Origin of the sequence: Propionispora sp. 2/2-37, from assembly GCF_001298735.1 — a bacterium.
GTDB lineage: Bacteria > Bacillota > Negativicutes > Propionisporales > Propionisporaceae > Propionispora.
The window spans coordinates 1-230,686 of record NZ_CYSP01000001.1 but is presented as its reverse complement, the minus strand read 5'-3'; the positions used below and the strand labels follow the sequence as shown (position 1 = coordinate 230,686).

The following is a 230,686-nucleotide window of genomic DNA, read 5'->3' as shown; positions in this document are numbered from 1 at the left end:
CGTGCTCTCCCGTCATCCAATCCAAAACGAAGCCGAAGAACTTTCTCTTCACGCGGTGTCAGAGTCTCTAAAACTTCCTCCAGTTGCTCTTTCAACAACATAAAGGAAGCAGCTTCCGCCGGAGCCGGTGCGTCCTGATCTTCAATAAAATCACCTAAATGGGAATCTTCCTCTTCGCCTATAGGAGTTTCCAGCGATACCGGTTCCTGGGCAATTTTCATAATCTCCCGCACACGGTCGACACTGATTTCCATTTCACGGGCAATTTCTTCCGGTAGCGGCTCACGCCCAAGTTCCTGCAATAACTGTCGTGATACCCGGATAAGTTTATTGATCGTTTCTACCATATGCACTGGAATACGGATGGTACGGGCCTGATCAGCGATTGCCCTGGTTATGGCCTGGCGAATCCACCACGTCGCATAGGTACTAAATTTATAGCCTTTATTATAGTCAAATTTTTCGACCGCCTTGATCAAGCCAAGGTTCCCCTCCTGAATGAGATCCAGAAACAGCATGCCACGCCCCACATAACGTTTAGCAATACTAACTACTAATCGCAGATTTGCTTCCGCTAGACGGCGCTTGGCCTCTTCATCTCCCTGTTCCATCCGTTGGGCCAGTCTAATTTCTTCATCAGCATTTAAAAGGGGCACCCGGCCAATTTCCTTAAGGTACATTCGAACAGGATCATCTATGCTGATCCCCTCAGGGATGGTTAAATCGATATCCACCTCTTCCGGAGTCACTTCTTCCATCTCTGAAATATCCGGCTCATCCAATCCTTCTACATCCGGGATTTCATCTACAATCTCTATTCCCTTACTAGAAAAAACCTCATACATATCATCAATTTCATCGGGAGATAAATCATCACCTTGGAGAGTGTCCATTATCTCAGCATAAGTCAGCATACCACCGCGTTGTTTTCCCTTATGCAATAACTCATTGACATGCTCATTTGGTACAACACTCTTTTTCTCCGTCATCTTGCTCCCCCCCTCCGTTGGCAATCCAATTTAGCTGCAAAACTACAGTACCTAGCCGCACTAGGACTGATGTAATTTACTAATTTCATCATTTATTCGCTGGCTTTCCGCTAATTCCTGCAGAAAACTACTATCCCCCATACGCTGTAATTCATCAGCACGCAACCGATGTTGTTCATATAAATCTTTCAAACTGGTCAAACGTATAGTTTTTAAGCAATCGTCAACCATTTGCGCTACATTATTTAAGTCAATATCCATCAGCATAATATGGGAAAGTTCATTATCAGCTTCTGCTCCCAACGCCTCCAGAAAATTAACATCCGCAATATTTTTCTCCATATTATACGCATTAAATATAAGTTTCATTATTTTTTTTCTTAGCTCATCCCGAACATCTTCTAATCGTAACTGTACTTGGACATATGGGATAATCGACCTATCCTCGCACATGAACCGGATAAGATTTTTTTCCGCTTGAGCCAATGCAGTAATATGATTGTCCCGCAGGTGAATTGCAGTAATATCCTTTCCCATTTTTACAATTTTATCCTTTTTGTTAAAAATTAAAAATTTACGCAATTCGCTGCGAACCGAAGCTTCATCGATAGAAAGAGAATCTGCTATTTGCGTAATATAACCATTAATTTCAACTTCATTATCCAAGGCTGCTAATATGGGAATCATTTTATTTACCACCGCAACTTTTCCTTCTAAAGTGGAAAAATCCGTTGCCCGGAGTGCTGTCTGCAAGTGATAATCAACAACCGAAAGACTGTTGGTAATTAACAGTTTAAAGGCATCAGCTCCATGCTTTTTTATATACTCGTCAGGATCTTTTCCATCTGGTATATCTACAATCTTAATAGTTACACCCTGCCTGCGAGCAATTTCCAACGCTCTCGCTGTAGCTTTCTGACCGGCACCATCACTATCATAGGCAAATACAATCTCGCGAGCAGACCGCAGAGCCTTCGCCTGCTCCAACGTAAAGGCGGTTCCTAAGGAAGCTACTGTATTTTGTATGCCCGCCGCGTGCGCAGTAATGGCATCCAGATACCCCTCCACAACTACAGCCTGTCCTGTTGCTTTAATATATTTTTCTGCTATGTTCAATCCAAATAGAATATGGCGTTTATTAAAAATGGGTGTTTCTGGAGAATTCAAGTATTTGGGATGGCTTTCGTCAATTACCCGTCCGCCAAAACCAACGACCCGCCCACGTAAATCACAAATCGGAAACATGATCCGGTTACGAAAACGATCGTACATACTCCCACCCGCATTTTTGGCAACCGCAAGACCTGACTTAATCATTATGTCTGCACTAATATCTCGTTTTGTCAACGCACTGACCAATCTGTCCCAGGACGGAGGAGCAAATCCCAATTTAAACAACGCTATTGATTCATCACTAATACCGCGACGAGTAAGATATTCGCGTGCTGTATGAGCCAAATTGGTTTTCGTAAGACAAGAATAAAAAAAAGCACTGGCCAATTCATGCGCATGGAATAATCTGTCCTGTTCCCGTTCGAGATATCTTTCCTGTTCTGTTTTCTCTCTTTCCGGCAGAGGGATATTGAGTTTACCTGCTAATAATTTTACAGCATCGGAAAATCCGATATTTTCAATTTTCATTAAAAAACTGAAAATATTCCCCCCTGTCTGACAGCCAAAGCAATAAAAGAATCCCTTTTCAGGAGCCACAGAAAATGATGGAGTTTTTTCATTATGGAAAGGACAACATCCCCAAAAATTTTTCCCCTTTTTATGCAAAGAAACATAACCGGAAATAATACTTACAATATCACTTTCTGAACGCAACCTTTCAACAAATTCTCCATATTCCCTATCCTTCATGCCAATCAATTCACCTTTTATGCCACTTTCTGCAACTGCAATTAATGATTATAATATCTTTGCATAAGTATATATATAAGAATATTTTTTATCCATAAAAGAACACCTTAAATATACATATCAAGATGATTATAACCACTGGATTTATAAATTCGCGATTTTATCAAATTTTCCTGCTTACGATTTGGATTACTGAATCACTTATAGACACAATTAGAGGTTATTCTACAAATTTTGTAATAGTCCTGCTGCTTTGTAAACTTCCGCAATCAAGATATTATGTTTTTTATATTATTCAATACATATCATAAATATCCTCTAAAAGCAATAAAGTATTCCAGAAAAACAAGGGCACCATCTGGTACCCTTAAAAAAATTTTTTGGTATATATTTTCCATTTTGCCGGTATAAATAACTTTTCAAACAATTCAATTGCATAGACATCCGTCAAGCCGGCAATATAATCCACAATTGTTGTCTCCAAGCCCCAAATTTCCTTTCTTTCTATATACTCTGCAGGAAGTTTATCAGAATTTAAAACAAAGTAATCATATAATTTCTGTATTACATAACAGGCTTTTTCCCTGTCCGGCGCCAATTCCTTAGAATGATAAATTTTTGCAAACATAAAATCACGGAACTCCTCCATAGCGTTCTCCACTTGGACAGACATACAAATAATTCCTCGATCAAAAGAGCATTCTATTATATCTGATACCATGACTGTAATCATTTCCGATGGTTTTGTCCCTAATACTAAGGCTACATTACCTGGCAGGTCGCTACTTTTCAGCATTCCTGCGCGAATGCTGTCGTCATAATCATGGCATAAATAAGCAATACGGTCACCTCTGCGAACCACATTGCCCTCCAGAGTGGCAGGGAAATGTGCTCCGGTATGATTTAAAATTCCATCTTTCACTGCTTCTGTTAAATTCAATCCTTTTCCGTTTTTTTCCAAATGTTCCACAACCCGCAAGCTTTGCACGTTATGCCGGTATTCACCAATAATTTTTTGCAGTGCATATTCTCCGGCGTGGCCAAACGGAGTATGTCCCACGTCATGCCCTAGGGCAATGGCTTCCGTTAAATCTTCGTTAAGCATCAATCCCCGTGCAATAGTGCGGGAAATTTGAGAGACTTCCAGACTGTGTGTCATTCTCATACGGTAATGATCGCCAGGAGAAAAATAGACTTGCGTTTTATGCTTTAAACGACGAAAAGCCTTGCTATGAATAATCCGATCCCGGTCGCGCTGAAATTCCGTCCGAAAAGGACAGGGTTCTTCATATATTTTTCTACTGGCCAGTTTGCTTTTGCTGGCATACGGCGACAAAAAAGCCGATTCTTGATCTTCAATACGTTCACGCACCTTCATATACAATCCCCCTGTATAAATTTAATATATCATATCATAAAGACATGCTCCAGACAAAGGAGTAAAATTCAATTCCCTCTCAGGAAGAACTTCTGCTATAATAGTAAATGAAAGGCGGGGTATTTTATGAGAAAAAAAATCGTATTTAGTTTCCTGCTGCTGACTTTGCTGTTAAGCGGCACGGTTTTTGCCGCTATGCCCACCATACGGGCTGATAAGCAATATTTTGACATTTCTACCGGACTGCAAGTACTTAACGGTAATGTGTACATCGAACATAAAAATCGTACGGTTACGGCAGGCGAGGCAAGAACCAATTATAGGGAGGTTTGGGCATCCGGTGGAGTCACTTTTACTCAGAATGATATTTATTGCACCGGCAGCACGGTATATGTTTCCTTCCCGAATAACACAGCACAAATTGAAGGCGGTATAAGTTTTTCCCGTTCAGGACTTGCCATCACTGCCGATCAGGTAGAGTTTAACTGGAAAAGTAAAATAGCCGTATTCAGTGGCAATGTACAAGTCAGCCAAAACGGTAACAATTGGTCGGCCACAACAGCGCAATACAATGTGGAAACAAACAGTTTTTTATAAAAACGGTTTTTAGTATTGTTTCCGGCATAAACAATGAAAAACCTGTACAGTGATGTACAGGTTTTTCATTGCTTTTATGCAATAATTTTACTGAAATCGGCTGTTTTTGCCGTAAGATCAGCAATTACTTTTAACAGTGCCAGTCGGTTATTACGTACGGCAGGATCTTCCACCATAACCATGACTTCACTGAAAAAAGCGTCAATCGAATCCGCTAAATCGGCCATTACTGTGATAGCACCTGCATATTGCTTGCTTTTTAGCAGTTTCTCAATTTTTTCCCGGGATTGACCATAAACTTCAAATAGCTTGTATTCTGCCAGGGCAGCCAATAGTTCAGGATTAACCACAATTGTATTGACCTTATTATTTTTTGTTAAATTAGCAATTCTCGTAAAAGCCAGTGCCGCTTTCCGGATGGCATCACCAAGACTTTCGTCAGCCAGGGCTTTTGCTCTTAGCCAAGTGTCATACATATCATCTGTTCCGGCAGCCATTACCGCATCAATAACATCGTAGCGGATACCGGCTTCTGTCAATATATTTTTTATACGCAGGCGGAAAAAATCCTGAATATCGGCAGAAAGTTGCTTACGTTGTTTTTCCTCTGAAATATGCAATAAATCCATGCTTAATTCAACCAACTGCTGCAGGGAGACACTGTAGTTTGCCTGGATTACTATATACGCAATCCCTAACGCCTGGCGCCTTAATGCGTAAGGATCCTGCGATCCGGAAGGAATCAAGCCGCGACTAAAAGTAGCCACAATATTATCCAGTTTATCAGAAATACTAATAATTCTGCCGGCATCGCTTGGCGGCAGCTCATCTCCCGAAAATCTCGGCAGATAATGTTCAAAAATGGCAGCGGCAACGCAGGGGTCCTCTCCGTTTATCAATGCGTATTCACGTCCCATTACCCCTTGAAGCTCAGTAAATTCATAAACCATCCCGGTTACTAAGTCCGCCTTAGACAAATAGGCACTGCGATCAATGATTCTACGTATTTCACCGGTTAACTGAAGTTTTTCCGCCAAACCGGACGATAAAGCCTGTATGCGCAGTGTTTTATCATAGAGAGTGCCCAATCCTTCCTGAAATACAATAGTTTTTAGTTTTTCAACACGATTTTCTAAAGTAATCTTTTGATCTTCTTCAAAGAAAAACTTGGCATCATCCAATCTGGCCCGCAACACTCTTTCGTTACCGTGCTGCACCACCTTGATATGATCGGAATTACCGTTACGGACAGTAATAAACACCGGCAGTAATCTTTTGTCTTTGGAGAGGACCGGGAAATAACGTTGATGTTCACGCATAGGAGTAATGATAGCTTCTGCGGGCAAAGTCAGATATTTTTCATCGAAATTGCCACAAAGTGCCGTTGGAAATTCAACTAAAAACACAACTTCCTCAAGGAGTTCTCCATCTATCTCCGCTACGCCTCCGTGGCTTATAGCCAACTGCTCAACCTGGTGCAGGATAACCGCACGTCTCTCTTTGGGGTCAACCATCACATAGTTTTTCGCCAATTTCTCAAAATAATCGTCAACAGATCCTATCGTAAGAGCTCCCTTGCTTAAAAAACGGTGCCCGTATGTCACATTACCGCTGCTGACTTCCGCTATGCTTAACGGAATAATCTCCGTGCCATAGAGCGCTACCAGCCAGCGTATCGGCCGGACAAAACGAATATCAAGGTCTCCCCAGCGCATATTTTTAGGAAAATTAAGGCTGTGAATTATATTCAGCAATATCTCCGGCAGCAGTTCCTGAACCGGACGGCCGCTTTCATTGATTGCCGCATAAACATAACCGTCCTTCACTACTAGTTCGGTCACGTCAACTCCTTGCCCACGCGCAAATCCCTGGGCTGCCTTGGTTGGCGCACCGTTGCTGTCAAAAGCAATTTTTACAGAAGGACCTTTGTTCTCACTGAATTTATCTTCCTGTTGCTCGGACAGGCCGCGAATAACAAGCACCATTCTACGGGGGGTTCCTATCGCCTGTACCTGTTTATAAGTAATACGCAAAAGCGCAAGTTTTTCTTGGGAAAGCTTTTCCAATTGAAACAATATATCAGGCATAAACCGTGCCGGGATTTCTTCAGTACCAATTTCCAATAATAGATCTCTGGACATCATTGTTTCCTCTCCTTCAAAAGCGGATATCCGAGTTTTTCTCGTTGCTCCACATAAGTTTGTGCACATAAACGGGCCATAGTACGCACCCGGCCAATAAAAGCGGTACGTTCACTCACACTGATTGCCCCACGTGCATCCAATAAATTAAAGGAATGAGAACACTTTAAGACATAATCGTATGCCGGAAGAACATAACCAAGTTCCAGTACCCGTAAAGCTTCTTTTTCATATAAATCAAACAAATGAAATAAGAGTTTTGTATCGGCAATCTCAAAATTGTAATAAGAATGCTCTACCTCATTACGGTGAAATACATCGCCATAGGTAATCCCTTTAATCCATTCAATATCAAACACGTTTTCCTTGCCTTGAATATACATGGCTAAACGCTCTAAACCATAAGTAATTTCTACCGACACCGGCTTAACATCAATGCTGCCAACCTGCTGAAAGTAAGTAAATTGGGTAATTTCCATACCATCCAGCCAGACTTCCCAGCCCAATCCCCATGCACCAAGCGTGGGCGATTCCCAATTATCTTCAACAAAGCGAATGTCATGCTGGTCCGGATCAATGCCTAAACGGGCCAGGCTGGATAAATATAAATCTTGAATATTTGCCGGTGACGGTTTCATAATTACCTGATACTGGTGATGCTGGAACAACCGGTTCGGATTATCTCCATAACGCCCGTCAGTAGGACGCCGTGACGGTTCCACATAAGCGACGTTCCAAGGTTCCGGTCCCAAAGCCCGCAGAAAAGTAGCCGGGTTCATAGTACCAGCCCCTTTTTCCACATCATAGGGTTGTTGCAAAATACATTTTTGTTCTGCCCAAAAATTTTGCAGAGTTAAAATAATCTCTTGAAATGTCATTTTTCTCCCCCTAAAAATTTTAAAAATAAAACCTCTCGTCTCCAGTAACATAAAGTTACCAGGGACGAGAAGTTTTTATCCCGCGGTTCCACCCTGCTTGGCAAATGCCCACTTTCAGTTAACTATTGCAGAATTTACTTTACTATGTCACACATAGATTTCCATCCGCAGCTCAGAAACGCCTTCACCCGATTACCGGGCTTCCACTCTCCCCGGTTCGCTGTAGCCAGGCTACTACTCTTCTTCATTGCCATATATTAATATACAATATAGCAAATATGCTAATCCCTGTCAATTATAAAAACAAAGCTTACATTTTCTGTCTTACATTTAATCAGACTTGTTTTCCCCGTTACGGATAACTTCAATAGTGCATCTTTTAAACACAGCTACCAAAACGCCCAATGCTGCCAGTTGAGGTAAAAAAACAGCCCCCAGTGCCCCTAGACCGACAGGAATATCGACTAATACTTTATTTTCATGTTTTACACGGATGCTATTTACATTTCCCTCATGAATTAATTCTTTTACCTTGTCAATGACTTCTGTCGAGCGCAGGGAGAACTCTTCCGTCCATGTATTCTTTTGCTGCTTTTCCAACGCAATCAATGCTTCCAGAACATCACCACGACTGCTAACTAAAGCCTCTTTGGCCTGGGAGTAGGATGCACCTGTTCTTTCACGCAATATATCAATTTTTTCCAGAGTTATTTCTTCCATAAACGTACCTCCGGTTTTGGTATTTTTTTATTATGCTCAAAACAGAAAAACTTATGCTCTCCAGTTCAAGTTTATGATCCAATTTGTTTAATAAAAGCCAAGGACTTAAGCGGTTTGTCTAAACAATAAAGTAAATACTGAATCAAAATGGCTTCTGTTTGCAGTAGGCTGGCTCCGCTGACGGAAAATTTACCAGGACATTTTAAATTAAGATGTACCAGAGCGTCAATTAGAACAGCCGTATCTTGGCTAATGGGCAGTGTCAATGTATCGGTTGTATCGTTTTTTTTACAAAAAGAACATAACACGCCACCGGCATGTACATCAAAAAAAACCGGGAAGTGAAGATCATTGCCGCATTCTACACATACCCTGTACTCCGGAAGATATCCGGAAATTGCCAGTACCTGCCATGCTGCCGCCAGCGCTACCAATCTGGGATTACGTTCGGCAATCAAGGTAAAGGCATCGACAAGTAATTCGAATATGCGTGGTTCCCCCTGCCGTTCCGGGCTTAATTCAACCACGATTTCAGCAAGAAAAGAACTATATGCCATATAAAAAAGATTCTCACGAACACGTCTAAAACTATTTTTCATCTCGCATTGTTTTATCGTGTCGAGGGCTTTACCGGATTCCAGTGATAAATCCAGTTGAGAAAAAAGCTGTATACTTCCCGCCAATCGATTGCTGGGACGCCTGGCTCCGTAAGCAACGGCACTGAGTTTTCCATATTCTTTTGAAAACAAAGTTACCATCCTGTCAGCCTCACGCCAGTCGCGTACTGCCAACAAGATGGCTTCGGTCTGATATACCATAAAAAATTCAAACAACCTCTGCTGCGTTATTTAGTGAATTTCCGGGAAGCTGATTACACTCCATACAGGAACGATAGAGCAGATACGCTCCGATATGCCGGTACTCAGAAAAATTTTCCACATAACGTCTCGTAACAACAATTACTATCATCCTTTCGTACAGACTAATTATCATTTTTGTTCATCGAATTCCATCCTGTTAATAATTCAGCTTTTACCCTTACTATGCGAAATCCGTTAACTTTTAATACTTCAAATTGATATTCATCAATCCGCGCTTGATCGCCAATTTCAGGACGCCGCCCCAAAAGACCGAATATATATCCGCCAAGCGTATCTTCCTCATGTTCTCCTAATTGAATATGTAATATGTCCGCCACATCGTCCAACAGAACCCGGCCGTCAAATTCATAGGCACCATCGGCCAGACGCTGAATTTCCCCTTCTACTACTTCGTCATGCTCATCTTGAATATCACCGACAATTTCTTCAATAATATCTTCCAGGGCCACCAAACCGGCCGTCCCTCCATACTCATCAGCCACTACCGCCAAATGAATGCGTTTGCGCTTCATGACCTGCAAAAGTTTGGCGACAGACATACCTTCCGGCACAACAAGAATTTCCCGCATAATTGTCTTTAAATCCTTATTAGCCGAATTACGCAAATCAAAATCCATCAGGTCTCTTAAATGCACCATGCCAATGACATGATCCTTGTCCTCAACACATAAAGGATAACGGGTGTGATTGGTCTCGCGGACAATCCGGATATTCTCCTCATAGGAATCATCCATAAACAGACAAATCATATCCTGCCGCGGCACCATAATTTCCCGTGCCAGCCGGTCAGCAAAATCAAATACGTTGTCAATTAACTCACTTTCCATCTGGTCTAAGACTCCACCGCGCTGGCTGGCACTGACGATCATACGCAGTTCTTCTTCTGAATGAGTTAGTTCGGTTTCATTGACCGGTTTAATCTGCATAGCAGCTAAAATCACCCGGGCGGCTTGTTGAAACAGCCAAATAACCGGATAGGTAATTTTATGAAAAACAAATAGTGCTCTTACGGACGTTAAAGCCATCCCTTCCGCTTTTTGTATGGCTAACGTTTTTGGAACCAGTTCTCCCAATACAATATGGAGAAAGGTAATAGAAAAAAAACCGATTAATACGCTAAGCAGGGATGACACCCATATAAGGTTTTCCGGTAAATTTTGATTTAAGGAGGATTTCAAGAGCGAAGCCACTGCGGGCTCCCCTAGCCATCCCAGAGCCAACGAGGATAAGGTAGTCCCCAACTGAGTGGCTCCCAAATACGTGTCGAAAGCAGACATTACTTTTAAAGCTAGTCTGGCCCGGTTATTTCCCTGCTGAGCCAATTCTTCCAAACGCGTTTTCTTTACTCTGAACAGAGAAAACTCAGCTACAACAAAAAAACCATTTAACAAGACTAATACTACCGCAAATAGCAATTTTACTATACTATATAAAGGCGAATCGATAGCGCATCCACTCCCTATTTATGTGCATCATTAGCCGTAGGCATAATCATGCCTGCAGTAAATAGATACTGTAGCGTGCTTTCATTCGTTACATCTAACATTATAATATCTTTCTTCGGTACCAGAATGTTAAATCCGTTTGTCAGATTGAAACTCATTGGTATATATACACAAACATGCTCATCCTCTAATACGTTTTTCAAAGGATCAGAAATTTCCGACATAACAAACCCCAGTGCCTTCGCATCCTGATGTGGATACGGAACCAGCACCGCTTGCTTAAATAATTGTTGCGACTCAAACACTGCTGTCGATAATTGTTTAATACTGGTATAAATAAATTTAATGATTGGGATAGATTCAAGCAGCCGCTCTCCCCATTCAAGAGCACGTTTGAGTGCCCAGTAGGAAGATAACCAGCCGGTCAGAATAATCAGCAGTAATACGGCTATGATTCCTACCCCCGGAAAATGAACAGGCAAGTAAACTCCCAACATTTCTTCGGTAATCGAAAAAATTTGTATAATAACAAATGCCGTAATCGCAATAGGAACAATAACGATTAACCCATTAACAAAATACTTCGATAATCTGTTCATAAAATACCCCTCTTACAAATGATACCATTTATCGCATCTGCGGTCAATAAAGAGAATGACTGCCAAGTCTAGCAGTCAAAAATAGTCATAGCCATCTGTTATTCGTAGCCAAAAGAACGCAATGTATTATCCCTGTTACGCCAGTCTTTTTTTACTTTGACCCATAAATCTAAAAAGCTTTTCGAGCCCAGTAAATTTTCGATATCTTTCCGTGCCAAGTAACCAATTTCCTTTAATAATTTCCCCCCTGAACCAATCACGATTCCCTTTTGCGACTCCCGCTCAACATAAATTACAGCCCGGATATATAAATTATCATTATCTCTGGCAGTAATTTCTTCAATGTCGACAGCTATAGCATGCGGAATTTCTTCCCTGGTCAGGTGCAGTATTTTTTCACGGATTAACTCCGCAATCACCATTCTTTCCGGCTGATCAGTCAACATATCTTCCGGATAATACTGAGGGCCGGGAGCCAGATAACTTTTTACCTCGGTTATTAAATCGGCAAGATTGGTACTATGTAAAGCCGAAATGGGCACAACAGCAGCAAAATTAAACTTATCCACATATTGCGTGATAACCGGCAAAATCTCTGCCGGCGGCATTTGATCAATTTTGTTAATTGCCAGTATTACCGGTGTTTTCACTGTTTTTAAGCGCTCTAATATGTATTGATCGCCTGCACCTAAGTCTGATGCTGCATCAATGACAAAAATAATCACATCCACTTCATGCAACGTATTTTCCGCTGTTTGCACCATATACTCGCCCAGCTTATGTTTAGGTTTATGAATACCGGGGGTATCAATAAACAGTATCTGGGCATCCGGCAAAGTTAAAACACATAATATCTTATTACGTGTAGTTTGCGGTTTATCCGACATAATGGCTACCTTTTGCCCAATGAGACTATTCAGCAAAGTGGACTTACCGACATTAGGCCTCCCGACAATGGCTACAAATCCTGATTTATATTCTTCTCCTGCAACAGGGATACTATCATTCACTATGAAGCTCCTCTCCCAACAACATACTTGGATTAAATGAATATGGCAGCAATTCAGTTACCGATACAATTTTCCGCTGGCCTGCTGTACTGGCCATGACAATCTTTTCGATACCAAATTCCGCCATCAGTTGACGGCAGGCACCACAGGGTGCCACCGGCTGAGCTGTATCGGCGACCACTGCCATCCATCTCAAATTTTTCTCACCGGATGATACCGCTTTAACAATGGCCGTCCGTTCCGCACAGGTACACAAGCTGTATGATGCATTTTCTATATTACAGCCTGAATATAGTTTTCCCTTTCCAGTTACTACAGCTGCTCCAACTTTAAACTTTGAGTAAGGGGCATAAGCATTTTCCCTTGCTTGGACAGCTTCGGCAATCAATTTATCAGCCGTATCTTGATCCATGTTATCACCTTCAACTAAAACTTTTCCACAAACAGAATATAACCAACTATAAGTGAAACCAATGCCATAAACAGGACAGCTCCGGCAGCAATATCTTTAGCTTGTTTTGCCAAAGGGTGGTACTCGGGTGAGATTAAATCCACCATAACTTCAATAGCGGTGTTTACCATTTCGCTAACGATAACCCCGGCAATGGTGAGAATAAGCAGCAGCCATTCCTGTTTTGACAGTTGCACATACCAGGCAAGCAAGCAGGACAAAAAAGCAAACAGAAAATGAATTTTTAGATTCCGCTCCCGTTGCAGACAGGACATCACTCCCTTCCCTGCCTGTGCAAGCGAAGCAAGCAAGGACTGTCTTTTCATAAGTAATTGGTATCACGAACCAGGTGTAACGCCTTAAGTACCTCTTCCTCTGCAGCACGCATATCTTGACGGTCTGCTTCTTGTTCGTGATCATACCCCAGCAAATGTAGCATACCATGCACCGTTAAGTAAGCCAACTCCCGTTCCACACTATGGCCAAATTCTTCTGCCTGCCGGATAGTGGCATCCAAAGAAATAATAATATCACCAAGCAATTCTTCTTCAGGTCCATCAATAATATCCGGCTCTTCCCCTTCCGCTAGAGCAAACGAAAGCACATCGGTTGAGCAGTCCCTGCCGCGATATTCCCTGTTCAAAGAGTGGATATATTCATCATCGACCAAAACCACACTTACTTCCGTCTGTGGTTGTATTTTGTGCAGTTCGGCTGTTTTTTCCAATACCATTCTGACAATTTTCTCCATTTGCAAGGTCACTGTCGTTTTTTTCTGCAAATTGCTTATTGTTATTTCCATTTTTTGCTTTCCTCTTCTCTATTTCTTTTACATTATCCGGGTATTCAATTCTGGTGTGAAACATGCTGGACAATACCCGGATAAAAATATCTCCGATCCTGCTTAAATCTTTTAAGGTGAGATTGCAATCGTCCAACTGACCATCATGCAATCGCTCACGGATTATTTTTCTTACCATTGCCTCAATGCGGTTGGAGTTTGGTTTTCCGATAGACCGGACAGCGGCTTCGCAGGCATCAGCCAGCATAATAATAGCAGCCTCCTTCGTTTGCGGACAGGGACCTTCATAACGGAAATCTGCCTCGATAATACATTCACCATGTTCATTTTCCGCAGCACGGTGATAAAAATAGGAAACTAACGTTGTTCCATGATGTTGTTGCACAATATCAATAATAATCTGGGGTATTTTATATTCTCTGCATAAATCGATTCCATCTTTTATGTGCGAAGTAACAACGAGTGTACTTAACGAAGGAGCAATTTTTTCATGCGGGTTGTCATTTGCAGCCTGATTTTCAACAAAAAAGTATGGCCGTTTAATCTTCCCAATGTCATGATAATAAGCACCAACCCTCACAATAACCGGATCGACACCAATACTGCCTGCGGCCGTCTCCGCTAGGTTTCCCACCAAGACACTATGATGGTACGTACCAGGCGCGTCTAACAAAAGTCTTTGTAACAAAGGGTGATTGGGTTTTGCCAAATCAAGCAGTTTTATCGTAGTAGTAATATTAAAGCTATGTTCCAGATAGGGCAATAGACCTATGGTAATAACGGCAGAAAGGACCCCTCCTAAAACCCCCATCACCCCCTGTAGTAAAACCTGAATAACGTCGATTTGCTGCATAAATCCGGTTGCAATAATAACCAGGAAATTAACTAAAGCAATCCATATGCCTGTTTGCGTTAAACTATAGCCAGGTGTCATTTTTGAGACACTGTACACTCCTACCATACTGCCAATTAAAGCTACGGATACTGCCTGTAAATCATGATCAACAATTACACTAAACAGTATGGTGGAAGTAATACCGACTAACAAACCGGTCCGGGAATCAATTAAAATGGAAGCTAGCAAGGCTCCCACAGCGATCGGTGCCACAAAATCCGAATAATAATGGGCGGCCCTGCCTAATAGAATAGCTAATAAAATGATAAGTCCTATTAAGCTTAACTGTAAATCACTGTTGTATACTTTATACGAAAATTTATACAGATATCCTAAAACCAAAAGCATTACCAACAGGACAAATATACTTAAACCCAATATTTTGATTTCTCCTGTCTGCCCCCTATATAATCCAAGTTCTTCCATGGCGTCAATTTGATCTGTTGTTATTACATCACCACTCCTAACCAGAATCTGTCCCTTCTTAATAGTCTCTCTGACCGGTTCAATACTGGCTAATGCGGCTTGTTTTCGTTTATCAGTTTCCCGGACATTTAATATAAAATTCGGTTTGAGCAGTTGCTGCGCAATACCGGCCACAACAGATTCCTGATTTTTTCCAAGCCCCAGTTCTTCTGTTTCAATAACAATATGCTTACGAGCCAAGTCAATATCATCATCCCGCATTCCATGCTGGAAATATTTCTGCAACAAATGCTTAGTTTGTTCCTGGGCACTCGTAAGTTCGGCTTCATTAAGCTGAATTATACCGGCTAAAACCGTATTTGGCAAATTAATCGGCAATTGCTGCATTAATTTATTTATTCTTTCTTCCCTGGAAAGCAATACCGGATCGGTTATTACCGAACGGGCAATGGAAAATATCGCCGCTACACTTTCTTCGGCATCAGCCATGGCGGAACTATCTAAATCATACACATTAGCAATGCTGTTTAATACTTCTTCTTCCAATTTTTTAGTTTTAACAGCATCTACATAAGAGACAGTCCGCGGGGCGACAACATCCCGGTCACTGACTTGTCCGACTTGAAACGATACTTTATCGGAAACAAAATCTGTCGAAAGAAGAATAATAAATACGAAAAAAAATGCCAAACCGTATACAATCCGGCGAAGGATCGGTTTCGCATAAATACTGGCAGGTTGGAGAAAAAAATTACGCAGTTTATTATGGTTAAGCGATAACATATATCTCACTCCAATATCAGGATATTCCCTCTCCCTTTTCGTACTTGTCATAAGCCCTAATGATTCTGTTCACAATTTCGTGCCGCACGACATCTTGTTCATGAAAAGTTATGATCTGTATTCCCTCTACATTTTTTAGAATGGTTTGCGCCTGTTTTAACCCGGAAACACTGTTATAAGGCAGATCAATCTGGGTAATATCACCGGTTATCACCATCTTAGAACCAAACCCCATACGGGTGAGAAACATCTTCATCTGTTGTGGTGTCGTGTTTTGCGCTTCATCAAGAATAATAAAAGAATCGTGTAGTGTGCGTCCTCGCATATAAGCCAGCGGAGCGACTTCAATAATATTCTTCGACATATACTTTTGAAAAGTGTCGTTCCCCAATATGTCCTGTAGCGCATCATACAGCGGTCTTAAATACGGATCCACCTTATCCTGCAAGTCTCCGGGCAAAAAACCCAGTTTTTCTCCGGCTTCAATGGCTGGCCTGGTTAGGATGATTCGTTCTACTTCTTTGTTTTTTAAGGAAAACACTGCCATAGCAACTGCAAGATAAGTTTTCCCGGTTCCGGCAGGTCCTATTCCAAAAGTAATGTGATTATGGCGCATGGCTTCGACATAGAACTGCTGTCCCCGCGTCTTGGGGCGTACCTGCCTACCCCGTGAAGTAACTGCAATGACTTCACCAAACATTTTATGCAAAAAATCAGCTTGTTCTTCCTTTATCATTTGAATGCTATATTTTACGTCCTGTAAAGTAATATTGTTTCCCAAACGGTAAAGGTAGATGAGTTCTTCAAATAATTTTGCAATCATTACCACTTCACCGGCAGAACCATTGATAACCACTTCGCCGCCTCTTGCTGTTATACGTCCGGAAAAATTTTCAATAATTACACGTAAATGTTCATCATGGCGTCCTAATACAGCCGTAGCTTCTGAAATATCCTTAAAGCTAAACCGGTTTTCCGTATTATCCGTACCTTGTTCACGTATTTGCTGCAAAAAGAATTTCCTCCTCAATAGCTGGAAATATTTACGCTTTGACCGATATCCTCAATTGTTTCTATACTCACTTTTACCCGGACAACTCCTGGGTCCATCGTATTAATTACCGTAACCTCACGGGTTAACACCTGTGCCCCTTCCGGCATTGAAGCCTGCAGCACTGATAAAGCTTTGTTTTTCGCCCTGTCACAAGCTTCTTCATAGCTAAATTCTTTATACAAATCGTTTAATTCATAAAAGATACTTATAGTAGATTCGACAAGTAAATCCCTATTCCTCCAGCCAGGTAGCTTTTTCTGAATAGTCTCTTCTTCGAAAATAGGATATTGGTCAGGATGAGCTTTTTTTAAAATAAACTGGTTTGTTCCGATTTTTACCTTAACTTCCATATCCCGCCGCCCCGTTCTGGAATAACTATGTTCCGACATTTCCGATTCCCCATAGCTTTCATACCATACCCGGCTCTTCACAATCCCCTTGGCTCTTGTTAATTCTGCAGGCTTTACATTTTCCGTCCGGACAGCATTTCCATCTCCTTCCGGTAAAAGTGGAATAACCCCCCGAATTAACACCTCTCCTCTTTTTACAGTATCCCCCTTCTTTACGTTAGGTTGTCCGTTTAGTACAATAATTTCCGTTATGATTCCGTCTTTTTGTGCTACAATATCCGCCGGATGTTTATCTTCTGCTTGCGGAATGGTTTTTTCCACCACCTCAATGACCGCTCTTGTTCCGGTAAAATGAATTCCTACCCAGGCAAGCTGTGGAATTTGTAATATCAACTCCTTTTCAATCTGCGCTAAATCGGCTTTTTCTTTACGCAATCCCACCTTCAGTCCATTTTTACCCGATATTTGCATGACTGTTTCCGGCGTTATGGATTTAGTACCCGTTACCTCAACAATCCAGATATAAGAAGACAGGATATTAAGCAATATAAAAAAAAGCAAAACACCGACTACAATCATTTTGCGTTGTCTAATTTTTTTTAGAATAAAGGGGAAACCGCCATAGTCGATTACTTTTATCGTGTTACGGCTTTTTCGTACTAAAGTTCTAATACGGAAAAAATCTTTTAACCGCAAGTGAGCATATAAGGAGCGTTCTTCACTTTTTATCCCCCATAAAAATATCCCTTCGGCCGTACATAAATTAATAAATCGCTCCGGCATCGGGCCACTAATGCGGATTACAACATGACCATTTATATAGTTCAGCACATTAAGTGTCATAACGTATGGCCTCCACAATACCTTCAATGAATATCTGCTCCATTTGCAAATTTCCTAACACCAAATTACTGCCGGTTACGATTAATTCACCCTGATTGAGTTTTATACGTACAACTAGGGGGGTATACTCAATAATTCCCCGATGATTTTCAATTAACAATTGTTTATTTCCCAACATGGTTATCCGGGGTAAATCCATAACAATATCTTGAGGTATTTCCAGCAATCCGGCCAGTTTCTGTAAATGTCCCTTTTTGCCATTTGCCATACTTATCCCCCCATATAAAAATGTATGCATTCATTCAGAAATTCATTCAGGATAAGGTATCACCGGCAAATTTTCGTCATGACACAACAAAAAAGTATAGAACCGTGTTCTATACCTTTTTGTAGATACACATTATATTTGTATCGCTCCTGCTAAACTGATACCTGGATCGAATTTTTGAATAAAATTTTCAAATTTATGAATTTTTACCGGAGCGGCAAATCTCATATAATTTGTTGCCAAAATCATTTCACCGCAATCCAGATTTTTGATTTCATTACGTTGCTGTAAAATATCTTTCCGGCACATAGTTTCCAATTTGCTGCGGTCTGCTTTGGATGCCAACCCCAAAATAAACAAGGTATTAAGCTGGGACAATACCTTATCAGCCAATAATCTTGGTTGCTGGTCAATAACACACATTCCCAAATTAAACTTCCGGGCCTCACTTACCAGACGGGCAAACACATTATTACTGGCGACTTCTTTTTTTCCCAGAAAACGATGTGCTTCTTCAAGTATAATCATAATCGGTTTAGTTCCATCTTTGCCTTGTTCCGTCTTGCGCGAATAATATTGAAGAAGTTTTTTCGAAAGCAACGTCGAAAGCGCCTGTTCACCAACGGGTGAAATATTTTTTAGTTCGATTAATACAACATTTCCTTTTTCTAATTCTGCTAAAATTTGCTGCAAAATCACAGACTGCTGATCATCAATGTTTAATTCTTTTTCGATATTCCAACAAACACTTTTAATTTTATTAACGGTACGGGAATTGAATTTTTGCCCTGTACTTCCCGCTAATTCTTCCACTAAATCTGTTGTATCATATTCCAGAACATATTTCATCCAGTTTTCCTGCCAAATGGTCTGCATTTTATATAAAGCATCGAATTGGGCTTCTGTAAAACTGCCACAGGCTAAAATGTCTTCCGGTTCAATTTCGGCATAATTAATTTTTAGTTTCGTTACATATTCATTTTCCGGATTCGTATTATAAACAAAAAGACGTTCCTTAACCTGTGGGTGCATGGATAAAGCCTGGTAATATTCATTATGAACATCAAAAATTAACAGGCCGTAATTATTATTATGGATGGCCGAACTAGCTAGTACTTTTACTAAATTACTTTTCCCCGATCCTGTGGTGCCAAATATGCCAATATGCTCAGGAATAGCTTTGGTACCATAAATTCCGACAGGTAAATTCAAAACATTACGACCGGTTTTTAATAAGCCAATTTCCAAATCTCCCTTTAGTTCATCTAACAAGGCACTGTCATTATTACTTAGGGAATGAATTTCGCAAAAAAAGTTCGGACAGGTTTTCGGATTTAATAATTGTCCTGTAGAATCGATATAACACAACTGTTCCGCCATGGCAATTTTCACGGTATGATTACCACCCAGATAAAAATCCAAATCTTCCTGATTTTCTACCTGACCGTTTTCATCCAATTTACTCATTAAATAACCTACTCCATTTAATCCCGACCAGCGTGATTTCACTTTAAAATCATAAACCCGGATATAAAATCGCTCATTATGTTGACCTTCAACAACTAAAATATCACCAAAATCCACCTCTTGATTAGGGGCGACGACAAACTCTACATAAGTACCCTTGGCATAGGTAAGTCTTCCCTTATATTCTGTCATGTACTTGCCTCCTTTCTCTGTTTTTATAAGATTCATAATACTATTGTGCATATAAAAACAAAAAAAATAACAGGTGTAATTTTCCCTGTTATTTTTAATAATTACCTCTTTTTATACATAATAGGACGGTATGCACGTGGCTTCTGTAATATTTCCGAATAAATCATGGCATTGACCAAAATAGGATAAGCCAGCTTTTCGGTTTGTACCACGGGGAGACTTTCTGTTTTCTTCATATCAGACATTAATATAGACTGTTCCTTTATTTTCGGAGCAACCACCCAATTCTTAATTAATTCATCCTTTATTATCGGCTCTTCGGCTGTTTTTTCCGGTTTAGTGTCCGGTTGCGGCTCCGGTTCCGGTATGTCCGGGTACTTGTATTCAGTAGGCCGTTTACGTCGGAAAAGTTCCGGAAGGACATACAACGCTATGGTAAAAACAATCAGTAAGAGAATATCCATAATTATTCTCCCTTGTTTTTATCCGGTTGTCCAGCTACTTGCAACGGTTCAACTTTTCCAATCGTTTCCCGCATCTGAGTATCGGCAATGACGTTATTCATATTATAATAATCCATCACTCCCATACGCCCTTCTTTTAAAGCCAACGCCAAAGCATGAGGTACTTCTGCCTGTGCTTCTATAACTTTTGCCTGCATTTCCTGGGTAAAAGCCTTCATTTCCTGTTCCTGGGCAACTGCCATAGCCCTTCGTTCTTCCGCCTTGGCTTGTGCAATACGTTTTTCCGCTTCAGCCTGATCTGTCATAAGTTCTGCGCCGATATTGCGTCCAACATCAACATCGGCAATATCAATAGACAATATTTCAAAAGCTGTGCCGGCATCCAGCCCTTTTGACAATACGGTTCTTGATATGTGGTCGGGATTCTCCAAAACATCTTTATGATCAGCGGATGAACCAACCGTGGTAACAATCCCTTCACCAACCCTGGCTATAATGGTAGCTTCACCGGCCCCCCCAACCAACCGATCAATATTGGCCCGAACGGTTACACGTGCTTTAACTTTTAATTCAATACCGTTTTTAGCCACGGCAGAAACGATGGGTGTTTCAATTACTTTAGGATTAACACTCATTTGCACAGCTTCCAGCACATCACGGCCCGCCAGATCAATGGCAGCTGATCTTTCAAAAGGCAGGGGAATCTGAGCCCGATGTGCAGCAACCAGCGCATCAATAACCTTATCAACATCGCCTCCGGCTAAGTAGTGTGCTTCCAATTGGTTCACATTTACATCCAAACCGGCCTTGTTTGCTTTAATCAACGGCAAAACAATCTGAGCCGGTGGCACACGACGCAACCGCATGCCAATCAAGGTGAAAATCCCGACGTGAACACCGGCCGCCATGGCCGATATCCACAAACCAAGGGGAACAAAATGTAAAAACACACCAATCCCGATAACAATCAGCATCAGGAAAAACAAAGGTCCTATTAATGACAGCATTCTATCCTCTCCTTTTTTAATCGGCAATCGGACGAACAACCACACGGTTGCTGTCAGTACCCGTTACCTTGACTTTAACACCCTCATCCACAAAAACCCCTTCTGAGATGACATCAACCCAAACCCCCTCAATTTCAACAACTCCCGCCGGACGAAGTTTTGTTACCGTTATACCGATTTTTCCCTGATAAATAGTATAATCCGGCCCGCTGACAAACCCTTCCTGACTTGTCTCCGTTTCCTTAAGCATCAACTTTTTCCATAAGGAACTGGTAGACAGCTGCTTGGCCAAGAAGAAAAATAATACTAAGGCAGTTGCTAAACTAAAGAGAATCGCCTGAACAGCCTGCGTATCGGCACCTAAAGCTAAAAACAGGCTGGCAAAAATACAAGAAACACCGGCCGCAGCCAGTATCCCCGTCCCTAAAAAGAATAGTTCTCCTGTTATTAGTATTACACCGACAAGAAAAATCATGATTTCCAGCCAGCTTGCCAGACCCAGCAGCCACTGTCCGGTAAAAAACAAAAGAGCTGCCAAAATTGCAATGATCCCGGCAATACCGGTTCCGGCTGTCTTCAATTCAATTAAAATTGCTAAAAACAATATTGTAAGCAATAATGCGCGGCCAGCAGACGACCCTAGCCAACCTGCTAAATTATCTTTCCAATTTAGATTATATTCGATTACATCGCTATTTTCCAAACCATAATGCGCTAATACGGCTCCGCGTTCAGAAGCAATTACATCTGCATAACCAAGCTGCACGGCCTGATAATCGGCCAGAGAGAGAATTTGCCCCGCTTCAGTATATCCGGGAATTCCGGTCGTCTTATCTACCATAGCTTCGGCTATCCGGGGATTACGTCCATTTTTTTTAGCTGTGGCTGCAAATTCAGCCTTTAATGCGGAAATATTTTTTTCTGTGGCTGGGATTGGTTCGGCAGCACCAATACTTCCTCCTTCGGCCATAACGATATTTTGGTGGGCAAGAGTGACTAGCGCCCCCGCAGACCAGGCCCGGTTTTTAACATAGCCAATGGTTTTAGTATGTATGGCTGCCTCGACAATCATGTCCCTCAGCTTGACCGCTGAGTCAACCAATCCACCGAATGTATCAATTTCAAGAATCACGGCGTCTACCTGCTTATCCCTTGTTTCAGACAATGCACGATTCAAAAGTGCTACTTGTGCCTCATTGATTTCGCCTTTTATAGAAATAACCAATACAGCAGGTCTTTCCTGGGCTGAACATACCGACTGACTGAAAATAAATACCGCACACAGTATAACTGCAGCTATAACCGTACGCATGATCCTGCTCCTATCTTCAACTGCTTTTCTTATTAGTGCCGGATAACATTAAAATCCGGCACTATAATGTACCGGATTCTGTTTTACTGATTAAGTAACTCTTTTACTATAGAATTAATCAACTTACCATTTGCACGCCCCTTAACCTTGGGCATGAGATTAGACATTACTTTTCCCATATCCTTCGGACTAGTAGCATTTGTTTGAGCAATAGCTTCAGTCACTAATGCACGAACTTCATTCTCATCTAGCTGTTGAGGAAGATATTGCATCAGAACGTCAATTTCTTTTTCCAGGTTATCTACCAAATCCGGCCGATTTCCCCTTTGGAACTCTTCCATTGCATCACGACGCATCTTTACTTCTTTAGCTATAACATCCAGAACTTCACTATCGGAAAGTTCTTTTTTGTAATTAATCTCAACATTTTTTATATTGGCACGCACCATACGGATAACCGAAAGCTGAACCTTGCCTGCTTCCCGATCTTTCATGGCCTGCTTCATATCTTCTGCTAGTTTATCCTTAAGAGACATGTAAATACCCCCGAAACGTTACTTTATGCTTTAAATTTGCGTTTACGTGCCGCTTCGGACTTTTTCTTGCGCCTTACGCTAGGTTTTTCATAATGCTCACGTTTTCTAACTTCGGCAAGAGTTCCCGCCTTTTGACAAGTACGTTTGAATCTGCGGAGTGCACTATCAATTGTTTCATTTTTTCCTACTTTGACTTCTGACATCTGATCTCCCTCCCTCCACTTGACCATTACGGGGAAGTGTATTACGTCTATATACACCTAAACATTATACAATAAAATCATGTATACTGTCAATATTAACCTGGCGGCCAATTCATGGATCTTCCGCCAAGAATATGATAATGCAAATGATGCACCGTTTGACCGCCGTTTTTCTTGGTGTTGATAACCACACGGAATCCGTCATCAGTCAAACCTAGTTTAGCGGCAATCTTGGGAATTGCAGCGGAAAGCCGGGCCAATATCGCACTGTCTTGCGGCTTTACCGCCAGAAGGTGATCAATATGCATTTTAGGGATAAGCAAAACATGAACTGGCGCAGCCGGATTGATATCAGGAAAAGCAATAACCTGCTCATCTTCATAAATTGGCTCCACAGGTATTTGTTTTGTGGCTATCTTACAAAAAATACATTCGTTTTGCATACAGCACCTCCTCTCCAAGAACACCTATAGTTTTTGTATGTCTATATTCCTTTATTCTGTCTTTTTCTTTGATATCCTCCCACCTTAAAGAAAAGACCTGTAATTAATCAATAACGGTTCCCCACAGGCCGTCATTATATATGGCTTCGAAACGAACCTGGCATAACTTTCGAACGATCTCTCCGGAATTTTTTGTATATACCCGTATATAATTACCGGTTAATCCATCGACAACATCATTATGGACTTCTTCGAATAAAACCTGCATGTCCTTGCCGATAAATGACCGGATATATTCATTGCTTTTTTTATCTGCTACCTCACGCATTGTTTGCACACGGTTCTTTTTCACCTCGTCAGGGACTTGACCGGCATAATCTGCAGCCGTTGTTCCTTTTCGTCGAGAATAAGGGAAAATATGCATTTTAGCAAAATTCATCTTTTCAACAAAATGTAACGTTTCTTTAAACATGTCGTTGGTCTCACCGGGAAAGCCGACAATAATATCAGTCGAAACGGCAATATCCGGAACCGCAGTGCGGATATTGTTGATAAGCCTTTGGTACTCAGCCGTAGTATAATGTCTGTTCATCGCTCTAAGCACCGAATCGCTACCCGCTTGCAAGGGAAGATGTAAATGGCGGCAGAATTTTGGATTTTTTTTCATCAGATAGATTAATTCATCCTCCACCTCCAGTGATTCCAATGAGCCAAGGCGTAAACGATCCAGCCCTTCCAATTCCAGAACGGCTTTAACCGCAGCGGCTAAAGTGACATCGTGACTCGCGCTGTCCCTACCGTATGCTCCTAAATGAATTCCGGTCAGAACAATTTCCCTAAAGCCGGCATGAATAAGTTTTAACGCTTCCTGTCGAACACTTGACAAAGGCCGGGATTTAAGCGGACCGCGGGCATAGGGAATAATGCAATAAGTACAAAAATTAGTGCATCCGTCCTGAATCTTCAAAAAGGCACGCGTGCGAACCGGTAATCTCTCCAGAGGTATGTCTTCAAACACCGAAGGCTTCATTATATCACTGACAATATTGATTTTAGATTTGTTTCGCGCTGCTTCTTCAATCAGTTGAACAATACGTTGCCGTTCTCTGGTACCTATAATCACATCAACACCTTCAATGGCTTCCACTTCTTCAGGCGAAACCTGGGCATAACATCCTGTGACGGCAATAAGAGCCTCTGGATTGGTCTTTATTGCCTTGCGAATAAGCTGCCGCGATTTTTTTTCGCCCAAATGCGTAACCGAACAGGTATTAATGACATAAACATCAGCAAAATCCTGGAAATCAACAATCGTATAGTGTGCGGCCTGAAACAGGCCCTCCATAACTTCGGTTTCATATTGATTAACCTTACAACCCAAGGTTGTAAATGCAACATATGGCATGATCAGCCTCCTAAATTACCGCATTCATACATGACAATCGATACTGCCGCCAAAGATGCTGTTTCTGTTCGTAAAATTCGGGATCCCAATGTAACAATAGAAGCTTTTTTCTGCTGCCAGCCGGAAATTTCCTCTGGTGCAAAACCACCTTCCGGACCGACTATCAGTGTATAAGAAAGAACTTGCTGTGATAGCAGGACCTGTTTTAGGCCCTGTCCTTGTTCTCCCTCATACAGCACCAGTACTTCACTGCCTCCAGCGGTCTTTTTCATTATTTCAGACATATCCTGGATAGGTTCCACTGTCGGCACGCAGAAACGTCCGCATTGCTTGGACGCTTCAACGGCAATTTTTTGCCACCGAATGACTCGTTGCGCCTTTTTCTGGTCATCATAACGGACAACAACATGTTTAGAAATCATCGGAATAATCCTGTCTACGCCTAGTTCAACCGCTTTTTGCACAATATAATCCATTTTATCGCCTTTGGGCAGCCCCTGTACGAGACAAACTTTAATATCCGGCTCGCGGTCTTCTGCAAGCTGCTCTTTTAACTTCAGTGTAACCGAAGTAACGGTCACTTGTTGTATTTCAGCAATGCCCGCTTTCCCCTTGTAATCAACTACGATTATTTTATCTCCGGACTTCATCCGTAAAACGCGACAGATATGATCGACGTCGCTGCCTTCAATGACCATATTTGCCGCTAATGCGGCATTAAGAAAAAAGCGGCGCATATTAAACGCCTCTCTTTCGGATTACCATTGCCACCCATCCACCATTTTCAACGACTTTTTCAACAATAAAATTATGTGCCAACACCGCAGCCGTCACGTCAGAAACCCGCTCTCCAATAATTCCGCTTGCAATAAAGTAGCCATCATCCTTAAGCTTTCCCGGAATATCTTGTATTAAATGAATGATAATATCCGCAATAATATTCGCAACGATTACATCGGCCTGACCGGTTACCCCGGCCAGCAAATCACCTTGAACTACGTTGACAGTATCTTGAACATCATTAATTTTAATATTTTCAGCCGCAACACGCACCGCCACCTGATCCAAGTCTACGGACTGAACGCTGCCGGCACCAAGCTTAGCTGCTACTATAGAAAGAATACCGGAACCGGTGCCAACATCGAACACCACATCACCCGGTTTTACAATTTCCTCCAGACATTGTGCGCACATCATCGTGGTAAAATGTGTTCCTGTGCCAAAAGCCATCCCGGGATCCAGTTCAATAACAATATCATCAGGAACAGCCGTATACTCTTCCCAGGAAGGTTTTATAATAATTTTATCACTGATCCGGGTGGGATGAAAATATTCCTTCCAGGCAGATGCCCAATCTTCTTCCTGAACCTCCCGGCAGTGAATCGCTCCTTTACCTTTATCCAGATTATGTTTAATCAATTCATTGACTCGTGCTTCAAAGACAGACAGCTTTGCGTCCAGTTCTTCATCCATGGTCAGATATGCTTTTACCGTAACAGTTTCAATATCTGTCTCTTCCGGGATATCACAGTAGTCCCAGGCACCGCTCCGCCGATATACATTAATCAGTTCGGGATCCTCAATCACAACGCCGCTTGCTCCTAAATCATGGAAAATATTCGCTACGGCTTCAGTAGCCTCATGAGTAGTCTGGATGCTGATTTCAGCCCATTTCATATTACCGCCCCTTTTTTACCGGCACAAGCTATGATGCCGTTACTACGATAGGCCGCTTTACACCCCAAAAACATCTTTCACTTTTTTAAAAAAATTCTTTTGCTCGGGGTTAACATTTTCTCCATCCAGCTTGGCAAACTCTTGCAGTAAAGACCTCTGCCGCTCAGACAATTTTTGTGGAGTCAAAACCTTGACCCTGACATGCTGATCACCGCGTCCATTGCCTCGCAAATGAGGAATTCCCTTATCTTTTAAACGGAAAATAGTACCTGACTGTGTTCCTTCAGGAATACGCAATTTCACCTTACCGTCCAGCGTAGGTACATCAATTTCATCCCCCAGAGAGGCCTGGACAAAACTGATCGGTACCTCGCAGATTACCTCACTGCCCTCCCGGGAAAACAGTTTGTGCGATTTTACAAAAATATATACATATAAATCCCCAGGTGGGCCGCCGCGCGTTCCGGCTTCCCCCTCATGTGCCATACGTAAACGAGAACCATTGTCTACGCCGGCAGGAACTTTGATTTTAATTTTGCGTTTTGTGCGCACTTTTCCGCGCCCGTGACAATCCCGACAAGGATTTGGAACAATTTTCCCTTCACCATGGCAACGTTCACAAGTCTTCACATTGACCATTCGGCCAAAAGGCGTATTTTGCATGACCTGTACCTGTCCGGTACCTTTGCATTGCGGGCAGGTCTCGGGATGGGTTCCCGGAGCAGCCCCTGACCCTTTACAAGTCACACACTCTTCGGTACGCGGTATTTGAACTTCTTTCTCAATTCCAAAGGCCGCTTCCTCAAATGCAATTTCCAGATCATAACGTAAATCTGCTCCTTTTTCCGGCCCGGACTGTCGCCCGCCAAAACCGAACCCCGACTGGCCTCCAAAAAACATATCAAATATATCGGAAAATCCACCACTGGCGCCAAACCCAAAATCTCCACCAGGACCACCACCCCGGGCACCATCGAACGCAGCATGGCCAAATTGGTCATACTGCGCTCGGCGCTGGGGATCGGATAATACCTCATAAGCTTCATTTATTTCTTTAAATTTAATTTCCGCTTCCTTAGGATTATCACGATTGACGTCAGGATGGTACTTGCGGGCTAGTTTACGAAATGCTTTTTTTATTTCGTCTTCGGATGCTGATTTCGATACACCCAGCAATTCATAATAATCTTTTTTGCTCACTTTACACCATCCTACAGCTATTTATTTTATTTCTTGTCATCATCCATTACTTTATATTCAGCATCGACAATCTTTTCATCTCCGGACTTTGTCCCTTCACTGGGCCCAGACGCCGGTGCCCCCTGTTCCGGGCTGGCTTGGCTGTATACAGCTGAAGTTAATTCATATAAAGGCTTGGTGAGTTCTTCTGTATCTGCTTTTATTTTTTCAATATCACTGCCTTTAAGCGTTTCTTTCAACTTATCAGCCGCTGCTTTCACTTTATCAACTAATGTTTTATCGGCCTTGTCACCCATTTCCTTAACTGTCTTTTCCGCCTGATAGACCAACGAGTCAGCGTTATTGCGTACCTCTACTTCTTCTTTGCGTTTTTTATCTTCAGCGGCATGCGCTTCCGCTTCTTTTACCATACGTTCAATATCCTCTTTATCCATTCCGCCGGAAGAAGTGATGGTGATCTTTTGTTCTTTACCTGTGCCCATGTCCTTGGCCGATACATGCACAATACCATTGGCATCAATGTCAAAAGTAACTTCAATACGCGGTACGCCACGGGGAGCCGGCGGAATATCCGATAATTCGAATCTGCCAAGTGTTTTATTATAGCTGGCCATTTCCCGTTCGCCCTGCAAAACATGAATGTCTACAGAAGGCTGATTATCAGCCGCAGTGGAAAAAATCTGGCTTTTTTTGGTTGGAATGGTTGTATTACGTTCAATAATTTTGGTAAATACACCGCCAAGGGTTTCAATACCTAAAGACAGCGGTGTTACATCCAAAAGTAAAACATCTTTTACATCACCGACCAAAACACCTGCCTGAATGGCAGCACCGATGGCAACGCATTCATCCGGGTTGACACCGCGATGCGGTTCTGTACCCAAGAATTTTTTAATTGCTTCCTGTACGGCCGGGATACGGGTCGAACCACCAACCAAAATAACTTTATGAATATCTTTGGGCTGCAGTCCAGCGTCGGACATAGCTTGCCGGGTAGGTCCCATGGTAGCTTCCACCAAATCAGCGGTCAATTCCTCGAATTTGGCCCGGGTTAAACTGATATCCATATGTTTAGGACCACTTTGATCCGCAGTAATAAATGGCAGATTAATATTAGTCGTTAGCACACCGGACAATTCGATTTTTGCTTTTTCGGCGGCTTCACGCAACCGCTGTGCTGCCATACGGTCACTGGACAAATCAATACCCGTCTCTTTTTTAAATTCAGCGATCAGCCAGTTCATAATACGTTCGTCAAAATCATCGCCGCCTAATCGGTTATTGCCATTGGTTGCCTTAACTTCAAAAACGCCGTCACCCAATTCTAAAATAGAAACGTCGAAAGTACCTCCACCCAAGTCAAAAACTAGAATGGTATGATCTTCACCCTTGTCTAAACCATATGCCAGCGCAGCAGCTGTAGGCTCATTGATAATCCGCAGTACTTCCAATCCGGCAATAGTGCCCGCGTCTTTGGTAGCCTGCCGCTGACTATCGCTAAAATATGCAGGAACGGTAATTACCGCCTGCGATACCGTTTCTCCCAAATACGCTTCCGCATCTGCTTTCAGTTTTTGCAGCACCATGGCTGAAATCTCCTGGGGGCTGTATTCTTTTTCATCTATTTTTACTTTATATGTTGTTCCCATATGCCGTTTGATCGAACTGATAGTCCGGTCCGGATTAGAAACGGCCTGGCGTTTTGCCAACTGACCGACTAACCGTTCACCGGTCTTCGAAAAGCCCACAACGGATGGAGTAATTCTACTGCCTTCCGCATTGGCAATAACTACCGGCTCCCCGCCTTCCATTACTGCAACGACTGAGTTCGTTGTACCAAGGTCTATCCCAATAACTTTTCCCATAGTTAATTCCTCCTAAAAATTAATATCTATACAATTCTTACGAATTATTAACAACCTTAACCATACTTGGGCGGATAACCTTCCCGCGCACAATATAACCTTTCTGCAATTCTTCCAAGATCATTCCATCCAGTTGTTCAGCATCTTCAACACTCATGACAGCTTCATGATGCTGCGGATCAAACTGTTTACCCAGCGCTTCAATAGGAGTTAGGCCAATTTTTTCCATGACATCTGTGAACTGACGATGAATCATCTGAATCCCGGACAAAAATCCTGCGGCATCGTCTGTATTCGCATTCTGTAAGGCTCTCTCGAAATTATCCAGTACCGGTAGAATATCATAGACTATATTTTGAGCCATAATATTAGACAATTCTTCTTTTTCCTGGCGGGTACGCCTTTTAAAATTTTCGAAATCAGCCTGTAAACGCTTAAACCGTTCACTTTGCTCATTAAGCAATGCCTCTTTTTCACTAAGCTCTATTCTTAGTTTTTCCAGTTCGGAATTTTCCGGTAAATCTGCTGTCTCTTCATTCTGACTGGCTGTCTCTTCATTTACCTCTGTTTGCTCAGTGAATTTATTTTCCTCCTGATTTATTTTCTCCATAGTTTCTGCCACTTCATTCACCTCACCTAAATAGTTAAACTCCCGGCAGTGCAGCCGTTTTACAATCAGCAACAGCAGTACCGCCATCCGTTTCCTTCATTTTAATAATGGTATCAATTCGTAAAATAGCTGTTGCCACTTCTCCCGCAACCTTAATGGCATGAAGTTTTACCGGAACAGGATCAACCACTCCCAATGCCAGCATATCGGCAACCTTTCCGGTATCACAGTCAATTCCCAGCGATTCTTTTTGTCGGGTTTCCTGTGCGGTAATTACCTCTTCCACCTTTTCCAGCGGATTGTACCCCGCATTATCTACAATCTGCGATAAAGGCTGTTTCAGTGCATTCACTACACAATCCAGGCCATAAGCCGCCATACCCTTGGTACTGACGCGGGCTTGATCCACTAAACGGGCTACCGCAATCTCTATCGAGCCGCCACCAGCTACATAGCCTCCCCTGATTGCAGCCTGTACGCTGGAAGCAGCATCCCTGGCAATTCGCTCCCGTTCTCCCACCACTTCTTCGGTTGCTGCCCCAACCAGGATTGTCGCCATCGGCTTCCCCTTCCCGCCCAGCATACGCACCTGTTCCAGCTTTTTATCTTCATATACGGTTTCTGCATATCCTATGTATTTTTCAAGATCGTCTAAAGCCTTCTTTAAACCGGTCCGTTTAAGCATTCTTGCTCCGCTATGCTCAGCTACACGCCGCAGTTCCTTTGCAGCAACCCGCTGCACTACCATCACTCCGGCATCAGTCAGCAATTCTTCGGCATCGCTATGAACACCACGATCCACCAAAACAAATTGAATACCAAGAGCAATTATTTTACGAATATTTGCCTTAAACTCATCCTGCAGTTCCACATAACGCCTGAAACCAGTTTCGGTGCTCAAAGCCTCATCACTGATTCTCTCCGGTTCAAGTGCATCATCAATAATTAAAACTTTAACATCCGTAAGCTTTTTAGGCATTTCTTGATTCATTCGTTCTTTATTGATGACAACTCCCATAAAAACCTCATTATCAGCCCCTTCTTCCGCTGTAATGATCTCTGATAATTTAAAATGTGTATCCTGCAATTTTTCAAAGCCAATAAGCTGAGCAGCCCGTACTACAAGTTCCGCAATATCTTCATGTTCACGCCCGGCAATCATGGCGATTCGCTTTACTACGGGATCATCAACAGCAGTGATATTTCTACTATAACTGTGTATGGCCTGTATAGCTTGCCCAATTCCATAATTAATTCCTTCAATTACCCGGGCTACCGGAACTCCCCGCAATACCTGATTTAATCCCTCATCAACCAGCCGTCCGGCAAGCAGCGTCGCTGTCGTAGTTCCGTCTCCTACTTCTTCCTGCTGCGCCTTGGCAATATTAATCAACATTTTGGCAGCAGGATGATTTACATCCATTTTATCTAAAATAGTAACACCGTCATTGGTTATAATGACATTCCCTAGGCGGTCTACCAGCATTGTATCCAGACCTTTAGGCCCAATCGTTCTTTCAATAGCGGCCGTAACGGCTCGCACCGCATTCGTGTTGGTCGTCAATGCCGACAATCTTTCATCTATGTCCGCTCCACTTCCAGCCGGTTTTAAATTCATGCACATGTTCCCCCTATGTCCAAAACGGATTGCCCGCCATAGCAATTGAAACTTAGGCTTTATACTTAACCAGTATTTCACCCAGATGTTTGTGCATAAAATCAAGAATACTAATAATTTTACGATACTCCATCCTGGTCGGCCCCAAAACAGCAACAGTCCCAACAATCTGACCGTCTATCCGGTAGGTGGCCTGAACGACACTGCAATCCTGAATACCACTATATTTATTCTCTTGCCCGATAGTTATAATAACACCGTCTTCATCCTTCTTCTGCAGAATATCACAAAGCAGGCGCTCCTCTTCAAGCATAGTCAGCAAGCCCTGAATTTTATCGATATTGCGAAACTCAGGCTGTTTTAACATCTGGGTAGTGCCGCCTAAATATAGTTTTTCATTTTTTTCGACAAATAATGCCTTTTTGATATTAGCCAGAGCAGTTTCCAGTAAATCCGTTCCCGGTAAGATAGTCTGCTGTATTTCCTTTAAAACGGAAGTCTGTATCCTGTCAAAAGATAAGCCACCAAGACGGGCGTTAATACTGTCCGCTATTTTTTGCAAATCTTCAAATACAATACCGTCCGGTATATTCATGATTTTATTATCAACGAACCCGGTATCGGTCACAATAACCAAAATAACCCGATATTCATCAAGCGGTAAAAATTGAATATATTTAAAAATACATGGGGACAATTGCGGCGCCAATACCATGGAAATATTCCGGGTCATGCGTGAAATAATTTTGGCAGTCTCCTGGAATACTTCATCAATACGCTGCACCTTTGCCTGATACCAGTTATTGATTAAAGCAACTTCATGTTTAGATAAGCTTAACGGTTCCATCAAACAGTCCACATAAAACCGGTAGCCCTTGACAGAAGGTACACGACCGGAAGAAGTATGCGGCTGTTCAATATACCCCAGCAATTCAAGATCGGCCATTTCATTTCTAATAGTAGCAGGACTTACCCCCAAGTCATACTTACGCGCAATGGTTCTCGAACCAATCGGTTCAGCGGTGGAAATATAATCGTCAATTATCGCTTGCAGAATTTTGCGTTTGCGCTCATCTAACATGATTCCACCTCCTGTTGTTAGCACTCTACTTCATAGAGTGCTAATATCTATATAAAAAAATACCACTCCTTTAGCCAACTGTCAAGATGCTTAGATTATTTCCCCTCAATCCGGCAAAAAAGAGCTGAAAACCGTATTGCCATATTGCATCCCTAAAGAGGTAAGCCGTATCCCTGTTGCCGTTACCTCCAGAAGTTTTTTTTGGGAAAAGGTCTCAATTATCTCCTTATATTTTATAAAAAAATCCATATGAAAATAGTCATAAAAAGCTTGCCAGGCACAGCCTTCAGTTGTGCGCAAAGCTAAAAACATAAACTCCGCCATAGCTGTCTCTCTATCCAGTTTCTCGGCAAAGCCCACCGGCAAAACAGCATTCTGTCCCTGCAGAGCGTTAATATATTTTTTTATATCCGCCGTATTGGCCGTCCTGCGCCCGTCAAAAAAGGAATGAGCTGCCGCTCCCAGGCCTAAATACGGCTGATAATGCCAGTATTTTAAATTATGACAACATTTTGCATCCTGTACTGCATAATTGGAAATTTCATACCGTTGATAGCCTTGTTCAGGTAAAAAACGGGTCACAAATTCATACATGGCAGCTTCTTCTTCTTCACTGGGTAGTTGCAGTAAACCCTGTGATTCCAGCCTAGCAAAAGGTGTTGCTTCCTCAATTTGCAGACCGTAAACCGACATGTGCCGCACGCCAAGTTCGATGGCCTTCTGGATACTATCCATTATATCCGTGATGTGTTGAGCTGGCAAACCGTACATTAAATCAATATTGATGTTGCTGATACCTGCTTCCCTGGCGTTCATAATGGCTTCAACAGCTTCTGCTCCGGAATGAATCCTGCCGATTTGCCGCAAAATATCTCCGGAAAATGACTGTACACCAAAGCTAATTCGGTTAACTCCTGCTGCTTTTAAAACGGCCAGCTTTTCCCTATTTACCGTTCCGGGATTGGCTTCAATCGTTATTTCTGTTTGGTTAGTAAAGAGAAAATGTGCCTGCAGGCAACCGAGAATACTAGCTAACTGCCCGGCACTAAGCACAGTCGGCGTCCCCCCGCCGATAAACACGGTATCGAGAACCGCCTCCGGCATATTTTTTTGCCGTATCGCTATTTCCCTGCATAAGGCATTAACATAGTCGGCATAAACAGCTTCGGAAACAACAGAAGAAGGAAAATCACAATAAAAACATTTTTTCCGGCAAAATGGTATATGGATATATAACCCCAGGTTCATGATCTCTAATCCATTTTTAATATGGCCATAAAAGCTTCTTGCGGTATATCCACACTGCCAACTTGTTTCATGCGTTTTTTACCTTCTTTTTGCTTTTCCAAAAGTTTGCGTTTACGGGAAATATCACCGCCATAGCATTTGGCCAGCACGTCTTTACGCAAGGCACGTACCGTCTCTCTGGCAATCACCTTATTGCCGATCGCCGCCTGAATGGGGATCTCAAACATCTGTCGAGGAATAATTTCCTTAAGTTTTTCCGCCAATTGTCGGCCCCGGTATTGTGCCTTGTCGCGGTGAACAATATTGGACAAAGCATCTACCGGATCGCCGTTTAGAAGAATGTCCAATTTTACCAGTTGCGAAGTCTGATACCCAATTAGTTCATAGTCAAGGGAAGCATAGCCGCGCGTCGAGGATTTGAGACGGTCGAAATAATCATAGATAATTTCGCTGAGTGGTAAATGATAAGTCAGCATAACACGCGTCGGATCCAGATATTTCATATCCTTAAAATCGCCGCGTTTTTCCTGTGACAATTCCATGACCGCCCCTACATGATCTTTGGGTACAATCACGGTCGCTCTCACATAAGGTTCGTCTATATGGTCAATTTCCTGTGGTGTAGGCAGCCGTGAAGGATTATCAATGCTTACTACTTCTCCATCGGTTTTGGTTACCTTAAAAATAACACTGGGTGCCGTGGTAATCAGTGTTAGGTTATATTCCCGCTCCAGGCGTTCCTGAATAACGTCCATGTGCAAAAGACCCAGGAAACCACAGCGAAAACCAAATCCTAATGCAATTGATGTTTCGGGTTCAAACACCAGCGCAGCATCATTTAACTGCAGTTTTTCCAGTGCATCACGCAGGTTTTCATAATCAGCGCTGTCAACAGGGTACAATCCACAGTATACCATTGGATTAATTTTCCGGTAGCCAGGCAGCGGATGTCCAACCGGGCGGTCTGCACCGGTAATGGTATCTCCCACTCTGGCATCCTTAACATTTTTGATGCTGGCCGCCAGAAAGCCAACCTGACCGGCCTCTAAAATATCAACATTGGCAAGAAACGGCCGAAAGATGCCAACCTCCGTAACATCAAAAACCTTGTCGGTTGCCATCATTTTAATTTTCATTCCCGGAATAATTTTTCCACTGATGACACGGACATAGGCAATAACTCCTTTGTAGGGATCAAAATGGGAATCAAAAATCAAAGCGCTGAGGGGATCATCACTATTCCCCCTAGGAGCGGGAATCTTCTTTACAACGGCTTCCAAAACCTCTCCAATTCCAAGTCCGGTCTTCGCACTGACCAATACTGCTTCCGAAGCATCCAAGCCAATTACATCCTCAATTTCCTGCTTTACTTTTTCCGGATCCGCACTGGGCAAATCGATCTTATTAATCACCGGTACAATTTCCAAATCGTGTTCTAATGCCAGGTACACGTTGGCCAGGGTCTGCGCCTCTATTCCCTGTGCGGCATCTACCACCAGCAGAGCACCTTCACAAGCGGCAAGGCTACGAGATACCTCATAAGTAAAGTCTACATGCCCCGGGGTATCAATGAGATTCAGCATATATTTTTCGCCATTTTCAGCAATATATTCCAATCTGACTGCCTGTGCTTTAATGGTTATCCCCCGTTCGCGTTCCAGTTCCATCTGATCCAGAACCTGATCTTCCATTTCACGTGCGGACAAAGCGCCGGTATATTCTAAAAGCCGGTCAGCTAAGGTTGATTTGCCGTGATCTATATGTGCAATAATTGAAAAATTTCTGATGTTTTCTAGCTTCATGCAGGACTCTCCTCTGATGTAATACTTGTAAAATTATATCATCGCCTGCCTTGCTCCTGCAAGTATTACCTTTAGAGACGTGTCGTTAAAGCCGGTAAAAGGATTAGAATTTTTGCCGTAATTCCGCTAGATATCTCTCACAGGCTGTCTTGGCCTGTAATATTTCATCCGTACATTGTCTTGCAATTATGTTGAGTCCGGAGAATAGTGCCGTGGCATCCATAGAAACACATGTCGGCAGCGATATTCTGTCATGATATATACTGAGGACGATCTCTTTTTCACTATTACTGATTCCGGCAATCGGATACACCGATTGGATACTATATTGATTTCCCAAAAAATAGAGGAAATATTTTCCTGTCTCCTGACACTGGATGTTAAATGCCTGCACCGTACTTTGTTTTTGTGTAAGCCTGTTAAGCTGCATCTCCGCTATATTTACACCTAAAACTATGACAATGAATAAAGCGGCTAAACCTCGAAAAACAATTCTGGCTTCCGACCGATGCATGTGGTGCATACCGTCACCTCAATAGTAAAAAATTACTGCGTATTTCCCTGCTGCAATTTATTTTCCGCTATAATTTCGGCCAGTACATCGCCAAGCATTTCCATACTCCGTGTAGCCTCTTCCAGACTGTTTTCCTGACAGCCTACTTCTAGTAATAAAGCCCGGGGATGAAGATGCTGATTATAACGCCATTCCACCAGTTGAATTCCCCTGGATAATCCGGGATAATGCTGATTCAATTTTGAATCAATCAACTTGGCAAATGCATGATTTTCCTGCCAATGCGGCTGAACTAAATCCGGCTGCCCGGTAGCAACAATAATCATAATTTTTGCCGCTTCTTTTCCGTTAATGACAACTGTGGTATTTTCACGTTTTTGCGCATCTCGATGTATATCAAAAATCATTTGAATCGAAGGATTTTCTTCCAGCATTTTTTTTGCAGTTATTTCGGATGGTCCGTAAGCTTTCATAAAACTTGGATAATCATGAATGGTATTGCTTTGGATCGCCGTAATCTGATATTTTGCCATCTGTTGAACTAATGCCTGTCCCACACCCACAATATCACCAATCTGCCCGCCCGGTTTGTGTGCCACTCCTGAAGTAGGGATATAGGACTCTGCCGTATGAGTATGGTATATCCCGATTAAGGGTTTTCCGGTATCGGCAATTCCTGCCGTTTTCAAATTGGGTAAAATAGCGACCGGTTTCGAACTGACAGGAAGGTTTCCATTTTTTACACTGGCTAACACCGGTATTTCCGAGGTTATAAGCGACCGCATATCGCCTAGATCAATAGAAGTAAAGACTTGAAATAGGTTTATACCAAATTGCTCCATATCAAACCGAGGCAGCGGTCGTTTTTCGGCAACCGTTTGCAGACCGGGTACACCTGAAAATAAAAGTTCCTGCCAGGTAGGCAAAACCATTGATAATTCTTGTCCAGACAAGCGCACCTGCCCGGCAAGAGCCGGAACTGCTGCTTTTTCACTTAAAGCGGTTGAAATGACCGCCATGCTCATTAAAACTACAGTCAACCCAATAAGTAAATACTTGTTTTGTAATTTTGTAACTGAACGATGCCGCTGCCGTCTTGATAACATCATTTCCTCCTGCCGGCAACTTGGTCAGTTGCCTAAGCGTACCCGCATTATTTATGAAATGCTTTTGCACAATGTTTACTCCATACATCAGCCATTCATCTTCGTACGCAGCAAACTTTTTATGTACAATTTCAGCACGTCCTATATATATGCTTGTCAGGCACCCGCTTAGTACAAAACTTTCTAAATAGAGTTGAACTTTAATGTAAATAACGATGAATATTGGCATAGTCAATATTCGGATGCATCGCTTGATTTATTCCTCCTGCCACCACATCGGAAATATCATCAATAAGGCGGTCCACTTCTTTGGGTGTAACCATAAGATCACCGAGCGCCTGCGGAAGCACCTGCCGAACAATAGTATGACGCTCCTCTTCCGACAACCGTTCCATACTTTTAAGGTATCTGGCAAAAGCCGCATGTTCCTGCATGGCATTAATCGTATCCATTGCTATAGTAGCGGCATGAACAACTGTAGGTACACCAATGGCAATAACCGGAACCTGTAACGACTCCGGGGTCAAGCCAAAGCGTTTATTGCCCACTCCCGATCCCGGATGAATTCCCGTATTAGAAAGCTGGACAGTAGTAATCACCCTCTGGCTGGAAGCAGCAGCCAACGCATCAATAGCAATGACTGCGTCCGGCCTGATTTTTTGTACAATCCCATGAACAATTTCCGCAGTCTCCATGCCGGTTATTCCTAAAACACCAGGCGCAATTGCACAAACCGATCGTACACCGCCTTTCAGTTCTGGAGATAACAGTTCTTGTAAATGACGTGTAACTACAACTTTTTCCACCGCCTTCGGCCCAAGTGCGTCAGGAGTGATTTGCCAGTTACCCAAGCCTACCACTAAAACAGTGGCGTGTTGCGGCAAATTGAGTAAAACCGATAATTCCGTGGCTAAAAAATTCATTATTTTTTCTTGAAGCAATGTATTTTTATACCGCAGTCCTGGTGCTTCAATAGTAATATATTTTCCTCTTGCTTTGCCCATCAGCTCCGCCGCCTGCGCAGAGCTGACCGTTACACGCGTAATAACCGCCTCCTCCTGTTCTGCCGTTTCCACTAACAATCCCGGTATTTTCTCTTCCACACTCCGGTTTAGCATTTCCTGCGCTTCCAACGCCAAATCTGTACGTACGGAAATCGTCGTATTCATGTCCATCATGGTTGCCTCCCGCCAATTATTTATCCATAATCATAAATAGCTACCATTTTAATTTTTATCAGTATTATGGTCGGCAACCTATTTTCCTATACGATTTTTCTGAGGAGCTTGCGCTTAACCAGCAAACGAATAATTCTGTCTTGATTTTGCTCCTGATTCGTGCTACACTATTTTAGGTAAAATGGTCAAAGGAGGTGAAACACTTGCCAAATATTAAATCATCTGAACGTAGTGTTAAAACAGATGCCGAAAGACGCGCAAAAAATTTTGCTGTAAAATCAACTGTGAAAAGTGCTATCCGCAAAGTGGCTGAAGCTGTACATACCGGCAAAGCTGACGAAGCTAAAACTCTCCTGACCAAAGCCAGCAGCACGATTGATAAGGCGGTTGCCAAAGGCATTATTCATAAAAATGCTGCGGCCCGCAAGAAGTCCCGTTTAGCCCGTAAAGTTAACGCAGCAGCTGAATAGGTTAAAAACCCTATCCATCAAATGGACAGGGTTTTTTTATGTCTGTCGTTATCGGCACAATTCAATAATAATTTGCTCCAAAATGGTTCGATCAGTCCGGCCTGACTTGAAATCAATATCAGCCTGTGCCAGTGACAATAACGTCCGCTGAAGGTTGTTCACAGTGAACCGCTGGCTCTGTTTCATTTTTTTCTCTGCAATATACGGTGACAAGCCCAAGCTGCTTGCAATTCTTTGCACACTGTAGCCTTGAAAGATCATTTCTTTTATCTGCCATAATACACGTATTTCCCGGGCAAGAAGCCCAATTAACTTAATGGGGTGCTCGCCGGCTTCCAGCTGTTTGGTCATTAGCTCCAACGCTTTCGATACCTGCTTTTGCCCCACCGCTTCAGTCATGGCAAACACAGACAATTCCGGTATGGCTGCCAGAATACGTTCAAGATCCCGGAGGCTTATCGGTTTGTTATCTGTATAAAGAACAGTCTTTTCCAGTTCCGAATTCAAAAAGTCCAGTGATACCCTGCTCATGTTGCCTACCAGCATCAATAAATATTCGAGTGCATCAGAAGACATCCTAGCATTCATTTCCTTGAGCCTGCTCCGAATCCATGTGCCTATTCCTTTACTGTCCCATGGCTTAAAGGGGGTTGCTTCAAAAATCACACCATGTTTCTCAATAACTTTGTATAATTTACGGCGTTTATCAACTTTTTCCGGCGTCGTTAATATAAGACAAGCCGTTTCCGGCATATTACCGAATATCTTCAGTAAAGTCGCATCAGTTTGACCGGCGTCATGACCAGTATCTTTGTCCTGTCTTTGTGCTCTAAATAATAAGGTATTATGGATAACGACAATAATTTTCTCGCCAATAAACGGGACCGCTTCCACCAGGGTAACCAAATCCTGCGGTTTGGGATCGGTGTCCAGAATAATCAAATTGCTTTCCCGATCTTCAGGCTGCAATATCTGATTGATAATGGCATGTTCCAACTGACTGGTCAAGAAAGTTTCCTCGCCATATAGAAGATAAATAGAACTTATCTGACCGGCTGCTATGTTTTCTAATAATTGACTATGCTGCATTCTACCCCTCCAACTTTCTTGATGTTTACCTAATAAACGGATCTACTTGCAAATTTTGGCCATCAGTTATAAATCGCACGGCACCATGATAGTCGGTACGGTACACTTGTGCTCTAACAGCGGATAAACGTCGCAAAACCTCAGCATGCGGGTGCCCAAAACGGTTATAGTAGCCCACTGATATTACAGCATACCTTGGCAGCACCTGCTGCAAAAACTGACTGGTAGACGACGTTCTTGCTCCATGATGCCCTACCTTCAATACATCGCTTTTAATAGGTTGCCCCCTAGTAATGATAGCTGCTTCACCGTCAGCTTCCAAATCTCCGGTGATTAGAAAACTGTGCTTACCATAGTTAATGCGCAAAACGGTGGAAAATTCATTACTCTGCTTCGATTGTACATCATCAGGTGCATAAACAACAGAAATCGTTACTCCGTCTATATGAATGGACTGCCCAGGATAAGCCGGAATAATAGTCCCCCTATTTCTACTGCGAAAAACAGCCTTTACAGCCCCTGTATGTTCTTGCTCCCGTGAGATGACTATATTCCGTACCGGTATATGAGCCAGAATACCGGCTGCGCCTCCGGCATGATCCTGGTGTCCGTGTGTTAAAAACAGATAATCCAGCTGCAAAATACCATAATGTTTAAGATACGGCACCACAACCTGTTCACCGATATCATATTGGGAATTCCCGGCAATTCCTCCTGTATCAATCATAACTGCATAGCGGTGCGGTGTTGTCACTAGTGTCGCATCCCCCTGACCAACATCAATAAAATGAACTGTAACCGGCTCAGGATAATACCGGTATAAAATAATTGCCATAATACCAGCAGCCAGTCCTAGCATACAATGGCCAGTCCATTTTTGCCATACTTGTACCGGCGGCATACAAGGAAGATAACCGTATAACCATGCCAGTACAACATAATAAATTACTCCGACTATGACAGGTATAACAGGTAGATATACTGTAGCTAAAGGCAAGGCTGCAAAAAACGAGGTCAGCGGAACAATCAGCCCGATTAACAGACTGCAAATTACCATAATCAGCCCGGCTACCGCCGGGAAAATCGCGCTAAGCATCACACCGGCCAGTGCCAATACAACTAAGGCTTCAACCAAGGGTACAACAACAATATTAGCGGCAAACGAACTTAGTGAAAAAGTATTGAAATACCAAGCCAAAAAAGGTAATACTCCCAACTGAGCTGCCAAAGTAACAGCTATCCCCTGAGCTGCCCATGGCGGCAGAATTTTAAAAAAAGCGACAGTTTTATTATAAAAGTAAATTAAACCGGCAGTACACGCAAAAGATAATTGGAAGCTAATATCATAAAGGAGTTGTGGTTGATAGGCCAGCATAACAAGTGCAGCAAATGCCATGGCGGCAGCAGCGTCTTTCTCCCTGTTCCAACCGACCCCCGCCAGGGCAATCAACCCCATAAGTACAGAACGCATTACAGGCGGCGTAAAACCTGCGACAACAGCGTAAAACAAAATGCCCGAAAACGCTAACAGGAAAATACATGCATATTTAAGTCGCAAACGTTTTCCCAGCCACATCATAACTGCGGCAACCAAAGCAATATGAGTACCCGAGACCGATAGAATATGTATCAGCCCGGTTTTTGCAAAAGCGCCTATCACTTCTTTGTCTATTCCGGAGTAACCACCAAACAGCATTCCAGTCAGGACAGCAGCGTCACCGACGGGCATAACCCTTGCCATGTTGCCCTCGACCTGAGTGCGCCATTTATGAATCCATTCCTTCCATTGACCGGTGAATTCTAATGGTGAAGATTGAAACTGTATTGAGTTGAAATTCGTTAGCAAGCGCGCCGTAATCCCCTGTCGCTTGAGTGCCGCAACCGTATCAATGGCTCCGGGATTATTATACCCGTGCAGGGCAATCACGCGGCCGCGAATAACTACTTTATCCCCATAGGCTCCTAAGGGCTGATTTAGCCCTTGCCGCACTGTAGTCACCACTTTGCCGGTAACAGGCATCTTCCTGTTCAGGATGCCGGAAACCTCTTGACACTCCAGAATATATTTTACTTTTATATGATCTTCATCAACCTCCACGGCTTGCGGTATATCTGCTATTTTACCATAAAAAGTCAGGTCGTGGTCTACCAAAAGACTAATATCATTCGCTGCAATACGATCCGCGTGAATCAGCCGAATGGCACCGATAAAAAAGAAAACTAGAGCAAGCCAATAAACGCAACGCCGCTCTGAACGAAAACTGTATCCAATCGCCATCACAGTAAATATAAGTGTCAAAATATATAGTAGCTGCAGTGAACCACTATAATACCCGGCACTCCAAATACCGGAAACAAACGCTGCTGATAGAACAATCAATATCTGGCTCATAGGATTTTCATACCTATATGGTTATTTTATCAACTATACGATTGTACTTTGCTTCTCCAATGCCCGGAACTTTCTTTAAATCAGTAATATCTTGAAATGAACCAACCGTTTCGCGATATTCAATAATTCGTTCAGCCATAGCAGGTCCTATACCCGGCAATTTATCAAGTTCTTCCTTATCTGCTTGATTAATATTAATTCGGTCCGGCATGTCACTACCCTGACGCAGCTTTCCGTCCGGCGATGTACCGCTATTCTGCTGCAACACATGAATATGCATGCCATCTCGTATTTTTTCCGCCAAATTAATTTTTACTTGGTCGGCAGTAGGTGTCAAACCACCCGCTGCATTCACCGCATCTAAAACACGGCCACTGGCCGGCACCTCATAAACCCCCGGACAGGTTACAGCTCCGCTTACATAAATTACATATACAGATTCTTTTTGACTTTCCTGTGGTCGCCGCTCATCCTCTTTAGGGATCAACGGTTCTTCCTGTTCAATCGTAGTTTGCTCGGCAACTGCACTTTTCTGCCAAAAGCTATAAAAACTTGCAATTAAAATGATGGCGGCAACAGCTAAAATAATAATAATACGTTCTTTCTTTAGCATATAAGGTTACCTCCCATATTATATTTCAATTCTTTTGAATTTTCGTCAAATAATGTAAAAATCCTCCAAAAAAAAACCGCTCTATACATAGAACGGGGGTAAAAATACTATTTTACTACAATGTTGACCAGTTTTTGAGGAACACAGATAACCTTTACAATTTGTCGTCCGGCAACAAGGCTTTGCACTTTTTCTTGTTGCAGAGCTAAATCCTGCAACTCTTTCATATTAAGGCCGACAGGAATCACTATCTTCTCCCTGACCTTACCATTGATTTGTAAAACAATTTCCACTTCTTCCTGCTGTAAGGCCGCTTCATCAAAGGCAGGCCAGCTTTGCTTGTGAATGCTGCCGGCCTCGCTCCCCATCGTCTCATACCATAACTCTTCCGTAATATGAGGAGCGAACGGTGCCAATAGCCGCAGTAGTCCGGATACCAACTCTTTAGCTAATGCTGCGTTCATGGTAATGGATTGCTCTTTATAAGCGTACATGGCATTTACTAATTCCATAATAGAACTAATTGCCGTATTAAAATTAAACCGTTCACCGATATCGTCGGAGACCTTTTTGATTGTTAAGTGTAGCATACGTCTTAGCTGTTGCTCATCTTTACTAAGCTCTTCCACCTGGTTTGTTTCGTCCGTAATAAAAGCACTGTAATGCCGGACAATACGCCACAATCTGCCCAAAAAACGATACGAGCCTTCCACTCCCTGATCGCTCCATTCCAAATCACGTTCAGGCGGAGCCGCAAATAAAATAAACAGCCGGGCGGTATCGGCACCATACTTATTAATGATTTCTTCCGGTGAAACGATATTTCCCTTGGATTTTGACATTTTGGCCCCGTCTTTAATAACCATTCCCTGGGTCAGCAAATTTTTAAACGGCTCATTAAAATTAGTAATTCCGGCATCCTTAAGCACCTTAGTGAAAAAACGGGAATACAACAAATGCAAGATTGCGTGTTCAATACCGCCGATATACTGGTCAACCGGCATCCAGTAATTCACTTTGGATGGATCAAAAGGAGCCGCCGTATTACGTGGATCAGTATACCGCATATAGTACCAGGATGAACAAATAAAGGTATCCATTGTATCGGTTTCCCGTTTGGCGGCACCACCGCATTTCGGACATTTACAATTAACAAACTCTTCGATCGTAGCCAATGGCGAAACATTCCCGGTATCAAACCGCACGTTATCCGGTAACATAACCGGCAAGTCTTTCTCCGGTACAGGGACTATACCGCATTCCGGACAATAAATAATCGGAATCGGCGCCCCCCAATAACGCTGGCGGGATATCAGCCAATCGCGCAAACGATAGTTAATTCTTCTTTTTCCTACACCGTTTTGTTCCAACCAAACGGCAATTTCTTTCTTTCCTTGTTCATTCGTCAATCCTGAAAACTTTCCGGAGCCAACCATGACTCCAGGACCATCATAAGCCCCGGTCATTGTATCTAGGTTTAAAGTCTGGTCTGACGGCTGAATAACCAGCCGTTTTTCCAGATTATACTTAGTAGCAAACTGCCAATCACGCTCATCATGTGCCGGAACCCCCATAACTGCGCCAGTACCATATTCCACCAACACATAATTAGCAATCCAGACAGGAACTTTAACTCCGTTTAACGGATTAACTGCATAGCCACCGGTAAACATCCCTTCCTTCTCCAGTTCGTTCGAAGTACGGTTTACCTCACTGAGATTGCGGACCCGCTCAATAAAGGCACGGATCTCCAATTCATTTTTCCGCCCCTTGATCAACTTTTCCACCAAAGCATGTTCGGGAGCCAATACCAGGTAAGAAACACCGAAAACCGTATCCGGTCTAGTGGTATAAACGGCAATCTGCTCTTTAAATTCAGGAACGGAAAAATTAAATTCCACGCCTTCACTACGGCCAATCCAATTTTCCTGCATGGTTTTTACGCGTTCAGGCCAACCTTTAAGAGTTGTCAAGTCTTCCAGCAAGCGATCAGCATAATCGGTAATTTTCAAAAACCATTGTTCCAGTTCTTTTTTGACTACCACAGCATCGCAGCGCCAGCAATGTCCATCAATAACCTGTTCGTTTGCTAAAACGGTATTGCAATCATCACACCAATTCACCGTGGCTTTTTTCTTATAGGCCAGTCCCCGCTTATAGAACAGCAGAAACATCCATTCCGTCCATTTATAATATTCCGGATGACAGGTGGCTACTTCGCGGTTCCAGTCATACGAAAGCCCCAGTTCCTGCTGTTGCCGACGCATATTTTCAATATTTTTCCATGTCCACTGTGACGGTTGGACACCATGTTTGATAGCAGCGTTTTCGGCCGGCATGCCGAACGCATCCCATCCCATAGGATGAAGCACATTATAACCCTGCATTACTTTAAAGCGGGCAACTACATCACCAATGGAATAGTTACGTACATGGCCCATGTGCAAGTTTCCTGAAGGATACGGAAACATTTCCAAAACATAATACTCCGGCTTTTGACGGTTGATTTCCGTTTGGAACGCATCCGTTCTCTGCCACTTTTTTTGCCATTTAGCTTCAATATCAGCTGGAAGATATTTTTCGTTCATTAAGTAACCTCCCTATATACTCGCGTATTCTAAACCTCTGCATTTTTTATTATGAGTCAAGACTACCCGTAAAACGGGTGGTTTATTGTGGAGCGCAAAACACACGCGCTCCACTGGCTGAAGCCAATAATTAAAAACGTCCCTGGCTTTATAAAGCCAGGGACGAGCATTTCCCGCGATACCACCCTGTTTGACGACTACAGCGCCGTCCTCTCTGGATCATTAACGCTGATCACACGTCAGCCGCTACCTCTCGCGCCTGCCCCTCCGCAGCGAGTTCGGCTTCTTCCGGTTTGGCTCGCAACAACCGCCAACTCTCTGCACCATCCAGTGAGCCTACTACTCTGTTTCCTCGGATTATCAGATTATAGTATATAGTAACCGCCAGGAAAAGTCAACCTGGTAAATCACCTTATGTGGAAAATTTAATCCTTCCAGTATGGATTATAAGAGAATATCCATAATTAAAAGCATATCTAACCCGTTTTCTTCATAAGTTTTATCATGCAAACTTGGTAAAGGAGGCTTATCATGTATAAGCTAATTATCGGCAACGTAAGAATAACTGTTTATGACGATGCCATCACTCGCCAAGAAGCCGCTGTTACGGCTAAAGACGCAATTCATACGGCCGAAACACAAGGGAAGCAGCTAAGTCACATAGAACTACAGCTGGGACCGGACGGCATCGAAGTCAAAACCACAGAGAAAATCGGAAACAAAGCACTGCGTAAAACAGTCAAACACAGCATGTTGGATGGGATGCTGGCCGCTGTTAAAGAAAAGTTGTCCCCAACAACCGCTTTTTCCAATAAAGAATTGTGGATTGACGGGGATACCGGACAGGAATGGCGTGGTTCGGAAGTAGCGTCAACCCGCGATGAATTATTGGCAAAGTTCGAAGAATGGCTCAAGCAAATGTGAGAAAAAATCTTTACTGGCGGCGCTTAACACCGTTAAGATATATCCGAACTGCCTGCATCAGGTATGATTGATCCTGCACCTGCTCCTGCGGCCAAAACTCCATGGCCATCGGTTTGGCAATAAAATAAAAATTCAAAATACCTGCCAAGGACAAAACGGCATAGTTCGGATTAAGATCGGCACTGAAATATCCGCTGTTGACACCCTCTTCAAAGGTTTTATACAGAAAAGGATAGATCTGCCCAATATACCTTTTTACCACGGTGTCGAAACAGGCGGTAGGATTAGTTAATTCGCTGTGAAGAAAGCGAATAAGAAACGGACTGCTTTTATGAATGGCGTATACACTCTCCGTATAATATAAAATTACTTCCAATGGATTCATTTTGCGCAAGGAAGCATTCTCCAGCATACCGCTGATTGGACGAAACTGCTCGTCCAACACAGCGGCATATAGTCCCTCTTTGTTGCCGAAATGGTATGCAATTAACGCACTATTGACTTTAGCCGCTTCGGCAAGTTCTCTGATTGATACACCGGCAAAACCTTTGCGGGCAAATAAAGGTGTTGCCGACTGTATCATTTTTATACGGGTATCCTTTTCCATAATGATATCTCCTACTCCAGATCAGCTATTGTTTAATCACTTGATTAAATACTAGCATTTCTATTTTATTTTGTCTATCCCCTGCTCACCGTACTGTAAACCCTTCTTAGTTCAAGGCAATTAATTGCACATTCATGCCAAATAGCCTATAATAGAAACATATTGAATGGAGAGCGTCGAGGTGTGTGTAATCATGAGTAGCCAGAATGTCAAAACAGAAGTATTGAATCGCTTAAGGAATGTAAAAGGCCATGTTACCGGCATTGAGCGCATGGTGGAAGAAAACCAGCCGTGCAGCAGCGTGCTAATCCAACTTTCCGCCATCAGGGCTTCTATTGAAAAAATTGGTATGTATATTTTGGAAAATAACGCAGTAGAATGTTTATGCGATAAAAAACACCTCCCGGACGACAAACAAAAGATTGAGCAGATCGTGAAACAAATGTTAAGTTTTTTAAAATAAGGTAGGCAACACTCACGTGCTTGCCTACCTTATGTATTATAAAAGTTTTATAAACAAGGAAACTCCCCGCCGCATCCAGTCAAACTAATGTGGCTCCTGCCAGCTTTTGCAGCAAGGACCGCCAGTGGATAATAAACCTCTCCTAGTACTGCATTTCTTGGGGATACATAAAGGTAAAACAAAAAACGTAGGATAATATTTGTCCGGCACAGGGCGGCCATCCACTGAAAGTTCCCCGTCAATAAAGGGCGGTACTCTTTGTCCAATACCCTGTCGGGAATCCTCCATATCATAAAACCACCCTATTTTCCGGATTACCGACTATACTGATAAAAAAAACTCGCCCATACATGTATTATAAATACGCAAAGCAGAACTATACTCTGTCACTTCAAGGAGGTTTCCTATGCATCAATATTTATTTTTTATTGGAGATTTTCCCATTCGTGCCTATGGATTGGTACTTAGTCTGAGTATCATTTTGGCAACTTGTACAGCCTATTATTTTGCCAAACAGGACGGCCGCTGGCACCAGCATGTCCCTGACATAGGAATTTACTGCGGTATAGCCGGTATTATCGGTGCACGGTTGTGGGATGTATTTTTCTTTGACTGGGGTTACTATCAAAACCATCTGCTGGAAATCCCCTTTGTCTGGCAAGGTGGCATGGCAATCCAGGGTGGCGTTGTTTTTGGCGCTATAACAGGTTATATTTACACGAAACGGCATAACATCGATACTTGGGCCTTTGCCGATATCGTTGCCGCCCCGTCTCTTATCATTGGACAAGCGCTGGGCCGTGCCGCTAATTTGTTAAACGGCGACGCTTTTGGCCGTCCCACGGGCAGTAATTTCGGCATTCTGTACCCGGATACGACCCTGGCCCATCATGTCTATGGCAACCAGGCGTTGTGGCCCGCCGAAGTATGGGAGGGACAGTTAGATGTTGTCATCTTCGTTCTATTACTGCTCTTTCGCACAACCAATCATGCCAAGGGACAGACTTTCATCCTCTATGCCATTCTTTACTCTACGGCCCGTTTCTTCCTGGAATTCTTGCGCGGTGACTATACAACACTGCTGTGGGGCTTAAAGTCGGCACAGCTTACCAGTTTAGCAGTTATTTTGATCGGCACCGTTCTTTTTTGTTGGGTCGGTGCCAAGGGCGAACGCATTCACACCCCGCCTAAAGCCCCGCGCAAGCAGTAACAAATCCGAATATTCTTATTCTCGAAAGGGGTATCCATTTTCATTGCGGGTTACCCTTTTTCTTTGCCTTGTTCATCTTCTGGCGTATTGCCTGCAAGCGTTTTCCCAGCAGCGCTTCCTGCCCGTTATCGGTCGGTTCATAATAAACAGCATCGAAAATGTTATCCGGCAAATACTGCTGCCGGACAAAACTGTCCTCATAGTCATGGGGGTACTGGTAACCCTCACCATGGCCGAATTGCCGGGCCCCTTTATAGTGAGCGTCCCGTAAATGGAACGGTACCTGCCCGCAATCTTTCGTTTTTACGTCTCGTAAAGCCCGGTCAATTGCAACATAAGCGGCATTGCTTTTCGGGGCACAGGCGATATATATAACCGCCTGCGCCAGAGGAATACGAGCCTCCGGCATACCGACAAATTGGACAGACTGTGCCGCCGACATAGCCAGGTTAAGTGCCTGTGGATCGGCATTGCCCACATCCTCAGCAGCACAGATGACAAGCCGCCGGGCGATAAACTTAACATCCTCCCCTGCCGCCAGCAGCCTTGCCAGGTAATGCAAGGCTGCATCCGGATCCGATCCCCGCATACTTTTTATAAATGCCGAGATAACATCGTAATGCTGATCTCCGCTTTTATCATACAGCGGAGTTATTTCATCGCTGACAGAACGCACAAAATCAACGGTTAATTTTTTCCCCTCCTCGGCCTCCAGCATATCCACCGACTGTTCCAGGATATTTAAAGCGGTTCTGGCATCCCCGTTTGCCAGTATGGCAATCATTTCTAACGCCATATCATCGCCCTTGATCCCTTTTTGTCCCAGGCCGCGATTATTATTTTGCAGTGCCTGCTTAAGAATTCGGATCATATCCTGCTTGTCCAACGGTTGCAAACGTATTACCCGCATGCGGGACAATAAGGGGGAATTCACTTCAAAATACGGATTTTCTGTTGTTGCACCAATCAAAATAATTGTTCCATCTTCCACATAAGGCAGCAAAGCATCCTGCTGGCCCTTATGAAAACGATGAATTTCATCGATAAATAAAAGCGTTCGCTGCCGCTGCATTAGTAACCTTTCTTTAGCATCCTCAGTTACCCTCCGAATATCTGCAACACCTGCAGCGACAGCATTCAGCTGCTCGTAATGACACCCCGTTGTATTGGAAATGACCGTAGCCAATGTTGTTTTGCCCGTTCCCGGCGGTCCAAACAAAATTATGGACGGAATATGATCCGCCTCAATCATCCGCCGTAAAAATGTTCCTTTACCAAGAATCGTCTCTTGTCCGATAAACTCTTCCAGACTTTCCGGACGCATGCGTGCAGCCAGCGGCTGGCTGGCTTTTCTATCCTGTTCTAGCTCATAGGAAAATAAATCCATGATTTCACCTTTTTGCTTTATTGTATCATATGTCGCCCTTTGATGCGGCTATTTTATCTTCAAAGTTATCTTATAGCACTCTGCATTTATCAATATAAAAACCTAAGCATCTTTATTATAAAGAATGCTTAGGTCATTTAGAGAAGAACCTCCTCCCCACCATGCCGTACCATCACCGTTGTTTTGAACCTGCCCCAGCAGGTGGGTACCCTCCTGCTTACTTTATGTTTCCTTAAAAAAGGCCTACACGCCATAACCAGAGTCAGGCTCCCTTAATTAAGATGTTGGCTCAAAACATCGGCCCCCACGAACATAGCAGGGTTTTAGAAGAAATCTACAGTTTTATATTATCAAAAAATTTCATCAATTGCAAGTTTTCACGCATCGGATTCATGTTCCAATATTTTCTATTGTTTATGGACTGTTTTTTTCTGTACGATATCCGTTTTAATAGAAAGTTCTTTTAACTGGGCCGGAGCGACCTCAGACGGAGCCTGGCTCATAACGTCGGTAGCACTTTGTGTCTTCGGGAAGGCTATAACATCGCGAATAGAAGAACGTTTCGCCATGATCATAATCATTCTATCCAGTCCGAAAGCAATGCCACCGTGCGGAGGAGTCCCATACTCAAAGGCGTCCAGCATGTAGCCAAATTTATCCATAGCTTCTTCGGCGGAAAAACCGACTGTCTTGAATATTTTTTCCTGCAGATCACGATTATAAATTCGTATACTGCCACCGCCAATCTCGGTTCCGTTAAGAATCATGTCATAGGCTTTCGCTTTAACGCGGCCAGGATCACTGTTCAAATAGGCAATGTCCTCGTCGCGCGGTGACGTAAACATATGATGCATGGCTATCCAACGTTTCTCCTCTTCGTCATATTCAAACATTGGGAAATCCACAACCCATAAAAAGGAGAGTTTATTGGGATCGATCAAGTCCAGACGGCGGGCCATTTCCAACCGTAATTGACCCAAAGCTGCCGCAACAGTCGCCGGTTTGTCGGCAACCATTAACAATAGATCCCCCTCTTTAACCTCGGCAGCAGAAAAGATGTTGGCGATAATTTCCTCAGAAAAGAATTTAGTAATTGGCGATTTAATTCCCTCAGCCGTATTACAAATCCAGGCCAGTCCTTTAGCACCATAAGTCGCGACATAATCAACCAGACTATCCAGTTCGCGTCTGGCAATATTCGCATATCCCTTTACATTGATTGCCTTAACTTGGCCACCGTTGCGTAATACAGTCTCAAAAACTTTAAAATCCGACCCCCGGACCGCTTCCGAAATGTCAACCAGTTCCATACCAAAACGGATATCCGGCTTATCTGAACCATAACGATTCATAGCCTCTTCATAACTCAACCGCAAAAAAGGGGTTGGTATCTGAATATCCATAATTTCTTTAAACAATTGTGCAATCATATTTTCCATCATAACTAAAATTTCTTCACGGTCAATAAAAGACATCTCAATATCAAGCTGAGTAAATTCCGGCTGACGATCCGCTCTTAAGTCTTCATCGCGGAAACAGCGTGCGATCTGAAAATACCTCTCCATTCCGGCAACCATCAATATTTGTTTGAAGATCTGCGGAGATTGTGGCAAGGCAAAAAATTTTCCCGGATTGACTCTGCTTGGCACCAAATAATCACGGGCCCCTTCCGGTGTACTTTTAATCAGCATGGGTGTTTCGATTTCCAGAAAACCTTGCTTATCAAAAAAATCCCTCATTGCTTTCGTGACACGATGCCGCAAAATTAAATTGCGCTGCATCTCGGGGCGCCTTAAGTCCAGATAACGATACTTTAAACGAAGTAGTTCATCGACATCGATATTATCCTGGATATAGAAAGGAGGAGTTTTAGCCTGATTCAAAATACGCAATTCTTCACCATATACTTCCACTTCCCCCGTGGCCACATTCATATTCACGGTTTCTGCTGAGCGCAGTCCTACTCTGCCACGTATGCAGAGAACATATTCCGTACGTACGGTTTCCGCCTTTTTGAAAGCTTCCTGGTTTACATCCGGTGAAAACACAATTTGCACAATACCCGAACGATCTCTTAAATCAATAAATATTAAACCGCCGTGGTCGCGGCGACGCGCTACCCAGCCACATAAAACTACTTCTTCTCCATCCTGCTGTTTATGCAAGTCATTGCATGCATGTGTCCGTTTTAAACCTGCCATTGTATCCATTCTCTATTCCCCCGTCTCCATGTAAATCCTGTCAGCAACCTCATCAACAGCAATCAGCGTCTGCTCACCACTGGACATATTCTTGAGCATCACTTTGCCGGTGGCAGCCTCTGTCTCGCCAATAATCGCAACATACCGTGCAGGATATTTATTGGCATGCTTCATTTGGGCTTTTATGACCCGTCCCATATAATCCATGTCGGCTGTTAATTTTGCTTCACGCAGTTTACCCAATAATACAAAAGCCGGTATTTGCATCTCTGCGCCTATAGGCGCAATGAAAACATCAATACCGTCCTTTTTTTCCGGTAAAAGACGTTGTTTCTCTAATGCCAGCATCACTCGCTCCAGTCCGATGGCAAAACCGATACCCGGCGTTTCCTGTCCGCCGCATTCACTCACCAGGCCGTCGTAACGGCCGCCCCCACAAACCGCACTTTGTGCGCCAAGCGGAGCATACTGAATTTCAAATGCAGTTTTTGTATAGTAATCCAGTCCCCGGACTAGGCGCGGATTCAGGTTAAAATCAACTCCTGTGGCAGAAAGCAGCTCTTTAAGCTGTGAAAAATGCTCCCGGCATTCTTCACACAAACAATCGACCATTTGTGGGGCTCCCTCCGAATGCTTATTGCACCCTTCCTTTTTACAATCAAGAATCCGCATAGGATTTCGGTCGAATCTTGACTGGCAGTCCGAACACAAATGTGACAGTTTGTCCCGCAAAAACTCCTGCAGCTTGCTACGATACAGCGGCCGACAAACGGGACAGCCTACCGAGTTAATATAAAGCTGTAAGTCATCAAGCCCTAACGTCTTAAAGAAGTTCACTGCCAGCATAATAATTTCAGCATCAACAGCAGGACCTTGGGCCGTCAGTACCTCCACACCAAATTGATGAAATTGACGAAACCTGCCCGCCTGGGGACGATCATAACGGAACATCGGACCGATATAAAACAATTTTGTGGGCTGGGCTCCGGCATACAGCTTATTTTCCAGAAAAGATCTAACGACAGCTGCCGTATTCTCCGGTCGCAGCGTAATATTCCGTCCGCCGCGGTCTGTAAACGTATACATCTCCTTTTCCACAATATCTGTAGTTTCTCCGATCCCCCGTAAAAAAAGTTCGGTATGCTCAAAAATCGGAGTACGGATCTCCTGATAAGCAAACATACGGCATACATCGCGCGCCACGGTTTCAATATACTGCCAGTAAGCGCTGCTTTCCGGCAAGATATCCTTTGTACCGCGCGGCCCTGTTGTTAACATGTACTTGACTCCTCCTTATTATCCTCAAACAACCCTGCTATCAGTTTCTCTCTATCTATAAGATAGGTCGTGACATTTTCCATATAAGTGCGGATATCCTTGGGATTATGGCAACTGCACACCTGCCAGTTGGAAGGGTCAACCGCTTTGGTGGCAGCTGCCGAACCAATACCAATTACGGTTTGGCGTTCTTCCATCACCTGGATATTGTAGATACATTCCTTCCCGGGTATGGCATAACCCACATTCTCCAGATTACCCGACATATATTTTTGCCGATATAAATAGTAAGGCTTCATCGCCAGGTCGCTGACGTACCGCCGGGCAATTCGAAGCATATTTTCCGTCATCCGGGGATCAGGTAAAACTCCACGGCATTGATCAAGAGATGCTTTTAAGATCGATCCCCTTTTTATGGCCAGCGTATGTACCGTTATATTATCCGGTTGCAAGGAAGCAATGCTCCGCATCGTATTTTCCATGTCCCTTTCGTCTTCACCGGGCAAACCGGCAATAATATCCATATTAATGATAAACTGTTTTGCACGGCGCAATTCACGAAACATATCTATTATATCGTTTACTGTATGGTTTCGTCCAATGACTTTTAAAGTTTTTTCCCTCATACTTTGCGGATTAATGCTAACCCGGGTAACACCGAAGTCTTTCATAAGATGAATTTTGGCAAGATTCAGGCTGTCCGGGCGTCCTGCCTCTATAGTGTATTCCGGCGGCATCGTGCTGCACAAACTGTTTTGTATCATCGTTAACAATTGCAAAAATTCGTCATTGTAAAGACTAGTCGGCGTACCGCCGCCAACATAGATACTCTGTACCTTTAACTGGTATTTTTCAATAAGCTTGGCGGCAGCATCCATGTCTTTTTTTAAGGCTGCCAAAAACATTTGTACATATCCCCGGTCCGGAATTGTAAACCCCGGAAAAGAACAATACAAACAACGGGAAGGACAGAACGGTATCCCTATGTAAATGCAAATAGTCCGTTTACTCGTTGTCAACTTCGATAAGCTACGTTGCTGATTAACCACTTCCATCAACAGATGGGCTTTATCAGGTTCTATTGCGTAATCCTGCATTAAGCGCCGGACAATATTCTCAGGCACCATTCCTCTTTCCAGCATGCGATGTACTATTTTAGTCGGGCGCACACCGGATAAAATGCCCCAAGGCCCCGGCCATTTTCCGGTAATTCGCCGCATAAGGCTCAGTAGATTAATCCGAATCAGCCTTTTAGCCGCTTTTTCTGCTTTTTCATCCTGATATTCGGCCGTGTTTTCCTCTACCAACTGCTTATTACAAAAGTCTAACCAGGATACGGTTGTACTCACCCTGACAGCATCACCCTGAAAAATCACATTATTTTGGAGATGAAAAAAAACTCCCGGCAATCGTTCCAACTCTTTAGCATCAAACCGAAGCGGTTCAGGTTTATATTCTTCAACACCAAATAGAGACATAGTAGCCTTGATATCAGACATAAACTCATTCTGACCTGCAGCTACTACATAATACATTTTCACTTTTCCTGGCACTCCTGACAATAGCCATAAAACTTTAATTGATGATCGACTATTTTGAAATTACTTTTCCGGGCAACTGCGTTTTCCAGTGTTTCCAGCAAGTCATCTTCAAACTCCTTGACCTTGCCGCAAGCTAGGCATATTAAGTGGTGGTGGTGATGCCGAGTCGTACTGGCTTCGTTAATTTCATACCGGCTGCGCCCGTCGCCGAAATTCATCTTCTGCAAAACTCCCAGGTCACTTAACAATTCCAGTGTCCGGTATACCGTAGCCAAACCAATCTCCGATGATTGATTCCGCAGAATATTGTGAACATCCTCGGCACTCAAATGTTCGTCCTGATGATCCAAAAACGCCTGCAGTACGATCTGCCGTTGTGCTGTCAGCTTATACTGGCGTTCGCGAAACATCTCTTTTAAATGCGACATGGTAATTCCCATATTCTACTCACCTTTCCTTATCCCATAAGTGTTTAATAAGTACCCTTATCAGAGCAGCCGCTGGTACTGCCAGCATCATTCCTACAACGCCGAACAGCTTCCCGCCTATCAGAAAACTAATAATAATCATGACCGGGTGAATGGCTATCGAATGCCCCATAATTTTAGGAACTACAATATGATTTTCAAGCTGATGAATGACAATATAAAATAGGATTACCTTGACCGTTAATGCTGGTCCGGCGGTATAAGCCAACAAAACAGCCGGGATAGAGCCTACAATCGGTCCGATTATCGGAACGGTTTCCGTAAGCATAGCCAGCAGACCTAAAATCATAGGATAGTCAACACCCAAAATGTACATACCGGCAAATACCATGAGTCCAATTACAAAGCTAACCAAGATCTGTCCGCGAATATATTGGCTGATAACCTCGGACATTTCCTCCACAATCTCCTGGGCTTTCTGCTTGCTTTTATATGGCAATAAATGAAGAAACTCTTCTTTTAAACAACTTCCATCTTTAAGAAAATAGTATGTTAAAACCGGTACAACAACTAGTTCAATCACACCTGATGCAAAATTAAAAGCCGTATTTACCATCCGTTTAACTAAATCCAGGCTATAACTGGTTGCACCGCTAACCAATTGCTCAACGATAGTATGAATATTATCCGGTATGGCAATATTATAGGCATTTTTTTCAATTTCTAAAGTAATCCCTTTCAGTTTCGAAACCAACGCAGGCAAATCGGCCAAAAATTTGTAAAACTCCACAATAAAAGGTGCTAAGAGAAAGGCTAATACTCCATAAATAAACAAGGTTACACAAAAAAAGGAAAGTAGTACGGCAACTCCGCGCGGCAGATGTTTTTTAAACGGCCAAATGGGAACAGCTATAAAAAAATTCACTAATGGATTTAAAGCAAAAGCCAAAACCAGCGATAGAATAACCGGCAGATAAATAACCGTAACCTGGCTAAGCAAGTATAGAACAGCAATAATTACAACAATCCGCACCCAGTTTGCAGTGGTAATATTAATCATTGAGCTCCTCACTATCGGATGAATGGATTCATCTTGCGTTCCCAGCCAATGCTGGTTTCCGGGCCATGACCAGGCAGTACTTTATATTCATCCGGTAAAATCATTAATTTATCCTGAATGCTGTTAATTAATTGTTTGCCGGAACCTCCGGGAAGATCAGTACGTCCGACGGATTCAGCAAACAGCGTATCCCCACTGAAGATAACCGAATCTCCCTGTAAGCATATACCTCCGGGAGTATGCCCTGGCGTAAAAAGTACGGTAAGTGTACTTTTTCCTATTCTTATCGTATCTTTTTCCTGCAGCAGATGATCTGCCGGATCACTCGTCACATCATTTCCCATAAACGCAGAAAGATTAAGACGCGCGCTGGTCAGCATGGCAGCATCATTAGGATGAATATATATCGGAGCGCCTGTAGCCTTTTTTATCTTACTGTTTGCTCCAATGTGATCGGCATGTCCATGAGTATTAATAATAGCAGCAACTTCCAGATGCTTATCATTTATCACCTTGATGATCTCGGGAGCACTGCCGCCGGGATCGATAACCGCAGCCTGCATGGTGGCGTTACAATAAAAAATATAGCAGTTCGTCCCCAGCGGCCCAACCTCCATTCTGACGATTCCCATCTTTCCCCCTCCTAAAAATTCCGTTTGCTATCCAACAATACCGTCACAGGGCCATGATTGGATAAGCGTACGACCATGTCGCTTCGGAATTTACCGCTCGCCACCCGAATACCGGCCCGTGAACATTGTTCGATAAAAGAATCATATAGTATAGATGCCAACGCCGGCGGAGCAGCCCGGTCAAAACCCGGTCTGCGCCCTTTACGGCAATCTCCCAGCAAAGTAAACTGTGAGACCACCAGCAATTCACCCTTGATGTCTACTAATGATACATTCATTTTTCCCGTATCATCAGGAAAAATGCGCAAATTTACAATTTTTTCCGCCAAATACACTACATCCTGTGCGGTATCCGTTGTCTCAACCCCCAGTAAAACGGTCAGTCCCCTCTCGATACTGCCCACCAGTTGACTATCAACCCATACTTCCGCTGAATCGGTTAATTGAACTACAGCTCTCATGCGGTTCCCCCTATCGTAAGGGTTGCACGGTGTACGCTATATACATCCCGCAACCGGCGGATTTTCGTCATAATATGTTCCAAATGTGTCAAATTGCTGATATCCAGACTCAGCGTTATCGTTGCCGTTTTATTTTTTTGCGCCCGTGCATTAACCGAACTGACATTGGTTTTGCTCTCGGAAATAAGCATCAATATGTCGGAAAGCATACCGGCCCGATCAGCACAATGTACTTCAACAGGCACCCGGTAGACGCTGTCCGTATTAATATCCCAGCTTACCTCAATCATTCGTGCGTATTCATCCGGCTGCTTTAAAATATTAGTACAATCTGCCCGATGAATGGATACGCCCCTGCCGCGGGTAATATAGCCAATAATGGCATCTCCCGGGACGGGATTGCAGCAGCGGGCGAGCCGAACCATCAAACCGGCTTCCCCTTCCACTAAAATGCCATGGCTTGATTTACTTTTTGTGCTTTTGGGCTTAAGCTCCGACAGTAGCTTGGATACATCCGGCGGAGTCGCTTCCCGCTGCTCTTTCTTGTAAATCTCAATAAATTTTGCCATAACCGCATGGGCGGTGGCACCGCCATACCCCAGTGCCGCAAACAAATCATCAGCATTCCCTGAAATATTTAGTTTTCTGGTAATTTCATTAAGCCGGTCCCCTTTATTCAGTTCTTTCCAGTCATACCCCAATTTTTTACATTCTCTTTCAATCATTTCCCGGCCTTTTACAATGTTTTCTTCCCGTTTTTCTTTTTTAAACCATTGCCGTATCTTATTGCGGGTATCAGAAGAACCGACAATATTGAGCCAATCTCGGCTGGGGCCGCTTCCTTGCTTACTGGTAATAATTTCAACAATATCGCCATTGACCAGTTTGTACTCCAACGGAACAATTTTACCGTTTACACGGGCCCCCACACAGCGATGTCCCACATCTGTATGGATACGGTAAGCAAAATCAACCGGAACTGATCCTGCCGGCAAATCAATAACATCGCCTTTCGGAGTAAATACAAAAACTTCGTCAGCAAAAACATCCAGTTTTAATGTTTCCATGAATTCACGGGGATCGCGTAAATCCTGCTGCCATTCTAGCAGTTGACGAAGCCATGACAGCTTTTCATCAAAGTCCCTGCTTGCGCCTTTGTTTCCCTCCTTATACCGCCAATGCGCAGCTATACCGTACTCGGAGATCCGGTGCATTTCCTGAGTTCTGATTTGAATCTCCAGCGGCTGCCCTTCTGTGCCGATAACCGTGGTATGCAGTGATTGGTACATATTGGATTTGGGCATAGCAATGTAGTCTTTAAACCGCAAAGGCAATGGCTTCCATAGTGTATGCACCACACCTAACGCGCCATAGCAGTCTTTGACCGTATCCACAATAATACGGATTGCCGATAAGTCGTATATTTCACTTACGTCTTTATTGCCCTTCAACATTTTTTTGTAAATACTAAAAAAATGTTTTGGTCTTCCCTGGATATCAGCCTGTATATCTACCGAATGCAAGCGCTCCTGTAAAATTTCTATAGCTGAGCTGATCAGTAATTCCCGTTCTTTACGTTTTTGTTTTACCTTTTCGACCAACTCATAGTATTTATCCGGCTCTAAATAACGAAAAGCAAGATCCTCAAGCTCCCATTTAATATTCGACATCCCCAGGCGATGAGCCAGCGGAGCAAATATTTCCAAAGTTTCCTGGGCGACTTTACGCTGCTTTTCCTCCGGCATATATTTTAGTGTCCGCATATTATGCAACCGGTCAGCCAATTTTATCATAACCACACGGATATCCTTAGCCATGGCTAAAAACAGCTTGCGTAAATTCTCCAGTTGCTGTTCTTCTTTTGACTTATATTCAATACGGCTAAGCTTTGTGACTCCGTCAACCAGCATGGCAATTTCCTTACCAAACTGTTTTTCCAGCTCTTCTAAAGAAAAATCCGTATCTTCTACTACATCATGAAGAAGTGATGCGCTGATCGTAATCGCGTCAATCTGCAATTCCGCCAGTATTTTCGCAACTCCCAGGGGATGATGTATATATTCCTCTCCCGAGATACGCTTCTGTCCATTATGGGCATTATGCGCAATGCCATACGCCTTTTGCACAAGATGGACCGGTGCATCCGGCTGATAAGCCCGAATTTGTTCGATAACTTGTTCTATTGTTATATTTGTTTCTTTGGACATACGCATACCCCACTAAAACATGTCATTCACTGTACACGACGGATCTCATTCTAATACTGAACAAGAGAAACAATCTTATAACCTGGTAGGTTATTTCGTCCCTGCAAATAAGTCAGTTCTATCATAAACGCCAAGCCCTTGACTTTTCCTCCCAGCTTTTCTACCAAAGCAATAGTGGCTTGAGTCGTTCCTCCAGTAGCCAGCAAATCGTCAACAATAAGTACATTTTGTCCCGGAATAAGTGAATCCTTGTGGATCTCCAAAGAAGTCTGTCCATATTCCAAAGAATAGTGCTGCTGTATAGTTTCCGCCGGCAGTTTTCCCGGTTTTCTAACCGGCACAAAACCGGCTCCCAGGGCATAGGCTACCGGAGCACCGACAGCAAAGCCACGCGCTTCCGGACCAACCACGATATCAATCTGCTGATTCTTAAACGCCGCTGCTAAACTGTCAACAGCATTATGAAAAGAAGTCCCGTCTTTAAGCAAAGTAGTTATATCTTTAAAACGGATACCTTTTTCGGGAAAATCCAGGACAACTCTAATTTTTTCTTTAAAATCCATGTTTATACCCTCCCAGGACTTTAGTGGTTTAAACTGTAAAATAACCCGGTTTCAAAGTTGCCAATGCTAGAATGTTTCTCCGTTTGAAATACTTTGTCTGTCTGCCGAAAACTCATTAAGGCGTTTCATTCCCGCACGAAAGGTTTCCGACTGCTCAATATCCAATTTGTGCTCCGGTGGCTTAGCAAGAACAGCAAATTGCTGAAAACCCGCTTCTTTTAAGTGCAGCAGCTTCAATTCTGACAATATCTGCATTGCCGTATTAATCCCCTGTTCGTTTACGGTTACTTTATATTTCCTGCGGATGATATCAGCAATCTTTGCCTGGTCTATCAGGAGCTGCCTCTCCCTTCCCATAAGCTGCTTTAACACCAAGTATATATATCCGGTTACTGTTCTGTCCGGGATGGTTTCCCGCAATACACATAATGTTTCTATTATACCACGATTCCCCCCTAGTTTCACAGCTATCCGAATATCCAGTGCACGCAATTGTATTTTCCTGTGTCCATTCCACTCATTAATTTCCGGCGAAAAAACAATGTCCACCCTGTTGCCAGGTACAAAGCGTAAAGCCAAATCCCCCATTTGCCAGGCTATCACATCACCAAAAAACGCGCTCTCCCTCACCTGCATTTTCAGATGCTCACCCTTCTGCCCGACAGTACGAACATCCGCTACTTTCACATCCCGGCAGGCAAGCAACGGTACCGGATTGCCTGCTCCATAGGGAGCAAGGCACTTCAGTTCTTCCAGCAGTGCAAAATCGACTTCTTTTACAGTAGTCCAGGCATCAATAGCAAGTTCCTTTTGATAATCTTCCTCGCTTAATGCCTGCCTGGCAATATCATTCAGCCTTTGACGAAATTTTTCAATGTTGGAAGGATCAATACCAAAACCGGCCGCTTGGGCATGCCCACCAAAGTGTGTTAACAAATCCGAACATTTTTGCAGTGCCTGATACATGTCAAAGGCGGCAATGCTGCGACAGGAAGCTTTCCCTGTTCCGTTTTGAACACTGATCATTACCACAGGACAATAGTAGGTATCAACTAACCGCGAAGCTACAATGCCAATGACTCCCGGATGCCAATTACCAGACAAAACCAATACAGGATCCGAACAACTCTGCACAAACTTTTCGGCCTCTGCCAGAATATCTTTCTCTATGTTTTTCCTGCTTTGATTTTCATTTTCTAAAAAACCGGCAAGTTCTCGGGCACGTACTTCGTCTGTTGTAATCAGTAGCTCAACCGCAACATCCGCTCTGCCGACCCGTCCGGCGGCATTCAGTCTAGGTGCGACAATAAAGGCAATTTTATCAGAATCAATAGGTCCTACCGGAAGGCCGCATTCCTGCATTAACACCCTTAATCCTATATTGTTGCGGTCTACCAGAACATTCAACCCCTGCTTAACCAATACCCGATTTTCATTAAGCAACGGTACAATATCAGCAATCGTCCCCAACGCAACCAAATCCAGCCCATCCAGTTCTTTTTCATCGAAACATACATGCCTGCACAGCGCCTGGCAAAGCTTATAGGCCACCCCCACTCCCGCCAGGTTTTTATCCGGATAAGAACATCCGGGTTGTTTAGGATTAACGATCGCATAAGCAGCCGGTAATTTTTCCGGCGGTTGGTGATGATCAGTAATGATAACGTCTATTTTTTTATTAATATAGCCGACTTCCGTTTCCGCGCTGATCCCGCAATCAACCGTAATAATCAGGCCGGTGCCGTTTTCCTGTAAGTAATCCAGAGCGGCGCAGTTTAGGCCGTACCCTTCACTCAGTCGTTGTGGGATATAATATGCTACCCTTCCACCTAAACGCGATAAGAATTTATAAACCAGTGCACTGGCCGTAATACCGTCTACATCATAATCTCCAAAAATCGTTATTTTTTCTTGACGGCTAAGAGCCAGATGAATACGTTCAACAGCCCTGTCCATATCTTTTAATAAATAAGGATTATAGATTTCCTCCCCATATAAAAACCGCCTGACAGCTTCTTTATCGGTAAGCCCCCTGTTTATGAGAACCTGAGCCGTAACCGGACTGATCTTAAATTCGGCGCTCAACTCTTGCTGTAACTCCTCAGGTACCGTCGCCAAACGCCAGCGTTTACCTAACTTAGCCATGTTTCCTCCAAAGCTGAGATTAAGAATACCTACTATAAATACTTCGTGTTATATATTCTAGAATATTTTTCAATATTCCTCTAAAATTTGACAAAGAAAAAAGCTATCTGCCAGTAGCAGTAGCCATTTCAGGCATTGTTTCTTAAAATAAATATTTTATAGCAAGAATGATCATAAGCCCTCCGCATAAAAATCGCAGGAAGGCAACTAGCAATAGATTAACCCACACTTGAAAGTAGGTATCCAAGCGCGGCATAATTGTCTTGCCAATCATTGCTTGCCAGAAAAATGTTCCGGCGGCCATCCCGACAAGAGCATTACTTGCCACCAGAGCCGCTATATTTCCTACTATGGTATCTACAGCCAGTTTGAGTGGGCACCTTGAATTCAGCGATCCTCTGTATAGCCTGGTCCCAATTTCGACAATTACCACCAATCCAGCCATAAACCACATAAAAGCATCCGGAATAACCGGCTTATTCAGCAGAATATAGGCCCCCATAGCTGTAAAAATCAAAAGCGTCCCCGGAACCTGGGGTAATAAGGTGCATCCTAATCCAATCAGCATCCATAATATGATCAGTATTTCTAAAAGCAAACCGATACGTCCCTTTTATATACATTTCCGTTAGTTTTCTCTATTTATTCAGTAAATATGCGGTATATAAGATAAACACCACCATGCTCAAACCGGTAAAGCTTAATATTTGGATAATATAATTAAACTGTAGATAACTGCCTAAATACACGAGTAAACAGGCGAATACCAGCGAGGGCCAGAAAGGCCAGCCGCTCAAGGCACTGATTTGGCGTGCATTTACCATCATGGCCGGAGCCATTGTGTTCATAAATGTGCAAAATAAGGCAATATGAAACAAACATCCTATAGACTTCCCCCAATATATTCCGGGAATGTCGGCCAGAGCCAACGGTCCGGCAGTTCCTGCCGCTAAAACCAGTTGGGCTGCCGCCAGTGTAAAAAGCCCTTCAAATAGTTTGGCACCTGTTATCAAAAAAATCGTTTTATAGCCTTGTTTTGCCAAGCAGGCTGCGGCCTCTATTGTTAATATGGTGCGCATTCCGCCAATATTGTACCCCAGCAATGCGATGAGGATTGGCCAATTAATGTTAACCCAGGTAATACTACCTGTATTCAGGTTAAAATTAGTCGCTGCCATCATCAAACCAGTTATGGGAATCAATAGTAAGGCTATATAGTTCGAAACCTTCAATACTTCTTTACCATACCCTGCCGCCAGGAAAGAAAAAAGCAGCAAAGAAAGTGGTATGGCCAGGCTTTGCGGCACTAACAGTATCTTTTGAAACATCTGTCCTGCATAATAGCCTCCTGTTAAAGCACTAGCAGGCAAACAAACGGATAAAACCGTAACGGCTAATATTCTCTTTCCCCAGCACCCATACTTTATCTTCACAAGTGCTGACAGTTCTTGCTTACTTTGTATTCCAATCCAGGCGGCCACTCCGGCTAACCCGGCTCCAAGTATAATATATGCTAGAATAGTGGAAATAAAAGTATCATAGGACAGATAGACAGCCATATCGGGGATTACTGCTACGTTATCACCGGCAATATGGGCTACTGCCAGATAAAACGCGGGTAAAAATATCCACATCGTATTCACCTGCCTTTGCTGCTACTATGATATTAGTGCAACAGAAAGATGGTGAAAAATATTACAACTGGTAAATACAAGGAACGTCCGGTTTGTACCGGACGTTCCTTGTATTTACGCCTTCGCTTTTTTTGTCAGTCTCCGGCGTTCCGAAAATTCCCGCCAAGTCACCCATATCGGACTGGCATTAAAAATGGATGAATACACACCGCTTATAAAGCCGATAAGCAGCGCTAAAGAGAAGTTTTTGGTCGTTTCCCCGCCAAAGAAATACAAGGAGGCTGTCGCAAATAAGACTGTAAGAATAGTATACAGCGACCGGGTCATGGTTTGCCAGATACTGCGGTTGACCAACTCAGGTAAGCTTTCGTTTTTCCGGTGCATTTTCAAATTTTCCCGAATGCGGTCAAAAATAACCACGGTATCGGTAATGGAATAACCGACTATTGTCAGAAGCGCCGCAACAAAGGAAGAATCTATTTCCTTGTGCAGTAGAGAAAATAGTCCAAGAACGACCAGTACATCATGAAAAATAGCCAGAATCCCGGATATGGCAAACCGGTATTCAAAGCGGTATGTCATGTAAAGCACCATAAAAAAGGAAGCCAGGAGCACCGCTTTAATAGCCTGCAGGGTAAGCTCGGAGCCAACGACAGCCCCTACCCGTTCCACCCGCAAAAGCTCAAAATCGCCCAAATGGCTCTGCATATCGTTCATAACGGCACGTCGTTCATTGTCATCCAAAATGCGGGTCCGGATAAACACATTAGGCGAGGACTCCGCCCCTTCCATAGCTGCCAGCTGTATTGTACTGTTTTCCAGATGATAATCCTTCAGCGCCTCGCGCACTTCCACCACCGTAACCGGACGCGCAAATTGGAGATCCAGCAGGGTTCCCCCGGTAAAATCAATCCCTAAATTAAATCCGTTCAGAAACATAGAAATTAGTCCGGGGATAATAACAAGCGCAGAGAGTGCAAACCACCAGTAACGTCTTCCGATAATATCAAACTGTTTCATCCTCTTTCCTCCCTACGCCCCATATACTTTTCCATTTTTTATAATATTGGCATTTAAGATCATTTTAAGCAAAAACCGTGTTACCGTAATAGCCGTAAACATGCTTAAAATAATCCCCAGACCAAGTGTTACGGCAAATCCCTTTACAGGGCCGGTTCCCAAAAAGAACAATACCACGGCAGCCAGTAATGTATTGACATTCGAATCCACAATGCTGCTAAAAGCCCGGCTGAAACCGGCATCAACAGCCGCACGAAGCGTCTTACCCGAACGGTACTCTTCCTTAAAGCGTTCAAAGATCAAGACATTCGCATCCACAGCCATTCCGATTGATAAAATAATCCCGGCAATCCCCGGTAAAGTCAGGGTTGCATTGAGCATTTTCAGTCCAAAAAGCAGGAGCATCACATAAAGCACCAGACTTAAATTCGCTACCAATCCGGACAGGCGATAAAACAGCAACATAAATAATACGATAGCCGAAATTCCGATCGTGAAGGCTGTTACACTCTTTTCTTTAGAATCAATTCCCAGAGTAGGACCAACCGTTCTTGTCTCCATGACCTCGACTTTAACCGGCAAAGACCCCGAGCGCAATAGAATGGCCAACTGCTGAGCCTCCTCTATTGTTTTGCTACCGGTAATCTGTGCTTTGCCACCGGTAATCGGTTCCTGAACTACCGGACTGGTCAAGACTTGTTTATCCAATAGAATACTGATGGGTTTTCCGACATTTTTAGTAGTCAGATCGGCAAACTTTTTTGCCCCTTCATCTGAGAACTCCAGCGAGACCACGTTGCGGCCGGATTGTTCGATATTGGCCTGAGCATCTTTCAAATCCGTGCCGGTCATTACGGTAGCACCGGTTACATCCTGAAATTCCAGCAGTGCCGTTTTCCCAAGCATTTCAATAGCCTTATCCGGATCGTTAATACCGGGCAGTTCTACAATAATCCGGCGGTCCCCCTGCCGTTGAATAATAGGTTCTGTCAATCCTAATTCATTAACCCGGCGTTCAATAATTTTGACCACCCGCTCGACAGCATCATTATTCACCGCAGCCTCCGGCGTATCCACAGCCTCCAGCACCACATGCGTTCCGCCTTGCAAATCAAGCCCCTGCTTAATGGATGTAGCCAGAGGGGCCATATAAAACCCTGCAATAGCTAAAATTGCTAAAGCAGCAATTAAAAATTTAGCTAAATTCCCCAATCTCAATGATTTTTCCTCCAATTCTTTAGGATTCTCTATATTTCAAACAAATTTAATTATATTACAATTATAACCATGTCAACACAGCTATAACAATTGAATGCCATTGATAACCAAACGAAACTGACAATCCAGAAAATCAGCAGCACGCCGGCACATAATCATCCGTACCAGAAAAATTTCAAAATATTCCATAACCGGGCAAATTTGGGTATCAATACTCAATTGCAACGTAACAGTACGTAGCTCTTTATTCACGATCAGAGAGCTTTTTTCGGCCGCATAGTTTACGCGGTCATGAATTTCAAACTTGGCAAAATCGGTATTCGTTACCCGGCTTCGATAGACATCCGATTTATCTGCCAAAATCAGTGCCGCAGCAGTAGAGTTAACGGCATTTCCCCTTTCCTCTTCATGATTGCCGATAGCCGCAAGAACCATAGCAATCTCTTCCGGGGGCATCTGCAGTCTCGTCAAAATAGGATAGGCCATAGCAGCACCCATACCGCCATGATTATACCGGTTCACCATATTTCCGATATCATGCAGGTATCCGGAAATGGCAGCCAATTGGCACTCCCGCTCACTATAACCTAAATCAGCTAAAACCTGAGCAGCCCTCTCGGCCACAATATTGGCATGTCGCTGTCCATGCTCCGTAAATCCCAATTCCCCCAGATATTTTGTGCTACAATTCAGATAGACATTTACTTCATAATCGTTCCGCAAATCAGCTACTGTTATAACTGTCATTCTGTTTCCCCCTGATATAATCAATAACTGCCTGCGCCACTTCTTCTCTTGTCAGATCGTCTGTTTGAATAAATAAGTCAGCATGCTTTCGCGCATCGGAAAGTCTTTCACGCTGTACCAACAGGCGTTCTTCACCCCAGGGTACGTTTCTCCGGGTTCGTATTGTTGCCAATGTGGCGTCAAGCATTACTAGTATGTCAGGTTGTTTTTTCTTCCATAACTGTTTTATTTGAGAATGCTCTTGCGCGCAATTATTGGCATTGATTCCTAATTTATCCAAATTTGCGACCAGTGTTGTTTTTCCTGAGGCACAAACACCAACTACAACCACCCTCAATTCACACACCATCCTTTAGCAGGGGAAAGAAATGCCCATTCGACGAATTTTGTGTAAATTTTCACTGTCGGTTACTCCCATAACAACCACGGTCATATCATCGCCGGGACGATAATCATCCAGTTGCAACGCATATTCCAAAATGCTTTCTGCAATAAAGGTAGCATCTTCCGGTTGATTTTCTTGAATAATTTTTAAAAAATGGTCAAAATTCATGGACCGGCCGCGCTTTCGTCCCGCAGCCTGAATTCCATCGGAATAGGAGACAAATATCATCCCTGTTTCCAAAGGCATTTGATGCATTAAAGGTTTCATATGCTTATGGACACCAATAGAGTTTATTTCCTGCTCATAAACATCAATCCCGTAATCCAGCTTGACGATAACCGGGCAATTCGAATTACGGCTGAAAACAGCCGTATAGGTTTCCAAATCCACGCTCAATACCGTTAGTGTCGAGGAAACTTTGCCATTTTTCATCGTATATAAATAATCATGTACCGCACGGGCTACAGCACCGTCACGGGCACCTTCGGCGATAAGCGATGAAGCTTTGTGTACAACCATACTGCTCGTCAGCTTGGCTGCCCGGCCGCTCCCCTGGCCGTCTGCCAAAATGGCCGAAACTCCTCCGCGCGGCCGCTCTGTTACTTCAATGCTGTCCCCGCATTCACTCATGGCGTACTTATTCGCCTGCGCTATGCCTATTTTAACTTCCATCCCCATACATCACACCCATAAGGAAAGGCAACATGCCGCAAATGCTACATCTTGCCTTCACCACATTTTCTAATTTCCTTACTGCTAATAACATACTGAACCGCATAATCATGCTCATCGCAAGGAACCTTTGAAACCAGCTGGCATTGCAGTGCCACACCGGCCCAAACAGCATTCCTGGCCCGCCTTAGAAACCGGTCGTAATACCCTGCCCCCATCCCGCAGCGTCTCCCCGCAAAATCATACGCCACCCCGGGAACAATAATTAAATCAAGGGAATCAGGCGGTACAAGCATAGCCTCTTCTTTTTTAGGTTCTCTAATGCCAAGCCTTCCTGCTACAAGTTCATTCAGTCCGCTAATCCTGGCGGCCTCCATATCGCCATACCGTTCGCTCAAGTAAGGGATACAGACTATTTTCCCGCTACGCAAGGCATGCCATATCAGTTGTTCCATATCAACTTCATCCGGCATCGATACGAACAGCATAACCGTCCTTGCTGCCCGATAGTATGCCCAGGTGCAGATTTGACGTGTAATATGTTCACTTTCACAGGCTATAGCCGTTTTGGACAAAGCTCGTCTTAAAGCTAAAACTTCGGCACGCAGTCTTTTTTTTTCAATCGCAACTAAATCGTTCTTCACAGCAAGCACCCAATTATAATGCTTCATTCTTTTGTTCATTCTGGAATCCGTTTACCGCCGAACGCGCAATGGTAAGCTCTACCTTTTCCGCAGCTTTGATGACAACAATCTTATCCGTGATAGAGACTATTGTACCGTAAAGACCGCCGATTGTAACAATTCTATCTCCCTTTTTCAAGCTATCCAGCATCCGGTTGCGTTGTTGCTGGCGTTTTTTCTGTGGTCTGTATAAAAAGAAATAAAAAATCACAATCATTACGATTAATGGAGCATACTGCATTAATTCCTGAGATAATCCTGGCAAAAAAATCACCTCCTATAAATTACCTACCATATAACAAACAACAGGTTATATATATTCAACATAAATACAGCAAATCCTTCCATATTCCCGCCGCATTATCTTTGATAATGCGACCAAAAGGCGACACGAAACTCCAAAAAGCGGTCTTCAATAATAGCTTGACGCATGTCTTTCATGAAATGGATAAGAAAATATAGATTATGCGTGGTCGTTAATCTCAAGCCGAAAATCTCCTCAGTTTTTAAAAGATGACGGATGTAGGCACGGGAAAAGTTACGGCAGGCATAACAGCCACACTGCGAATCAATGGGACGGAAATCCCGCGCAAACTCAGCATTTTTTACAACCAACCGGCCCTGACTGGTCATAACCGTTCCGTTGCGGGCGACTCTTGTGGGAAATACACAATCAAACATATCAATGCCATGCAGCACTCCCTCGACCAGGCAGTCGGGAGTTCCCACTCCCATTAAATAACGGGGTTTCGTAATTGGCAGAAGAGGAACAGTGTGTTCAAGCATCTCGTACATCAATTCTTTCGGTTCACCCACGCTTAATCCGCCTATCGCATAACCGGGAAAATCCAGTTCCACCAAATCCCTGGCACTCATGGATCGTAAATCCTTAAACATTCCCCCCTGTACAATGCCAAATAACGCCTGCTTATCCCTTGCATGGACAGCCTTGCAACGCTCTGCCCAGCGGGTAGTCCTCTCAGTCGAAGCTTTTGCATAATCATGCTCTGCCGGATAGGGAACGCATTCGTCAAAGGCCATAATAATATCCGCCCCCAAAGACATTTGTACTTCTGTAGCCCTTTCGGGAGAAAGGAAGTGTTTAGAACCATCAAGGTGTGACCGGAAGGTCACGCCTTCTTCCGTTATCTTTCTCAGCGGTCCTAAACTAAAAACCTGAAAGCCGCCGCTGTCTGTTAAAATACCACCATCCCATTGCATAAACGCATGTAATCCGCCGGCTTCAGCCACCAGTTCATGTCCGGGGCGCAAATATAAATGATAGGTGTTGCTTAATATAATCCCCGCACCCATGGCTTTGAGTTCGTGTGGTGACATAGCTTTTACTGTTGCCTGTGTTCCAACGGGCATAAAAATCGGAGTGTCAAACGTCCCGTGTGGTGTGTGTAATCTGCCTGCCCTGGCACCTGTTTGAGAACATTGTTTTATTAGTTCGTATCTTACCGCCAATTAGATCCCTCATTCAAAATATTTTTTCTTATGTTTATAAAATTAACATGGCATCACCAAAACTGAAAAACCGGTATCGCTCAGACACGGCTGCGCGATAGGCTTTTAAAACGGCATCCTTGCCGGCAAAAGCACTGATTAGCATTAAAAGCGTCGACTTGGGGAGATGAAAATTGGTTATCATGGCATCGACCATTTTAAACCGATATCCCGGGTAGATGAATATATTGGTCCAACCGCTGCAGCTCGTTATCCGTCCATCCTCAGCGGCAGCAGTCTCCAGTGTTCGTACCGAGGTTGTTCCCACAGCAATTACCCTGCGGCCTGCTTGCTTGGCTTCACTGATCTGGCAGGCAGCCTGCTCAGATATATTGTAATATTCCCGGTGCATGCTATGCTCCGATATATCATGCACTTGTACAGGACGAAACGTTCCCAATCCAACGTGCAAAGTGACGAAAACAATCTGGACTCCCTTTAGTTTTATTTGTTCCAACAAAGAATGTGTAAAATGCAGTCCGGCAGTAGGCGCAGCCGCCGCCCCTCGTTTCCGGGCATACACAGTTTGATAACGCTCTTGATCAGAAAGTCTTTCTTTAATATATGGGGGTAAAGGCATCTCCCCCAGCCTGTCCAGAATTTCCTCAAAAATGCCCTGAAAAGAAAAACGAACAATGCGTCCTCCAAAATCAGTAGTCGAGAGTACCTCGCACTGTAATTCATCACTAAACACAACAACCGTTCCCGGTCGGACCTTTTTCCCCGGCTTCACCAGCACCTCCCATGTATTTCCAGTTAAACGGTTAAGTAAGAAAACCTCCACTTTTCCACCGGAACCAGCTTTTATTCCAAATAACCGGGCAGGAATGACTTTGGTATCGTTAAAAACCAGCAAATCTCCTGTTTGCAGAAATTCCGGTAAATCGTAAAAGTGTCTATGATTTATTTTTTGTCCGTTCCGTTCCAAAACCAACAATCTGGAAGCATCCCTCGGTTCGCAAGGATGCTGCGCAATCAGTTCTTCCGGTAGATCATAATCAAATTCATCTACTAACATAACTGCTTCTCCCTATACTAATATATCTTTTTAATTTCCACACCTTGAAAATAATGTTGCAAAATGGTTTTAAAGTAGGTGGTATTGTTCTGAGGAGCTTTTTCCGCCATAACTTTTGCTCCCCACTGCGACATACCAACACCATGCCCGGAGCCAAAGCCATTAATCACAATCACTTCGTTAGGACGGCCGCTTAAATGGTGAACATTACCCCTGTCCAGTAAAAAGCCCTTTTGTTTCGTAGGAGGTAAATTTATGGGTATTTCCTTAATCTCCCTGTCTCCTGCAGAATCGGTAATCCGCACCTCAATCTTCTTATCATTTGGCGTAATAATCTCAATATCAAAAAGAGTACTGCGCAACCCCAGAAGTGAACGGAATTGTATACCGGTCAAATTTGCACTTCCCCGGTCACCAATGAGCAAAATACTTTTCACCCTTCCCGAAATGCCTCGGTCGATCGAATTGGCAATCGGTGCCGCCGACAGCGGTGATAACTCCAACGCGGTCAATTTACCGATAGTATACCCTGCTCTTTGCAATACTCCCTGCAATTCATCGGCCGTTACCCTCTGCTCCCAGGAAAAGTTAGGGGTTCCCTGATCGAAATCAGGAACTGCACGTAGATAGGGATAAGCGGTTCCCCATACATTCTCACTATTTTCTGTATACCCACCCGCGCTGCTGTGAAAGTATCCGGATATAACCCGCCCCTTATAAACCAACACTTGACCGTATGTATCATCAACCGCTCGGTTACTTTTAATGTTTTCACTTTCCATCCCGCCATAAACCTGGCAGTCTGTTGTGGCACATACATCAAAACCTTCGCGACCATGTTTGTTTTTATTCGCTAACGCATAGGATCTGGCGGCTACAGCCTGGGCTTTTATTGCTTCCAACGGCCAGCCGGGAGAAATCTCTTTTGCTATAATACCATATAGATATTGCTCGACTGGTAAAGTATTCACCACCGTAAGTCCGTCTTTGCCCTGCGGCAAAAATACAGTAATAGTTCCACGATAATGGCGTTTATTTACCTCAATACCGGTTTTATAATTACCCGGTTGCAGACTAATGCTACGGCCTGTCACTGCTTTGGCGTTGATCAGTATCTTCCCCTTTGCCGAAACAGCCACTTTATCCTTTGCGGCAAACTTAGCCAGAACCTTTTTTGAATCTGTATCAACTATCAAAAAATCCGTATCTGCCGACAAGATAATACTGGATTGATTCGTCCATAAGCCCACCCGAATCATATCCCCCGGACCATTTTCTCCTCGCACATTAACCGCCGCCAGAACCACCGCCGGCAATTGCAGCAATGCAAAAGCCAAAACTGTCAGAATGATTTTGCGCATCAACAGGTATACCCCTTTCACCGCCGTAGAAATATATTGAGAATAACAGTAAGTATAATACTAAGAACCAGTGAAGTTACAACAGGGAAATGAAAGCTGAAGTTTTCTTCTTCAACGTGAATATCTCCCGGTAAACGACCTATGTTAAAAAATTTTCCGCCAAAATGAATAATAAGCCCCAAAATTACCAGAACGATGCCGATGTATATTATCGTTTTTCCCATAGACTCACCCGGCAGCATTACCGATTCACACTCCGTTTTTTCATATACCGTTCTTTTTCACTGAAAATACAGCCGCAGTACGGCTGCCGGTAAAGTTCCATATCTTTACTGATTTGTACCCCCTGCTGCCATCCGGGACGAAAATCATAATAACTAAACGAAATTCCCTCTTCCCTTGCTACCTTCACACACACATTTTTAATCTGGTCATGTTGTTGGTAGGGACTGACAAGAAGGGTGGTGGAAAAACAATCAAAACCATACTCTTTTGCATACTGCGCTGTCCTGCGCAAACGAAGCTCATAACACATGGAGCAACGTCCTTTCCCGGCAGTTAAGGCGTTGCTTAAAAATTCCTCCAGTGTATACCGATCATCCACAATCAGTTCTAAGGCGGACCGCCGTGCAAACTCCCGGGCAGTCTCCAAACGTTTTCGAAACTCCTTGTATGGATGAATATTAGGGTTGTAAAAAAAGCCCGTAACTTCTACGCTGTGTTCACGCAAATAAGTAAGCGGAAAAGCCGAGCATGGTCCACAGCAAATATGCAATAACAGGCGCATACTCATCCCCCTATAACAATTTAACCTGGTTTTCCTCACTGACAGCTATACCGAGATGCCGGTAAGCTGCCGCTGTGGCAACACGGCCACGGGGTGTCCGGTTAATAAACCCAACTTGCAATAAAAACGGCTCATACACATCTTCTATGGTAGTCGCCTCTTCGCTGATAGAAGCCGCCAGTGTCTCCAGACCCACAGGCCCGCCAGAAAATTTTTTGATAATAGCTTGTAAAAGCTCACGGTCAGTTTTATCCAGTCCGATTTTATCGACTTCTAACATCACTAGGGCTTTATCGGCAATTTCATCCGTAATTGTTCCCCTGCCAACAATTTGTGCATAATCCCTGACCCGTTTCAGTAACCGGTTAGCCACCCGCGGCGTCCCGCGCGAACGTTTGGCAATTTCCTCAGCTCCCCGGTCTTCGATATCAATATTCAATATTTGTGCCGCCCGTTTAACAATACAGATCAATTCTTCCGGATTATAATATTCCAGCCGGCAAATTACGCCAAAACGGTCTCTGAGCGGGGCCGCCAAAGCTCCGGCCCTGGTTGTGGCACCAATGAGAGTAAATGGTGCCAAATCTAACCGGATGGACCTGGCGCTGGGTCCCTTGCCAATGATAATATCAAGGGCGTAATCCTCCATCGCCGAATATAAAATTTCCTCGACGCTACGGGATAAACGGTGGATTTCGTCGATAAACAAAACGTCTTTTTCTCCCAAGTTGGTCAATAATGCCGCCAAATCACCAGGACGTTCTATAGCCGGACCAGATGTAATTCTGAAATTGACCCCTAGTTCATTGGCGATGATACTGGCCATAGTGGTTTTCCCCAATCCCGGCGGCCCATACAGCAGCACATGATCCAAAGCCTCCCGGCGTGTCAGTGCGGCCTGAATAAATATCGACAGGTTATTCTTGGCCTGATCCTGTCCGATATATTCCTGCAAGCGGCGCGGGCGCAAACTGTACTGCCAATTATCGGCATCCTGTTCGCCTCCGGCAATAATCCTTTCTTCCATACTATCCTACCTCCTGCTCATTTCTCTGAGCGTCAACCGTATCAATGCTTCAACAGTCTGTGTTGTAGAAGATAATTTTCTCAACACAGGCATAAATTCCGCTTGATTATAGCCCAGAGCCTGAAGAGCCTGCATAGACTGCTCCAATACACTATTTTCATTTTTCATTGCCGGACTTATCGTATTGTCTTCCCTATTATCCTGATCCATTTCTCTGCCAATTTTATCTTTTAGCTCCAGTATAATTCGCTCCGCCGTCTTTTTGCCAATACCGGGGAGCTTTGTTAAAACAGCCATGTTTTTGCTATAAACTGCTGAGCAAAAATCCTGCGGGGCAATGGCGGATAGAATGCCCATAGCGACCTTAGGCCCTATACCGCTTACCGAAGTCAAATGAATGAATAAATCGTACTCATCCTGCGCAAGAAAGCCATATAACAACAGTGCATCTTCCCGCACATGCAGATAAGTAAATAAAACCGTTTCCGCACCAACAGATAATTTTTGTCTCGTCGCAGCCGCAATAAAAATCCGGTAACCCACTCCCTGTACGTCCATTAAGCAATATTCCGGCAACAAATGTGAAATTGTCCCGCGCAAATAGCCGATCATAATTTGGTACCCCATGCTGTCAGATTTTGCCCGGACGAGTGTGTTGTACAAATGGCAATAGCCAGAGCATCCGCCACATCGTCCGGACTCGGCTTTTGCGGTAAACTTAACAGCCGCTGTGTCATATAAATAACTTGTTCCTTAGAAGCTTTTCCATAACCGACAACCGATTGTTTGACCTGCAAAGGAGTATATTCCGCTAAAGTTACATCATTTTGAGCAACCGCAAGCAAAATAACGCCACGCGCCTGTCCGACAGCCATAGCGGTCCGAACATTTTTGCTAAAAAACAGCTGCTCAACTCCAACTACTTCCGGCCGGTACTTTTTAATTAGTGTATCTATGCCTGCATGAACAACGGTTAACCGTCTGGCTGCATCCAATTTGGGACTTGTTTCAATCGCACCATAATCAATTGCTTTTAATGAACTGCCTTTAAGTTCTACTAAACCATAACCGCAAATTGCCGTTCCCGGATCAATCCCCAACGCTAGCATGTTATTAAATCCCCCTTACCATAGATTACTAACTTCTACAGGCAAACGGGCTATTCCTTTTTTAGAAATGACTATGTTTCTCCTCAAGTAAAAAAGAGGGTTTCCCCTCTTTATATTATTACTTATGCTAGCGAGACTGCAGACCTTCAATAGTACGCAATAATTCTTCTTTGGAGTGAACAACAACTCCCCGGCGTAACTCTTCCAAATCCTGTTCCATTAGATGATTGACCGGTATTTTTGTTACCTCCTTGGCAATAGCTTTAGGCCCGGGTTTTCCATAATAGACTGCCACATATCCGTCTTTAATACCGATGAACATATTATTGGCATGTTCACGGCAAAAGCTATCCACTTTTAATGTCATAGAAATTTCTGCAGTATCGAACTTATCAATAACCCAGCCGGGATATATCTTTTGTACTTCACTAAAATGCAACCCAACTAACGTATCCGGTACCTTAGTACTAAGAACTTCCTCTTCATTACATTTGGTGTATTGAATTTTTTGCAGCAGCATAGTCTCCGGTGTCACCTTTATTTTATCATCCCGTTTAGCCACTTCTGTCCCTTCCGGCAAATTATGCCTTTCGAAGTAATCCGAATAAGAATAAATAAAATAAGCAAAAATAGATGCTGCAAAGATTCCGCCGATCATGATCACTATTTTTTTATTTTTACTCAGTTTTAAAAATGACAACATTTTTCTACACTCCTTATATACCAACCTCGAGTGATGTTGCCATAATTATTCCCAAATTAGCACAAAAATATACTAAATCCGGTTTTTTACTAAAAAATAATAAGAAAACCCCGTAACAGTACGCTATCACGAGGTCACCTCAATTCAGGTTGCCAGTATGCCGGCCAATTCATATACGGAAAGATCAATATTATTTTTGTAATTGACAGCCTCAGCATAAGGTACAGTAACTAGTTTTCCCTGCTGAACAGCCACTAGGCGATTAACTTCTCCCTTGATAATGCTGTCAATTGCCGCCCCGCCCATGCGGCTGGCCATAATATTATCCTTAGCCAGAGGCATGCCTCCACGCTGAATATAACCCAGAACAGTTACATGAGGTTTAAAAGTGGTATTTTTATCAATTTCCTTGGCAATATCAAAACCATGTGCTACACCTTCCGCCAACATGATAATACTGTATAACTTACCACGACGGTAGGTATTTTGCAATCGCTCACAGATACCCTCTATATCCATCGGACGTTCCGGTAATAGGATAATTTCAGCACCGCAAGCCAACCCCGCCATTAATGCAATATGGCCGGCATGCCGACCCATGACTTCAACTATTGCTACCCGTTCATGCGAAGCCGTTGTGTCACGGATTTTATTCACTGCATCCAAAACGGTATTCAGTGCCGTATCAAAACCAATTGTATAATCAGTCCCTGACATATCGTTGTCGATGGTTGCCGGTATAACCATGGTTTTAATACCGGCTTCAGCCAGTTCCATAGCTCCTCGCATGGATCCGTCACCACCAATGACCACCAGCGAATCAATATCAAATCGTTTCAACTGGTTAATGGCTTCAATAAAACCTTCCGATGTTTTAAAGGACTCACTGCGGGCCGTTTTCAAAACTGTTCCGCCGTATTGAATAATACCTGAAACAGATTTGGCATTCATCGGCATGAATTTACCGTCAATTACACCGTCATATCCTCTTTCGACACCAATCATTTCAAATCCATGATACAGACCCTTACGTACTACTGCACGTATAGCCGCATTCATTCCGGGAGCGTCGCCCCCGCTTGATAATACTGCAATTCGCTGCGCCATCTTTCATCCTCCATCGCTAAATAATCTTGCATTGTACTTATTAAAGTTAAGTTGTTTTTACTAAATTCTCAGCCAAAGTCCTCTCCAGGAATACTTTAACCGCATTTTAAAACACAATATATGTAATTATTCGACTTTTTCCCACACTATCCTGCCGATTTTATTCTTTTATAAAAAAAATAAGAACAAAAGTAAAAGAGTCTGCAAAGCCCGCTACCAAACATCCTATTTCTTATTCGTACCCAACACCGTCTGGTCTCGTAATCATAGCAAGAACTTCGGCGGTATGTTCTTGTTTCACATTATTATTTATGAATACTTCACCAATTTCATGCAATAGGACCCAATTAATTTTACCGCTTACCGCTTTTTTATCGCGATTTAAAAACGGAAGTAAATCCGTAACTGTACACTCCGGTGCATATAACGGCAATGCAAAATTTTTAATCACGGTTTTTAACTCTTCCACCGTATGCTCCGAACATAGTCCCTGCTTCTGGCTCAGCAGTGCCGCACCATGCATTCCTATGGCAACTGCCTCACCATGACTGTACAACTGAAAAGAAGTATCTCCTTCTACAGCATGTGCAATCGTATGACCAAAATTTAATATCATCCGAAGCGCTGCTTCCCGTTCATCTTTTTCAACAATATCAGCCTTAATTTCACAAGAACGTTTAATAATCGTTTGCAGGCAGTCCATATCCTTATTTTTTATTTGCCGATGATGATCCCGTAAATAGCAAAATAACTCCCGATCCGCAATAACACCATACTTAATGACTTCCGCCAATCCGGAAGCCAGCTGACGGTCGGACAGGGAATGGAGAAAGGCAGTGTCAACAACCACTAAACGTGGCTGATAAAAAGCCCCAATTAGATTTTTGCCCAATTCGTGATTGACGGCTACCTTTCCCCCGACACTGGAATCCACTTGTGCCAATAAGGTGGTAGGAATTTGCACAAAAGGCACGCCACGCAAATAGGTCGAGGCAACAAAACCGCTCAGGTCTCCAACAACGCCGCCACCCAGAGCTACTATGGCCGATTTGCGTTCCATCCCCATCATAATCGCCTTACTGTATAGCTGCTCGGCAACGGTCAATGATTTGGTGCTTTCTCCCTGAGGCACCAAAAACAATTCCGGAGAGAATCCCTCTTCACGCAAAATGTCCAGTAAATGTTCACCGTATAAAGCACCGACTTGTTCATCCGATATCACCAGCACACTGCCGGATAACCCTAGCTGGCGCATCCTCCGCCCTGTTTGGGTAAGATTATTTTCTCCTATATGGATACTATAGCCCCAATCTCCTGCATTTACTTTAACTTCTGCCACGTAGATGCCCTCCCCTGCGTAAATATACAATGATTTCCTCCGTTACTTGTTGTGGTGATCTGACCGTTGTATCAATAATAAAATCAGCAGCATTTTTATAAAGAGCATCACGTGCCGCTAACAGTTGAATTACCTGCTGTTCACGTCTATCACAATTTAACAGCGGACGGTTACTCCGACGGCCGGTGCGTTCCAGAATTACCTCCACTGACGCAGTAAGAGTGATGACAAGGCCATTTATTTTTAAACAGTTCACATTCTCTTCGGCCAGTACGGCGCCACCACCTGTGGCAATAACTACATTAGTGTAGCGAGCTACTTTTGCAATCGTGTCTTTTTCCTTTTTTCGAAAATAAGCTTCACCATAAAGAGTAAACATATCCGGAATAGATATGCCATTATCGGTTTCAATTCTCTTATCCGTATCAATAAACGGACGTCCCAGCCGGCTGGCCAGAAGCCGGCCTGTACTGGTTTTTCCCGTCCCCATGAACCCAATCAATACAATATTTTTCATTTTATCCCCCGATAAACAACTACCTGCTAAGAAATAAATCAAACACTAAAACAACTTGCCAGCATAACCGCCGCTTCTTATTTTGCAGCAATACGTCTACGATATTGCTGCACCGCATCCGTAAGATCCACAATACTATCACGACTAAATTGTTCCAGCAATATTTGTGTCAGTCCAATGGCCATCATAGCTTCCCCCACTACTGCTGCTGCCGTAACGGCACAGACGTCACTGCGTTCCGTACTGGCTTTAACCGGCTGCTTGGAAACTATATCCACCGAAGCCAGCGGTTTCATAAGCGTAGGAATAGGTTTCATAACAGCACGGGCAATAACAGTCTCACCATTGCTCATGCCGCCCTCTATACCGCCAGCCCGGTTAGTCCGGCGATAATAGCCTCTTTGTTTGTCATAAAAGATTTCGTCATGAGCCTGACTGCCTGGCAAAGTGGCATAGGCAAATCCCGCGCCAAATTCTACGCCCTTAATCGCCGGAATAGACATCATTAAAGCCGCTAACCGTGTATCAAGACGCCGGTCCCACTGTACATGGCTCCCCAATCCGGGAAACACGTGTAAAGCCGCAACTTCAAAGATACCTCCTAGCGTATCTCCCTGTTGTTTGGCCTGTTGGATGGCTTCTTTCATTTTAACCTCCACCTCAGGATTGATACAGGACAGATCAGAATTATTCTTTTTTTCTTGAATGGTCCGATAATCAATAACTTCATTGATGGCAACTCCACCAATAGCAGTTACGTGAGAAACAATCTGTATGCCAATCTTCTCTAACAGTTGCTTGGCAACAGCGCCGACAGCCACTCGCGCAGCGGTCTCCCGGGCACTGGCACGCTCTAAAATATCCCGGATATCGTTGCGCTGATACTTTAACGTTCCCGTCAAATCAGCATGTCCTGGCCGTGCTTCAAGCACCTTCTCTCCTGCCGGTTCGCCAAAGGCAGCCATCTTTGTTCCCCAGTTTTCCCAGTCTTTATTTTTAATGGCTAATGTCACCGGGCTACCCAGGGTTTCGCCAAAGCGAATGCCAGACAACACCTCAGCCGTATCACGTTCAATCTTCATACGTCCACCACGGCCATAGCCCTGCTGCCGCCGTGCTAAATCCTGATTTACATATTCCAGATCGATTTTCAATCCTGCCGGAAGACCCTCAATAATGGCTGTCAGGCAAGGCCCATGTGACTCTCCTGCTGTAAAAAAACGCAAGTATACCCACTCCTGTAATAAATAATATTTTCCAACTTAATCTGGATTTTGAATGTCTTGTGTCTGCTTTTCTTCGGGTGCTGTTCCAAACATATAAAGTTCTATTAATAACTTAGTTTCCAATGTTTTTAAATCAGTGGACATGCTTCTTATGGCTATAAATCGCGGTAATTCTTCAAGCCGGGTTACAAATCCCAACACAGCTGCAGACGGACCGCGAATTATTATTTCTAACGGCATTTCGTAATATCCATTCCGGTTGACCATTGCCCCCGGCCTTACTCCTGTAATCTGAACGCCTGCGTTCCTGCCGGTCTGCTCTATCTGTTCCAGCAGTTTTCCCAGCCCCACATCATCCGGTAACAATGTATTGAGCCGTTCCATTTCCTGCTCCATCTCACCCAGATACTGTTTCATATTCGGATGGGAAAAAGCATATTCTTCCAGTGCTTTAATGTCTTGTTCCTTTTGTTCCAAGGTCCTCGACAGCTCTTTCATGAATTCTCGCTGTGGCCAAACTACCGTTATAAAGAATATTACCACAAAACAAGCCATAATGGCAGTTAATCCGGCAATCTTATTTTTATAATATTGTAAAATTACATGTTTTAGCAATTTTTTAACCATAGGATACTCCGTCAACTTCTGATCTGCATGCTAATTTCAAATCGGACAACAGGTACCGTTAAGCTGAAATCAAACTGCCCCACTGTCAAAACCGGATGTAAAAAGAACGGGTCTTGTTCCAACATGCTAAGTAGCTCCGCCAACTCAGCATGTTGTAGCGCGATGCCGTGAATCTTTATGACATTGTCATTTTTGTTGCCGTCCATCCCGATTTGAGTAAACCATACTTTCTGCGGTGTAATCTCAGTCAGGCGATCAATCAATGCATTCCAGGGTTTACGCTCGCGGGTAAGTGTCAGTAAAACAGCTTCCTTTTGCCTGATTGTACGGATCAGCTTATCCGCTTTTACCCGTTCCTTGGCCAACGGTCTAAATAATTCCTGTTGATTTTCAGCCGCCATAATATGATTTTTAAGATCCAAGATTACATATTCATAATAAGAGTAAGAAAGCAGACATACTGATAAAGAGACTACAATAATAGTTACGGAAATTTTTGCAAAGGATAAGCCTGACGGCCTCTTTTCCGGCGGCAATAGATTGACTCTAATCATTATCCAAACCTCGCAGTGCCAAGCCAAAGGCTACATTCATCCGGGGCCCCTGTCTTTGCAAAAAAACCTGATCATAGCTGGAATGCAAGCGAAAATGTTGCAATGAATTATGTATACTCACCGGCTTTCCTAACAGATCACTTATAAGAGTTGTAATATGGCTAATTCTTTCCGTACAACCGGTAAGATAAAAACGGTCAATCGTGACTTGCTGATTTTGAATTTGGTAATATTCCAAAGTTCGGTGTATTTCCTGGCAAAAATCTTGTACTGCATTAGCCAACGGCGTAGACATTGCTCCTATAACACCAGCAGCAGTCATAGGCAAATCCTGTTGTCGTGACACCCCGTTTACATTACTGTCATCATGCGAGAAAACTTCCTTAAATTTTTCAGCACCGACGGGAATTGTTCGCACAAAAACAGGCAAGGCGTTCTGGTAAAGAATGACTTGAGACCAAAAATCACAAATCTCTATAACCACTATATTATCTTCTCTCTCCAGGGTTCGTTTCATTGCCAGTGCTTCGAACTCTACTGCCACAACCCGCAGCCCGACTAATGTACAAATTTTTTCTATTGCCTCAATATTTTCCTTAAGGGATGCAACGATAAAAACTTTGGATTCTTCTTGCTGTTGCTCAGCATTTAATACAGCAAAATCATAAAAATAGGTTCCGGCTGCATAAGGAACATAATAATCAATTTCCCACTTAATAGCTTCCCGCAATTCGCGGTTACTCATATCGGGTAAAGAAATTTCCCGAAAAAACACACTCTTCCCACTCATTCCTACAGTAACATGCCGGCAGGATACTCCGGTAACTGCCAACAGGTTCCGAATACATACTGCCGTTTGCTCCATATCGACCAAATTGGTATTCTCAGCAGCCTTCAAATTGTCAAAAAGCGGCATAACACCCATCCGATTTAATATTATCGTGTTCTTATCTTTTAGTACTTCCACAACTTTCACTGAATCCGGTCCGATATCTAACCCAAGATGAAGGGCGTTTTTTCTTCCAAACAATGTTTTGACTATCCTTAACATAAATTTTTTTCGCCGTTTTGATGCAGAGGTACTTTCCCAACGATTTTAGCGGCGTTAGTAATGGCAATAACAATATCGGCTGTAAACTGCTGTTCCAACGACATTGTTTTGGTATAGGCTTCCCCCTGTCTCGTAACGATATAGCGTGGTGGTAAAAAATTCAAAGCAAGTGCTGCAATATCGGCACGACACTTGGCACAATGACAAATATGTTCCTGATTAGCAAGCACATCATCCAATCTTGAAAAAACCAAATCTTCCATGCAGTTTCTTACTTTCATAAGAACACCTCCTTTAATCACTCCATGCTGTAACCACAACTCTATAGTTATAATTAAGCTGACCGGAACCCGTCAGCGTATTCTCCGGTTTGTAGGCAGCACTATTTTCTCTCCTATCCTGCGGAACTTTTTCTCCAGAATTGTAAGCAAGTGTATAAGATGCACTGATTTGTCGGCTCGCCCTTCGTACCGTACCCGTCGACACAAGTTTTTGTGCCGATGTATTTACATATACCTTATAATGGCCTTCTCCCAAACTCCCCTTTCCGCCTGCCCACGAAGGATCTTTTGCCAGTCGACTGAGAGCCAGCTTAGCACCCGCTTCTGCCAGATACTGAGCCGCAATGCCGTCGGTATAATTCGCAGCAAGCAGCCATTCCGATATGCTGATTCTTAACATAGCACTGCCCAATCCCAGCAAAAGCATCAAAACGATCAGCACTACCGCCGCCACCATTCCCTTTTGACCTGGCATTTTTTCAAACATCACACGAAGAGATTGCCGGTTCATACACTCACCTTTATGACTGTACAAGATTTAAACACAGCACCGTCGTTCTTAGGTGCCCGACAACTTTTTTTGAATTCTTATCAAGGATATCAAATTCAATCGTTATTTCACGCGGCGACAAGGGATTTCGCGAAAATGATAAATTTGCCACCGTTTCCTCGGTTAACGGCTGGCTTGTCCCCGGCACACTACGATAAATCGTATTTTTGTTTTCCCCCTGGCTGTTGCCAAGAAGAAAAATGATCGACTTTTTCTTGGCCATTTCTCCGGTAGGATTATTGATGTCCGGAGCTTGAAAATTGGCAATTCCCGACTTGCTTCCATTTTCAACAGGTAAATAAACATAACTGGTGTAACGCATTTGACGGACCATATAGTCCATAGCAAAACGTGCGGCCTGTCGTGATTCCATCTGTCTCTTTTCCTGATAGGAAAGCTGAAAAAAGTGATTGACCATGGGAAGTACGGCGGCCATAAGCAACGCAGACAAAAACACGCTGAGCAAAACCTCAATTAACGATAATCCATTTTGGGGATTTCCACCAACTTCCATTCTACCACCTACAATTCTCTGGCTGGATAAGGCGATAAAATTCCGCCATATAAACAAAATGTCTGTAAAACCACTTTATGCTGACGCCCCTGTTCCTCCCACACTACATTAATCCGCAGTTCCCTCAGACCGTCATCCGGTGACGCTTCGAAACCACGCACCTCCCCGCTACGGATATAACGGATAGTTTCCCCCGGGTATACAATACTTTCCGCCATAATAGAATAAGGATAAGTATTTACACTCCCCCATTCGGCAACCGGCTTATTTTCCTCAATCGCTCTTTTTATATCTTCCATCTTCTCTTGTGCCAGATTTACCGCAATAGTCGAATGATATGCGGACTGATTTAAACGACTGGATTTTAAAACGGGAAACGAAATAACTAGCAAAGAAAAAAGAAGTAAAACAGCAATCAAAATATCCAGCAGCAAAAAACCACTTTGATTTCTGGAAGAAGTCATCGGCTTATTCTCCCCATATTAATCAGTTTTGTCACTAATACGTACCCGGCCAATGGCGCCTTCTACCAGCACGTATTTTAATTTTTTGGTTTTATTGCTGCGCAAGGTAATCGAATAACCGCTTTGCGGAGCACCACTGGCAGAAAATGCAACATAGCCGGGCGGCACCCTTAACTCAACTGAATTATCAAAACGAACAGATTTTACAGCAATTGTACTGCTTGTAATATAATACCCATAAGGAGAACCATTTCGAAAAAACATATGATAATATTTACCCGGTGGAGAGTTAACGGACAGTTGCTGCAAATAACGAATATCCGAAGCCAGCAGTCTAGCAGCATCTTCTAATTGCCTGTCCGCCACATGTTTAAATAAGTTGGGAATGGCTAAACCGGCTAAAACAGACAGAATCAGTAAAGTAATCAACACTTCCATAACGGTAAATCCTCGTTGCTCCTGCATATGTTCTCCCTCACCTTTAAAATAGGCTTGTATACCAATCCAAAATTTGGGATCCATACAGCATACTAATCCATGCACCTGCAGCCAAAAAAGGGGCAAACGGAATGCCGTCTTTCCTATTTTTCAACTTACATAGCAATAGTGCCGTTGCCATCATTCCACCCGAAACAAAAGCAAGAAACAGTGTTAACAGTATGGAGGGAAATCCCGACCATAAGCCTAGTACAACTGCCAATTTTACATCGCCGCCACCTATTCCGCCTTGACTAAAGACGCCAGTTAGAAAAAGTGCACCGCCACCGGCGCAAGCCCCTGCTAACCGGGAAGCCAGCTCCGGCACAGGCAGGAAAATCAGTCGCAGCAAGGCACACACTGCCAGCCAAATAAGGACTTTATCTAAAATGAGTTGGTAATCATAATCAATCCAGGCGATGATAATCAAAAAAGCTGTTAGGAGAAATGCGTCACATGCCAAAAGAGCAGAGTCTAATACATGAAAACTCCATACAAACAAACTACCGGTCATCAATTCAATCAGAAAATACCGCCCAGGGTAAGGCTGCTTACAATAACGGCATTTTCCTCTTAAGAAAAGATAACTTATTAGTGGAATCAAATCTGCCATTTTTAGTGTTGTTTTACAATTCGGGCAATAAGATGCCGGATGTACGATGGACTGCCGTAAGGGTAGGCGCTCAATACATACCGTAAGAAAACTGCCAACAATTACTCCCACTAAAAAAATAAAACTATGCTCCATATATCTGTTCTCTATTTACTTAAATCTTCGGCAGTTTTTCCATCAATCGTCGCCCGTCCGGAACTAATGGCGTATTCCTTGTCCTTAATTTCCGTATTCTTAATTTTGGTAAGTTTGCCCATTGCTGTTGGAGGCTCGGGAAACTTTCCCGATGCAAAATAATCTTTTAACACTCCGGGCTCAGTAATCGCAGCAGGTTCGACACCATTGGCAGCAGCATATTGTTGTATGGCACTGTCGATAGATTGTAAGTCCGCTAGCACCTTCCCTCCGTTAGCGATAGCAGTAGAGTCCACATATTTAGGAACAGCTATGGAAGCCATGACACCCAATATAGCTATGACGACCAGTAATTCAATTAAAGTAAAACCTTGCTGCTCTTTTATATGTTTTTTAATTACGGAAATCATTGATAAGCATCTCCCCCCACAATCTTTTCACATGCTTCCTATATTGGTCAAGGCATCCATCATAGGCAGTATAACGGTAAGCACGAGGCTACCTACCGTTACACCTAAAAAAATGATAACGAACGGCTCAATTAATTTGGCTAAACGTGTCACCATCTCATCCACTTCGTTCTCGTAATACTCAGCGATTTTTTCTAGTATTTGATCCAAATTCCCGCTTTCTTCACCTACAGTCATCATTTGAAGCATCATCGGTGTAGCCGCTTCCCAGTTAGCCAGCGTTTTCGTAAACCCTTTTCCTTCTCTTATACCGTTTTTCATTTTTAGTAAATCTTCCTCCAGCTGAAGATTACCCAGCACTTTTACAACTGCATCAACTGCCGTAAGTAAAGGAATTCCTCCCTGCTGCAGAATACTTAATGTTCGGCAAAAGCGTACAATAATGATTTTGCGTACAAGCCTGCCTGCTAACGGTAAATGAAAAATCAGATGATCCCGCCACCGGCGTATGCCTTGCTTTTGACTTCCCCATTTTGCCATATAGATCAAAAGAATCAATAAACAGGTCCAGAGCACCCCATACTGCTGAACCCCCCAGCTAACCCCAAGCAACACTTGTGTTGCAAAGGGTAAGGCAATATGTAAATCTTCAAGAATTAGAATAAACGCGGGAAGAACGTACATAAGAATGAAACCAATGACCAAAACAGCCGTTCCAAGAACGAAAGCAGGATATATCATGGCCGTTTTTATTCTTTCATTTAATTTATGCTCTTTCTCAAAATGAATTGCCAGTCTTTCGAGTATTTGAGTAAGAACGCCCGTTATTTCTCCTACTTCGATAAGATTTACCATAATATACGGAAACAGTTGCGGATAACTTTTTAAGGTCTCGGATAATGCGTCTCCCTCTCTAACCCGCTTATATATTGTCTGTAAAGCCTCTTTCAGGGCATCATTTACCGATTGTTGCATAAGGATTGCTAAACAGGAAAGGATCGGCACGCCGGCATTAAGCATAATGGCCAATTGCCGGCAAAATACAGCCAAGTCTTTACTTGCAAGACAACGACCATACAAGCGTTTTTTTATTTCGCCGATAATCGTTTTGTCCTCTTGTAAAAAAGTAATGAAACACCCCTGTCTGCGAATATGAGCTGCCGCAGCCGTTTGATCTTCCGCCAATATTCTGCCGGAAAGAAATTCTCCCGACCGATTACGTGCCCGATAAAAAAAACTTTTGGCCATCTTTTTGTCCCCCGTTTACTACGACAGTACCTGGAAAATTCAACTATTGGATACTCGGCTACGTAAATCCTGATAACTGATAATTCCCTGTAGATACAACTCTTGTAAGGCAGTATCCATGGACTGCATGCCCTCCTTCCTGCCAGTCTGCATAACGGAAAGAAGTTGATTGCTCTTTCCTTCCCGGATTAGATTGCGCACAGCCGGGGTTGCAACAAGAATTTCTAATGCCGCGACCCGCCCTAATTGATTGTGACGTGGAATCAATTGCTGGGAAATAATTCCCAGCAACGTAAAGGCTAGTTGTACACGAACCTGGTATTGCTGAGCCGGAGAAAATACATCAACAATCCGGTCAATGGTTTGGGGAGCATCCCCGGTATGAAGAGAAGCAAGTACCAAATGTCCGGTTTCTGCAGCAGTAACCGCCGTTTGAATAGTTTCCAGATCCCGCATCTCTCCAATTAAGATAACGTCCGGATCTTCCCGTAATACAGCCCGCAATGCCTGAGGAAAAGATTTACTATCTCCGGGGATGGCTCTTTGATGAACAATGCTTTTTTTATGCTGATGGACATACTCAATCGGATCTTCCAACGTTACAATATGACAGCACCGCTCAGAATTGATAAAATCAATCATCGCTGCTAGTGTGGTTGTTTTACCGCTACCGCTGGGTCCGGTTACCAGTATTAACCCCCGAAGGCTACGTGCCAGTGTCTTCAGGCTTTCGGGATAACCTAAATCATCAATTGTCCTAATCATCTCACTAATGACACGGACAGCAAGTGCCGGAAATCCGGAGTGATGAAAAATGGCTACCCGGAAACGGCCAACTCCCGCAAGCGCTAGGGAGAATTCCAAATCCCCCTCGACAGAAAGATACCGTCTCTGCTCCTCATTGGTAATTTGCTGTATTAAAAATATAATTTCTTCCCGGGAAAGAGCCGGTTGCTCTGCCCGTATTAAGGAACCATGAATCCGAAAAACCGGCGGCAAATCCATTGTGATATGGATATCGGAAGCACCGCGCCGGACTGCCTCCCTGAACAGGTTAACCATCTCTATAATCCTCTGTTTTATCATACATTGGCGTAGGCCACCCGCACGACTTCTGAAGCGGTAGTAAGTCCGTTTATTGCTTTGGCTATGCCATCTTCCTGCATGGTTATCATCCCTTCGGAAACAGCCACCGCTTTTATTTCATCCAACGACAAACGCTCACTTATATGCCTGCGCAGCTGCGGAGATAACAGCATAATTTCGTGAATAGCCATACGTCCCCAATAACCGGTGTTGCCGCACCGCGCACAGCCTGTCCCCTGTCGCAAGGAATGTGCTGCGGGAAACATTTCCCGTTCCGGAGAGTCAACTGCCGGAAAATAGGCCGTACTGCAAGCAGGGCAAACCAGTCTCACCAAACGTTGGGAAATGACCCCGATTACGGCAGCTGCCACCAGAAAAGGCTCGATTCCCATATCCACCAGCCGGGTTATTGCACTGGGAGCGTTGTTGGTATGTAATGAACTCAATACGAGTTGTCCTGTTAAAGCCGCCCGAACAGCCATATCGGCCGTTTCCCGGTCCCTGATTTCCCCTACCATTACAATATTGGGATCCTGACGCAAAATTGCGCGTAATCCGCTGGCAAAACTTAACCCGGCTTTATGATTAACCTGAACTTGATTAATTCCTTCCAGCCAATATTCGACCGGATCTTCTATCGTAATAATATTTTTTTCCGGCGTATACAGCTCTGCCAGTGTAGAATACAATGTTGTTGTCTTACCGGACCCGGTAGGTCCGGTAACAAGCAGCATACCATAAGCCTGAGAAAATAGCTTCCGGTATCTTAACAGATTGTCCGTAGAAAATCCTAATTTGTTAAGATCCAGTAAGATTTCTTTTTTATCCAATATCCTCATGACTACTTTTTCACCGAAAATAGTCGGTAACGTGGAAACACGAATATCTATCGTTCGCCCATTTTCTGTTATTTGAAAATGGCCATCCTGTGGAATACGCTTTTCCGCAATATCCATATTACTCATAATTTTTATACGAGACAGAATTACGGCATGAATATTTATTGGAAAGGATGAAATCTCCCGCAGCATGCCGTCAATCCGAAAACGTACACGGAGATACTTCTCTTGCGGTTCGATATGAATGTCGCTGGCTCTGTCCCGCACAGCTTGATGAAACAGATTATTTACAATGGTGATAACCGGAGCATCATCTGCCGCCTGCAGCGACATTTCCTGGTGACTTTTCTCAAACTGCAACCGGTCAACTGCCTTTTCGATCAAGTCACCAATACCGTAAACCCGGCTGATAGCCTGCATAATTTCTCTTTCTGTCGCAATTACAGGCACTACTTCATAACCGGATACCAGCCTCACATCATCAATAGCATAAAAATTTGTTGGGTCAGCCATGGCTAAGGTTACTGTCCGGTCTTTTTTATGTATGGGTATCACTTTGTACCGTTCCGCCATACTTCCGGGAATAAGAGCAGCCGCCTCAGAACTGATTAATACTGCATTAAAATCAACACGCCCAATCCCCAGCCGTTCTGTCAATATTTCAATCAATTCTTCTTCCGCTACATACTCAAGTTTTAACAGTATTTTCTCAATACTCTCTCCTGTTGATTGCTGAACACGCAACGCATGCTCCAACTGCCTTTGCGTTACCATTCCAGACTCAGCAAGCATTTTACCAATGCGGTTACCATCTTCCACCATGAGCATCACCTCAGAAGCGGTATGTATAATAAACTACCTGGCAAAGGATTCACGAAAAACCCGATACATAGTGTTTCGCGGCGCCTGACAACTTGTCCAAAGGGAAAAAGCCAAAGCTCCCTGTTCAACCAGCATACCATCCCCTGTAACAATGGTATGTCCCAATCCAGCGGCTTTTTTTAGAAAAGACGTATACAGAGGATTATATACCAGATCGCATACAACTATTTTCTTGTTGATTGCATCCCAATCAACAAAAGGTTGCCCCTCTATTTTCGGCGACATTCCCTGTGAGGTACAATGAATAAGAATATCACAGGCTGCCAGACGGTCTGCAAACTCCCTTCCCGCTTCCCATGGACAAAAGGTTACAGCCGCTGGTTTTGCAAAAAGGTTCAAAAACCGTGCCGCCTTTTCTTGGTCACGAGCCACCAAAACAATATTGGCAGTTTTATGCTGTAAAAGACCATGAACCACAGCCCGTGCTGCACCGCCAGCTCCCAAAACTATTGCTCGTTTGCCTTTTACTTCTATTCCTTTTACCAGAAGTGACTGAATGAACCCTTCGGCATCGGTATTATAGCCTGTACAAATTTTGTTCCGGATTACCAGTGTATTAACCGCACCCATAGACCGTGCACTTTCGTCTATTTCATCCAAAAAAGGAATTACAGAAACCTTATGCGGAATAGTAACATTTGCTCCTGCAAAACCAAGCGCTTTCAGACCGGCAACTGCATCTTTCAGATGGTCAGGGCTCACCGGGAGCGGAAGATAAATGTAGTTTAAACCAGCAGCGGCAAATGCCGAATTTTGTATAAGCGGTGACTGTGAATGCTCTACAGGCCAACCTAAAATACCGATTTTATTTGTTTTCCCATTAATCATATGATAATCCCTACTCTCTCTTTAGTTGATTGACCTATAAGCCGAATTCGCATTTGTTAACGACTTCATGCTTTTCTTGTAATTTGCTCGTTCAAATAATCATCCGCCTGTTGCTTCGTAACATACATTTTTCGTTAACTTATATAATCATAATCAGAAATTGATCATGCCTTCGGCCTTAAGCTTATTTAATAGTTTTTTCTCAAGTATACGTGATATTCGGGTAGTAGGGAACTCTTTTGTACTCAACGGCTCCACTAATATGGTAAAAAGGCCGGCGCGGTTGCCGCCAAGAATATCGGTAAATAATTGATCTCCTATTACTGCTACCTGTTCTGGATGCAAATTCATTTTATCAGCAGCTTTTTGAAAGCCTCTTATAGAAGGTTTACACGCCCAGGCAACATAAGAAGCAGAAAGTGCTGCCGCAAATTGGCAAACCCTCTTTTCGTAACTGTTGGAAACCAGACAAAAAGAGAATTCTTCGGCTTTCAGCCGGGAAAACCAGACGGAAATATCTTCTGGAATCCGCGCTCCCCCCCAGGGAAGAATAGTATTATCCAAATCAAAAACCAGCCCTCGGATCCCCCTCTGTTTGAACAATTCGGGCTTTATATCGGATACAGAATCAACTTTCATGTTTGGACAAAAAAGGTGATAAGGCAATATGGTTGAAAAACCTCCCTTCACTTAAGTTCGCTACTGTTATATTATATGAGGAGTTAAAAAAATGATTATTTCTGAATTACTGCCTGTACGCTGCACATTTTTAAACAGGTTCCCTAAAATCGGAAAATCACTAAAAAAGGGAACTTTACTAATAGTTTCAGAAGTTTGACTGCCAATAAGCCCGCCAATAATCATGGTCTCACCATTTTTCATGCTAACATAAGTTTCCGCTTCCCGGGTAGTAATCTGATACTGTTTTGTATCCGCAACCAGTTGCGGTGTACTGACTTCGGTATGAACCTTGGCAGTAATGCGTCCGTCATTCCCTATTACCGGAGTATAGGTCAGCTTAATACCGGTATCCAGATAAGTGGTGGAAATAGAAGTTGTCCCATTCGCTACAGTTTCTGTCTGTACCGGGATGCGATCACCAATCAGAATACGAGCTTCCTTCCCGCTGACCGTAGTAACTTTCGGTCTTGATAATACTTTGGCATCCCCCTTGCTTACCAAAGCATTGATTTTAGCCGAATAATAAAATTCATAGGGTAGTCCTTCCGGTGAACGGCCATATTGTATGATCCCCGGATAACCATCCCCCACCGGAGTATGACGGGTTATTGTCGCCGGACTGGTTATTTTCCCACTGCTACCGTCACTCGTAGGAGGTTGATATTCATAGGTCTTAGGAAATTCATCCCACTCCCATTCAATCCCCAGTTGTTTGGTAGCCGCCTCACTTATGGCAATCACTTTAGCTTCCAATTCTACTTGTTGCAAACGTACATCTAAGGCTCCAATAATTTGCTTTATTCTCAGCATCCCTGTCGGTGAACCGGCAATAATCAGCGCATTGGACTGTGTGTCTGCCTCAATTTTTAACTTTAACGCATCCGCTGCCGCACCGATAGATTTTTTTACATCCTCGGCATTGGCATATTGCAGTCTTACAACACAAGGTTCAGCAATATCGGAACGTTCAAAAATAACCGCATTTTCCGTTTTCCGGTAAAGTAACCCTTTCGTTTGAGCAATTAAATCAAGAGCCTCCTCCAGGGAAACATGGTCAAGCCTGATTGTGATACGAGGAGATTCCTTAGCAACCGACTCATCCACAACTATATTAATATCGCCTAGAACAGAGAGGGTATGCAAAACAATACGAATATCCTCCTGAATGAAATTCAGGCTAATGGTAGAAGAACTACCCTGGCATACAGAAACCTGGAAAATTAAAAGGATGACAATGAATACACTTTTATTCCGCAGTTTTGCTGATAAGACCATTGCCTCTATCTGTCCCTTCCGTATTCACAAAATCTGCTCCCGACAAATTACTGCTTAACAACAGCTTCTGCCGACCCAACGGACCGATCACGATTACTGAATCTTCTGTAATTTCTTCAATCCGATAATTACCGACAGCTTCGCCCGGACGATAGCTTTTAACCGTGGTGCCGTTGTTAATAACGGCCAGCTTTTGCTTGTCTCCCAGCGCAATACCGGTTACCGTAAGATCGGCTAGAACAGAAGAGGCTTCCCTTGCCGGAGAGCGTTCCTTCTCTGATGTATTTTTTTCGGAAATACCCAATGCATTCCCTTTCTCTTCTTTAGCAAAAACAGGTACGAATTCCGGGGGGATAATAAAGGGGTTATGCCCATTCTTGAGTTTCCCGCCGGGAGAAATAGTCCTCGCTGAAGGTAACGGTTTGGCCGTTATCTCCTTAGCCGGAGCTGGCTTCCGTTCCATTTTTATATCCGGAATGAATTGCTTTTCTGCCGTTGTTCCAACACTTCCAAAAATAAAAAAATATAACAGTACACTTACCGTCATACCCGCACAAAAAGTAAAAAAAATTGGCCTGTTTTTATTTCCAACTGACACTAAACTGCTTCTCAAAGTTTTCACCCATTTCTTTTGAATCGACTAGCCGACAAACCCTGCCGATTATTAGTTAAAGCCAAAAAGGTAATAAAAAACCATCTTGCGTTCAGATGGTGGATGGTTATTACATATAATGTTCATATCTCCAGAATTGATTATTCATTTATAGTATCTATTTATTATGATTAGCCAAAATCCTCCATTTGTCAATAACTAGTTTTGTAACTATTTGTCGTTTGCAGTATTTTTTTATTCAACGAAGTAAAAAGTTACAAAATTCTTAGATAATCTTCTTGTTGATTATACAAATTACACACAAAAAACTGCCTAAAACTTTCTTTATTTTACAAAAGACCCCGGACAAAAAGCCGGGGCCTTTATTACTCAAATACCAAGTCATCTATTTGCGTCTGAACTTTGCATAATTTCACTTTTTCGCCATCATGTCCTTCTCTTTCACAACTGCCACAAATACCTTCACCGCAACACATGGTAGCATTGTTTGTTGCCGCCATAGGAATATTAAGATTTACCGTTTGCATGGCAGCAATGACAGCCTGATGCTGCTCATCCGGCCCGGCACTAACCACTAAATCCGGGTTACCTGGCAATAATGCTTCCAGTACATCCATCCCGTTTCTGCGCATGGAAGAAACACTATGTACAGTAACGCCTATAGCCTGCAGGGAATCTGCGATAAAAATTTTCTTTACCCTTCCGGGGGCTAAAACTGCCGTAACCTGATTGTCATTTTTAACCAGTTGTTTTATGATTGGCAAAGCCGGCGCCTGACCAATCCCGCCGGCAACGATCAACGTCTTGCCGCCCGTAAGATTTTCAACCCAGGGCTGACCGAAGATGCCGTTATAATAAGGACCTTTGACTACTACCCGCCTATTGCCCTCAGAAAATAAACGAGCTGACTTAGACCCAACAACTTCTATTGCTACTTGAACCTTATTGTCGTTAATATCCATGATGCCAACCGGAAAATGACAGTAAACGGCATCTTCCGGGCGTCGCAGAAAAACAAAAGCTCCTATCTTTTTCAGCTGTTCAGCCAACAAATTCGAAACGGTAAATTCAATAACAAATGTATTGCCGGCTATTATATCCAGAACACTGTATTCTATTTCTTCCTCTATCCGTTGTACTGCCTGCCTGGTATGAATTGTTTTATTCCAGTATTTTTCATATAACACACAAATCCCGCACCAGTTACAATCGCACGTATATTTTCCGTTCAAGCGGCTACAAAAAACACAATGATTCGTTTCAGCCAATAAACAAGGACAGTACTTTGTATTCAGATCAATGCAGCGCAAATGTATATTCCGCATGGTCATACCTCCTAAACCAAACATCCGCTGAAAATATCACCAAGCCCGGCTGCAACGACCCGCTCGCTAATTTCTAGCCGGTTAACCGAATAAAGTCCCATCTCCTGCATCCGTGCAAAATATAGTCCACCCGAGAAGGTATAACGCATTTTTTTACCTTCTTCCTGCAGCATTTGCCCATGAATAAAGGAGATAAAATCCCCCACCGCCAAGGTCCGGGGGTAAGTCAGATAACGCATATCCAGCCCATAGCGGACGGCATTATGTCCTGCCAGCAGTCCGGTGACAACGGCCTCCGTATGCCCCACTAAAATCATTGACTTCTCTCCAGAACAAAATAAGTTATCGACACCGTCAACTTTCAAGGTATCATCACAGGGGGCAATACCTAAATACCTCATAGAATTCCCTATCCCACCGGCATACGGATCCTCAAATCTGACCCTTTCCAAGCCGGCAATGGATCGTAAATCTTCCAGGGGGAAATACGGTGTCATCAATTTTGCATGACCGGTATCTAATAGAACCAGATTTTCCGCATATGCGGGTAATGCATATTGCGAACACGCTTTTTTAGCTAAAGAATTTTTTTTCCGTAATTTTTCCGGAATAGGGAGAATTACCACGCCATCACTTTCCAACTGTAAACGTATTTCCTCACTTAATGAATCCTTATTTAATTTACAGGAACCACTCATCGCACCAAAAGATCCGTCAGCTCTCTGTCCAAGTATTTCTTTTACATCGGCTTTAGCAGTGACGCTGACACGCGGTCCAAAAGACGGGCAACGCAATACGCACATTGCACAGCCGTTACCGTACGTCAGACAGTTACCCATAGACCCTGCGGTTCCCGTAGCGTCAACAAAAGCATCGCCCTTTACTAATTCACCGCTGTCTAACAGCAATGCCTGCAGTTTTTTTCCATACTTTTGGACATCAATAATACGTGTCATCATCCGTATTTCCACGCCGTAATTCTGCAGTATTTTTTTTACCAGTGGCTCCATTGTCGTTACATCATAGAATGACGCATGATTATGTCCGGGAAACTGAATTCCCTTATGGCGGCTATTTGCATCCATCGCTACAAACAAATCGCCCCCACCCATGGCGATAGCTTCTTCTGCCGCAGTATAACGTCCATTATTGCGAAATATGCCGCCAACCAGACCTGTACCCAAGAGCAAATCCGTACGTTCGATCAGCAAAACTTGAGCACCGGCTTTGGCTGCCGATAGCGCTGCTGCACAGCCTGACCAGCCACCTCCGGCGACAATCACTCTAATCACGGGCACCCCTCCATTTCTCATTGCACACTACAGTCTATTCAGCATCGAAATAAATGTCACTTTAAAACTAACAAAACACCGCCGGCAGCTATAACTACCGGCGGTGTTTTGTTAGTTTCAGTCAAAACAGTTGATTACAAATATATATTGCCCCCAAAAAACCTACCAAATCACCCAGTAGGCCGACAAAAACAGAATAACGGGGATTTTGAACACCAACCGCCCCAAAATAAACGGTTAAAATGTAAAAAGTTGTATCTGTACTCCCCAGTATCGTTGATGCCATCCGCCCAATCATTGAATCCGGTCCATGGGTATGTAACAATTCGGTCGTGATCCCCATGGCACCCGTACCGGAAAGGGGCCTCAAAATAGCCAGCGGAAGTAGTTCAGCAGGTACCCCGATGTTGCTTAACAGAGGCTGGAGCAATGAGGTAAAGACCTGTAGAGCACCTGAAGAACGGAATATATAAATGGCCACCATCATGGCAACTAAAAACGGCAAGATGCGTACCGACGTATGAAAACCATCGACCGCACCTTCTACGAAAGCCTCATAAACCTTAACTCCGCGCAGTATCCCCACCAGAGGAATCATTAATAACAGAACGGGAACAGCCCAGAGGGAAAGTTGTTCGCAAAGGTTTGCAAACATGCCATCTACCTCCGTTCACGCAGGTTATAAAACAGTCGGAAGATTCGGTCGGCGATGACTACTGTCAATGTGGCACTAAAACTGACGATTAAAGTAGCACCAATAATTTCGCCCGGATTAACTGATCCCGCAGCAGCACGCAAAGCAATAATAGTTGCCGGTATTAGAGTAAATCCAGCAGTACACAATGCCAGTAAAGTACACATATTAGCCGAGGCTGTTTTCCTGTTCCCGTTCAGCTTTTGTAACTCCTGCATTGCCTTAATTCCCAGCGGCGTAACCGCATTTCCCAGCCCCAGCATATTGGCACTCAGTGTCATAATAATAGCCCCCATTGCCGGATGTTTATTAGGAATACCCGGAAATAACGCACGGACTAAAGGGCCGAGCACCACAGCAAAAAAATGGATCATCCCCGCTTTTTCCGCAATCTTCATCATGCCCAGCCATAAACACATTACTCCCATTAGCTTAAACGCCAGCATCACGGCTGCTTCTGCTCCACTTATTGCACTTACCGCAACCGTTCCTATATTGCCCTGCAATCCGGCATAGATAATACCGCTGGCAATTAAAAACAGCCACATAAAATTAATCATACGCACCACCTCTTATGAACGTATGACTGATAACAGCCGGGTAGAACAGGCTAGGCGAAGTTATGCAGAACAAAAGTAAAGATATTCCACAAGGAACTCCACACCTTGGTAAAAAACGACTTATGTGCAACCGCTTCTACCGCAACCAGATCTGCTGCTGCAATTTCTTTATCTTTATAATAAATACGGACGACACCCAGCTTTTGTCCTGAATCCAGAGGTGCCTCGACTTTAGACTCCACATCGATAACCGTATGAATTTGATTTTTTTCCTCCTCTGTAACCGGTATGTTGATATCAGCTGACGTCATAAGCTGAACAGATTTTGCCTCACCATTACTTACCGCTACCGTTTTTAAAATATCGCCCTTTCGAAAAACGGTCATCAGACGCACTTGTTTAAAGCCATAATCCAACAACACCATTGAATCGTCCCACATTCTTTCACTGTCTAAAACAACCGCTACCAACTGAATACCATGCCGCTGCGCTCCCGATACCAGGCAACGGCCGGCAGCATCGGTATAGCCGGTTTTTACACCATTAGCCCCATCATATAGCCATAATAATCTATTTTCATTATAGAGATCGCGGTCATGCTCCTTACCCGGCCAAGGAATGATGATGTTTTTGGTACTGACTATCTTGCGGAATTCATCATTTTTATATCCATAAGCGGCAATCCGGGCTAAATCATGAGCCGTGCTGTAATGATTCGGATCGGGAAGACCACTGGAATTGGTAAAATTAGTACTAACCGCACCAATCAGATGGGCTTTCTCGGTCATTAGCTTGGCAAATTCATCGACTGAGCCGGAAATATGCTCCGCTACAGACACGGTAGCATCATTGCCGGAGACCAGCATGATACCATATAACATGTCTCTCATCGTTAAGGTTTCGCCTTTCGACAGCCATAAGGACGATCCCTCTGTATTAGCAGCATTTTCACTGGCCGTTACAATATCATCCATTTTCCCATATTCAAGGGCCGTAATCAGTGTCATTATTTTTGTAGTACTGGCCGGATAACGCCTTTCTTCAGCATCTTTGGCATAAAGCACCTTTCCCGTCATTGCTTCGATCACAATCGCCGATTTTGCTGTTATTTCCGGGGGAGCTTCTGCAGCCTTACAAATATTTCCTGAAAATACATTAACTACTATAACAAATAAGCATATGGCGATATTGGTTTTCATCATAAATCCTCTCAATAATAAATTAAATAAACAATAAAACAGTTACCAAAATATTATATCTATCTTTTGCCCTTCCGTCAAAGCTGTCATACATGATTATGAAACGACCAGGTAATAATACAACTGCCAAACGGATTAAAGAAGCCTATTATGCAAATTTTAAACTTATTCAAATTGATCACCAGATTTCTCAATAAAGGAGGTGAAACACTTGGAAACTCTGAATGTTAAAACAGCCCTGCGTAGTACTCTCACCCAAAAACAAGAGCTGGTGCGTGACTATCAAACATTTGCTGATAAAATCAACGATCCAAGTATTGCAAAAATGTATAAACACTTTGCCGAAGCAGAAGCCCTGCATGCCACTCAGATAAAAGACAAACTGGATACAATTGATTAACTTCTAGCCCCTGTATAAGCCGGCTATAAAAAAGAAACCGACATGCGGTTTCTTTTTTATAGCCGGCTTACGCCTTTGCTTCAACAGATTGTGTTTCAGCTGTTTTTGCCAGTTCATTCAGTTGGTCATCTTTCGGTGTATGTCGGAGCATTCCCTGTATTTTGTCAATCGCTTGAGGAACCATATCAATTAAGCGATCTAAAACAATATCTCCCTCAACAGGCATGAATCTCACTTCATTTTTGGAAGAACAAACTAGAAAACCGACTGGTTTTACACTAACTCCCGCGCCACTCCCACCGCCGAAGGATTGTCCTTCTACCTGTTTTTCCGTTTCTGCCGGCTCAAAATCTCCACCGCCAGCCGCAAAGCCAAATGCTACACGTGAAATAGGTATGATGACTGTTCCATCCGAAGTTTCAACTGCATCGCCTACAATGGTATTTACATCTACCATGTCCTTTATACTTTCCATAGCCGTTTTCATTAGCCCCTGAATGGGATGCTCAGCCACTGCCCCTCGCCTCCTTCTCCTTAGTATAGACTATACTCCAGATTGCAGTTATAACATTGCCAAGTTTTAATCTGAATATGCAATGAAGCTCTATTTCCAAAATCTGCCGGTCAAAAACCGGTGTTATTCGTAAAGAAGGTTTTTGCATAAATCTTATCCGTTTAACGGCATAATGTAAAAAACATTCTGTTACATTCCAGGCAATACCATAGATCATACCGGTCAAGGCTGCATCATAAACCCCATAGCGGACATGCCAGGATAATTGTTCACAGCTTAGTCCCCTGGAAAGTTTACTCATAAACAATTTATATTTAAACAAGTAATTGTTAGCATCTTTCCACATAGCTATCAACTGCGGTATACTGGTAAAATACTTTTTTATAGATCTATGCACAAATCGCTGTTCTCTTTTCGAATAAGTTTTAACTGAGTCAGCATTATCTGGCGTCTCAATTTTTGTTTTAATCAATTCCGGTCGGTTATTGCTTTCCCACTCAATAACCGGAACCTCCATAGTATAAGAAAATATATGTTTAAATGAATACACACTAACGACAAGATGATCGTTATTGCGAACACGCTTATAGGTTAGACTGATATAAACATTACTCATCCAGAGCACATATAGTAACATCATAGTTTCAACAACTATGATCAGCCAAATTTCCATCCATTCCCCTTCTCAGCAAACCATATTTATTGCTCTTTTTATTCTCAACCAGGATGGTTTTTTTTATGTAAAAAACCTGCAAAATGCGCTGTTACTACATTGTGCCGCCCTAAATAAAAAAACAGTCATTATGACTGTTCCAAAGCTACAAATTCAGCCAGATCCGGCAAACGATCCAAGCTATTTAAACCAAAACAAGTTAAAAACTCTTCCGTCGTTCCATACAAAATAGGACGGCCAATCGCCTCTTTGCGACCGACTTCCCTGACTAACCGGCGCTCCACCAACATATTTACCACACCCTCGACTTTAACGCCGCGGATACTTTCAATTTCCTGTTTGGTAATAGGCTGTTTGAAAGCAATAATCGCTAATGTTTCCATGGCGGCCATGGATAGTTTTGTCTCTTGTATATGCCCTAGTTTTTCCAAAACAGGAGCAATCTCCGGTTTGGTACACAATTGATAGCCATTGGCCACCTTGGTAATTACCAGCCCCCGGCTATCTTCAAGCATTGCCTCATTCATTTGTGCAATTAAAAGTTCAACCTGTTGTTCCGGTATATCAAGAAGAGAGGACAGCTTGACGACAGGGACGGGATCACCGCTAACGAATAATATCGCCTCGATATGACCCTGCAAATGAGTATAAAACATCAGAAGTCCCCTCCTGTACTAGAATACCCTTCATGATTAAGTATGATTTGTATTGGTTCAAATCCTCTCGATTGGTGAACGATAACTCTTTTAATTCTGATTAATTCCAGTAAAGCTAAAAAAGCGACAATCAACTCTGAACGGGTCCCCTGCCGAATTAGCGTTTGCTCAAAATCAATCTTTCCATCATAGCGATGCAATAACATAACTATGTCCTGCATCTTGTTCTGAACACTAATCTCTTCCCTGTCCACAACGGCAAAATCGTCTCGCGCACTTTCCCAGACAGTAACCAGCGCTGCAATCAGACGGTCTATGGAAAGGCCCTGCGGCAATACATATTGAATATCAAAGTGCTGCGGCAAGCGAACAAAATATTTTTCCCTCTCCCATTTTATTTTTTCCAGATACTGGGCAGCTTGTTTAAATCTCCGGTACTCAAGTAGACGGTCGACCAACTCCCGACGCGGATCCTCTTCATCCTCTTCTTCCATTGTAACGCGCGGTTGTCGCGGCAAAAGCATACGCGACTTAATTTGTAACAGATTAGCAGCCATAACTAAAAATTCACTGGCGATATCCATATTAAATTCTTGCAATTGGTTCAGGTACTCTATATATTGCTCCGTGATAAGAGAAATAGGTATATCATAAATGTCAATTTTATTTTTTTCGATTAAATGCATCAATAATTCCAGCGGGCCCTCAAAGGCTTCCAGCTTTATTTTATACGCTGCCATAGGAACTATAGATTCATGGCCTGACGCACTTCCTCCATGGTAGCTGCTGCTACCACTCTGGCCCGTTCGGCGCCAAAAGTCAAGATTTCTTTTACTTTCCCTGGATTCGCCTCCAAACTACGACGTCGGGTATGGATATCGGCTAATGCACTAACCATTTGTTCCGCCAGTCGTTTTTTACACGCAACGCAACCAATGGTGGCCTCACGGCAGCACTTTGCAATTTCCCCCACTTGGTCTTGACTAAAAATTTTATGAAACGTATACACCGTACACACATTGGGATTGCCGGGATCCGTCTTTTTCACCCGCTGTGGATCAGTAACCATCTGGCGTACCCGGTCACGCAGCTCATCCGGACTGGCTGCAAAGGGAATTTCATTGCCATAGGATTTGCTCATTTTCCTGCCATCAATACCGGGCAGCAGCGATGCCTTGCTGAGATAAGGTTTGGGTTCCGGGAAAATCGGCCGGTACAGATGATTAAACCGGCGCACAATCTCACGGGACAGTTCCAAATGAGGCAATTGGTCCTCGCCCACAGGAACTGTATCCGCTTTATAGAGTACAATATCCGCCGTCATTAATTCCGGGTACCCCATAAATCCATAAGTATTAATATCTTTTCCCTGAATGCCAAGCTGTTGCAATTTATCTTTGTAAGTCGGCACCCGTTCCAGCCACGATAGTGGCGTCATCATTGATAAAAGTAAATGAAGTTCGGCATGCTCCTTCACGTGTGACTGGACAAAAATCACATTTTTTTCCGGATCCAAACCCGCGCTTAACCAGTCTAGAGCCATATCAAAAATATTCTGTTGTAGATTTTCGGTATTTTCATAAGAAGATGTAAGTGCATGCCAATCTACAATACTAAAGAAACATTCATAATTCTGCTGTAATTTAACCCAATTATCCAACGCCCCCAGATAATTTCCCAAATGGAACTTGCCAGATGGCTGCATACCGCTGAAAATCCGACCCTTTATCATAAAATCTCCTCCTGTTACAAAAATAAATGCAGTATCGTATTCAAAGAAAAAACGGACATAATCGGGGTAAAAATAAATCCAATAATATTAAAATACAACAAAAACATTAAAATAAAAAAACCATATGGTTCTATTTTATCAAATAGGTAGGACAGACGATAGGGTAATAGACTTGACAATATTTTTGATCCGTCCAAAGGCGGCACCGGCAGTAAGTTAAACAAGGCAAAGCCAAGGTTGAACTGATAATTATAAGCGATCAGCTTAAATGCCGTTAGACTCAGCAAGGAAACCTTATCCAAAAATACAAGCAAAATAACGGACAGGATGGCCATGATTATATTGGCAGCCGGACCGGCAAAGGAAACCAGCATTGTCCCTTGACGATAGTTATCAAAATTATTAGGATTAATCGGTACCGGTTTTGCCCAGCCGAATTTGAACAACCACAACATAATCAACCCCCAGGGGTCCAGATGCGCTATAGGATTCAGCGTAACTCGCCCCTGATAAAGCGGTGTATTGTCCCCCAGCCATACAGCCACCCGTGCGTGAGCGTATTCATGAAAAGTTAAGGCAATAAGCAAAGCCGGAATAGTAAAAATCATATCAGGATTAAAACCAAACACTCTGTTTCCCCCTTGTTGGTAATTCACAGCAGAACGATTACCAGTCATTTTTTTATTTTGTCATATTATCCAGAGATTAGCAAGCTTTGTGCAAAAAAATTTGCAAAATTACCGCATTCCCCTGAAGGTACTATCTACGCTTGAATAAATTTTATCTCTCTGCAAAATCTATATATACTACAGACACCACCTAAACCAATATTATCCGGTCACCCAGTAATCCTAAAATATCGCATAAAACCGAAGGAGAAAACATGAATAAACCAACAAAAAAAATGTGTGTCTTGCTTCTCTTTTGTTTATACACTCTAAGCGGCTGCAATATGCTGACACCAGCTCCCAAACCGGATATTGGCCCAGCCGGCAAACCGGTAGAATCTTTGCCTAATCCGCCCCTGCAGGAACGTTTTTGGTCACCTCCTGTCGAACTATATGATCTTGAAGGTACAGCAGGAGTTATTTTTGAAGGGATAATCAAAACAAATTGGCCCCAGGCAAAAGAAGGAATCATCAATTTAACAACATTGTGGGAAAAAGTTCAACCCGTCATCGCTGGGAAAAAAGGTGTAAAAGAGGCAGATGAGGCAATAAACGACTTAACTATGTCAGTACAACAAGAAAAAGCCAGTCAGGCATATGATGCCCTGAACAAATTTATGGGCAGTATCAGTGACATTGGAAAATCTTATAAGTTGTCGCCCCTGTCCGATATTATTGCCGTGGGTAATGCGATCCGCAGTGCAAGCTTTTATGTAGAGGATAAGGACTGGAGCAAAGCGGCAGCCAAGGCAAAAGCCCTGGAAGATACTTGGGGGCAAGTAAAAACCAGTATGGAAAGCATCGGGATTATGGGCGAACTGGTAAAAGCTCATTCGTCCATTAAACAAATGAGAGATGCGGTCAATGCTGAAAATAAAGGAGCCTTTGAGGAACAAATTGCTAATATTAATGATAGCATGGGGCGGATTCGCCATTTTTTCCGCGGCAAATAAAACCAAAGGCTTCTATGGCAGGAACATTAACTGTCATAGAAGCTTTTCTATTATACTTTTAGATTCTTGAAGCTCTGTGTTAAATCCTTTATTCTTCCTTTTTATTATTCTCGCTGTCACCTTCCTCCTGATAACGTATGCTTTCCTGAGGCTTTAAAACCTTAGGGCGCAGAATTTTGCTGGGAATGGGCAATCGAATCAATACTCCCTTCAGCGCAGCAATATCTAAAGGAATGGCCGGCCAAAAATATGGGACACCAAATGATTTCGTAGTAATTAGTAAAATCAAAAGTCCTAAAAATCCCACCAAAAACCCGGGTAATTTGAAAAAAATAACTAATGCAAGCAGCAGCACTCTAAAAAGTCGCATGGCCATGGCAAACTCGACACTAGGTGTTGCAAACGCCCCAACTGCCGCAATGGCTGTGTAAAGTATGGTTTCATTGCCAAATAACCCTACTTTAGTAGCATATTCTCCCAACATAAAAGCACCAATAAACCCCAAAGCTGTCGATTGAGCTGCCGGAACATGAACAGTTGCCATCCGTACCAGCTCTACGCCCAGTTCAGCAATGATGAACTGTATGCCAAGCGGCACAATACCCGGATCACGTGGCCCTAAAAAAGCCAGTGATGCCGGTAATAAATGTCTTTGTAAAACAAGAGCTAACCATAAAGGCGGCAATAGTAGCGATAAAGCGATTCCTCCCAGGCGGACCATTCTTAAATAAGACCCGATAATTACATGTTGATGATACTCTTCAACATGCTGAACATGATGCCAAAATGTGGTTGGCAATATCATAATATTAGGAGAAGTATCCACAATTAAGCAGATATGACCTTCCAACAAATGTACTGCAGCAACATCAGGTCTTTCCGTATAGCGAACCAAAGGCAGGGGATTCCAACGTTTACCCCCGACAATAAATTCTTCTATCGCCTTTTCAGCCATCGGAATTCCATCAATATTAACCTTATTGAGTCTTTCTTTAACTTTATCGACTAATACCGGATTGGTAATATCCTTAATATAGCAAACGGCAATATCGCTTTGTGAACGCATACCTACCTTTACAATTTCAAAACGAAGGTTAGGATCACGCAGCCGCCGGCGGATTAAAGCAGAGTTAAAAGGTATGGTCTCTACAAAAGAATCCCGCGAACCCCGCGTTACTTTTTCAATGTTTGATTCGGACGGTGCCCGGGTCGGATAAGCCCGGGCATCGAAAACAATAACTTGGGTTTCTCCATCAACAAAAAATAACAGTTCTCCCGATAACAAACTGGTAATCGCCTGGTCCATATTATCCACCAATTTAACCTGCGAATGAGTAGCTCGGGAATAGAACAGCTTCTGCAGAGTATTGATCGTAAGATCTTCCTGCTGAAACGTCATCATATCCTGAAAAACATTGGTGAGCAAAACATCGTTAGTCATCCCGTTGATTGAAAATGAAGCAGCACGCTTACGCCCGATCCGGTATTCCCTGAATATTACGTCAAAGCTTTCGCCAACCCCTAGCAAGTCTTTTAAATAGTTAATATTTCGGTCAATGTCTTTATTGATCTTACGTTCTTCCTTAGTTTTTGCCATATGAAATGCCACTCCGTTTCAATATCTCTTCAATCGCTTTTCTGGTAATCGGCGCTCCGTGGCTGATATCATCAGCCTTGTCCATTTTTCCGATATCACCGATTCCTACAATCACCGGAACCTCTATATTATTGAGTACATCCACCGTATCCCCCGTAATAAGAGTATTATGCTGCGTACGGCTTTGTTTAACATCTCCATATTTGTTTACAGAATGATCGACTAACTGTCCATTGCCATCAATACAAACATCCGCTTGGACACCGGCAATTCCAGTAGTATTCGACGCTACGGCCACAACCCCTAAAACTTCAACATCCGGATGAGCTGCAACATACTCCATTGCCCGTTCGCCTTTTCCCTTATCCCGTCTGCCTTTATCATCAAACATAATCAAAACCGGATCGTATTTTACCGTTTTTAGTAATTGAACTATTTTTTCTCCGCCGATCGGCGTGGGATTGCCTCCGGATGCCGATATGCAACGCAGTCCCATAGATACCGCCAGGTCCTCCACTACATGTTGTGCTACTTTATCTCCGTCGGTAATAAAAATAACCCTGATTTTATCCGGCATAGTTTCACCTCAAGACTGCGTGTTTTTTTCTCCTAATAAACTACTGACTTTAGAAACCACTTGCTCACTTTCGCGAATGACTTGTTTTAGCTTTGTTAAGCTGGCTTCCAGTTCATTTGACAGTTCAAATTGAGCTTTTGCCAATAATTCTTGGGCGGTTTTAGCCGTACTCCCTCCGGATGAGTTTTTCGGCGCAGACTTACTTACTGTTCCTTCACTTGAATACCCGGTGCCATCACTGCCACCCGCTTGCCGGGCAGAGTTCCTCAGAAGTTGCTCAAGCATTTGCAAAACCTCTCCCAAATTCTCCTTTTCCGGTTGTTGCGGTTGTGTATCTGATTGTGATGAATTCTCCTTGTTCGCAATTACCTTTTGAATATTTTCCATCTGTTTGTTTAATTTTTCCAGCAATGCTATCATCTCTTGATTATTGTTGCATCCAGAATCAGGTTTGGCTTTGTCTTGCAATTGTATAAAACTTTTTGCGATATCCGCAATAACATGATCAGAATTTTGCGAATCTCCTGACTGGCCACTGCCTGCTGTTTGACAGTCATACCGTTTATTCATTACCTGCTGTTGTCCCCTATCCTTATCATTATGATTTCTTAACAGCCTCCTCGACGGCCGGTTTGGCATAATACCACCCCCTGCTTATATGAACTGAATAAGACTTAAGAAAAAAGAAATAACAGCCAGTCTTAGATTGATCACGCTTACCGGACATTTTAACCGTGCGGCCGGATTAAGCAAATTTGTCGTTTTTTCGTATTCTATACCGCCTGCTACTACGCTGATTATATAGTTTGCCAGCGGCCCTCCCAGCGCAATGCAAGCCATTACCACACTACCCGCAGTCTCACCGACAACCGTTTTGCCAAAAGCGCCTGCCGCCACGACTAAATCAATTTTTTGATGTAAAAAAACAGCCATCAGAATTCTCCCTGTTTCATGTATAAACATTGCAACCAATGCATAATGCGGATAACGCAGTCCCACTAAACAAAGTGTAAACACTAAGCCAATAAAATCAACGACTATCATGGCCTTAACCCTTAGGATTGAATAGCAATGCCGCCAAAAAGCCAAAAGTTACTGCTGCCATTACACCGGCCGCACTAGCTTTCAACGCCCCGCTAAAAACACCCATCAGACCGATTTTATCGATATCCTCCATCGTTCCCGCTACTAAAGCATGTCCAAATCCCGTTAACGGTATGGTAGCACCAGCCCCTGCAAATTCAACCAAAGGCTGATAGACACCAAGGCCACTTAAAATACCGCCTAATACCACAAACAATACCAATATGTGCGCAGGAGTTAAAGAAGTTAAATCCATTAATAACTGCCCCCCCACACAAATAAGTCCTCCAACAACAAAAACAAGTATATATTCTTGCACATCAACTCCTCCTTTTATAATTCCAGTGCTACGGCATGCGCAATACAGGGTATTGATTCTTTTTGCTGATAGGAAGTCGTACTATGCAGACTTCCGGTGCCGATCAATAACACTTTTTTCAACTTTTTCTGGAGCATTTGCTGATAAATATAACCACAAAATACGATTGCCGAACTGGCACAACCACTTGCTCCGGCATGAGTATCCTGTGTCTCTTTGTAGATCATACATCCACAATCTTCATAATTCGTGCTAATATCAAGTCCTTTGTCCTTGAATAAATCCAGGACAAGCTCCTTGCCAACACTCCCCAGATCCCCGGTATAAATCATATCGTAATATGCCGGCTGACGTTTCGTATCCTGTATATGCTGCCACAAAGTATCTACAGCCGCAGGTGCCATCGCCGGTCCCATGGCATTAGGATCTTTAATTCCTAAATCGTTTACCTTACCCACAGTGGCAGCCGTAATTTTCGGACCATTGCCGGCCGAAGAAATAACGGCCGATCCTGCACCGGTTACTGTCCACTGCGCAATAAGCGGCCTTTGGACCCCAAGTTCGGTGGGAAAACGATATTGACGCTCCGCAGCATCATGGTGACTGGAAACCGCAATGGCAACCTTACTACCAAATTCTCCATCCAGCAAAACTCCTCCTAACAGCAGACTTTCAGCTAAGGTCGAGCAGGCTCCGTATAAACCCAAAAAAGGACGATTAAGTTCGCGGGCCGCAAAATGCGTACTCATCAACTGATTCAACAGGTCACCTGCTAGAATATAATCAATATCCTCCATTGTACTGCCTTCTTTGCTTACTGCCGTTTTAACAGCCCACTCCAGCATCGAAGATTCTGCTTTTTCCCAGGTCTCTTGACCGTATAATGTATCTTGCATAATATGATCAAAATAGCTTGCTAACACGCCCTTTCCTTCCATCGGCCCCACTATGCAGGCAGTACTTGTAACTACCGGCTGGTGAACAAAGGCGATACTTTGTTGGCCTAATTTTTTCTTCACTGATACAGCCCTCCCTGCCTAAACCAATATATCAGACCTATGGCAAACGCAGTTACCAACCCATATACAATAACCGGGCCGGCAATCACAAACATCTTTGCACCAATGCCATAGATAAAGCCTTCACGCTTAAATTCCATTGCCGGAGACACCACCGAATTAGCAAATCCCGTAATCGGTACAATGGAACCGGCACCAGCATATTTCCCCAGGTCATCATATACTCCCAGGCCGGTAAAAAAAGCTCCCAGAAACACCATGACTACCGAAGTGGCTGCTGCTGCCTCTTTTTTTCCCAGTCCCTGATGGATAAAATAATCCCCTATAAACTGACCAAGAGTACAAATAAGCCCCCCGACAATAAACGCCCAAATCAAATTTTTAAAAACTGGTTGACTGGGTTTTACCCTGTTAAATTTTTCTTGAAACTGCTGCTCTCTGTCCTCCTTGGAGTTTTGATTCATTTTTTTATCACCCCTGATATATTTTGACCGGAGCACGGCAAAATAATGCACAAACTAAAGGAGCGCCAGAAGCGCTCCCCTGATTCACTAATGCACATGAAAAGCAATCTTTACGTCCGCTTTATATTCTGCAATATGTCCATCATCAATATTTGCTGTAAAATTTGTTACTTCTACTCCTAAAATATCATCAAGAGTTTTAGACGCTTCTGCAACCGCATTATCAACAGCGTCAGTCCAATTGTGGCGGGAAGTTCCTACCAGTTCTATGACCTTTACAACCATAATCCCAATCCTCCTTATTTATATCTGTATCCTATGCAATCATAGTGTATACTCCAAGACCAATGTTATACTTGCCAAAATACGCCAGATCACTTTCAGTTGTAAGAAGCACCTGCATCGAACGCACCGGTATCTTCTCCGGCAGTTCATTCCATAAAAGCCATGCAGCTACACCACTAACAGCCAATACAATTGTGATAGCCAAAACTAAATACATATTTTTACCGAACATAGCTACTCACCTCTGTTAGCAGTATTACCATAATCAGAAAGATTATAAAAAAAACAGACCTCTAACATTAAGAAGTCTGCAAAAAAAATCGAATTAATTTAAGTGCATTTTTTTCTATTCTGGATATCTGTACCTGCGATAAGCCAATTAATGCCGCAATCTCGGACTGTGTACGATCTTCAAAAAACCTCATATGAATCACTTTTCGTTCTTTCTCCGGTAGCCGCGACAATACTTCCTTCAAAACTAATTTATCAAAAAAAGCCCCCTCCTGCCCTTCACAGGATGTAATCTGATCTAAAAGTAATACATTATCACCATCATCATGGAACGCAGGTTCGTATAAAGAAGCCGGAGGCTGTAAGGCTTCCAGGGCTGCAACAATTTCCTGCGGGGCAGTTTCTAAATCTTCCGCAACCTCATTAATGGTCGGTTCACGTCCCATGATGCCCTGTAATTTTTCCTGACTCTTATGAACACGATAAGCTAATTCTTTCAACGGGCGGCTTACTTTAACCGGGTTGTCATCGCGAATAAAGCGTCGTATCTCCCCAATAATCATCGGAACCGCATACGTAGAAAATTTAACATTATATTGAACGTCAAAACGTTCAATCGCTTTCACTAAACCAATACACCCAATTTGGAACAAATCATCCCATTCGTAGCCCCTGTTCAAAAAACGATATACTATGCTGCGCACAAGGTTGAGGTTATTTTCTAAAATAGACTCTTTGGCACCGAAATCGCCCTTTTGAGCTCTTTTAATTAAATTGAGTAACTCTTCATTTGCAAGCATAAACACCCCACCTAATGCGTTTTGGGGCTATGTATTCGTTTATACATTCTTACCGTTGTTCCGTGGCCGGTTTTCGATTCTACTTCCAGTTCATCCATAAAAGACTCCATAAAAACAAATCCCAGCCCCATCCGTTCCGGATCAGTTGAATACGATGCCTGACGCGCTAAAGAAACATCTTCTATCCCTTTACCAAAATCGGTAATAATAAATTCCAGTCTATCATCACGTAGCAACATCTCAAACTCTATCCTGCCGTCGGGACAGTTACTTCCGTAACCGTGTATAACCGCATTCGATACAGCTTCCGATACGGCAACCTTGATTTCATCAATCACACTGATGGGTAAATCTGCCTGCGCAGCAAATGCTGCTGCAGCAATACGGGCAATTCCCACATTTTCACCTAGGCTGTATAATTGCATTTTAATATAATTAATTGTGTTCATGACATCTTCTCCCTACACCTGTGCCAGGGCTTCGGCCTGAGTTTCGTAAAGTCCCACAATTTTCAACATACCCGATAGAGCCAGAATGTTTGCCACTTGTGGCTGTACATGGACTGCGACAATTTTCCCATTTGACGCACTTAGTCTTTTATAACGTCCAAGTATAACCCCCAGTCCGGAACTGTCAATAAAAGACACTTGTTTTAGATCCAAAAGAAGGTTGTTTGCCCCGCTTTCATCAAGAGCACTGTCAACAACTCTTTTAAACTGATCCGCCGAATGCATGTCCAATTCTCCTTCAATTTTAACTATCAAAATTCCCTGTTTGAGCGAAGTAGTAATTTTCAAATCATTCCCTCCTTTATAAAGCATATTCGTTAAAAGGAAATTTTTTCCTTCTAAACTAAGATAAAAAAATTAGGCTGCACTTGCGGCAGCCCTAATTTATTTGCTATTCAACTTGTTATCGTAAATAGATTAACAATCATTCCCTGCAGAATTCTCATGAAACTGGCTTTATCTATCGTTTTTTCCGCCACTAAATCTACTCTCCCCAACTCATTGCCATCCTGCGTGACAATCAATTCACCGTATTTTTGGCCCGCTATAACCGGTGCATTCACAGTCGGATCAAGGTTAACTTTCTTTTGAATATTTCCTCGTTTCCCCTTAGCGGTTAATAGGGTTAAATCCTGGGCGGCTACTAACTGTACTTCCTGTTCCACACCTTTGTTAACCTTAAGCCGGTCGACAACAACACCCTGTTCCACGACCGGTAAAGCCGAATAATTGGCAAAACCCCAGTCCATTAATTTCATGCTTTCCCGCAAATGCGAGCGGGGTTCCGGCGTAGCAAATACAACAGCAATAAGACGCAGTCCATCTCGTTCGGCGGTTCCGGCAAAACAATATTTTGCCTCTTCCGTCCAGCCTGTTTTCAAACCATCCGCACCCTTATACCACCACAATAATTTATTGGTATTAACAAGCCAGTTCTTTCCGCCTCTCAACCAATATTCCTTAATGCCGCAAAATTCCATATACAGCGGATGCCGTAACGCTTCTTTAGCAATGAGTGCCGTATCATACACACTCATATAATGTTCAGGTGTCGGCAGACCATTTACACTATTAAAATGAGTATCAACAAGCCCCAGTTCTTCCGCCCGCTTATTCATCGCCTGCACACCGGCTTCTGCCGAGCCATAAATATGTTCCATAGTGGCCATAGCTGCATCGTTGGCACTCACTACTGCAATAGCAATCATCAATTCCTTTAGACTCATTGATTCTCCAGGTTCCAGCCAGATTTGCGATCCTCCCTGCCGCCATGCAGTCTCACTAATACGAACTTCATCCGTTAGGCTGACTTTCCCTTGTTCTACAGCTTCTACTGCTAGCAACAAGGTCATTATTTTGGTAACACTAGCCGGTGGAAGACGTTTGTGCGCATCTTTTTCGTATAGTATAGTACCATTGGCATCCATTAGTATAGCAGATTCCGCACTGGTCGTAACCGAAGATGTTTCCAGCTTGCCACCAGCTGCCAATAAAGGAGAACAAAGTCCCATCCATAATAATAAAGTTATCAAAATACTGGAAATAAGAATCCGCCACAACCGCTGCATATCATTCACTCCTTCCTGCTTTTTTTTAGGTTATCCATTATCATTGTCCTTACTCTGGAAAATACAACAAAAAAAGACCGGATATTCCGGCCTATATCGGTTTATAGCCATTTTTATCAACAAAACCTAAAAGAAGCGGCAAGGTATTCACCGGGCTGGCAGTGACAAAAATTGCTTTTTCTATTATCGCCCCTGCCAATGACAATTTTTGTGAATGGCTGGCATAGACAGTCGCAATTACCTGGTCTTTCTCGACTCGATCCCCGACCCGGCAATGAAGTAAAATTCCTGCTGCCAGATCAATTGGCTGCTCCTTAAACTCGCGACCGGCACCTAAACGCATCGCTGCATAACCAATCTGATCGGCAAGAATGGATTGTATATACCCCGTTTGACAGGCCTTAATTTGTTTTTGATACTTTGCCTGAGGTAATAAATTATAATTTTGGGCGACCGCAGCATTTCCTCCCTGGGCTTCGATAAATTCACAAAACTTAGCCAAAGCTAGTCCGTCCAGCAAGAACTTTTCTAAGATTGTGTAGGCCTGCTGTAAAGTTGCTGCTTGATTAGCCAAAACCATCATATGTGCCCCAAGAATTAAACATAGCTCCCGTAGTGCCTGGCAACCTTTTCCTTTCAAGATTTCCAATGCTTCCCATACCTCCAGGCTATTGCCGACCGCCTGTCCCAGCGGTTCTTCCATATTGGTCAAAACCGCTACCGTTTGGCGCCCGACCGTCTCACCGATAGTAACCATGGTTTGAGCCAGTTCAACAGCCTTATCTATTGATTTCATAAAAGCACCACGACCAACTTTTACATCCAGCAAAATCTTATCCGCTCCGGCCGCTATTTTCTTACTCATGATGGAGGATGCAATCAGCGGAATGCTTTCCACGGTTGCCGTAACATCACGCAGAGCATAGATCCTGCCGTCAGCAGGAGCGATGTTGGGCGTCTGTCCGGTGACAGCCAGGCCGTGAACATTCAGATTAGCAATAAATTCTTCTTCGGTCAGCATAGTCCGAAACCCCGGGATGGATTCCAGTTTATCAATTGTCCCGCCGGTAAAGCCCAGTCCCCGTCCGGACATCTTCGAAACCGGAACACCGGCTGCCGCCACTAAAGGAGCTACTACCAGTGTTGTTGTATCAGCCACGCCTCCGGTGCTATGCTTGTCAACTTTTATTCCACTGACAGCATCCAAATTCATTACCTTACCCGATTGAGCCATTGCCCTGGTCATGGCAGAAGTCTCCTCCGCCGACATCCCGTTTAGATATACCGCCATTAACCATGCTGCCATTTGATAATCCGGTATATCGCCTCTAGTATAGGCCGTAATCAGCTCTTTTATTTCGTCGCTGCTATGTTCTTCGCCATTACGTTTCTTCGCAATGCAGTCAACCATATGCATAGGGCACTCACCTCACAAGTCGTGTAAAAAACTTTTGCCATATTGTAATGGAGACAACGAAAAATTATCTGCTACGGTGGCGGCAATATCGGCAAATGTATGGCGGACTCCCAGATTTTTGCCGACATCAGCCGTTTTAGAATACACCAACAGCGGGACATATTCACGGGTATGATCGGTACCGTCATCGGTTGGATCACAGCCATGATCGGCTGTAATGATCAAAAGATCGTCCTCTTGCAATTGGGAAAGGAGTATGGCTAACTGGCCGTCAAAACGTTCAAGTGCCTTTGCATAACCGCGCACATCGTTTCGATGCCCATACACACTATCAAAATCAACCAGATTAGCAAAAATGAGCCCGGCCTGTCCTTTTTGACTAACCAGATTAATAACTGTTTTCATCCCATCATCATTTGACTTACTGGGTAATGATATTGTCAGCCCTTTCTGGGCAAAAATATCACCGATTTTGCCAATGCCGGTTACCTCATACCCAGCCTGCTGCAAGCTGTCCAAAATAGTTGGGCAAACGGGCTCTAAACTAAAATCATGCCGATTGGCGGTTCTCTTAAAAGAACCCGGTTTTCCAATAAAAGGACGGGCAATAATCCGGCCAACAGCATGTTGATGAATACACACGCTATCACGAGCAATTTGACAAAATTGATATAGCCTCTCCAATGGTACAATTTCTTCATGGGCAGCAATTTGAAAGACGCTGTCGGCAGACGTATAAACAATCGGCTTGCCTGTTTCCATATGCAACCCGCCCAGTTCTTCAATAATCGCCGTTCCCGATGCCGGCTTGTTTCCCAGTACGCCGCCGCAACCGGTATAATTTATAAAACGTTCAATGACGTCTTCCGGAAAACCATGCGGATATACCGGAAAAGGGGAAAAAACCGGACAGCCGGCAATCTCCCAATGCCCGCTGGTGGTGTCTTTGGCTTTTGATAATTCCGCCATCTTACCAAAACTAGCCCGTGGTTTTACCACACGATTTACCCCCTGGATAGGCTCAATGGCGCCAAGGCCTAGACTTTCCATAACCGGTAAAAAAAGCCCACTCTGTGAGCGAGCAATGTTAACCAGCGTATTCACATTTGTTGAATCCCCATAATCCCCAGCATCCGGCAAAGCTCCAATACCTACACTGTCCAAAACGACAACAACAATGCGATTAAACATGATCATTCCCCTTTACATCTCAATCTACATCTAGAATACACTGCTTAATCAAGGTATATTCCCGGCTTTATGCACGGGGATGCGTTTTATCATAAACCTCTTTAAGACGATTTTTAGTTACATGGGTATATATCTGTGTGGTAGAAATGTCCGCATGTCCCAGCATTTCCTGCACCGAGCGCAAATCAGCACCATTCTCCAGTAAATGCGTAGCAAATGAATGTCGTAATGTATGCGGTGTAATTTGCTTGGTAATATTTGCCTCCTGAGCATATTTTTTTATTATTTTCCAAAATCCCTGCCGTGTCAGCCGATTCCCATGATGATTGACAAACAACGATGGTTCATCATAAGTTCTTACCAGTTTTGAACGGCCTTTTGAAATATATTCCTGAACACATTTCGAAGCGATCGATCCTAAAGGTACGATTCTTTCTTTAGAGCCCTTACCATAACATTTAATATACCCCATATCCAGATTTACATCGGAAATATTTAGCGAAATCAGTTCCGAAACCCGAATCCCGGTAGCATATAACAATTCTAACATGGCCTTGTCTCTAAGTCCCGTGGGCAAGAAATTACTAGGCTGCTTTAGAAGTTCCTCCACTTCGCCAACGGTAAGAATTTTAGGCAACTTTTTTTCTAACTTAGGTGATTCCAAATGAGCAGCTGGATCCTTATCTAAATAGTGTTCTCTTACCAGATATTGATAAAATGACTTTATAGCTGCAAGATTGCGTGAAATAGTAGAGACGGCCCGGCCTTTTGACTGGAGATTTGTTAAATACGCGAGAATAGTATTACGGTTTGAATCCTTTATAAACTCCATTTCACTACTTTCAAGGTATTCCTGAAACTGGCGCAAATCACGTCCATAGGATTCCAGCGTATTTTGTGCCAATCCCCTTTCCACTGCCAAATAGTTAATAAACTCATTCACAAACCCTTCCATATTTACCACCCTTTTTCCCGGCCTTCCGGTCATAAAGTCATCTTTATCTAGAATACAGAACAGCATTTTTTATTATGTTTATTCAACATAATATTGTTTTTTCCTTTGTTTTCCTGCAAAAATAATGCACAAATATGATATTTTTGCAAGTATTTGTCAATTAACTGGTATTGACTATATTTTCAAAAACCCGTAACGGTCTTTCCATTAAATGGTCTAAATTATGTTCATTATCAGTTACTGCCCAAAAGAAATTGACTAACTTAATCAATAGATAGAAAAGAACAACTAATAACATCAGCCCTATTAGAACCCTTTTACCCTTATGAATTATCCCTGCTTTGGATATAATAAACGTCATTTCGTCCTCCTGCAAGATTAACTTAATATTATAATTATTCAAAGGAAATAAAGTTTATTCTCAAGAAATAGTCTTTTATTTACTGGTCCTTTAAAAACATGGAAACCATTAGTTTCATAAAAACAGGAGAAATATATATTTCAATTAAACCAGCTACCAGCATAACCAATAACAAGACGAAAGAAAGGCAGGAGTAACCCAGGGCATCATATAACAAATTATTCTTATTATAGCTTTTACGGCGCAATAACATTAAAGAAAAATTAATGGCGGCAACACTGGCAATGAATACGGCCGGAATGGCAAAAAAATTATGCGGCAACACAGCTACTAGGGCAAATAGTAACCCTCGGGCAATATATTCATTAACCAGAAAACCGACAGTAAAACCAATGATGAATCCTCGGGTAAACAATAAAAATAAGACAAATGGAACACCCACAATGGTAAAACCGAGCAACCATATCAAAATAATAACTTTGGCATTACTATACATAACCGGAGCAAATATACTCGAAATATCCCCTGTTCCCGTATGCAAGCCATTGAAAAACATGGTCAAATAATTCACTAATTCTGTTTTTTGTTCCTCCGGTAATATTTTAACCGATAACGCTCCCATGACAATACCAATAAGAAAGATCAGTACAATAAAAAAATAGGCAACAATATTGGCTCTTAAGTGATTAATAAACTGCTGCCGTAAATATCCCCACATATGGTTTCCTCCCTGTCCATACCTGCTAAAATGTATGCAATGTAAACAGGGTTTATACCTACTTTGTCCAGGATTTATGATTTCTTGGAATTGCCGTTATAAACCGCCTCCTCCTGCAGCAATTCTCGCCATACTTTACAAGCGTTATTAGCTTGGCCGACCGGTGGATAAACGACGGCTTCAGTACCCTCTCTTCCACCGCCGTTTGTGAACCGATATTCATTCCCCAAAATACAAAGCTTATTTAATGTATTGTCTATTCCCTGTTCCCGGAATAAACTCAAAATTGACAAAAGTAAGGAGTCCGTCTAGCTTCAAAATAGTCCGCAATTTCACAATCCGTTCAACCACCTTGTGCTCTTCTTACAGCCGGACCCTTGATAAACCGGATTTTACCTGATAGAATTCCACAAAAGTGAACTCTGCACCGGATCCATTTCAAACACTGTGAATATGTAAAATACGGTTCATAAGATTTAGAAATCTGCCAGGGATAAGCCTACAATTGTTTTTGCATCTGTGATTAATCCTCTGCTGATCATATCCCTCAATTCTTCTTTAGTGTATATTTCCACGTTGATAAACTCATCTTCATCGGTATGTTGCCGGGTCATTTCTAAATTTTCCGCCAGATAAATATGTATCAGTTCATCACTAAACCCCGGAGCAGTATGTATGGCAGTTAATTTCCGGGTTATTCCGGCAATATAGCCTGTCTCTTCCGATAATTCCCGTAAAACACAATGATCCGGCGACTCGCCCGGATCAAGTTTTCCCGCCGGGATTTCTAATAATGTTCCATCCACCGGATAACGATATTGCCTGACCATAACAATACGTCCATCCCCCAGGACCGGCACTACCGCAACAGCTCCCGGATGTCTGACAACTTCCCTGCGGGCTTTCTTTCCATTGGGTAGCACGACCGTATCGGCATATACTTTTAACAGGCATCCGTCGTATACAAAAGCAGATTTTACAAATTTTTCATCTAATTTTTCCATGCTAACAACTCCTTCTTCTTAATACTTTTTTCAGTTGATTATTCCTTGTATACAAAAAAAGTCCTGCAAAAAATGAAAACTTGGCTTTCGCCAAGTACAACCTACTCCATACGGATAATTTCTTTACGCAATCGCTTTATGATTCTCTTTTCCAGGCGGGAAATATAGGACTGGGAAATGCCTAGCATATCGGCAACCTCTTTTTGCGTTCTTTCAACCCCGTCATGATTAAGGCCAAAGCGGAGCTCCATGATTTTTCTTTCACGACCTGACAGGGCGTTCATGGCATTATACAGTAAATTTTTATCCACTTCTTCTTCAATTGATTTGTAAATAATATCATTTTCCGTTCCCAGAACATCGGATAACAGCAGTTCATTACCATCCCAGTCAATATTAAGCGGCTCGTCAAAAGACACTTCTGTCCGTGTTTTGCTATTACGACGCAGATACATTAGAATTTCATTTTCGATACACCGCGAAGCGTAAGTGGCCAATTTAATCCGCTTTACTGGATCGAATGTATTCACTGCCTTGATCAAGCCAATCGTGCCAATGCTAACTAAATCTTCAATCCCCACTCCGGTATTTTCAAATTTTCTTGCAATATAAACAACAAGGCGTAAATTTCGTTCAATAAAAATGCTTTTTACAGCTTTATCACCTTTTTGCAGCCGGGATAAGAGAAATACTTCCTCATCGTTGCTAAGTGGCGGAGGCAGTACTTCTGTGCTTCCCACATAAAACACTTCATCTGGCTTAACTATATGCAAATACTGCAGTAAAACAATGATTTTTAATTTGAGCAATAATTTAAACTTGATCCAGATTAAGCGCATATACCTGCCTCCTTGTTTTTGTAGCTGATATTATTTTTTAAGAACATTTCCGTATGTAACAGACCATCAAAAGAATGATCCGCCGATAAAGCCTCACTATATATCCCTATGTACACATTCTTATTCTCAACCTCGCCGTCTTCCATATAGATTCTTATGCTATCGGGGCGGAAACCTACCAACAACCGGTTACCACCAACGGATCGACAAGAAATAATCTGAGTTCTCTGCAGCCATTCCTGATGGTCACAGTTAGTTAATTCGCTGACCCAAAATTCAGACGGAGTCTCCTGAAAAAATTTCTGTACCATTGGATCCAGAATAACCTCCAGGGCTTTATAACTTACCAACATAACCGGTTTACGGTCCAACATCGTACATAAACGATTGCCAGTATCTAAAATGGCCGATATTTTTACCGATTGTCCTGCATAAGTAATAGTCACCTTGTATATATGTTTATTCAGCGACAGGTTTTCCAATATGCGGCGGATAACAAAAAAAATTAAAACCATACCCATAACCAAACCGCCTGCCACTTGCCGCCAGGTAACATCTTGTATAACAACAGCATAGTTTTTTATCCAGCCGCTGGTTTGCATAAAAAAGATCCAGCCCAGAACGGCACCGCCGAAAAAAAAGGAAACCGCATAAAACACGGCCAACACCAATAGGAATTTCCTTACAGGTTGGCTACCAAAACATACATACACAAAAAAAATGGAAAACATAATTTTAACAGGAAGTGCATAGAAAAAATCAAATGGTATGATTACTTCGCCCAATGAATATATACTACCGAGAATGGCCGACAAAACAAGCCGCCAGCCTCTGTAAGCCGTCTTACTTCCCCAAGCCGTAAACAACAAAAGCATACTGTTTATACTTATATTCAATAATAATACGATATCTGCATAAATGCGCACATGATCACCTTAACCTCTACCCGCAATCACACTTAAAAAATATATGCTTCGTGCTGTTTGTTTATCACCATCATACCAGGTAATTTTTTAAAATTTTGTAATTTCATGGATTTGTTTTTGTAAAATATAGGTTGAAAATTAGCAAAAAAAATCAGTCTCGAAAGACTGATTACTGATGCTTAGATTTTACCGTCGCATCCAAGTCGGTATATCTAAATTATGTGCTTTAAACGGCTCTATTGTTGTGGTTTCAATCTTGCCGGGATTAATTTTTGCCGGCTTTGGATCAAAACCGGTAGCAATAACGGTAACCCTTACTTCATCCTGAAAACTTTCGTCAATTACAGCCCCAAAAATAATATTTGCTTCCGGGTCGGCTGCACTGGCAATAATTTCAGCAGCACCATTCACTTCATGTAAACCGAGATTAGTCCCTCCTGTAATATTGAGCAAAACTCCTCTGGCTCCTTCAATGGACGTTTCCAGCAATGGACTCTTGATAGCAGCTTCCGCTGCCACCACAGCACGATTATCACCAGAACTGATTCCAATACCCATCAATGCTGATCCGGTTTCTGTCATTATCGTTTTTACGTCCGCAAAATCCAAATTAATAAGTCCCGGCACGGCAATTAAATCCGATATACCCTGTACACCCTGCCTTAATACATCATCCGCAATACGAAATGCTTCCATAATGGGTGTACGCTTATCTACCACCTGCATTAATCGGTCATTAGGAATGGTGATGAGCGTGTCTACCTTTTCTTTAAGTTTTGCAATTCCGCGCTCAGCTTGGCTTTGCCGACGGCGTCCCTCAAATGAAAAAGGGCGGGTAACTACACCTACCGTCAGGGCCCCCACTTCTTTTGCACATTCTGCTACCACTGGAGCGGCTCCCGTTCCTGTTCCACCACCCATACCGGCGGTAACAAAAACCATATCCGCTCCTTTTAACGCTTTGATAATATCTTCGCGGCTTTCCTGAGCAGCCTTTTCGCCGACTTCAGGGTTTGCACCTGCTCCCAGCCCCTTGGTCAGTTTTTCACCAATCTGAATACGATAAGGAGCCTGAGCGTGCAGCAACGCTTGCGCATCTGTATTTACCGAAACAAATTCAACTCCTTGCAAGCCGGACATAATCATGCGATTTACTGCGTTATTTCCGCCTCCGCCAACGCCAATAACCTTAATGGCTGCAAAGCGCTCCAAATCCATATCAAATTCAAGCATTAAAGTTTCCTCCCTTATTACCCACACTGATGTTGCTTATTCAAAATGGTAGCCGCCAAAATATACCGTCTAAACGTATCAAAACAGCAAAGAGTTTAGTTTACGTTTCCCTTCCTTATGTTTCAACAAAAGTAGCATTTTCCCTTTTAATTTATAAAATAAATCTTAATATATTTATAAATTATGACTAACCGGCTGATGCTAGAGAAAAAACTGTTGTTCGTTATTTTTTCAAAAAATAACGTCGTATAATAGCCAAATTCTGAAAAATACGCAAACCAAAAGCCAGCATGGCAACATAATACAAATCAATACCCAGTCGTTCACCCACATAGACAAGCCCGGCGGCCATTAACGCGTTAGTAAAAAAGCCCGTGATGAAAACAGTATTATCAAACTTTTCCTCCGCACCAGCCCGCAGTCCCCCAAAAACCGAATCAAGGGAAGCTAGAAGCGCGACAGACATAAACTTGGCATATTCAACTGGAATGCTAATAGGAGAAAAAACACCTATCGCAATGCCGGCAGCCAGACCAACCAAAGGAAGTAGCATTATTTCTCACTCTCCTTTACCGGCTTAGCCAATTCATAATGAAAAGTTCCCTTATATGCAGGAATGGTCACTTTTTCTTCCTGTTTTAATGTAATCTGAATTCCCCAAAACTGCAGGGTTTCTACAACACCACCACGCATCTTTAGAGCATTTTCCAGTGTTTTCGGATCGCCTATAGCCCGGATGTCATAAGGCGGTGAATAGCGTGTGTTATTTACGGATAGTGTAGGTCCGGCACAACGGATTTCCGAACTGGCGATTAGCCGCTGTTCGTTAATTGATATTGCTTCCGCCCCCGCAGCCCAAAGTTCATTAATCACTTTAAGGATATCATCATCATGAATCAGATATAAATTGGGGTTTTCCCCTGGTTTGGATACTCGTTTACTATCATCTATTGTTACAATAATTCCAGGTCCTTCTACTCCTAAAACACCCGCACTCATCTTAATTAATTCCGCTTCACGCGAGGTTCCGCCTAAACCGGAGCCTTGACGCAGATCATGTACCTCTTGCAGCAGTCCGTCACGCTCTTTTTCCATTTGCGCAAGCCTTTGCGATAAATCTTCCACCCTTTGATAGGGAATACTGGAACGAATGTCTTGCGTTGTACGAAACTGAACTGCAAGCATAATTCCTAAAACCACACATACCAATGCAATAGCCACTTGGCCTTGTTTTAATAATGGCAAGACTGTCACTCCCTTCATAAATAAAAAAATAATAACTTATGGACGAAAGCGGATAAAGGGGGAAGCGTAAGTAAGATCAATATAATCTATCGCTTTTATATCGTGCACCTCATTTAAAATCCGATTGGTTAATTTTGCCTTCTCTTCTAAACGTTCATGATTTCCCAGCCGTATATGGACGGAATTTACCGTATACGCAACCATTTGTTCCGGTGATTGAATATTTACTTCGGATAGCTGATTTAAAGTTTCCTCATCCAAAAAGGTTAAATAGGTTAGTACCTGCAAAATAGCAGTATCATTAACCTTATCACCGATATAACCGCTATCCTTTTTTACTCCGGTAATCAGCGGCACATTGACTTTTTTTAAATTTTTGTAAACAGCTATAATAATGCCCTGCTTGTCCAGCTCAAAAAAACCATAACCTCCGGTAATATAGGCCACCGGTTGACGCTCTTTTATACTGATAGTAATTGTACTCGGGTAATGCCGTGTTACTTCTACTTCGGATATGCGCAAGTCCTGTTTAAGCCGATTCTCAATCTCCATCGTATCCAGCCGGAAAATATTCAACCGTTCAGGAATATTGGCAACCCTGTACACATCTTCAACAGACATATATTTATTGCCTTCTACAGTTACCGAACCAATAGAAAATAAAGAGGAATGAATAAGCAAAAAAGTAATAAGCATAAAAATAAACAAGAGCAATAATCCGAAAAACAAATTGGGAGGCAACCGTTGTTCAGGACGAGTACGCTCCGGCAAATTCGACTTAAACATAGAATCTTCCCCCTGCTAACTTGATACCTGTACAAGTCCGTCTCGCGTAAGAATTTCTCACGAAATCTCAACAGTAATTATACAACAAACCAGCATTAAGAATAAATATAATAAGAAAGACTTGACTTTTGTTAATTATTGGAAAACAAAAGCCTTAAGCCTCCTTGAAAAGAACACCAGACTCAGCTTATTTATAACGGACCATCAATAATATCCGTTCACAAAGTTCCGGAAAAGCTATACCGGCGGCGGCAGCGGCTTTAGGGACCAAGCTGGTGGCAGTCATCCCCGGAATCGTATTCATTTCCAGAACATAAGGTTTATTATTGCCATCCAGCATAATATCGGCTCTGGCAACTCCGCAGCATCCCAACACGGAAAATGCTCCGACTGCGGCATGCATGACCTGTTGTGTGGTACTTGCATCCAGTTGGGCCGGAACATGATATTCAGTCGCACCACTGGTATATTTTGCATGATAGTCATAACGGCCGGAATGCGGAACAATTTCAATTACCGGCAAAGCCTCGGGTTTTTCATTTCCCCACACTGCCACCGTAACTTCCCGGCCTTTTATGAATTCTTCAACAAGAATATCATCGCAATACGCAAAAGCTTTCTCGACTGCCATAGGCAATGCCCCGGCTTCTTCCACTATCGTCACGCCGATACTGGATCCCTGGGCAGCCGCTTTGACAACCACGGGGATAGCAAAACGCGCCAGAATGTCATTAATTACCGATTGTCTATCATCCTGTTTATTAAAGAAACAAGAACGAGGTGTGGGTATATTTGCAGACAAGAACAACCGTTTCGAAACGCTTTTATCCATCGCCATAGCACTGGCTAGAACACCGGAGCCGGTGTAAGGAATATGTAATAGTTCCAGTCCCCCCTGCAATACCCCATCCTCACCAAATTTTCCATGTACGGCATTAAAAACAACATCAATCTGCTCTTTCTTAATTTGAGTGACAAAGGTTTCTGGAACCAGTTCCAAACCAACTGCATGATATCCTTTCTCCCGGAGCGCATCTAAAATAGCCCCGCCCGTTCTCAACGAAACTTCACGCTCCGCAGACGGACCTCCCATCACCACTGCAACTTTCTTCATTTTTACTACCTAACACCTTCTACTTAAGAGTTTAGTCTAATGATATGCGCACCTAAGCTTTGTAAATGTTCTTCAAAGTTTTCATAGCCCCGGTCAATATGGTAAATCTGTTCAATTTCCGTAGTGCCCTCTGCGGCAAGTGCAGCCAAAACTAAGGCCCCCCCTGCCCTTAGATCAGGAGCCGTTACTTTTGTACCCGTTAGTTTCGGTACCCCGCGAATAATGGCGGTGCGGCCCTCCACCTTAATTTGTGCTCCCATCCGCATTAACTCATCTACATGCTTAAACCGATTTTCAAAAATAGTCTCTGTTATAATACTGGTTCCCTTTGCCATAGTAAGCAAGGATAAAATCGGGGCCTGAAGATCGGTAGGAAAGCCCGGATGAGGCAACGTCTTAATATCAACGCCCCGGAGTTCTTTACTTCTGACTCGTATGAAGTTTTCACCCACTTGAATGACCGAACCAATTCCTTCCAATTTATCAATAACCGAAACTAGATATTCCGGAACTATGTTTTCAACAACAACATCTCCTCTGGTAATAGCGCCGGCGATAAGATAAGTCCCGGCCTGAATACGATCACAGATAATAGTATGCTCAACTGCAACCAGTCTTTCAACGCCTTCAATTCTAATCGTATCGGAGCCTGCCCCGGTAATTTTTGCTCCCATTTTATTAAGAAAAGTCTGCAAGTCGAATATTTCCGGTTCTCTGGCAGCATTGCAAATAATAGTGACGCCTTTAGCCAGCACCGCTGCCATGATAGCATTTTCCGTGGCACCAACGCTTGGAAAATCAAGGTAAATCTCGCTACCGATTAAACTGTCTGCCTCAGCATCAATAAACCCAAACTTTTCTTTAATTCTGGCACCTATCTTCTCCAGAGCTTTAAGATGTAAATCAATGGGACGATGTCCAATAGCACAACCTCCAGGATAGGAAAGGCGGACTTTATGAAAACGCCCAAGTAACGGACCCATTAAAAAAACAGAAGCCCTCATTTCACGCATGAGTTGTTCCGGTACTTCCACTCTGTGCACATTCGAGGAATCAATAATCAAGGTACGCCCTTCTCTTTTTATCTCAGCTCCAAGAAGAGTCATAATACCCTGCATGGCCTTTATATCGCTCAAATACGGAACATCATGTATAACACTGACTCCAGAACAAAGCAAGGTTGCCGCCATAATCGGCAAAGCGGCATTTTTTGCACCGCCAACTCTAATCTTTCCACAAAGCTGTACTTCTCCCGTGACGACAAACTTCTCCATCGTCTTCCCTCCCAGAAAAGTACAATCACCCTTTATTTTATACACTATATATAAATCTACTGCTTTTGAACAAGTTTTTCTACCAATTCTTCACCCGTAAGATAAATATTTCCTGCCCCCATAGTCATCACTAAGTCTCCGGCTTCAACGATCTCATTAAGATAACGTGCAATTTGACTCCGATCCGCAATATAAATAACCTTTTTCCCCGTTTGAGACTCTACTTCCTCTTTTATGGTTTCACCGCTTATACCGGGGATAGGCTGCTCCCCTGCGGCATATACATCGGTCAGAATTAACAAATCCGCTGCGGTAAACGCCCGGCCAAATTCTTTGCATAAAAATTTCGTCCTAGAATAACGATGCGGTTGAAAAGCACAAATTAATCTTTTCGGTTCTGTTTGCCGAGCAGCTGCCAAAGTCGTACTGATTTCAGTTGGATGATGAGCATAGTCGTCAACAATCCATACACCATTGATCCGGGCTTTGGTCTGAAAACGTCTTTTCGCTCCCCGAAAAAAAGAAAGCCCCTCTGCAACTTGTTCAAAGGATAGACCGGTAATAATGCCTACCACGACTGCGGCCAAGGAATTCGATACATTATGTAGCCCAGGTACCTGAAGCATGATCGTCCCGATTTCTTTATCGTGATGAAACACTTCATAATAAGTAACTGCACCCTGCACACGAATATTGCGTGCCGTATATTCTGCCGGCTGGTTCACTGCATAAGAGATATATCTGCGTTTAATATTGGGTACAATCTCGCGAATATACGCATTATCAAAACACAGAACTCCTATCCCCTCCTGCTCCGGCAATTTATGCAAAAAACGCGTAAAGGTTTGCAGAATGTTATCCATCGTTTTATAGTAGTCCATATGGTCATTTTCGATATTAGTGACAACAGCAATTACCGGAGAAAATTTCAGGAAAGATCCATCACTTTCGTCAGCTTCGGCAACAAGGTATTTTCCATTTCCCTGTTTGGAATTACCACCAATGTACTCAAGCTCTCCGCCAATAACAATGGTCGGATCGGTTTGAGCACGTTCCAGCATAACTGCAATCATTGATGTTGTTGTCGTTTTGCCATGTGCACCAGCAACTGCAATTCCCTGCTTTTCCTCCATTAATGCCGCTAAGACATCAGAACGATGAAAAATCGGCAAACCAATCTCTTTCGCTTTAAGAACTTCCGGGTTATTGGTTGCTATGGCGCTGGATACCACAAGAGCCTCCGCATCCTGGATGTTAGTTTCTTCATGCCCGCAAAAAATTTTTGCACCGGCGCTTTCCAGTTTCTGAGTCACTTCGGAATGCTTTAAATCCGATCCGGAAATAAAGTACCCTCTGTCCAGCAGTATTTTAGCGAGGGCACTCATTCCGGCACCGCCGATACCAACAAAGTGAAATTTTGTAATCGTATGTAACAAAAAGCTCTCTCCTTTCTTGTGTTCCCCCGCCCCTTGATCACTCACTTTCCTCAATACTATAGACCTAATCACACCATTGGTCTTTGATAACATCATCATGACGAATTGATTTACGGAAATTGCATATCTTATTTTATGCTTTTTTTGATCAAAAGGTTCTCTTGAGGGCGATCATTTTCCGACAAGTTTAGCAGCTTCCCGTGCGATAAGATTAGCGGCATCGGGCTTTCCTAAATTTCGGCTCGCTTCTGCCATGGTTTGTAAGATGTCGGGATTGCGGATAATTTTTTCCACTATTCCAGCCAGTTTGTCCCCACATAATTCATGATCATCCACTACCACAGCAGCACCGTTTTGTTCCATAACCCGGGCATTATATGCCTGGTGATTGGCGGCGGCATAGGGATAAGGAATTAAAATAGCCGGAATTCCCTTGGCTGTTAGCTCTGCAAGCCCGATAGCACCTGCTCTGAATATTGCCAAATCGGCAACGGCTAAAGCTTGTGGCATATTATACAAATACGGTTTTATGATAATATTACCCTTCAATTTTTCATCTATACCATATTGCTTTAATTTTCCAACTACGTTATTATACTCGTTTTGTCCGGTAACATGCAATAGCTGTATATCATCACAATTTTGAAAGTAACGGTGTACTTCAATCATAGCCTTATTTATGCTACGCGCGCCCCTGCTACCACCAGAGATTAATATCGTGCGTTTATCAGGATCTAAGTTTAACGAAATCATAGCATCTTCACGGGTCACAGACAGTACATCCTGACGGATAGGATTGCCGCTGAAAATAACTTTGTGCTGATTGGATGAGCCGAAATATTTAGCCGATTCCAGATAACCTACGGCAATTTTATCTACAAAACGGGCCAAAATTTTATTGGTGACGCCGGGGATTACATTCTGTTCCTGAATCATGCTGGGAATCCCCATAAGACTGGCCGCAAACAAAATCGGTCCACATACATAGCCGCCGGTTCCAATAACAATATCCGGCTTAAACCTTTTTAAAATTTTTCTTGAGCTCCAGACACTGCCAATTGTATTAAATAGGTTAGAAATATTGCCCCAGGAGAATTTCCGGTCAAAACCCTTGACTTGAATTGTTTCTAACTTAAACCCTTCTTTGGGAATAATATCCGCTTCCATACTATTTCTCGTCCCTACAAAAAGTATATCGCTGGAATCAAAAAGTTTCTGCATCTCTCTGGCGATTGTAACAGCGGGATAAATATGGCCACCCGTTCCCCCTCCCGATATAATAATACGCATGTGTCTTAAACCCCCTATAAAATCCATCTCACTTGAGACTCATATATCTCGATATATTTAACAAAATGCCGACTCCGGCCAGTGTGAAAATTAAAGCCGAACCGCCAAAACTCAGAAAAGGCAAAGGGATTCCCGTAACCGGCATGGATGCAGTAACCACGGCAATATTCATAAGCGCCTGGATAATTACCATTGTAGTTAAACCGGCAGCTAGCATACTGCCATAAACATCAGGAGCGGAAATTGCCACTTTGTAACCCCGCCAGGCAAAAAGGAAAAACAAAATAATAACTGTCACCGTTCCGATAAAACCAAGCTCTTCACCTAAAATGGCAAAAATAAAATCGGTATGTGGTTCAGGTAAATAAAGAAATTTCTCCCTGCTTCTTCCTAGCCCCACACCAAATAGGCCCCCTGAGCCGATAGCATATAAGGACTGAATAATATGATAACCCGTATTTAAAGGATCAGCCCATGGATCGTTAAATGCGATCAGCCGTTTCAGCCGGTAAGGTTCAACAATGATAGCCACAACAATACCAAGTACACCGGTAATCGTAAGCGATGCTAAGTGGGCAATCTTTGCACCGGCGGAAAAAAGTAAAATAAACACCGTAGCCCCAATGGCCAACGCAGTACCTAAATCGGGTTCTTTCAATATAAGACCAAAAATCACCAGTAACACTGCCAGATGGGGCAGAATTCCCTTCGTAAAGCTGGTAATTTTATCCTGATTCCGGGCCAGGCTTGTTGCACAAAACAACACCATACTTAATTTTGCTATTTCTGATGGCTGCAGGTATAACGAGCCAAATCCCAGCCACCGGCGTGCTCCGTTAACCACCTTCCCCAGACCAGGAATCAGCACCAAAATCAAAAGAAGGATAGTAACAACCAAAATGGGTTTTGTCAGTTTACGCCAAACATGGTAGTCAATATTCATAGTGAACAGCATGGCTATTACTCCCAGGATAGTCCATATAAGCTGACGCTTTAGAAAATAATAACTGTCGTCAAAGTTGACATAAGCAGAAACAGCACTGGAGCTATATACCATAATGACACCAAGTCCTAACAATGCTATAATTGCAAAAAAAATAACAAAATCAGGAAGCTTCGGTCTGTTCACCAAATACCAACTCCTTAACCCAATTTTTGCACTAACCTTTTAAATTCCCTGCCACGTTCTTCGTAATTAGTAAACATGTCATAACTGGAACAAGCCGGTGATAATAGCACTACTTGCGGTGCTCGGGCAATTTGATATGCCTTATCCACGGCTGCTTCAAGAGTTTCTGCAGGGTAAATGTGTTTCACACCGTTTTGTTCTGCCGCCAGCGTAAAGCGCTCAGCTGCTTCGCCAATGAAAATTACGGCATCGGTTTTATGCTTAACCAAATTCATGAATTCAGTCAAATCAGTGTTTTTATCACGACCACCCGCAATCAGTACAATATTCCCCGGGAATGCCTCTAACGCCTTTATCGACGATTCCGGATTGGTTGCTTTCGAATCATTGTAATAGGTAACCTGATTAATGGTTGCCACAAGTTCAATACGATGCTCCACCCCTTCAAAGGTACGCAAAACAGCAGCCATTTTATCTACCGGTACACCGGCAAAAAAAGCAACACCACAAGCGGCCAGAGCGTTTTCTACATTATGCGCCCCAAACAATTTCATTTCCCTGACTGAACATACCGGATAAACCTTTTCATTCCAATCTATGGTAATGATATCATTCTTTACATAAACGGCAGAGCGCATTTCTTCCTCCCTTCGGCTGAAATAAAGCACCTGGGAAGAGACTTTACGGGCCATATCTCGAACGATATGATCGTCGTAGTTAAGAATAAGAAAATCTTCCGGTCCCTGGGTGGCGAAAATACGCTCTTTCATGGCTATATACGTTTGCATGGTTTTATGACGGTCAAGGTGATCCGGAGTTATATTGAGAATAGCAGCAATCCGTGGATGAAAGTTTTTCACTCCTTCAAGCTGAAAACTTGATATCTCAGCGATAACTGCCCCCTCAGCCGGAACCTCGGCTACTTCCTGAGACAACGCGGCACCGATATTACCGCCGACAACAACATGTTGATTGGTAGTTTTTAGCATATCACCAATCAGTGTCGTGGTGGTAGTTTTTCCATTGGTACCGGTTACTGCCACAATGGGTGCCCGGCACAAACGATAGGCAACCTCAACTTCACTTATAACCTCAATTCCCAAGTTTCTTGCCTTACTAATTAAAGGACTATAAATAGATATTCCCGGTGAGACAACAATATAATCAAAATCAGTTAATAAAAGTTCGTTCTGTTTGCCTAATGCCAGCGTAACACCTTCACCGATCAGCTTACTGAAATCTTTTCTTATCTCCTCTTGGCATTTAGAATCGCTCAGAGTAACAACTGCACCGATATTCTGCAAAATATGAGCCACCGACATGCCGCTGATACCGGCCCCCAAGACTAGCACATTTTTGTTCTGGAATTCTTTAACGCTCATCCGCCAAAGCCTCCTGTTCTGCTGACACCTAAAGCAACTAATGCAACCGCACTGAAAAACACTCCGGCTAACCAGAAAACAGTGACTACTTTTGCCTCCGACCAACCGGCCAATTCAAAGTGATGGTGAATCGGACTCATCAAAAATACCCGCTGGCCGGTTGTTTTAAAGAAAGCAACCTGAATAATTACCGACAATGCCTCAATGACAAATACTCCACCGACAAGAACCAGCAAGAGTTCCGTTTTTGTCATAACGGCAACTGCCGCCAGTGCTCCGCCCAAAGCCAAGGAACCGGTATCTCCCATAAACACCTTCGCCGGATGGGCGTTAAAACGTAAAAACCCCAATGCAGCTCCTGCCAATGCCGTACAGAAAATAGCCAGTTCATATTTGCCAAAAATCATCGCAATCACTGCATAGGCTGTAGCCGCAATGGTTGTCGTCCCGGCAGCCAAACCATCTAATCCGTCCGTTAAATTCACCGCATTTGTTGTTCCAACCAGTACCAAAAAAATTAAAATATAATAGAGTGGCCCCAGATCAACATTCACTCCTAAAAACGGCACCCATAAATCCGTACCACGTCCCAAATAAACAGCAGCAATATAAGATAAAACAGCAGCCATAATAATTTGGCCCAGAAGCTTTTGTTTTGCTTTCAAACCCAAAGACCGTTTTAGTACAACTTTGATAAAATCATCCAGGAATCCGATGAGGCCATGTCCCAAGGTTACAAACAATGCCAGCCAGACTTCAAAACTTTGGCTGCCAAAAACGAGAGCAGGCACAAGCAAGCCAATCAGTATAATAATTCCGCCCATGGTCGGCGTCCCGGCCTTGGCATAATGTCTTACCGGACCTTCCTGTCTGATGCTTTGCCCAAACTTTAACCGCCTGAGTACCGGAATAACCAAGGGACCGCAAAAAACTGCTATCAAAAATGCCATTACAGCGGCATACAACAACTCTTGCATGATAAACCTCCCAATTTATTAGCCAAAAATCTCTGCAATTTTCTCCATTTTCATGCCGCGGGATCCTTTGATCAAAATCGTGTCATCACTATCCATCAATTGCCGCAATTCTTCCATTGCCTGCGCATGGTTTTCGCAGGCAATGACTGTTTTTACGCCGCCGGCCTGAGCAGCATCGGCGATACTGCCGGCAAGTCTGCCGACAGTGATGACAATATCCACCTTATATCGTGCCAGAAGTTCACCAATATGCCGGTGTGCTGTTTCGGCAACATTCCCCAGCTCCAGCATGTCTCCCAGGACTGCCACTTTTCTGCCACCCGCTATTTCCGCCAGCGTAGCAATAGCGGCAGCCATCGACATCGGGCTGGCATTATAGGCATCATTTATCAACGTATAGCCCGCTTTCTTTTCGATATGAAGACGCATCCCGCTTGCCTGAAAAGTTGACAGCCCTTCCCTGATTTCCTGTGCGTTTAGTCCCAAAGCGCATCCTACAGCAACGGCTGCCAGCGCATTATATACATTATGCCGCCCCACTGTCGGCACAGATACAGGAAAAGTCTCTTGCAGGCAATGACAGGCAAATACCATTTCTTTATTATTACTTATACCTATATTATCCGCCCAGACGGCAGAATCAGGTGTCAGTCCGTAGGTAACTAATCTAGCTTTAGTCCTTCCGCCCATCTGTCTGACATAATGATTGTCTCCGTTTAAAACAACCACTCCCTCGGGGGGAATCGACTCCACCAATTCACTTTTAGCGGCTGCAATGTTTTCCAGAGAGCCCAACAACTCAAGATGAGTTTCTCCCACATTGGTCACAATGGCCATATTGGGCAAAGCAATGCCAGCCAGTTCTTTTATTTCGCCTAAGCCGCGCATCCCCATTTCCACCACTGCGGCTTCATGCACAGAAGTCAATTGCAGCAAGGTCAAAGGTAGACCAATTTCATTATTATAATTGGCCTCGGTTTTTAACACCTTATATTTACGTGACAACACCGCTGCCGTCATATCCTTGGTGGTAGTTTTGCCATTAGATCCTGTAACAGCAATTACCGGTATAGAATACCGGCTCCGGTGGAATTTAGCTAATTGCTGTAAGGCAGCCAGAGTATTTTGGACCGTAATGACCACACACGGCGCGGCTTCATCCATATCTGCTATAACAGCTTTACTGACAAGAACACCGGCTGCTCCCTTTTGAACAGCCTGCGTTATAAAATTATGTCCGTCAAACCTTTCGCCTATAAGGGCAACAAACAGATCTCCGGGATGAATTGACCGCGTATCCGTCGACACGCCGGTAAACCGTACTGCAGAATCACAGGGAGCCATTCGGTTAAGATTATTGCCCACCGCCTGAGAAACTTCCTCAATGGTAAACTCTGCCATCAACCGATCATCTCCCGGATATATTTTCTAGCTATTTCCCTGTCGTCAAAATGAATGGTTTGATCTTTGAGTATCTGATATGTTTCATGCCCCTTTCCGGCAATAACGACGATATCATCTTTTTGCGCCAGCTCCAGCGCTCTTTTTATGGCCTGCCGGCGGTCAGGAATTTTCTCATAGATCTTGTCACTCTGTAATTTATTTTTTATCCCTACCTCAATTTCGTCCAAAATCGCATAAGGATCTTCTGAACGGGGATTATCAGATGTAGCCAAAACCACATCCCCGTATTCTGCCGCCAATCCTCCCATAATCGGACGTTTCGTGCGGTCACGGTCACCGCCGCAACCAAATACCACAATGATCCGTCTTTGGGCAATTTGCTGTGCTGTTTTCAGGATATTTTCCAGGCCGTCCGGGGTATGAGCGTAATCTACAATAACACTGTACGGTTGTCCTTCATCCACCAGTTCAAAACGTCCCGGGACACTCTTAAACTGCTCCAGCGCCTTCTGAATGATTTCCGGCCGAACCTTTTCAGCCAAAGCAGCACCTACGGCACCTAACACATTATATACATTAAACATACCTGTAATCTGCAGTTTTATATCTAAGTGTCCAAAAGGCCCCTGGACAGTGATTGAAGAACCTGAAGCCCGGATATCTGTTCTTACAGCCTGCAGATCGGCAGCAGTTTCTTTTACAGCATACGTAATGGTAGGACAGTGCGAACTTTGTAATATGGCACCGGCTGCAGCATCATCTAAATTTACGACGGCGGTCTTGCCTGCTTTTAAAGAATCCGTACTACTAAGCAACTGAAATAACCGTGCCTTGGCTTTAAGATAATTCTCAAAAGTCCCATGGAAATCCAAATGATCCTGTGTCATATTAGTAAAAATGCCCACATCAAACTCGCAGCCGGCAATTCTGTTCAGTGCCAGCGCATGGGAAGATACCTCCATAACCACATAGTCAATATCAGCATCTACCATTTGTGCTAATATTGACTGCAGTTCGACAACATCCGGCGTCGTATTTTTCACCGGAAGCACCCGCTCAGCAATTAGCGTCTGTATAGTACCAATAACACCCACTTTATAACCGGCACAACGTAGAATATCGCGTAAAAGATAGGTCGTCGTGGTTTTCCCATTCGTACCGGTAACGCCAATCATACGTAATTTTCGTCCGGGAAAACCAAAAAAATAAGGAACAATAGCCTGCATAGCCTTTCTTGTATCAGCCACCTTAATTCTTGTCATGTTACCCGGAAGCTGAACCTCTCTTTCCACAACCGCTGCTACCGCACCGGCCTGAAAAGCCTGGCCGATATAATCGTGGCCATCAGTCTTGACTCCCGGCAGGCAAATAAACAGCGTCCCTTCGGTAACCTGCCGGGAATCGCATACTATATTGCGTATGGTTTGCAACTTTTCACCATCCACTACAGCATCCGGCAAAAGTCCTACTATTTCGTCCAATGTCATTATAGCAAAACCTCCTGTATCCTAATAACTATTATTACCAGTATTGCCGATTATATCGTTGCGTCATTCTTCAAAATATACCGTAACAATTGAACCCGACGGAGCTTTACTGCCCGGAAGCGGGTCCTGGCGCAATACTTTTTCCCCATTACCGTCCGGCCGGATGCTTAACCCGGTCTCGCCCAGCATTCCTGCAGCCTCAAGCAGAGACATCCCTCGGCAATCCGGCACGGTAATCTCCGACCAGCCATAGCGCGGAGTTGCCGTATAAAGCAAGACATTAACCCCCTGAGGAACCCGGCTGCCCGGTTTGGGTATTTGATCGGTAATACGTTCTCCCGACTCTTCAATTATACCATTCAACTCCATCTTTTTTAATTCAGCTATCGCCTCTGCCGGTAATCGGTTAATCACATCCGGGACAATGACATGCGTTCCGGGATTTTCTTTCTCTTCATCGTCAGACAGCTGTGGCTGCACTTGTAAATATTGCATAATATCTTTCATTACACTGCCGAAAACCGGCGCCGCAATTTGACCACCGTAGTATAATCCTACCGGCTCATCAATAACGACCAATAAAGCTACTTGAGGATTATCAACGGGAGCAAAACCAACAAAAGAGGCCACATATCGTCCGGGCATATATCCCCCTCCCCCTACCTTTTGTGCAGTCCCCGTCTTTCCGGCAACCCGAAATCCCTCAATATATGCATTTCTTCCTGTACCTTTTTCTACAACCTTTTCCAAAATTCCTTTCACCTCTTGCGCTACCGCCGGAGTCACAACCTGTTTTATAGTGTCAGGCTTAAAATCGCGGATAACCTGCCCTTTTTTGTCACGTATCTCGCGAACAATCTGCGGTCGCAGCAATTGTCCGTCATTGGCTACCGCCGCTACTGCCGTCAACAGCTGAATCGGCGTCACAGCTATGCTTTGTCCCATAGCCATTGTGGCAATATTAATGGGTTTAACTTGGTTAGGATCAATAATGATACCTTTGGCTTCCCCTGGCAAATCGATGTCAGTTGCCCTGCCAAAGCCAAATGAACGTAAATACTGGTAAAATGGATCTTTACCAAGCTTCAAACCCACATTAACAAAACCAACATTGCAGGAATTTTGCACAACTTCCTCAAAACTCTGACTGCCATGCCCGCCATGTTTCCAGCAATGAATCGTCCTGCCCTGGACTTCAACTGATCCTGGGTCAAAAAACCGATCAGACAGTTTCACGACTCCAGCGCCCAGCGCAGCGGTTGTAGTAATAATTTTAAATGTTGATCCCGGTTCATAGGCATTGGAAACGGCGATATTACGCCAAAGTTTGGGAGAATAATCTGCAAAATGATTGGGATTATAATCCGGCCTGTTGGCAAGTGCCAGGATTTCACCGGTATGCGGCGCAATGGCAATAATAGATGCCGCCTGGGCCTGTGTTTCCTTCATAACCTTATCCAGCTCGCGTTCGACAATTTGCTGAATAACGACATCTATTGTCAATTGAATATTATTTCCATCGGTTGGAGCCAGAAACTTATGACTTGCATACGGGATTTCCCGTCCACGGGCATCATATTCAATAACAATACTGCCCGGCCGTCCCTTAAGGTAACTGTCGAAAGTGATTTCCACCCCATCCAGTCCCTGGCTGTCAATACCGGTAAACCCTAAGATATGAGCAGCCAAATTATCATACGGATAATAACGCCGGCTTTCCTCTGTCAAGCCAATGCCAGGTATACTCAAGGCCTTAATGGCCTTGGCCTTATCCGTGGGTATTTTACGTTCTATCCAAATAAAAGCCTGATGTTTCTTTAATTTTTCAGCAATTTTATTCTGATCCAACATTAAAATAGCAGCCAATTTGGCTGCTGTATCCTCAACATCGTGTATTTCCGCAGGAATAGCATAAACTGAATCGGTACTTATGCTGATACCCAGTTCCCTGCCATTACGATCAGAAATCGTCCCGCGTTTTGCTTCAACCGGAATTTCTCGAATACGTTGATCTTTAGCATTTTCAGTAAGCCAGTCGCTTTTATAAAACTGCAAATACATGAGCCGGCAACACAAAGCCGCCATAATAAAGGCAACAAACAAAAAAAGACAAGTAATCCTTTTTCTCACTACAACATGGGTCACAAGCGGCAAGAGCATCTCCTCCAAACAAAGATTAGCGCGTCTTGCTTGCCTCCGCCTTTGCCGATTTAACCAGATTTACCAGTCGATTCGATAGAGACGCCGTCTCCTTTACCGGAACCTTTGCTGAAGATTTTGGCTCGCTAACAGCATAATAGATATTGCGGGGTATTACCATCCCTAACTCACTGGTAGCTATTTGTTGGATGCGCTGCGGAGATTTCAGTTTGGCAATGTCAAGACGCAACAGTTGATTTTCCTTCTCCATTTTGGCCAGCTGCGCTTTGGTCTGCACCAGATTATACCCTGCTCTAATAATAGCTTCACTCTGTACTGTAAACAAGATCGCTATGGCAGCCAACAATAGAACCGTAATAAAAAATTTAGCACGCAAAGCAATATTAGGCCGTTCAGTATATTGCACTCTGGCGGGCAGGGTTTCCTGGTTCGTTTCTTGAGAATATAACTCCCAATCCTCTTTTCTTTTTACTAACATAGTATTTCCCCTCCCCAGATATTAGAACAAAATAGTAGTTAGTTATACCTTTTCCGCAATCCTTAACTTGGCACTACGCGCACGTGGGTTTATTTCCAGTTCTTGCGGCGACGGACAAACGGGTTTGCCGATAATCTTAATTTTAGGCTTTTTATGGCAGACACACACAGGAAAACGCGGTGGACATTCACATCCCTTTGCCAATTCACTTAACGTCTGTTTGGCAATCCGGTCTTCCAAGGAATGAAAAGTTATAATGCAGAGACGTCCTCCGGGGTTCAACCGTTCAACAGCGGCACGAAATGCATCCCGTAATATTTCCAGCTCACGATTCACTTCTATGCGTATGGCCTGAAAAGTACGTTTTGCCGGATGAGGCCCTTCCCGGCGGGCTGCTGCCGGAATGGCGCTTTTTATAATTTCTACCAGACGGCCCGTCGTATCGATCGATTTCTCTGTTCTTGCCTCTGCAATAAATTTGGCAATCCGTTTCGCCCAACGTTCTTCACCATAACTCGAAATTATCCTGGCCAGCCGCTGTTCATCGTAGGTATTGACAACATCACACGCCGAAATCTCAGCCTGCGGATTCATACGCATATCAAGCGGTGCATCCTGCATATAGGAAAATCCGCGTTCTGCCACATCCAATTGATGCGAAGAAACCCCTAAATCCCAAAGAACACCATCCACATTAGTTATATGTAAATCATCCAGAATATGTTTCAAGTTGGAAAAATTATCTTTTATAATATCCACCCTGCACAACGCCGGCGATAATCTCTCTCTCGCTGCCTGAATGGCTGCCGGATCTTGATCGATCCCTACAAACCATCCTGATGTATTTAACTGAGAAATAATTTTCCGTGCATGTCCGCTGCCACCGAGCGTACAGTCAACATAAATTCCATTCGCCTTTGTGACTAAAGCCGCAACACTTTCTTCCAGCAGAACACTAACGTGGCTAAACTCCATTGCTTTCACTCCCTAGATTCCTAAATCAACCAAGTTCTCTGCTATATCCGCCACCGTAGGTCCAATTTGTTCATTATAATCATCCCAAACATCTTTACTCCAAATTTCAATTCTACTGGAAACACCAATAATAACCACATCTTTATCAAGCTTTGCATATTCACGCAAATTGACTGGCAGTAAAAAACGCCCCTGTTTATCACATTCAAGTTCTGAGGCCCCAGCGAAAAAAAATCGTACAAACGCTCTAGCCTCTGTTTTCGCCAATGGCAGTTGCTTTAATTTATTTTCCAGGTTGCTCCATTCTTCCTTAGTATATACAAACAAACAGGTATCAAGTCCCTTGGTAACAACAAAACTGTCACCGATTTCTTCGCGGAATTTTGCCGGTAAAATGAGACGTCCCTTATTATCAACACTATGAAGGAATTCTCCCATTAACACCTTATTTCACCATCCCGCCAATAACTTCCCACCACTTTACACCACATTAAACCACTTTTTATTATAATTTCGGTAAAAAAAATAAAAATCCTTCATAAATTATGCAGGATTTTTATTTTTTCCTAGTTTTGGGTCTTTTGTCCTATGCTAAACTTAGTCTTGTTAGGAAAACAGGATGCATACTGCCTTCGGAAAGAATTATACTATATTATGCTACCATGACAGTCCGGAAACAATATGTTATAATTAAAATATCGTATTAAGGAGGACAATTCAATGACGATTACCAAAAAAATGAGCATAATGGAAGTTGTGCAAAACCACCCTGAAACAGTAGATATATTCCGCAATTATGGTATGGGCTGCTTAGGCTGTGCAGCGGCACGATTTGAAAATATCGAACAGGGAGCTGCAGCCCATGGCATTGATATTGATGCACTAGTTGCGGATCTTAATAAAACGGTTGCACACCATACAAAAAAAGACTGAAGATGTTAAAAGAAGGCCGTTGTTTTTTGCCTTCTTTTTTATTTACTATAATCATTCCCGCAATATCATGATCCAGGGCAAGTTGTGTATATTCGGCCTGAACTACATAGACCGGATAGGTTTGTAAAACTTCTATCTCAATTCCGGGCAGAATGCCCAGAGAAGTAAGCTTGCGGAGATTTTGCTCTGCCAGTTCTTTAAAATGAAGCACAACTCCCTTTTCTCCTGCTTTTAAAGCGGTTAATGCACTTACCAACCAGCTTGCCCTCCTTTTCACTTTATATAGAAACCGGCAAAAAACATAATAGCCAGTTAACAAAAATTCCCGATGCAATCGACACTGTCATGATTAAAATGAGCATAAGTAAAGAAGCAACTCCTCCCCGTTCCCTACTCATAACAGCCATTTGTGCTATGCAGGGTACAAATAGGGTCAGCACTATTGATGCAACAAGCAACTGTTGCCCGCTCAAAACTCCTAACCGGCACAAATCATACAACCCGGCTGTTCCATAGTCTCGGCGAAAAAATCCCAGCAAAAAAACGGCTGCCATGCTTTCCGGCAATTGCAAGAGAGCTGTAACCGGTATAATCGTTTGAATAATATATGGTAAAAAACCAATTCGTTCAAAAACCCATAATATAATACTGGTAATAATAAATACCGGTAAAATTTCCGCCAGATACCATATGATGCGCGTATATACTTTTGTAAGCACATTTGAATAAGCCGGTATTCGCAAAGGAGGAATTTCTAAATAAAAAGAACTCCGTTCTCCGGGAATGACTTTTGCGCTCAACCACCCGGCTAAAAGAAATATAATAAGAATATATATAGACCACACAAAAAAACCAACCGGATGTGAAGATAAAATAGCCAATACCATCCCAAGTTGGGCCGAACAGGGTATGGTTAAAGACAGTAAAAAAGTTGCCAGCAGCCGTTCTCTTTTTGTTTCCAGCGTACGGGTAACAATCACCGCCATTGTTCCACAGCCAAAACCAAGAATAATGGGGATCACTGCCCGCCCGTTCAAACCCAGGAATTTGAACATGCCATCCACCAGCATGGCCAGTCTGGGCAGATAACCACAATCTTCCAGAATAGAAAACATAAAGAAAAAAGTTCCGACAATCGGTAAAATGATGGCCAGGGTATAACGGATGCCCATGGAAAAAATTCCATATTCACCAACTAGTAATGAACGGCCCCAGTCCCAAGGGACCAAATGATAAATCATGTTTGTCGCCATCGGGGTTATATACTGTTTAAACAGGATATTATCGATATAATCAACTAAAAATCCCGCACCAAATTTGCCGACAAATTCATAAAATCCGAAATATAAAACGATACAGACCAAAACCCCTCCGATAAAGGGCTCGCGGGTCCATTTGCCTAATGAATCGCCAACTGATAAAACGGTATGTGTTTTCCCCTTAAGCACAGCACTTACAATCGTATTAACCATATCATATTCTTCCGCCGTTATGCGATAAAAGAGCTTACTGCCAGCAGCCTTTTTAATTTGATCAGCAAGAACTTTCCCTTCATTTCCCCTGCCAATTTCTTCTTGCAATATGGTGTCTTGTTGTAAGAGCAGTATTGCGGCCATACGCAATGATAAACCATAACCATGTGATAAATGAGCACTTATATGAGAAATTTCTTCTTCTATTGTTTCTGAAAACTGCCTATAGTACCTTTTCTCCGATGGTATTAGTTCATAAGCTGCAACATACTTTTTTAACCCTTCTATGCCTTTTTTATGGAGTGCCTCCGTAGCAACAACCGGAATTCCCAGAATACCGGCCAGAGCGGTTATGTCAATGCGTATCCCCAATTGCTTCGCTTCATCCATCATATTGATCGTAAGGCAGACCGGAAATCCAGCTTCAATCAGTTGCAAGGTAAGCGGCAGCATTCGCCTGATATGCTTGGCATCAATAACATGTATTACCAAATCCGGCTTTTCGGTGCATAGCAACCGTCGTGTTACCGACTCTTCTTCCGTAATAGGCATTAGGGAATACATTCCGGGCGTATCAATTATTTCACAGGCAATCCCGCAACAAGTACTATTGCTCCTAGCAATTTCCACTGTTGTGCCCGGGTAATTGGATACCGTTGTATACCTCCCAGTCAAGCAGTTAAATATAACGCTTTTCCCAACATTTGGCGATCCTACCAACGCCACTTTCCGCAAACTTCTGTCCCTCCAGCTTCATCAGATAGTACTGCTATTTCCTATGCAAATAACCGGAGGTATATGATAAAAAAGAAATGAGTGCATCATATACGATGCGCTCATTTCTTTTACAGAAGCGATGAAAGTTTGGCTGAAATTGCAGATTTAGGCATATAACCCATCAGTTTTTCGGTCTGTTCCCCACCCTTAAATAAAATCATTGTGGGCAAGCTCATAACTCCATAGGATTGAGCTAACGAACGATTTTCATCCACATTTACCTTAACTATTTTCACCTTTGTACCAAGTTCTGCCGCCAACTCTTCCAATACTGGCGATAGTTTGGTGCAATACCCGCACCATGGAGCCCAAAAATCAACTAATACCGGCGTGGTGGAATCAACAACTTCTTCCTGAAAGTTATCCTGATTTGCATTTAAAAGATTCGACATGTATGGTCCTCCTTTTCGATTATATTAATTATATATTTCCAAACAACCCGTAATGTTATAAAAAATTTCAGAACCTTATTTAGGCAGCAGTCTTCCAGAACAAATCATACAAAGATAAAACGATCTCTAAGGCGATCAGAATAATAATCGCCCACTCCAAACGTGTCCCGCGGTTTGATTGTACCAACCCTGCAAACACATTGGTAATATCCATTAATACCGCCGTTTTGTGATGAATATTATTATAACGCTCGGTTAGTTCAAACAAACGGGCCAATTCCTCAAACAACTTGCCGGCTTCCTCGTTAGTCCATGTAATGTCCGGTTTATCCAGCAACATAATATAGGACACCGTGTTTAATTTAAAACCTAACGCATTGGCCGACATTTTAGCAAGTTTTTGGTCAGATACCGTTAGCTGCCCCTGATTTAATTTATCAATGACATCTTCTGTTTTATCCAACAATAACCCAATTTCGCTTTCAATTTTTTCCAAAGCAACCGATTTTGCCAGAACGACGGAAATAATCTCCAAATGATATTGCTCAGCTCGCTCAACAACGATATAATCATTCGTGATAGTTGCCGGTGTCTCACTATCCATACTTAAATTATAATTGTCGACAAATTTAAAGATATCTGCTAGATTAATATCTGCTTCCAGTGCTTTTATATACTGGACAACCGTCATAATATCGGAATGAGAAAAATTCACAAATACCGCACTGCCGAAGGAAAATAGATAAACGATCTTACCCTGCGCATTGGTAATAATTTTTTGTAAATAAAGTTCGCCCAAAATCAATGAATCTTCCCATTTAAATTTACGATTAATGCCAAAATGGTTAGCGATGGAATTAAGATTTAATTCCTTACTTAAAATAACGGCCTCAAATTCCGACAGCACAGATAATCCTCCTTAACCCACGAGGAGCGAATTTACCCTCTAGAGGATATTATACCGCATTTTTCCAACAAATTACAGACAAAGAACAAAAAAACAGATTGGTGGTACTTCTTATGAATATTCAAATATTTGGCATTAAAAAATGCCAGAACACCCGTAAAGCCGAACGCTTCTTTAAAGAAAGAGGGATTAAGTACCAGTTCATTGACCTGACTGTAAAAGGGGTCAGTAAAGGAGAATTAAGAAGCATCAGTCAACGTATCCGTCTGGATGATTTAATCAATAAGGAAGGCAAAGAATACCAAAAAATGCATCTGAAGTATATATTACATGACATTACAGAAGTCTTGCTGAATAACCCGTTACTGTTTACCACACCGATTGTCCGTAATGGCGCGTCAGCCACGGTCGGTTATCAGCCGGAAGAATGGAAAACCTGGAAATAACCCTTTACTCTTTAAGATGGTGCGTATCGTTCAAAAGGGCAACCACCGGATAAGCCTCGTTGAACTCAATAATATTAACTGCCGTATTGTCTTGCTTTATTTTCCAAATGTGGTTTAAATGAATATTAAGTACTGCGCACAGCAAGGTTCGAATGGTGCCGCCATGCGATACCAGCAAGATAGTCTCATCAGGATGTCTGGCTAATAAAGTTTCCAGACAATGAAAAGCCCGTTCTTTCAATGTTCGGAACGTTTCGCCCCCGGGTACCTGACTTTCATCCGGATTGTTATATAACGTTTTTATAAGCTCAGGCCAGCCGGCATATATTTGTTCATAAGTAAGCCCTTCCCATTTACCAAAATTAATCTCCCGCAATTCAGCTAAACCGCTAACAGGCAGCCGATGTTTCGCTGCAATAATTTCCGCTGTTTTAAAGGCCCGGCTTAAATCGCTGGCGTACACGGCCTGAATAGGCTCATCGGCCAAACGCTTCGCCGCCAGTTCTGCCTGCCGTATCCCCTGCTCACTTAAGACAATATCACTATGTCCCTGATATTTATGTTCCAAATTCCAGGTTGTTTGTCCATGTCTTACCATAATTACTTTTGTCATACAGTCACCTCTTACTCATTACTGTCTCCAGAGCGGCCAGTAATCTCTCATTTTGTCTTGGCTGTTTTACAGCCACACGGATATATTCATTGGATAAACCAGGATAATTGCTGCAGTCACGCACAAGTATACGATATTGTTCCAGCTTATTGCGTAGCTCCTGAGCGGAAAATCCGGTTAATTTTATATTGATCAATATAAAATTAACCGAAGGCGGATAAGGCTTAATACAAGAAAGAGCAGATAACGCCGTGTATAATTCGTCCTTAACTTTTTGTACAAAACATTTGCTGCGTTCCCGGTAGTCGTCATCATATAACACCGCCACGCCTGCACTTTGTGCCAGTGAATTCACATTCCATGGATCCTTGCCGGCATGAAGCATAGCAGTAATTGGATCATTGGCCGCAGCAAATCCTAACCGCAGGCCGGGCATGGCATAAAATTTAGTGAGCGAATGGATAATGATCAGATTAGGATAAAGCGGCAACAAATGCCGGCAAGAATAAGAACGGTCATCATCTAGAAAATCCAGAAAAGACTCATCCACTACAACAAGGGTATTTTCTCCTTTTAAAGCCTCTAAAATAGTCTGAATATCCTGATACTGCAGCAAGTTACCGGTCGGATTGTTCGGATTTCCTAAAAAGAGCATATCCACTCCGGCTGCACATTTTATCCACTCATGGAGATCAATTGCAAACCTGCTGTCCGGCTGCAGGTAATAATAAGCAACTTCGGCACCACTGGCGCGTGCGGCCCGTTCATATTCACCGAAAGTGGGAGCGGCAACAAGCACTTTTTGGGGTTTTAGCATATGGCACAGAAGATAAATAACCTCCACTGCACCATTACCAACAGTAATGCTGCCCTCCGGAATCCCGTAGCGAAAGCGGATTGCCTCCTTTAGCTCCCTGGCTTCGGTATCCGGATAATGAATAATATAAGGCAAAGCCCGATTGACTGCTTTTACCAAACTGTCCGGCATACCTAACGGATTAATGTTAGCACTAAAATCCAAAAATTCCGCCATATGAATCTTTTTATCCCGCATAGCGGCATAGAGATTACCGCCATGTTCATAATTTTGCACGGTTTAATCACCTACCTGTATACGCAATCCTCCAGATATCAATTTGACTGTCCGGATATAGCGAATGCCCGGACAAGCAACTTGAACCGCCAAAATACATTCAACAAGCTGTTCAGGCTTTGCCGGAGAATAAAGAATTCCCACAATGGTTCCACTGTGAGCTACATTAACGCCAAACGCACCATATGCTTTACTGACGCTGATAACTTCTTCCAGGTACTCTTTATATAAAATCGGCTGATTGGCCAAAGCACTCAAAGTAGCTCCACTTCCAATTAATTCTGGATTACCTGACGCAATTCCTTTAACTACCTGGTTCACTGCCTCAATTATTTTTTCTTCCTTATTGCTGTTCAGAGAATGCAGATCCTTCCGCCGGTTAAATTCCAGCGTATCAATTTCTCCTCCGGTATCAAACAAAGCAATATTAATGTGAGGAGGCCGGCCCAGTTGTCTCCGAACGCGCCCCTGAAGATGATCAAACATAACAATTCCCGGATAAAAAACAGCATCCGTTGGCTCAATAGCCAAGGCAATGTCCGCTATCTCATCAACCGTTATTTCTACCCCGGCCCATAGTGCAGCCGCTTGACAGGCGGCACTTATATCGGCACTGCTTGAGGCCATGCCTTTCCCCGTTAGCAGTTCCGAAACGACTTTTATCCGGCAATCCGGTCGCTTCCTGCCCAAATAAGCGAAAGTCCTCTCTATAGCCAGCCGTACTTTTTCCGGCTCATGTTCCAAATCGTATTCTCCTGCAGTCATTTCAATACAGGAATAAAGATCTACCGGGCAGGTGATTAGAAAATTCTGTCCAGCAATTGTTCCTTGTACCAATTCACCGCAAGACCCTGGAACTTCCACTTTTACTTTCATGCCTTCATTCTCCTGATCCACATTTCTTGAATGCCAACTTATATAACACTACTTGAACAACTTAAAAAAGTAAAACATAAAAAAACAGTACCAATAATTCCGTTACTTCTGTAATCGCCCCATAGGCATCTCCCGTCAAGCCGTGCAAAATCCGGCTGATGTACCCAGCAAAAAGAAGGCCGCAGCAAACTGCTGCAAATCCGGCAAATAGTGCCTGCTTACCAAAAAGAACAACGATGATCAGTGAATAAAATAAAGCAATATATAAAGATTGTTTGCCGGCATATTGGTTAAACGCTTTTCCCATTCCATCCGCTCTGGCATAGTCGAAGCAGGTAATACCCACCACCATGCATAACCGCCCTAAAACAGGCATTAGAAAAATAGCACCGGGCAGAAATTCTAGAGAGATATCCATCAAAAAAGACCATTTCATTAAAACAAACAAAATAAAAGCTGTTACTCCGTTGGCACCAACACGACTGTCCTTCATAATCTCCAGCATTCGCTCTCTCGGCCGCCCGGAGAAAATCCCGTCAATAGTATCCATAAAACCATCGCAATGCAGCCCGCCGGTCACTATAATATGTGCAGCTACAAGCAAGGTCGCCAGAATATGGCGTGAAAACGAGATCCCGGCCAACGGCAGGTACTGTTCAACGATTAAATAAACGGCAACTAATACCAAGCCAATAACCGCCCCAACGAGCGGGAAAAAAACAACACTGCGGCCAAAACGCTCTGCTGTCCAGGTATCTTCCCGAAAAAAGCGAATGCGTGTTAAAAATTGCAGGCCTGTAATAAAATCCTTCATATATCATTGTCAAGCGTCGCTCCGCTTTCCTTTCTCCAATTTACTGTTTGATAAACTGCAAAACCAGACATAGACCAAGAAAAATCAAGGTACTGGCATACATGAGGTTGATTGACCGCGTAATATGCATAGGCCTCAAGGGACCCGGCCCGTTACCCATATAGGCACGGAAAGAGGCAACCCCGCCATAATAATTTAATCCGCCCAGTCTGATGCCTAGCGCACCGGCTGTTGCCGCTTCGGGGATTCCGCTGTTAGGGCTGGGATGACGGTGCGCATCCCTTAAAACGGTCTTTGCCGCTCCTGCAGCATCATAGTTCAGAATCCAGGAGGCAAACACTAAAAGAACCCCGGTTAGACGTGCCGGTATATAATTAAACATATCATCTACACGGGCGGCTATCCTGCCAAAATACAGATATTTATCATTTCTATAGCCGATCATTGAATCCATTGTATTTACCGCCCGGTATAAAAAAGCCAGCGGTACTCCACCGATGAAATAGTAAAAAAGCGGGGCTATAATACCATCAACAATATTTTCGGCAATGGTTTCCACGGTAGCTCTGGTTATTTCGGCCACATTAAGTTTGTCCGTGTCCCGGCCCACAATCCAGCCCACCTTATAGCGGGCTTCTGAAAGGTTACCGGCTGATAAGTACTCTCCGATTTCTCTGCCTGCCTTGGCCAGACTATTGGGGGTAATAACAAAAGCAAGTAAACAGGCTTCCAACCAAAAAGCCACTGCCGAAGGCAAGGTGGCAAAAAAACCGACAACATACCACAAGATACTATAGACAATGATTAAAACCAGAACCACCAGCAGGCCACCGGCCATTATCTGCAAAGCCTGGGCAGCCCTGGGACAGAGTAGCTTCTGTTCCAAAACGGCAATCAATTTGCCAATCATCACTACGGGATGACAGGAAGAACGCGGATCACCAATAATACAATCAACAACCACGGCGGCGATTGGAAGAAATTCTTTCATACCTCAACAACTCCGTAAATTCATTAAACGATATACGGCCTTCATATCCAGATGTCTGCGCACTATATCGGCCAAACGGTTATAGCTGGCCTGCTTCTCAGCCCGGGTATTATGCTTGCGGACAATCGACGGCAACCCGTTACGCTCCCGCAGTTTGTCCAAAATAGACTGACGATAGCCGTCATTATCAAAAATCCCGTGAATATAGGTCCCCATAACCAACCCGTCCTGTCTGACGATCCCATCATAACATTCCGTGTCTTGCCCGGAACGGCTGGTAATGGTAAATGTATGACAATACGTCTCCTGTGGCTCCGTTCGCCCCATATGAATTTCATATCCGGTCAGTGCATGATCTGTATAATCTATGCCAAGAAATCCCTGCCCGTTACAGGAAGCCGTAATCTGATGGGTAACCTTATCCGGTAAAAAAGTAGTAATGATATTCAGCAAACCTAACCCCTTCTGGTTTTCTAACCGGGATTCCGTATGGTCCGGGTCACGAATCTCCATCCCCAGCATTTGGTAACCGCCGCAAATGCCGATCAGCGGCGTCCCCCTTGATACTAGACGGACAATTTCCTCTTCATAGCCCTGCTCCCGTAAATACAATAAATCTTCCTGGGTATTCTTGCTGCCGGGTAAAATAATCAAATCAGGACACCCTATTTTTTCACCCCGTTTGACATAACGGACGGCGACATCGGGCTCTCCCGCCAGTGCATCAAAATCAGTAAAGTTGGAAATTTTAGGTGTCCGTAAAACAGCAATCTCCAACTCCCGCTTTTCTGCCACAACTTTTTCATCTAAGGAAACCGAATCTTCATCATCAATGCCCAATTGTTCAATATGCGGAATAACTCCCAAAACCGGTTTACCTGTCTTTTTCTCCAAAAACTCAAGCGCCGGCTGAAGCAGCCCAATATCCCCCCTGAATTTATTGATGATAATTCCCTTGACAAGTTCACGTTCATCGGCTTCCAACAATTCCAACGTCCCGACAACGGCAGCCAGGGCACCGCCCCGGTCGATATCGGCTACAAGCAGTACAGGTGCCTGTGCTAGTTTGGCAACACGCATGTTGACAATATCCTGAGCTTTAAGATTGACCTCCGCCGGACTTCCGGCACCCTCGATAACCATAATATCATAGGCATTTGACAGGGTATGCAGACATTCCTTGACCGCCTGTAGCGCTTTTAGACTATATCCGTTATGATATTCGGCGGCCGACATATTGCCTACCGGAGTGCCCTTTAAAATTACTTGTGAACAAGAATTACCCGTCGGTTTCAATAATACGGGGTTCATTTCCACAGCAGGTTCCAGTCCGGCCGCTTCTGCCTGAGCCACCTGAGCGCGTCCCATTTCCCCGCCTTCCCTGGTAACATAGGAATTAAGAGCCATATTTTGCGCCTTAAAAGGTACGACTTTAAAGTCATCCTGGAGAAAAATACGGCATAAAGCAGTTGTTAAAATGCTTTTTCCCACATGCGAACTGGTACCTTGCAACATTATCGTCTTAGCCATATTACACTTCCTCGTTCGGTAGATTCTTGATAGGCAGTGGGATACCGGAAACAACCAGATATACTTCCTGCGCAAGCTCCGCCACCTTTTGGTTAACCCAGCCGGCTATATCGCGGTACTCACGGGCCAAAGCATTATCAGGGACAATGCCACACCCGACTTCGTTTGTTACAAAAACGACCGTACCTTTTCCTGACCGCGCAGTCTTTAGTAAAATATCTATTTTTTCCAGTATATACGCAGCCCGTTTCCCGTTATCCTTAGGTGCCTGTTCGGCTAAAAGGAGATTACTGGTATATAAAGTCAGGCAATCGAACAAGACTACACCGGCCTGCTGCAATGCTTTTTCCAGTGCGTTCTCCGCATTGTAAGGGGCCTCAAAGGTAATCCAGGAATCAGGCCGGCGCTGACGGTGAAGTCTTACCCGCTGCGCCATCTCCTCATCATAGATCTGTGCTGTAGCGATATACGCAATGCTACTTCCTGCATCCCCGGCGTATTTTTCCGCAAACGCACTTTTGCCGCTTCTGGCACCACCCGTTATCAAAATTATCCTGGCCATCACAGCTTCAACTCCTGCCTGTAAACTCTTTATTTCCTGCTCTTGAACTGCCAGCACCGCTTTAAAAAGCGATGAGCGGCCTGCCGGTTGCCCGCAAAATGGATATGAAGATAAGAAGCCAAAACATTATCTCGGGCATATCCACCCCGATAGACATTTCCCGTACGGATCTTCACCATTTTATAAGCCCAGGGAAAGGTTCGCTCATCATCCGGTATCATCCGTGAAAAATGGAATTCATGCCCACGTAGCGACTGGCCACTTTGGCCAAGCAGCGTGTCTTGTTGTGAAACAGCTTCCACATAACCTACCGTTTGCAGCTTCTGTTCCATCACGCAAGTTGCCGGGATAACTCCGGCCATCTTGCGCACCTTGCCCGAAAAATCGACAATTTCTCTGGTTAAGTACATTAATCCGCCGCATTCGGCATAAATTGGCATCCCCTGCTGAGATGCACGTAATACAGCAGTACACATCTTTTGATTCTCCGTCAGTTCCTGTGCAAACATTTCCGGGAAACCACCGCCAAAAATAATTCCGTCTGCTTCAGGAAGATCTTCATCAGCTAACGGACTGAAGAAAATCAGTTCAGCCCCCAATGATTGTAATATATCTAAGCTTTCCGGATAATAAAAAGAAAAGGCTTTATCCTGAGCCACACCAATGCGGAGCGGGAATACTTCGGGATAGTGACTTGCTGTATCCACCTCGATAGCGGCGGTTTTATCAGCCAGTTCCAGCAGACGCTCCAGGTCAACCTGAGTCTCAAGCGTTTGTCCCAGTATTTCAATTACTTTTTCCACATTACACTCTGTAACCGGAGTAAGCCCTAAATGACGCTCTGGTAAACTGAGTTCTGTATCGCGGTATATACATCCCAGCACGGGGACATGGATTCTTTGCAGTGCCTCAACCACTAAATCCCGGTGTGTGGCTGAACCAAGACGGTTAACAATCACCCCGGCCAGTTTTACTTCCGGATCGTATGCTTTAAATCCTAACACCGTAGCTGCAATGCTCTCTCCCATAGACCTGGCATCTACCACTAAAATCACCGGTGCCTGTAGCATCTTAGCAATGGCCGCTGTGCTGCTGATTCCTTTACGGCCGCCATCATATAATCCCATGACGCCTTCAATTACTACAATATCATTACCCTGCGCCGTTTTGGCAAAAACTCTTACTGCCATATCCGGAGGCATCAGCCAGGTATCCAGATTATGCGCCGGTTTCCCGCTCGCCAACCGGTGAAACCCGGGATCAATATAATCCGGTCCTACCTTGTAAGACTGGACTTGCATTCCCCGGGCCGCCAAGGCTGCCAGCAATCCCGTCACGACCGTCGTTTTGCCGACTCCACTTTGTGTTCCAGCTATCACAACCCGCGGTATAGTTATTTGCATTCTTATCCCCCCCTTACAGCTTTTTCTATAAGGCATTCTGTAATTACGCCCCCATATACAACAGGGCATTTATAGCGGCAGCAGCAATCGGACTGCCGCCTTTATTGCCTGATACCGTGATATAAGGCACCGGAGAGACCTCAGTCAACAACTGTTTAGACTCACTGGCTCCGACAAAACCGACAGGAACGCCCACGATTAATGCCGGTCGTATGCCCGTCTGCTCCATTAGCGTAATAAGCTCAAACAAAGCTGTGGGAGCATTGCCAATAGCCACTACCGCACCATTCATTTTTTCCCCAAAGGTACGTATTGCGGCCATCGAGCGGGTAATACCCTGTTTTTTTGCTTCAGTTGCTACCGTTTCATCCGCTATTAAACAAAGAGCCTCCCCTCCAAAATTCATTAGCACTCTTTTATTAATGCCGGTCCGTACCATTTCCACGTCACAGAAGACATTACAGCCATGCCGCAGGGCCTGACGGCCTGAAGCAATCGCTTTTTCATGAATCCGGATAATTCCCGCATACTCCGGGTCACCTGCCGCATGGATAATACGGGAATATACTTTGACCTCTTCCGCAGTCAAATTCAGCTTATTTAAATAGGGAGCAATTATTTCCATGCTGCGCTGCTCAATGGCTGCAGGATCCTTTATAAAATTCATCATACGCTTCCTCCTGTATAGCTTCCGGCTATTTTCTGAAGTGCTGCTCCACCTGTTGCAGCACTTGTTCAAAGGAATGAACTATATTGCTGTACTCCATTGGCGGGCGGTCAATAACCACCAGTGGCAAACCCAGTTCGATAGCTGCGGATATCTTAGTATCCGTACCGCCGATACTGCCGCTGTTCTTTGAAATAACGACATCCGCCTGATAGTCTTTAAATAAAGCCATATTCAGTTCATGAGAAAATGGCCCCTGCAAAGCAACAATATCTTTCGGCTGAAAACCAAGCTTGATACATTCTGCCAAAACGTCCGGCTCCGGCAAAACACGTGCTATTAAGCGATGTTGCTGCAGGCAGGGGTGATTCTTGAAAATGCCGAGGTGCCGGCTTCCGGTCGTCAGAAAAACAGTATGGCCCAATCCGGCAGCGGTTTGGGCCGCCGCCGGATAATCCTCGGTTACAATCAGGCGCTCATAATCCGGCAAAACGGCGGACGGCCGTTCATAACGCAAATACTCTACCCCGCAGCGGTTACAGGCCTGCATGGCATGCCGTGATACATTCACGGCATAAGGATGGCTGGCATCAACCAGCAGACAGATGCCTTCCTGTTGTATCAGTTGCACCAGCCCTGTCTCGTCCAGCATACCTTCATGTACCCGGCCGATTTTCTCCTGAGCCAGCTGCTGACCGTACACACTGACCACTGAGGCCATGACGCTAAATCCCAGATTCGCCAGTTTGGCTGCCAATTCCCTGCCGTCGCGGGTACCTGCCAGAACCAGTATCATAAGGTATAACCCCTCGGAGTTATCATTCGTCCATCTTGAACAAAAGTCTGGCTATTGCCGATAATCACCAGAGAAAACATGTCGATATGTTCCTGGGTAAAACGCTCCAAACTGCTGATGACCGCCCTCTGCCCCATCCTTGAGGCATGTCCGACAATACCGACAGGCGTTAGCGGAGAACGATGACGCAACAAAATTTTCCGTACTTCTTCAATTTGTGTGGTACGCTTGAGACTTTTAGGATTGTACAGGGCAATCACGAAGTCAGCAGAACCGGCCATTTCCACCCGTTTTTGAATCATTTCCCAGGGTGTTAGCAAGTCACTCAAACTGATAACGGCAAAGTCATGCATAAGTGGTGCTCCTAAGACCGCAGCCGCCGCATTCACCGCACTGATCCCCGGGATAACGGTAACCTCCGGCCGAATGTTCTCCGGATATTGAGCTACTATTTCATATACCAGACCGGCCATGCCGTAAATCCCCGGGTCTCCGCTGGACACAACGGTCACGCGTTTTCCCTCGATGGCAATCTCCACAGCAGCCCTGCAACGGTCAATCTCCTGCATCATTCCGGTGCTGACAATCTGTTTGCCCCCCAGCAACTCGGTAATTAATTCAATATAGGTTCTATAGCCGACAACGACTTCCGCCTGTAAAATAACCTGCCGCGCCTTGTCACTCATATCGGTTAAGCTTCCCGGTCCGATACCAACAATGAATATTTGATTTCGGCCATAGCCACCGTAACTCTTCCATATTTTTTCTTGTTTATGAGTAATTTGTCGCTCTGTGCCGCCAGTAGTGCCGCCGCTTCGCATACATTTCCCACTCCTATCTGCTTTTTTACAAATGCTGAAATTTCTAGCTTCTGCCGATCAATACATCCCTGCAACTCTTCATTAGTAAAAAAGCGCAAAGGAATCCCCATGATTTCACCTGCAGTCAGCAAACCAGCCTCATCAGCCTTGACTATGCTGCTGCCGATAACTGCTATACTGTGCAGGCTGCGCCGGACCGATATCAGCGAATCCTGCAAAGCCTTCATAATTTCTCCTTCCGGTGTCCCCCTCCGGCAACCGATTCCGACTGCCAGTGTCCGCGGCCGGAGATAAATATGCGGTTTTAGACTGTTGACATTTTTATCTGTTAACAAAACAGCGGCATCATATCTGTCTTCAGCCTCCTGTCTGGCAAGCTCCGTAATAGGAATGCATTCAATTTCCATTGTTTGAGCAGCAGCTCCTATTCTCCGGGCCTCCAACAGTTCGCCATCTAAAAAGAACGCCACCCGGTCCCCGTTGGCCAAAGCCGCATTTACTGTCTTTAGGCAGGCAAAGGGTTCCAAAGTGAATCCCAGCTTTTTTGCCAATATATCAGGAGCCGTTTTTTGAGCGAGATCGGTCGCGGTGGTAATAACCGGCCTTGCCCCGATGCACCGGCTGATTTTCTCAGTTAAGGCATTAGCCCCTCCCAGATGGCCGGATAACAAACTAATCGCATGACATCCATTGTCATCGACAACAACCACCGCGGGATCCCGGCGTTTATCACGGATATAGGGAGCGATAACACGAACGGCAATACCGGTAGCCATAATAAAAACCAAACCATCGTATTTAGAAAAGATCTCCCTTACCAGTTCCCCTAAAGAGTCAAAATATTCCGTATGTGTACTTAAGCCACGGCCATTTTTGGTATAAGTATTGACCGAACCGGGAAATCCCCCGGCAATGCGCTCCGCCAGACAGGCCCCTCTCCTGGTAACGGAAATTACAGCTATTTTCATGTAGCATCCCGGTACATGTGTCCGAACTCAGGTGCATACAACCTGGACAATGCATAATCACTACCCAGACATTTTCCCACAACAATCATTGCCGTCCTGTTAACAGCTTCGTTGGACAAAATTTCAGCAATATTGGCTAAACTACCACGATAAATTTTTTGTTCCGGCCAGGATGCCTTTTGCACAACAGCTACCGGTGTTTCCGGTGAATAGCCCCCGTCAATTAACTCCTTAAGCACATCCTCCAGCATATGTACGCTCAAAAAAATGCACATGGTAGCATTATGCGCAGCCAAACTGGACAGCTTTTCTTTTTCCGGTACAGGCGTACGCCCTTCCATTCTGGTAATGATAACCGTCTGCGATACCTCCGGCAGAGTATATTCGCATTGTAATGCTGCTGCCGTAGCTAGAAAAGAACTAACACCCGGAACGATATGATAGGTAATCCTTCTTTTGTCCAAAGCATCCATTTGTTCCTTGATGGCTCCATAAATGCTCGGATCGCCCGTATGCAACCGTACGACCTGTTTGTGGTCGGCAACCGCCTGTTCTATTACACTAATAACTTCGTCAAGCGTCATTTTAGCGCTGTTATAAATGCTTGCTCCCTGTTTAACCAATCCCAAGAGAGCAGGATTTACCAAGGATCCGGCATAAATAACCACATCCGCCTCGCACAAGAACCGCTGCCCCTTTACGGTTATTAACTCGGGATCGCCGGGACCGGCACCAACAAAACAAACCTGCATATAAACTCCTCCTCAGTAGTCACTCCGCTGCCGGAGCAATGGCCGTAATAATATAAATCGGGTTCAAAGCTTGCAGCATGTGACAGGAAGCAAGCTTGTTGATCCGCGTAATTTGCGCGCAAAACGCCTCTGTCTGAAATGCTGACTGTGCTTCCATATCAGCCAACGTATTATGCAAAGTTTCAATCGTAACTGCAGTCACGATAATACGCCCGCCTGGCTTAATCAACTGTCTTGCCGCCGCTAAGATTTCCTGCAAATGGCCGCCGCTTCCGCCGACAAAAATGGTATCGGCCTGTGGCAACCCGGCTAATGCCGCAGGGGCATCGCCTAAGATCGGCTGAATGGTAGCCACGCCAAACTTGGCCGCATTCCGTTTGATCAGTTCAAAGCCTTCCGGTTCGCGCTCTACAGCATATACTTTTCCTGTACCACTCTGCAGTGCCGCTTCCACGGATAAAGAACCGGTACCCGCACCGATATCAATAACCGTATGACCGCTCTTAATCTTTGCCTGGGATAAAACCAAAACCCGGATCTCCTGCTTGGTCATAGGTATATGTCCCCTGATGAAGTGATCATCGGGAATTCCGACACTATAATCATCGCTCACGCTTTCACCACCAATACACAATGTGCATATCCCTCCGTACGGCTTAATTCCTGCAGAGTAGTCTCCAGTACGTCTTCACTTAAATAAGAAAGATCGTTGCATACTACAGCGTTTGCAGTAGGCGGCCAGCCAAGCGTCAACAAGTATCTTGCAATAAAAGCAGGATTATTTTCCTTATCCGTAAGTATTCCTAATTTTTTACCCTCTTTATAAGCCAGTTGTTCTTCTGTAACTTTGCGTCCATGCATGCTAAGCAACAGAGCGTCCTGCCAATAATCGGCTATACGGGCAAACGCCAGTTGCAGTGAGCCAATTCCCGGAGTTACCCTGATTGCATCTAAAGGAAACCGGCGGCGTAACGCCGGCAATAAACTATAAAAGCCGGGATCTCCCGACACCATAACCACTACATCCTGGCCGGCCAGTTCCAACTGGATAAACGCTAAGACGTCCTCAATATTTTTACCAATCACTTTCTTTTTTGCATTCTGCGGCGCAAAGGTATCAAGTGCCCGTTTACTGCCAGCAATGACCGTTGCCTGATCAATAATCCGTTTAGCAATTGGCAGTAAATAGTCCGGTGACCCCGGCCCAATTCCCACGACTCTTATTTTATGTTCCATCCTAACTTGCCTCCTAGTTCAGCTGCCATACCATCCATTCCCAAAATCTCTCCCTGCAGCGTGACAATCACCGTCCCCACCTGTAAATCCTGAAATACATAGCGCATGGAACGGAAGCTGGCTCTCTCAGACAACAGGGAAAATACTTGACTCAGACCGTTCTCCCGGATAATTGGTATGGCTGCTTCGGTAGTGGCACAGGCTAAAAGGTCTCTGACAGCCTGCCGGGTTGCCCCGCTGGCTGCGGCATAGGCGGAAATTGTTTCCATCCGGGCATCGGCCACACGGTTATGCGTATGAAAAATACCGCCGGCCACCTTGGCTATTTTTCCCAAATGACCAAAAAGCAAAACCTGCTTCATGCCATTACGCACAGCAGCTTCCAGCATATAACCAATAAAATTGCTGGTTTGTACAATAAGTTCTTCCGGAAGCCCCTGTTTTAAGGCTATATTCTGTCCTATTTTCCCCGGGACAAAGATAATGCGGTCGTGACCCAACGCTCGCACGACACTGATTTGCGGCGCTAAGGAATTCTTAAACGCTTCTTCCGACATGGGCTCCACAATGCCGGTGGTTCCAATGATAGAAAGGCCGCCAACAATTCCCAACGCCGGGTTTAGCGTTCGCTCTGCCAATCCCTCTCCCTCCGGAATAGAAACAGTAATAACTGCACCATGCCCCTCCGGTAATACGTCCCGCACCGCAGTAAGGATCATTTGGCGTGGGCCGGGATTAATGGCCGGTTCACCGATATTCACCGATAATCCAGGTTTTGTGACTACGCCCACACCTTTGCCGGCTTTAATCTGAATATCGGCATCGTTGAGAATTTCCACCTGGCATATCAGCGTAACACCATTAGTAATATCAGGGTCATCACCCGCATCTTTAATAACGGCGGCATAACCGCCACTCACCGTTTTTTTGCTGTCGGCAATTGGTACTTCGATGCCTCGTCCCTGCGGTGATATAACTGTAACCATTGTGACCGGGTTGCCATCCCAAGCCAGAATTGCCGCTTTTGCTGCCGCGGCCGCGCAGGTGCCGGTAGTAATTCCTGTTCGCATTGATTTGCTAGACAATAAAACACCCCCTTAAAGCAAGAGGGTAAAAAGTAATACAATGTAAAATTTTACCCACCTGCCCATCTTCCGTAAGTCGTAACGGTGTGTGTCAGAACAGGCAGGTCTCCTGGCTTCAGATCATCACCTGTCTATACCTTCCCAGTTTTCCAGTGGTTGTCAGTATTACAGGCAAACTATAACCTGACAATAAACAGGCTCCCCATCACAGTGGCGGGACCGTGCCGGAATTACACCGAACTTCCCTTTTAAGCATCAAAGCACCTATTCCCATCAATATTCAGCTCAAATTGACAGAACAATTCTAGTTAAATACTATTATTCCACCTAAAATACTATTATCCTGCATAAAAACTTTAGTTATTCTTATATAATGTTTTTCCTAAAGCCAATGCGGCCTGATTTTTTTCTTCCGTTCCTTTGGGTACTCTTGCCAAAACAGCGGCACGCAGGGAAGCTTCACTGACAATCCCGGTAGCCTCCACCAAAGCACCTAAAGCAATGATATTGGCAAATACCGGATTACCAAATTCCTTACGGGCTGCTTGGGTGATGGCCAGTTCAATAAATTCTGCTTCCAATTCCGGCATCGTCTTCTTCACGAAAGTCGTATCTAGCAGCAATTTGCCTCCGCTTTTTAACAAGCATGCATACTTGTCACAGGCTTCCTGACTCATAACCAGTAAAATATCCGGCGCTAAAACTTTTGGATAATCAATCCCATGATTACTAATGATGACATCCGCCTTACTGGCTCCACCGCGTGCTTCAGGGCCGTAGGACTGTGTCTGCACCACTTGCTTTCCATCCAGTATGGCCGCCTCCGCAAGAATAATTCCGGCCAGAATTAACCCCTGTCCTCCCGTGCCTCCCAAGGTAATCTCCAGCATCAGACCTTCCCCCCCTTTTGCAACCTGGCCACCAATTTAGTATATTCAGCCGTATATTCAGGTGCAGTCACATGATGCAGTTCACCAATCAGAAATTTGCCTTCCAGTTCTTCAGGTGACATTCGCGCAGCAGCCTTAGCCATAACGGCATGATCACGCTGCCAGGCCAGCATGGCCGCCGCCGTACCCATTTTATTTTTCCGGCCAAAGCCAATCGGACACTGCGTGATACCATCAATAACTGAAAAACCTTTATTCTCAATTCCCTTTACAATTAAATCAGTCAGCATGGCGGCATGATAAGCAGTCCCCCGGGCAACATACGTTGCACCTGCTCCAATAGCCAATTGTGCGATATCAAAAGAGCGCTCAATATGCCCGAAAGGCGCTGTAGTGGCCTTGCTGTTCTTGGGAGTCAGTGGTGAAAATTGTCCGCCGGTCATACCGTAAATGCTATTGTTAAAAACAATTGTGGTAATATCAATATTGCGTCGGGCGGCATGAATAAAATGATTGCCGCCAATCGCAGTACAATCGCCGTCTCCGGTTATCAATATGACATTTAGTTCCGGATCTGCCAGTTTGATACCAGTCGCAAAAGTCAAAGCCCGTCCATGTGCCGTATGAACAGTATTAAAATTCATGTATCCGGAAGCGCGTGACGAACAACCAATACCCGAAACAATGACCGTCTTTTGCTGGTTTAGCTGCAGTTTGTCAATCGCCCGTAAAATAGCCGCCAGTAAAGTACCGTTACCACAACCGGGACACCAGATATGCGGCAACGCCGATTTACGTAAATATTTTTCTATATCCGCCATACTATCTCCCTCCTGCTGCAACAATAGGCTGCAAGATATCATCCGGGCTAAAGAAAGTTCCATCCACTTTAGTTAGTGATAGTACTTTCTCTTTCATAACATAACGCTCTATCTCACCCACCAATTGCCCATAGTTCATTTCCGGCACAATCATCTTCTTTGTCCGTTGAGCCACCCGTTGTACCAATATCCCAGGGAATGGCCAGATTGTGATTAACTTTAACAATCCGGCTTTTATTCCCTGTTTTCTGGCAGCTTTCACCGCAGCAACAGCTGCACGTGCAGTTCCGCCATAAGCTATAACAACAATCTCGGCATCCTCCATAAACAGTTCGCTATAGAGCGTAATTTCGTCCTGAGCCCGCTCTATCTTACTATGCAGCCGTCGAATCAGTTCATCGGCAACAGACGGCGACTGGGATGGCTGTCCGGAATAATTATGTACCAGACCAGTGACATGATAATAGTAACCGGTTCCAAAAGGTGCCAGCGCCGGTACACCGTCTTCACCGGGCAGATAAGCCTGATAATCATCCGGTGTAACTTCCGGTTGTTTACGATTAATAATTTCCAATTCATATACCTCCGGCAGTTCAACCCGTTCCCGCAAATGGCCGATAACTTCATCCAACAGCAAAATTACAGGAACCCTGAAGCGTTCCGCAAAATTAACGGCTTTAACCGTAATCTCAAAAGCCTCTCGTACCGAACCCGGCGACAAGGCAATCACGCCCCGGTCACCATGGCTTCCCCAGCGGGCTTGCATAACATCCCCCTGCGAAGGCGCAGTCGGCAAACCCGTGCTGGGACCGGAACGCTGCACATTAACAACAACGACCGGAATCTCCGCCATGGCAGCATAACCGATCAATTCCTGTTTCAGTGAAAAACCCGGGCCACTGGTAGCCGTAATAGCTTTTGCCCCGGTTAATGCAGCGCCGCAAACGGCTCCCATACTGGCAATTTCATCTTCCATTTGAATAAATTTCCCACCAATTAAGGGAAGTTGTTCGGCCAAAATTTCCGCAATTTCCGTACTGGGTGTAATCGGATAGCCCGCAAAAAAACTTATACCGGCGGCAATAGCACCTTCAGCACAAGCTTGGTTTCCCTGCATTAAACGCGCCCTGCTCATTAATTGCCCCCCTTTCCGTTAACATATATCGCAAAATCAGGACATCGAAGCTCACACAATCCGCAGGAAATGCATTTCTCTGCCGCCTTTACATATACTTTTCCAACCTCATCAAGTTCCAGAACCTGCTTCGGACAAAAAACTATACAAATACTGCAACCTTTACAAAACTGCCGGTTAACAGTTACCGCCATCACGCAATACCTCCCCTAACTCCCAAAATTAAAAAACAAATATTCACTGTTTATCATTATACAACATAACATAACGATTATTCTATACCCACAAGTAAATTACCTTAGTATTACTGCATTTATCGTAAAACAGAAAAAGTCCAACATTTGTAAATATTCACAAATCGATAGTAAATATTCACAAATAGCCGGACCTGCTGAAAGTGAAATAACACTAAAATTACGGTTTAAACAATAACATCCGGTCCCCCTTCGCTGCAAGCACTTTTATTTTTTGCCTCCCGGACGTGGTTAGTTTCTGATAGTCCATTTGCCTGACGACAAAATAGGCTCCCGCACTTTCGGCAATATTTCTTTCCAGATCGTTTTTATCCAATTCTATTCCATTAACCCCGGAATAAAAAGCAAAACCCGGACGTAAAATCTTGATAATATAAACGGGTGACACTCCGTCATAATAGCTTGCAAAATCTCCGGCAATTTCTTTGGATGAAAAAACAGGTGCTATCTGAGGAATGATACTATGCATCAGCAAAATCAGTAAAATTGCCATGCCGGATAATTGTACAACAACTGCGCAATGGATCTGCCGGCGCCAGATAAAATACATTGCCGGAATGACCATAGCCGTTAAACAACCTGACAACAGCATGACACTGCTCTCTGCTACCGGTACGCTCTCCGTTCCCATCCATATAGCCACAAGCAAAAGAATTGAATACAACAACAGTGAAACAAGCCAGCCTCTTTGACGATAAGCACAGGCAATACGAGCTACATACCAACCGACGATCATGGCTACGGGAGGAAACATCGGCAAAATATAAGACACCAATTTGGTCTGAGAGATGGAAAAAAAAGCAAAAATAAAAACAGCCCATGTCAATAAAAATGATAATGTTCGAGGCTCCCGCCGGTTAGCCTTACATGCTGCCAATACCGCTTGCGGCAGCACAGAAATCCACGGAAAAAACCCGACAATCAGGACCGGAAGATAATAATACCATAAAATTCCTTCCGGATGTTCAGGGGAAGTAAATCGCATAATATTGTGAAAACCTAAGAAAGTATCAATGAAAACGGGACCATGCATGACGTACATAAACCAGTACCAGGGAACAGCAATACCGCAATACAATAAACTTCCTGTCCATATATGCATATGCTTTATTTCTGAAAAGTTACGGGTAATGAACATATGAAGAAAAATAATGGCTACAGGAAATAAAAGGCCGACCGGCCCTTTTGTCAAGGTGGCTAAAGCGGCAAACAGATAAATAAGATAATACCGTTTTTCCATATACGACACTAATGACACCGTAAGACATAATGTAAGTGTCATATCGGTAACTGCCGCTTTTCCTAAGTAAAAAAATTCCAGACTGGTGGTCAAAATCAAAGCACCGAAAATACCGGCAAGTTCGCCAAAACGCCGCCGGTTTACAGCATAAACCATTGCCACACACGCAACGGCCATTACAGCCGAAGGCAGCCTGGCGGCTAACTCATGAATCCCCAGCAAATTAAAAGTTCCTGCCACCAGCCAATAATACAGAGGAGGTTTATCATACCAATATTCGCCATATATTCGAGGCGAAAGAAATTCGTTGTACTGCAGCATTTCTTTCGGGGTCTCAGCATACACGGGTTCATCGGGATCTAACAAGGGAAGAGTGCCTAGATTTAAAAAAATAATAAATGCACTAATAATAATTACGCACAAACCCGTTCCGGCTCGCAATTATGTTCACCTTCTAAACTAGAAATTTAATGCCGCATATGTTTTTATCAAGCCATCCTCCAGTGTGGTTTGCGCCTTCCAGTACAATCCGGCTGCAGCAGCTTCACTACAAAGCGAAGAACGGTAGATATCACCGGCACGAATCTTATTATACTCTCTTTCAACAGGTTTTTGAGAAATTGTTTCCAAAATATCCAGCAATGCATTTACACTGGTTTCCGTCTGCGTACCAATATTGTACACAGTATTTACATGTTCGGACTGTAAGGCCAGGTAATTGGCCTCGGCAACATCACCGGCATAGACAAAATCGCGTGTTTGTCCTCCATCACCAAAAATAATAACCGGCATATTATGATAAATCTTACGTAAAAATATGCTAATCACACCGCCTTCACCAAAGTCGCCCTGCCGTTCACCATACACATTGGCATAGCGCAATATGACATGCTCTATACCGTAAAGCTGGGAATAGATCTGCAAATATCTTTCAGCCGTTAGTTTACTTAATCCATAAAATGAAGTAGGCTGAAGCAAGGCATGTTCTTTGACGGGAATAGCTGAAACATTTCCATAAACGGCTGCAGTTGATGAAAAAATGACCCTTTTAACCCCGGTCTGGCGTGCGGCCTCTAAGATATTTAATGTTCCTGCTATATTTACCTCACAATCATATACCGGCTTTTTTATGGAGGCCGGCACCATTGTCTGCGCCGCTAAATGAATAACCGCATCAAATCGTTCTGTTCTACACAACTCCAGGACTTTTTCACTGCGGATGTCCATCTGTATACAAATTTGTTTCTGAGTAAGGTTTCGCAAAGAACCGGTAGACAAATCATCAATTACGACAACTTCACATTGTTTTTGCAGCAGCCGTTTCACTATATGAGAACCGATAAATCCGGCACCACCCGTTACCAAGACCTTCATCCTTATCCCGTCCCCCTTCATTACCCTAGCAGCCCCCATTACCATTATTTAATCTGACTTGCAAGAAACGCTCTGCCGAACACCTTAACAGTAAAGTAAAGTCCAATAACAAAAGGAATATATTCCGCCACCATGCGCCATACGACAGCTACAATTCCAACCGTTCCGGAAGGGACAAACTCATTGAACAGGACAACAAATCCACCTTCGGCAATGCCTGATCCCCCGGGAGTTGGTGCAAAATATAATAAGATATTAAGAAAAATCATGCGTCCCAGGACATGTAGCCAGTTCACTTCCGCCCCTATGCCCATGAACAAGGTAGGGACAACACTATAAAGCGATAGTAAACTGATTGCTGATTCAATAAAAACACGGAGCATACTAAGTGGTGCCGACGAAAGCATCAGTATAGCCCCCCGTACATCACGATATATAGAAAAAACGCGTCGTCTGCGAGTATAATGGAGTCTTTTAGTAAAAGCCACTAAAAAATACGCTAACGTGTTTTTACGCAAAAGCCATATCGTTGCCAAGATACTGATAATCACAGCACTGGAAATTACCGACAGTAGATCCTCTGAAATCCAAGGCATCACCCCAGGATCATAATAAAATACAACCGGCATGCAAAGCAGCAAAAACAGAATGGATAAAATGGTGCGCACCACGACCAAAACCGTAGCTTTACCGGTGGGAACTCCGGCACGTCTTAAAAACAAGACCTGCGCAAGCGCTCCTCCGGCAGCTCCTGGCGTTAAGGCCGCCAAAAAATAATTGCCAAATACGACTTGAACGGCTTCCATCAGTGAGATATTTTCCCCGGAGATACGAACCAGATGCATGAGCCGTGTACCATCAAAATACAAACCCACGCTTAAAAAAAACAAAACGGCTGCCAACGACCAGATGCGAAAAGAACTTAGGTGCCGAAATGTATTGATATCCACAGTGTAGTAGATGACCGCCCCGGAGATAATACCGATCAGCAAAATAACAAAAAACAAACGCTTATATAATTTAAGCATGTCTCAACTCTCCAAAAGAAGTCAGTCCAATATCCCTTTTCTTTAAAACACTCCGGACTTTCTTGCTTACCACTGCAGTGAATTCGTCTTCCCAGCCATAGCCCCAGCCATATTCATACTCCAAAAGTTCATTTGTTTTCCCCGGATGCATCATAATTTCCGAAACTCCTTCCGGCAATTGCTCAACAACCTGTAATAAATAATTCTCACTCATGTGCCCACCTGACAACATGCCAAAAAAATGATCCGGTGCCACCAGTCCGTGTTTTACGATTTTTCTTCTGGCCATACGCGACAAATAGGTTAATCCTGTACGACCTAGTATGCGTGACAGGCTGAAAGGATATCCCCCTGTAAAAAAGTAAGATTCATCTGGTATCCGCACAGCACCAATATGATAACATTTTGCCAGTTCAACGACAACCTCAAAAATTCCGGGAATAATATGCAAATGCTGATGACTGTCAAGATGAGTAACCGGTATACCGGCAGCAATCACCTGCTCAATCTGTAAGGCCATTTCCCGCTTAATCTCCTCCTGCCGTATTTTCCCCTGCACATATCTTAGCAAAAAATGAATATAGCTTTTATAAAACAGCCCTTGATCATCTACTAAAGAACTTACCTTCTCCGGCTCGCTGAGCGGCTCCAGTCCGACCAGCGTCAAATGCACGCCTACTCCCAGCAAGCGGTTTTGACTGCATAAATGAGCTGCATGCAAAAACGCCTTGCCGTTCGGCATAATGGACGCACTGGATACACACCCTGACAGATGACCTTCGATAATGGCACTATTTATAGCTTCATGTAAACCAAAATCATCGGCATTAACAATTATTTTTTTCATAAAGTGAACCTCTCTTCTCCCTGAATATCTGCCGGTATGTATTAGAGTAATATTCCACTATATTTATATGGTTATATTTAACAAAGGATATGAAAAAACTACCGCGCATGAGATTAAAATTAATTTATGATACTAATAGTGGATTCAAAAAAAGACGAAGGAGGGCTCTTTAATGGACAAAACAAAAATAAATCAGCAAACTAGCGGATCAATGAACAGCGCCAGCCAAAGCGGTGCCAGCAGCCAGTCCGGACAGTCGCAGGCAACAAACAATGTACTCACGTCACAATATGATATCAATGGCAGCAGCGCCAGCCAAAGCGGTGCCAGCAGCCAGTCCGGACAGTCGCAGGCAACAAACAATGCACTCACGTCACAATATGATATCAATGGCAGCAGCACCAGCCAAAGCGGTGCCAGCAGTCAGTCCGGACAGTCGCAGGCAACAAACAATGTACTCACGTCACAATATGATATCAATGGCAGCAGCAGCGCCAGCCAAAGCGGTGCCAACAGCCAGTCCGGGCAGTCGCAGGCAACAAACAAGGTGCTCACATCACAGTACGATATCAACAAAAAATAAGTAGTATTCTAATATAAACAGGGAAATCTTTCCCTGTTTATATTATTTTTTGACAAGCAGCTGTTCTTCGTACTGCTCAACTATAGCAATTTCCCGCTCACTTAATCCATATACCTTGTACACCACTTGGTTAAAATAGTCATCTAAAGCCTTTATCTTATTATCAACATTATCCTTTCCCGCTATTTTTTTCTCTACACAAGCCATCATTGTTCTTACCAATTCCGGAGCACTTTGATCAACAGCTGAATTTACAATAATCGGAAGTTTTTCCAAGGTTTCTATATCGGTCTGCGCCATTGCCCTTCCATATTCCATGCTGACAGCATGATAATAAAAAGACATAAGGCGTGAATTTAACAGCATTAGCAAATACTCCAAATGAACAGAATGATTACGGGCAACAAAACTGTGAATATTGTTCAAATGGTAATAACCATTTCCATCAATACAAGCGGTCAGCATATACCCGGTTTGGCGGACCAGCAGCTTGGACCGGCTTATGATATCGGAACGCCAACCGCCTTGATAAAGTTTTTGTTTATCAATATTGATCCAGTGTCCTCCATACTTGATGCCGTAACGCCAAACCTGGGAACCGGAAATCAAGCCACGCTGCCAGGTTGGGCCGCAGCACCTTGATGATATTATATCGGACTGGCAAGAAATGGATCGAATTCCTGTATGTCCTGAAACAAAATTACCTAACAAAATGCCGGTACGATCCAAATGGTCAACGATCTGTTTTATCTCTAAATCAAAAAAAACCCGAAAACGCTGATATGGAAGTGAAGAAAAGTAATTCTGCTCATACTGGCATACTGCCTCGGCACCGGGCAATTGCCGCAACGAATCTACCTGCATGATACTGATAAGCTGGTTATCTCTCCTTTGTTTATTGTCGTTCGCTTTGAGTATACAAATGCAGGCATACCCGGTTATGGCCGTCTTAAACACCGTAGTCGAAATATGTGCCAGAATTTCTATCAATGTATGTTCCATGATGTATTTCCGGATTTTTGAATAATACCGTCCGAGCAAGAAGCTATCCGGTACAATAAAGCCCAGCCGCCCATTAGGGCAAAGCAGTTCTATGCCTCGCTGCATAAATAAAACATAATAACTCAACTTATATTCGGCTGATTCCGGATAAGCCTGTCGTAAATAAGCCCGGTAATCCGCACTCATTTGCTTTGCACCACGCAGGCCAAAAGATAAATAGGGCGGATTTCCCAGCACACATTCATAGCGCTGCTCCCAAAAATGACGGACAGCTAACGGCAAGTTTTCAGCATCTTCCGGACGCTGCAAGCTATCATAGACAATAAGATGATTAACAATATTCCTGGTTTTCACCTGCTTTAGCTGTAAGCCAATACAGGCAATTTCAATCGCCTGTTCATCAATATCCGATCCCCACAAATTATTTTGTAAAATATGACGGTGAATGCCCTCTGGCGACCAGTCACGTAAAGGGAACTTTTGATTAAGAAGCTCACTGTTTTGAGATAGCTTTTCAAATAGCACATCGTAAGCCTTTAATAAAAAAAAACCGCATCCACATGCCGGATCCAGTATTCTGATATCCGGATTCTCAATAACATCAAACTGCTCTAGCGTATGGGCTATAATGAAATCTACAATTTTCCCGGGAGTATAATACACACCTTGAATACGTTTTTTCCGTGACAATCTTTCGTAAATTTCGCCTAATACTGCATCGTTATGCGGTAAACTGCCAAGCCAGCGCCATATAATGGTCTCAATTTCAACAGGCATAGTAAATTCCGGTTTTTCGTACACAGGCTTTTCGCTAAAAATATCTGCCAGGAACTCGCTGGCAAGTACTTGTTGCAAAATGCTCTGTGGTTGAGAATATCCCGCTAAGATCATAGCAATAATTCCGAATATTTTCCTCTGAGCCTCCTTAACCTTCCGGTCCGACAGCCAGCTTTCAACTGTGTGAAATTCTGCCAAAAATATTTTCCAATTCATTGGCGCTTACCTCTTTCATTGAATTAAGCTTCCGGCCGGCTTGTTACCGTTTCACTATGACTAGCATAGGCATTATGATTATGTATGGATTCATAATTTTCACATTCTACCTCAAACCACTCTATATCTTCAATACTCCTGAGGGCTAAAACCAAATCCCGCAGGACATCTTCCACAAATTTAGGATTATCATAGGCACGCTCCGTTACATATTTTTCGTCTTCACGTTTTAAAAGTGGAAATAAAGGACAGCTTCCCTGAGCTTCCATTAAAGCAACCAGATCTTCTATCCAAATAAACCTTCCGGCAGATTGCTTCAGCTTGACCGTCATAAGTCCCCTTTGATTATGTGCCCCGTATGCCGCTATTTCTTTACTGCAGGGGCAAAGGGATGTAAAAGGAACTGACACCCCCATAGCAATATCGATACTCTCTCCCCTGGTCATATTGGCAAAAAACAGGCAATCGTAATCCAGCATGCTGCGTAATCTGCTGACCGGAGCCGTCTTTTGAAGAAAATACTTAAATCGAATTTCTAAATATGCTTTATCGGCTTCCAACCGCTGTAACGTATCATGTAAAATACATTCCATTTCCCGGTTGGCTACTGGTTTCTGACTCCATTCACTCAAAATTTCAATAAACCGGCTCATATGCGTTCCCTTAAAGGTTTGCGGCAATTCAACGGTAAGCCTGATTTTAGCCAATACCGACTGTAATTCACCGGATTTTGTCTTAATTAAAAATGGCAAATGGACTTCGCTGACTCCTACCTTCTGTATAGCAATTCCCCTTTGGTCCTCTGTTTTTTGAATATCCTTCATGCATAACCACTCCTAAAAGTCTCGTACAGGCAACTTTTAACTCACATTATACAATTACTAATGATATCATCTTTATTCAGAGGCGTCAAAAGAACATTATAAAGGCAAAAACGCCGATCAACGGCGTTTTTGCTAATTCTCTTTTTCTAAACTTAATATGCCCAAATCCCTGCGTTTTTCTAAATCAATAAACTCTCCTTCCTCCGTTCTGACAACCGGGCGCGCCGCAGCAACTTGTCCCAGATAAATAACTTCCGCTCTGCGGCCGTCACTAAGTTGAACGATACCGCCCAGAAAATAATCACGAACATTATTCAAAAACAGGGTACAAATACTGGGATCAAGTTTATTGAACATTTCCTGTACCAGCATCTCTGCCACGGAGAAGGGGCTCGTTTTATTGACATAGACGCGGTCGGAGGTCATCGCGTCATAAATATCCGCTACGGCAATGATTCTGGCGTAAGGATGGATTTTATCCCCCTTGATTTGTAAAGGATAGCCGCTGCCGTCCATCCGTTCATGATGCTGCAAAACAGCATAAGAAACACCTATCGGTATCTCCCGCATCTCTTTAATCAGGTTATATCCCAAAGTACTGTGCGTACGCATAACCGTCATTTCTTCCGCCGATAATTTACCCGGTTTATTTAATATTGCCAACGGAATTTGCGCTTTCCCGATATCATGCAGTAAGCCGGCTAAAATCAATTCTTTAACCTCAGTGTAACCATATCCCAGCCATTGTCCCAAAACGCCGGATATTACCGCCACATTAACCGAATGATGAAAGGTATAATCCTGCTTACGCGGAGTCATCAGCAGGGAATTCACAACGCCAACCGTAGTAACCATCGATTCAACAATCTGGTCTGCCAAAACTTGAAATTGCTGTACCGGAACCTCCTTAAAGTAGCGCAGATTTTGAAACATATCTTTTATCCCGCCAACGGCCTTGTCATATTGTCCAAAAAAATGCTTACGCTGTAAATTGATGGGATCTTCTTGTCTGACGGCAACCGCCGCTTCTTTTATGACGACTGAGTTAACACCCCAATATTTTAAACGTTCAATAGCACTAAAATTTAAAATAACCCCCTCGGTTAAAGCAATTTTCCCATTTTCCATCAATACCGTCTCGCCGATTTCCATTCCCGGAACAACATCATGAATATTATAGCGTTTTTTTGTGTATTGAGACATAAGAAAACCACCCTTATATTAAAGTAACCCTATTAATAGCTATTGTATAGCATAACTTCTACGATTCTCAACATTTCCCTTCCTAAATACCAATAAAGGTGGTTTTTCTGTCAAAGAATGCTAACAGAATCCATTAATTTTTCCAATGGCATCGACGTGATTTTTCCAGCAACTGTTGTAAATATTGAATGATTTTTAATTGTACTTCTTCCAACAATTCAATACTTTGATTTAATAAAATAATTTGTGGATTGGCTTTAATTTTTACGTCTTCCATAGCCAACTCCAAGTGAAGAATGGCTTCCTCCAGTTCTTCCGCTGCCGCCAGCACTTTATTATCCATCAATTTTTCCAACAAAACATAATGATATACCTGAACCACGTCCATGGCCTCACCAAACCCTGCACCAGTAATATGATGTTGTGTCGAAGCATGATAGTGCAGAACAAATTCATGGAATTCCGCATTATTCGCTACATGGGGATCTACAAATAGAATATATATCAACTGATAAATCTGATTCATATAATTCGTTTCAACTTGCATTAACTGTAACACATCATGTAACTGTTTGCCCTGGCAAGATGTAAGGAGAAAATTCTCCAACTCCACTACTTGCCACCCCCTGTATATGATCATTATATTGTATTCAGTTTCAAAGATTATGTTTACTGCCTGTGGCAATATTCCTTTTCAGCCTGTAGCCGCTTATCTGTTTAAATAGCAAGTTCCCCAAAATACCCCTTTACAGAGTTGCAATACAAAAAAAGCACAGGCCGGCACTATGCTCAGTGCTCCCGTGCTTTTGCTGAATCATTATATAAACAAATTTTAACCAATCTGTAACTGCATTAAAATATGCTTATTCCATATCTTCCGGAAGATCAAAATTCCCGTATACTTCCTGAACATCATCATGCTCCTCCAGTGTCTCCACTAATTTAATGAGTCTTTCCGCATCCTCTCCCTGTAAGGAAACCGAAGTATCCGGAATCATCCGTATTTGTGCCATTACGGTGGAAAGATTCTGCTCCTCCAGGGCTTGCTGGACTTTCTCAAAATCTTCCGGTTCAGTAACAATCTCAACTGTATCGTCTTCGGCTCTAAAATCTTCCGCGCCGGCTTCCAGGGCAATGGTCATTAACGTATCTTCATCAATGGCCGAATTTTCAATAACAAAAAGTCCCTTTTTCTTAAACATCCAGGCTACACAGCCGGCTTCACCTAAATTACCGCCATTCTTTGAAAAAATATGCCGGATATCAGCAGCCGTACGGTTACGATTATCAGTCATGACTTCCAGCATAATGGCTACGCCCCCCGGGCCATAGCCTTCATAAACCAGTTCCTCATAATTGCTGCCATCTAAAGCTCCCACACCTTTTTGGATGGCACGCTGGATATTTTCCTTCGGTATATTATTTTCCCTTGCTTTTTGCAAAGCCAGTTTCAACCTCATATTGCCAGTAGGATCGGCTCCGCCCATCCGGGCGGCAACTGTGATTTCCCGGCTGATTTTGGTGGTAATTTTCCCACGTATGGCATCCATTTTTCCTTTTTTATGCTTTATATTGGCCCATTTCGAGTGTCCTGACATAACTGAAAATTCTCCCCTTCATACAATATAAATCAGGGATTATTTTAACACAAGTATGATATTTTGGCAAAGCCCCGGCAAAAATAAACCAAAAATCTCAATATTATTCATGTCCGTAAGATGTATTGCCACCTAAATCATTCAACAACGGCAGGGGAAATTGAACATATGTTCCAGGCACTTCTCCCACAACCACATATTCGGAAATGGGTACTTGCGTCATGACGTCGACACTCTTACTAACCAGCGGCACAACAATTTTTACTTGTGTTGTCGTCAAAAGATAAATCATATGGCGTGTCTGATTAATCCCGGCCTGTTCAAATTTATCTATAACTTTCACTTGTACCGTACCGATCGGAATCACGGTGACTGTAATATTGGGCCCCATACTGGCTAATAACTGACTGCCAAATATTTGTCCGATAGGTATGCCGATTTCTTCTTTAGAAATCTCTTGTAATGAGCGTTGAACTTTCATGGTAGTATCGGCGGCCAACCGGTTAAACTCAATTGTATTAGGCTGAATCAAAACTACGCGCCCTCTGTCATCCACCTTAATCGTCACCAGAGCCTGTGGATCAATATCACGATTACTGATGCTTTCACCAATGACCCGGTTAATTGCTTCGGTGGCAATCTGTGTTGCTTTTGCCTCGGCAATAGCCAGCAAAGTAGGCTTAAGATGTTCTTCTATTGTCCAAAAACAATAGACAACCAGCAGACAGACAAGAAGAATGCCAACTACCCAGAAAGGCCTTCTTGCCCTTCGCCGAACAGAAAACCTCATCATTCTCTCTCCCTACTGAAATAGAATAGCTAGGTTTAATTAGTATATGGTCTTGGCAGCCATTTCGTTACATCCGCATAAAAAACCGCGCCATCTGGCGCGGTTCTCTTCTCAGCCGATTTTCAGTTTGGCAAACCGTCTTTTCCCATTTTGAATGATCATGTCGTTAGTAATATCAATATGCTGGTCGGGGTTAAGTATTTTTTCACCATTTATTTTTACTGCCCCGGCCACAATGGCACGCTTTGCTTCACTATTGCTGGCGGCCAAACCAAGTGTAACCATCAGCTTAGGCAACCAAACCACTTCAGTGTCCGGCAGAACATATTCAGGAATATCTGAAGGCAAATCCCGTTGTTGAAAGACCCGGATAAATTCATTTTGCGCTGCATCGGCAGCTTCCGCACCATGATACAGACGAACTAAAATATGCGCCAGACGCATTTTGAGATCGCGTGGATGAAGAGTATTGTTCTCAAAGCCCTGACGAATGGATTCCAATTCATCCAAATCAACATCGGTTACCAATTCATAATACCGCAGCATAAGTGAGTCAGGAACGGACATGGCTTTACCGTAAATCTCATTTGGCGATTCATTAATGCCAATATAATTACCAAGGCTCTTACTCATTTTATTGACCCCGTCCAGGCCTTCCAGTATAGGCATCATGGCTGCTACCTGCGGCTCCTGCCCGTACTCTTCCTGTAACTGCCTGCCCATAAGGAGGTTAAACTTCTGATCAGTACCGCCGAATTCTACATCAGCATGAAGAGCCACTGAATCATAACCCTGCATTAAAGGGTAAAAAAATTCGTGAATGCTGATAGGCCTTCCTTCTTTAAAGCGCTTGCTAAAATCGTCCCTCTCCAGCATACGGGCTACGGTGGTTTTGGCGGCCAATTTTAAAACATCGGCAAAATGTAAAGTCGCTAACCAGGAACTGTTAAAAACGACCTCTGTTTTTTCTTTATCTAAAATGCGAAAAATCTGTTCCTGATATGTCCGCGCATTAATCATTACCTCTTCTTCGGTCAATGGTTTCCGCATTTCTGACTTGCCTGAAGGATCACCAATTCGTCCGGTAAAATCCCCTATAATAATTATTATGTGATGACCGAGGTCTTGAAACTGTCTAAGTTTACGCAAAACGACTGTATGCCCCAAATGAATATCCGGTGCAGTGGGGTCTAGCCCCAATTTTATCTTTAAAGGCACACCGGTTTTTATTGATCGTTTTAGCTTTTCGATTAATAAAGGTTCCGGCAATATTTCGGCGACGCCACGTTTAATAATTCGAAGCTGCTGCTCAACAGGCAACATATTTTCTACCCCCATAAGCACTAATTATGCAGCATCCACTGCAATAAATGTCGTGATTCAGCCGCCATTATAACATACCCGGCTGGAAATTGCAAATTTTACCTGCCCTTTACTACCCGTTTCTGCTTATACTATAACGATAATCAGATGGTTAACCGCTCCAGCATAGGTTTATCTACTACCCCTGTTGCTTCCAATCCGTGTTCAAGTTGATACGCTTTCACAGCCTCTTCGGTCTTTAGCCCAAAGATACCGTCTGCCCGTTCCGTGTAGTAGCCCAATTCCTTTAGCTTCATTTGCAAAACAACTACATCAGCACCAGCCATTTGATGCTTCAGGGTACGCGTTACTTTAATCTTCCGTCCTTCAATTCGTACCGGCGTTCCGATAGGCACCCATTCGAACAGTTCCTCCACATCTTTATTTCGCATACGAATACAGCCGTGACTGGCAAATTGTCCTAAAGTCCAAGGCTTATTTGTCCCGTGAATTCCGTAAATTCCCCATGGTACATTCAGTCCCATCCAGCGGGTTCCAAAACCAGTTCCCCAGTTGTAATCCTTCCAGACAACCGTCCATTCACCAATGGGAGTAGGCGTCTTGCTTTTGCCGACAGCTATCCGGTATTTTTTGTGAAGCTGTCCGTCAGAGTATACTTCCAACACCCGTTCGTTTATTTTTATCACTATATTAACTTTCCCCGCCGGTGCATCCTTTACCTGGTCATCGATTGCAGCCAGCTCTTTCTCGTCCATATATTCAAAACTTGCGATACCAAAGAAAATACTGATAAAAACAACCATAGCTACTCCATAAATCAGATTTACTCTTTTCAACATATCACCCGTACCCCTTATGCAATTCTATTCTCTCAAAAATATATGTATTTGCCAAAAAAGATAGTATAAAAAAAACTAACCGGAAATCCGGTTAGTCCAGTATATACACTTTTCTGTTTTGAATGCCATAATCCAACGCTTCCTGCCGGTCGTTGAAAGCTAAATCAATCCGGTTTCCTTTTATTGCGCTTCCCTGATCCTCGGCAATCGCTTCGCCATACCCTTCGACCCACAATTTACTGCCCATGGGAATTACCCTGGGATCAACTGCCGCCACTCCTTTATGCACAGTTCCCCCCATATAGGTTTTGGTATCCCACTTCCCGTTATCCAGAGCACCGGGAGCATAAGCCGTAGCTGTCATCTCTAAAACCTTCTGATATTGCTCAGGTGCTCCGGTCAAAGCGTCATTATCCCTGACTGCCAAAGGCTGTAATAAGCCGCTTTGCGTCAGTAGTCTGGAGATGAGGGTAACTTCCTGTTGATAAGGTTCCAGCCTTTTTTCAACATGCTGTACCACTTGCTCTTGTAATGCATTCTGCCAGGCTTGGGCATTACTTCCACCGATAAGTCCATTTTCAGCGGCCAGCTTGCTTGCCCGTTCAACAAGAGCCTTTTTCACCAAAGCTTGCGCGTCCTGCTTCTTGTCTTGCTGCAATAACTGCTGAATCGCCAGTAAAGTTTGTAAATCTGAATTGTTGCTGTTTGCTATAATAGCTTCGTAGATCTGATTATTTAGCGAACTTGCATAAACCCGAGGAATAGCCGGAGAAAGTATGGTGATGAACGCCGCTAAGAAGAAAGTAGCTATCAGTCTGTTCATTGCATTCTCCTTTCAATTAGGCTCTATAATCATTCTACTATAAAGTTAACATAATTCAAGAAATAATATTTGCCAATAAAAAATCCCGGCATATAACCGGGACTGCAATATCGTCTATTTTGCTAACTGATAAAGCGTTTCGGTCAAAACCTCTAGACCGGAAGCTATATCGGCTTCAGCCACAGCTTCATCGGGATTATGACTAATACCGCCCCTGCAGGGTATCAAAATAAGTCCGCTGGGAATGATATGGGCCATATTCATGGCATCATGCCCTGCTCCACTGTATAATCGCTGGTGTGATATCTCTTTTTTTTGGCAAATACTCTCTACAATATTGGAGATTTCTTCGTTCATGCTGACCGGTTTTTCTGACGAGATGACTTCCATGGCTACCGGAGTATCCTGGGCTTCGGCAATGGCACTGATTGCATCCTTAATTTCCTGAAGTACCTCGACAATACTCTCATGTTCAATTCCGCGAATATCAACCCATAATTCCACCAAACCCGGGATTACGTTAATAACACCTGGCCGGACACGTAAATCTCCAACTGTGGCGACCGTACCATAATGAGACTGCGCTAAAGCAATTTCCTGAATAGAAAGAACGATCATCGACGCACTGACCAGAGCATCCTGCCGCTCATCCATCGGCGTAGTGCCGGAATGAGCAGCCAACCCTTCCACGGTTATTTTACATCTGGTGGGAGCGGCAATCGAATCTACAATTCCAATACTCATCTTATTATGCTCCAGTATACGTCCCTGCTCAATATGTAACTCAACAAACGCTTTCATATCACTTGAAGGGCGAACTGCTGCTTTGACATTCTCCATTTTCAAGCCAAAATCGGCTATGGCATCACGCAGGCTTACTCCTTCTTTAGTTTTAGCTCTTGACCAGGTATGCGTCGTAAGCAGGCCGGTCATAGCCTTGCTGCCAAACGTTGCCACTCCAAAACGGCTGGATTCTTCAGCAGCAAACACCACTACTTCCAGAGAATGACTCAACCCGCCCCGCTGCTTCAAGCGCTGAACTGCCGCCAATGCGGAAACTACCCCAAGTACACCGTCAAATTTGCCGCCTTCAGGTACCGTATCTATATGAGATCCCGTCATCACAACAGGAGTCTGACATTTTCGTCCTTCTAAATGTCCAATTATATTTCCTGCCGCATCGACTCGCACATTTAATCCTATTGTATTCATAATCTCCATGACGAAATCTCGCGCCTGTTTGTCGGCTTCGCTAAAAGCTAAGCGGGTAATCCCCATTTTTTCTTTGCCAAACTGAGCAATTTGCTCAATCATCCCGACCACCCATGCACTATCCATATCTACCGCCTCCGCTTAGCCATATCAAACTTTCTGACCAACATATAAGCTTTCTACTGACAGTATACCCGAACCCGGTTGAAATTTCCACTTTTTTAACAAAATCCCCAAAATTAAAAACACGTGCAAAGTTTCCTCTGCACGTGTTTTTGCCACTAGCCGATTACGGCCATGATTTCGCCGATTTTTACTCCCTGGCCCGCCGCCACATTGATGGATTTAATAGTGCCATCAGCGGGAGCGGAAATTTCATTTTGCATTTTCATAGCTTCCAAAATCAGAACAACGTCGCCTTTTTTCACTTTTTGTCCGGCCTGTGCCACAATTTTAACTACTTTACCAGGCATAGGAGCAGATACTGCCGTATCCCCGGCACCTACCTGCGCCGGTGCAGGAGCCGCTACCGGCGCTGCCGGTGCCGAAGCTGCTGCCGGTTTTGCTGCCGGTTTTGCCGCCGGCGCAGGAGCTGCTGCTTTTACTTCTTCAACTTCTACCTCATAAGCGGTACCATTAACTTTGATGTTAAATTTTTTCATTCGAAATTCCTCCATATTCATATCATTATAATAAGAATTTTTGTGGATAGTTTAAAATTAATGAGAATTCATCAATTTTTGACGTCCTGCAGCTGCCCAGACAGCACTGGTTGTAATTTTGATCGCTAAATTCCCGGTCCCCATCATAGCGGTTACAGCTGCAGCGATTGCAGCAACTACTTCTGGTTTTACGTCCTTCGCATCTACTTTCATTGCTTTCACCTGCCCCTTATAGCGGTATATTGCCATGCTTTTTCGCCGGACGTGCTTCTCGTTTGCTTGCCAGCATATTTAATGCGGTAATGATACGCGGTCTGGTTTCTTTCGGTTCGATAACAATATCAACAAAACCACGTTCCGCCGCTTTGTACGGCGTGGCGAATTCTTCTACATATTTAGCCGTTTTTTCAGCCACATCGGGATCTTTACGGAAGATAATATTGGCAGCGCCAGCCGGTCCCATAACGGCAATCTCAGCAGTCGGCCAGGCCAGAACCTGATCCGCACCAAGATCCTGCGAGCACATAGCCAGATAAGATCCGCCGTAAGCTTTACGGGTAATCACGGTAATCTTAGGAACAGTGGCTTCGCAATAAGCATATAACATTTTTGCACCATGACGGATAATGCCGCCAAATTCCTGATCAGTTCCCGGCAAGAACCCCGGTACGTCGACAAGATTAACCAGTGGAATATTGAAAGCATCACAAAAACGGATAAAACGGGAAGATTTATCGGATGCATTTACATCCAGGCAGCCTGCCATAACAGCCGGCTGATTGGCAATAATCCCCACACTTTTACCGTCAAAACGGGCAAAACAGGTAATGATATTTCGCGCATAATGTTCGCAGACTTCATAGAATTCACCATTATCGACAATTGATTTGATTACATCCTTCATGTCGTAAGGCATGTTCGGATTATCCGGCAACAACGTATTTAACTCATCCTCCATACGGTTCGGATCATCACTGGTTTCCACCACAGGCGGCTCTTCCAGATTATTGCTGGGCAAAAAGCTTAATAAATAACGGATTTGTTCAATGCAGTCATCTTCATTTTCTGCAGCAAAGTGAGCCACCCCGGAAGTACTGTTATGCGTCATAGCACCGCCAAGTTGTTCAGCCGTAACTTCTTCCGCCGTTACCGATTTAATAACCGCCGGACCAGTAATAAACATCTGGCTGGTATTTTTAACCATATAAATAAAGTCAGTTAAAGCAGGCGAATATACTGCACCGCCGGCACAAGGTCCCATAATGACCGAAATTTGTGGAATAACACCGGAAGCCAGGGTATTTTTGAAAAATATTTTTCCATAGCCGGACAAGGCATCTACCGCTTCCTGAATACGTGCACCGCCGGAATCATTGATTCCAATAACCGGCGCTCCCATCTTGAGTGCCAAATCCAGTACTTTACAAATCTTCGCGGCGTGCATTTCGCCAAGCGAACCACCCTCAACTGTAAAATCCTGAGCAAAGGCATAAACTAAACGCCCATTAACCGTACCATAGCCGGTAACGACACCTTCGCCCGGAAGCTCTTTCTTATCCATGCCGAAATTCACGCAGCGATGCGCAACAAACTGATCCAGTTCAACGAAGGTATCCGGATCAAAAAACTTATTAATCCGTTCACGAGCGGTATATTTACCGGAAGCATGTTGCTTTTCGATACGCTTTGCGCCACCGCCAAGCTTTACTTTTTCCTGTTTAGACCATAGGTCCTGAATTTTTTCCTGGACTGTTGACATCTTATACCTCCTATCAGATCCTAATTACCAATAAATCACTATTTGCGTTCGGAAAGTTCAAGCAAAATACCGCCTGTTGCTTTCGGATGAACAAAAGCAATGCTGGCACCGCCTGCACCATAACGAGGCTTTTCGTCAATCAGACGAACACCTTTTTCTTTCAAATCTGCCAAAGCAGCTTCAATATTATCGACACGGAGGGCAACATGCTGAATCCCCTCACCATTCTTTTCAATAAATTTTGCAATCGGTCCGTCAGGAGCCGTTGATTCCAACAATTCCAATTCACTGTCACCGGTAGGAATAAAACATACTTTTACTTTTTGCTGCTCAACTACTTCCTCGCCCATAGGTTTCATTCCCAAAACATCAGTATAAAATTTCTTGGCCTGTTCCAAATCCTTAACAGCTATACCAATATGGTCTACTTTTAGCACATTAAACATGCTTATATCCTCCTTCTTGCTTAACGCAATATGCTTTTTAAGATACCGTCTACCACGGTATACGGGTCTTGTTCCCGCTGCTCCACTGTTTTAATCAGACGATCAAATTCGCCGGATTCAGCCATTTTCTTAATGATATAACGGCCAATTTGCTCATCCAGCATAGACAACATTTCATTTTTGATTCGTTTACTGTGCCGAACCTCCCGTTCCCCCGTCTGTTTTGACCAGACAGAATGTTTTTCAATAGTCTCCAGAAGTTCGGACACGCCTTGATTTTGCGATGCAATAACCCGGTTGATCGGGGGACGCCAATCAACCTTGTACTGATTTAAATCCAGCATCATTTCCAATTCTACCTGCAGCCGGTCTACTCCTTCACGGTCGGCTTTGTTAATGGCAAAAATGTCACCAATCTCTAATATTCCGGCTTTGATAGCCTGTATATCGTCGCCCAGGCCAGGCACCAGCACAACCAGAGTGGTATCGGCAGCTTTAGCAATATCCACCTCCGACTGCCCCACCCCAACTGTCTCTACAATGACAATATCCTTGCCTGCCGCGTCCATAATCTTTACCACTTCACCGGTTTTATGGGACAGTCCGCCTAAACTTCCCCGCGTCCCCATGCTACGGATAAACACGCCTTCATCCATCGTTAATTCATTCATCCGGATGCGGTCACCTAAAATAGCGCCACCGGAAAAAGGACTGGTAGGGTCAATTGCAATAATCCCGACCGTCTTGCCACGGCGGCGATACTCGCGGGCCAGTTTATCGGTCAAAGTACTCTTTCCAGCGCCCGGAGGCCCGGTAATGCCAATGACATAGGCATTACCGGTATGAGGATATAAATCCCTCATAATCTGAATGGCATTTTCATACTCATTTTCAACAGAGGTAATGGCACGCGAAAGTGCCAGCCGCGAACCCGCCAATAACTCTTTTACAATATCCACCGGGTTCACGACCTAATTCAATTCGCTGTTAATAAAATCAACGATATTCTTGGTAGCCGTTCCCGGGGTAAATACTTCGGCTATTCCGGCCTCCTTAAGTGCCGGAATATCGGCGTCCGGTATAACACCGCCGCCAAGAACCAATACATCATCCATACCTTTTTCCCGGAGCAGGCTAACCACTTTCGGGAAAAGATGGGTATGCGCACCCGATAACAAGCTTAATGCCACTACGTTTACATCTTCTTGCAAAGCAGCTTCCGCTATTTGCTCCGGAGTTTGCCGCAGGCCAGTATATATTACTTCAAAACCTGCATCTCTTAATGCCCGTGCTACCACTTTTGCACCCCGATCATGCCCGTCAAGGCCCGGTTTTGCCACCAATACTCTTACACGTTTTTCCATATCTATCTCCCTCTCATTATTCTCTTAAGACCGTTCGTTCCGCCTGTCCGTTTCCTACAGGCTTACATGAGCTTCATATTCGCCAAATACCTTACGCATTACATTGCAGATTTCACCAAGAGTTGCATATGCCCTGACTGCGTCCAAAATAACCGGCATCAAATTAACATCGCTGTCTTGGCAAGCTTTTTCCAATGCAGCCAGTTTAGCCTCAACCGCTTTATTGTCCCGGCTGTTTCTCAATTTAGCCAATTTGGCTTTTTGTCCTTCACCTACGGAAGGATCAACCCGCAGTAAGCCCTCAACCGGTTTTTCCTCAATCTGGAAGTGGTTGACACCGACAACAATACGTTGTTTGGTTTCCACTTCCATTTGATATTTATAAGCACTGTCCTGAATTTCTTTTTGGATATATCCCTTTTCAATAGCAACCGGAGCGCCGCCCATATCGTCAATTTTTTGAATGTAATCCAGGGCTTCTTCCTCAAGCTTATTAGTAAGTGCCTCAATATAGTAAGAACCGGCAAGCGGATCAATCGTATCGGCAATACCGCTTTCATAAGCAACGATCTGCTGCGTTCTTAAGGCAATACGTACAGAATCTTCCGTCGGCAAGGCCAAAGCTTCATCTTTGGAATTCGTATGCAGGGACTGCGTGCCGCCTAAAACTGCGGCAACAGTTTGCAGGGCTACACGGACAATGTTATTTTCCGGTTGTTGGGCAGTCAGCATCGAGCCGGCTGTCTGCGTATGGAAGCGAAGCATCCAGGATTTCGGTTTTTCCGCTTTGAAACGGTCTTTCATGATCCGGGCCCAAATACGGCGGGATGCGCGGAATTTAGCTACCTCTTCCAGAACGTTATTATGGGCATTCCAGAAGAAAGAAAGTCGTCCGGCAAAATCATCAACATTTAAGCCGGCCTTAATAGCAGCCTCAACATAAGCAATGCCGTCGGCAATAGTAAAGGCAATTTCCTGTGCTGCAGTGGAACCGGCTTCACGAATATGATAGCCGGAAATAGAAATCGTATTCCAATGCGGTACATTTTTCGAGCAATACTCAAAGATATTGGTAATCAAACGCATAGAAGGTTTTGGCGGGAAAATATAGGTGCCACGTGCAGCATATTCCTTAAGAATATCATTTTGAATCGTTCCCTTTAACTTATCAGGAGTAACACCTTGTTTTTCAGCCACGGCAATATACATCGCCAACAGTACGGAAGCAGGTGCATTAATAGTCATCGAAGTGGATACCTTATCCAAAGGGATGCCGTCAAACAGAATTTCCATATCGGCAAGCGAATCAATGGCAACGCCAACTTTACCAACCTCGCCTTCCGAGATGGCATCGTCGGAATCATAACCAATCTGAGTCGGCAGGTCAAACGCCACCGAAAGACCGGTCTGTCCGGCATCTAAAAGAAATTTATAACGTTTATTCGATTCTTCCGCTGTTGCAAAGCCGGCATACTGACGCATGGTCCAGAAACGGCCGCGGTACATAGTAGGCTGTACACCGCGGGTAAAAGGATACTCACCCGGAAATCCAAGCTGGCTTTCGTAATCAAAATTTTCTACATCCAGTGGAGTGTACAATCTCTCAGGTTCCAGGTTTTTGCGTTCCGGGAATTTAGCCAACGCTTTCTCTACTTTTGCATCATAGGCTGCTCTTTTTGCTTTTAACTGTTCATTGTTACTCACTATTATGTCCCCCTCTTAAAAAATCCTTATTTTTTCATACTGCCGGTTTGCATGAACCTAACATGCCAGGAAAGAGCTTCGTCCAGCAAATGTGGTGTATGAGCAAATCTAGTGGCTTTTTCCGCTCTATCCAGATACTCTTGTAACATCGGCTGGTAGTCGGGATGAGCGCATTTGTCGATGATGACCCTGGCTCTTTCTCTCGGGCTTAAGCCGCGGACATCTGCCAGACCGCGTTCCGTGATAAATACATCGACATCGTGTTCGGTATGATCAATATGCGAACACATTGGAACAACAGACGATATAAGACCCCCTTTGGCTACAGAAGTTGAAAAGAACAACGTCAGATAAGCATTGCGCGCAAAATCACCAGAACCGCCAATACCATTCATCATTTTACTGCCCATGATATGAGTGGAATTTACATGTCCGTAAATATCAAACTCAATCGCCGTATTCATGGCAATAATACCAATACGGCGGGCAACTTCAGGGCTGTTGGCAATTTCTTGCGGCCGCAGCACCATCTTTTGCCGATATGCATCAATATTGGCATATAAACGTTTTTGGCCTTCTGGTGAAGGAGAAAACGAAGTTCCTGACGCAAATTTCAGCTTTCCGGCATCCGCCAGATCCAGCATGCCGTCCTGGATTACTTCGGTATACACTTCCAGATTTTTAAATTCCGAGTCCACAAAACCGCTGATAACAGCATTTGCCACCGATCCTACACCGGATTGCAAAGGGAGCAAGTTTTTAGGCATTCTGCCTGCTTTGATTTCATGCTTGAAAAACTCAATCGCCAATTCCGACATAGCGCGGGAATTCTCATCAATCGGAGCAAAATCACGTACATCATCCCCAATATCACAAGGAACAATGCATTTGATTTTATCTATACCACAAGGTATATAGGTAGTACCAATGCGATCATCCACTTTGACTATAGGAATCGGTTGGCGGTGCGGTGGATCAAGCGGAACATAAACATCATGCATGCCTTCCAGTTCGAGCGGCTGCGTTGTATTAATTTCAACAATAACAAAATCAGCACTTTGTACATAGGAAGCGGTGTTCCCCATAGACGTAGTCGGAATAAGATGCCCCTCCTCCGTAATGGCACATGCCTCAACAATAGCAACGTCGACTTTGCCGCCTAGATATCCATACCGTGACAGTTGAGCAGATTCACTCAAATGAAGATCAAAATAATTGACCTTTCCGCTATTAAGAGACTTGCGCAAGTCCCCGTTGGTTTGATATGGCATTCTGCGGGCAATTCCGTTCACTTCGGCCAAGGCCCCGTCCAGTTCTTTACCTACTGAGGCCCCTGTCCATAAATTGATCTGGAAAGGTTCTTTTGCCATCCGTTTGGCTAGTGCCAGCGGCACTGCTTTCGGATATCCGGCTGGTGTAAATCCGCTTGTTCCGACATTCATATCAGGCTTAATAAAAGCTGCCGCCTCTTCGGCGGTAACGATTCTGTCCAATAGTTTTTTATTGCGTATGCGGTGCTGAATATCAATCATATTCCTTCTCCTTCCATTCCTGTCTAGTATTTTTTTAATTTAGAATACATATACACACAGTATTCATAAAAAAAACACCGAAGTCTATTTTGCACAGACAAAACAAACCTAGGTGTATGCTGCTAGTACATCAATTGTATAGCAAAAAGACCATGATTACTGGCCCCAAGCATAGCGCTTAGGTTACTTGAAGAGATTTATATAATGCCATATATTCCTACTAGTTCTCTGTCAGCAGCCTAACTCCTGCCGAGTATGTGAAATTTTTATTTAATTATAAAAAAAATACAAAATACAAAATTCTTGACATTACTTTGTAATCCGCCGCGATAAATAATAGGAAAGACTGCTTAAGCCAACCGAAAGATCTTCATTTATGATATATACTGAGTTTGGCACAGTAATTTTACGGGGGGCGAAATTCCAAATTCCGCGAATTCCGGAAGCCACCAGTTTATCCGCCACTGCCTGGGCATGTGCTTCGGGAACGGCAATGATACCAATATGTATGTTTTTTTCACGTACAATTTTCTCCATTTCATTCACGTGAAACACCTGTGCGCCATTAATATGCAGTCCGATTTTATCCGGATCCACGTCAAAAATGGCCGCAAAATTAAATCCCAAAGAGGTAAAGTTGCGATAATTGGATAAAGCCCAGCCCAGATGGCCTACGCCGACAATAGCAAAATTCCAGTTATAATGCAGCCCCAGAATGTCTCCGATGTTACGCAATAATTCCCGTACATAATAGCCAACACCTTTTTTACCAAATTGTCCGAATGACGCCAGGTCTTTTCGTATCTGCTCCGGAGTAATCCCCAGACGCTTTCCCAGTTCTTCGGATGAAACAATTTCCACTTCCTCGCGTTGCATCAGCCGAAGCGCCCGGAAATATAACGGTAAACGGTCGATCGTTGCTTTAGAAATCATGATGGATTCCTCTTTCAAAAGGTTCCCCCCCTTAATAAAGATCTATAGGCACTGTTGCCTTTCTTCAACATTTTAATAAAAACATGTTGCTATGAAAAAAGTCTGATACAATTTTATATTATAGTTCACAACAAAGCAATTCACAATAGAAAGGGGTTGGCCTCCGCTTTTCTTGTCAACGTCTTTTCCATTGCCGTTTTTCCAGTTGCCAGGCTACGGTAACAATAGCAAGCAAAAGCCAAAATAGCATAGACATTTGAATATTAAATAAAATATAGTCGGTTATTCCGCCAACGGCCAGGCTGGCTAATGCGGCCAGTATGCCCAGCATCAGCCCGGCCATCCATTTGCTGCCCTGCCTGAGCAGTTTAAACGTCAATAGCATATGGCCGCACAGAATCGCTAAAAAAGAAAGCAATCCCGGAATACCGATTTCTGCTGCCAGCCCCAGATACATATTATGAGCATGAAAAATCGTTGTCTCGGCATTATGAATATAAAAATCGTATTGAGGATACGCCAGCCAATAAGCGCCCCAGCCGACGCCAAACCAAGGCTTATCCATAATCATTGCCATGGTGCTCTCCCATAGGGCCATGCGCATGGACGCCGATGTGTCGGTGGGATTAAAAATGGAAAGAACCCGTTCCCAGGCATTATGCTGCCCATAGAGCAACAGTAACGGTATGAGTAACAATAACCAAAAAAATTTACGGCTATACAGCAAACTGAAAATGACAATCACCGCCAGAATGCTTACCCACGCCCCACGGGAATAGGTAAAAAGCAGGCAGGCTGCCAGCATCAAAAGCAGTCCGTACAGCAAAACCCTATGCCGTATCTTTTGCACTCCGCAGGATAATCCGGCAATAATAGCCGACATAATGACCAAAAATCCTGCCAACAAATTAGGATTATGCAAGGTAGAAAAAACACGGATTTTAATTTCAGGAAACTGATGGTCGTCGACCCATTCCAAAGTGGAAATATCCATCCCCTGCGTATACTGATAAAAACCGTACATTACTACCAGAATAGCAGAAATCATCATTGATTTTACCAGCCGTTTCAACTGCTCCTGTGACTGAATATTGTTGACGATAAGGTAATAGATCAAAACATAGCGACCAAATAGCTGATAATAGTTATACGAACTAAAATCAGTATCCGGGGAATTTGTTATAGATAAACCTGACCAGATGACATAAAATACGATTAAACCATCAAATAAAGTACGTTGACTAAAGATACTCTTTGCCATAATCATTTTCAGCAGCCAGAAGAATCCGCCTGCTGCCAGCAATACGCTGGTAACATTAAGTGACAGCGGCAAAAAAAAGGCAACCGCCATAATGCAGTGCTCAATGATTAAGTCTATCAAATATATTGCCTTACTTGTATTCAGTCTGTTTAACACATCTTCACCTAATTTTATTATCGTTTTTTACTTAATTCACCAAAAAAATATACAAAATATCCAGATAATTATACCTAATTATACCCAAAATGTCTACATAATAAAACTTGACGAACATTTCCTATCAGATACAGCGATCCTGCTGCGCAAACAACTCCGTCTGGTCCGGCAATAGCAGCAGCACGTTCCAAGCCCTGTTCTATCGCTATGGTTGTCTCTACTGCTGCCGCCGTTATTTTCCCGGCAACCGTTTCCGGATCAGCGGCTCTTTCCGATAGAGGAGCTGCAACCACTACCTTATCACAGGGACGAATTAACGCCTGAAGGATTCCCTCTACATCCTTATCACTCAGTATTCCCAACAAAAAAGTAATGCTTTTGTCAGGGAAAAGACTATCTAAATTCTTCCGTAAGGTGATTGCACCAGCGGGATTATGGGCTCCATCGACAATACAGACCGGCTGTCCATTAAAAAACTCCAAACGTCCTGGCCAGACAACCGCTGCCAGCCCCCTGGCTATCGCCCCCTGCTTGATTCTTTTCTCATCCCGTGCCAGAACCTCTGCCGCCATAACAGCAACAGCCGCATTTTTTACTTGATGAATACCGAGCAGGGAAAGGGTGTATTGCGACGCTATCCTAGGCTTTATTTCAATTTCCACCTCTTGCACAAGATCGTGATTTGCTACTGCTTTCCCGCCAAAATCCTTGCCGAAAATCAAAAGTTCTGCCGATTCACTGCGTGCTGTAGCTGCTATTACACGCAAGGCATCGCCGTCGGCAGCTGTAACCACAGGCACACCTGGTTTGATGATACCGGCTTTATGTACGGCTATCTCCGCCACACTTTGGCCACAACGGTTGGTATGATCAAGCGCTACATTGGTGACCACCGCCACCTCCGGCACAATTACATTGGTCGAATCCAATAATCCGCCGAGTCCTACTTCAATAACGGCATATTCTACTTCACTCTCTGCGAACCAATAAAAGGCGGCAGCTGTCAACACTTCAAATTCCGTCGGCTGTTCGTTTCCTTCGGCCAGCATCTTTGCAACAAAATGCCGGGTAATTTCAATAACTGCCGCAAAATCGGATTTGGTAATTTCCAGCCCGTTAATGGTAAAACGTTCCGTATAGGAAGTCAGATGCGGTGATGTGTACAGCCCCGTTCTTATCCCGCTGACTTTTAATATACTTGCCAGCATGGCCGCTGTGGATCCCTTACCGTTTGTACCGGTTACATGCACTGTTTTAAACCGCTGCTGCGGATTTCCCATAAGCTCCAACAAGATTCTGATCCTGGTTAATCCCAGCTGAATGCCGAACTTGTTTAATGCCGCCAGATATGTCAGTGCCTCTTCATAGTTCATACTATTCTTTCCCTTTTTATAGTTTTGCTAAATAAGCCAGGCGTTCCTGAATGGCCAGGCTTTTTTCGCGATACTCCTGCTCCTTGGCCCGTTCTTTTTCAATAACCGCAGCAGGCGCCTTGGATACAAAACCCTCGTTGGCCAGCTTTCCGGCTATACGGTCAAGTTCTTTAGCTAAAGCAGCCAGTTCTTTGTTCAGACGCGTGGTTTCTTTCTCCACATCAATTAATCCTTTTAACGGCAGATAAACTTCCACCCCGTTAACCACGGCCGTCATGGCATTATCGGGTTTGCTGTCGGTCAATGCCTCGATTCTCACCGGGTCTACAGCGGCCAAACTTTGCAGATACTGAACATTATCTATTAAAATCTGTTTCAAGTCGGAACTGGCCGTTTGCAAAATCACTTCACTTTTTCTTCCCGGCGGAACATTGACTTCAGCACGCATATTCCGAATAGCTTTTATGGTTTCCATGATAACCGCCATATAGGTTTCTGCCTGCACATCGATTTGTCCGTGATCTTCCTGCTCCGGCCATTTGGCAGTCATTATGCTGATACCCTTATGCGGCAAATACTGCCAGATACTTTCGGTAATAAATGGCATAAACGGATGCAAAAGCTTCAGCGTATTTTTAAGTACTGACCACAATACATACTGGGCTGTTGCTTTTTCCCCTTCGTTTTCCCTGCTGTATAACCGGGACTTAGCTGTTTCAATATACCAGTCGCAATACTCATTCCATATAAATTCGTAAAGCAGCCGGGCCGCTTCTCCCAATTCAAACTTTTGCAGATTACGGGTAACTTCCCTGCTTACCTGAGCCTGACGGCTGATAATCCATCGATCTGCCAGCGTAAAGCTGGCGGAATCCGGTCGGAAAGCTGCATCAAAATCCGCTAAGTTCATCAATACAAACCGTGATGCATTCCACAATTTATTAGAAAAATTACGGCTTGACTCCACCCGTTCCCAGTAAAAACGCATATCATTGCCAGGCGTATTTCCGGTAACCAGTGTAAAACGCAGGGTGTCCGCACCATATTTTTCAATGACCTCTAAAGGATCTATACCATTTCCCAGTGACTTACTCATCTTCCGCCCCTGGGAATCCCGCACCAGACCATGGATGAATACGTGTTCAAACGGGATATCTTTCTGAAATTCCAGCCCCATCATAATCATCCGGGCTACCCAGAAGAAAATAATGTCATAACCCGTTACCAAAACACTGGTCGGATAGAAGGCGGCCAGTTCTGCTGTTTTTTCCGGCCACCCCATCGTCGAAAATGGCCATAAAGCTGAACTGAACCAGGTATCCAGCACGTCCGGGTCCTGCGTGGGTTTTCCGCCGCATTTCGGACATAATTTGACCTCTTCACGTGCTACAAAGGTTTCGCCGCATTCACAATGCCAGGCCGGAATACGATGCCCCCACCAGATTTGCCGTGAAATGCACCAGTCACGGATATTTTCCAGCCAGTTCAAGTAGATTTTAGTAAAACGTTCCGGAACAAATTTAATCTTCCCCGAATGGACAGCGGCAATAGCCGGCTCAGCCAGCGGCTGCATCCGGACAAACCATTGTTTGGATATTAACGGCTCAACAATCGTTGCACAGCGTTGGCAGTGTCCTACGGCATGTGAATGATCTTCGAGTTTGGTCAAAAACCCTTGACTTTTAAGATCTGCAACCAATTCTTTACGGCATTGATAGCGATCCATGCCTGCATATTTACCGGTGTCTTGAGCCATTGTCCCATCAGGAGTGATTACAACAATCTGTGTTAACTGGTGCCTTAGTCCCATTTCAAAGTCGTTGGGATCATGGGCAGGAGTTACCTTGACTGCTCCCGTACCAAAAGACGGGTCGACATATTCATCGGCAATAACCGGAATACTGCGGCCAACCAGCGGCAATACCAACCTTTTCCCAATCAAATGTTTATATCTGGCATCCTCCGGATGAACCGCAACGGCAGTATCTCCCAGAATGGTTTCCGGGCGGGTGGTCGCTACAACCAGAGACTCGTTTGCATTTCCCTCCACATGGTAACAGATATGATATAAATGCCCCGGCTGTTCCTCATGTTCAACTTCAATATCACTGAGAGCCGTATGACAGCGCGGACACCAGTTCGTAATTCGCTTGCCCTGGTAAATAAGCCCTTTTTCATAAAGGCTTACAAACACTTCCCTGACGGCCTGCGAGCAACCCTCGTCCATAGTGAAGCGCTCGCGCTGCCAGTCACAGGAAGCCCCCAGACTCTTAAGCTGGGTCAGGATGCGGCTGCCAAAACGCTGCTTCCATTCCCACACCTTCTCAATAAATTTCTCGCGTCCTAAGTCATGGCGGGAAATATTGTCCTTAGCCAGCATTTCCTCCACTTTAATCTGTGTTGCAATACCGGCGTGATCGGTACCCGGCATCCATAACGTATTATAGCCCTGCATTCTGCGCCAGCGAACTAAAATATCCTGCAGGGTATTATCCAAGGCATGCCCCATGTGCAACTGACCGGTTACATTCGGAGGTGGTATAACAATACTGAACGGTTCTTTATCTTTTGTTGCTTCCGCGTGAAACAGACCATTCTTCTCCCAAAATTCATACCATTTTTTCTCTACTGACTGAGGATCATATACCGTAGGAATATTTTGCTCCATTCCATAGCCTCCTAGTGGATAAAATAAGAAAGCTCTTTCATCCTGTAAGGACGAAAGAGCCAAGCTTTCGTGGTACCACCTTGCTTTCCAGCCAAATAAAACTATCCGGCGGACTCAATACGGCCTTAACGCGGCCAACGATTGCACCTACTACTATTTTCAGCGCAACAGTTCCGGGATGACCTTGAGCTACACCGCCTGAGAAATCTCACAGCCTGGGATTTCCTCTCTGACAGCCGGTAGACAGCCTACTCTTCCCATCATAACTTTTCAATATCGTATTTACAATATACTCCGTCCACAAATCAATGTCAAGATTTATAATTTATGTTTTTCTTTCAGATAATTATAAATGGCTTCCGCTGCCTTTTTACCGGCCCCCATAGCCAGAATAACGGTTGCCGCACCGGTAACAATGTCCCCGCCGGCAAAAACGCTAGGCTTGCTGGTTGCCCCGGTTTCTTCATCGGCTACAATATTTCCCTTTTTATTGGTTTCCAGTCCTTTAGTTGTAGACTGAACCAATGGGTTGGGCCCCTGTCCAATCGCAATCACGACGGTATCTGTTTCCAGGACAAACTCCGATCCGGCAATTTCTACCGGGCGGCGGCGCCCGGAGGCATCCGGCTCGCCCAGTTCCATACGAATACACTTAAGTCCGGTAACCCAGCCTTCACTGCCCTGTACCTCGACCGGAGCCGTCAATAAGGTAAAGATGATCCCTTCTTCTTTGGCATGATGTATTTCTTCCAGCCTTGCCGGCAATTCCGTCTCGGAACGCCGGTAGACAATATGCACTTCTTCAGCCCCCAGCCGTAAAGCAGTGCGTGCTGCGTCCATGGCAACATTGCCGCCACCAACCACGGCCACCTTTTTACCTACATGAATGGGTGTCCCCGATTCCGGAAAACGGTAGGCTTTCATGAGATTGCAGCGGGTTAAGAATTCATTGGCCGAATACACTCCATTCAAATTTTCGCCCGGTATTCCCATAAAATGCGGTAAACCGGCTCCCGTGCCGATGAAGACAGCGTCAAACCCTTCTTCTTCCATTAACTCGTCAACAGTAAAGGTTTTGCCAATAACGGCATTAACCTCGATTTCAACGCCCATTTTACGTAAATTATCGATTTCCGCCTGTACGATGTCCTTGGGCAGACGAAACTCCGGAATGCCGTACATCAAGACTCCTCCCGGCAAGTGCAGGGCTTCAAAAACCGTCACACGGCACCCTTTTTTCGCCAGTTCACCGGCAGCAGTCAGGCTCGCCGGACCTGAGCCGATAATGGCCACTCTTGGTGCATCCGGTGCCGGCTCAATCGCCTGGATGCGTTCTCCTTTGGTGCGGGCATAATCGGCCGCATACCGTTCCAGCCGGCCAATGCCAACTGCCTCGCCTCTCTTAGCCAATACGCAGAATTTTTCACATTGGTCTTCTTGGGGACAAACTCGCCCGCAAACAGCCGGTAATCGGTTAACCTCTTTAATACTGGCTATTGCCGCTTCCACGTCTCCCTCTTTAATATGCTTAATAAAAGTAGGGATATCCACATCAACCGGGCAGCCCTTACGGCAGGGTGCAGCTTTACAGGACAAACAGCGCTCGGCTTCTGCACGGGCCAGTTCATCATCATACCCTAAAGCAACTTCGTTGAAATTGCGTGCCCTCATTTTAGCATCCTGTTCCGGCATCACATTCTTTTTTAATGAGAGTGACATTTACATCCACCTACCTTTTTGCTTACACAATGCTCGCTATGCTTTTTTTCCTTGTCGACATACATACGCTGCCGTGCGACCAAACCGGCAAAATCGATTTTATGGGCGTCAAATTCCGGCCCGTCAACACAGGCAAACTTATTCTCATTCCCAACCGAAACGCGACAGCCGCCACACATACCCGTCCCGTCAACCATAATCGGATTTAAACTGACCACGGTAGGTATCTCATGCGGTCTGGTTACTTCAGCCACATTGCGCATCATAATCACCGGGCCAATGGCAATGACCAGATCTATTTTCTTTCCTTCGGCAATCATTTGTTTCAAAGGATCGGTAACAAAACCTTTCTGCCCTTTGGATCCGTCATCGGTTGCAATATAGAGAGTGTCACTGACGGCAGCCATTTCTTCTTCATAAATCAATATGTCCCTGTTGCGGGCACCAATGATTGAGATAACATGATTACCGGCTTGCTTCATTCCTCTGGCAATGGGATATACCGGAGCAATACCGATGCCACCGCCTACGCAAACCACAGTGCCAAAATTTTCAATATGTGTGGGTTTCCCCAACGGTCCAACGAGATCCAGTAAGCTGTCCCCTGCTTCTAATGCTCCCAACAACTTGGTTGTAGCCCCAACTTCCTGAAAAATAAGCGTAATGCTTCCCTTTTCACGGTCAAAGTCGGCTATGGTTAAAGGAACGCGTTCACCATCCTCATCAATTCGCAAAATGACAAATTGACCCGGTTGTGCCTTTTTAGCAATACGCGGCGCCTGCATTTCAAACATCTTTACATTTGGCGCCAATTCTTGTTTAGCAAGTATTTTATACATGATACCCTCCTCAAGCAGGGCAAACTGCCCTGGCATTTTCTATCTAAAAGATACCGACAATAGTTCCCTCATTGTCAATATCCATTCTTTCCGCAGCCGGCCGTTTCGGTAAACCCGGCATAGTCATGATTTCACCGGTGAGTGCAATTAGGAACCCGGCTCCCGCCGCTACTCTTACCTCCCGTACTGTTATGAAAAATCCCTGCGGCCGCCCTATCTTGGTCATATCATCACTCAACGAATACTGCGTTTTGGCCATACATATCGGAGTCTTGTCAAAACCCAGTTTTATAAGTTCCTGTATGGTTTTTTCGGCAACAGCCGTATACTGAACGCCAGCCGCCCCATAGATTTCTTTGGCAATGGCGGCTATCTTATCTTTAATGGGGTCCTGTTCGTTATAGATAAAGCGGAATTGATTCTCCCGTTCACAGGCTTGCAGCACTTTTTCCGCTAAAACCAATCCACCGTCACCGCCCTTGGCCCATACCTCCGAAACGGCAACCTCGGCCCCTAAAACAACACATTTTTCCCTCACGTAAGAAAGTTCAGCCTGGGTATCGGTGGGAAAAGCATTAACAGCCACGACCGCCGGCAAACCATACTTTTGTGTATTTTCGATATGCTTGACCAAATTATTCATTCCCCGCTCCAGGGCAGGGAAATTTTCTCCTGCCAGATCGCTTTTTGGCACTCCGCCATGCATTTTAAGCGCCCGTACCGTAGCAACAATCACTACTGCCGACGGTTTTATACCCGCGAACCGGCACTTGATATTAAGAAATTTTTCCGCCCCTAGGTCAGCACCAAAACCGGCTTCCGTAACGACAACATCTGCCAGTTTCAGAGCATACTTGGTAGCCATAACGCTGTTACAGCCATGGGCGATATTAGCAAATGGCCCACCATGGACAAAAGCCGGTGTATTTTCCAATGTTTGTACCAAATTCGGCTTTATCGCATCTTTAAAAAGCAGCGTTAAAGCGCCGGTCACCTGTAAGTTTTCCACGGTAACAGGCTGGCCATCATAGGTGTAGGCCACGATAATCCGGCCGATACGCCTCTTCATATCCTCAAGATCACTTGCCAGACATAAAATAGCCATCATTTCCGAAGCAACCGTGATATCAAAACCGCTTTCCCGCGGCACACCGTTAACTTTTCCCCCAAGGCCGCAAATAATGGAACGCAATGCCCGGTCATTTAAGTCCACAACCCGCCGCCAGGTAATGCGGCGAGGATCAATTCCCAACTCATTGCCATGATGGATATGGTTATCAATGACAGCGGCCAGCAAGTTATGAGCAGTAGTAACTGCATGAAAATCTCCGGTAAAATGCAAATTTATATCTTCCATCGGCACAATTTGTGCATACCCGCCACCTGCCGCGCCGCCTTTTACGCCAAAACAAGGCCCCAGCGAAGGTTCCCGCAGGGCAATCAGTACCTTTTTCTCCATACGTCGCAGGGCATCGCCAAGACCAACTGTTGTCGTTGTCTTTCCCTCCCCGGCAGGAGTAGGGTTAATCGCCGTTACTAAAACTAATTTTGCATCCGGATTGTTTTTAATCCGCTCCCAAGCATGTAAAGAAATTTTAGCTTTATATTTACCGTAAAGTTCAATTTCCTCTTCCGAAATGCCTATCCCCCGAGCTACTTCAGCGATTGGTTTCATTACCGCAGCCTGTGCGATTTCCACATCACTCTTCACCTCGAGACCTCCTTTACATCGTCTTATCCTTTATTAAATTAGAATTCAAATGTCTATTCAGTATATCATTTTTTTCTGCTGTAATTGGGCCGCTCTTACCGTGTTATGCATCAGCATAGCAATAGTCAGCACCCCGACACCGCCCGGGACAGGAGTAATTGCCCCTGCAACATCCTGTACGGCCTCAAAATCAACATCACCGACAATTTTCCTTTCACCGACACGGTTAATGCCCACATCGAGAATGACCGCTCCCGGTTTTACCATTTCCGGGGTGACAAACTTTGGTTTGCCTATGGCAGCCACCAGAATATCAGCTTCGCGGGTTACTTCCGCTAAATTTTGAGTACGTGAATGGCAGACCGTAACCGTGGCGTGGCGGGCCAGTAGCAAATGGAACATCGGTTTGCCGACAATATTGCTGCGGCCAATGACCACAGCCCGTTTCCCCTCAACCGGAATATCTGCAAGTTCCAGCAGCCGAATACAGCCATTGGGCGTACAAGGCACCAGCCCTTCCTCACCGATTGCCAGCTTACCGGCATTAACCGGATGAAAGCCGTCGACATCCTTGAGCGGGTCGATAGAGTTGACTATTTCGGTTTCATACTGCTTGATATGTTGCGGCAATGGTAATTGCACTAAAATCCCATGAACATTGACATCCTGATTTAAACGGGCGATAACTGCCAGCAGTTCCTCCTTACCGACTGCTTCCGGCAAACGGATTACCTCAGAACCAATGCCCATTTCCAGACCGGTTTTATGCTTATTCGCCACATAAATTTGCGATGCCGGGTCTTCACCGACAATCACCACCGTCAAGCCGGGAGTAACCCCATAGTTATGCTGCAAATTGGCAATAGCTGCCTTCGTTTCCTCTTTTATCTTGCTGGCATAAAATTTTCCGTCCAATATGCGTGCCGACATTAGCTGCACCATCCCCATATATAATAAATATCATTACGCTTACAATAATACGCTGATCACGGTAAAAATAAACACGAAAGTGCCTACAAGACCGTTGCGCATAAAATAGGCCTGCGTTACCCTGCTAAAATCCTTCGACTTAACTAGACTATGCTGATAAAGCAGCACCAGCGCCGCTAAAAAAACACCAAAAAAATAAATGAAATGTAATCCAAGAAGATAACCCACCAGAGCAAAACACAGGATACTAAAACTATGCATCAGCCGGGATAAGCGCAGGGCTCCATCGATTCCAAAACGTACCGGCATGGAGTGAAGTCCCTGTTTCTTATCGAAAGTAACATCCTGGCAACCATATATTACATCAAAACCGGCTATCCAGATGCCAACGGCCAAACCTAACAAAATAACAGCCAGATTGAGATAACCGCTGATAGCAATCCAGGCACCCACCGGGGCAATCGCCAAAGCAAGTCCCAATACCAGATGACAAGTCCAAGAAAACCGTTTCATATAAGGATATACAACCAGCGGAATAACCGCCAGCGGAGCAAGCCGGATACAAACAGGCTGTAAATGATAAGCGGCGACAAAAAAGAGAATCAAGCTGGCCACAGCCAGCAAAAGAACCTCACCCGGTTTCACGGTGCCAGTTACCAAGGGCCGGTTGGTAAACCGGGGATGCAACCGGTCATATTTTAAGTCAATCAAATTATTAAGGGCTAACGCCGTACTGCGGGCTCCTACCATGGCCAGCGTAATCCAAAACAAATCCCAGCCGTTCGGAACTCCCCTGACCGCCAGCACTGCCCCCATATAGGCAAAGGGCAAGGCAAAAACAGAGTGCGACAAGGCAATATTTTCGAGATGAGCTTTAACTTTATTCAAGATCCAGGTCCTTCCATTTACTATCAACCATTCGCTTAATATCCTCCGACATCACGATTTCATCCGGCCATTCCCTGTTATGCCCTTCCTCCGGCCAGGTTTTTGTGGCGTCAATCCCCACCTTGGTTCCCCACTTGGGCACAGGTGAAGAATGATCGAGAACATCAAGCGGGCCATCCACCATAACGATATCACGGCGGGCGTCAATATTATTGAACGCCCTCCACCACACCTCGTTCATATCCTGGACATTCACATGCGCATCAACCACAATCACCATTTTGGTAAACATCATCTGTCCCATCCCCCATACAGCATGCATCACCTTCTTGGCCTGTTGAGGGTATGTTTTTTTGATAGAAAGAACGGCACAATTATGAAAAACGCCTTCCAGCGGCAAATTCATATCTACGACCTCCGGCAGCTGCATTTGCAGTAAAGGCAGAAAGATGCGCTCGGTCGCCTTAGCCAGATAACAATCTTCCATCGGTGGCTTGCCGACAACGGTTGCCGGATAGATGGGATTTTTCCGATGTGTAATACAGGTAATATGAAAAACCGGATAGTCATCAGCCAGCGAATAATAACCGGTATGATCACCAAACGGTCCTTCACGCCTCAGCTCATCAATTTTCACATAGCCTTCCAGAATAATCTCAGCCTGGGCTGGAACTTCAATATCGACCGTTTCACATTTTACCAATTCAACCGGTTTTTTACGTAAAAAACCGGCAAATACCATTTCATCTATATCCCGTGGCAGTGGCGCAGTTGCCGCGTAGGTTAAAGCCGGGTCACCGCCAATGGCCACGGCTACTTCGATCCGGTCCAAACCCATATCACGGTAAGCACGATAATTGTCCGCACCATTTTTATGGATATGCCAATGCATCCCCGTCGTCCTATCATCATAAACCTGCAGACGGTACATGCCTACATTGCGTTTGCCGTTAACGGGATTTTTGGTAAATACCAGCGGCAAGGTGATAAATTTTCCCGCATCACCAGGCCAGCATTTCAGAATGGGAAACTTGTTCAAAGACGGCTGATCTTTAATAATAACCTGTTTACAGGGTGCTGATTTTACATACTTGGGAAAATTAATAGCCCGCTTGGCAGTCGGGATTAATTTCACCAAATCCAGTTTATTCTGCAGGGAAATATAAGGCAGTTTCAGAATACTGCGAATTTCATCGGCAATATCATCCACCTTTTCAACACCAAAAGCCAGAGCCATGCGTTCCATACTGCCAAATGCATTCATCAAAACAGGCATATCATAGCCCTTCACATTTTCAAATAGCAACGCGACATTCTTATCGCCCTTCATCTTGGAAACACGATCGGTGATCTCGGTTATCTCCAGTTCGGCATCCACACTGTGGCGGATACGCTTTAACCAGCCGCGCTCTTCCAAAGCAACAATAAATTCTCTTAAATCATCAAAGGCCATTTGCTGCCCCCTTCTTGTATATTGCAATGCAATGTGATTCTGTTACTATTTACGCAATACATACTTTACCATGAGAATACTGATTTCATATAAAAGAATCATCGGTACCGCAATCATTGTCTGAGAAAATACGTCAGGTGTAGGTGAAATTATGGCGCCAACCACAAAAGCCAAAACCAAAACCACCTTGCGTTTTCCTCGCAGAAAATCGGAACTGATAACACCCATTTTGGCTAATACCAAAATAAACAAAGGCAATTCAAAAATAAAACCAAACGGCAGCAAAAAGGAAATAACAAAAGACAGATATTCACCTAACGAAAGCATGGGCTGCAGACTTTCCGTAGCAAAACCTAAAAAGAACTGTATACCGGCTGGTAAAACAAAAAAATAAGAAAAAAAGACACCGATAAAAAATAAAACTACGGACGATGGTATCAAGACAAAGGACAATGCCCTTTCCGTCCTCGTTAATGCCGGTACGATAAAAGCCCATATCTGATAAAGAATAACAGGCAATGCGACCAGAAAACCGGAAAAAAAAGAAACCTTGAGATAAGTAAAAAAAACTTCTGCCGGATTCATAAAATACAGTTTTCCGGCAGGAGCGGCAATAATCTTTACCAAATTTTCGGCGTAAAAATAACTAGCGGTACTGGTAATAGCAACTGCAATCAAGCAAACTATAATTCGCCGGCGAAGCTCCTGCAAATGGTCCACCAGAGACATTTCGCCTATAGAAACCGGAGTACTGGTAGTTTCATCATCATGCTGAGATGGTGTGGTCATACCAACTGCCTCACTTTTTTTCTTCTGCCTTTACTTCGCTCTTTAATTCCCTGGTCTCTTCTTTAGCACTTTCTCCACTGGTAGCTTTGCGAAATTCTTGAATGCCTTTTCCCAGCGCCTTGCCAACTTCCGGAAGTTTCCCCGGTCCAAAAACCACTAAAGCAATTACCAAAATTAATATTAATTCCGTCATGCCCATATTAAACATAGCCGTATCACCCTCATTACTATTCATTATTCACATAAGCCTATTATACCTATTACCTGAAAAAAAAACAACCGACGGTGGCGGCTAATAGAGAAATAGAGACGCCTAAACGTCTCTACAGCACTGCATTGTCAATACTCTCGCAAGCTGACAAAAGCGGCAATAGCCAGCAGTGCTTGCCGTACCTCGTCCGCAAAAGTATCGGGGATAGCGGCTTTCGCCTCACTAAGATAACCGTCTACCTTGCCGTAACAATACTCTACCGCCCCGGTTTCATGAATAATCTCCAATCCTCTGTTTACTTGTTCATCAGACATATTCCGTTCAATAACAATATGATGAAGTTCATCTTTCTGCGCGCTGTGTTGTAAGGCATAAATAACCGGCAGTGTAATAATTCCCTGCCGTAAATCATTACCGGCAGGCTTGCCCAACTGCACTGATGAGGCCGTCACATCCAAAATATCGTCCGTTATTTGAAAAGCCATTCCCAAATTATAGCCATAGCGCCGCAAAGCCCGCACATCGGCCTCAGGCACTTCAGCCGTTAATGCTCCCAGTTCGCAACTGGCCGCCAGGAAATCGGCCGTCTTTTTCGCAATACGCACTAAATAATCGGCTTCCGATTGATTGGGGTTATAAATTTCTTTATTTTGAATAATTTCCCCCTCGGCCATTGAACAAATCACTTCAGCCAAGACCTTTAGCATGCCGCTGTTAACATGATCGGCAATCAGCGAGAATGCCTTGGCAAATAAATAGTCGCCAGTCAGTACCGATGACTGGTTCCCCCAGCGCGAATTAGCGGTAGGAATGCCACGGCGGGTTTCAGCCTCATCAATAACGTCGTCATGCACTAAAGTCGCCATGTGGATCATCTCAATGGCCACAGCCATGGGTATCGATTTTGCCAATTGCTGTGGCGAACTTTTTGCACATATTAAATACAAAGCAGGCCTCAATCGCTTTCCTCCTGCTTTTGCCAAATGTTTCCCAATACTGCTTATCAGCTCAACCGGAGACTGTACCATAGCCAGAAGTTCAGCTTCCAGGGTGACTAAATCATGTTGTACTATATCAAACATCGTTTTCACTGTATTATCACCTTTAAAGAAAGTCAATATCTATGATACATCCTGTCCAATAGAATGTCTATACTTTTATTTCCTTTTTCAACACAAATCGCGTAATCCAGACAAGTTGGCTGTAAGTATAACACTTTTACCTAGTGTTTACAGTACCGGCTAAATATATCAACAGTCACTTGCAGACGGATTGATTTCAATTCCGTCTTCCTGAAAATAACGCATGCTGGTTTTCTTCCATTCCCGTGTACTAAACAACATCACATAGGTTGTCAAATCATTTTCCGTGGCAAAAGAGCATGCCATTTTTTTGCATTCTTCAGGACTGTGTCCATGTAGCATAGTATAAAAATTGTAAGGCCAATCTTCTTGCGTTTTACGGGAATAACAATGGGAAATGTACGACGACATAGCCGCTTTTCGCCCGACCTCTTCAATACGCTCATCCGGCACAACCCAAGCGCATAAGGCATTAGCGGAAAAACCCACTTCCCGATGTCTTAATACCGCAGCTATTTTTCGTATTTGCCCAGCTTCCCGATAATGCTTCAGCCTGTCCAGCAATTCTTCTTCAGAAATCCCCAAGGTATTGGCAATTTCTAAATAAGGCCGGGCAACCAGCGGCAAATCTTCCTGCAACATGGCAATAATTTTTTTGTCTAAGGCATCCAGCATCACTTTACACCTCAATTACAGCTATAATGTAAATCTCACACTTACTTTAAATTTTTTTTCTGCAGGAAGACTGATCAGTTTTTCCACGCCAGCCATACCTTTAACTGTATTCAGAACTTTCTCCTGTGCGGCAACATCCGGAGAAAGTAGAGTAAACCACAAGTTATAGATATTATCATCGTCACTATACCGTTCATAATTATGGGTAACACCCGGATGTCTATTAATGGCCGCAGCCACCGTGGCTACTTTATCAGGAGTAACGCTGACGGCAACCAAAGTACCGATATAGCCTAGCTGATTGGAATCAAAAAACGGCCCCATGCGCCGGATAAATCCATGCTGTTTCAAATATTGCAGCCGTTCGATTACATCATTTTCCTCAACTCCCAAGTCTTCGGCCAGGACGGCAAAAGGGCGGTCAACCAGCGGCAACTCTTCTTGAATCCGATTTAACAATGCTTTATCAAATGCAGATAACATGCTACACTGCCTTTCTTTTCATAATGCCATAGAAACAGTATCATTACAAATAAACGCAAGAAGTGGGCACTGCATCCCACTTCTTTTACATTACCTCTCATAGTTTAACAAAAGTTTTGCAATAACGTCAAGCAATTGATCGCGCCCAATTCCCTTAGCAGACGAATAAGGAATAACCGAATCGCGGTCCATTCCCAACTCCTGCTTAATTTTTTTAATTTGTTTGCTGATTAGCATTTTGGAAATTTTATCGACTTTCGTTGCTACTACTTGAACCGGCAACCCGTTTTCAATTAGCCAGCGGTAAGTGGCAATATCGCTTTCCATGGGAGAGTGCCGGCTGTCAATTAATTGACAAATCAGTTTGATATGTGATGTTTGCAAAAGATATTCTTCAATAAATTTAGCCCATTGACGCCGTAAAGTCCGTCCTGTACGCGCATAGCCATAACCTGGTAAATCCACCAAAAGAAAAGACCTTCGAATATCTTCACTTATTTTTGCTGTCAATTGATAAAAATTCAATGTTTGCGTTTTGCCCGGAGTGCTGCTGATTCTTGCTAATCCATGCTGCCGGGCCAAAGAATTTAAAAGTGAAGATTTCCCAACATTAGAACGTCCCACAAAAGCTATCTGGACCGCAGCATTCTCCATTTCCGGATACTGGCTGCTATTTACAGCCGAAGCCAGGTACTGAGCACGAATGATATTCAAGCTGACGGGTTCTTTCTGCCTGTCTGTAAAAGTCATTCTTTCACCAATGCCCTGTCCAAAACTTCATCCATATGCTCAACCAGATAAAATTCCAGGCTTCTTTTTATGTTAGCCGGTATTTCGTCCATATCACGTTTATTTTCTTTAGGTAAAATAATCTTTTTAATACCGGCGCGGTGAGCAGCCAGTACTTTTTCTTTTATCCCTCCAACAGGCAGCACTCTGCCGCGCAAAGTAATTTCTCCGGTCATCGCCAGGTCGCTTCGTATGGCTTTACCTGTCAGCGCAGATGCCACGGCCGTTGCCATGGTAATTCCCGCCGAGGGCCCGTCTTTGGGAATAGCACCTTCCGGCAAATGGATATGAATATCGCTATGCTCATAGAATTCCGGGTCAATTCCCAATTCCTGCGCCCGGCTGCGGATATAGCTGAATCCGGCCTGTGCCGATTCACGCATAACATCACCCAATTGTCCGGTAAGTGTCAATTTGCCCTTGCCCTTCATAATGGATACTTCCGTTCCCAGCACATCGCCGCCAACTTCCGTCCAGGCCATACCTGTTGCCACACCAATTTGGTGACTGCTCTCAATCTGACTTTGACGATATTTAGGGGCACCTAAAAAAGTATGCAGGTTCTGCGCGGTAATTTTGACGGTAGTTCGTTTGTTTTGCACAATCTGACGGGCGGATTTCCGGCATAAGTTAGCAATATGTCGTTCCAGATTACGCACACCGGCTTCACGCGTATAGTCGCGAATCACCTTTTGCAAAGTTCCCTCTGAAAAGGTAATCTGTTTTTTATTCAAACCATGATCCCGGATTTGCTTAGATACCAAATAGCGTTTAGCAATTTGCACTTTTTCCTCTTCCGTATATCCTGCAATAGGAATGATTTCCATACGATCAAGCAGCGGTCGGGGAATATTATGCATAACATTGGCGGTAACCACCCAAAGAACACGGGAAAGATCAAAAGGCAGCTCAATATAATGGTCACTAAAGGTATTATTTTGTTCAGGATCAAGTACCTCCAGCAGAGCAGAGGAAGGATCTCCGCGAAAATCAGCACTCATTTTATCTATTTCATCCAATAAAAATACCGGATTTTGGGAGCCTGCCGTTCGTATTCCCTGAATAATCCTTCCCGGTAAAGCTCCCACATAAGTCCGGCGATGACCGCGAATTTCCGCTTCATCACGTACTCCTCCCAGAGAAACCCGGACAAATTTACGATCCATAGAGCGTGCAATCGAACGCGCCAGCGAGGTTTTACCTACTCCCGGAGGACCAACTAAACATAAAATAGGTCCTTTCATCGTTTCAGTCAATTTCCGCACGGACAAGTATTCCAATATACGCTCCTTTACCTTCTCCAGTCCGTAATGATCCTCATCCAGGGTCTGTTCAGCCAGCGAAATATCCAGCCGGTCTTCTGTCTTTTCCAGCCAAGGCAAGCCAGTCAGCCAATCCAAATATGTACGGATTACCGTACTCTCTGCTACCATGGGCGACATTTTTTCCAATCGATCAATTTCTTTGTTGATTTTCTCCGCCACTTCTTTGGGAAATTCCGTTTCTTTTAAACGCTGCCGGTATTCTTCCACCTCAGCGGTACGATCATCCTTATCCCCCAGTTCTTTCTGAATCGCTTTTAACTGCTCGCGCAGATAATATTCCTTTTGGGTTTTTTCCATTTGTTTACGGACGCGAACATTTATTTTTTTCTCCAGTTCAAGAATTTCCATTTCCCTGCCTAAAATTTCACATAAACGTTCCAGTCTTGCCTTTACTTCAACTGCATCCAGAAGAGCCTGTTTATCCTCAATTTTTAACGATAAATGACTGGCAATCAGATCGGTCAGACGGCCCGGTTCTTCCACAACTACCACAGAAACCAAAGTCTCCGGCGGTATTTTTTTACTTAATTTAACCCATTGTTCAAACTGATGGATTGCCGTCCTGGTTAAAGCTTCAATTTCTGGAGTTTTTTCCTCTGTTTCGCCAAATTCATCTATTTCAACCTGATAAAACGGCTCCGATTCGGTATACTCTATAATTTCAGCACGGTAGAGACCTTCCACCAACACACGGATTGTACCCCCGGGTAATTTTAGCAACTGCTTGATTTCAGCAACTGTACCGATGGTAAAGATATCCTCGGAAGTAGGTTGATCCTCCTGGGCATCGCGCTGTGTCGCTAACATGATTAACCGGTCGTGCACCATTGCTTCTTCCAATGCACTGATTGACTTTTCCCTGCCAACATCTAAATGAATGATCATATATGGAAAGACCAGAATGCCCCTTAGCGGCAATAACGGGATGGTACGTCTATCTTTTGCCATGTATTTCGCCTCCTCAGACATTTGTCGTACTAAATAGAATACTGTTACGTTATCACAAACACTAATTTCTTGCAATGTTATTTTCGACACCCGGATTTATAAATATTCTCGTAGCCTCGATAAAAATCCTTTTAAATCTGCCAATAAATACATAAAAACCGGCCCCCAACAGGCTGGGAACCAGTTTTCTGTTAATTACCTTAATTAAAGGATACCCGTGCTGCGGATAAAAGCTCCGGCTGCGGAGCAACAACCTCGGCAGGAGCAGCTTCCGGAGCCTTGCACAAGGCCTGCTGCAGTACCTCTTCAATCGTTTCAACAGCAGTTACCTCTATATCTAAATCAGCATAGCATTCCTGCCAGTTTTCTTTGGGAATAAGTACACGGCTGGCACCTGATTGTTTAGCTGCAAAAATTTTTGCGCTTACACCACCTACCGGCTTTACAAAACCGCGGATAGACAGTTCGCCGGTCAACGCGATCATATTGTTAACCGGCACCTTGTAAACGGCTGAATAAATCGCCGTAGCTACCGAAATACCGGCAGACGGGCCATCGACAGGAACACCACCGGGAAAATTGATATGAATATCGTATTTTGTAAAATCAATATCATACTTGATTGCCAGGACGGTAACTACATTATCCAAGGATTCTTTCGCCATGCTCTTTCTGCGTATAGTACGCCCCTGACCGCCAATTTCCTCTTCATCAACCACACCGGTAACTGTCATTTTTCCCTTGCCATGGGAAGCGGGCACCGCAGAAACCTCCAGTTCCATAATAGTACCGATATTAGCCCCATAAACTGCCAGGCCATTGACATAACCAATTTGTGGTTCAGCAGGAATTGTACGGTCAGGGCGGGGACTATACTGTCCAAAATTGATGACCCATTCCACATTAGCCGCCGATATGCTTTTATTCCCTTCGTTCAGCGCTACACCTGCCGCGATTTGAATAATATTGACCGCATCCCGTCCATTCAGCGCATAATTTTTAATAACGGAAATCGCTTTATCTTCTATGGGAAAGCCTACTTTTTTAGCGGCATTTTGTGCAATCAAGCCAATCTCAGCAGCAAACAACGGGCGAAAAAAAATTTCTACACACCTTGATCGAATGGCCGGTGGAATATCCTGGGCCGTTCTTGTCGTTGCACCCACTAACCTGAAATCGGCCGGCAGTCCCTTCTGAAATATATCATGAATATGGCTGGGAATATTCGTGTCTTCACTATTGTAATAGGAACTTTCAAATAAAACCTTACGGTCTTCCAAAACCTTTAATAATTTGTTCATTTGTATGGGATGTAATTCACCAATTTCATCAATAAACAACATGCCGCCATGCGCTTTGGTAACCGCCCCGGCTTTCGGCTGCGGAATACCGGCTACACCAAGCGGCCCGGCCCCCTGGTAAATCGGGTCATGCACTGTTCCGATGAGTGGATCGGCAATTCCTCGTTCATCGAAACGGGCAGTAGTCGCATCCAGTTCAATAAACTTGGCACTCTGTTTAAAGGGAGAAAATGGATTACGCTTGGCCTCTTCCAATACCAGCCTCGCCGCCGCAGTTTTGCCAATACCCGGCGGTCCATAAATCAACACATGTTGCGGATTAGGGCCGCACAGAGCCGCCCTCAGGGCCTTTAAGCCCTCCTCCTGTCCGATAATCTCGGCAAAAGAGGCTGGACGGGTTTTCTCGGCCAACGGTTCCGTTAATGATATTTCCCGCATTTTTTGTAATTTGTCAATTTCCTTTTTTGACTCCCTTTCAACCGCCACACGGTTACCCTGCTGGGATTTCAGGAGATTCCAAAAATACATGCCGATAACCATTGCGAAAAAAAACTGAATGACAGTAATAATATTTACTGCATAATCCACTTAGATGCCAACCTCCTTCCGCAGCCTTTTAATATTGTTGTTAGTATAGGCAGTATCCATTATTTTATCCCGGAAAAAGGTGGACAAAAAATAGAGGAGATGATTCTCCTCTATGCAGATTCTTCCTTTTTTTTCGACTTGCGTTCGCTCGTTACCAATATTGGTTCTTCCTTGCTTACTACTACTTCTTTAGTTACCGTGCACTTCGTGACATCTGTTCGGGACGGTACTTCGTACATTACATTGCGCATAATTGCTTCAATAATTGCTCTGAGACCACGCGCCCCGGTATTGCGCTTTAACGCCTCAGCAGCAATGGAACGCAGTGCGTCTTCTTTAAATTCCAACTGCACATTGTCCATTTCCAAGAACTTCTGATACTGTTTTACCAAAGCATTTTTAGGTTCGAGCAAAATGCGTATCAGCGCTTCTTCGTCAAGAGCATCCAGGGTTACAATAACCGGCAATCGACCGACAAACTCTGGAATAAGGCCAAACCGTAGCAAGTCTTCCGGTAAAATGTTTCGCAAAATCTCACCCAGTTGCTTCTTATCCTTACTTGCCACCTCTGCCCCGAATCCCATGGTTTTCTTACCAGTGCGCGCACTAATAATTTTATCAATGCCATCAAATGCGCCACCACAAATAAATAGAATGTTGGTTGTGTCAATTTGAATAAACTCTTGGTGTGGATGCTTGCGTCCTCCCTGTGGTGGAACACTGGCTACAGTGCCTTCTAAAATTTTCAACAAAGCCTGCTGGACACCTTCACCGGAAACATCTCTGGTAATCGATGGGTTTTCAGATTTACGGGCAATTTTATCAATCTCATCAATATACACAATACCCTTTTCCGCTTTTTCCACATCATAATCAGCAGCCTGGATAAGTTTTAAAAGAATATTTTCAACATCTTCCCCCACATAACCTGCTTCTGTTAACGATGTAGCATCAGCAATTGCAAAAGGAACATTCAAAATCTTGGCTAACGTTTGAGCCAGTAAAGTCTTGCCGCTACCGGTAGGTCCCAGCATGACAATATTGGACTTTTGCAGTTCCACCTCATCTAATTTGGAGCCAAGATTGACTCGCTTATAATGGTTATATACCGCAACCGACAGCGATTTTTTCGCCTCATCCTGACCAATTACATACTGATCCAGGATATCCTTTATCTGCTTTGGTTTAGGAATATCGCGCAGTTCCAGTTCCACATCATCGCTTAATTCTTCCTCGATGATTTCATTACACAATTCAATGCACTCGTCGCAAATATATACGCCCGGTCCTGCAACCAGTTTCTTTACCTGCTCTTGCAATTTACCACAAAAAGAGCATTTTAATTGACTTTTGTCATCCCCAAACTTTAACATTCTATCACCTCTCTATTTGGGACCTACTTGCGCCTAGCCTCCCGTGTAATAACGGAATCAATAATGCCATACGCTTTCGCTTGCTCACTGGACATGAAAAAATCACGCTCAGTATCCTGCTCGATTTTTTCCAGTGGCTGGCCGGTATGGTTTACCAAAATTCCATTTAGTGTCTCCCGCAAGCGGAGAATCTCACGTGCATGAATTTCAATATCGGTTGCCTGCCCTTGCGCACCACCCAGGGGTTGATGAATCATAATACGGGCGTAAGGCAATGCAAAACGCTTTCCCTTTGCACCGGCAGTAAGGAGCAATGCCCCCATACTAGCTGCCGAGCCCAGGCAAATAGTAGAAACATCCGGTTTGATATACTGCATGGTATCATAAATCGCCAACCCTGCAGTCACTACACCGCCAGGACTATTTATATACAAATGAATGTCTTTATCCGGGTCTTCCGACTCCAAAAACAGCAGCTGTGCAATAATCAAATCAGCTACATGATCATCGATAGGCCCACCCAGAAAAATAATACGGTCCTTTAGCAAACGGGAATAAATGTCATAGGCCCGTTCACCACGATTGGATTGTTCTACGACAATAGGTACAAAACTCATAACCAACACCTCGATTTACGATAGAGTATAAACAATAAGACTAAATTTAATTCACGCCAAAAGCTCTAACGTAAAGCACTATGCTTTAACCGCACTGTCAATAATTATGTTGGCAGCCTTTTTCCGTAAAATTGAACCGGCCAAAGCATCCAGCCTGCCCTGTTCGCGGATAATCTTAGCCACTTCTTTCGGAGTGGCCTGGTATGCCTGCGCCATAGCGGCAATTTCCCCGTCAATCTCTTCCTTGGTAACGCTCAGACCTTCCGCTTTGGCAACGGCCTCCAGCAATAAATCCGTTTTCACGTTAACAGCCGCTGACTCACGATAATTCTGCCTTAGGGTGTCCATATCCATTTTTACATATTCCAAATATTTATCCAGCTGCATGCCACGGTTTTGAAGATTTATATCCAACTCTCCCACCATATTGTCAATACGGTCTTCAATCATAACTTCGGGGACTTCCGCACTGGCATTATCAACGGCAGCTTTTACGGCCGCATTCTTAAAATCATTCTCTGCTTTTTCCCGGGCAGCCTTTTCTAACTTATTCTGTATGTCGGTCTTTAATTCCTCCAAGTTTTCAAACTCACTTACATCTTTTGCAAACTCATCATCCAACTCAGGCAATTCTTTGCGTTTAACATCCTGTATAGTGACTTTAAATACAGCCGGTTTTCCTGCCAAGTCACTCACATGATAATCCTCCGGAAAAGATACGTTGACATCGCGTGTTTCTCCCGCCTTGGCACCTAGCAACTGCTCTTCAAAACCGGGAATAAAGCTGCCCGACCCAATTTCCAGCGGGTAAGCTTTACCCGATCCGCCTTTAAACGGAACATCATCAATAAAACCTTCAAAATCAATGATTGCAAAATCGCCATTGGCAATTTCAGCATCTTCAACCACAACCATTTTAGCATGACGGCTGCGCAGTGCTTCCAGTTGATTATTAACTTGTTCATCCGTAACTTCCACTGCCGGCTGCTCAATGCTTAGATTCTTATATTCCCCCAGTAAAATTTCCGGTTTTTTCGTAACAGTCGCCTTAAAAACCAGCGGCTGGTCCTCCTGTAATGTCACAACGTCAATTTTCGGACGGCTAACCGGTTCTATTTTCTGTTCATCAAGCGCTTTAAGATAATACTGGGGTGCTAAAATTTCAAAAGCCTCATCAAGCAAAGCCTGCTTTCCAATACGTTTTTCCAGCATGGCACGGGGAATTTTCCCTTTACGAAAGCCCGGAATGTTAACTTGATTAGCTATTTTATGATACGCCTTATCAAGAGCTTTTGATACTTCAGGTTGTGGTACTTCCATTTCCAAAACAACATTATGTTGGTCTATTGTTTCCATAGTTACTTTCATTATATATTATATCCTCCCTATGTAATTTTCGGACATTGCCATCTGGTAAGAATAGTATTACCACTTCTAATACAAAACCAACCCTAGCATGCCATTAGATTTTATCATATCATAATTATATAATAAAGACAAGATATGCACAAATCCCCAGCAGTACACTGCTGGGGACTATTCAGTATGATCCGAACGAAAAAACTCGCAGTTCCCCGCCTTAGCGGCGAGTCTCTAACGTCGAGCTATTTCCCGTAAAGGTAATGCCAAACTACAATATTCTTAATTATAATGTTGGCCGGTATATTTGTCAACATAAATGCAACCGCCTCACCTTTCTGCCAGGGGAAGCATATTATGTAGCAGAGTGCCTATTGCTCAATAAACCAGGAAGGAGATATCCATATGGTAACCAAAGACAAATACCAAAGTCCGAAATGGGCAGAACCGGAATTAACAGACTGGGATCAAGAATGGGATATGGAAGACCGCCCTGCTGATGAAGAGATAGATGATGAAGAGATAGATGATGACGCTGACCGTCCGATTGGCTGCTATCCAACGAGTACCCCCTGTTATCCGCGCCCCTGCGCTCCTCGTCCCTGTTCTCCCACAAGCAACTGTTTTCCCAGACCTTGTTTTCCGCGTCCCTGCTTTCCCACAAGCAACTGTTTTCCTAGACCTTGTTTTCCACGTCCTTGCTTTCCCACAAGCAATTGTTTTCCCAGACCTTGTTTTCCGCGTCCTTGCTTTCCCACAAGCAATTGTTTTCCCAAACCTTGCTATCCGCGTCCCTGCCGGCCTAGGCCTTGTTATCCGTATAGCTGCCGCCCCCGCTGATGGCAAAAAATAGCAGGCGTTGACTTCCAACCAACGCCTGCTATGATAGCTGCCTGCCTACAGAAGTCCCACTTAGTTTATTGACTATAAGAATATATGTAAAGGAGATCATGATCATGTACTATCTCTTGCATCCTCATTGCAAACTAGTAGAAGGTGCCACCCGCGGAGCTATTTACGATCTTTATACACACAAAGTATATTCGATTAACGCTTCTGCCCTTGCTTTTCTAAAAGACTGCAGGGAAACTCCGCTGGAAGAACTCATTGATGTCAATGCACAGCCAAAAACTTCCTGGGGAAATTTCATAGATGAATTGAGCAATAAACAGTTGGGCACTTTTTCCCCTGAGAGACGACTTGCAGAAATTCCTCCCCCAGCAATAGAAGAACCCACTGCATTAGACTTTATATGGTTAGAAATTACCGATGCCTGTAATAACCGGTGCTTACATTGTTATACCGAGAGTTGTCCCGAGCGCCATTCGGCAAAAGTAACACATTCCGAATGGCTCAGCCTCATCAGCCAGGCTCGCCGGCTGGGCGGCAGAGCACTACAGCTCATTGGCGGAGAACCCCTGCTTTACGACCGCTGGCGCGATTTAGTCATAAAAGCCGTTGCTGAAAATTATGAGTTTATCGAGATTTTTACCAATGCCACCCTTATTGACGATGCCTGTATTGAATTTTTCAAACAATATCGGGTTCATATTGCTACCACCATCTATGCCGACAATGCCGAAATCCATGATCAAGTAACCGCTAATCCCGGAAGTTTTGCGCTAACAATGACTGCCATTGAAAAATTACGCAAGGCAAACATCCCCCTCCGCATTGCTTCTATTCTCATGAAAATCAACGAAGATCAATTCCATCCCATTATGAAATTGTGTGCCAAGCTGGGCGTAGAGGTGAATCCACCCGATATTATTCGTCCAACCGGCAGAGGCCAAAATAAAGAACTGTTACCGGTAAATCATTTTACCGCACCGATTACCCCTCCTTTTTATACCGATCCACAAACTTTTTTCAGCGCCCAGAAAAACAACCCCTGTCTCATGGGCAAACTAGCTATTACTTCCACTGGCGATGTCCTTCCTTGTATTTTTGCACGAAACCGAACTTGCGGCAATATATTAGAATCCTCTCTGGAAGATATTCTCCTGGAAAAGATGTTGCAGCAAAGTTGGCATACTACTAAAGACTGCTTAGAAAAATGCCGCGACTGCGAATATCGTTATGCCTGTTCTGACTGCCGTCCTCTGGCTCAGTCGCTGGATAGCCGCAATAACTGGTATGCCGCTACCTATCAATGTTCCTACGACCCTTATTCAGGGCTTTGGCAAAATCCTACTGAACAACATGGTCACACATAATCAAGTAAATCTTTGAGCGTCTATACTGCACCTGTTTTAAAATCTTTAAAAACGGCTAAAAACAGCGTAATCTTATAAAATAAGACGAAATATTAAGGCTTTATTCAAATTCTCCTTTGCCAAAGCACGTCAATCATCTAAATCAGGCTAAACCGGACTTTCTTTATACTAACAATAAGTTATAATGGAAGCTATGATTTTATAGTAACAGCGGTTTTTTGGCAGAAAACGCATATACTACTATGTAGAAAACGCACATACTACTATTTGGAGGTAACCTTGTTCCATGATGAGACTGCTCAGACGCCTGCTTATCGGCAGACCATTGCACAATCAGGAAATGATTCACGAAAAACTCACAAAAAAGAAGGCATTAGCCATTTTTTCTTCGGATGCGCTCTCATCGGTAGCGTATGGTCCGGAACAGATCATGATCATCTTAGCGGCCTCGCAAGTTATGGCCTATGGCTATCTAGGGCCGGTAGCCATTGCCATTCTCATCCTGCTGGCTGTAGTCACCATTTCCTATGTCCAGGTCGGCAGGGCAAACCCCGGCGGCGGTGGCTCTTATTCGGTTGCCATCAAAAATCTTGGTGAATTACCGGCTTTAACGGCAGCTGCAGCCTTATTTGCCGACTATACACTGACAGTGGCGGTTAGCGTTTCCGCCGGCACGGCAGCGCTGATATCGGCCTTTCCTGATTTGCTTCCTTTCGAAGTAACGATTGATCTTGCTATTTTATTTGGTATTTTGATGTTGATTAATTTACGTGGTGTACGGGAATCATCCACCGCTTTTGTATTTCCTACATATTGTTTTATATTCGGTATTCTGACTTTATTGCTTTCGGGATTCTATCAGGCATTAACCCAGCAGGCCCCTGTAATTCCCCCCGAATCCCTCACCCGGCAGTGGGACTGGACAATGGCTTTTCTCATTTTACGAGCTTTTGCCAACGGCTGTAGTTCAATGACCGGTATAGAGGCAATTTCCAACGGAGTCCCCATGTTTAAAGAGCCGGAAGTGCGCAATGCAACCATTACAACCGTGTGGATGTCGGGCATTTTAGGGTTTATGTTTATCGGTATTTCTTTTTTGATCATGCACTTTCATATTCTTCCTTTAGAAGGAGTAACCGCACTGTCACAATTAACCGAGGATGTCTTTGGACGCAACTGGTTGTATTACTACATCCAAATCACTACTATGGCCATTCTTTATTTAGCAGCCAACACTTCGTTTAACGGCTTGCCGCCCCTGCTCTCCATCCTGGCCCGTGATGGATATATGCCGCGCTACCTAGGCGTCCGGGGTGAACGGCTGAATTTTTCTAATGGTATCATATTGCTCAGTGTCGTTGCAGGTTTACTGATCATTGCCTTTAACGGCGATACCGAACACCTGATTTCACTTTATGCCATTGGTGTATTCTTGTCATTTACCATTGCCCAAACCGGTATGGTTATTCACTGGCATCGCGAACACGACAATTACTGGTTACTGCGTGCGAGTATCAATGCTATCGGTGCTGCTGTAACCGGAGTCGTTGTTCTGATTATCGGGATAACCAAATTTTTCTATGGCGCATGGCTGGTGCTGTTTTTCATTCCTATCATGATTAGCCTATTCAAAAAAATCCACTCTCATTACGATGACATGGCAGAACAGCTGCATCTTCCTATGGAAGAATTAAATCCGGCCATTGCCGCTAAAATTTTTGCCGGTAAAAATCTGGTTATCGTGCCTATTGCCAGTCCCACCAGCGTGGTTGCCCATACCCTGAAATACGCAAAATCCATTAGTGATGAAGTCATTGCCTTGCATATTGCAACCGATGAAGAGGCCGGAAACAGAGTCCAAGAAAAATGGAAATGCTGGAATCCCGGCATTCAACTTGTTACCTTATATTCTCCTTACCGTTTGGTAATACAACCATTAATTGATTATGTCGGAGAACTGGCTGAAAAGAAGGCGCCTAATGACTATATCACCGTGTTAATACCGGAATTTGAAACAAAAAAATGGTGGCACCGCCTGTTGCACAATCAGACCGGCTGGATTTTACGTACTTTATTAATTTTAAAAGAAAATGTTATTGTTACTACCATTCCTTTCCATTTAAAGAAATAATCAAAAACAAGCATCCCGGCTGTTCGTGGTAAACAGCCGGGATGCTTGCATCTAAGTCAAGCCGAAAAACAGTTTATTTGTGTATGGCCGCCACTTCCGTATCGATGACCCAACCAATAAGCGTACTGGGAATTATAATACTTCTCCAGCTAAGTATACTGTTAATCTGCCGGATTGCCTCCTCCCTTTTCTGGCTGTTGGACATGTTGTCGGCGAATGCATCCAATTCAAAAATAATATCACGAATCATTGCTTTCCATCTTCCATTGGGAAGTTTGGCAAACAGTACAAATAACAGCATTGCCAGAAGATTGATTACGGCAAACGAATCGGATATGTTTTGACCATAGTTACGGCTACCTGGCACCTAAAAAATAGTCGGGCAATCTTATTAAACCAACTTCAGGCTAATCAATTGTCGGGCTTGTCATTAAAAAGTCATAAATTGGTACTATCATAATAGGTGTCGCTATCATACGGACCTTTCAAGGAGGTAACACAACGATGAAAATTCTCGACTTATATAAAAAAAATCAGTCGTTATACCTTGATTTCACTAATAAAATTCAGGAGTTTATCACCGCTCTTTTATTGCAGAGCAACATTCGTGTTCATGCTATCGTATCACGCATCAAAGGTGAAGCTAGCCTGGAAAACAAACTGCGCATAAAAAACTATACCAATCTGGAAGATATCACTGATTTATGTGGTTTGCGCATCATCACATACTTTGAAGATGATGTCGATAAAATTGCCGATATTCTCAGGCAGACAAACTCGCTGGCTATTGACGATTTACATTCGGTAGATAAAAGAAATCTGTTGCCGGCTAATCAATTCGGCTATTCCTCTTTGCATCTGGTAGCTACTCTGGGAAACAAAGAACTGAAGGTACCGGCCTATCAAAGATTTAAAAACTGCAAAATCGAAATTCAGATTTGCTCCATTTTGCAACATGCCTGGGCTGAAATTGAGCATGATCTGGGCTATAAATCTGCCACCGAACTTTCCTACGAAACACGCCGCAGATTTTCCCGGCTGGCCGGATTACTGGAAACAGCCGATATTGAATTTCGCGAACTCCGCAGCCAATTACAGCCATTGCCGGCTAAAGTACCTGATCCCGGCCTGGCAACCATGTCCGTATTCCGCCTGCCACAGAAAAGAACCAACCATCCGGAACTTCTTTTGCCATTACTGTCGCCTGCAAAAGAAATACCCGGTTATACCCTGGCGCTTATGAGCATCCTCTTGGCCATAGTAATCAGCCATTTTGCTCCTGCTCTGCATCTTATTTCCCCGCTTATAGCGGCTCTAAAAACCAAAGCATTCCTTTTTTCTTAATAAAGGAATGCTTTAATACTACATCAATATCAGGATTTATACATAGAAGAAATTATTTTGGAATCGTCACAATAAATGAACTTCCCGTTCCCGGAGAACTTTCTACGCTTATTGTCCCTCCATGACTTTCTACTATCCATTTTGCAATTGCCAGACCAAGACCAACACCGCCTTCTGCTCTTGATCTGGCTTTATCCACTCTATAAAAACGCTCAAATATGAGTTCTTTCTGCTCCTCGGGAATACCTACACCGGTATCTGTTACCATAATAGAAAAACCGGATTTTTTCAATGCGACTATTTTTACCGACACTTTTGCTGTACTGGCGGAGGGTGTATATTTAATCGCATTATCAATCAAAATCAATAACAGTTGACCAATCCTTTCTTTATCCGCAAAAGCCGGTACCATTGCTTGTCCCAGCAGTTCTATCGCTATTCCTTTTTCGTCAGCAATCAGCTGGCACGAACGGACAACCTGTTCCGCCACTGCGTATAAATTGAATTTTTCTTTACTGATATTTACCGCTTCATCATCGGCCCGCGCTAACGTCAGCAAGGCAGTAACCATCTTGGACATTCTCTTTATCTCACTTTTCATATCAGCAAGTGTTTGTGCCGAAAAAATTGTTAACCGGTTGCCATCATCCATCTGTACGGCATCAACAGAAGTAAGCATTATACTGAGAGGAGTACGCAGTTCATGCGATGCATCCGCAGCAAACTCACGCTGCCTTAAAAATGACTGCCTTATAGGGACAATCGCCTTCCCCGCCAAAAAATGTCCTAAATATGCGGCACCAAAGAGAAATAGTATAGCCACTATGACAAGCACGATCAGCATCAGCTTCAGCATTTTATAATAGGATGTGATATCTTCGCCTACATAAACCCTGCCCATAACCTCTTGTCCATCATAAACATGCTGGCTACACATAACAAAGACTACCTTTTCCCCATTAGAAAGATGTACTTGCATGACTTCGCCCACGCCGTCGGGCATGGTCCATTTTCCAACTGCCGTTTCAACAGCAGAACGTATCTGCGAAGATGGCAGATCAGCCATTACTAAACGTCCCTGATTGTCATAAACATAGGAGAATAGCTTTCCGCCCGAATTATCATGAGGTTCGTCTTTCGGTACCGCTTTTATCTGCTTCAATATATCCACATGTTCCCGGGCCTCTTCTTCGGCAAAAGCCCGTATTTCCTGTTGTTCTTCATGTTGAAGCAGCCAGAGAATCCCTGAATAGCTTACAATAATAAAAGACAAAAGGAGAACGGACATTACCATAATATATTGTACCGTTAAACGGTTACGGATTTTAGCAAACATCATGCTCCTCCAGTTTAAATCCAATCCCCCTGATATTTTGGATCTCTATGCCGGCCTGGCTAGGGATTTTTTTTCGCAAAAGCCGGATAAAGGCATCTAAATTATTGGAAGATATTTCTTCCCATCCCCATATTCTGTCCAGAATCACCTCTCTGGGCACAACTTTCCCCCGGTTTTGTGCAAGCAGCTCCAATAGCTGGAACTCCCGGGAACTCAGTTGAAATTCCCTCCCCCGCCACTTTATGTTGCGTGAAGAACAATTTAGCACCAATTCCCCGACCTGTACTATTTCCTCTTTCAGTTTAATATTGCTTCGTCTCGACAGCGCCCGGATTCTAGCCAACAGTTCGGAGAATTCAAAAGGCTTCACAAGATAGTCATCCGCACCGGTATCTAAACCCAAGACCCGGTCACTAACCGCGTCTCTGGCGGTCAGCATCAGGATGGCTCCCTGATAGTGATGCTTCCGGAGACGGTCACAGACAGAAATACCGGTCTCACCTGGCATCATCCAGTCTAACACAATGACATCATAGGCAGAATACAGTGCATAGTCGATAGCGTCATCTCCGCGTATTACCCAGTCAACCTGCATTGCTTCTTTTCCCAATAAATGCTTTAGTAAATTACCAAGTTTACTATCATCTTCTGCAAGTAATATCCGCATGCCAAAAGCCTCCCCGGGCTGATCATTACACCCATCCAATTAAAAAGAATAGTAACTATAACCCCCAACAGCTTTTATCAATTTAGGGTTAGCCGATTTAGGCTCTTTAACAAACCGGCTGACTGCTTCATCCGGGACTACTATCCAGGTTTGCCCCCTGTCTTCAGCCATAAATTCGCTCAGGGTTTGGACAGGCATTGTATATTTCCTGTCCCAGCTTAACATTCCAGATTGTTCCGGTTTTGCTGCAGCACCCGGCTCAAGTTTTACCGCTATATTATTACTATAATATACGGATGACGTGCTGTAAAACCGGTATAACCCAATCCGTGAACCGTGAATATCCGGAATCTCCTTGGCAATATCCTTCCCTGACCGGCTGTCGGCTATCTTCGGAAATACAAATATGGATAGTATGATTAAAAATACTACCTGACAAAAACAAAACAGCTCAAAAATCTGCTTCGCATTTTTCCCCCTGACCTGTCGCCAGATAAATAATACCACTAGCAACAAACAAGTCAAGGTCAATACAAGCTCCGGGCGTAAATACCATACGGCTAAAGCAACATAAGCAGCGGTTAGCACTCCTAGAGGGATTCCTGTCCAATAAATCACTACTTTCGTCTGTTCTTCTGCAAATACCTGCTTGAGATAAAGCGCGCTTACTATACTTGCCGGAAAAAGCATCGGAAATATATAGGTTACATATTTGGTTGCCATTAGTGAATAAAAAGTAAAATAAGCCAAGTTCCAGATTATACAAAACCGGTTTACCGAAAAATCTTTCGACGGTAATGCCTTAACTCCTTTTAGCATCGCCTTTATAGTTATCGCCGACCAGGGAAGCATACTAACTAAGAATACCACAACATAGTAATAGTACACATTGTCCCTGGGATGTTCCGAAACGGTGGCCCGGAGATAATTGTGTACCCCGAAGAAAGTATTCAGAAAATCACTCCCATGCACAACATACATGGCCCCATACCACGGCAGGGTAATCACCGCAAAAAGTAAAACGCCGACCGGTATCGACATATTTTTAAGTTCACTCCAATGATGCTGTACCCCAATAAATACTATCACGACAAAACATGGCAGAAGCAACCCGACCGGACCTTTGGTTAACACGGCCAACGCCAAACTGACATACATGCCCAAATACCACCGTTTCGCCTGATGCCTGCCGGTGTAACCCAGATAAAAACAGGCTAACGCCATACTGTTGAAAAGGGAAAAAACCATATCCGTAATAATTAGTTTTGCCAGTACAACATACTCCAATGAGGTTCCCATAATCATTGTTGCTATGAAGGCGGTTGAACTGTCCGTTATTTTAGCAGTAAAACAATATATCAGAACCAAGCCTGCTGCGGCAAAAAGCGCCGGCACCAGGCGGGCGGCCAGATCGCAAAAACCAAACAATGTAAAGGAAAGCGCGGTAAGCCAATAGAAAAACACCGGCTTGTCGTACCAGGCATGGCCATAGATTTGCGGCGACAACCAGTTAGCAGTCGTTACCATCTCTTTCGCTGTCAGCGCATAATTCGACTCAACCGGGTCAGTGATAGGCAAATGATGACTGAACAGAAGATACAAAAAAAATGAAACCCAAAATATCCCCCAAGTGGCACTGAAAATACGAATTCGAGGTTTTGCAACCCCCGCTACATCATTCACCATATTCCCTCCAAGCTTAGGTTAATCAGCAGTGTGAATAAATAATATTCTATCTTCTTGCAAAGCTTTGATTTGAACCTTGTCTTTTATTTCCTGAGGGATCTTTTCAAAATGAGCTTTCTTCATGATAACATAAGCTGTTTCATTCTTATCGACGATGCTCTTTACATCCCCGGAATCGAACTCAATGCTCGGAACTCCGCTGTAAAACATAAAACCGGGTCGGTAAAACTTGGCAACATATACCGTTCCCTGCCCGTTATAATACTGTTTAAATACTCCGACAAACTTCTTCATAGAAACAGCGGGAGCAACAACAGGCAGCGCCTGGGTCATAAAAACGGTCGTAAAAGCCAGCATGCCTATCGTATACGCCGTCACAACAGCGCGGAAATTCCGCCGCCAGCTATAAAAGAACACAATAACCGCCATTAGAAAAAGAACCCCTGTAATCATCTTGACCGGGGCTATTAATCTTGCTGTTACTGCGGTTCCGCCATAAAACAGGGCGGCAGCCAGAATTGCCACTGCTGCACCAAAAAGTATGGCAGTTCCTTTTAAAGCTCCATAACGTTTTTGTTCCCACACCTTATCCAGGTAGTAACCCACCAAAAGTGCCAACGGAGGAAACATGGGTAAGATATAGGAAATCAACTTTGTCTGGGAAAGAGAGAAAAACAGAAACACCGCACTTGCCCATAGAGCCAGAAAAATGCAGGCATTGCGCTTCTCCCCTTTTTCCTTAACCCCTTCTGTAAATGCCTGGGCTAAAAAAGCTGTCCAGGGGAAAAAGCCAATGAGGAGTACAGGAATATAAAAATACCATATTTTCCCTGAAACATGTTCTGGCTGCAGGAAGCGTGTCACATTATGAAAGCCCAGAAACGTATCGATGAAAGCCATTCCGTGCTGCCAATACATAGCCAGATACCACGGTAAAGCAATAACTGAGAAAAGAACAGTTCCGCGAACCAGCTTCATATTCTTAAGAGTCATCCAATTGCTTGTAATTAGCAAATATATTCCTACTATTACACCGCAGAAAAAAAGACCAACCGGTCCCTTGGTTACAACGGATAAGGCGGCAAACACATAAAATGCGTAGTAATTCCGGTGAAAAAATGAAAGCAGTGCCGTTGTCAAAAAGAAGGTTAGCGTCATATCAGTAACAGCCGCGTTACCTAAATAGAAATATTCCAAACTGGTTGCCAGGACTAACGCTGATAGCAAGCCGCCACGTTCACTGAACATCCTGCGTCCTGCCAGATAGACGGCAATGGCCCCCCCTACTGCAAATAAAGCGGACGGAAAGCGGGCGGCAAACTCCCCGACACCAAAAATCTTAAACGCCCCGGCTACGAGCCAGTAATACATCGGCGGCTTATCATACCAAAATTCTCCATAAATACGCGGCGAAATAATATCATGAAACGTAAACATCTCCTTGGCTGTTTCAGCATATACCGGTTCATCAGGGTCCAACAAGGGCTGCGTCCCCAGATAAGAAAACATCAGGATTCCGGCAACACACACAATCATTGCAAGATGGAGCCAGGTTCTTTTATTCATCACGCTGAATATCCTTTCTTATCTAATTCGCCTTCCAAACGGCGGTATTTTGTATTTAATTTTGAGCCTTCAGTGTTAGGGACAGACCTTCCGCCAGGGTATAGTTCGGGCACCAGCCAAGCTTGCTGCCTGCCGCCTGATTGCTTAATACCGAACGCCTTATATCGTTTTGCCGCTCCGCAGTGTAAATAGCCTGCGGCGTCTGCTCTGTAATCCGGGCCATGTTCCGGATAAGTTCATTCACACTTGTTTCGATTGCCGTGCTGATATTTACGCTGCAATTGATTGCCTCTTTAAACAAAGCCTCATAATTGGCAGCGGCCACGTCCCTGACATACACATAATCCCGTGTCTGACAACCATCGCCGTAGACCGTAAGCGGCTCACCGGCTGACAGCTTCTTGGAAAAAATGCTGATAACGCCACCCTCGCCACTGTCTGCCTGACGCTCCCCATAAACGTTGGCATACCGTAAGGCAACATACTCGAGACCAAAGTTTTCATAATATTTTTCCAAATACTTCTCCCCGGTCAGCTTGCTTTCCCCATAGAACGACTTAGGATGGGTCCTGCAGTCTTCGGTGAGCGGAAGCACAGCAGTATCTCCATACACAGCCGCACTGGAGGCAAAAACTATTTTTTTTACTCCCGATACCCTGCTCGCTTCCAAAACATTAACCATGCCGAGCACATTGACATCACAATCATAGTAGGGGTTAGCCAGTGACCGGGATACTGTCGTTTGTGCCGCCTGATGAACAACATAATCAAACCGTTCCCGGATGAATAACTCGGTAACATCCCGGTCACGGATATCTTTTTTCAGGAATACCGCTCCAGGATTGATATTACGCATTGCTCCCGTAGACAAATTATCCAAAATATATACCTGGATATTGTCCTCCAGCAGCCTGTCCACTATATGCGATCCAATAAAACCGGCTCCTCCGGTTACAAGTACTTTCATCTACATACCCCTCTCCAGCTTTAAACTTGTTTTAACTTTACCTGGTTTTCGTGTTTATCCGGCCAGGAAGCAGGCACTTCCATATAGTTTCGTAAGTCAGCCCGCACCCAGTACAACGGGCGCTGTTTAACTTCTTCAAAAATGCGGCCGATATATTCGCCGATAATGCCAATCCCCGCCAGTTGCAAACCTCCCAGCAGCAATATGCTTGCTGTAATCGTCGCCCACCCGGGAACAGCTTCGGTTGTAAATAACTTAGTGTAGACAACATCCAGCGTCAGCAGAAAGCTCATAAGGCTTAAAAGTATTCCCAGATAAAATGCAAACCGTAACGGTATTTTGGAAAAAGACGTAATACCGTCAAGCGCAAACATGATCATCTTCTTTAGAGAAAATTTGGATTTTCCGGCATGCCGTGGGGCCGCAACAAATTCAACGTAGGTCTGCCGGTAGCCTAAATCACTGATGATCCCCCGGATAAACCGGGCTCTTTCTTTAAAGCATTGAAAAGTTGCAACGACTTTTTTATCCATCAGCCGGAAATCTGATCCGCCTTCCACAATATGCGTATTCGTATTTGCCAGAGCATTAATCAGGCGATAAAACGTACGCGAAGTAGATTGCTTGAACCAGGAAACGCCTTCGGTATCTAGCCGTATAGTTTGAACAACATCAAATCCTTCTTCCCACTTACGCAACAGAACCGGCAGCATTTCAGGCGGATGCTGCATATCACCATCCATGGTAATGACCGCATCTCCTTGGGCATAGTCCATGCCACAGGTTAACGCCACCTGATGGCCAAAATTGCGAGCCAGTAAAACCGCTCTGACTCTGCCGTCCTGGTGAGTCAGTTGTTCGAGCAACTGGGCCGTGGCATCGGTAGAACCATCATCCACAAAAATCAATTCAAAAGGATATCCCGTAGGTTCCGTATATTTGCGTATTTTTTGGTAAAAAAACCGTACATTTTCCTGTTCATTATAGACAGGGACGACTATTGAAATATGTTTCATACTAGCTCTCCTTTCTACTGCTTCCAGAACGGCCTTACGACGCTACCTGATCTTTGCAAACGTTAGTTACTGCAATTTTTCTAACTCTCCAAAATGAATCAGCTTGATTTTCTCTTTTTGCAGCAAATCCGCAATCTTCTTGCTCTTCAAAGCCGTCATCTCTTCCTGCCAATGATATCCCCAGGGAAACAGTTGTCTCAAAGCCTCCGTATTTTTACCGGGATGTACCATAATCTCGGATACCCCGTCCGGAAGGTTTTCAATCACATATTGTAAAGCCGGCGGCAACATAGTTCCCCCGGCAAGCATGCCGAAAAAATGCTGCGGAGCACTAAATGAACCTTTTTTATACTTCCGGCGCGCCAGCCATGAACATCCGGTGAGAGCTGCCCTGGCAACAAAACGGCTCATACGAAATGGCCCTGCCCCCAAAAAGTTTATCGGTTCTGCAGGTATTCTTACCTTGTTCACCTTAAATTCTTTTGCTATCTTTCCAACAACTTCGGTTATCCCCGGCAGAACATGAAGATGCTGGTGGCTGTCAACATGTGTAATCCGGATTCCTCTGCCGGCCACTTTTTGCAGTTGGCACCGAAGTTCATACTCTATGTGAGTTTTGGATATTTTCCCGCCTATATATCTGGCAATAAATTGGCCGTAGTTTGGAAAAAACAAGCCCTCCGGAGTAAGCAGGGTATGAATATCGCCCCTCGCGACAGGGCTTGCCCCGCCCACCAGGGTAAGATGAACTCCAACTCCCAGTCCCGGATGTTGTTCAGCCATTTGGGCTGCCTGCTCAAAGGCTTCCCCATTTGCCATGATCGACGTACTGGTAATACAGCCTGCCGTATGGCCCTCTATTATGCCTTCATTGATGAGTTCATGCAGCCCAAAATCGTCGGCATTAATGATAAGTTGCTTCATAACTTCACCTGTTTACTGCTAAAATATCGTTCCGGGATAAGTATACCGGGTGATTCTGAAAATAAAATGAAAAGGTTTTGCTGAAAATAACAAAAGCGGTTTCGCCTTTGGCAGCATTGCTGTGCCAAAGGCGAAACCGCTTTTGCTAAGATACAGATATTACATACGGACAGGAGAACAGCCTAAACCATTAAGCTAACATCAAAGATACCGGTCGACCCTAAATACCAATGCTTCAAGTACCGCAAAAGGTTCTGTAAGGGCGTGTTGAACCTTCAGGCAGTGTAGAGTAAGCAGCTTGTTCAGGTAAATGCGCATATGGCTGGGAGAGAGCAGCAAGGAAACGGTGCATCACACTGTAATCAGCTTGTTTTACCGCTGCCTCCAGTGCAGCTTCCACCCGGTGGTTGCGGGGAATGAGTGCAGGATTGTTATGCTGCATCAACTGTTGCGGCGAGACTTCCGATTTTTGCTGCCTGCTTAACCTTGCCTGCCACAGCTTGTACCATTCGGCAAATTCCGTAGTACCAAACAGAGCTATATCTTCCAGCTCATCAAAGGTCAGTGCAAGGAAGGTATTGGTATAGTCCGCCTGGTGTTTCTCCATCATTTTAAGTAGGCTTTCAATGAGCGCTTCATCTTGTGCCTCTTCGTTACCTATCCCTAATTTTCTTCTCATTCCAGCAAGCCAATGCTCATGATATGAATCCGCAAAGCCGGCAACCGCATCCTGAGCCAGTTTGACAGCCTGTTCCTGATCGTCATGCAGCAACGGCAATAAGGTTTCGGCAAATCGCGCCAGATTCCACCCGGCCATATACGGCTGATTGCCATAGGCATACCGGCCGTGTATGTCAATGGAACTGAATACCGTTGCCGGATTATAGGTATCCATAAAGGCACAAGGACCATAATCAATGGTTTCCCCGCTAAGAGCCATGTTATCGGTATTCATGACCCCATGAATAAAACCAACCAGCTGCCATTTAGCAATCAACACGGCCTGACGCCTGATTACCTCCTTAAGCAGTGAAAGATATCGATTTTCGTCTACTTGAATATTGGGAAAATGACGCTCTAGTGTATAGTCTGCCAAAATCCGTAAATCCTCTATAGTACCCCATTGAGCGGCGAATTGAAAGGTACCGACCCGCAGGTGACTGGCAGCCACCCGGGTTAGAATGGCTCCCTGCTGTTCACTTTCGCGAATTACCGATTCACCGGTAGTTACGACCGCCAGGCTGCGGGTACTGGGAATCCCCAGCCCAGCCATGGCTTCGCTGATAATGTATTCGCGCAGCATCGGCCCAAGCGCCGCCCGGCCGTCGCCCTGACGGGAATATGGCGTCCGGCCTGCTCCTTTAAGCTGAATATCAAACCGTTCACCTTGGGGAGTAATCTGTTCACCAAGTAATAAAGCCCGGCCATCCCCTAACATCGTAAAATGCCCAAACTGATGCCCCGCGTAGGCCTGGGCAAGCGGGCAAGCGCCTGCTGGAATCCGGTTCCCCGCCAGGACAGCTACGCCATCCTGGCTTTGCAGTTCCTGCACATCCAATCCAAGGGCTGTTGCCAAAGGCTGATTAAAGGCGATTAGTGCCGGTGAAGCTACAGGGGTTGGGTTAAGGCTGCTAAAAAGCGATTCCGGCAGACGGGCATAGCTGTTGTCTAAATTCCATCCGGCTGCTCTTATTTCTTTTGTCATGGCCTCCCGTTCTCCTTTTTCTTTTTATCTACTATAACTATTTTAGTGTCTGCTTCTGGCCATTTATTATGCCTTCAAAATGGAATTCCTTTTAAATAGGCCTGATGTAATGATTTTATAATCCCGGCAAGCCCGTGAACTTCCTGCCCGTCTTACTATCGCAACCGGCAGGCTTACGAGGTGCAGGTACACGTCTCAGTGGCTGCTCATGGAGCCATCTAGTAGCGCGCTGTATACCGGCGGCTTCCTCCCTTTTGTTCGCCTTAAAGGAGTAGGGAGTGGTTTCCCTGCAAATCTATATTTAGCGCTCATAATCAAGAGATTACTTAAACCATACTGCTTAATTCTGTTTTCAGGTACTCCAAGGTTTCTGTCCGGGCTTCCGCTGCCTGTTCATCATACAGCAGTTGCTCCATAAACTCCCAAATATCTTCCAGCTTGCGTCTGACTTTATAGAATTGCATGGTGTCAGAATTGATGATAAAGCTGCTGTGGGTTTCACAATAAATTTCCAGTAGCCGTCTAAAATACGGAGCCTCAGCTAACATTACCAGATCGGCTTCAGGTGGTGCCAGCTTCAGCAAGCAAAGAAGATGTTCCGGCTTTATGTGGACTGCCCGTCAAAACAACGATTTTCACTTTTACTCTCCTTTCGACGTATCAGGATATTATAGACATATCCTTTACGCGCTTTGTGAAACTCTGATAAAATAATTTTGGTAAGTTGTTAATGTTTGTGCGTTAAGGGGGGCGCAATTTTATGCTTACGCCAAGCTATTTTTTTATAAATGACTTCAAACAGTTTTATGAATATTTTCTATCTCAGCCGCATATAAAGAAGTCTTTCAAAAAAGGCGACTATTTATGGGAGCCGAATAAACCGTTCGAAAAATCCATTACATTATTTCTGGCGTTGCTCAAAACTATGTGGAGCATGAAAACGGCCATAGGAAAATTCTTTCTTTCCACGGAAGCGGAACGGTTTTTCCCGGCTATCATGAGCAGGATTATAAAATTGAAAGCACCCTCATTACCGTTACACTGTCTGACATGGAAGTGCTGGAGTTTACCAAAGCGGAGTTTCGCCGCATGTTCCAGCAAAACCCACAGCTAAGTGCGCAGGTTATTGATTGGTTTTCCAAAGATGTAAATCTATTGATCTACGAAACGGCACATCAGGAGTACAATAACTCGTTTATTAAGTTATGTAATTTGCTATATCTGCTTTTGGTGAACGAGACCGGAAAACAAAATCACCTCAATTGTATAACACAAGACGCCATTGCAGATATTCTCGGAATCAGCCGAGTTAATCTAACAAGAGGGCTTGCTCGCCTTCGAAAGGAAAACATCATTATAACAAAGCGAAAACAGATTGAAGTCATTGATCCATCAGCACTGGAAAAGTATTGCTCATTAGAAACGCTTTGATGGATAATGGAAGGGGAAATTTTTTTAGCTCCATATTTCACCTACATTTTGTATTCTATAAAAACTGTTAGATTTTATAGAATACAAATGATACAAACAGGCAGCACAGCCTGTTTGTATTTTTTACCAAAATCCAATAATTTTCCACCAGACTCCGCCAATACCAAGCCAAATAATAAGATTAATGACGGGAACCGTAAAGCCTTGCCGCCACCAGACATTTTGCTCGACATATCCCGAACCAAAGAAAATCGGGGGGCTGGGTCTGCGGCACCTGGCCATTGTTGTCTGCCCATCATTTCGTGTATTTGCATATTTTCGTGTAAGGGTGCCGACACCCCCTAAATAAAAATTCGCCTAAACCAAGTCTAGGCGAACATATTGCGTATATAATAAATTTTTATCAAACTCGCAAACCCTTCTTATACATCAAGCCTACTTCCGCTCTATCAACGCGACGCACTCCACGTGAAATTATTAGGCTTTTTCACACTTTTGAAAAGCATGGCAAAAACGCTCTATTTGCCTAGGTTCGGAGTCCATCTATCATTTCGGCCTATTACTTTCAATTAGGCTATTTTGCAATTTCACTTCTTTGAACTGTATTTTTTGCTTTTTCTCCGGTTACCGTTTTCGCCCGTTGCAACATTGCTCCGATGCTGTTTTTCAATCTGTACCGCTTGAAATGTTTCCTTGGATATAATAATCGGATTATTATCCCGCGCCAGATAGTGTGCATCATGTTCCCATATCCAGCAGCCGGACATTTCCCGTGTATTTTTCATTACCAAGCATTACATCAATCGTCCGCTTGCACCACTTGTCTTTCCCGGTAGGTGACTTGATTCCCAAACGTTCCAATTCGGATACAATACCGATCACGCTCTTGCCCTGCAGATACAAATCAAAAATCATTTTCACAATTTTTTCTTCTGATTTTTCGATAATAAGACTGCCATCACTGGCATTCGTATAACCATAACACTTCCTGTTATACAGTTTTGATGTGCCACTTGCAGCGCACTGCTTGATACCCCATTTAATATTATCGCTGCGTGATTCATTTTCAGCTTGTGCGATAGATTCAACAATCGAAATCATAAGGCTACTATCTATGTTGGCGGTATCCAGTTCTTCCTGCTCAAATATGACACGAACGCCAAGAAGTTTTAACTGTTGCAAAGCATCGAGAATTTCTACCGTATCCCTGCCAAATCTACTGATGCTTTTTGTAAAGATGATTTCCAAATCATGCGATTGGCAGTCCTGCAGCATCCGGGAAAACTCTTTCCGTGAAGAACCAGTTTTGCTTGATGCAATGTCCATATATACATCTACCAGCAACCATTTTTTATTAGCGGCTGCGACTCTTGTCAGGTGTGATACTTGGGCAGTAAGACTTTGCAATTGTTCAGCGCTGTTTGTGCTGACCCTGGCATAAATGCCCACGTGCTGTTCTCGTTTCGAAGGCTTTGCAGGTATGTATTCTATTTTTTTACTCTCTGACACATTGAACCTCCCAGTTTTCATGTTACCTTCAAGTAATAATTGCTAATTCATCCCAACAGATTCCTTCGAGGTATTCATCTCCCGTGTCACTGCAAATATTTTTTAGATATGATTGCTTCCTAAGTGTCCTTTGTAATTACCTCCAAATTAATAATGGCATCTCCCCAAATAGGTAGATGCCATTATTTTATAAGAACTTAATCAAATAAACTTTTTATCCCTTTATACAAGATGCCAACGCCCACACCAACTGCCACTACTGGAGCTGCCGCCACAGCAGCTGCTCCTACAGCTGCTCCTGCCACCGCGGTAGCGGCCACACCTGACGCAACGGCTCCCCCAATGGCAGTTCCTGCAGTAGCTGCTACAGCAGCGCCACCAACAGCACTTCCTATAGTACCGACAGCTCCAACAGCACCAGTTGCAGCGCCAGCAGCCCCCAATACCGCACCACCTACTGTAGTTCCAGCAACTGCTGAGCCAGCACTACTTACAGCTGCAATGGCAGTCGCTCCTGCGGATGTACCTGCAATAGCACTTCCTGCAGCCCCAACTGCATATCCAGCCCCATAACTTATTGCGGTATCTTTCGCAACATCAACCGCAGCGTCACTAACCTCTTTATCACCTTTTACAACATCTACAAGATTAGTACCAATACTAATTCCTGCACCATATAATGCACCAGTTTTTCCAGCCTTTAAGCCGGCATTATGTGCAGAAGCCACCTTAGGTACTATAGTTGCACTCTTTGCACCAGTAATCTTAGTTTCAATTTGCATTGCGTTAGCCAATGACTTTGCTTCTTGATTAGTGATACTACCTTCGACCACTTTTACGCCATGCATTTTTCCTTCTTGCCAACTGTTTAAAGTATGGATTTCCCTTATCAACTACAACAGTTTGCCCCTTATATTTAGCAAAATCTATTTGCCCAGGTTTATACCCAACTTTCATTTGCTGTAAATACTTATGGCCATTTTTTCCAGTATAAATCAAATCAGCAGGACCATTATTATTAACAACAATAGTGTTTTTCCCGGCAGCAGTTCCTTCAGCAGCTTGCATTTCCTCTGCTACGAATCCCTTAAATCCTTTTTCTCCGCCCCGCATAGCGTTTAAATTTGATAAGTTATCTCCCATTTTACCCATACTCTCGATAGCCGTTGCATTATCCGCAACGGCTTTTACAGTCGACGTTTTTACTGTTTTGGAATCTTTAGCCATTAAGTTCACCTCCAAATTATTTTAATTATTGATAATAAATTTTCCTATAAAAATTCTGGAAAATTTAGAGGTTTCCTGCTAAAATCACAAAATTTTGAGACAGAAGTCGAATAGTTGACAAATAGGGAACGTCCCGTGTGCCATGAAGCGCACGGAGTATAGCTGGTGGAAATCCCGTCTGGGATGGATTAGCCAGCCACCCAGTTGTTGCAACATTTTCTTCGAGGTATTCATCTCCTGCGTCACAGCAAATATTTCTTTAAAAAGCAACTAAGGCTAATCCTCATGTTCGTATTTCTACGAAATGTTGATTAGCCTATCACTTGATATGTTGTTTAACTCAACTATATACGTATGCAGAAACATACTGAAAATACAATATATTGTGTTGGTTTTTAGCTACTTACACGCTATTTTGTGTTGTCTTTCCTTTGCAGGAGTGTGACTGTCTCAACGTGAAA

Annotated in this window: 236 protein-coding genes, 1 other RNA gene, 1 riboswitch and 2 other annotated features (1 of these 240 cut by a window edge); of the genes, 14 read left to right on the top strand and 223 right to left on the bottom strand. The window is 43.8% G+C overall.

Features of this window, described 5'->3' with window-relative positions; translation table 11 throughout:
* The 3 genes from rpoD to P22_RS01185 all read right to left on the bottom strand — a co-directional run.
* Positions 1-989, bottom strand: partial view of an RNA polymerase sigma factor RpoD gene (rpoD, locus tag P22_RS01195; RefSeq protein ID WP_054258374.1) — the 5' portion only. Its footprint begins 127 nt before the window's first position; the window shows 989 of its 1,116 coding nt (coding positions 1-989); the start codon lies at positions 987-989; its stop codon lies beyond the left edge, outside the window.
* Positions 990-1,049: 60 nt separating this feature from the next.
* Positions 1,050-2,852, bottom strand: a complete 1,803-nt coding sequence (gene dnaG, locus P22_RS01190) for a DNA primase (RefSeq protein WP_054258373.1) — start codon at positions 2,850-2,852, stop codon at positions 1,050-1,052.
* 367 nt (positions 2,853-3,219) lie between these two features.
* Positions 3,220-4,230 carry a deoxyguanosinetriphosphate triphosphohydrolase gene (locus P22_RS01185; protein WP_054258372.1) on the bottom strand — a complete coding sequence of 337 codons (1,011 nt, stop codon included), beginning with the start codon at positions 4,228-4,230 and terminating at the stop codon, positions 3,220-3,222.
* A 126-nt stretch (positions 4,231-4,356) separates the two neighbouring features.
* On the opposite strand from P22_RS01185, the gene P22_RS01180 reads away from it, so the two are divergent.
* Positions 4,357-4,827: an LptA/OstA family protein gene (locus P22_RS01180; RefSeq protein ID WP_054258371.1), complete on the top strand. Its 471-nt coding sequence runs from the start codon at positions 4,357-4,359 to the stop codon at positions 4,825-4,827.
* A gap of 74 nt (positions 4,828-4,901) precedes the next feature.
* Here P22_RS01180 and glyS read toward each other — a convergent pair whose 3' ends face one another.
* The 34 genes from glyS to gpr all read right to left on the bottom strand — a co-directional run bounded on the left by glyS (position 4,902) and on the right by gpr (position 39,301).
* Positions 4,902-6,968 (bottom strand): glycine--tRNA ligase subunit beta, encoded by a 2,067-nt coding sequence (gene glyS, locus P22_RS01175; protein ID WP_054258503.1) that lies wholly within the window; start codon positions 6,966-6,968, stop codon positions 4,902-4,904.
* Entirely contained in the window at positions 6,968-7,846 is an 879-nt protein-coding gene (gene glyQ / locus P22_RS01170) for a glycine--tRNA ligase subunit alpha (RefSeq protein ID WP_054258370.1), read from the bottom strand. Before glyQ ends, glyS begins: the two co-directional genes overlap by 1 nt.
* Before the next feature lie 330 nt (positions 7,847-8,176).
* Complete coding sequence (locus tag P22_RS01165) at positions 8,177-8,566, bottom strand: DUF4342 domain-containing protein (protein ID WP_054258369.1); 390 nt, start codon at positions 8,564-8,566, stop codon at positions 8,177-8,179.
* 71 nt (positions 8,567-8,637) lie between these two features.
* Positions 8,638-9,384, bottom strand: a complete 747-nt coding sequence (recO, locus tag P22_RS01160) for a DNA repair protein RecO (RefSeq protein ID WP_054258502.1) — start codon at positions 9,382-9,384, stop codon at positions 8,638-8,640.
* Between the two features lie 164 nt (positions 9,385-9,548).
* Positions 9,549-10,838 carry a hemolysin family protein gene (locus P22_RS01155; RefSeq protein ID WP_054258368.1) on the bottom strand — a complete coding sequence of 430 codons (1,290 nt, stop codon included), beginning with the start codon at positions 10,836-10,838 and terminating at the stop codon, positions 9,549-9,551.
* Positions 10,839-10,906: 68 nt separating this feature from the next.
* Positions 10,907-11,491 carry a DUF502 domain-containing protein gene (locus P22_RS01150; protein WP_054258367.1) on the bottom strand — a complete coding sequence of 195 codons (585 nt, stop codon included), beginning with the start codon at positions 11,489-11,491 and terminating at the stop codon, positions 10,907-10,909.
* Between the two features lie 98 nt (positions 11,492-11,589).
* Positions 11,590-12,501, bottom strand: a complete 912-nt coding sequence (gene era, locus P22_RS01145) for a GTPase Era (RefSeq protein ID WP_082378358.1) — start codon at positions 12,499-12,501, stop codon at positions 11,590-11,592.
* The gene (locus tag P22_RS01140) at positions 12,494-12,913 is read right to left on the bottom strand and encodes a cytidine deaminase (protein ID WP_054258366.1); all 420 of its coding nucleotides are present in this window, start codon (positions 12,911-12,913) and stop codon (positions 12,494-12,496) included. The genes era and P22_RS01140 overlap by 8 nt, the downstream gene beginning before the upstream one ends.
* 14 nt (positions 12,914-12,927) lie before the next feature.
* On the bottom strand, positions 12,928-13,230 hold the full coding sequence (locus P22_RS01135) for a diacylglycerol kinase family protein (protein WP_255351773.1): 303 nt from the start codon (positions 13,228-13,230) through the stop codon (positions 12,928-12,930).
* A gap of 44 nt (positions 13,231-13,274) precedes the next feature.
* Positions 13,275-13,685 (bottom strand): rRNA maturation RNase YbeY, encoded by a 411-nt coding sequence (ybeY, locus tag P22_RS19995; protein WP_235814514.1) that lies wholly within the window; start codon positions 13,683-13,685, stop codon positions 13,275-13,277.
* Positions 13,612-15,858: an HD family phosphohydrolase gene (locus P22_RS01130; protein WP_235814512.1), complete on the bottom strand. Its 2,247-nt coding sequence runs from the start codon at positions 15,856-15,858 to the stop codon at positions 13,612-13,614. The genes ybeY and P22_RS01130 overlap by 74 nt, the downstream gene beginning before the upstream one ends.
* A 16-nt stretch (positions 15,859-15,874) precedes the next feature.
* Entirely contained in the window at positions 15,875-16,861 is a 987-nt protein-coding gene (locus tag P22_RS01125) for a PhoH family protein (RefSeq protein WP_054258499.1), read from the bottom strand.
* A 23-nt stretch (positions 16,862-16,884) separates the two neighbouring features.
* Complete coding sequence (yqfD, locus tag P22_RS01120; RefSeq protein WP_054258364.1) at positions 16,885-18,105, bottom strand: sporulation protein YqfD; 1,221 nt, start codon at positions 18,103-18,105, stop codon at positions 16,885-16,887.
* Positions 18,095-18,373 carry a sporulation protein YqfC gene (gene yqfC / locus P22_RS01115; protein ID WP_054258363.1) on the bottom strand — a complete coding sequence of 93 codons (279 nt, stop codon included), beginning with the start codon at positions 18,371-18,373 and terminating at the stop codon, positions 18,095-18,097. Before yqfC ends, yqfD begins: the two co-directional genes overlap by 11 nt.
* Before the next feature lie 132 nt (positions 18,374-18,505).
* Complete coding sequence (locus P22_RS01110) at positions 18,506-20,032, bottom strand: ATP-binding protein (protein ID WP_054258362.1); 1,527 nt, start codon at positions 20,030-20,032, stop codon at positions 18,506-18,508.
* Positions 20,033-20,133: 101 nt separating this feature from the next.
* Positions 20,134-20,496: a hypothetical protein gene (locus P22_RS01105; RefSeq protein WP_054258361.1), complete on the bottom strand. Its 363-nt coding sequence runs from the start codon at positions 20,494-20,496 to the stop codon at positions 20,134-20,136.
* Positions 20,497-20,498: 2 nt separating this feature from the next.
* Positions 20,499-21,503 (bottom strand): flotillin-like protein FloA, encoded by a 1,005-nt coding sequence (gene floA, locus P22_RS01100; protein WP_054258360.1) that lies wholly within the window; start codon positions 21,501-21,503, stop codon positions 20,499-20,501.
* 16 nt (positions 21,504-21,519) lie between these two features.
* Positions 21,520-22,815, bottom strand: a complete 1,296-nt coding sequence (locus P22_RS01095; protein ID WP_054258359.1) for an NfeD family protein — start codon at positions 22,813-22,815, stop codon at positions 21,520-21,522.
* Between the two features lie 83 nt (positions 22,816-22,898).
* Entirely contained in the window at positions 22,899-23,351 is a 453-nt protein-coding gene (locus P22_RS01090; RefSeq protein WP_054258358.1) for a GatB/YqeY domain-containing protein, read from the bottom strand.
* Between the two features lie 23 nt (positions 23,352-23,374).
* Complete coding sequence (rpsU, locus tag P22_RS01085; RefSeq protein WP_054258357.1) at positions 23,375-23,554, bottom strand: 30S ribosomal protein S21; 180 nt, start codon at positions 23,552-23,554, stop codon at positions 23,375-23,377.
* Between the two features lie 95 nt (positions 23,555-23,649).
* Positions 23,650-23,997, bottom strand: a complete 348-nt coding sequence (locus tag P22_RS01080; protein ID WP_054258356.1) for a histidine triad nucleotide-binding protein — start codon at positions 23,995-23,997, stop codon at positions 23,650-23,652.
* 103 nt (positions 23,998-24,100) lie between these two features.
* Entirely contained in the window at positions 24,101-25,402 is a 1,302-nt protein-coding gene (gene mtaB / locus P22_RS01075; protein ID WP_054258355.1) for a tRNA (N(6)-L-threonylcarbamoyladenosine(37)-C(2))-methylthiotransferase MtaB, read from the bottom strand.
* A 2-nt stretch (positions 25,403-25,404) separates the two neighbouring features.
* Entirely contained in the window at positions 25,405-26,139 is a 735-nt protein-coding gene (locus P22_RS01070; protein WP_054258354.1) for a 16S rRNA (uracil(1498)-N(3))-methyltransferase, read from the bottom strand.
* A gap of 1 nt (position 26,140) precedes the next feature.
* Entirely contained in the window at positions 26,141-27,079 is a 939-nt protein-coding gene (prmA, locus tag P22_RS01065; RefSeq protein ID WP_054258353.1) for a 50S ribosomal protein L11 methyltransferase, read from the bottom strand.
* A gap of 57 nt (positions 27,080-27,136) precedes the next feature.
* A complete protein-coding gene (gene dnaJ / locus P22_RS01060) occupies positions 27,137-28,279 on the bottom strand; it encodes a molecular chaperone DnaJ (RefSeq protein ID WP_054258352.1) in 1,143 nt (380 codons plus the stop codon).
* A 26-nt stretch (positions 28,280-28,305) separates the two neighbouring features.
* Positions 28,306-30,144 carry a molecular chaperone DnaK gene (dnaK, locus tag P22_RS01055; protein WP_054258351.1) on the bottom strand — a complete coding sequence of 613 codons (1,839 nt, stop codon included), beginning with the start codon at positions 30,142-30,144 and terminating at the stop codon, positions 28,306-28,308.
* 37 nt (positions 30,145-30,181) lie between these two features.
* On the bottom strand, positions 30,182-30,841 hold the full coding sequence (gene grpE / locus P22_RS01050) for a nucleotide exchange factor GrpE (RefSeq protein WP_235814510.1): 660 nt from the start codon (positions 30,839-30,841) through the stop codon (positions 30,182-30,184).
* Positions 30,789-32,372: a TCP-1/cpn60 chaperonin family protein gene (locus P22_RS01045; RefSeq protein ID WP_054258350.1), complete on the bottom strand. Its 1,584-nt coding sequence runs from the start codon at positions 32,370-32,372 to the stop codon at positions 30,789-30,791. Before P22_RS01045 ends, grpE begins: the two co-directional genes overlap by 53 nt.
* 52 nt (positions 32,373-32,424) lie before the next feature.
* The gene (gene hrcA / locus P22_RS01040) at positions 32,425-33,453 is read right to left on the bottom strand and encodes a heat-inducible transcriptional repressor HrcA (RefSeq protein ID WP_054258349.1); all 1,029 of its coding nucleotides are present in this window, start codon (positions 33,451-33,453) and stop codon (positions 32,425-32,427) included.
* Between the two features lie 105 nt (positions 33,454-33,558).
* Positions 33,559-34,701: a radical SAM family heme chaperone HemW gene (gene hemW, locus P22_RS01035; RefSeq protein ID WP_054258348.1), complete on the bottom strand. Its 1,143-nt coding sequence runs from the start codon at positions 34,699-34,701 to the stop codon at positions 33,559-33,561.
* A gap of 5 nt (positions 34,702-34,706) precedes the next feature.
* On the bottom strand, positions 34,707-36,503 hold the full coding sequence (gene lepA / locus P22_RS01030) for a translation elongation factor 4 (RefSeq protein WP_054258347.1): 1,797 nt from the start codon (positions 36,501-36,503) through the stop codon (positions 34,707-34,709).
* Between the two features lie 103 nt (positions 36,504-36,606).
* Positions 36,607-37,026: a hypothetical protein gene (locus tag P22_RS01025; RefSeq protein ID WP_172675791.1), complete on the bottom strand. Its 420-nt coding sequence runs from the start codon at positions 37,024-37,026 to the stop codon at positions 36,607-36,609.
* A gap of 23 nt (positions 37,027-37,049) precedes the next feature.
* Positions 37,050-38,126, bottom strand: coding sequence for a stage II sporulation protein P (gene spoIIP / locus P22_RS01020; protein ID WP_235814509.1), 1,077 nt, complete (start codon positions 38,124-38,126; stop codon positions 37,050-37,052).
* Between the two features lie 197 nt (positions 38,127-38,323).
* Entirely contained in the window at positions 38,324-39,301 is a 978-nt protein-coding gene (gpr, locus tag P22_RS01015) for a GPR endopeptidase (RefSeq protein ID WP_235814508.1), read from the bottom strand.
* Between the two features lie 203 nt (positions 39,302-39,504).
* Between gpr and rpsT the strand changes: the two genes are divergently transcribed.
* On the top strand, positions 39,505-39,771 hold the full coding sequence (gene rpsT, locus P22_RS01010) for a 30S ribosomal protein S20 (RefSeq protein ID WP_054258343.1): 267 nt from the start codon (positions 39,505-39,507) through the stop codon (positions 39,769-39,771).
* Positions 39,772-39,819: 48 nt separating this feature from the next.
* On the opposite strand, the gene holA is transcribed toward rpsT, so the two are convergent.
* From holA to leuS, 4 genes are all read right to left on the bottom strand, one after another.
* Complete coding sequence (holA, locus tag P22_RS01005; protein WP_054258342.1) at positions 39,820-40,860, bottom strand: DNA polymerase III subunit delta; 1,041 nt, start codon at positions 40,858-40,860, stop codon at positions 39,820-39,822.
* A gap of 25 nt (positions 40,861-40,885) precedes the next feature.
* Positions 40,886-43,252, bottom strand: a complete 2,367-nt coding sequence (locus P22_RS01000) for a DNA internalization-related competence protein ComEC/Rec2 (RefSeq protein ID WP_054258341.1) — start codon at positions 43,250-43,252, stop codon at positions 40,886-40,888.
* 13 nt (positions 43,253-43,265) lie between these two features.
* A complete protein-coding gene (locus P22_RS00995; protein WP_054258340.1) occupies positions 43,266-43,865 on the bottom strand; it encodes a ComEA family DNA-binding protein in 600 nt (199 codons plus the stop codon).
* A gap of 107 nt (positions 43,866-43,972) precedes the next feature.
* Complete coding sequence (gene leuS / locus P22_RS00990) at positions 43,973-46,453, bottom strand: leucine--tRNA ligase (RefSeq protein ID WP_054258339.1); 2,481 nt, start codon at positions 46,451-46,453, stop codon at positions 43,973-43,975.
* Between the two features lie 155 nt (positions 46,454-46,608).
* Positions 46,609-46,815 (bottom strand) — a binding site (T-box leader).
* A 169-nt stretch (positions 46,816-46,984) separates the two neighbouring features.
* Here leuS and P22_RS00985 point away from each other — a divergent pair.
* Positions 46,985-47,377, top strand: a complete 393-nt coding sequence (locus P22_RS00985) for a hypothetical protein (protein WP_054258338.1) — start codon at positions 46,985-46,987, stop codon at positions 47,375-47,377.
* 10 nt (positions 47,378-47,387) lie between these two features.
* Here the strand turns inward: P22_RS00985 and P22_RS00980 are convergent, their stop codons facing one another.
* A complete protein-coding gene (locus tag P22_RS00980; protein ID WP_054258337.1) occupies positions 47,388-47,984 on the bottom strand; it encodes a TetR family transcriptional regulator in 597 nt (198 codons plus the stop codon).
* 193 nt (positions 47,985-48,177) lie between these two features.
* Here P22_RS00980 and P22_RS00975 point away from each other — a divergent pair, with 193 nt between their 5' ends.
* A complete protein-coding gene (locus P22_RS00975; RefSeq protein ID WP_054258336.1) occupies positions 48,178-48,447 on the top strand; it encodes a metal-sensitive transcriptional regulator in 270 nt (89 codons plus the stop codon).
* A 406-nt stretch (positions 48,448-48,853) separates the two neighbouring features.
* Positions 48,854-49,657, top strand: coding sequence for a prolipoprotein diacylglyceryl transferase (gene lgt, locus P22_RS00965; RefSeq protein ID WP_054258334.1), 804 nt, complete (start codon positions 48,854-48,856; stop codon positions 49,655-49,657).
* Positions 49,658-49,697: 40 nt separating this feature from the next.
* On the opposite strand, the gene P22_RS00960 is transcribed toward lgt, so the two are convergent.
* The 56 genes from P22_RS00960 to P22_RS00690 form a co-directional block, all read right to left on the bottom strand.
* On the bottom strand, positions 49,698-51,044 hold the full coding sequence (locus P22_RS00960) for a replication-associated recombination protein A (protein ID WP_054258333.1): 1,347 nt from the start codon (positions 51,042-51,044) through the stop codon (positions 49,698-49,700).
* 149 nt (positions 51,045-51,193) lie between these two features.
* A non-coding RNA gene (ssrS, locus tag P22_RS19875) (6S RNA) lies at positions 51,194-51,369 on the bottom strand.
* Positions 51,370-51,451: 82 nt separating this feature from the next.
* Positions 51,452-53,254 carry an aspartate--tRNA ligase gene (gene aspS, locus P22_RS00955; protein ID WP_054258332.1) on the bottom strand — a complete coding sequence of 601 codons (1,803 nt, stop codon included), beginning with the start codon at positions 53,252-53,254 and terminating at the stop codon, positions 51,452-51,454.
* A gap of 3 nt (positions 53,255-53,257) precedes the next feature.
* On the bottom strand, positions 53,258-54,523 hold the full coding sequence (hisS, locus tag P22_RS00950) for a histidine--tRNA ligase (protein ID WP_054258331.1): 1,266 nt from the start codon (positions 54,521-54,523) through the stop codon (positions 53,258-53,260).
* Complete coding sequence (gene hemZ, locus P22_RS00945) at positions 54,517-56,058, bottom strand: coproporphyrinogen dehydrogenase HemZ (protein ID WP_235814525.1); 1,542 nt, start codon at positions 56,056-56,058, stop codon at positions 54,517-54,519. Before hemZ ends, hisS begins: the two co-directional genes overlap by 7 nt.
* Positions 56,059-56,060: 2 nt before the next feature.
* Entirely contained in the window at positions 56,061-56,504 is a 444-nt protein-coding gene (locus P22_RS00940) for a Fur family transcriptional regulator (protein ID WP_054258330.1), read from the bottom strand.
* Between the two features lie 7 nt (positions 56,505-56,511).
* Positions 56,512-57,552 carry an AI-2E family transporter gene (locus tag P22_RS00935; protein WP_054258329.1) on the bottom strand — a complete coding sequence of 347 codons (1,041 nt, stop codon included), beginning with the start codon at positions 57,550-57,552 and terminating at the stop codon, positions 56,512-56,514.
* An 11-nt stretch (positions 57,553-57,563) separates the two neighbouring features.
* Positions 57,564-58,184 carry an MBL fold metallo-hydrolase gene (locus tag P22_RS00930; RefSeq protein ID WP_054258328.1) on the bottom strand — a complete coding sequence of 207 codons (621 nt, stop codon included), beginning with the start codon at positions 58,182-58,184 and terminating at the stop codon, positions 57,564-57,566.
* A gap of 11 nt (positions 58,185-58,195) precedes the next feature.
* Positions 58,196-58,645, bottom strand: coding sequence for a D-aminoacyl-tRNA deacylase (dtd, locus tag P22_RS00925; RefSeq protein WP_054258327.1), 450 nt, complete (start codon positions 58,643-58,645; stop codon positions 58,196-58,198).
* On the bottom strand, positions 58,642-60,858 hold the full coding sequence (locus P22_RS00920; protein ID WP_373432661.1) for a RelA/SpoT family protein: 2,217 nt from the start codon (positions 60,856-60,858) through the stop codon (positions 58,642-58,644). Before P22_RS00920 ends, dtd begins: the two co-directional genes overlap by 4 nt.
* 44 nt (positions 60,859-60,902) lie before the next feature.
* The gene (locus P22_RS00915; RefSeq protein WP_054258325.1) at positions 60,903-61,415 is read right to left on the bottom strand and encodes an adenine phosphoribosyltransferase; all 513 of its coding nucleotides are present in this window, start codon (positions 61,413-61,415) and stop codon (positions 60,903-60,905) included.
* A gap of 66 nt (positions 61,416-61,481) precedes the next feature.
* Positions 61,482-63,560 (bottom strand): single-stranded-DNA-specific exonuclease RecJ, encoded by a 2,079-nt coding sequence (gene recJ / locus P22_RS00910; RefSeq protein WP_054258324.1) that lies wholly within the window; start codon positions 63,558-63,560, stop codon positions 61,482-61,484.
* A gap of 142 nt (positions 63,561-63,702) precedes the next feature.
* Positions 63,703-64,158: a hypothetical protein gene (locus P22_RS00905; protein ID WP_054258323.1), complete on the bottom strand. Its 456-nt coding sequence runs from the start codon at positions 64,156-64,158 to the stop codon at positions 63,703-63,705.
* 40 nt (positions 64,159-64,198) lie between these two features.
* Entirely contained in the window at positions 64,199-65,194 is a 996-nt protein-coding gene (locus tag P22_RS00900; RefSeq protein ID WP_054258322.1) for a hypothetical protein, read from the bottom strand.
* Between the two features lie 114 nt (positions 65,195-65,308).
* A complete protein-coding gene (secF, locus tag P22_RS00895) occupies positions 65,309-66,214 on the bottom strand; it encodes a protein translocase subunit SecF (RefSeq protein WP_054258321.1) in 906 nt (301 codons plus the stop codon).
* Between the two features lie 12 nt (positions 66,215-66,226).
* Positions 66,227-67,432: a protein translocase subunit SecD gene (secD, locus tag P22_RS00890; RefSeq protein WP_054258320.1), complete on the bottom strand. Its 1,206-nt coding sequence runs from the start codon at positions 67,430-67,432 to the stop codon at positions 66,227-66,229.
* A gap of 81 nt (positions 67,433-67,513) precedes the next feature.
* Positions 67,514-68,179, bottom strand: coding sequence for an HD domain-containing protein (locus P22_RS00885; RefSeq protein WP_054258319.1), 666 nt, complete (start codon positions 68,177-68,179; stop codon positions 67,514-67,516).
* Positions 68,157-68,510: a nucleoside/nucleotide kinase family protein gene (locus tag P22_RS00880; protein ID WP_306341162.1), complete on the bottom strand. Its 354-nt coding sequence runs from the start codon at positions 68,508-68,510 to the stop codon at positions 68,157-68,159. The genes P22_RS00885 and P22_RS00880 overlap by 23 nt, the downstream gene beginning before the upstream one ends.
* A 21-nt stretch (positions 68,511-68,531) precedes the next feature.
* Positions 68,532-69,236 (bottom strand): PP2C family protein-serine/threonine phosphatase, encoded by a 705-nt coding sequence (locus P22_RS00875; protein WP_054258496.1) that lies wholly within the window; start codon positions 69,234-69,236, stop codon positions 68,532-68,534.
* Between the two features lie 44 nt (positions 69,237-69,280).
* On the bottom strand, positions 69,281-69,907 hold the full coding sequence (locus tag P22_RS00870; RefSeq protein WP_054258317.1) for a 5-formyltetrahydrofolate cyclo-ligase: 627 nt from the start codon (positions 69,905-69,907) through the stop codon (positions 69,281-69,283).
* The gene (gene yajC / locus P22_RS00865) at positions 69,894-70,193 is read right to left on the bottom strand and encodes a preprotein translocase subunit YajC (RefSeq protein ID WP_373432660.1); all 300 of its coding nucleotides are present in this window, start codon (positions 70,191-70,193) and stop codon (positions 69,894-69,896) included. The genes P22_RS00870 and yajC overlap by 14 nt, the downstream gene beginning before the upstream one ends.
* Before the next feature lie 86 nt (positions 70,194-70,279).
* Positions 70,280-71,389, bottom strand: coding sequence for a tRNA guanosine(34) transglycosylase Tgt (gene tgt, locus P22_RS00860; RefSeq protein ID WP_054258315.1), 1,110 nt, complete (start codon positions 71,387-71,389; stop codon positions 70,280-70,282).
* A 34-nt stretch (positions 71,390-71,423) separates the two neighbouring features.
* Complete coding sequence (gene queA / locus P22_RS00855) at positions 71,424-72,446, bottom strand: tRNA preQ1(34) S-adenosylmethionine ribosyltransferase-isomerase QueA (RefSeq protein WP_054258314.1); 1,023 nt, start codon at positions 72,444-72,446, stop codon at positions 71,424-71,426.
* A gap of 17 nt (positions 72,447-72,463) precedes the next feature.
* Positions 72,464-73,807, bottom strand: a complete 1,344-nt coding sequence (locus P22_RS00850) for a SpoIID/LytB domain-containing protein (protein ID WP_054258313.1) — start codon at positions 73,805-73,807, stop codon at positions 72,464-72,466.
* Between the two features lie 17 nt (positions 73,808-73,824).
* Positions 73,825-74,031: a DUF2905 domain-containing protein gene (locus tag P22_RS00845; protein WP_172675792.1), complete on the bottom strand. Its 207-nt coding sequence runs from the start codon at positions 74,029-74,031 to the stop codon at positions 73,825-73,827.
* A 17-nt stretch (positions 74,032-74,048) separates the two neighbouring features.
* On the bottom strand, positions 74,049-74,594 hold the full coding sequence (locus tag P22_RS00840; protein ID WP_054258311.1) for an epoxyqueuosine reductase QueH: 546 nt from the start codon (positions 74,592-74,594) through the stop codon (positions 74,049-74,051).
* A 10-nt stretch (positions 74,595-74,604) separates the two neighbouring features.
* The gene (gene ruvB / locus P22_RS00835) at positions 74,605-75,621 is read right to left on the bottom strand and encodes a Holliday junction branch migration DNA helicase RuvB (protein ID WP_054258310.1); all 1,017 of its coding nucleotides are present in this window, start codon (positions 75,619-75,621) and stop codon (positions 74,605-74,607) included.
* A gap of 6 nt (positions 75,622-75,627) precedes the next feature.
* Complete coding sequence (ruvA, locus tag P22_RS00830; protein WP_054258309.1) at positions 75,628-76,233, bottom strand: Holliday junction branch migration protein RuvA; 606 nt, start codon at positions 76,231-76,233, stop codon at positions 75,628-75,630.
* A complete protein-coding gene (gene ruvC, locus P22_RS00825; protein ID WP_054258308.1) occupies positions 76,230-76,730 on the bottom strand; it encodes a crossover junction endodeoxyribonuclease RuvC in 501 nt (166 codons plus the stop codon). Before ruvC ends, ruvA begins: the two co-directional genes overlap by 4 nt.
* A gap of 127 nt (positions 76,731-76,857) precedes the next feature.
* Positions 76,858-77,433, bottom strand: a complete 576-nt coding sequence (locus P22_RS00820) for a BofC C-terminal domain-containing protein (RefSeq protein ID WP_054258307.1) — start codon at positions 77,431-77,433, stop codon at positions 76,858-76,860.
* Between the two features lie 144 nt (positions 77,434-77,577).
* Positions 77,578-78,540, bottom strand: coding sequence for a 6-phosphofructokinase (pfkA, locus tag P22_RS00815; protein WP_054258306.1), 963 nt, complete (start codon positions 78,538-78,540; stop codon positions 77,578-77,580).
* Positions 78,541-78,772: 232 nt separating this feature from the next.
* Entirely contained in the window at positions 78,773-79,879 is a 1,107-nt protein-coding gene (aroB, locus tag P22_RS00810) for a 3-dehydroquinate synthase (RefSeq protein ID WP_054258305.1), read from the bottom strand.
* Complete coding sequence (locus P22_RS00805) at positions 79,866-80,396, bottom strand: shikimate kinase (RefSeq protein ID WP_054258304.1); 531 nt, start codon at positions 80,394-80,396, stop codon at positions 79,866-79,868. The genes aroB and P22_RS00805 overlap by 14 nt, the downstream gene beginning before the upstream one ends.
* A 77-nt stretch (positions 80,397-80,473) precedes the next feature.
* Positions 80,474-81,622 (bottom strand): chorismate synthase, encoded by a 1,149-nt coding sequence (aroC, locus tag P22_RS00800; protein WP_054258303.1) that lies wholly within the window; start codon positions 81,620-81,622, stop codon positions 80,474-80,476.
* Between the two features lie 36 nt (positions 81,623-81,658).
* Positions 81,659-82,249: a type IV pilus inner membrane component PilO gene (locus tag P22_RS00795; RefSeq protein WP_054258302.1), complete on the bottom strand. Its 591-nt coding sequence runs from the start codon at positions 82,247-82,249 to the stop codon at positions 81,659-81,661.
* 11 nt (positions 82,250-82,260) lie between these two features.
* Positions 82,261-82,803, bottom strand: a complete 543-nt coding sequence (locus P22_RS00790; RefSeq protein WP_054258301.1) for a PilN domain-containing protein — start codon at positions 82,801-82,803, stop codon at positions 82,261-82,263.
* Positions 82,796-83,833, bottom strand: coding sequence for a type IV pilus biogenesis protein PilM (gene pilM / locus P22_RS00785; RefSeq protein ID WP_216598011.1), 1,038 nt, complete (start codon positions 83,831-83,833; stop codon positions 82,796-82,798). The genes P22_RS00790 and pilM overlap by 8 nt, the downstream gene beginning before the upstream one ends.
* Positions 83,834-83,847: 14 nt before the next feature.
* Positions 83,848-84,135 carry a late competence development ComFB family protein gene (locus P22_RS00780; protein ID WP_054258299.1) on the bottom strand — a complete coding sequence of 96 codons (288 nt, stop codon included), beginning with the start codon at positions 84,133-84,135 and terminating at the stop codon, positions 83,848-83,850.
* 13 nt (positions 84,136-84,148) lie between these two features.
* Complete coding sequence (locus P22_RS00775; RefSeq protein ID WP_054258298.1) at positions 84,149-84,646, bottom strand: hypothetical protein; 498 nt, start codon at positions 84,644-84,646, stop codon at positions 84,149-84,151.
* A 10-nt stretch (positions 84,647-84,656) separates the two neighbouring features.
* Positions 84,657-85,199, bottom strand: a complete 543-nt coding sequence (locus tag P22_RS00770; protein WP_054258297.1) for a PilW family protein — start codon at positions 85,197-85,199, stop codon at positions 84,657-84,659.
* 8 nt (positions 85,200-85,207) lie between these two features.
* The gene (locus P22_RS00765; protein ID WP_054258296.1) at positions 85,208-85,663 is read right to left on the bottom strand and encodes a type IV pilus modification PilV family protein; all 456 of its coding nucleotides are present in this window, start codon (positions 85,661-85,663) and stop codon (positions 85,208-85,210) included.
* Positions 85,664-85,681: 18 nt separating this feature from the next.
* Positions 85,682-86,128: a prepilin-type N-terminal cleavage/methylation domain-containing protein gene (locus tag P22_RS00760; RefSeq protein WP_069972732.1), complete on the bottom strand. Its 447-nt coding sequence runs from the start codon at positions 86,126-86,128 to the stop codon at positions 85,682-85,684.
* Between the two features lie 16 nt (positions 86,129-86,144).
* Entirely contained in the window at positions 86,145-86,888 is a 744-nt protein-coding gene (locus tag P22_RS00755; RefSeq protein ID WP_054258294.1) for a prepilin peptidase, read from the bottom strand.
* Positions 86,889-86,899: 11 nt separating this feature from the next.
* The gene (locus P22_RS00750) at positions 86,900-87,298 is read right to left on the bottom strand and encodes a type II secretion system protein (RefSeq protein WP_054258293.1); all 399 of its coding nucleotides are present in this window, start codon (positions 87,296-87,298) and stop codon (positions 86,900-86,902) included.
* Between the two features lie 27 nt (positions 87,299-87,325).
* Complete coding sequence (locus tag P22_RS00745; protein ID WP_054258292.1) at positions 87,326-88,546, bottom strand: type II secretion system F family protein; 1,221 nt, start codon at positions 88,544-88,546, stop codon at positions 87,326-87,328.
* Between the two features lie 39 nt (positions 88,547-88,585).
* Positions 88,586-89,632 carry a type IV pilus twitching motility protein PilT gene (locus P22_RS00740; RefSeq protein ID WP_235814506.1) on the bottom strand — a complete coding sequence of 349 codons (1,047 nt, stop codon included), beginning with the start codon at positions 89,630-89,632 and terminating at the stop codon, positions 88,586-88,588.
* A complete protein-coding gene (locus P22_RS00735) occupies positions 89,629-91,293 on the bottom strand; it encodes a GspE/PulE family protein (protein WP_069972727.1) in 1,665 nt (554 codons plus the stop codon). The genes P22_RS00740 and P22_RS00735 overlap by 4 nt, the downstream gene beginning before the upstream one ends.
* A 33-nt stretch (positions 91,294-91,326) precedes the next feature.
* Positions 91,327-92,181, bottom strand: coding sequence for a shikimate dehydrogenase (locus P22_RS00730; RefSeq protein WP_054258291.1), 855 nt, complete (start codon positions 92,179-92,181; stop codon positions 91,327-91,329).
* 153 nt (positions 92,182-92,334) lie between these two features.
* Positions 92,335-92,871 carry a YqeG family HAD IIIA-type phosphatase gene (locus P22_RS00725; protein ID WP_255351770.1) on the bottom strand — a complete coding sequence of 179 codons (537 nt, stop codon included), beginning with the start codon at positions 92,869-92,871 and terminating at the stop codon, positions 92,335-92,337.
* Between the two features lie 15 nt (positions 92,872-92,886).
* Positions 92,887-94,005 (bottom strand): secretin N-terminal domain-containing protein, encoded by a 1,119-nt coding sequence (locus P22_RS00720; RefSeq protein ID WP_216598010.1) that lies wholly within the window; start codon positions 94,003-94,005, stop codon positions 92,887-92,889.
* Positions 94,006-94,108: 103 nt separating this feature from the next.
* Positions 94,109-94,600, bottom strand: coding sequence for a hypothetical protein (locus tag P22_RS00715; protein ID WP_216598009.1), 492 nt, complete (start codon positions 94,598-94,600; stop codon positions 94,109-94,111).
* A gap of 515 nt (positions 94,601-95,115) precedes the next feature.
* The gene (locus P22_RS00710) at positions 95,116-96,075 is read right to left on the bottom strand and encodes a hypothetical protein (protein ID WP_054258287.1); all 960 of its coding nucleotides are present in this window, start codon (positions 96,073-96,075) and stop codon (positions 95,116-95,118) included.
* Positions 96,076-96,086: 11 nt separating this feature from the next.
* Positions 96,087-97,367, bottom strand: a complete 1,281-nt coding sequence (locus P22_RS00705) for an FAD-dependent oxidoreductase (protein WP_054258286.1) — start codon at positions 97,365-97,367, stop codon at positions 96,087-96,089.
* Positions 97,368-97,488: 121 nt separating this feature from the next.
* Positions 97,489-98,022, bottom strand: coding sequence for a spore maturation protein (locus tag P22_RS00700; protein ID WP_054258285.1), 534 nt, complete (start codon positions 98,020-98,022; stop codon positions 97,489-97,491).
* 5 nt (positions 98,023-98,027) lie between these two features.
* The gene (locus tag P22_RS00695; RefSeq protein ID WP_054258284.1) at positions 98,028-98,621 is read right to left on the bottom strand and encodes a nucleoside recognition domain-containing protein; all 594 of its coding nucleotides are present in this window, start codon (positions 98,619-98,621) and stop codon (positions 98,028-98,030) included.
* A gap of 50 nt (positions 98,622-98,671) precedes the next feature.
* Positions 98,672-99,823, bottom strand: coding sequence for a D-alanyl-D-alanine carboxypeptidase family protein (locus P22_RS00690; RefSeq protein WP_054258283.1), 1,152 nt, complete (start codon positions 99,821-99,823; stop codon positions 98,672-98,674).
* A 208-nt stretch (positions 99,824-100,031) separates the two neighbouring features.
* Here P22_RS00690 and P22_RS00685 point away from each other — a divergent pair, with 208 nt between their 5' ends.
* Positions 100,032-100,220 (top strand): hypothetical protein, encoded by a 189-nt coding sequence (locus tag P22_RS00685; protein ID WP_054258282.1) that lies wholly within the window; start codon positions 100,032-100,034, stop codon positions 100,218-100,220.
* Between the two features lie 67 nt (positions 100,221-100,287).
* Here the strand turns inward: P22_RS00685 and ytfJ are convergent, their stop codons facing one another.
* The 6 genes from ytfJ to P22_RS00655 form a co-directional block, all read right to left on the bottom strand.
* Entirely contained in the window at positions 100,288-100,734 is a 447-nt protein-coding gene (gene ytfJ, locus P22_RS00680) for a GerW family sporulation protein (RefSeq protein WP_054258281.1), read from the bottom strand.
* Positions 100,727-101,407, bottom strand: coding sequence for a DUF2953 domain-containing protein (locus P22_RS00675; protein ID WP_054258280.1), 681 nt, complete (start codon positions 101,405-101,407; stop codon positions 100,727-100,729). Before P22_RS00675 ends, ytfJ begins: the two co-directional genes overlap by 8 nt.
* 128 nt (positions 101,408-101,535) lie before the next feature.
* The gene (gene scpB / locus P22_RS00670) at positions 101,536-102,063 is read right to left on the bottom strand and encodes an SMC-Scp complex subunit ScpB (protein WP_054258279.1); all 528 of its coding nucleotides are present in this window, start codon (positions 102,061-102,063) and stop codon (positions 101,536-101,538) included.
* Complete coding sequence (locus P22_RS00665) at positions 102,063-102,803, bottom strand: segregation and condensation protein A (RefSeq protein ID WP_054258278.1); 741 nt, start codon at positions 102,801-102,803, stop codon at positions 102,063-102,065. The genes scpB and P22_RS00665 overlap by 1 nt, the downstream gene beginning before the upstream one ends.
* 5 nt (positions 102,804-102,808) lie before the next feature.
* Positions 102,809-103,795, bottom strand: coding sequence for a tryptophan--tRNA ligase (gene trpS, locus P22_RS00660; protein ID WP_054258277.1), 987 nt, complete (start codon positions 103,793-103,795; stop codon positions 102,809-102,811).
* A 14-nt stretch (positions 103,796-103,809) separates the two neighbouring features.
* Positions 103,810-104,424 carry a site-2 protease family protein gene (locus P22_RS00655; protein WP_054258276.1) on the bottom strand — a complete coding sequence of 205 codons (615 nt, stop codon included), beginning with the start codon at positions 104,422-104,424 and terminating at the stop codon, positions 103,810-103,812.
* Between the two features lie 254 nt (positions 104,425-104,678).
* Between P22_RS00655 and P22_RS00650 the strand changes: the two genes are divergently transcribed.
* On the top strand, positions 104,679-105,416 hold the full coding sequence (locus P22_RS00650) for a DUF4363 family protein (RefSeq protein WP_054258275.1): 738 nt from the start codon (positions 104,679-104,681) through the stop codon (positions 105,414-105,416).
* Positions 105,417-105,504: 88 nt separating this feature from the next.
* Here P22_RS00650 and P22_RS00645 read toward each other — a convergent pair whose 3' ends face one another.
* The 37 genes from P22_RS00645 to mraZ form a co-directional block, all read right to left on the bottom strand.
* Complete coding sequence (locus P22_RS00645; RefSeq protein WP_054258274.1) at positions 105,505-107,013, bottom strand: spore germination protein; 1,509 nt, start codon at positions 107,011-107,013, stop codon at positions 105,505-105,507.
* Positions 107,000-107,590 carry a stage V sporulation protein SpoVABEA gene (locus P22_RS00640; RefSeq protein ID WP_054258273.1) on the bottom strand — a complete coding sequence of 197 codons (591 nt, stop codon included), beginning with the start codon at positions 107,588-107,590 and terminating at the stop codon, positions 107,000-107,002. The genes P22_RS00645 and P22_RS00640 overlap by 14 nt, the downstream gene beginning before the upstream one ends.
* Before the next feature lie 9 nt (positions 107,591-107,599).
* Positions 107,600-108,229, bottom strand: a complete 630-nt coding sequence (locus P22_RS00635; RefSeq protein WP_054258272.1) for a hypothetical protein — start codon at positions 108,227-108,229, stop codon at positions 107,600-107,602.
* A gap of 15 nt (positions 108,230-108,244) precedes the next feature.
* Positions 108,245-108,634: a hypothetical protein gene (locus tag P22_RS00630; protein WP_054258271.1), complete on the bottom strand. Its 390-nt coding sequence runs from the start codon at positions 108,632-108,634 to the stop codon at positions 108,245-108,247.
* Positions 108,635-108,638: 4 nt separating this feature from the next.
* Complete coding sequence (spoVAE, locus tag P22_RS00625) at positions 108,639-108,992, bottom strand: stage V sporulation protein AE (RefSeq protein ID WP_072169764.1); 354 nt, start codon at positions 108,990-108,992, stop codon at positions 108,639-108,641.
* A 14-nt stretch (positions 108,993-109,006) separates the two neighbouring features.
* Complete coding sequence (gene spoVAD / locus P22_RS00620) at positions 109,007-110,011, bottom strand: stage V sporulation protein AD (RefSeq protein ID WP_054258270.1); 1,005 nt, start codon at positions 110,009-110,011, stop codon at positions 109,007-109,009.
* Entirely contained in the window at positions 110,008-110,475 is a 468-nt protein-coding gene (gene spoVAC, locus P22_RS00615; RefSeq protein WP_054258492.1) for a stage V sporulation protein AC, read from the bottom strand. The genes spoVAD and spoVAC overlap by 4 nt, the downstream gene beginning before the upstream one ends.
* Positions 110,476-110,562: 87 nt before the next feature.
* Entirely contained in the window at positions 110,563-110,760 is a 198-nt protein-coding gene (locus P22_RS00610; RefSeq protein WP_054258269.1) for a dodecin family protein, read from the bottom strand.
* A 31-nt stretch (positions 110,761-110,791) separates the two neighbouring features.
* Complete coding sequence (locus P22_RS00605; protein WP_054258268.1) at positions 110,792-110,992, bottom strand: hypothetical protein; 201 nt, start codon at positions 110,990-110,992, stop codon at positions 110,792-110,794.
* Between the two features lie 67 nt (positions 110,993-111,059).
* Positions 111,060-111,791 (bottom strand): SigF/SigG family RNA polymerase sporulation sigma factor, encoded by a 732-nt coding sequence (locus tag P22_RS00600; RefSeq protein WP_054258267.1) that lies wholly within the window; start codon positions 111,789-111,791, stop codon positions 111,060-111,062.
* Positions 111,792-111,802: 11 nt separating this feature from the next.
* On the bottom strand, positions 111,803-112,240 hold the full coding sequence (gene spoIIAB, locus P22_RS00595) for an anti-sigma F factor (protein WP_054258266.1): 438 nt from the start codon (positions 112,238-112,240) through the stop codon (positions 111,803-111,805).
* A 12-nt stretch (positions 112,241-112,252) separates the two neighbouring features.
* Entirely contained in the window at positions 112,253-112,588 is a 336-nt protein-coding gene (gene spoIIAA, locus P22_RS00590) for an anti-sigma F factor antagonist (RefSeq protein ID WP_054258265.1), read from the bottom strand.
* A gap of 107 nt (positions 112,589-112,695) precedes the next feature.
* Positions 112,696-113,868 carry a D-alanyl-D-alanine carboxypeptidase family protein gene (locus tag P22_RS00585; protein WP_054258264.1) on the bottom strand — a complete coding sequence of 391 codons (1,173 nt, stop codon included), beginning with the start codon at positions 113,866-113,868 and terminating at the stop codon, positions 112,696-112,698.
* Between the two features lie 91 nt (positions 113,869-113,959).
* Entirely contained in the window at positions 113,960-115,285 is a 1,326-nt protein-coding gene (locus tag P22_RS00580; RefSeq protein WP_054258263.1) for a pyrimidine-nucleoside phosphorylase, read from the bottom strand.
* Positions 115,286-115,297: 12 nt separating this feature from the next.
* Complete coding sequence (locus P22_RS00575; RefSeq protein ID WP_054258262.1) at positions 115,298-116,476, bottom strand: phosphopentomutase; 1,179 nt, start codon at positions 116,474-116,476, stop codon at positions 115,298-115,300.
* 67 nt (positions 116,477-116,543) lie between these two features.
* The gene (gene xerD / locus P22_RS00570; protein WP_054258491.1) at positions 116,544-117,431 is read right to left on the bottom strand and encodes a site-specific tyrosine recombinase XerD; all 888 of its coding nucleotides are present in this window, start codon (positions 117,429-117,431) and stop codon (positions 116,544-116,546) included.
* Between the two features lie 440 nt (positions 117,432-117,871).
* Positions 117,872-118,510: a stage II sporulation protein M gene (spoIIM, locus tag P22_RS00560; RefSeq protein WP_054258260.1), complete on the bottom strand. Its 639-nt coding sequence runs from the start codon at positions 118,508-118,510 to the stop codon at positions 117,872-117,874.
* Between the two features lie 476 nt (positions 118,511-118,986).
* Positions 118,987-119,514, bottom strand: coding sequence for an NUDIX domain-containing protein (locus P22_RS00550; protein ID WP_054258258.1), 528 nt, complete (start codon positions 119,512-119,514; stop codon positions 118,987-118,989).
* A 101-nt stretch (positions 119,515-119,615) separates the two neighbouring features.
* Positions 119,616-120,353, bottom strand: coding sequence for an RNA polymerase sporulation sigma factor SigE (gene sigE, locus P22_RS00545; RefSeq protein ID WP_054258257.1), 738 nt, complete (start codon positions 120,351-120,353; stop codon positions 119,616-119,618).
* Positions 120,344-121,279, bottom strand: coding sequence for a sigma-E processing peptidase SpoIIGA (locus P22_RS00540; protein WP_054258256.1), 936 nt, complete (start codon positions 121,277-121,279; stop codon positions 120,344-120,346). Before P22_RS00540 ends, sigE begins: the two co-directional genes overlap by 10 nt.
* Before the next feature lie 186 nt (positions 121,280-121,465).
* The gene (ftsZ, locus tag P22_RS00535; protein ID WP_054258255.1) at positions 121,466-122,512 is read right to left on the bottom strand and encodes a cell division protein FtsZ; all 1,047 of its coding nucleotides are present in this window, start codon (positions 122,510-122,512) and stop codon (positions 121,466-121,468) included.
* Positions 122,513-122,735: 223 nt separating this feature from the next.
* Positions 122,736-123,065: a small basic family protein gene (locus P22_RS00530; protein WP_054258254.1), complete on the bottom strand. Its 330-nt coding sequence runs from the start codon at positions 123,063-123,065 to the stop codon at positions 122,736-122,738.
* Entirely contained in the window at positions 123,065-123,697 is a 633-nt protein-coding gene (locus tag P22_RS00525; RefSeq protein WP_373432663.1) for a DUF881 domain-containing protein, read from the bottom strand. Before P22_RS00525 ends, P22_RS00530 begins: the two co-directional genes overlap by 1 nt.
* A 96-nt stretch (positions 123,698-123,793) precedes the next feature.
* On the bottom strand, positions 123,794-124,543 hold the full coding sequence (locus P22_RS00520) for a cell division protein FtsQ/DivIB (protein WP_054258252.1): 750 nt from the start codon (positions 124,541-124,543) through the stop codon (positions 123,794-123,796).
* Positions 124,544-124,730: 187 nt separating this feature from the next.
* A complete protein-coding gene (locus tag P22_RS00515; protein WP_054258251.1) occupies positions 124,731-125,657 on the bottom strand; it encodes a D-alanine--D-alanine ligase family protein in 927 nt (308 codons plus the stop codon).
* A gap of 23 nt (positions 125,658-125,680) precedes the next feature.
* Positions 125,681-126,931 (bottom strand): UDP-N-acetylglucosamine 1-carboxyvinyltransferase, encoded by a 1,251-nt coding sequence (murA, locus tag P22_RS00510; protein WP_054258250.1) that lies wholly within the window; start codon positions 126,929-126,931, stop codon positions 125,681-125,683.
* Between the two features lie 56 nt (positions 126,932-126,987).
* Complete coding sequence (murC, locus tag P22_RS00505) at positions 126,988-128,367, bottom strand: UDP-N-acetylmuramate--L-alanine ligase (protein ID WP_054258249.1); 1,380 nt, start codon at positions 128,365-128,367, stop codon at positions 126,988-126,990.
* Between the two features lie 171 nt (positions 128,368-128,538).
* On the bottom strand, positions 128,539-129,657 hold the full coding sequence (gene murG, locus P22_RS00500; RefSeq protein ID WP_054258248.1) for an undecaprenyldiphospho-muramoylpentapeptide beta-N-acetylglucosaminyltransferase: 1,119 nt from the start codon (positions 129,655-129,657) through the stop codon (positions 128,539-128,541).
* A gap of 28 nt (positions 129,658-129,685) precedes the next feature.
* Entirely contained in the window at positions 129,686-130,786 is a 1,101-nt protein-coding gene (gene spoVE, locus P22_RS00495) for a stage V sporulation protein E (RefSeq protein WP_054258247.1), read from the bottom strand.
* A 14-nt stretch (positions 130,787-130,800) separates the two neighbouring features.
* Positions 130,801-132,168, bottom strand: coding sequence for a UDP-N-acetylmuramoyl-L-alanine--D-glutamate ligase (murD, locus tag P22_RS00490; RefSeq protein ID WP_054258246.1), 1,368 nt, complete (start codon positions 132,166-132,168; stop codon positions 130,801-130,803).
* Positions 132,165-133,145, bottom strand: a complete 981-nt coding sequence (gene mraY / locus P22_RS00485) for a phospho-N-acetylmuramoyl-pentapeptide-transferase (RefSeq protein WP_054258245.1) — start codon at positions 133,143-133,145, stop codon at positions 132,165-132,167. Before mraY ends, murD begins: the two co-directional genes overlap by 4 nt.
* Before the next feature lie 18 nt (positions 133,146-133,163).
* Positions 133,164-134,546, bottom strand: coding sequence for a UDP-N-acetylmuramoyl-tripeptide--D-alanyl-D-alanine ligase (murF, locus tag P22_RS00480; protein WP_054258244.1), 1,383 nt, complete (start codon positions 134,544-134,546; stop codon positions 133,164-133,166).
* Positions 134,546-136,036: a UDP-N-acetylmuramoyl-L-alanyl-D-glutamate--2,6-diaminopimelate ligase gene (locus tag P22_RS00475; protein WP_054258243.1), complete on the bottom strand. Its 1,491-nt coding sequence runs from the start codon at positions 136,034-136,036 to the stop codon at positions 134,546-134,548. Before P22_RS00475 ends, murF begins: the two co-directional genes overlap by 1 nt.
* A 63-nt stretch (positions 136,037-136,099) precedes the next feature.
* Positions 136,100-138,196, bottom strand: coding sequence for a stage V sporulation protein D (locus P22_RS00470; protein WP_054258242.1), 2,097 nt, complete (start codon positions 138,194-138,196; stop codon positions 136,100-136,102).
* Between the two features lie 16 nt (positions 138,197-138,212).
* On the bottom strand, positions 138,213-138,674 hold the full coding sequence (locus P22_RS00465; RefSeq protein WP_054258241.1) for a septum formation initiator family protein: 462 nt from the start codon (positions 138,672-138,674) through the stop codon (positions 138,213-138,215).
* Positions 138,675-138,716: 42 nt separating this feature from the next.
* On the bottom strand, positions 138,717-139,649 hold the full coding sequence (rsmH, locus tag P22_RS00460; RefSeq protein WP_054258240.1) for a 16S rRNA (cytosine(1402)-N(4))-methyltransferase RsmH: 933 nt from the start codon (positions 139,647-139,649) through the stop codon (positions 138,717-138,719).
* Between the two features lie 12 nt (positions 139,650-139,661).
* Positions 139,662-140,093, bottom strand: a complete 432-nt coding sequence (gene mraZ, locus P22_RS00455; RefSeq protein ID WP_054258239.1) for a division/cell wall cluster transcriptional repressor MraZ — start codon at positions 140,091-140,093, stop codon at positions 139,662-139,664.
* A gap of 276 nt (positions 140,094-140,369) precedes the next feature.
* On the opposite strand from mraZ, the gene P22_RS00450 reads away from it, so the two are divergent.
* On the top strand, positions 140,370-140,582 hold the full coding sequence (locus P22_RS00450) for a DUF1858 domain-containing protein (protein WP_054258238.1): 213 nt from the start codon (positions 140,370-140,372) through the stop codon (positions 140,580-140,582).
* On the opposite strand, the gene P22_RS00445 is transcribed toward P22_RS00450, so the two are convergent.
* From P22_RS00445 to P22_RS00430, 4 genes are all read right to left on the bottom strand, one after another.
* On the bottom strand, positions 140,545-140,838 hold the full coding sequence (locus P22_RS00445) for a FeoA family protein (RefSeq protein ID WP_054258237.1): 294 nt from the start codon (positions 140,836-140,838) through the stop codon (positions 140,545-140,547). The two genes, P22_RS00450 and P22_RS00445, sit on opposite strands and share 38 nt — an antisense overlap.
* 22 nt (positions 140,839-140,860) lie before the next feature.
* A complete protein-coding gene (gene feoB, locus P22_RS00440; protein ID WP_235814522.1) occupies positions 140,861-142,780 on the bottom strand; it encodes a ferrous iron transport protein B in 1,920 nt (639 codons plus the stop codon).
* 119 nt (positions 142,781-142,899) lie between these two features.
* Positions 142,900-143,223 carry a thioredoxin gene (trxA, locus tag P22_RS00435; protein WP_054258235.1) on the bottom strand — a complete coding sequence of 108 codons (324 nt, stop codon included), beginning with the start codon at positions 143,221-143,223 and terminating at the stop codon, positions 142,900-142,902.
* A gap of 79 nt (positions 143,224-143,302) precedes the next feature.
* Complete coding sequence (locus P22_RS00430; RefSeq protein WP_054258234.1) at positions 143,303-144,130, bottom strand: RMD1 family protein; 828 nt, start codon at positions 144,128-144,130, stop codon at positions 143,303-143,305.
* A gap of 113 nt (positions 144,131-144,243) precedes the next feature.
* Between P22_RS00430 and P22_RS00425 the strand changes: the two genes are divergently transcribed.
* Positions 144,244-144,576 (top strand): arsenate reductase family protein, encoded by a 333-nt coding sequence (locus P22_RS00425; RefSeq protein ID WP_054258233.1) that lies wholly within the window; start codon positions 144,244-144,246, stop codon positions 144,574-144,576.
* A 4-nt stretch (positions 144,577-144,580) separates the two neighbouring features.
* Here the strand turns inward: P22_RS00425 and cobC are convergent, their stop codons facing one another.
* The 24 genes from cobC to P22_RS00305 all read right to left on the bottom strand — a co-directional run bounded on the left by cobC (position 144,581) and on the right by P22_RS00305 (position 166,372).
* Complete coding sequence (cobC, locus tag P22_RS00420; protein WP_054258232.1) at positions 144,581-145,189, bottom strand: alpha-ribazole phosphatase; 609 nt, start codon at positions 145,187-145,189, stop codon at positions 144,581-144,583.
* A 4-nt stretch (positions 145,190-145,193) separates the two neighbouring features.
* Positions 145,194-146,282 carry a threonine-phosphate decarboxylase CobD gene (gene cobD / locus P22_RS00415; RefSeq protein ID WP_072169763.1) on the bottom strand — a complete coding sequence of 363 codons (1,089 nt, stop codon included), beginning with the start codon at positions 146,280-146,282 and terminating at the stop codon, positions 145,194-145,196.
* Between the two features lie 3 nt (positions 146,283-146,285).
* Positions 146,286-147,158 (bottom strand): GHMP family kinase ATP-binding protein, encoded by an 873-nt coding sequence (locus P22_RS00410; RefSeq protein ID WP_054258231.1) that lies wholly within the window; start codon positions 147,156-147,158, stop codon positions 146,286-146,288.
* Between the two features lie 61 nt (positions 147,159-147,219).
* Positions 147,220-147,972: an adenosylcobinamide-GDP ribazoletransferase gene (gene cobS / locus P22_RS00405; RefSeq protein ID WP_054258230.1), complete on the bottom strand. Its 753-nt coding sequence runs from the start codon at positions 147,970-147,972 to the stop codon at positions 147,220-147,222.
* Between the two features lie 40 nt (positions 147,973-148,012).
* The gene (gene cbiB, locus P22_RS00400) at positions 148,013-148,963 is read right to left on the bottom strand and encodes an adenosylcobinamide-phosphate synthase CbiB (protein ID WP_054258229.1); all 951 of its coding nucleotides are present in this window, start codon (positions 148,961-148,963) and stop codon (positions 148,013-148,015) included.
* A gap of 3 nt (positions 148,964-148,966) precedes the next feature.
* Positions 148,967-150,493, bottom strand: coding sequence for a cobyric acid synthase (locus tag P22_RS00395; RefSeq protein ID WP_054258228.1), 1,527 nt, complete (start codon positions 150,491-150,493; stop codon positions 148,967-148,969).
* Between the two features lies 1 nt (position 150,494).
* Positions 150,495-151,055 (bottom strand): bifunctional adenosylcobinamide kinase/adenosylcobinamide-phosphate guanylyltransferase, encoded by a 561-nt coding sequence (gene cobU, locus P22_RS00390; protein WP_054258227.1) that lies wholly within the window; start codon positions 151,053-151,055, stop codon positions 150,495-150,497.
* 29 nt (positions 151,056-151,084) lie between these two features.
* Positions 151,085-152,458 carry a cobyrinate a,c-diamide synthase gene (locus P22_RS00385; RefSeq protein ID WP_054258226.1) on the bottom strand — a complete coding sequence of 458 codons (1,374 nt, stop codon included), beginning with the start codon at positions 152,456-152,458 and terminating at the stop codon, positions 151,085-151,087.
* Between the two features lie 43 nt (positions 152,459-152,501).
* Complete coding sequence (locus P22_RS00380) at positions 152,502-153,125, bottom strand: precorrin-8X methylmutase (RefSeq protein WP_054258489.1); 624 nt, start codon at positions 153,123-153,125, stop codon at positions 152,502-152,504.
* Positions 153,126-153,153: 28 nt separating this feature from the next.
* Positions 153,154-153,921, bottom strand: coding sequence for a precorrin-6A reductase (gene cobK / locus P22_RS00375; protein ID WP_054258225.1), 768 nt, complete (start codon positions 153,919-153,921; stop codon positions 153,154-153,156).
* Complete coding sequence (cobJ, locus tag P22_RS00370) at positions 153,918-154,607, bottom strand: precorrin-3B C(17)-methyltransferase (RefSeq protein ID WP_054258224.1); 690 nt, start codon at positions 154,605-154,607, stop codon at positions 153,918-153,920. Before cobJ ends, cobK begins: the two co-directional genes overlap by 4 nt.
* 5 nt (positions 154,608-154,612) lie before the next feature.
* The gene (locus tag P22_RS00365) at positions 154,613-155,710 is read right to left on the bottom strand and encodes a cobalt-precorrin 5A hydrolase (RefSeq protein WP_054258223.1); all 1,098 of its coding nucleotides are present in this window, start codon (positions 155,708-155,710) and stop codon (positions 154,613-154,615) included.
* Complete coding sequence (gene cobM, locus P22_RS00360; RefSeq protein WP_054258222.1) at positions 155,707-156,462, bottom strand: precorrin-4 C(11)-methyltransferase; 756 nt, start codon at positions 156,460-156,462, stop codon at positions 155,707-155,709. The genes P22_RS00365 and cobM overlap by 4 nt, the downstream gene beginning before the upstream one ends.
* Positions 156,463-156,481: 19 nt before the next feature.
* Positions 156,482-157,075: a precorrin-6Y C5,15-methyltransferase (decarboxylating) subunit CbiT gene (cbiT, locus tag P22_RS00355; RefSeq protein WP_235814503.1), complete on the bottom strand. Its 594-nt coding sequence runs from the start codon at positions 157,073-157,075 to the stop codon at positions 156,482-156,484.
* Positions 157,072-157,698 (bottom strand): precorrin-6y C5,15-methyltransferase (decarboxylating) subunit CbiE, encoded by a 627-nt coding sequence (gene cbiE, locus P22_RS00350; RefSeq protein WP_054258220.1) that lies wholly within the window; start codon positions 157,696-157,698, stop codon positions 157,072-157,074. The genes cbiT and cbiE overlap by 4 nt, the downstream gene beginning before the upstream one ends.
* Positions 157,683-158,768, bottom strand: a complete 1,086-nt coding sequence (cbiD, locus tag P22_RS00345) for a cobalt-precorrin-5B (C(1))-methyltransferase CbiD (protein ID WP_054258219.1) — start codon at positions 158,766-158,768, stop codon at positions 157,683-157,685. Before cbiD ends, cbiE begins: the two co-directional genes overlap by 16 nt.
* 96 nt (positions 158,769-158,864) lie before the next feature.
* A riboswitch (cobalamin riboswitch) is annotated at positions 158,865-159,066 on the bottom strand.
* A gap of 73 nt (positions 159,067-159,139) precedes the next feature.
* Positions 159,140-159,673 carry a 2-oxoacid:acceptor oxidoreductase family protein gene (locus P22_RS00340; RefSeq protein WP_054258218.1) on the bottom strand — a complete coding sequence of 178 codons (534 nt, stop codon included), beginning with the start codon at positions 159,671-159,673 and terminating at the stop codon, positions 159,140-159,142.
* Entirely contained in the window at positions 159,673-160,494 is an 822-nt protein-coding gene (locus tag P22_RS00335; protein ID WP_054258217.1) for a 2-oxoacid:ferredoxin oxidoreductase subunit beta, read from the bottom strand. Before P22_RS00335 ends, P22_RS00340 begins: the two co-directional genes overlap by 1 nt.
* 1 nt (position 160,495) lies before the next feature.
* Entirely contained in the window at positions 160,496-161,629 is a 1,134-nt protein-coding gene (locus P22_RS00330) for a 2-oxoacid:acceptor oxidoreductase subunit alpha (RefSeq protein ID WP_054258216.1), read from the bottom strand.
* Positions 161,629-161,823 (bottom strand): 4Fe-4S dicluster domain-containing protein, encoded by a 195-nt coding sequence (locus tag P22_RS00325; RefSeq protein WP_054258215.1) that lies wholly within the window; start codon positions 161,821-161,823, stop codon positions 161,629-161,631. The genes P22_RS00330 and P22_RS00325 overlap by 1 nt, the downstream gene beginning before the upstream one ends.
* Positions 161,824-162,043: 220 nt before the next feature.
* Complete coding sequence (locus P22_RS00320; protein WP_054258214.1) at positions 162,044-163,564, bottom strand: ArnT family glycosyltransferase; 1,521 nt, start codon at positions 163,562-163,564, stop codon at positions 162,044-162,046.
* Between the two features lie 18 nt (positions 163,565-163,582).
* Positions 163,583-164,497 carry an NAD-dependent epimerase/dehydratase family protein gene (locus P22_RS00315; RefSeq protein ID WP_054258213.1) on the bottom strand — a complete coding sequence of 305 codons (915 nt, stop codon included), beginning with the start codon at positions 164,495-164,497 and terminating at the stop codon, positions 163,583-163,585.
* Positions 164,498-164,541: 44 nt separating this feature from the next.
* Positions 164,542-165,525 (bottom strand): lysylphosphatidylglycerol synthase transmembrane domain-containing protein, encoded by a 984-nt coding sequence (locus P22_RS00310; protein WP_054258212.1) that lies wholly within the window; start codon positions 165,523-165,525, stop codon positions 164,542-164,544.
* Positions 165,518-166,372, bottom strand: a complete 855-nt coding sequence (locus P22_RS00305; RefSeq protein ID WP_054258211.1) for a ChbG/HpnK family deacetylase — start codon at positions 166,370-166,372, stop codon at positions 165,518-165,520. The genes P22_RS00310 and P22_RS00305 overlap by 8 nt, the downstream gene beginning before the upstream one ends.
* Before the next feature lie 172 nt (positions 166,373-166,544).
* Here P22_RS00305 and P22_RS00300 point away from each other — a divergent pair, with 172 nt between their 5' ends.
* Positions 166,545-166,955 carry a hypothetical protein gene (locus tag P22_RS00300; RefSeq protein WP_054258210.1) on the top strand — a complete coding sequence of 137 codons (411 nt, stop codon included), beginning with the start codon at positions 166,545-166,547 and terminating at the stop codon, positions 166,953-166,955.
* A gap of 42 nt (positions 166,956-166,997) precedes the next feature.
* Here P22_RS00300 and P22_RS00295 read toward each other — a convergent pair whose 3' ends face one another.
* From P22_RS00295 to P22_RS20340, 40 genes are all read right to left on the bottom strand, one after another.
* Complete coding sequence (locus P22_RS00295) at positions 166,998-168,950, bottom strand: Eco57I restriction-modification methylase domain-containing protein (protein ID WP_054258209.1); 1,953 nt, start codon at positions 168,948-168,950, stop codon at positions 166,998-167,000.
* 23 nt (positions 168,951-168,973) lie between these two features.
* On the bottom strand, positions 168,974-169,774 hold the full coding sequence (gene folE2 / locus P22_RS00290; protein WP_054258208.1) for a GTP cyclohydrolase FolE2: 801 nt from the start codon (positions 169,772-169,774) through the stop codon (positions 168,974-168,976).
* Between the two features lie 132 nt (positions 169,775-169,906).
* The gene (locus P22_RS00285) at positions 169,907-170,977 is read right to left on the bottom strand and encodes an HD-GYP domain-containing protein (protein ID WP_054258207.1); all 1,071 of its coding nucleotides are present in this window, start codon (positions 170,975-170,977) and stop codon (positions 169,907-169,909) included.
* A 133-nt stretch (positions 170,978-171,110) separates the two neighbouring features.
* On the bottom strand, positions 171,111-171,590 hold the full coding sequence (locus tag P22_RS00280) for a hypothetical protein (RefSeq protein ID WP_054258206.1): 480 nt from the start codon (positions 171,588-171,590) through the stop codon (positions 171,111-171,113).
* 250 nt (positions 171,591-171,840) lie between these two features.
* A complete protein-coding gene (locus P22_RS00275) occupies positions 171,841-172,575 on the bottom strand; it encodes a YebC/PmpR family DNA-binding transcriptional regulator (protein WP_054258205.1) in 735 nt (244 codons plus the stop codon).
* Between the two features lie 103 nt (positions 172,576-172,678).
* The gene (gene yunB, locus P22_RS00270; protein WP_235814502.1) at positions 172,679-173,368 is read right to left on the bottom strand and encodes a sporulation protein YunB; all 690 of its coding nucleotides are present in this window, start codon (positions 173,366-173,368) and stop codon (positions 172,679-172,681) included.
* A gap of 108 nt (positions 173,369-173,476) precedes the next feature.
* Positions 173,477-174,688, bottom strand: a complete 1,212-nt coding sequence (tyrS, locus tag P22_RS00265) for a tyrosine--tRNA ligase (RefSeq protein ID WP_054258203.1) — start codon at positions 174,686-174,688, stop codon at positions 173,477-173,479.
* 143 nt (positions 174,689-174,831) lie between these two features.
* Entirely contained in the window at positions 174,832-175,527 is a 696-nt protein-coding gene (locus P22_RS00260) for a L,D-transpeptidase family protein (RefSeq protein WP_054258202.1), read from the bottom strand.
* 91 nt (positions 175,528-175,618) lie between these two features.
* Positions 175,619-176,350: a 3D domain-containing protein gene (locus P22_RS21420; protein ID WP_054258201.1), complete on the bottom strand. Its 732-nt coding sequence runs from the start codon at positions 176,348-176,350 to the stop codon at positions 175,619-175,621.
* A gap of 114 nt (positions 176,351-176,464) precedes the next feature.
* Positions 176,465-177,688 (bottom strand): Zn-dependent hydrolase, encoded by a 1,224-nt coding sequence (locus P22_RS00250; protein WP_054258200.1) that lies wholly within the window; start codon positions 177,686-177,688, stop codon positions 176,465-176,467.
* 155 nt (positions 177,689-177,843) lie between these two features.
* Positions 177,844-178,224: a biotin/lipoyl-containing protein gene (locus tag P22_RS00245; RefSeq protein ID WP_054258199.1), complete on the bottom strand. Its 381-nt coding sequence runs from the start codon at positions 178,222-178,224 to the stop codon at positions 177,844-177,846.
* A 57-nt stretch (positions 178,225-178,281) separates the two neighbouring features.
* On the bottom strand, positions 178,282-178,437 hold the full coding sequence (locus tag P22_RS20860) for a hypothetical protein (protein WP_054258198.1): 156 nt from the start codon (positions 178,435-178,437) through the stop codon (positions 178,282-178,284).
* A gap of 16 nt (positions 178,438-178,453) precedes the next feature.
* Complete coding sequence (locus P22_RS00235; RefSeq protein ID WP_054258197.1) at positions 178,454-179,983, bottom strand: methylmalonyl-CoA decarboxylase subunit alpha; 1,530 nt, start codon at positions 179,981-179,983, stop codon at positions 178,454-178,456.
* A 38-nt stretch (positions 179,984-180,021) separates the two neighbouring features.
* A complete protein-coding gene (gene mce, locus P22_RS00230; RefSeq protein ID WP_054258196.1) occupies positions 180,022-180,429 on the bottom strand; it encodes a methylmalonyl-CoA epimerase in 408 nt (135 codons plus the stop codon).
* A gap of 20 nt (positions 180,430-180,449) precedes the next feature.
* Entirely contained in the window at positions 180,450-181,388 is a 939-nt protein-coding gene (gene meaB / locus P22_RS00225; RefSeq protein WP_054258195.1) for a methylmalonyl Co-A mutase-associated GTPase MeaB, read from the bottom strand.
* 12 nt (positions 181,389-181,400) lie between these two features.
* Entirely contained in the window at positions 181,401-181,793 is a 393-nt protein-coding gene (locus P22_RS00220; protein ID WP_054258194.1) for a cobalamin B12-binding domain-containing protein, read from the bottom strand.
* Between the two features lie 54 nt (positions 181,794-181,847).
* Positions 181,848-183,497: an acyl-CoA mutase large subunit family protein gene (locus P22_RS00215; RefSeq protein ID WP_373432659.1), complete on the bottom strand. Its 1,650-nt coding sequence runs from the start codon at positions 183,495-183,497 to the stop codon at positions 181,848-181,850.
* Between the two features lie 26 nt (positions 183,498-183,523).
* Positions 183,524-185,029: an acetyl-CoA hydrolase/transferase family protein gene (locus P22_RS00210; protein WP_054258192.1), complete on the bottom strand. Its 1,506-nt coding sequence runs from the start codon at positions 185,027-185,029 to the stop codon at positions 183,524-183,526.
* A 309-nt stretch (positions 185,030-185,338) separates the two neighbouring features.
* Entirely contained in the window at positions 185,339-185,962 is a 624-nt protein-coding gene (locus P22_RS00205; RefSeq protein ID WP_373432662.1) for a redox-sensing transcriptional repressor Rex, read from the bottom strand.
* 175 nt (positions 185,963-186,137) lie between these two features.
* Entirely contained in the window at positions 186,138-187,343 is a 1,206-nt protein-coding gene (locus P22_RS00200) for an O-antigen ligase family protein (RefSeq protein ID WP_235814501.1), read from the bottom strand.
* Between the two features lie 110 nt (positions 187,344-187,453).
* Positions 187,454-188,752 (bottom strand): bifunctional folylpolyglutamate synthase/dihydrofolate synthase, encoded by a 1,299-nt coding sequence (locus P22_RS00195; protein WP_054258190.1) that lies wholly within the window; start codon positions 188,750-188,752, stop codon positions 187,454-187,456.
* A gap of 16 nt (positions 188,753-188,768) precedes the next feature.
* Positions 188,769-191,420: a valine--tRNA ligase gene (locus tag P22_RS00190; protein WP_054258189.1), complete on the bottom strand. Its 2,652-nt coding sequence runs from the start codon at positions 191,418-191,420 to the stop codon at positions 188,769-188,771.
* Between the two features lie 43 nt (positions 191,421-191,463).
* Positions 191,464-191,693: a binding site (T-box leader), on the bottom strand.
* Positions 191,694-191,738: 45 nt separating this feature from the next.
* Entirely contained in the window at positions 191,739-193,139 is a 1,401-nt protein-coding gene (gltA, locus tag P22_RS00185) for an NADPH-dependent glutamate synthase (protein ID WP_054258188.1), read from the bottom strand.
* Complete coding sequence (locus P22_RS00180; protein ID WP_054258187.1) at positions 193,124-193,978, bottom strand: sulfide/dihydroorotate dehydrogenase-like FAD/NAD-binding protein; 855 nt, start codon at positions 193,976-193,978, stop codon at positions 193,124-193,126. Before P22_RS00180 ends, gltA begins: the two co-directional genes overlap by 16 nt.
* A 43-nt stretch (positions 193,979-194,021) precedes the next feature.
* Complete coding sequence (locus P22_RS00175) at positions 194,022-195,689, bottom strand: formate--tetrahydrofolate ligase (protein WP_054258186.1); 1,668 nt, start codon at positions 195,687-195,689, stop codon at positions 194,022-194,024.
* Between the two features lie 57 nt (positions 195,690-195,746).
* On the bottom strand, positions 195,747-196,619 hold the full coding sequence (gene folD, locus P22_RS00170) for a bifunctional methylenetetrahydrofolate dehydrogenase/methenyltetrahydrofolate cyclohydrolase FolD (protein WP_054258185.1): 873 nt from the start codon (positions 196,617-196,619) through the stop codon (positions 195,747-195,749).
* A gap of 39 nt (positions 196,620-196,658) precedes the next feature.
* Positions 196,659-197,507, bottom strand: coding sequence for a UbiA-like polyprenyltransferase (locus P22_RS00165; RefSeq protein ID WP_054258184.1), 849 nt, complete (start codon positions 197,505-197,507; stop codon positions 196,659-196,661).
* A complete protein-coding gene (locus P22_RS00160) occupies positions 197,500-198,960 on the bottom strand; it encodes a menaquinone biosynthesis decarboxylase (RefSeq protein ID WP_054258183.1) in 1,461 nt (486 codons plus the stop codon). The genes P22_RS00165 and P22_RS00160 overlap by 8 nt, the downstream gene beginning before the upstream one ends.
* Before the next feature lie 45 nt (positions 198,961-199,005).
* Positions 199,006-199,749: a twin-arginine translocase subunit TatC gene (gene tatC / locus P22_RS00155; protein ID WP_054258182.1), complete on the bottom strand. Its 744-nt coding sequence runs from the start codon at positions 199,747-199,749 to the stop codon at positions 199,006-199,008.
* A gap of 10 nt (positions 199,750-199,759) precedes the next feature.
* Positions 199,760-199,957 (bottom strand): twin-arginine translocase TatA/TatE family subunit, encoded by a 198-nt coding sequence (gene tatA, locus P22_RS00150; RefSeq protein ID WP_054258181.1) that lies wholly within the window; start codon positions 199,955-199,957, stop codon positions 199,760-199,762.
* 131 nt (positions 199,958-200,088) lie between these two features.
* On the bottom strand, positions 200,089-201,042 hold the full coding sequence (locus tag P22_RS00145; RefSeq protein ID WP_054258487.1) for a polyprenyl synthetase family protein: 954 nt from the start codon (positions 201,040-201,042) through the stop codon (positions 200,089-200,091).
* 168 nt (positions 201,043-201,210) lie between these two features.
* The gene (locus P22_RS00140) at positions 201,211-201,717 is read right to left on the bottom strand and encodes a siroheme decarboxylase subunit beta (RefSeq protein WP_054258180.1); all 507 of its coding nucleotides are present in this window, start codon (positions 201,715-201,717) and stop codon (positions 201,211-201,213) included.
* A 21-nt stretch (positions 201,718-201,738) separates the two neighbouring features.
* Positions 201,739-202,200, bottom strand: a complete 462-nt coding sequence (locus tag P22_RS00135) for a siroheme decarboxylase subunit alpha (protein WP_054258179.1) — start codon at positions 202,198-202,200, stop codon at positions 201,739-201,741.
* A gap of 90 nt (positions 202,201-202,290) precedes the next feature.
* Positions 202,291-202,950 carry a ribosome biogenesis GTP-binding protein YihA/YsxC gene (gene yihA, locus P22_RS00130; protein WP_054258178.1) on the bottom strand — a complete coding sequence of 220 codons (660 nt, stop codon included), beginning with the start codon at positions 202,948-202,950 and terminating at the stop codon, positions 202,291-202,293.
* On the bottom strand, positions 202,947-205,262 hold the full coding sequence (lon, locus tag P22_RS00125) for an endopeptidase La (protein ID WP_054258177.1): 2,316 nt from the start codon (positions 205,260-205,262) through the stop codon (positions 202,947-202,949). Before lon ends, yihA begins: the two co-directional genes overlap by 4 nt.
* Before the next feature lie 200 nt (positions 205,263-205,462).
* A complete protein-coding gene (gene lonB, locus P22_RS00120) occupies positions 205,463-207,151 on the bottom strand; it encodes an ATP-dependent protease LonB (protein WP_054258176.1) in 1,689 nt (562 codons plus the stop codon).
* Between the two features lie 110 nt (positions 207,152-207,261).
* Entirely contained in the window at positions 207,262-208,524 is a 1,263-nt protein-coding gene (gene clpX / locus P22_RS00115; RefSeq protein ID WP_054258175.1) for an ATP-dependent Clp protease ATP-binding subunit ClpX, read from the bottom strand.
* A gap of 23 nt (positions 208,525-208,547) precedes the next feature.
* Positions 208,548-209,141 carry an ATP-dependent Clp endopeptidase proteolytic subunit ClpP gene (gene clpP / locus P22_RS00110; protein WP_054258174.1) on the bottom strand — a complete coding sequence of 198 codons (594 nt, stop codon included), beginning with the start codon at positions 209,139-209,141 and terminating at the stop codon, positions 208,548-208,550.
* Positions 209,142-209,219: 78 nt separating this feature from the next.
* Positions 209,220-210,509, bottom strand: a complete 1,290-nt coding sequence (tig, locus tag P22_RS00105) for a trigger factor (RefSeq protein ID WP_054258173.1) — start codon at positions 210,507-210,509, stop codon at positions 209,220-209,222.
* 566 nt (positions 210,510-211,075) lie between these two features.
* The gene (locus P22_RS20340; RefSeq protein ID WP_172675789.1) at positions 211,076-211,276 is read right to left on the bottom strand and encodes a hypothetical protein; all 201 of its coding nucleotides are present in this window, start codon (positions 211,274-211,276) and stop codon (positions 211,076-211,078) included.
* 180 nt (positions 211,277-211,456) lie between these two features.
* Between P22_RS20340 and P22_RS00095 the strand changes: the two genes are divergently transcribed.
* Both P22_RS00095 and P22_RS00090 read left to right on the top strand, forming a co-directional pair.
* Entirely contained in the window at positions 211,457-212,716 is a 1,260-nt protein-coding gene (locus P22_RS00095) for a radical SAM/SPASM domain-containing protein (RefSeq protein ID WP_054258171.1), read from the top strand.
* A 286-nt stretch (positions 212,717-213,002) separates the two neighbouring features.
* On the top strand, positions 213,003-214,847 hold the full coding sequence (locus P22_RS00090) for an APC family permease (protein ID WP_054258170.1): 1,845 nt from the start codon (positions 213,003-213,005) through the stop codon (positions 214,845-214,847).
* 73 nt (positions 214,848-214,920) lie between these two features.
* Here the strand turns inward: P22_RS00090 and P22_RS00085 are convergent, their stop codons facing one another.
* A complete protein-coding gene (locus tag P22_RS00085; RefSeq protein ID WP_235814500.1) occupies positions 214,921-215,097 on the bottom strand; it encodes a hypothetical protein in 177 nt (58 codons plus the stop codon).
* 254 nt (positions 215,098-215,351) lie between these two features.
* On the opposite strand from P22_RS00085, the gene P22_RS00080 reads away from it, so the two are divergent.
* A complete protein-coding gene (locus tag P22_RS00080; protein ID WP_054258168.1) occupies positions 215,352-216,191 on the top strand; it encodes a GTP pyrophosphokinase in 840 nt (279 codons plus the stop codon).
* Positions 216,192-216,243: 52 nt separating this feature from the next.
* On the opposite strand, the gene P22_RS00075 is transcribed toward P22_RS00080, so the two are convergent.
* The 9 genes from P22_RS00075 to P22_RS00035 all read right to left on the bottom strand — a co-directional run bounded on the left by P22_RS00075 (position 216,244) and on the right by P22_RS00035 (position 226,642).
* Positions 216,244-217,527, bottom strand: coding sequence for a sensor histidine kinase (locus tag P22_RS00075; RefSeq protein WP_054258167.1), 1,284 nt, complete (start codon positions 217,525-217,527; stop codon positions 216,244-216,246).
* Entirely contained in the window at positions 217,517-218,194 is a 678-nt protein-coding gene (locus P22_RS00070) for a response regulator transcription factor (RefSeq protein WP_054258166.1), read from the bottom strand. Before P22_RS00070 ends, P22_RS00075 begins: the two co-directional genes overlap by 11 nt.
* 39 nt (positions 218,195-218,233) lie before the next feature.
* On the bottom strand, positions 218,234-219,880 hold the full coding sequence (locus P22_RS00065) for an ArnT family glycosyltransferase (RefSeq protein WP_054258165.1): 1,647 nt from the start codon (positions 219,878-219,880) through the stop codon (positions 218,234-218,236).
* Between the two features lie 18 nt (positions 219,881-219,898).
* On the bottom strand, positions 219,899-221,446 hold the full coding sequence (locus tag P22_RS00060; protein ID WP_054258164.1) for an ArnT family glycosyltransferase: 1,548 nt from the start codon (positions 221,444-221,446) through the stop codon (positions 219,899-219,901).
* 55 nt (positions 221,447-221,501) lie between these two features.
* The gene (locus tag P22_RS00055) at positions 221,502-222,413 is read right to left on the bottom strand and encodes an NAD-dependent epimerase/dehydratase family protein (protein WP_054258163.1); all 912 of its coding nucleotides are present in this window, start codon (positions 222,411-222,413) and stop codon (positions 221,502-221,504) included.
* 20 nt (positions 222,414-222,433) lie between these two features.
* Positions 222,434-223,429 carry a glycosyltransferase family 2 protein gene (locus P22_RS00050; protein WP_054258162.1) on the bottom strand — a complete coding sequence of 332 codons (996 nt, stop codon included), beginning with the start codon at positions 223,427-223,429 and terminating at the stop codon, positions 222,434-222,436.
* A gap of 66 nt (positions 223,430-223,495) precedes the next feature.
* Positions 223,496-224,353 carry a ChbG/HpnK family deacetylase gene (locus P22_RS00045; RefSeq protein WP_054258161.1) on the bottom strand — a complete coding sequence of 286 codons (858 nt, stop codon included), beginning with the start codon at positions 224,351-224,353 and terminating at the stop codon, positions 223,496-223,498.
* A 235-nt stretch (positions 224,354-224,588) separates the two neighbouring features.
* Positions 224,589-226,058, bottom strand: a complete 1,470-nt coding sequence (locus P22_RS00040) for a protein adenylyltransferase SelO (RefSeq protein WP_054258160.1) — start codon at positions 226,056-226,058, stop codon at positions 224,589-224,591.
* 326 nt (positions 226,059-226,384) lie between these two features.
* Positions 226,385-226,642, bottom strand: coding sequence for a hypothetical protein (locus tag P22_RS00035; protein WP_054258159.1), 258 nt, complete (start codon positions 226,640-226,642; stop codon positions 226,385-226,387).
* 343 nt (positions 226,643-226,985) lie between these two features.
* On the opposite strand from P22_RS00035, the gene P22_RS00030 reads away from it, so the two are divergent.
* Entirely contained in the window at positions 226,986-227,489 is a 504-nt protein-coding gene (locus tag P22_RS00030; RefSeq protein WP_216598008.1) for a Crp/Fnr family transcriptional regulator, read from the top strand.
* Positions 227,490-227,612: 123 nt separating this feature from the next.
* Here the strand turns inward: P22_RS00030 and P22_RS19990 are convergent, their stop codons facing one another.
* The 4 genes from P22_RS19990 to P22_RS00005 all read right to left on the bottom strand — a co-directional run bounded on the left by P22_RS19990 (position 227,613) and on the right by P22_RS00005 (position 230,225).
* The gene (locus P22_RS19990) at positions 227,613-227,771 is read right to left on the bottom strand and encodes an anion permease (RefSeq protein ID WP_082378354.1); all 159 of its coding nucleotides are present in this window, start codon (positions 227,769-227,771) and stop codon (positions 227,613-227,615) included.
* Positions 227,772-228,227: 456 nt separating this feature from the next.
* Positions 228,228-228,998 (bottom strand): recombinase family protein, encoded by a 771-nt coding sequence (locus tag P22_RS00015; protein WP_054258156.1) that lies wholly within the window; start codon positions 228,996-228,998, stop codon positions 228,228-228,230.
* Positions 228,999-229,195: 197 nt separating this feature from the next.
* Positions 229,196-229,846 carry a hypothetical protein gene (locus tag P22_RS00010; protein ID WP_054258155.1) on the bottom strand — a complete coding sequence of 217 codons (651 nt, stop codon included), beginning with the start codon at positions 229,844-229,846 and terminating at the stop codon, positions 229,196-229,198.
* On the bottom strand, positions 229,818-230,225 hold the full coding sequence (locus P22_RS00005; RefSeq protein ID WP_054258154.1) for a hypothetical protein: 408 nt from the start codon (positions 230,223-230,225) through the stop codon (positions 229,818-229,820). Before P22_RS00005 ends, P22_RS00010 begins: the two co-directional genes overlap by 29 nt.
* Positions 230,226-230,686 lie beyond the last annotated feature (461 nt).

Coding starts and splice junctions, on each gene's coding strand:
- P22_RS00010 (WP_054258155.1), bottom strand. CDS start 229,846: ATGCATGGCGTAAAAGTGGTCGAAGGTAGTATCACTAATCAAGAAGCA.
- cbiB (WP_054258229.1), bottom strand. CDS start 148,963: ATGAAAGAATTTCTTCCAATCGCCGCCGTGGTTGTTGATTGTATTATT.
- P22_RS01095 (WP_054258359.1), bottom strand. CDS start 22,815: ATGCGTACGGTTATAGCTGCAGTTATACTGTGTGCGGTATTTATTTTC.
- rsmH (WP_054258240.1), bottom strand. CDS start 139,649: ATGGAGTTTAGCCACGTTAGTGTTCTGCTGGAAGAAAGTGTTGCGGCT.
- pfkA (WP_054258306.1), bottom strand. CDS start 78,540: ATGGCGCAGCGAATTGCAGTATTATCAAGCGGGGGCGACGCTCCCGGA.
- P22_RS00160 (WP_054258183.1), bottom strand. CDS start 198,960: ATGGCCTTTGATGATTTAAGAGAATTTATTGTTGCTTTGGAAGAGCGC.
- P22_RS00700 (WP_054258285.1), bottom strand. CDS start 98,022: ATGTTTGCAAACCTTTGCGAACAACTTTCCCTCTGGGCTGTTCCCGTT.
- ybeY (WP_235814514.1), bottom strand. CDS start 13,685: ATGGTATTGGAAAAAACAGCCGAACTGCACAAAATACAACCACAGACG.
- P22_RS01070 (WP_054258354.1), bottom strand. CDS start 26,139: ATGCGCCGCTTTTTTCTTAATGCCGCATTAGCGGCAAATATGGTCATT.
- P22_RS00770 (WP_054258297.1), bottom strand. CDS start 85,199: ATGGAAGTTGGTGGAAATCCCCAAAATGGATTATCGTTAATTGAGGTT.
- P22_RS00790 (WP_054258301.1), bottom strand. CDS start 82,803: ATGATTAGAGTCAATCTATTGCCGCCGGAAAAGAGGCCGTCAGGCTTA.
- P22_RS00870 (WP_054258317.1), bottom strand. CDS start 69,907: ATGAAGCATTATAATTGGGTGCTTGCTGTGAAGAACGATTTAGTTGCG.
- mce (WP_054258196.1), bottom strand. CDS start 180,429: ATGTTTAATGTGCTAAAAGTAGACCATATTGGTATAGCTGTTAAGGAT.
- cobJ (WP_054258224.1), bottom strand. CDS start 154,607: ATGAGTGACAAGGCGCGGCAGGTTATTTTACAGGCGGAAGTCGTTGTC.
- cobU (WP_054258227.1), bottom strand. CDS start 151,055: ATGGCCAGGATAATTTTGATAACGGGTGGTGCCAGAAGCGGCAAAAGT.
- P22_RS00600 (WP_054258267.1), bottom strand. CDS start 111,791: ATGCTTGCAAATGAAGAGTTACTCAATTTAATTAAAAGAGCTCAAAAG.
- murA (WP_054258250.1), bottom strand. CDS start 126,931: ATGGAGAAGTTTGTCGTCACGGGAGAAGTACAGCTTTGTGGAAAGATT.
- P22_RS00195 (WP_054258190.1), bottom strand. CDS start 188,752: ATGAACTATGAAGAGGCACTGACATATCTGGCGGCATTAAACAAGTTC.
- recO (WP_054258502.1), bottom strand. CDS start 9,384: ATGGTATATCAGACCGAAGCCATCTTGTTGGCAGTACGCGACTGGCGT.
- P22_RS01025 (WP_172675791.1), bottom strand. CDS start 37,026: ATGCACCACATGCATCGGTCGGAAGCCAGAATTGTTTTTCGAGGTTTA.
- sigE (WP_054258257.1), bottom strand. CDS start 120,353: ATGCGCTTAATCTGGATCAAGTTTAAATTATTGCTCAAATTAAAAATC.
- P22_RS00780 (WP_054258299.1), bottom strand. CDS start 84,135: ATGAAAGTAAGAAACTGCATGGAAGATTTGGTTTTTTCAAGATTGGAT.
- P22_RS00140 (WP_054258180.1), bottom strand. CDS start 201,717: ATGCTGGATGCCTTAGACAAAAAAATTATTGCCATGTTGCAGGAAGAT.
- P22_RS00975 (WP_054258336.1), top strand. CDS start 48,178: ATGAGTAGCCAGAATGTCAAAACAGAAGTATTGAATCGCTTAAGGAAT.
- P22_RS00690 (WP_054258283.1), bottom strand. CDS start 99,823: ATGATGAAAACCAATATCGCCATATGCTTATTTGTTATAGTAGTTAAT.
- P22_RS00260 (WP_054258202.1), bottom strand. CDS start 175,527: ATGTTGAAAAGAGTAAATCTGATTTATGGAGTAGCTATGGTTGTTTTT.
- grpE (WP_235814510.1), bottom strand. CDS start 30,841: ATGGCGGTACTGCTGTTGCTGATTGTAAAACGGCTGCACTGCCGGGAG.
- P22_RS20860 (WP_054258198.1), bottom strand. CDS start 178,437: ATGAAAGTAGATGCGAAGGACGTAAAACCAGAAGTAGTTGCTGCAATC.
- P22_RS00335 (WP_054258217.1), bottom strand. CDS start 160,494: ATGGCGGATATAGAAAAATATTTACGTAAATCGGCGTTGCCGCATATC.
- P22_RS00075 (WP_054258167.1), bottom strand. CDS start 217,527: ATGTTTGCTAAAATCCGTAACCGTTTAACGGTACAATATATTATGGTA.
- P22_RS00630 (WP_054258271.1), bottom strand. CDS start 108,634: ATGATAGTCGTTGATTTTATTGGCTTAGTGTTTACACTTTGTTTAGTG.
- lgt (WP_054258334.1), top strand. CDS start 48,854: ATGCATCAATATTTATTTTTTATTGGAGATTTTCCCATTCGTGCCTAT.
- P22_RS00250 (WP_054258200.1), bottom strand. CDS start 177,688: ATGGATAGTGCATGGGTGGTCGGGATGATTGAGCAAATTGCTCAGTTT.
- hemZ (WP_235814525.1), bottom strand. CDS start 56,058: ATGTATTATGTAGTAGCTGCAGGTCAGAATGAGTTTATGTCTGATATC.
- P22_RS00085 (WP_235814500.1), bottom strand. CDS start 215,097: ATGATTCGTGATATTATTTTTGAATTGGATGCATTCGCCGACAACATG.
- P22_RS00820 (WP_054258307.1), bottom strand. CDS start 77,433: ATGTTGTCATTTTTAAAACTGAGTAAAAATAAAAAAATAGTGATCATG.
- P22_RS00395 (WP_054258228.1), bottom strand. CDS start 150,493: ATGGCTAAGACGATAATGTTGCAAGGTACCAGTTCGCATGTGGGAAAA.
- spoIIP (WP_235814509.1), bottom strand. CDS start 38,126: ATGATGTTATCAAGACGGCAGCGGCATCGTTCAGTTACAAAATTACAA.
- P22_RS00695 (WP_054258284.1), bottom strand. CDS start 98,621: ATGATTAATTTTATGTGGCTGTTTTTAATTGCCAGCGGTATTATCTAT.
- ftsZ (WP_054258255.1), bottom strand. CDS start 122,512: ATGCTTGAATTTGATATGGATTTGGAGCGCTTTGCAGCCATTAAGGTT.
- P22_RS00410 (WP_054258231.1), bottom strand. CDS start 147,158: ATGAAAGTAAAAGTGGAAGTTCCAGGGTCTTGCGGTGAATTGGTACAA.
- P22_RS00180 (WP_054258187.1), bottom strand. CDS start 193,978: ATGTATAAAATACTTGCTAAACAAGAATTGGCGCCAAATGTAAAGATG.
- P22_RS01165 (WP_054258369.1), bottom strand. CDS start 8,566: ATGGAAGAAATAACTCTGGAAAAAATTGATATATTGCGTGAAAGAACA.
- spoIIAB (WP_054258266.1), bottom strand. CDS start 112,240: ATGAACACAATTAATTATATTAAAATGCAATTATACAGCCTAGGTGAA.
- P22_RS00095 (WP_054258171.1), top strand. CDS start 211,457: ATGTACTATCTCTTGCATCCTCATTGCAAACTAGTAGAAGGTGCCACC.
- ruvC (WP_054258308.1), bottom strand. CDS start 76,730: ATGCTAGCGTTGGGGATTGATCCGGGAACGGCAATTTGCGGTTATGGT.
- P22_RS00920 (WP_373432661.1), bottom strand. CDS start 60,858: ATGCGTATGTCCAAAGAAACAAATATAACAATAGAACAAGTTATCGAA.
- P22_RS01180 (WP_054258371.1), top strand. CDS start 4,357: ATGAGAAAAAAAATCGTATTTAGTTTCCTGCTGCTGACTTTGCTGTTA.
- P22_RS00220 (WP_054258194.1), bottom strand. CDS start 181,793: ATGGAAAAACGTGTAAGAGTATTGGTGGCAAAACCGGGCCTTGACGGG.
- P22_RS00520 (WP_054258252.1), bottom strand. CDS start 124,543: ATGTTTAAGTCGAATTTGCCGGAGCGTACTCGTCCTGAACAACGGTTG.
- murG (WP_054258248.1), bottom strand. CDS start 129,657: ATGCGTATTATTATATCGGGAGGGGGAACGGGTGGCCATATTTATCCC.
- P22_RS00580 (WP_054258263.1), bottom strand. CDS start 115,285: ATGCATATGGTTGACTGCATTGCGAAGAAACGTAATGGCGAAGAACAT.
- P22_RS00735 (WP_069972727.1), bottom strand. CDS start 91,293: ATGGTGGAAGATGGTAACCGCATTGGTAAAATGCTTGCTGAGTCTGGA.
- yunB (WP_235814502.1), bottom strand. CDS start 173,368: ATGATGAGGTTTTCTGTTCGGCGAAGGGCAAGAAGGCCTTTCTGGGTA.
- folD (WP_054258185.1), bottom strand. CDS start 196,619: ATGTCGGCACGCATATTGGACGGAAAATTTTATGCCAGCAAGATAAAA.
- spoVAC (WP_054258492.1), bottom strand. CDS start 110,475: ATGAATCAAAACTCCAAGGAGGACAGAGAGCAGCAGTTTCAAGAAAAA.
- aspS (WP_054258332.1), bottom strand. CDS start 53,254: ATGGATACAATGGCAGGTTTAAAACGGACACATGCATGCAATGACTTG.
- P22_RS01150 (WP_054258367.1), bottom strand. CDS start 11,491: ATGAACAGATTATCGAAGTATTTTGTTAATGGGTTAATCGTTATTGTT.
- xerD (WP_054258491.1), bottom strand. CDS start 117,431: ATGGAAGGGTTTGTGAATGAGTTTATTAACTATTTGGCAGTGGAAAGG.
- P22_RS00745 (WP_054258292.1), bottom strand. CDS start 88,546: ATGGCCAAAAGTTTTTTTTATCGGGCACGTAATCGGTCGGGAGAATTT.
- leuS (WP_054258339.1), bottom strand. CDS start 46,453: ATGAACGAAAAATATCTTCCAGCTGATATTGAAGCTAAATGGCAAAAA.
- gpr (WP_235814508.1), bottom strand. CDS start 39,301: ATGATGGACATGAATACGACGATTTCCGTACGTACAGATTTGGCGTTG.
- P22_RS00795 (WP_054258302.1), bottom strand. CDS start 82,249: ATGGTTAAAAAATTGCTAAAACATGTAATTTTACAATATTATAAAAAT.
- P22_RS00715 (WP_216598009.1), bottom strand. CDS start 94,600: ATGGAACGGAAGCCAGCTCCGGCTAAGGAGATAACGGCCAAACCGTTA.
- P22_RS01045 (WP_054258350.1), bottom strand. CDS start 32,372: ATGAATTTAAAACCGGCTGGAAGTGGAGCGGACATAGATGAAAGATTG.
- lepA (WP_054258347.1), bottom strand. CDS start 36,503: ATGAAGCTAGAAAACATCAGAAATTTTTCAATTATTGCACATATAGAT.
- rpsU (WP_054258357.1), bottom strand. CDS start 23,554: ATGTCAGAAGTCAAAGTAGGAAAAAATGAAACAATTGATAGTGCACTC.
- P22_RS00900 (WP_054258322.1), bottom strand. CDS start 65,194: ATGTGGATATTTTTACCCGCGTTTTATCTGGCAGTAGCCCATATTGCC.
- P22_RS00470 (WP_054258242.1), bottom strand. CDS start 138,196: ATGCTCTTGCCGCTTGTGACCCATGTTGTAGTGAGAAAAAGGATTACT.
- P22_RS00760 (WP_069972732.1), bottom strand. CDS start 86,128: ATGCAGGAGCAACGAGGATTTACCGTTATGGAAGTGTTGATTACTTTA.
- P22_RS00340 (WP_054258218.1), bottom strand. CDS start 159,673: ATGCTGGAGATTACCTTGGGAGGCACGGGAGGACAGGGGTTAATTCTG.
- murD (WP_054258246.1), bottom strand. CDS start 132,168: ATGAGCGTTAAAGAATTCCAGAACAAAAATGTGCTAGTCTTGGGGGCC.
- P22_RS00980 (WP_054258337.1), bottom strand. CDS start 47,984: ATGGAAAAGGATACCCGTATAAAAATGATACAGTCGGCAACACCTTTA.
- P22_RS00210 (WP_054258192.1), bottom strand. CDS start 185,029: ATGATTGATATTCAGCACCGCATACGCAATAAAAAACTATTGGACAGA.
- P22_RS00930 (WP_054258328.1), bottom strand. CDS start 58,184: ATGGGAATCGTCAGAATGGAGGTTGGGCCGCTGGGGACGAACTGCTAT.
- glyQ (WP_054258370.1), bottom strand. CDS start 7,846: ATGACATTTCAAGAGATTATTTTAACTCTGCAAAATTTTTGGGCAGAA.
- P22_RS00060 (WP_054258164.1), bottom strand. CDS start 221,446: ATGAATAAAAGAACCTGGCTCCATCTTGCAATGATTGTGTGTGTTGCC.
- P22_RS01000 (WP_054258341.1), bottom strand. CDS start 43,252: ATGAGCCAGATATTGATTGTTCTATCAGCAGCGTTTGTTTCCGGTATT.
- P22_RS00605 (WP_054258268.1), bottom strand. CDS start 110,992: ATGTTCGGTAAAAATATGTATTTAGTTTTGGCTATCACAATTGTATTG.
- dnaK (WP_054258351.1), bottom strand. CDS start 30,144: ATGGGAAAAGTTATTGGGATAGACCTTGGTACAACGAACTCAGTCGTT.
- P22_RS00135 (WP_054258179.1), bottom strand. CDS start 202,200: ATGTTATCTGCATTTGATAAAGCATTGTTAAATCGGATTCAAGAAGAG.
- P22_RS00645 (WP_054258274.1), bottom strand. CDS start 107,013: ATGGCAAAAACTAAGGAAGAACGTAAGATCAATAAAGACATTGACCGA.
- P22_RS00275 (WP_054258205.1), bottom strand. CDS start 172,575: ATGTCAGGACACTCGAAATGGGCCAATATAAAGCATAAAAAAGGAAAA.
- P22_RS00330 (WP_054258216.1), bottom strand. CDS start 161,629: ATGAGCAGGGCGCGTTTAATGCAGGGAAACCAAGCTTGTGCTGAAGGT.
- trpS (WP_054258277.1), bottom strand. CDS start 103,795: ATGATAAAGGGTCGGATTTTCAGCGGTATGCAGCCATCTGGCAAGTTC.
- P22_RS00575 (WP_054258262.1), bottom strand. CDS start 116,476: ATGTTTAATCGCATTGTTGTTGTCGTTTTGGACAGTGTAGGTATTGGA.
- ruvB (WP_054258310.1), bottom strand. CDS start 75,621: ATGGAAGAAAGGATTATTGCCGGAGGCGAACAGGATGCCGATAATTGG.
- cbiD (WP_054258219.1), bottom strand. CDS start 158,768: ATGCGAACAGGAATTACTACCGGCACCTGCGCGGCCGCGGCAGCAAAA.
- P22_RS00465 (WP_054258241.1), bottom strand. CDS start 138,674: ATGTTAGTAAAAAGAAAAGAGGATTGGGAGTTATATTCTCAAGAAACG.
- P22_RS00765 (WP_054258296.1), bottom strand. CDS start 85,663: ATGACTTCTTCCAGAAATCAAAGTGGTTTTTTGCTGCTGGATATTTTG.
- dtd (WP_054258327.1), bottom strand. CDS start 58,645: ATGAGAGCTGTAGTTCAATTAACCGATTCAGCGGAAGTATGGGTTGAT.
- P22_RS00475 (WP_054258243.1), bottom strand. CDS start 136,036: ATGACATTGGACGAAATAGTAGGACTTTTGCCGGATGCTGTAGTGGAT.
- P22_RS00310 (WP_054258212.1), bottom strand. CDS start 165,525: ATGCTTAAATTATATAAGCGTTTGTTTTTTGTTATTTTGCTGATCGGT.
- cobS (WP_054258230.1), bottom strand. CDS start 147,972: ATGAAGGATTTTATTACAGGCCTGCAATTTTTAACACGCATTCGCTTT.
- clpP (WP_054258174.1), bottom strand. CDS start 209,141: ATGAGTTTTGTACCTATTGTCGTAGAACAATCCAATCGTGGTGAACGG.
- P22_RS01185 (WP_054258372.1), bottom strand. CDS start 4,230: ATGAAGGTGCGTGAACGTATTGAAGATCAAGAATCGGCTTTTTTGTCG.
- P22_RS00640 (WP_054258273.1), bottom strand. CDS start 107,590: ATGCCGGATAAAATCAGGGTTATTTTTATTACCGACGGAGATAAAGTA.
- P22_RS00885 (WP_054258319.1), bottom strand. CDS start 68,179: ATGACAGTTATAACAGTAGCTGATTTGCGGAACGATTATGAAGTAAAT.
- P22_RS00365 (WP_054258223.1), bottom strand. CDS start 155,710: ATGAAAATAGCTGTAATTTCCGTTACCAGGAGAGGGGCCTGTCTGGCG.
- P22_RS00090 (WP_054258170.1), top strand. CDS start 213,003: ATGATGAGACTGCTCAGACGCCTGCTTATCGGCAGACCATTGCACAAT.
- P22_RS00055 (WP_054258163.1), bottom strand. CDS start 222,413: ATGAAAGTACTTGTAACCGGAGGAGCCGGTTTTATTGGATCGCATATA.
- mraY (WP_054258245.1), bottom strand. CDS start 133,145: ATGCAAGAGTTGTTGTATGCCGCTGTAATGGCATTTTTGATAGCAGTT.
- holA (WP_054258342.1), bottom strand. CDS start 40,860: ATGCAGCATAGTCAATTATTAGAAAACATAGCAGCCGGTCAGATAAGT.
- P22_RS00450 (WP_054258238.1), top strand. CDS start 140,370: ATGACGATTACCAAAAAAATGAGCATAATGGAAGTTGTGCAAAACCAC.
- P22_RS00300 (WP_054258210.1), top strand. CDS start 166,545: ATGGACAAAACAAAAATAAATCAGCAAACTAGCGGATCAATGAACAGC.
- P22_RS00585 (WP_054258264.1), bottom strand. CDS start 113,868: ATGCAGCGGTTGTGGCGGATTCTTATTTCCAGTATTTTGATAACTTTA.
- queA (WP_054258314.1), bottom strand. CDS start 72,446: ATGTTAGTAGATGAATTTGATTATGATCTACCGGAAGAACTGATTGCG.
- cobC (WP_054258232.1), bottom strand. CDS start 145,189: ATGACAAAAGTAATTATGGTAAGACATGGACAAACAACCTGGAATTTG.
- P22_RS00940 (WP_054258330.1), bottom strand. CDS start 56,504: ATGGGAATTACCATGTCGCATTTAAAAGAGATGTTTCGCGAACGCCAG.
- P22_RS00050 (WP_054258162.1), bottom strand. CDS start 223,429: ATGAAACATATTTCAATAGTCGTCCCTGTCTATAATGAACAGGAAAAT.
- P22_RS00080 (WP_054258168.1), top strand. CDS start 215,352: ATGAAAATTCTCGACTTATATAAAAAAAATCAGTCGTTATACCTTGAT.
- P22_RS00315 (WP_054258213.1), bottom strand. CDS start 164,497: ATGAAGGTCTTGGTAACGGGTGGTGCCGGATTTATCGGTTCTCATATA.
- P22_RS00205 (WP_373432662.1), bottom strand. CDS start 185,962: ATGATTTCTAAAGCAACGATCGACCGTTTACCGTTATATTTCCGGGCG.
- P22_RS00845 (WP_172675792.1), bottom strand. CDS start 74,031: ATGGGAAAAACGATAATATACATCGGCATCGTTCTGGTAATTTTGGGG.
- P22_RS00070 (WP_054258166.1), bottom strand. CDS start 218,194: ATGCGGATATTACTTGCAGAAGATGATAGTAAACTTGGTAATTTACTA.
- P22_RS00875 (WP_054258496.1), bottom strand. CDS start 69,236: ATGGAAGTTAAAATAGGCATAGCGCAGGCGAATAAGTACGCCATGAGT.
- P22_RS00610 (WP_054258269.1), bottom strand. CDS start 110,760: ATGGTTGTAAAGGTCATAGAACTGGTAGGAACTTCCCGCCACAATTGG.
- gltA (WP_054258188.1), bottom strand. CDS start 193,139: ATGTCACTCTCATTAAAAAAGAATGTGATGCCGGAACAGGATGCTAAA.
- P22_RS00935 (WP_054258329.1), bottom strand. CDS start 57,552: ATGATTAATATTACCACTGCAAACTGGGTGCGGATTGTTGTAATTATT.
- lon (WP_054258177.1), bottom strand. CDS start 205,262: ATGGCAAAAGATAGACGTACCATCCCGTTATTGCCGCTAAGGGGCATT.
- cbiE (WP_054258220.1), bottom strand. CDS start 157,698: ATGGAACATAAAATAAGAGTCGTGGGAATTGGGCCGGGGTCACCGGAC.
- P22_RS01110 (WP_054258362.1), bottom strand. CDS start 20,032: ATGACAGAATATAAGGGAAGACTTACCTATGCCAAGGGTACTTATGTA.
- P22_RS01080 (WP_054258356.1), bottom strand. CDS start 23,997: ATGCAAAACGAATGTATTTTTTGTAAGATAGCCACAAAACAAATACCT.
- cobM (WP_054258222.1), bottom strand. CDS start 156,462: ATGCAGGTTTGTTTTGTTGGTGCCGGTCCCGGCGATCCCGAGTTAATA.
- P22_RS00145 (WP_054258487.1), bottom strand. CDS start 201,042: ATGTTTGATATAGTACAACATGATTTAGTCACCCTGGAAGCTGAACTT.
- P22_RS00915 (WP_054258325.1), bottom strand. CDS start 61,415: ATGGATTTTAAAGAAAAAATTAGAGTTGTCCTGGATTTTCCCGAAAAA.
- tatA (WP_054258181.1), bottom strand. CDS start 199,957: ATGTTTAATATGGGCATGACGGAATTAATATTAATTTTGGTAATTGCT.
- P22_RS00235 (WP_054258197.1), bottom strand. CDS start 179,983: ATGTCAACAGTCCAGGAAAAAATTCAGGACCTATGGTCTAAACAGGAA.
- spoIIM (WP_054258260.1), bottom strand. CDS start 118,510: ATGTGGGGATATTTACGGCAGCAGTTTATTAATCACTTAAGAGCCAAT.
- P22_RS00805 (WP_054258304.1), bottom strand. CDS start 80,396: ATGAAAAATATTGTATTGATTGGGTTCATGGGGACGGGAAAAACCAGT.
- glyS (WP_054258503.1), bottom strand. CDS start 6,968: ATGTCCAGAGATCTATTATTGGAAATTGGTACTGAAGAAATCCCGGCA.
- P22_RS00295 (WP_054258209.1), bottom strand. CDS start 168,950: ATGAATTGGAAAATATTTTTGGCAGAATTTCACACAGTTGAAAGCTGG.
- prmA (WP_054258353.1), bottom strand. CDS start 27,079: ATGAAATGGGCTGAAATCAGCATCCAGACTACTCATGAGGCTACTGAA.
- P22_RS01090 (WP_054258358.1), bottom strand. CDS start 23,351: ATGTCTCTTAAGGATAAACTAGCAGAAGATATGAAGCAGGCCATGAAA.
- dnaG (WP_054258373.1), bottom strand. CDS start 2,852: ATGAAGGATAGGGAATATGGAGAATTTGTTGAAAGGTTGCGTTCAGAA.
- hemW (WP_054258348.1), bottom strand. CDS start 34,701: ATGAACCTGGGGTTATATATCCATATACCATTTTGCCGGAAAAAATGT.
- P22_RS00190 (WP_054258189.1), bottom strand. CDS start 191,420: ATGGAGCAAAATATTCCTACGGTATATGATCCTCAGTCAGTAGAGAAA.
- P22_RS01130 (WP_235814512.1), bottom strand. CDS start 15,858: ATGTTATCGCTTAACCATAATAAACTGCGTAATTTTTTTCTCCAACCT.
- ruvA (WP_054258309.1), bottom strand. CDS start 76,233: ATGATCGGCTATTTGCGCGGGACAATTTCACATTTGTTGCCGGAATAT.
- P22_RS00730 (WP_054258291.1), bottom strand. CDS start 92,181: ATGATTAATGGGAAAACAAATAAAATCGGTATTTTAGGTTGGCCTGTA.
- P22_RS00550 (WP_054258258.1), bottom strand. CDS start 119,514: ATGGAAAAATTAGATGAAAAATTTGTAAAATCTGCTTTTGTATACGAC.
- P22_RS00380 (WP_054258489.1), bottom strand. CDS start 153,125: ATGAATTTTATAAAGGATCCTGCAGCCATTGAGCAGCGCAGCATGGAA.
- tyrS (WP_054258203.1), bottom strand. CDS start 174,688: ATGTTGCCTGTTGAGCAGCAGCTTCGAATTATTAAACGTGGCGTCGCC.
- P22_RS00635 (WP_054258272.1), bottom strand. CDS start 108,229: ATGCCAAACCGGCCGTCGAGGAGGCTGTTAAGAAATCATAATGATAAG.
- tatC (WP_054258182.1), bottom strand. CDS start 199,749: ATGACCACACCATCTCAGCATGATGATGAAACTACCAGTACTCCGGTT.
- cobK (WP_054258225.1), bottom strand. CDS start 153,921: ATGATACTGGTTCTGGCAGGTACCCGCGACGGCAGGGAATTGGCAGCC.
- P22_RS19990 (WP_082378354.1), bottom strand. CDS start 227,771: ATGGCCAGGTGCCGCAGACCCAGCCCCCCGATTTTCTTTGGTTCGGGA.
- trxA (WP_054258235.1), bottom strand. CDS start 143,223: ATGTCGAATCTTTTAAATGCAAATCAGGATAACTTTCAGGAAGAAGTT.
- P22_RS00515 (WP_054258251.1), bottom strand. CDS start 125,657: ATGAAGAAAGTTGCAGTGGTGATGGGAGGTCCGTCTGCGGAGCGTGAA.
- secF (WP_054258321.1), bottom strand. CDS start 66,214: ATGAAACAGTTTGATATTATCGGAAGACGTTACTGGTGGTTTGCACTC.
- floA (WP_054258360.1), bottom strand. CDS start 21,503: ATGCTGTCATTAATAGGACCTTTGTTTTTCCTGATGCTGATTGTTATC.
- hrcA (WP_054258349.1), bottom strand. CDS start 33,453: ATGTTAGATGAGCGCAAACGCAAAATTCTGCAAGCGATAATTGACGAT.
- murF (WP_054258244.1), bottom strand. CDS start 134,546: ATGGCAGAGTTTACCATTGAGGAAGTTTCTCAGGCGGTGGGCAATAAT.
- P22_RS01140 (WP_054258366.1), bottom strand. CDS start 12,913: ATGGATCAAGATACGGCTGATAAATTGATTGCCGAAGCTGTCCAAGCA.
- P22_RS00960 (WP_054258333.1), bottom strand. CDS start 51,044: ATGGATTTATTTTCCTATGAGCTAGAACAGGATAGAAAAGCCAGCCAG.
- tig (WP_054258173.1), bottom strand. CDS start 210,509: ATGAAAGTAACTATGGAAACAATAGACCAACATAATGTTGTTTTGGAA.
- P22_RS00425 (WP_054258233.1), top strand. CDS start 144,244: ATGAATATTCAAATATTTGGCATTAAAAAATGCCAGAACACCCGTAAA.
- P22_RS00005 (WP_054258154.1), bottom strand. CDS start 230,225: ATGGCTAAAGATTCCAAAACAGTAAAAACGTCGACTGTAAAAGCCGTT.
- clpX (WP_054258175.1), bottom strand. CDS start 208,524: ATGTTAAAGTTTGGGGATGACAAAAGTCAATTAAAATGCTCTTTTTGT.
- P22_RS00985 (WP_054258338.1), top strand. CDS start 46,985: ATGTATAAGCTAATTATCGGCAACGTAAGAATAACTGTTTATGACGAT.
- P22_RS00750 (WP_054258293.1), bottom strand. CDS start 87,298: ATGATTTCCGTAATTAAAAAACATATAAAAGAGCAGCAAGGTTTTACT.
- P22_RS00755 (WP_054258294.1), bottom strand. CDS start 86,888: ATGGAGCATAGTTTTATTTTTTTAGTGGGAGTAATTGTTGGCAGTTTT.
- P22_RS00525 (WP_373432663.1), bottom strand. CDS start 123,697: ATGCTTGCAGTTCAGTTTCGTACAACGCAAGACATTCGTTCCAGTATT.
- P22_RS00675 (WP_054258280.1), bottom strand. CDS start 101,407: ATGGAAATTTGGCTGATCATAGTTGTTGAAACTATGATGTTACTATAT.
- yqfC (WP_054258363.1), bottom strand. CDS start 18,373: ATGGCAAATGGCAAAAAGGGACATTTACAGAAACTGGCCGGATTGCTG.
- yqfD (WP_054258364.1), bottom strand. CDS start 18,105: ATGACACTTAATGTGCTGAACTATATAAATGGTCATGTTGTAATCCGC.
- P22_RS00040 (WP_054258160.1), bottom strand. CDS start 226,058: ATGACAAAAGAAATAAGAGCAGCCGGATGGAATTTAGACAACAGCTAT.
- P22_RS00665 (WP_054258278.1), bottom strand. CDS start 102,803: ATGGCAGCGTATAAAATAAAGCTGGAAGCCTTTGAGGGCCCGCTGGAA.
- mtaB (WP_054258355.1), bottom strand. CDS start 25,402: ATGCCATATGTTGCATTTACAACCTTGGGTTGTAAGGTTAATCAATAT.
- P22_RS00850 (WP_054258313.1), bottom strand. CDS start 73,807: ATGCGCAAAATCATTCTGACAGTTTTGGCTTTTGCATTGCTGCAATTG.
- folE2 (WP_054258208.1), bottom strand. CDS start 169,774: ATGAAGGATATTCAAAAAACAGAGGACCAAAGGGGAATTGCTATACAG.
- hisS (WP_054258331.1), bottom strand. CDS start 54,523: ATGTTAACAACAGGGCCGCGCGGTACAAAGGATATCTTGCCGGAAAGC.
- P22_RS00995 (WP_054258340.1), bottom strand. CDS start 43,865: ATGCTAAAGAAAGAACGTATTATTATTATTTTAGCTGTTGCCGCCATC.
- P22_RS00530 (WP_054258254.1), bottom strand. CDS start 123,065: ATGCTACTTCCTTTGGTTGGTCTGGCTGCCGGCATTGCGATAGGTGTT.
- P22_RS00710 (WP_054258287.1), bottom strand. CDS start 96,075: ATGCGGAATATACATTTGCGCTGCATTGATCTGAATACAAAGTACTGT.
- P22_RS00650 (WP_054258275.1), top strand. CDS start 104,679: ATGAATAAACCAACAAAAAAAATGTGTGTCTTGCTTCTCTTTTGTTTA.
- P22_RS01105 (WP_054258361.1), bottom strand. CDS start 20,496: ATGGATATTCTCTTACTGATTGTTTTTACCATAGCGTTGTATGTCCTT.
- P22_RS21420 (WP_054258201.1), bottom strand. CDS start 176,350: ATGAACAGACTGATAGCTACTTTCTTCTTAGCGGCGTTCATCACCATA.
- P22_RS00045 (WP_054258161.1), bottom strand. CDS start 224,353: ATGAAGCAACTTATCATTAATGCCGACGATTTTGGGCTGCATGAACTC.
- recJ (WP_054258324.1), bottom strand. CDS start 63,560: ATGGCTAAGTTAGGTAAACGCTGGCGTTTGGCGACGGTACCTGAGGAG.
- P22_RS00385 (WP_054258226.1), bottom strand. CDS start 152,458: ATGCAAATAACTATACCGCGGGTTGTGATAGCTGGAACACAAAGTGGA.
- P22_RS00285 (WP_054258207.1), bottom strand. CDS start 170,977: ATGTCTCAATACACAAAAAAACGCTATAATATTCATGATGTTGTTCCG.
- P22_RS00065 (WP_054258165.1), bottom strand. CDS start 219,880: ATGGTGAATGATGTAGCGGGGGTTGCAAAACCTCGAATTCGTATTTTC.
- P22_RS00325 (WP_054258215.1), bottom strand. CDS start 161,823: ATGGCGGTAACTGTTAACCGGCAGTTTTGTAAAGGTTGCAGTATTTGT.
- yihA (WP_054258178.1), bottom strand. CDS start 202,950: ATGACTTTTACAGACAGGCAGAAAGAACCCGTCAGCTTGAATATCATT.
- P22_RS00245 (WP_054258199.1), bottom strand. CDS start 178,224: ATGAAAAAATTTAACATCAAAGTTAATGGTACCGCTTATGAGGTAGAA.
- P22_RS00775 (WP_054258298.1), bottom strand. CDS start 84,646: ATGAACCGGCAATCTCTTCGTGTGATGTTTGAAAAAATGCCAGGTCAA.
- P22_RS00305 (WP_054258211.1), bottom strand. CDS start 166,372: ATGAAAAAAATAATTGTTAATGCCGATGATTTTGGTTTACATGAAGCT.
- P22_RS00840 (WP_054258311.1), bottom strand. CDS start 74,594: ATGCGCCTGTTATTGCATATTTGCTGTGGACCATGCTCGGCTTTTCCG.
- scpB (WP_054258279.1), bottom strand. CDS start 102,063: ATGTTTTATACTCATTTGCAGGGTCATATCGAGGCGATATTATTCGTT.
- P22_RS00740 (WP_235814506.1), bottom strand. CDS start 89,632: ATGATAAAACAGAGGATTATAGAGATGGTTAACCTGTTCAGGGAGGCA.